Below are 230,686 nucleotides of genomic sequence, written 5' to 3' on the forward strand. Positions count from 1 at the left end.
AAACAACCCGTGAGCCAATATACCGTAGAAGGTAATTGGGTAGCAGATTTTAAAAGTATGTATGATGCTGAAAAATCAGTCGGAGTAGGTTGCGAAAGTATTATGGATGCGGTCAATAAGGAATTTTTAACAGCAGGAAAATTTCGGTGGTTTTTACAACGTTATGAGCCGACAGAAGAGGACTTCATCATTCCTCCAAAATCAGAGACTTCAGATAAATTATTGAATACATCTCTTTGGAAAAAGTTGGGTAAGCCTATCATTGACAGGAATAATCCTCCACCGTGTCTGAATTTATCGCTTGAAGATCTTCCTAATGAACAATGGAAACCGATACCCGGATTTGATAACAGGTTTGTAGTTTCTAATAAAGGAAGAGTGAAAAGACTCAGCGGATGGACTTCCGATGGAAGAAAAATTTTTCTGAAAGAACAAATACTTTCGCAGATTATGAGCATCAACAGTAGGAGAAGCTATTCTCTGTATTGCGTATTAAGACACAAAAGAAAAAACACCTGCCTGACTATTACCAAGCTGTTGTATTACTGTTTTGTGGAAAAATTTGATTTGAATGATAATACCATCGTTGTTACCAATAACAACAATCCACTATGGAATATTGAACTTTCAAAACTCTCATTGCGTCCAATTTATGATGTGCTTAAAGGAAAACAGACCATTATAAAATCAAATCATTAAAAGAAAATTTGAAAAAGCAGATTACGCTTTCACATAATCCGCCAATTCATTCAAAATATATCCTGCTAATCTGTTGTAATAAAGATATTGTCCCATTTGGAACATATCCATAAGGGTTCTTGATTTATCAAATCAAAATTCATCAATCGCTTCATCAATGAAATCATGAAATTTGTATGCATTCTTCCATAAAAGCGAATGATAAATATCTGTCATGGAATCAGCTCGTTCACTAGCAAGATCGCAGAAATAGTGTCCATTTTCGTTCTGTTCGTTTCGGTAATCACAATCGTCCTTGAGCTTAATATCATAAGTATCCAAGAAATAATCGGCGTGTTGTAAGAGTTCTTCTTTTGAATACACATCATAAAAGTCTGCATCAAATTGCAATTGCTTTAAGAAGTTTTCTGTTGTTTTTTCAAAGTAAGTCATGTGTATTATAGTAAGAAATAAAAGAATAATACACTGCCCTACAATGAAAAACGGAAAAGCGAAAAATCAATATAAAATTCTTTTCCCCTGCCTGTTTGTATTGATTTTTTGCGAGTTTTTCATACGGCATTGTGTACCATTATTCTGTTTTTTCCTGTAATCCTGATCTTACTGGCTACAGAAACTTCGCATTGGAATTGTCGGCAAAACGAGGATGTGTTTTCATTAAAACTCTGATTATTTTACTTATGATGTTACTTTGAAATTACCAAACGACACGAAAAATGGTACTGCTACCTTGCAAGTGAATGGGCTGACTCACAAGTGGATATTTATAATTCTGATTTATGGGAAAAAGCACCAAAATTCCAATGGTGGATTGAAGATGCTATCAATGATTTTTGATTCGCTCAATCAAGAGGAATAACAGGTTTGCTTCAAATGGGACAATACCTGTATTACAACAGATTAGCAGGAGAAATTTTGAACAGCCTTGCGGATTATGTGAAAGCATAATCTGCTTTTTTAGAATTTAAAAAAGATCTTATTTTCCATCAAAATAAACAATCTTCCTTGTACTTTCAGAATATTTTTTTCCGTTTTCATAGATAATTTTTCGTATCCAATTACCGAATGAATCGTAAGTATATTCGTAGGTAAATTCGTTCTCTGATTTTCTTAGTCCATTCGGAAAAAATTCGATAGTCCTGTTTTCGTTAACATCTGTTTGTCTAAGCAAAATGCCGTTTTCATCGTAGTTATAGGTAAATTCATACCTTCTGTTTTGTTCTCGGTTTTTATAATTGGTCTGCGAAAGCAAATTGTTATGATCATCATACACAAACTCAGTAACCCTGCTTTCTCCTTTCTTTTCTCCGAAATATTTTACAAGAAGATCATCTTTCAGAATAGCTGTAAAAGATTTATGGGATTTTTTTCCATTGTCGACTATGTCGGTATGTACAAAAACAGAATCGTTCCTGTATCTTAAGGTCATGGTACTTTCGGTAACGAGTTTATTTTTATCAAAATTCCGAAACCACACTTTTTCCTGTCTGTTCTGTGAATCATACGAAAGAACAGTGCTTGTTTTTCTGTCTGTGCTAATTTCTTCTTTCTTCAAAATTTTTCCTTTCGGACTGAACTCCAAGGTAGTGGTTTCTCTATTTTTTTTCTTTTTGGCAACATAGTTTTCTTCAACTAATTTTACCTTTGCCTGCAAGGCAAAGTTTTTCCAAGACTGGGGTTGGTTAAGTTGGGCGTGGAAATAAGTTATTGGAATGAATAAAGTAAGAATGAGAAATAATTTCATAGATGTTAGTATTCTTCTCTTTGAATAAAAAGGATGATTGTATCGTTTAATTTACAACTAATCAATCTCCATATATTTAAAAGCCTGTGGTAATTACAATATTGTTAACCGTTATCCCAGTTTTAGGAGATAAAACCCCTACAGATACAGAACCGTTTAAATACCACTCGAAATTTTGTCCATAGAAAATTACATTGTTGTTTAAGGTGAAATTAAAATATCCGTTTCGCTCAATATTTAAACCAATATCCTGTGGATAGTCTGGTGAGTTTCCGACAAAATATTCACTAACATCAAAAGAATCAACTAAAACAGCAGTTCCCTTAAGAATCGCAACTTCTTTATTTAAAACATCTAAATGAATGGTGTAACATTTATCATTTGAAGTATCCGTTGAGAACCCACCACTTCTTACATTAAATTCATAAGCAATGATTGACTGTGTAACATTGGGAGTTGCCCAATGAAAGCCTGCATTAATCAATACACTTGATTTGGTTTGATTTTCAAAATAGAAAGGTCTGAATACGGTTTTAAAATCATTATTTGTAATGTTCTCTATTTTAAAATTTTTGGAATTGTTAGAAAAATCAACATAAGTTCTGTGGTCATTTTCATTTTCTTTGGAAAATTTTGAAAAGCCATCATTATAAGCGTTGTACATTTTTTGGGCGTTTAAAGTACACGATGTACAACCAAATATCACAAATAGCAGGTTTAAAATTAATTTTTTCATACTCTGTAGATCATTTTTTCTTCCTTTAATTTTTCATTACTGATGATTTGTTGGAACATTTATGGACAGCCTTGTACACATTTTCCACTTTTGTTAATAGTAATTTCTCTGTCATTTAATACAACTTGAGCAAAACCATTGCGAAAAGTTCCCAGATAATCATATTTTAAAGGAATAGAGACTTTACCTGATTTATCAACAAATCCACATTTGTTGTTCAGACAAACAGAGGCAAGCCCTTCGCTAAAATCTCCAATATTATCATATTCTATAGGAATTATAATCTTGTCCGATTTATCTATAAGACCTCTTTTTTCATTTAATTCAACTAATGCAAAGCCTTCATAAAAATCGCTTGCGTTATCATATTTTAAAGGGATGATTTCTTTTTTTGCTTTATTAATAAATCCATATTTCCCTTTAGAACGTACGACAGCCAATCCTTCTTTATACTCTCCAATCTCTTCATATTTTTTCTGACCCGAAACATTTCCTGTCATTATGAACAGCATAGAAACTGTTACTAATTTTAAAATTTTATTTTTCATAATGCTTAATTATCTATTTCTTATTTCAGAAGAATAATTTCCGTCTGATCTTAAAGTGTTTGAATTTAAGGTATCCATATCTTTGTATCCTATCACAAATCCACAATAGAATTTACGATCAGGATAAGTAGCGGATTGATTTCTAATTTCAATTCTGACATCTTCAATCTCATCTACATAAATATGTGCAGTTTCATAATTAGACTTCTTGGAGTCTTGGAATAATAATTTGTCTTTATCCGACCATACCAACAAACCAATATCTTTTACATATTCAGATCCTGTATAAGCAACTATTCCGTAAAGAAAGCCCGGCTGAAATGTTCTTGTATAGTCAAAACTATAACCTTGCTGTAAATGATTATATTTACCTTCATAAACTGTAAATCCGTTTTTACGCAGAATATTGCATGCTTCATCATAAGTGTATTGTCCGTACGCTGTGACAGATGTAAGTAACAATAGTAATGACGATGTTAATTTTTGTTTGAATTTCATATTTTACATTTTTGTATTTTTAATAGGTAATGGCATAAACCATTCTACATTTTTATCTCACAAAAATGCCCACATCGTTTCAATTTTTTAATATCTTTGTGAGATAATTTATTCCAAATCAGTAATAATTTATTCCAACTATGATCATCGGACACAAAATCAAAAACATCAGAGAATTAAAAAATCTAACGCAGGAGTACATGGCGGAAAGATTAGATATTTCACAGTCTGCATACAGCAAATTGGAGAAAGAGTCTAATATCTCTGATGAGAAATTACAACAGATAGCTGAGGCTTTAGAAGTAAAACCCGACGATATTATGGCATTTGATAGCCAGAAATATTTTAATAGTTTTAATAATGTTACTGGAGATAAGAATGGCAGTTTTATTATTGAAATTGAAGATACAGAGCTTATCAAAAAACTATACGATGATAAAATTGCTTTGATGGAAGAACTGATGAAGCAAAAGGACAAAGAATTGGAAAAATATAGATCAAAATATGGAGAGCTTTAAAGGCTCTCTTTTTGTTTTAACCTAATTTTCAAAATTAAAAAAGCTGATCCAAATTCATAATTAATGAACAGGTATTGAGTTTATATTTTTTTGTCCCTTGAAAGTAGAAATGAATAAAAAGTAATGGTAAAATGATGATATAGTTGCATCAAGAACCATCGAGTTTCCTTTGATGGATTGGGCATTATCGCATCTTCTTCAGTTGCTCTTAAAAAAGCGATTAAATACATAATTAAAAAGGTAATTAAAAAAGCACTCCGTGAAAACATGGAATACGATGCAGAATTACTACCAAAGATCTCTTTTCTGCTGAATAGAGAAATTCAACTTAATGATCATAACCAAAAGGAGTATCAATGTCAACAGAATAATTACAAAAGACTAGCTTCTCTTCACTTCTTCTTGCAAAATGTTCACAAAATGTTATACTAAAGGTAGTTTTATTCTATAATACTAATAATCATGGGAGAAGTACAAGTTTCAGCAAGGGTTAATCCTGAATTAAAAAAAAGATTTGAACAAAAGGCAAAAAGATATGGTGTTTCCATGAATTGACTTTTTGTGATGTTTATGGAAATGGTAATCAACGATAAGCTCAAACCACAGCTCACATTTGAGCCTGATGATACTACACGAACTCCTGAACTAGAACAGGATTTTCAACAAGCTATGCAAGAGTATAACAGTGGCGAAACAACTGATTTAGATACATTGATGGCAGAAAGATGAATTACAGCATAAAACTGAGCAAATCGGTAGAAAAGTTTTTGCTGTCTTGTGACAAATACATTGCAAAATATTTTTACGAAAAAGCAAAAGTTATCGCTGAAAATCCTTACTACGCCAAGCAGAAAGTTGATATTAAACCTATGATTTGAAAAAAGGACACCTATAGATTAAGGATTAGAAATTACAGATTTATCTATACGATAGTGGAAAATCAAACTGTTGTTTTCTTTATCACTGCTGGAAGCAGAGGCTGAGTATATAAATCAACGTAAGCAAAATACGGAGAGCTTTAATGGACTATTAATTATAAAGTGTTGTCCATTATAATAAAAAATTACTTTTTATTACGGTTATGGTTTTGTAATATTTTATTGTGCCTGCGTTTTTCTCTCATTCTATTTATTCTTGCTCTACCCCTCCACCATATAATTACATTATATAGAAAAATTCTATAAAATAAATCTTTTAGAAGAAGATATAAATCAATCTTATTTTTCCTAGAAACAGTTGACTGAATATTCAAAAATTGTTTGTTACTATTATATGCATAAAGATATATAATGCATTTACAACAAGTCCTCTTTACTGCTAATTTTATTCTCAAAAATATGTCATCAAATAAAGATTTAATAACATGAAGAGTGTATGGAGATACTGCAACAAAAAGACTGAAAATTTTTATTTTGTTGGTATCTGTCTCATTCATAAGATTGGCAAAAAAAACATTTTTCCACCCAAATAGAAATATACAAACGACTAAAATGAAAATTGGAATTATGGGTGATATTTTTTGAATATTTAATTTCTTCTTAAATAATAGAATGGCTAAATTGTATGTTAATACTACAAAAGGAGAAATAATTAAATAATTATCAGCAGTATTAGTATAAATATTATCCTGTTTAAAAGCTGAAAAGATTAAAACAAATAGACAATATATTCCTGTAATAAGAAAAGATGTTTTAAAATATTCTCCAAACCCATTCTTTTTTGATTCTTCTTTTCGTTGAAGATCCTTTTCATTCATGAAAAGAAATATAAACTTTTCAATATTTCTTTCTGAATCATACAAAATCCCAACACTCTTTATATACTGATGTAGTTTTGTAACTTTATTAGAATGTAATTTGAGAACTTTTGAGTCTATAATATCTCTAAACTTATCTGAAGTAGCATACGCTATGTTAAGTGCAAAAAAAGCTTGGAAATATGAATTAAAATTAGTTAAATCCAATGTGAGAAATTTTAATTAGAAAAATTTGAATCACAAAGAATTTTATTTAAAATAGAAGTATAATAACTCTCATTAAAAGAGCAAATTGCTTTTCGATTCTCTTTAGAGGATTCAAGTCTAAACTTTGTACCATCGGAAAGAGTAAAATAATATAAACCTCCTAAGTTTTCTTTGATTTTGGAAATAAATTGATCAGTAGCAGTGTCTAATTTAACATTGCTATATTGATCTAATATCTTCTGTAATCCGCTATTTATACTATTAATATTATCTACAATAATATTAATTTTTATTTTCTCTCCTGCTTTTTTTTCAAGATTATCTATAATTTCAGGATTCAAATCAACCAAGTCTCCAGAAACACTTTTATCGTATATAAATATCTCCTTTTCAGTTTGATTAATTAATTCCGAAATAACTATTGAGGCATGAGATGCATTAGAATTAGGGAAAATCACACCTTTTTCCTTTTTTTCAGCAAAGAGCTGTACAGCATCTTTATACTCATTAAAACTATAATTGGTCATTAGAAATATAAATTAAAATTTTTTTTAACTATTTAATATTGTGCAAATTAATAAATTTATTCTGAATATACATAAAAGATAATTAATAATCAACACTAAATAAATTCGTTTTCTCTCCATCAAACAGCTCCCAATCTTCAAACACTTCTTGTTTCAATTCATCCAACGTTTTAAAAAGAAAATGAGGTTTGGCATTTTCTGTAAAACGTTCATCTTCTAACAATCTCTTCATTGCCATTTTCCTATAATTCTCCAGTTCAAATACACACAACACACGGCTTCCGTAATCCAATCCATATAATTTACTCGGCTGTCCCTCTGCCAATGCCTGTAAATGGTGGAAAAGAGACTTATGGACTCTTTGAGTATCATCTCACCTGTACATTTCGATGGCAAACAGTTCTTTTCTGTTGGGAGTCTGGAGCATACAGACAGCATCAGCAATCAGGTACTCATTGCCATAGACCGGAATAGCAGATTCGGCTATGAAACCTTTTTTCCTTCCGGTAGATATTTTATCGAAATAGGTTTTAAAAAAGAGAATCTCCATATTTTGCTTAGTGGTTCGCTGTTCTACAGAAATTTGGATGTCAATCATCGACAGCCTGTGAAAATAGTCCGAGAATGAGGTAGCATTTTTTTGAGGATATTTTACCGAGAGTTCCGTTCCGAAACGTTCTTTCAACAGTTTTGCTCCATGAATGGTAAGTGAATGGATGCTCGGAAGCCTTCAATATTGAGGATGGATTCAGAATTTCACAGAAGCAACCAAAGGGTTTCTCCAAAACCTGAGTTCAGAGATCTGTTTGTTCAGATTATCCGAATTTGCCATTACTCCTAAATTCAGAAGTTGTGGCGTAGTCAAAAACTTGAATTTTGCTAGAGCAATAAGCACTTTCTCCTGCGATGGCGAGAGGGTTTGGAAGAATAGTCTTTTTGTTTTCATAAAAATCGGCATAAAAAAATAAAAAGGCGATAAAAACGCCTTGTATTCTTATAACAAGACCGATTAGAGATGAAAATGAGGTTTTAATTTATCGATGGACTCTCTTGTGTTTTGCTGTGTAGCTGTGTTGTTATAGCCTTGTGAATCATTAGAAACTAAATCCTTAGTTAGAGGCTGTGCCTCTGACATTTCTTTTTCTGACTTATCTTGATGTGTATTGTTTTCAATCGTCCTGTATAAACCACTTTCTGAAATCATTTTATTTTTCAGCTCCTGCATTTGTTTGGTATTCATAAAATATCTTTTCGGATGTTTCAAAAGATAATCGGGACTTTTAATCTGAATGGCAGGATATGGATAATGATTATTTTTGACAAAGAAGTGGTAGGGAGGAAGGTATTGTAATTGATTATAAGATATTCCCAAATCTCAGGCTTGTGCCTTTAATGCAGGCAGACCGTTGCGTCAGACTATCTTAATTCCAATATTATTCAAAATTTCGTACTGAAGTTCTGTACGCAACTGAGTGATGCTTTGGGTTAGAGCGATGAGGTATAATTTATATTTTCTTGTTTCGGAAAGAATAATAGAATATGAATCTGCGGTAGCAAAAGATGCAAACTCGTCAACAAACAGATAACAGGGTTTGCGGTACTGCTCTTTCTGAAAGGCTCTTTGTAATGCAATACTGACAATGGTTGCAGAAATAAATATTCCGAGAGCTTTACTGGCATCGGTTCAGAGTTTTCCTTTTCAAAGATTGAAAAGCACAATTTTCCCATCATTTTTTCAGCCGTTCATTATTCTCCTGAGATCAACGGTTGCGGGTCAGTTCATCATCAGGTAAAAGCTGTAATTGTTTTGCAGGTTCTGAATTCTTGTATAGATCGCCAGTTTCGTTGCATTGTATTTTCCGTTGAGAAAAGCGGTTTGAAAGAATTGTCTGTACACAGGATTATCGGACTTTCTTCCACGTTCCACCCATTCTTGGTTCTGATTATCATCCATAAATACCTGTAGGTCTGCTAATCCGCATTCTCCTTTTTGAAACATAATGGCAAGACATGGTTTGAGCAGCGTTTCCATTCAAAGGCTCAGTCCTGCTTCGGAGATCATTTCTGACAATGCTTTGGCAAACTGTTGCGACATCAGATCAATCATGTTCGTATCAGTAACCTTTTGTCGGAACGGATTGATGCAGGGAATTTTTCATTGTTCTCGATGCGGGTCGATGTACAACACACGCTCTGGCTTCATTTGGTTAAGTCTAAATGAGAGGATTTGCAATGAAACGTCTCCATGCGGATCTAGCAAAATCATGGTATACTGCTCTTTGCGATGCGATTGGTACTGGAGAGAATACCGCAGCACCTTCATGAGTTCACTCTTGCCCGAACCTGTTTTTCACGTCACAAAGGCATTTTTCTTTAGTGATTGTATGAGATAAGGAACAGGAACAGGCTTGGGTCTAAAAAATAGAGTCTGACACGATTGTCGATAAAGTCCATAAGACGGTTGAAGAAGTTCATTATTGTAAAGTAAGAAATAAATAAAGCGGACGTGCTACATATCTTTATTTCTGTGAATTGCAAGTCCTTTCGCTTTCTAGGTGTCCAAAATGTCAATAGGGTGACCCGTACCGTTATGGATACCTTTTTGAGACCTGTTATGGGAACCTCTAAAGCGGATGAGATAATGCCCAATCCTGCAAGGAAACTGCTCTTGTTTCTGATGCCATAATATCATCATTTATACCTTCTCTATCATTATTTTTTCTCATCTCTAAAATAAAAAGAAGTAAAGTCAAACTGCATCAACTTCCCTTGCTTCTGAAACAAAAATCCATACAACACCACCGCCGGCAAACATACCAAATCACTTAAAACAAAAAAGTCAAACAAAAACAAAAGTCGGAAGATGGACACCTGCTATCAGAAGATACAAAGACCCTCAGAAAGGAATCTCCTGACTGATGGTTCAAGTATCAACTGTACAGGAAAGCGGTTGACACTCGTCAACTGCCATCCGTCAACCGACTCAACAATCAACTATTTATTAACCCTAAAACAAAAACAAAATGCAAAACAAAATCGGTAAAACACTTAATCTCGAGTTAGTCGGGGTTGACGGGAACGCTCATGCCATCATGGGAGTATTCTCAAGACAGGCAAGACGTGAAAAATGGTCTCAAGAAGAGATTCAATCAGTACTCGATGAAGCTATGGACGGAGATTACGATCATCTTCTCTCTACCATTATGACATACTGCGAACCGCAGGATAATCCTGAGGATGATTCTAACCCTGAAAATGAAAATGACTAATGGGAACAAGAAGCCTAACGGTTGTGGTTCACAACCAAGAAGTCAAAGTAGCTTGTTATGGGCAGTATGATGGCTATCCTGAAGTAGTAGGTTTGAAGCTGTTGTGGTTCTTTAGCAAGCCTGAGAACTCTGAAAATCTTAAAGAAATTCTTCCCAAAGTACGTCTTTGGAACGAAAAAGACCAAAAGCTACAGAACGAATTTCTTGAATCTATCGGTTGTACCAACGGAATTCTCAACGAAAAGCAGAAGGATGAGTTCAAAAAACGTTACCCTTTTCGCTATCGTGAACGCTACGGAAAATTAATCGAAGGACAAATGTTAGAAGTATTGTTGGAGTTTGGTCATCTTGATGATCTGGCAACCACCGATGCTTATGATTTTGCTTCCGACAGTTTATTCTGCGAGTGGGCGTATGTGATTGATTATGATAAAAATTCTTTTGAAGTCTACAAAGGTCTCAATACCTCTGGGATTTCAGAAGAAGACCGTTTCTTTCCTCTTTATGATGGAGAAAACGATTATTATCCTGTCAAAATCATTGCCTCATTTCCATTGAATCAACTTCCTGATGAAAATGAATTTTTGCTTGAATGCTCAACGCGGTAAGCAGTAGGCTTTAAGCTTTAACTTCTAATGTCTAACCTCTACAATCTAAAAAACAATGAACAAAAACAAAAACCGCCTTTTGGTGCAATGCTTTATGAAAATGCTTCAGCAAAGAATTGAAAGAGACCGTGTGGAGAACCTAAGTCCTGTATTTGTAAGTATCCTGAGCAAAGAAGAACTTCAAAATATTTTGAAGTGGCTGTATCTGGATCAGGTGCCTGAACAGTACGATTTGGAAACGATGGACAAACAGGATTTGCTTGAAGCCATAGGAGATGATATTCATATTCTGTCGTATTCCATTGAAAGATGGAAGAAAGAACTGGAAGAGAAAATCACTCCGCAAAAAGTCTACGATGTGCTTTGTCAGTTACAACTCGAAACCCATTATCTGATGACCAAGATTCTGGCGGATTGGGATGAGTATGACCACAGCAATTTCAAAGCGTTGTGCGAAAAAGCAGGAAAGGAAAAACCGCTGTATGCCATTTTCACTTCGGATACTTTGGAAGAAGATAAGTATATCACGCCTCCTTTCTCCAGATATCACAAAACGGAATGGGAAGCACGGGAAGAGTTGGCAGAATTCTTTTCTGAGGGTGGAATCGCTGAGAACGAACTCAAAATAATGTCCCTGTAATTTTTATTATTTAAAACAAAATTTAAAATGAAACAATCAATCTTAGAATTTTACAGCAATCTGGATAAAGCCAGAGACAGGGCGTTATGGCTTGAGTTTGAACACAGGGATATCCCAAAACACTTTGTAGTATTTGACGGAGTGGAAAATAACTTCGCTGTCGCAGACCTCCAAACAGCAGAGGGGATAGAAATTACAAATCAGTATTATTCGCTTCCCGAAAATTATCAGCACCTCTCTTACGGAGATCTCAAAGGAATTGCAGGCGACCCTGAAATGTTAGAGCATTGGGAGAACATCCTAGGCAAGTTCTCGGTAATGGAGGGCGAGCTGCTCAAATTTATTTTGAAGTACCAAGTTCCATTGGATAAAATCATCCGCTATGAACTTGGTTGCAGAGGCTTTGATGCAGACAATAGATGGATCGGTTTTACTGAATCAGAAAAGATATGGAATCAATAAACCGTATGGACACAGAAAACAACAAGGCAACCCTTCAGGAAGTCTTTGTGATTGCTCTTGCAGGAACTGATGGAGAATTTGACTGGATCTACATTCATCCCAAACCCTTTTATCTAACCGAAGCAGAAGCCTTAGAAATCAGAAATTCATTAATAGAAAGTGAAGAATCTGTTACCGAAAATAACAGTATTGTTAAAAAAATGTACAGAGTAAAACCCGAAAAAGAATAACAACAACCAATCAAAAACAAAATGGAAAACAAAAAATCGCTACCACAGGTAATGATCCTTAACAGGAGAAAACATTACGACAACTATAAAGATCAAGAATCTCTTCCAAGTTTTGAGGAGTTTGTGAATATGGAATTGGGAAGTCTTTTCGATAGAAACCGCAAAATTGAACAGATCATTCCGAATGAAAATGCCACTCAGTTTGTTATTATTTATACGATAACGATATGAACAGGCAGGATCATTGTGTATTTGTCCTCACCGTGTTTATCATCGTACACAAAACAAGCGGTATGGATATCGTTTATTTTCAGCCGAAATCCTTTTATCAAAGTTACGGGAAGGCTGATAAAGTGAGACAATCCCTTATCCAAAGCGGAAAACTATCTGAAAACAATTCCTTTGTTGAAGGAGAACGCTTTATGGTAGTTTGTATGAATTAACATCTTACAAGTTATGAAAGCAACCAAAAGACTGCTTACATCCGTATGGACTGTTGAGTTTGAAAAGGTTTCCGAAGGAAAAGTCAAAATCCTCAACTATTCGAGGAATGATCCCGAAGGATATGAAAGAGAAAAAGAACTTCCCAACGGAGAACTGATTGAAACGGAAGATCGTGTCGTCACCCACTTATGGTTAAAACCTTATCAAGATTTTGATCCGTGGGTCAACGAAAAGAATGTCACGGAAATCTACGAAGTGGTTAATCCGAAGTTCATATTTTCTTATGGACATGAGGAATAATCTACTATTTCATAAAAGAAAACCCGAAAACAAAAATTGAAAACAAAAAAACTAACCTTTAAATTTTAATCTTATGAAAGAAAACAAAGCCGAACCAACGGCACAAACCTCCCTGTTGAAAATATTTTCAACGGTGCTCAGAGACCGTAGTAAGTCGGAACAACAGTTCCAGACGATTACTTCGGAAATGGTAAGATTCTTTACCCGTAAAGAACTCATCGAAATCGTTACCCACAATTTTAATGGAAACGTATCGCAGTACAATCTTGTGGAGATGGAGAATGAAGAGATTTTGCTTCTCATAGGCGATGATTACAGGATTATTTCCTATGTCATGAGCCGATGGAGTAAAGAAATTTCACAGCTTCCTACAAAACAGGAATGGCTGGATGCAAAAATCAATTCTATCCGTGAACCTGCTCTTGCTTCCGATTCACAGGTATCTGCCCAAGGAACTGCTCAGGAAAACCTGAATACTACTTCAGAATCAGGTACTATGAAAAATCAGGAAGCAAATGGATCAGTATCTGAAAATCAAATTACGGATATAACAGAAACACAGCAATCTGTGGAAAATGCGGGTAACACAAATCCTGAAGGTTCGAAATCTCCGAAATCCTCGGATAAGCAGTTACCTGAAAAGAAAACGGAAGAAAAACTATCTTCTAAAAAACCCGAAAAGGCTAAGAATACTTAAGTCGTTTCAACTATTTAATAATGGCTTGTCATTTACGAGCCATTTTCCTTTGGCAAGTAAGCATTCAAAAATATTTTATCTGATTATTAAAAACAAAATGACAAAATCAAACGAAACGAACAACCCTTCCTTGAGACAATCTCACGGTAAACTTAGCTGAGGACAAAGACCTAAAGTACTCATAAAAACTCCTGTGAGTTACTATTGAGGCAAGCAAATGATGCTGAAAAACATTTTGCCGTTAATACCTGATCACAGGATATACGTTGAACCCTTCTTCGGAGGCGGTTCAGTGTATCGGGCAAAAGCTCCCGCTCCCTGCGAAGTCATTAATGATGTAAATATGAATGTTGTTAATTTCTATCAGGTTCTGAAAAGCAGAAGCAAAAAGCTGGAGGCAAAAATTAAAGAAACGCTTCTCAGCAGGGAAACCTACAAAAAAGCGATGCTCATTTACGACTGTCCACGACTGTTTGCAGATGATAAAGTAACAAGGGCTTGGGCATTCCGAGTCAGTGTTAGCCAAGGGTATCTGAATAAAATTTGAAGCCGATGATACGATAAGGAAAAAAGGTCGGCTTTCAACTTTCAAAATAAAGTGGATGCTTTCGGAATTAATCTTGCGCAGAGGATGAGGTATACGCAGATAGAGCAAGCAGATGGTTGTAAGGTCATCCAGAGTAGGGACACTGAAAACAGCTTCTTTTACTGTGATCCGCCATACATAAACACGAATATGGGTTTCTACAAATGATATACTGAACAAGATTTTATTACGCTCTTGGAAACATTAGCCCAAGTGAAATGAAAATTCCTTTTATCCAATTATCCATGAGAAATTCTCGACAGCTATATTAAAAAGCACAACCGATACGTCAAAACTTTTGACAAACCCTTATCAGCAAGCCACAATAGGAAAACGGGGAAAGTGAGGAGAAAAACGGAGGTGCTTGTAGCGAATTATCCGATTTAGAGATACTGCTACTGCTATATATTCGCATATACTATTGATAATTTTCAAAATTTAATAAATACCGCAACACATTTATATGAATACAAGAAAAATTTACTTCTCTAAAACAAAAACATAATGGATATGGATCAAGAAATGCTGAAAGTGAGAAAAATCCTCTGAAAAGAATTTGATACCATTATTCCTGACGAAACCGTAAAACTGATCATTTATTCCTTTAAAATGATGGCAAAAATCATTGTCAGGGATTTTGAAAAAGAGAATGAAAAAGAGCGTGAATAATCTGCTCTTTTTTTGTGTTGATTATCATAGAAAAAATCATTACAATTTTACCAAACCAACTTATTTAATTAGCTTTTCAAAAGATGTACAAAAGAAAAAAAAATAAAAATACCTCTCCAACTTCGGGATATTTTGTAAAACCCAAAACGGATGAGGAAAGATTCTGAACCAATAAACTCAATGCTGTTATTTATGTAAGGGTTTCCAGTGAAGGTCAGGTTAATCAGTGACATGGTTTAGAGTCGCAGGAAACCGTATGTAGAGAGCGATGCCAAAGACAGCAATGACTGGAAGTTGATGTGGTTAGAGTTTTCAGGGAAGAAGGTGTAAGTTGAAAAAATATGGATCGTAAAGCGATGAACGAAGCCATCCGTTTTTTGGAAAAAGAGAACAAAAAATATACGAAAATTCATTATTTTGTTGTGACGGATGCTGACCGTATTGCAAGACCTGATGATATTGCCGAAGCCTTTACTTTAGAACAAAGTATTGAAAGTGTTTGAGTTAAAATCATCACCGTCAATAACAGAAGAGATGTAGAGACCGATGAAGGAAAATTCCTGCATACCATCCAATATGCAATTGCAGGTTTAGAACGCAGAAAAATACTGAGAAGAACTATGAACGGGAGATTAAGCAGTCTGAAAAATGGTTGACGACCCTTTCCAAAACCTCCGTTAGGATTTCGCAGGGAAAAATCAGCCGATAACAATGGTTATATTGATCTGATAGATGAAATTAAATGACCTGTTATTAAAGAAGGACTAGAATTATATGCGTATAGTCCAATGTTCAGCAAGGCTCAACTGCATAGATATCGGGCTGAAAAATGAATTCTGCCCAATCCTTCAAGTAAGAAACTGCATTTTTCCATGATTGAAAAAACGTTCCAAGATTACAGATTATATTTTTATGCAGGCTACATTTACTATCCTGAACGGGGAATAGATGTTCCTTTTAAATGAAAGCACAAGGCACTTGTTTCAGTGGATACAGTGGAAAAAATAATGGAGAAGGAAGCCAATAAAATAAAAAAAGTTAGGTCGTCTAATCTCAATGTGGACAAGGAACTACATGTGCTTCACAAAATGATTACCTGTATAGGTTGCGGAAGAAAATTAGGATGCTATGCCAGCAGATGAAACGGAGGAGTTTATTATTACTATACCTGTAATAATAAATACTGTTCAGATAGGGTTGCCGTTCGTAAAGATGTTATAGAAAAACAGTTTGAAGAATTCATCGAAACCATGAAATTGCCTAAGCAATTGTTTGATACGCTCAAATCATATATTCTGGAAGAACGAAAGGAAAATAAGCAAAAAAAATCGAACAGCCTTCCGAAAATGCAGTGACAGCTTCTTTCCATAAAATCTAAGATGGAAAAGATTGAGGAAAAAATTTTATCGGTTTCCAACGAATGACTGACCAAAAAAATGGAACAGGAATGGTCTGCACTTGAAACATTACAGGATGATTTGATCAGAAGTATGAAAAACCAGAAAGATGATGAAGACAATATTGAGCAAATACTCTCTCAAACAGAATGTATATTTACCAAGCCTGCTGAAATGTGGAGAAACAGCAACTATGAGATAAGGCAGTTATTGTTTATGGTTTGGTTTGCTGGTGTTTTGTATTACAAAAAAGATTCGTGATATTGAACCAACGAAACTACAGGTCTGCATTACCTTTTTCAATTAAATTGGGGTGGTAATTCCCCTTTGGCAGCACACGGAGGTACAGCATCAAACCTAGGGAATGTAATTATTGATTGTAGTTGAACCAACGAAACTACAGGGTTGTATTACTTTTTTCAGTTAAACAAGGGTGATAATTCCCTAATGGCAGCACACGGAGGTACGGAATCAAACCCAATTACACTGTCAGATACTGATTTTGATAAAATCATAGAGATCCTTATTGCCCAAAGCAAATACATCAATGCAATACACAAGATCAGCAAAATATATGGGTTGAAATGGGAGATATAAAACAAATAATAATAATTCGTGGTATGAAAAAATTATACAGAAAATCTTATAAAATTCGTAGATAATTTATTGGAATCACGGCAGGATTTACCGTTCCAAGTCCAATTCGTCACTAATGTCTTTGGCTGTTTTTTCCAAAGCACGCCAACTCCTCTCTGTATCTGAAAGCGGTTTATCTGAATTATCCAATTGCATCTGCTCAATTTCTTTGGAGTAATCTGTCAGAATTTTCTGAATTTCTTCTTCCTCCAAATCCTCATAATAATATAAGGTTTCGATTCCGAACTCTTTAACATTGGAAAAAAATTCTTGAGGACTATCATAGGTTAAAATTTCTTTTGCCAAAAATTTTTTAAGACTATCTTCAGGTTGGTTGGCTATCGCCTGTAGTTTTTCGATGGCTTCTTTTTCGTTCATAATGTGATAGTTGTAAACAAATATACTGATAAAATCCATTCTTTTTAAATGGTTCTTCAAAGAAAGACAAAATGTGAAAATTCACTTGCTTTTTTTCGATTTCTAGATATAGTAGGACTCTAATCTAAAACAAGAAAAGTTATGAGTAACACAAAATTTCATTTCGTAAAGTACGAATTCGGAACTGTAAATGCAGAAAGTGATCATGAAGCATCGCTAATGATTAACAGTCCGTTTGCTCCTAAAGAAAGTAAAATCCTTGGTATCGTTTCCAAGAAAGTCGGAACTCCGGTTTTCCCGAATCTTGAGCATAAGGAACTGATCGACAGGATTGCACATTTGGAAACGGCAATCATTTGGAAAGTAGAACACTTCGAACTGAAAGCAAAAGAACTGGAACAGAACTCAGGAAACAAACTTTATGACAGAACCCTGTGTGAAAAAGCTTTGTACGAAATGATTAACAACCACAACCGTGACGAAGGTATCTCTTGGTCAACTGTTGAGTATTATCTTGATGCTTTTTGTAAGAAGGATTAAAAAGTAACTCCGATTGGTATTTCCATCGGAGTTTTTGTATAAGTCTTCACTGAATATATTCGTGTTGCTTTCAAAGGGAAGAAAACGATAGTGATTAATTGAATGTTGATAGCCTTTAAACCTGCAAGATATAAGGTATATTATGTTTTTTTGATATACAAAAAGCAGGTACGTCATGCCTGCTTGTTTTACATTTTGAAATTTTCTATAAAAATAATACTTTAAATGCAAAAGCAATTGCACACATGCTTAATATTGATAAAATAATTCCTAAAAATGTAAAATGATTGGGGATTTTCCCCATTAAATCATTATTTTCTTTTTTCTTATCCATAATTAAAGACCTAATTCTAATTGATTTTGTATTAATTCAAAATATTTTCCTTTACTTCTAATTAATTCATCGTGATTACCCCTTTCAATAATCTCTCCGTTATCTAAAACAATAATTTGGTCTGCATTTTTAACAGTAGATAATCTATGGGCAACCACAATCATTGTTTTATTTTTGAAATATTGGTCAATATTTTCAACTATTATTCTTTCATTTTTTGCATCTAAAGAATTTGTTGCTTCATCAAAAAATAAATAGTCAGGATCTTTATAAATGGCTCTTGCAATCAGTATTCGTTGTCGTTGACCATGACTTATACCTACTCCTTCTGAGCCTATTATAGTATTTAATTTGAGAGGCAGTTTATCAATAAAATCGTCAACATTGGCAAGCTTAACAGCATTTAACAATTTTTCTTGATTAACATTTTCTTCTAATGCAATATTATAAGAAATGGTATCAGAAAATATAAAACTATCTTGTAAAATTACGCCACATTTATTTCGCCATAATGTATTTTCAAGCTCTTCTAAAGGGGTTTCATGTAAATAAAGATTACCTTTTTGAGGCTTGTAAAATTTAAGAAGTAGTTTTAAAAGGGTGGTTTTACCACTTCCGCTAACACCTACAATAGCAGTTGTTTTACCTTTAGGTATTTTTAGTGAGATATCTTTAAGTATATAATTTGTGTTATCATAGGAAAAGTTTATGTTTTGAATTTCAATATCCTGTATTTCGGAAAGTGAAGAAACTTTGCTTGGATTTTCTTCATCAGGTCTGTTATGGATTTCATTTAATCTTTCAAAACTTACTTTTACTAACTGATATTGTAAAACAAAATTTATTAACTGACTGATCGGAGCATTAATCCCCCCTAAAATGAACATAACAGCCAACATACTACCAATAGTAAGAGTTCCATTCATTACTGCCATTGATGAAACAAATACCACCAAGATAGTTTGAAAGAAACTAATAAATCTATAACTTTCATATTGTTGATTAATTTTAAGTTTATCAATATTGTTTAAGTAAATAGTTGTTTGTATTTTTTGCCATTCATTACGTTTATTTTCTTCTAAATTATTTAATTTGATTTCTTGCATTGAGTTTATTAACTCATAAATTTTGTTTTGATCCTTTGCTTGTAAAGAGAATGTTTTTTGATCTAAGATTTTTATCTTCTTCAAAAATCTGAAAATCCATAACAATTCTATTATTGTACTAATAAAAACAATCAAAAAAATACTTACATTGAAGTAAAGTAATATAAATGAGTAAATTACAATACTAAAAATGGAAAATACAGTCTGGATTAGATCTTTTGATAAAAATTCTTCAATTCTTTTGTGATCCTGTATTCTTTGAGTTAAATCACCAATATTTTTACTATTGAAGAACTTTAAAGGTAATTTCATCAGCTTAATAAGAAAATCTGAAATAATAGATAGACTTATTCGGCTACTAATATGTATAAATAGCCAAGAACGATAAAACTCTAATCCAACTCTACTAATAAAAACAACAACCTGTGCTATTAAAATAAGGTATATAAAAGAAACATTTTTTAATGCAACTCCTTTATCTAATATTTTTTGTGTAAAAAAGGGAAATATTAGCTCAATGCTTGAAGATATTAGCAAGGTAAGAGCGATTAAGAAAAGTTGTGTCTTATGTTTTTTCAAATACTGAGTAACATATTCTAAACTTCCTTTATTGCTTTTCTCTGTGGAGCTATTTTCAAACAGCATTTCCGTGGGCTCAAGCAGTAAAATAATTCCTTCTGTTTTTTCCTGTGTCCAACCTTTTAAAAATTCATTTTTGGAATATACCGTTTTTCCAAATGCTGGGTCTGCAACATATACTTTTTCTTGTGTGATTTTATAAACAACAACAAAATGATTTTGATTCCAAAAAAAAATGGCAGGAAGAGGAGCATTTTCTAAAACATCTTCAAAATTTAATTTTATCACTAATGGTTTATATCCCAACTTTTCTGAGGTATAATTTAAATCAGAAATTGTAATACCCTGCTTTAAAAGATTACTTTCACTTAGAGCAGAGTTAGAATTTGAAATATCTATCCCATAATGCTTACTAATCATTTTAAGGCAAGCAAAACCACAATCTTGGCTGTCTAATTGCTTGAAAAAAGGAAAAGAATTTTTAAACAACCTCATATTCTAAATTACGAAAACTTTCTAATTTCTTTGCATATTCAGGTTCAGGAATTGTAGGTAAGGTTTCTTCTATTATTTGTAAAGCATTTTCATAAGTTAACTTCTGTATTTCTGATTCCTTTATAAGTTCTTCAGGCATCCCATCTATTACAGCATTTTGAATATGAGTTATTAGCTTCAATAAATCATTACAATATACAGGAGCATTATTAAAGCCATTCTTTGAACTATAACGATGTGGCAAATATCCACCACCACAAATTTCATTTACGGGACAAGCTAAACATTTTTTAGGTAAATATTTACCACTATTATAATATATTTCAGCTAAAGGAGCATTTAAAGCATCTTGAAAGTTATGAGTGTTTATATTTACATTGTCTTTTGTAAAACCGTCTCCACAAATCTTTAAAACATCAACAGCTTCTAAACCTCCATCAGTTTCTAACACTAAAACACTATTTTCTCCAGAGCCAATATTGTCTATACTATACAATCCACCTAAAATTCTGTGTATAATTACATCAAATAATCGAATCTGTATTCTTTCCTCTTCGCTTGATGAAAACCATTTATCAAAAATTTTGATATACCAATTTGCTGATGGTGTTTTTTCTACATCATATTTTTCATTCTCTAATGTATCATGATTCAAATCCAATAAAAGAAAATCAGCAGAAAGAGCATTAATGCTTTTCATGTGTTGAAATGCAGCCATTGGATCTAAATCTAAATTTATTACTGACAGAAAGCCTAAATGCCCTTTTTGATACTTTCTGCTTATTTCAATACCTTTAATAACTTTATCATAAGTTCCTTTGCCTTGCTTATCGACTCTATATTTATCATTGATTTCTTTAGTTCCATCAATACTTACACCTACTCCAATATTATATTTATCAAAAATAGAACACCATTCTTCATCAATTAATATTGCATTGGTTTGCAAAGAATAACTTATTGTAATACCATCATTCTTCAACATCTCCATTTTTTCAACCATCTCAACAAATTTATCTTTAGGCATTAATAATGGTTCTCCTCCATGAAAAATAAAAGTAAATTTTGTTACATTATTTGCTTTACAATGTTCTCCAATTTTTTTAACTGCTTCGTCTATTGTTGTTTGACTAATAAACTTTGGTTGATTTTTATATGAATCATCTCCAAGATTATACATATAGCAATATGTACAATTTATATTACATCTACTCGCTATTTTAATTATTAATGTATCACAATAAGCCATAATTTATATTTTTTTTAATTTGATTCTTAAAAAAGCTGTCCAAAAGACAGCTAATTTTCTAAGACTATTCGCCAGCTTCTAAAAGATATACTTTCTCTTTGCTGTGTTTAGTCCAAGAAGAGTGTTGAGTCCAACCTCCCATTTCTCCTTCAATAACCTGCATTGCAGCTTTCTTTAGGATAGGGTTGTCAAAAGACTTGATTGACTTTTCTAATGCCTTAGCATTATTCAACTTAAATCTATTCATCTCGAAATAAATTTGAGGGTTAAACAATAGAACCATAGTTTTTGTGGAATGAGATTAATTCTTTCGACTTTTTCGCTCACTTTATATAAAAAAATTATTTTACCCTATTTTTTTCATCTTCATTACTTTGATCTCTTTTTTCACTCTTGAGTTGTTTTCCAAAGTTCCATGTTAATGACAATCTTATTTTTTGCGTATCATCGTATTCATTGTTTCTTTGTACTATTCCATTTACTACTTGTGTAAATATTGGTCTATTAGTTCTAAATATATCCATTGCATTTAAACCTATATGAAGTTTTTTATTTAATACAGAATATCTTACTCCTGCATCAAAATAATAGAATTTTGACAAACTATAACTTCCAGCTACAGACGGAGATTGGTATGTGAAACCAAACTCAGCTCTAAATGTTTTACTTTTATTAAGTATAAAACTATTATTAGAGTTGAATGACACAGTCCAATTATCTATTCTAGGTAAAGTATTTATTAAATCTGATGTAGTTTTAGCATAGTAAATACTCAATGAGTTATTGCTTTCGAACCATGCGAATTTATTAAAAGTATAATTTTGCATAATCCCTACATTTAATTGCTTATAAAAATTGTACGGTATTACAAACTGACCAGGGTTTTCATTTGATACAAAGGTGACCTGATCAAATCCATTTGTCATATTAGTAACATAAAGCGATGTATAAAAATTTTTATATGAAAGAGAAAGATCTATATTGTCAATAAAAAAAGGTTGTAAAAAAGGATTGCCTTCAGAATAATTATAAGCAGATGAATAAAATCTAAAAGGGTTTAGATCTGAGTATGAAGGTCTATCAATTCTTTTACTATAATTAAGTCCCCAAGTACTATTTTCAGTTGCTTTATAAGTTAAATAAAAAGTTGGGAAAAGTTTATTATAATTATTTTTGTTTGTTTGGTTAAGAGTTTCTGAAAAACCTTTTGTTTGTGTACTTTCTAATCTAAGACCCAACTGTAGATCCCATTTTTCAGAAAGTTTTTTATTTCCTGAAAGATATATTGCTTGTATATTCTCTTTATAATTGAAAATATTACTTTTTGATGAATCAAAAATAGGACTCATACTACTCGTATCAAAATAAGAAACCTTACTGTCATTATTGATAAAAGATACCTTTCCACCGAAAGAAAGATTTACCCATTTCAAAGGCATCTCATAATCAAACTTTGCAGAGTATATATCTATATTTTGATTACTTATAGTATTTGCAGAAATATAACGGTTAGGTATTGGGACATTATTAGACAAGAAAGTATTAGTGTTAAAAATATTATCCAAAAAAGATGTGAATTTAAAATAATCTACATCTACTGAATATTGCGTACCAAGAGTATCTACTTTTGTTATGCTATGAAAATTCAAAGAATGTGTTTTTCTATCTATTTCTGTTCTAGAGGGAGTAATAATTAAAGAATCCAAAGTAGAACTATTACTGGTAATATATGAGGTGTTTTTACCTTTCACAAGTGGTTTACTTAGAACTCCTGAATACTGAACACCCATAGTTGTTTTAGGACTTACTTGATAGTCTAATGCAACTCTTCCACTTAAACTATTTAAAAAGCGCCTTTTATCATTGGTTTCAAACCATGTGTAACTTGGATAATATATTGTATATTCTTGGTATGGAGCAATACTACCATTATTGTAATTAATATTTGAGGTAATTGTCAACTTATCTTTTTGATAATTGAGTCCACCACCAAATACTCCTAAAGGATGAGTTGCTTGTGTATATGAAGTTTTCAAATTACCACTTATACTATTTTTCTTTGCTTTTTTTAATTTGATATTTACAATTCCACTATTCCCTTGAGCGTCGTATTTTGCTGGTGGATTAGTAATAACTTCTATACTTTTTATATCCTCTGACCTAATGGTTTTTAAAAAGTTTGTTAATTCATCTCCTGAAAGCTGCATCAATCTATCATCTATCATTACTGACATATTATTTTTACCAACCATGGAAATTTGGTCATTCTGAACTCTTATACTTGGAGTAACTTTTAGAGCATCCAAAGCATCTCCACCAATTGCAGATATAGAGTTTTCAACATTAAAAATTAACCTATCAACTTTTCTTTCAATAAGTTTCTTTTTAGCTATTATTTCCACTTCTTGTATTTGCTTTTCTATTATTTTGTTAATAGAATCATTATTCTTTTCTTGAGAATAAAAAAGAACTGGAAAGAATAGAAAAACTAGTATTATTTGCTTTATCATATTTTCATTAGAGTAGACAAATGTGAAAATAAATAACAAAAAAAAGTGTGATTCATATCACACTTTTTAACAGTTGTCTTATTTATATCAATTATAAATAAATTAGATTACAGTATTACTTTTTTATTCCTTACATAGGTTTCACGGCTAATTCCTAAAAGAGAAGCCAATAATGTGTCACTTAATTTATGTATCAAGTGAGGAAATTCTTGTTTAAGATGGACTAATTTCTTATCAAGATCAAATGTATTTAACGCTTCAAAGCGTTTTATATGTAAAGCATTATACATTTCCAATATATCTGCATATATGTTTTTCAGATTAGAAGAAGATTTCATCAATATATCAAAATGATCTCTCGTGATACAAAGTATCTCACCATTCTCTAAACATTCAAATGTTTCATTATTTTCTGTAAAACCTTTAAAACTTCCAATATTAGTTAGAAATCTGTTTTCCCAAGCAATCATTCTCGTGATTTCTTTTCCGTTATCGTTAGAATAAAACGCTCTTAAAAAACCACTGTTAATAAAAAATAGTTTGTTGCAAGGAGAATTTTTTTCAATTAAAATTTGTTTTTTCTTTACTTGTAATGGTGTGAAATAATTTTTAATGTTCTTCTTTTCCGACTCTGATACAGTTCCATACTTTTGAAGAAAATTAATTAGTTGTTCGTGTTTCATTTGTGTCTTTTAGTCGATAGTTTTATTTTGATATTAACGAATAATGTTGGGTTTTATTTTGCGAAAAAAATAAAGGGTGTGAATTAACAACACCCTTCGTTCAGGTTCTGACAAAACCCTCTCAAGAAATGAAGTAAAACACACCCAATCGGGTGCATTTCACAGTCGAATTTCTTGAGATATTTAAAATTGTCAGATTTTGAACAAAGAAAATGAGCTGTTAAACGCAGTATGTTATTTAAAATATATTCTTTTTTATCTACACATAAAATTTCTGTTATTTGATTTGATTACAAATGTAGTTAGAAAAAATTGTTTTTCAAATTTTTTGAATATTGAATGAAATTTTTCACTATTAATTAAAAAAAAAACAATAAAGAGAGAAGCGAAAAGATCAACGCAGAAATTGGACTATTATTAAAAGAGAGAGGTGTCAACAAGATAACAGAAGTAATAGCAAAATCAGTTTTGGAACTTAATGAGAATTAATTTTTATTCTTACTCAAATCTATACTTACTTCTCTAAACCTTTCATTATCTTATAGAGAGAAACCAAATGTTTCGAGCCCTGTAAAGGGTTGTGAATTAAGCTAACTTGCTGAATATCATTGTTAAGCGGTTCGAGATATTGTCAATAGGGGGAGCCAAAAAAAGTCGCCAAATTGGCGGCTTTTTGTTTGTAATATATTGGATGAAAAAATCCTTACTTCAGGAAGCAAGGATAAAGCTTTGGAAAGTATCTGATTTATATTTATTTCAACAGTCTGACCAAATTGTATGATTATAGCTGTAAGCTTATTTACAATTCTTTTCATAAATTCATATCTTGGTAAATTTAAGAACAGGTTTATATGAAGAGAGCCTATGAATCCGTATTTTTTCCATACACAACGTTGCTAAACAAAAATATTCTGTTTTACAGGCTGATATAATCAATTCAAAAAAGCTTTTTGGGATGATATGAAAATCGGCGGCCTCAAAATTGAGGCCGCCGATTTTTACAATATAATCAGTTTATGGGTGCTCGTTTCGGGCTCTTATAACCAGATTAACCAGGTCTGAGCCTCCGCTTGCAAAATTATCGCTCGGGTTATGAGCACTTTGTGTCGCCACAGCATAAGGAGACCCATCCCAATACCCCCAGAACGGACCGCCGCTTTGTCCCGGCCAGATATCTGCTTTATGGCTCATGCTTTCATTGTCATCCGCACTCCAGAAATCACCGTCTAAAGCAATACCTGTCTGATAGGTTGGTCTTTGGGTTCCTGTAAGATCTCCGGGATACCCTGCATGGGTCCAATAAGCTCCTCCATCCCAGGAATCGGAATATGATTTTGAACCCAGCCATCCTGTACTGGTTCCTATAGGCCTGTCCAGAACTATTACGACATAGTCATACTGTATTTCCGTGGAATCTATTGTAGGGCCTGCTACTTTATATTTATAGTAAGTGAGTACGCCCCAGGCACTGCCATAAGGAGCACTTCCGTTATAATACATCGGTGTAAATTTTAGCCAGCCTGTACTGTTATTGGGCTGCCAGTCTACGATATGTGCACAGGTAAGCAAATGTCTCGGGCCGATCATTACTCCGCTTCCTGATCCTAAAGAGCTTTCTACCCTGCCTACGCAACGCCATGGATAGGCTGTAGAGTAATATACTTTTCTCTGATCTGCTCCAAATATGGTTTTAGCTCCTTCCTCCGCTGCGAAAGAGTCTCTTTCGATAAATTTCGGCTTACGGTTTTTCCTGGGCTCCAGCTTAGGCTGATATTCAAAGTCTGAATGGGTAGGATAAAAATGATCAGTTTCTTTAGGCTGACCTTCAAATGCTTTTTCATTTACCGGCATTCCGATGGTTTTCATTCCTTTAGGGAACGTACGCCCGTCAACAGTCTCCATTGCGGGTTTCTGGCTGATCAGTTTTTCGACAGCCGCTGATTTTTCAGCTGATTTTGCTTTGACAGCTTTAAGTCTTGACATTTCTTCCAGTGTCATTGGTTTTTTATTTTCAGAATTAGACATGATTATTTAGTTTTTAATGAATTGGTTCCTACTCTTTTTATGGCTTTTCGGATGCCGCCGTTGATTTTTAAGAAAATATTTTCTGAGAAAATTCTGCCGTGATGCTTTCCGTCTGGTTGATCTGGGCTGCTCCCATGGCAGCTAATGCTATGGCTATCTGCTTGTCGAGGGTTCTTCTGACAATATTCCCGTTGGTAGCCCGCAGTATTTTACAGAAATGATAGGTGAAATATCCTCTTATCTGTCCGCTCAGATTTCCTTCCATAGATACCTGGTTGTCTTTAGAGGCAGCCCATAAGGTGTGATTCAAGCCGGCAACAGGCACTAAAGCTTTAGTCACGGTGTTCGCTTTTTTAGAACTTTTGGATGATGGCATTTCGCTTGCATAGGTCATATAAAATTCATCTTCCAGCATTGGGGGAATGTAACGTGCTGTTTCGTAAGTAAGTTCCAAGTCCAAATCCAGTCCCAGGTCCATTTTTCTTGTTCCGGTTCCTGCATGGCAGCAGTCGAAGATCACTTCCAGGTTTACTCCGGGTTTCAACTTACTGAGTACTGCTTTAAAATTATCATCCCGGATTACTCCGGCACTTGCATAATCATGCGGACAAATGGCTTCATCCAGACCATCTACTTCCAGATCTGCCCCGATATTGGCGACTCTTGTTCCGTGACCGGAATAGTAGAAAACTAATGAATCTCCTTTAACACTGCTGTTTACTAATGTCTTCAGATAGTTCAGTATATTGGCTCTTGTTGCATTCTGATTGGTAAGGATCTTAATCTTTGAGGGATTAAAACCACAGATCACCAATGTATTTGCCATGTCACGCGCGTCATTGATACAGCCATTCAGATCCGGTCCGCCAGATCCTATGGGTGCATAATCATTGATTCCTACAATTAATGCTTTTTTCATTTCTATTAGTTTTTAAAAAATTATCCCTACTCTCTTCCGGCTTTTCGGGTTCTGCCTTCAATGGTTATTTGACAGGTCAAAATTCCGATATTAAATACTGCTAAAACAGAGGAAAAAAACTAATTTCTGAGCAGGAAAAACACTTTTTCAAGAAGGGGCAAAATCTGCAGGAGATTTTTATACTGAAAAGAAAAATACTCATCGGGTAAATTTTACAATCTACCGGATGAGTCTGTATCATAAGCAGGCTCTGCTCCTGAAAAATAAAAATTATCGGGCTATAAAAAAGAAATCAGCACAAATCATGTTTCAAGGCAAAAAGCACCAGCCCTACCCTGTTTTTGATTTCTAATTTCGTGAAAACCGAATCCCGGTAACCATCAATGGTTTTAGGGCTGAGGAACATCTTGTCGGCAATTTCTTTATAGGTAAGTTCGCTGCAGGCCCATTTGATAAATTCTTTTTCTTTGTCTTTTAATTCTGAAAGAAGTGAGGCGGTTTTGAGGTCTTCTGTTTTTACTTTCAATAATTTCTGAGCTACAAAATCTGTATAAAAACTTCCTTTATCAAACACCGTATCAATGGCCTGAAAGAGTATTGAAGGCTGCATATCTTTTAATAAATAGCCTTTTGCCCCTGCTTTCAGCATTTTAATAAGTACTTTTTCATCATCTTCCATGGTAAGTGCAATTACTTTGATTTCCGGATGATGTTCGCTAAGCCATTCTGTGGTTTCTATCCCGTTTTTATAGGGCATATTAATATCCATCAGGACAACAGCGGGTAATTCTGAGGCTTTTTCTAAGTCTGCTATAAAATCTTCGCCATTGGGATGATTCATGATCACGCTGTACTGAGGGTTTTCCATGATCATATTTTCCAGTGCCTTGGACATTAAGGTATGATCATCAACAATAGCTATCGGGATAGTTTTCATAGTAAGTGTTTATAATAGGTTATGGAGGTTTGTGTTCCTTTTTCAAGTTCTGACCGTATGGAGAATTCTGCATGAATAAGCTTTGCTCTCAATTCCATATTTTTCAGTCCCGAACCGTCATGCATATTATTTGTATTAAACCCTTTCCCGTTGTCAGAGATGTTAATATATAATATTTCGCAATTATCTTCCACTTGTATCAATACATTTTTGGCCCGGGAATGTTTCAGTATATTATTAATGCTTTCCTGAATTATCCTGAAAAGAATCAGACCGTGTTTAGGGGAGATATCAATATCCTGTTTTTGGGTAATGAAGTCTATTTTCAACAATTTTAATTTCCGGATGCGCTCCACTTCTCTTTCTATGGATTCTACCAGCCCGAAATGAATAATCTGTTCTGTGATGAGTGTTTTAGATAAATTCCGGATATCCTGTATACATTCGCCCAATAATTCGCTTAACTCATTCAGTTCTTTTTTTTCTCCATTTTTAAGCTTGGCAATGAGCTGGTTTTGCCTCAATCGTACCACAGAGAGTTTTTGTCCCAAATCATCGTGCAGCTCCTGCCCAATGTAATTCAGTGTCTGCTCTTTTATCTCTACTTGTGATGTGGCAAGCTCTTTTTCAAACCGCATGTCTTTTTCTTTTTGCTCTATCAGAAGGCTGGTTTTCTTCTTGATGAATACTGCATAAATGAATATCATTGCTAAAACGACTATGAGCAAGGTTATCGTAAAGACAATGACTAAACTATTCTGTTCCATACTTCAAAATTGTAATTATCTTGTACCTTCCTGTTTATTCCAAAGTAATCCTAATATGAGTATTCCGTTACTGATAAGATTCAACATAAACAAAATAATAAAATAAATGTTCTCTGAAACGGTATTTCTAAAAAATAAGATGGGAATAAAGCCAATAAAAAAGATCAATAAAGCAACGGAAATCCAAAAAGGCAGATAACTTTTGAGTTCCAGTATCTTATCAGAATTAAAGGTCTGATATAAAAATAAAATAATGGAAAAAAGCAGCAGAAGTATATTTACATACAGCATATTGAAAGAAAGGATCTTTAACATATCATTTTCCACAAACAGCCTCACAAAAGTATTGATGAATAAAAATGCCAAAAGAACAAGTTGTATTTTTTTAAGCTGAGGCAGATATAACAGGCGAAAATAATAAAGCAGGTACAGCAGGAATACTATAAAAAGAATAATAACATAAAATTTATCCGTAGGAGGCCCGGTAACCTTAAGATAAAAGTACGACAGGATATCCATACAGGAAAACAGGATATAACCTATGATAAAAAAAAGATACTCTTTTCCGATCTTCCTATACCTGATGATCATTAAAACCATGACCAATATGGATATCATCATCGAGATCTGCTTGCCTGTTTCTATATTCCAGTTCATTATTCCGGTTTTTTATTGCATGGTCACTGAAGATGCTTTGGGTGGAGGAGCCAGATTGGTCATATTCAGGGCCTGTATTGTTTTTATATCTGTATTCTCGCCGGAGTCTCCTGATCTGGACATCACGTTTATAGTGTCTGTATTCTGCTTTTGAGTAGCCACTATGAATATAGTCTGATATCCGGCATATTCCGGCTTTGCCATTTTGTCTACAGGATGATGCACCGGATATTTTCCCATATATATTCTGATCCCCGGGTTTTTCCATTTCTCTTTTTTAGCATTTTCTTTTACGTATCTGATATACCCTTCCATGTCTTCCAAAGAAAACCAGTACCATCGTGAATCCGGTTCTCCGTGTCTGGATTTGGTAAGTACCTGATTATTAGTCCTGGTATATTCATCAAAAAGCACCCGGCCTTCATCGTAACTGATCAGTTTCTTTTTATAGCTGTCACTCACGGGTTCTTCTACAGGCTGTCTGGAGCAGCGAGCACAGTTCTGTATACAAAAACTTAAAACAAGCAGGATAAAGAACAAGCTTAATTTTTTTAATAAAAAAGTAGATTTCATGTGATATGGTTTTTGGTTTATAATTTATATAACAAAATTAGCCATCTTATCGTCCTTAAAAAAGGGGAAAAACACGGTTTTTTAAAAAAATTTGCCTCAAACAGAAGCTTTTCTGTTTGATAAAGATTGTATCTGGGCAACAGTAAATATAAAAAGACTTACCAAATGGCCCTGATAAACCTGAGATATATACTGATCCGGGATCTGTTTTAAACGATTCTCTCATTCCGATTCCGATCATCCTATGTGCAGAAGTCATTGTGAGGAGTATCATGTAAAAATCAGCATATGAGTTATTTCTAAATTATTATTCCAGAAAAATTTTATATTTTGCATACAGGCAAAAAATAAGCTTATATGGATATTGATCATATATTTACGCCTTTCAAACCAGGAAACTTTAAGTATCTTCCTGACCGAATGGCATTGCCAAAAGCCTCGTCTTCGCCAATACCCAATCCGTTTGCTTAAACAGCTTAAAGTCTATAAAATTATAATAAGACCATCGAAAATTTTACTAAAATATGTATGAAACTTTATTTAAAACCTTTGAACAATTAATCGTTTTAAGTAACGAAGAGCGACAAATCATCACAGAAATTTTCAAACCTTTTGATATGAAGAAAGGAGAGTATTTTTCCGAAATGGGCAAGCCAAACAAAAGGGTGGGCTTTTTAGTAGAAGGCCTTGTTTATTATTATGTACTTAAAGGCGATCATGAGGCCATTACAGATTTTACCAAAGAAGGAGAATTCGTTTCTGAATACCATACTTTCATTAACCAAACAAAATCTACACAATGTATCAAAGCCATAGAGAACTGCAAGTTTCTTATTATGGATTACTCCGCCATACAAAGACTTTATAATGAAATTAAGGAAGGCAATAAATTTGGCAGAATGATTCTGGAGCAACGGTTTGGCATTGTAGTAAATCAGTTACTTTCACTTTATATGCATACTCCGGTTGAGCGATATCTATTTTTTGTGAAAAATTATCCTGATCTGGTTCAAAGAGTTCCTCAATATTTAATAGCCGCATTTATAGGCGTAAAACCCCAATCATTAAGCAGGATAAGAAAAAGAATCATTCATACAGATTAATTAACCTGGGTGTATTGCTTTAGCTTTTCGTTGTATTTAAATTTGTCAAATAGAAATATAGTTGATGGATTAATTATCACTTTTTAATAGAGGCAAATACTAGTAAAGGCTTTTATAAAACGAGAGATTAAACATATTTCAACTATTCCCTTTAAATTTTTAATCTTTAAACAAATGAAATCAAACATCGAAAAAAAAGTAAACATTTTAATGGCCTATGCCATAGTTTCAACAATAATAATTTCTTTTTTTACATTAAGCAGTTTTAAAAACAAGGGAGAAGATAAAATTTTTGATGAAATTATAGTAAAGAAAATAACAGTAGTAGGTGAAGACAGACTGCCGAGAATGGTTATTAGCAATGAAACCCGCCAACATTCCGGACGAATGAATGGAAAAGAATGGCCTAAAAGAGAACGCCCTTCAGGTATAATCTTTTTTAACAATCAGGGAGATGAATGTGGTGGATTGGTCTATCAGGCGAAAGAAAAAGACGGAAAAACAATTTCCGGAATGTCTTTTACAATGGATAATTACAAAGATGACCAGGTGGTTCAGATACTCAACGATGAGTATTATGCAAATGGAAAGACCTATATTCAGAGGGGAATCAATATCAATCAATTCCCGGCAGGAACCAATATAGAGGATAGGAATAAAAAGATCGAGGAAATCAATAAAATAAAAGATGAAAAAGAAAGGAACTTAAAGTTAAATGAATTATGGGAAAAAGAAGGCTCTATAAACAGGCTTTTTTTAGGGAGAACAAAAGGTAATAGTTCCGGGCTTTTTTTATCCGGGCCAGATGGGAAGCCCAAAATGATGATCTATGTTGACGAAAATGGAAATCCTAAAATTCAAACGTTCAATGATAAAGGAGAAATAAAAGATTTTATTGAAAATAAATAATTCGAACACACAAAATCCTATTGGCAATAAATGGAGATAACGGAATAAATTAAGCAATCGTAATTCTATCCAGCTTTTGTCCTAAAATTTGGGCCGATATATTTCAAATTCCCTACCATCTGCCAGTCTTTTAAAAATTTTGCCAGATCATATTAAAATGATTTATTCGTAAATCGAAAGAATATGGATCTGAAGGTTTAAGCATTGACAAAATAATCGGATATAAAACGTTCTATATTCTATGCCTTATGCTGACAAAACTAATAAGATAAAATTTAATTTTTTCTTTATAATTTAGTGTGATCACTTGCTCGATATTATTTTTCATATTATATTTGCAGCACTTAAAATAAAGGAAAATTCCTCCTTAGCTCAGTCGGTTAGAGCATCTGACTGTTAATCAGAGGGTCGCTGGTTCGAGCCCAGCAGGAGGAGCTACTGATAATAAAGCATTTACAATAATATGTAAGTGCTTTATTTTTGTTTTAACAATTTTAAGTACAACATTAGTACAACAAATCAATTGTTTCAAAGATACTAAATTTCACATTCTCTTTAAAATATTCAATACTTCAGAGAATGGATTTGGACACTTCATAATTTTACAGTAAAAAGTGAAAGTACATGTCTGGACTTTCAAGGCTTAACACATCTAACTCAGCACCTATCTTTCTTTTCGACTTATTCGCAGAAACCTTATGTGTAAATAATTGCAAGTTTTTCACCAGTTCAATAGTAAAGAATATTCTAAATGCTTTTGACCTTTGCATTATATTCCAAGAATTACAATGAAGTCAATCAATCCATGTGTTAAGATATATATTTTTGTAATTTTAATTTTATAATTTTTAGTATGTCCAGAAAATTCAATTTTGCTTTTTTACTTCTTTTTTATGTATTGCCTGCGAGAGAGATAATGAGTTCAGTAACGATTCAGACAACTACAATCATACCACATTCCGTGGGTTCATCTGCAAATGACCTGCTGAATAATAATAGATATAATGCATTGGTTATTGAAATACAGTATATGCCAGGCTATGCACCTGATACCAATGCCATAGAGCTGGTTAAAAACTTCCTGTCGACATTTCTGAAGAAAGAGGGAAATATAAGTATTGTTACCAGGGAAATTTCAGGAGCATCTGCTTCAAGCTTGTCCGCGGATGAGATCAAAGCCATCGAAAATACAAACAGGTCTTCTTTTACAAGCGGCTCTACTATGGCTGTGAGTGTTATTTATACCAATGGGCAATATACAGAAAATGCCAATACATTGGGGATAGCTTATCGTAATACATCTGTTGCTTTATTAGGAAAAACTATTCATGATAATTCGGGAGGATTTGGGCAGGTTAGCAGAACAAAGCTTGAAGCTACGGTACATGAACATGAGTTAGGTCATTTGTTAGGCTTGGTTGATTTGGGATCTTCAATGCAGGTCAACCATAAAGATTCTGTTAATGGCAGCCACTGTAACAATAATAATTGTTTAATGTATTATGCTTCAGAAACTACAGATATCTTAAGTTTCCTTAATACAAACAATATTCCTCAACTTGATGCCAATTGCAAGGCAGATCTGAAAGCAAATGGTGGTAAATAAATGTTCATTTTCAATTCAGATAAATATAAACAATGTTTAATTTATAATGCTATAGCTATAAAGACTGCGCGGATAATATTCTGCCTGAATAATATATTCCAATTAGTTAAGTGGCAAGCGATTTTTAGTAAACATTTTATTCCATTTTGACGGCTGTCAATCGTATTCAATATAAAATAATCTTTGTTCTTTGAGAGTACGACTTTATTGTAACTAAATTTGATGTATTTATTATCTCTTTCATTGACAATAATAAACTAAATTTATGCCTACAGCATAATGGAAATATGTATCATCAATGGCTTTGAGTTGACTCTACATTTGCTTGTTAAATATTTTTCTGTCAACATAATCTCACAAATGCAATATCATTTAGAACATCATTACATTATCAATCATTAAGTATTTTTATAATTTATATCTTCTTGATTTTTGAAATTGTTTTGCCAACAGATTTTGTAGGCTTGTCCATATCTATAATGGCAAGATTAATGGCTTCCTGTATCAATGTCTTCACCTTTGGGTTTCTGTAATCACTTGGATTTTTTACGTCTATATGTCGGATTAATTTGCCTGTTCCTGTCAGAAGCTTATTAGGATCCTTTAAAAGAGTACCTTTGTTAAACCCTAAATTCAGGTGGTTTGTATAAATTGGAAGCATGCAAAAAGCGTCGGAAAGTTTGTCAGATATTGAAAACACTGCCGTTAAGGCATGGGTATGATATAATAGCTCATTACTTTCAGGATACAGCTCCAAAAGATATTCTCTCAGGTCTTTAAAAAGACTAATAACTTCTTGTTCTTTAAACTCCAATAAGAATTGGAAATCAGGATGAATTGGCGGAAATATTTTCATCTTACCGAATTATCGTATTGTATTATACAAATCAGATTTCCTTCTGTGTCTAAGAATTTAGCAATCCAGCCGACATAAGGAATTACAGTTTTGGGCATAAGGATTTGTCCATTGCTGATTTTTATTTTCTCAATGGTTTTGTCTATGTCATCGACATTAAAAGAGCATTCTAAACCTATCACCCTTTCATGAACAGATGAATATTTCCTTGATTGCATGGCTCCGATGAGTTCTCCTTCCTCTGTATTATCGGCTTTTATCTGAAAAAAATCAGATTGTCCATAAGAGCTGAACCCCCAACCAAAAATTTCGTTATAGAAGCTCTTCGCTCGTTCTATCTCATCGATGTGAATAGCAAAATGTGTAAGTTTAGTTTTCATATCTCATAATTTAGATTGTTATTGTATTAATATAATTATTGTGACAGTTTAACAATGTAAGATTTTGCAGATTATAGCCCCATCACAACCTAAGTATTGATTAAATTCTCCGGTTACAGCATTTGATTTTATAAACGTCAACTAGCTGCTGGCGTCCTCAACTGTCATTTTATTGCAAAATTTGCTTCTAAAAATTTATAAATAAGATCGAAGTGTTTTAATGGTTCCGAATGACTTCCCTCAAATACTTTGTGTTCATAGTTAAATTTGAATTGTTTATTTTTTAATCTTTCCATCATGGTTTCCGCCATTGGTGTTGAAGGGCATATTTCATCCTTAGTCGCAGATAAAAACAAAACAGGGCCTTTGATATTTTCAATCTTAATAATGGCTTTTTCAGCTGCTATGCTATCTTTTAGCATGGATTCAAAAGCTCCTCTTAAATCTCTTTTCATTAAAAAGGGTACTGCCTCATCATTTACCGGAACAAAAGACAACTCTTTTCTTTGAAATGTCCAACAAGGAGTTGAAAAATGATCAGTATGCCCCGGAAATACAACATTACTTCCTACAATACTCACTACACAACGGATATTTTCATAATAGCTCCCCAAAAGCAATGCTAAATCAGCTCCTCTTGATCCGCCAATTATTGCAATTTTCTGTTTGTTTACCTGTTTGTTTTTGGAACCCTCTTCAATCGCATTATAAACATCTTCAATCTCTATTTTATCTAAAATTTCTGGAGTTCCCTCGGCTTTAAAATAGCCCAATGCCAGAAATGCGTATCCTTTTTCAATAAATTGATCTCTTGTTTTTTTCCAGTAATCACCAGCCCAGGCATTTCCTCCTTCCGAACCACCAAGCCCTACTATAAGTGGCTGATTTTTGCCTTTACCCAAATACAAAATGCTTTCAACATTAGGTGTTTTCAACCTTATTTGAGCAAAGAAAACAGTTGGAAATATTAATAATAAAAGGAGAATAGAATATCTGTCAAAATTTTTCATTTCTTTAATTAGTTTTTGTTCATGACAAATATCTGCTTAAATATTTTCTTAACTTTTGACCTATATCAAAAAATCATCTTCCACCCCTTATTCTGCTTAAAGTTTCTTGTGCTATTCCCAAGTAGGAAGAAATCATCCCCAAAGGAATACGATGATAAATACCATGATAGACTTCACAAAAATGTAGATATTTTTCTTTTGCCGTAGTAAACCGCATTGAGGTTATTCGATCCATATAATGCCCAAATACAGTACCCATTGATAATCTCGCGTATCTCTCCATTTCCGGAAAATGGTCAAAAAGAAATACCAGATCTTTTACATTCAGACAAAAGCATTCCGTCTGCTCTATAGTATCTATATTATAAATGTCTAACTTTTGTTGCATAAAACTTTTTGGAGAATTCACCCATTCGTTTTCTGCACTAAAATATTCTGTAATCTCTTTTCCGTCTTTTATGAAATAAATACGCATTAAGCCATTTTGAATAAAGTAACTCGTTGTACAAACAGAATCTTCGTGGTGAACTAGCTCTCCCTTCTTAAACGTTTTAAATGTAATTCTATTAGTAAGTTCACTTCTCAAAGAGTTGCTGAGTTTAATATACTTTTCAAAATGCTGGAATACTTTGTCAATATTTTCTATGCTTGCCATACTGTTTCTGATTATATAGTTACAACTTCTGAGATTTTTCATTATTAATTCAGGCATAAAGTATATATAGTCAATGCCATTATACAAATGACACATGAATTTTGAAACACCATACAATTCCAGATTATATAGTGCCCTATTGTACAAAAATAGCGCAAATATAGAAATGAACTTGCAACAATTTTTGAGACAAAGATACTAATATTTATATGAACAATCACTTGTAGACTGTCATCAATAATAACCCTTCTCAACTTTATTAAATTTCTATTCTTCCAAATAAGATTGTAATAAGATAGAGGTGGTAATAAACTTGTAAGTAAGGAAGCAAAGATGGACTATGAAGAAATTAAAAAAAAATTTGCCAATAAATTTAAAAATCGTAATATTGCAATATAATAATTTACCATGGGAGCAACTAAAACAGACCATTTTACAGATCATCAAAACAAAATTTCAGTAATAGCAAAGGCATTAGGACATCCTGCAAGAATTGCCATCATAGAATATTTATTGAAAGTTAACACCTGTATTACTGGAGACATAGTTAATGAACTACCATTAGCCCAGCCTACCGTATCCCAACATTTAAAGGAATTAAAAAATGCAGGTCTCATTAAAGGGACAATTGAAGGTAACTCGGTATGTTATTGCATTGATGAAAATACTTTTGACATTTTAAAAGAATATTTTTCCAGAATCATTTTTACAGTAACCAATCAAAAATGCTGTTAGCCATTTTTTTAATCATAAATATCGCAATATTGCATTATAACTATATAATATTACAACAATGAAATTATCAGAAATCAAAGACATCCTTCCAACATTAGAGAATGTTGAATTTCAATTGGAGAACGGAACATTTGTACCGGAACATTTCCATGTTACAGAAGTAGGACAGATCAATAAAAAATTCATCGATTGCGGTGGTGTGATCCGTAACGAGAAATCGGTAGACTTCCAACTTTGGAATGCCAACGATTACGAGCACCGTTTAAAGCCAGGAAAACTGTTAAGCATCATAAAGCTTTCAGAAGAAAAACTTGGAATTGAAGATTCCGAAATCGAAGTGGAATACCAAAGTGATACCATTGGCAAGTATGATCTTGCCTTTAACGGAAAGACATTTGTATTGAAGAACAAGGCGACTACCTGCCTAGCAAATGATGCTTGTGGCATTCCTTCTGAGAAGCAAAAGAAAAATCTTACAGAACTGACCGTAAACCAGAATGCATCATGCACCCCGGGAGGTGGCTGCTGCTAAGAATTTCAAAAGCTATAATTAACAGGAAATAAAAATTAAACAATGAGAATTGCATTATTCAGTGATATTCATGCCAATCTTCCTGCTTTGGAAGCCTTCTTTGAAGATGTAGATAAAAGAAACTCCGACAGTATTTATTGTCTTGGAGACTTGGTCGGCTATAACATTTGGCCGAACGAAGTGGTGAGCGAAATCCGCAAAAGGAAAATTCCGACCATTGCCGGAAACTATGATTTTGGCATCGGGAGTATGAGCAATGATTGTGGCTGTGCCTACAAAACCGATCGCGAGAAAGACAATGGAAGTATTTCTATTTCTTTTACCAATTCCATTATGAAGGACGAAGAAAGGGCTTATCTGCGTACACTTCCTGCCCATATAAAAGTAGAGTTCCAGCTTAATGAAGATAAGCTCAACCTTCTTTTGGTGCACGGAAGCCCGCGAAAGATCAATGAATATCTTTTTGAGGATCGTGAAGAAAAAAGTATGCTCCGAATTATGGAACAGGCCGATGCGGACATTTTATGCTTTGGGCATACACATAAGCCCTACCACCGTATTTTAAATTCGGGAACTGATGGAAAAGACCATTTCCGCCATGCGGTTAATATAGGTTCGGTAGGCAAACCCAAAGACAATGATGTCAGGGGCGGCTATGTAATGCTTACCATCAATGAGAAAAGTTCTGTACTGGACAAGGAAAGTATTCATGTAGAATTTGTCCGTTTCGATTATGATATTGAAAAAGCGGCAAAGGCCGTGGAAGAAAGCCCGCTGCCCAATGAGTACGCAGAAAATTTAAGAAGGGGCTACTAATTTTTAGTATTAAATATGAACGAGAATATTTTAAAAACAATTGGATTGTTTTCAGTAGATAACATTCCTGAAGAAAGAAAAACAGTTTTACAGCCGTTGGCAGATTATATCAGAGGTAAGGTAGAAGCAAACGAAACAATCCGTTTAAACTTCATCTGCACCCATAACAGCCGAAGAAGCCATTTTTCCCAGATCTGGGCACAGGCTATGGCCTATCATTTTGGGGTAAAAAACGTGTTCTGTTATTCGGGAGGTACAGAAGCTACTGCCATGTTTCCAAAAGTAGCAGAAACGCTCATTGGTCAGGGGTTTGAAATCCAGAAGCTGAGCGAAACCGAAAATCCTATTTATGCGGTAAAATATGCACCCAACGAAGCCCCCGTTATCTGCTTTTCAAAAGAATACAGCAACGGATTTAATCCTAAAAACAAATTTGGTGCTATTATGACCTGTGACAATGCCGATCAAGGCTGCCCGCTTGTCATCGGAGCCGAAGCAAGGTTTCCCATCAAATACACTGATCCTAAAGTCTCGGACAATACCCCACAGCAGGTACAAGTATATGCAGAAAGAGGTTTGCAGATCGGAGCAGAAATGTTTTATGTTTTTTCACAAATAAACCGATAGAATGGAAATAAAAGAAATCAATAAAGAGCATTTTCCTGAAATAGCAGAAATATACAGACAGGGTCTTGAAACAGGCAACGCCACTTTTGAAACTTCTGTTCCTTTATGGGAAAATTGGGACAAGGGAAAATTAAAGCACAGCAGGCTTGTTGCAATAATCGATGGCGTTGTAGTCGGATGGGCGGCACTTTCTGCAGTAAGCGATCGCTGTGTTTACGGTGGCGTTGCAGAAGTGAGCATCTATATTTCCAACGACCATAAGGGAAAAGGGATCGGAAGAACCTTAATGTCAAAACTGGTAGAAGAAAGTGAAGCAAATGGAATATGGACACTGCAAAGTGGGATGTTCCCAGAGAATGAAGCAACGGTAGCCCTCCATAAAAGTGCAGGCTTCAGGGTAATCGGGTACCGTGAAAAGATCGGAAAGCTGGGCAATATCTGGAGAGATACTATTATCATGGAAAGAAGGAGTAAAACAATTGGAATAAATTAAATCAAAATGCAACCTAAATTAAAATTTTTAGACAGATACCTTACCCTGTGGATATTTCTTGCTATGGCACTCGGTATAGGATTGGGATATTTTTTTCCGAATATTTCAAAGGTTACCAATGCTTTATCCATAGGTACGACCAATATTCCATTGGCAATAGGCCTGATACTGATGATGTACCCGCCATTGGCAAAAGTGGATTATTCTCTTTTGCCAATGGCACTAAGGGATAAAAAGGTAATCGGCATATCCCTGTTACTAAACTGGGGCATCGGCCCTATACTGATGTTTGTACTGGCCATTCTTTTTTTAAGGAATGAACCTGATTATATGATCGGTTTGATACTCATCGGACTGGCAAGGTGCATCGCAATGGTTATTGTTTGGAACGACCTAGCCAAAGGAAACAGAGAGTATGCGGCTTTGCTGGTTGCTCTGAACAGTATTTTCCAGATATTCACGTACAGCTTCTTGGTTTGGATCTTTATCAATATACTACCAAACAAACTGGGGCTTGCCAATTTCAATGTAACCATATCCATGAAAGATGTTACCGAAAGCGTACTCATTTATTTGGGTATCCCTTTCCTGGCGGGTTTTCTGAGCCGCTACTTTCTTATTAAATCAAAAGGTATAGAATGGTATAATAGGAAATTTGTACCGAGAATATCGCCCATTACATTATATGCTTTACTGTTTACCATAGTATTAATGTTCAGTCTGAAAGGCGATAAAATAGTAGAGTTGCCAATGGATGTGGTAAAAGTAGCAGTACCGTTAATCATCTATTTTGTACTGATGTTTTTCGTGAGCTTCTTTATCAATAAATCCCTAAAAATTCCCTACGATAAAAACGCTTCCATCGCCTTTACTGCCACCGGAAACAATTTTGAATTGGCGATAGCTGTAGCTATAGCGGTTTTCGGTATCCATTCACCGCAGGCATTTGTGGGCGTTATTGGGCCATTGGTTGAAGTGCCTGTATTGATACTTTTAGTCAATGCAAGTTTATGGTTGAACAAGAAATATTATAGCTAATTTTATAAACATAAAATATAGAAGTTGCAACGGATTGAAAAAGATCATATCCATAAAAAACAAAATTGAGGCGAAGGAGCTATTAAAAGTTTCACCGTTCAGAAAAGAAACTGGTTTCATACCATCATACATGACTTATTTTCAATAGATTAGTCAATAATGTTTTTTATTAGGAAAGAACAAGTTTATCATCGTAAATCTATTTTCTAGATTGTTAATATTAAGGTAGAACTTTTTGTATTTGTCAGGATAGGCTGCTGCCCGAGGCATAAGTTAGATAGTAAAAAAATAAAAAGGATATAGATTTTCATAGTTTAACAATTCTTTTCAAATTACAAATATAAATTCTTTTGCTATCGAACAGTCAAAATTATATCTTATTCTTTATCCATATGATAATTTATAGTCTATGGATAAAGTAAAAATAATATAACTAATTTTATAAACACAATATAAAAGTCACGGTGAGTTGAAAAAGACTATATCCATAAAAACCAAAATTGAAGCGGCGGCATTATTAAAAGTTGCACCGTTCAGAAAAGAAATTCGCAAGACCGAACCACACAAACACAATAGTTATTTTGAAATTATTTTTCTACGGGAAGGAAGTGGTTTCCACACTATAGACCATACTTCATTTTCAATAAAGCCACCAACCATCTTTTTTGTCCGTAAAGAACAGGTGCATCATTGGGATATGACAGGTACACCAGACGGTTTTGTATTGCTTTTAAAGAAGGGATTTGTCGACCAGTCGATGGACAGCGAACTTAAAAGTCATTTATCCAAGTTAAGCGGCTTAAGTTGCGTCCATATCAAAGAAACTGGAAGTATTGATACATTATTTCAGCTACTCACTATAGAAAAAGAGTTTACCGTTACAGAAGGATTATTAAAGGCTCTATTTGCTAAAATATTGATTGCGGCAAAACCTTTGACAATTAAAACCAGTAAAACCGACGATATAATTGCAGTATTCAGGGAATTGCTCAACCAGACAAACAATCTTCGAAACAATGTTGCCTACTATGCAGAAAAACTTCACACTACACCACAAAACCTCAATGCAATTTGCCGTAAAACACTAGACCAGTCGGCAGCAGAAGTAATTGCAGTGCATATCATTAGCGAAGCAAAAAGGCAATTGATTTATACAGAAAGTAGTGTTTCTGAAATTGCCTATAGTTTGAATTTTAATGACACTTCCCATTTTGTAAAGTATTTCAAACGCTATACAGGGCTTACGCCACAAACTTTCCGAAATACCTAAAATACACTACGGTATTTTCATATATACCGTTCTAAATGATTTATATTGTACGAAATTTGTGTAAAGTAAATTGTAAACAATGAGATATTTAACATCTATACTAATATTTCTTTTTCTTTCGGCTTGTAATCAAAAACAAGAAACTGTTCAGGGACAGTGGATAAAAGGAAACGAGCAGAAGAAACTTGAAACGATAGAAAATCAATTTCGTGGTTTTGATATGGCAATGGTGGAAACCGGCTATCGCTACCAGGAATTGTATTGGGCGGGACAGGACGAAAACTGGAAGTATGCCGATTATCAACTCGAAAAAATCCAAAAGACGATAGAAAATGGATTGGAAAGAAGACCTAAACGGGCACAATCCGCACAGCATTTTTTAACCGTTACACTCCCTCAAATGAGAGAGGCACTAAAAAAAAGAGATACAGTTGTTTTTAATAAGAACTTCCAAATGCTTACCAATAGCTGCGTTAGCTGCCATGCAATGGAAAAAGTACCTTTCTTCACTGTAAAAACTCCAACAGAAAGACAATCACCAATAAGAAAATGATGAAACGAATTTTACAAACAGATAGTTCAAGGTCTACTATATTGATCCGACTAATGGTAGGTTCCGTATTTCTTTCTGAAGGAATACAGAAGTTTTTATTTACTGATACATTGGGGGCAGGTCGCTTCGCTAAAATCGGTTTACCAAATCCTGAGTTTTTAGGTCCGTTTGTTGGCAGTTTTGAAATCGTTTGTGGACTTTTGATTCTTATTGGACTTCTGACAAGATTGGCAAGTATTCCATTGATTATAATAATGATAGTTGCTATTGCAACAACCAAATCGGAAGTTTTGGCAGAAAAAGGATTTTGGGAAATGATGCACGGAAGCCGGACAGATTGGGCGATGCTTTTGGGGAGTATCTTTCTATTGATAAAAGGTGGCGGCCTTTGGTCTATTGATACTAAGATAATGAATAATGGGAAATAAGGTTAGCCAGAAAGAAATTGCTATACTATTTCTCAAATTGGGTTTTATAGGTTTTGGAGGTCCGGCAGCTCACATTGCCATGATGCGGGATGAAGTGGTACTAAAACGAAAATGGATGAGCGAACAGCATTTTTTAGACTTGCTTGGAGCAACCAGCCTTATTCCCGGCCCAAATAGTACGGAGATGGCCATCCATATCGGTTATGACAAAGGAGGTTGGAAAGGGCTCTTGATAGCAGGACTATGTTTTATCCTTCCTGCTGTTTTAGTTACAGGAGTATTTGCTTGGCTGTATCAGCAATATGGAGAATTACCAAAGGTGCAGCCTTTCATTTATGGCATAAAGCCAGCCATTATTGCTATTATAATCGGGGCTGTTTTTCCATTGGCAAAGAAGTCGATAAAATCAACATCTTTAGGAATATTGGGGATTGGGGTATTGATAGGAGCTTTATTGGGAGGCGATGAAATTTACCTTATGTTTGGTGCAGGTTTTCTGGCTTTTGCCTTGCATTACACTCAAAAAAGGAAAGCCGATACTTTGCAAAGTTTTGTTCCCCTTACCTTTCTTCAAATTGTGCAAACAACTTTTTGGACAACCACAAACTCAAAACTATTTTGGTCGTTCCTTAAAATAGGTTCCATACTTTATGGCAGCGGATATGTCCTTTTTGCCTTTTTAGATACGGAACTGGTAGCTACAGGTTTACTTACAAGGCAGCAACTAATGGATGCCATTGCGGTAGGTCAGTTCACTCCTGGACCAGTCTTTTCTTCGGTAACGTTTATTGGATTTCAGATAAACGGACTTTCAGGAGCAGTTATCTCAACGATTGCCATTTTTCTTCCCTCATTTGTTTTCGTGGCATTGCTTAATCCGTTAATGAAAAAGTTACGGAATTCTAAAGGATTGTCTGCCTTTTTAGATGCCGTGAATGTAGCATCGGTAGCCATAATCATAGCTGTGTGCTATAAAATGGGTAAAGAAACCATCACTGATTGGCGAACGATTTTAATTGCAATAGTCAGTACAATTATTGTTTTTAATTTCAAAAAAATTAATAGTGCATTTGTAGTATTAGGTGGAGCAACATTAGGTTATTTTCTTTTCAGAATATAACAAATAATCAATCCCAATATTAGGACCCATTATATTCTATAGTCACAAATCCAATATAAAATTCAGCAACAATACGCAATCAATAATGAGAAACCAAAAACAAAAGACGCGAATATTAAAAATAAATTAGATATTTGTTATTAATTGCAAATTATTACATTATGATCGAAAAATATATATTTGAATCTCATAATTTAATTGTAGATTTTCAAAAAAGTATCAGGAATCATTACCATAAATTTCTAAATTCTAAAATATTTTGGTTATCGGCCTTAATTATTATTCCTGCTTTTCTATTACATTATAACTTGTTCTTTTTTAGAGAGAACCTTTATTTTTTTGCGGTTTATTTTTTGTTAACTATTTTTCTCCTTGGTTTATTGATACCTCCTATAATCTATAAAATTAAAGGCCTGGATTTCTTTGCTTTGAAAAGAAAGCACTTTCAAAAAGAAAAAATCAAACCTATTAATGAAGAATCAATAGTAAATTCATTTAGCGAAGAGCTGACAGAATATCTTTATTACATTATGCATGATGAATGCCGAATTCTGGATATTACCCTTGTTTCAGATAAATTTGACGATCTCCAAAATCATCCCAATCTTTTCTCTCAAAATTATATTATTGACTGCGTGAATAACCTGAAGATGTATAAACATACAGATATGTGTATTTATTTGACTTGCGACCAGAAGGTAGCCGGGTTTATTATCCACGAAATATTCAGGCCTCTTTTAAAAATTGAAACAAAACAGTTGTGCAATTATTTTTATTATTATAAAAACAATGAATTCCGTAAAGTGAATTATGGCTCAATTAATTCAACTTCTAAAAGAAGGGAATTGAATAAAATCAAACCCAAAATTCAGGAGCTCTTGTCGAAAAGTTCTGTTTAAGAAAAATAAAGTTCTAATGCATAACTTTTAACCTTTTCATCTGTCTATACCCATCTATTTTCGTGTCAAATTTTAGAATATGACACCGATTCAGCTACAGCAAGAACTTAATGAGATTAAGAAACTTGTCCATCAAAATTACATTAACAATAAGGAAGTTTTTAATAGTACGGAACTTATTTCGTATTTAAAAATTTCTGAAAGTTTACTTTATAAGCTAACCTCACGAAAGCTTATACCTCATTGCAAACCAACCAATGGAGTGCTTCTATTTTTTAAGGAAGAAATACACGACTGGATTAAACAACATCGCATCTATACTGTTGAAGATGCTCAGCGCATGATAAGGAACCATAAAAGAAACAGGAATAATTAATCACTTTTCCTATGATGATTTATCCTTTAATCCATAAATGTTGTACTAAAGTTATACTAGAATAATAGAGCAATGTCATTTAATGAAACAGAACTAAAAGTTATCCGCAAGGCATTTGAGAATACAAAGCTTCAACAGCAAATACGCCTTGGAAATCATTTTGTAGATGATTTTATTTTTGACGATCACCAGGCGGCGGATATTCCAATAAATGCATTACGTGTAATTTTTAACATTATTTCCATTCTTAGCAATGAGCAGTTCCGCCCTGAAGACCGCCCGAAACAATTGTCATTATTTGATGAGGAATTTGAGACCCAAAATAATGTCTTTGCTTCTATGAAAATCAGAAACAATAAGATTTCTCCAAGCGGATCAACCAGACAGGTTATTGAAGCCTATGAGTTTTTGGCAAAATTCAAAATGGGCTGGTATAAATCTGTTAATTCCAAAGGAAAGGAAATTAGAACTTTTGGAGGACTGATTTCAACTCCGAGCTATGATCAAAGAGGATACACATCTTTTCTTATCAGCAGCTATTGGCTGAAAAAACTTATTGTTATCCCGGAATATAATTATGTTCTCTATAACCTCGTGTATAATATCAAAAATAATAAACATATTATTTTTGCAATCTGGCTTTCCAAGCTACCTGAAAATGGAACGGTTTTAAAACTAATTACTTTCAATGAAAAGTTTGGGTTAAACTATAAAAATGCCAATGATTTTTGTTTCAAATTTCTTAAACCTGTAAGAGCCAATCTTGATCGGTTTAGCAATATATCCTTTAATTACAAATATCTCTCAGATAATATATTTATCCATCCGTACCAAACAAAAAATATTGCAGGAGAAACCTCATCTACTGCTGATACAAATTTAAAAATTACTTATCGTTTGGGGTATTTTAAAAAGAAGTATAAGTTGAATGAACAGGAAATGCCTAGATTTTCCTATCAATATAAAAACATTACGCAGACAAGACAACTTATTGAAAAAGCTTACTGCTGTTTTATAAGAAGTAACAGGCAAAAGAAATTAAAATCATCACACTTCCTGGGAAAGTTATTTTTAGAGGAAATCCAGAAAATAATTATTGAACTGTACAAGGAAACAAAAATGGGAAAACTGCTTCCTAACGGATACCCCGTAATCTTATGAATTCGGAAAAGCACTCATGTCATTTCGGAAAGGCACTCATGTTAAATTCGGAAAAGCACTCGCTGAAGTTAAAGAACTGTTAAAAGTCAAAGATTATTGTGTTCTGATTTCGGAAAAGCACTCACTCGTAGAGTAAAAATTAAGGAATTGTGGATAAGTTTTCGGTTAACAGGTACGGTTTCGGAAAAGCACTCATTCCTGCATAGTTGTTTTTTCGGAAAAGCACTCATTTATATTTCGGAATTGCGCTCATTTCTGATTCGGAAAAGCGCTCATGTCAAAACTGGCTCAAAGCCCCTGATAAAAGGTGTTTGCAGGAATTAGTAAAAGTATATTAAAAAGTAATTAAAAGTCTTTTTTTATTTAAAAGGAAAATTGAGTAATGAATTGCATTAAAAAAAGAAAAAAATGAATTGTGAAGAAATTAAAAAGAATATTGAAATCAGGACAGTCTTAGAATCTTTTAATCTGTTTCCTGTGAAAGAAAATTTACGGACTGCTTTCTATTTTGCATTGGACCGGGAAGAAAAAATTCCCAGCCTTTCGGTGGATTTTATAAAAAATAAAGCATTCGACTTCGGAACAGGAAAAAGTTACGATGTGATCTCAATTGTCCAAACCATTAATAGATGCTCGGTCTCCGATGCTTTAAAATACCTTGGAAAGCTTGGCTTTTCACATGAGAGAACTGAAAAAAACAGTAAGGAAGGTCCGCAAACACTGACTTATGAAGTTTCAAAAATACATGAAATTACCCATCCCGCTTTAGTCAGGTATTTGACAGAAAGAAAAGTTCACAAGCAGAGTCATTTTATAAAGGAAATCCATTTTCGTTTAAGATGGAAAAATTATTTCGGAATAGGTTTTCTCAATGATTCCGGAGGCATAGAAATTAGAAATCAATATTTCAAAATCTGTTTAGGAGATAAAGATGTAACCCTGATTGAAAATAAGGCAGATGAGGTTGCTGTTTTTGAAGGTTTCTTTGATTTCCTGACCTATATGAATATAGAAAATGAAAAGGACTCTAACTCAGATTATCTCATATTAAATTCTACAGCAATGCTTTATAAAGCTGAAAAGAAACTAAACAGATACAATAAAATTTCACTTTTTCTGGACAATGATTCCAATGGAAAAATGACCACTGAAAAAATGATAATAAAATATGAAAATGTAGAGGACTGTTCTCTAATTTACAAGGGTTTTAAAGATCTTAATGAATGGTTTTGTCAGAAGAAATAATGAGTAATTAAGTCCTGATTGCTTACATAGTGAATATTCAAAAATAAAGCTCTCAAAATATTGGGAGCTTTATTGATTATTTCTTACTTTCTTCGACGGAAACTTTTCTAAAATCCTTAAACAGCTTGCTTAATTCTAAAGCGGCTTTTCTTGCTCTCATTCCGGCTGCTTTATTGCCTTTTTCAAGCTGAAGGTTAGACTCTGTTTTAAAAGTTTCAAATTCTGCATTAATTTTTTCTAATAGTTCTTTCATAAAAAATGGATTTTTAAGGTTGCAAATATAGAGTAATCTTGTTTATTTTCTTATTTATAAATAATTATGTCTGTTTTTTTTTACAAATAAAAATAAATAAACTTCTAAAAATGGTTAAAGCTTGTTCCGGATTATATCTTTCAAAATATTAAAACAAGAAAAATAGAGCTATCTCAATTTTCTTTTTAGGTGATAATACCGGAACAATAATCGGTCATACCATACAGCAAATAATAATAAACCGGCAGGGATAAGAAGAGTTTTCAATTGAAAATGCTGATAGACAAGTGCTCCAAGTATTCCACCCAAAAAGAAGCAGCTGATGATCATGAGCTTTAAAAAAATGCTTTTGTTTAATTGTATTTTTCTTCCTTTTTCCCCATGAAAAAATAGCTGAGACAATTCGATTCCCAGATCTGTAAATAGTCCCGTAAGATGGGTAGTTCTTACTACGGACTGCGAAACACGGGTAACAAGAGCATTTTGCAGTCCCATCGCAAAAAGCAAAGCCGAAGAAATTATTAATGGTACAGAAGGACGATCTGGTAATAATTCATTTGAAAAACCAATGGCAAACATGATCACAATTTCAACAGATAAGGGAATAATATAAGAGGTATGAGACTTCTGTTTTGAAGCCCATTCCATAATGACTCCTGAAACAAAGGCCCCCAATAGGAAAAACAGGATGTATAACAAATAAATGAACGCCATTTTATAATTCCTTACAAATAACTGTTCTGAGAAATAAGCAAAGTGTCCCGTTACATTAGTGGTTAAGGTGCTTACAGCAAGAACTCCTGTAATATTCACTAACCCTGCAACACAGGATAAAATAGAGGCCAGTTTTAAATTATGGGAATATGTTCGTCCTTTCCCTTTATGTCTAAACATAAATCTTCCCTTATGTTAATTATACATTACAAATGTTATAGAAGAAAAATAATTCTTTATGCAAGTTTATTCTCTATCCTTCATGAATCATGAAATCTTCAAAACATTTAAAGATCTTATTATCCTCATTAGAGATTGGCAATACGTGTCAATCTGTCTATATCTTTCAGCTGTATTTTCCTTCCTTCCATAGCAATAAGCTGTTCTTCCCTAAAATCATGAAGGATACGGGCTAATGTTTCTCTTGCTGTTCCCACCATATTGGCTAAGTCAACGCGGGATAAGGTAATATATACATTTTCAATAGTATTGTTTGATTTGTATTTATTATGAAGAATCAATAAGCTAAGTGCTGCACGCTCCCTGACAGTTCGTTGGGACAAAATAGTCATCAGGTTAGCCATTACACTAAACTCATGGCTCAGGCTTTTAAGAAGAAATCTGGAAAATACCACGGATTGATCAAGAATATGTAAAAAATCTTTTTTGGGGATAAAAGCAACAACAGAACTTTCAATGACTTGGGCTGTATCCCCATAAGAATAATCACTTAAGATGGCTGAATATCCAAAAAACTCCCCTGCATTATAAATATAAATAATCTGCTCCCTTCCGTCATTGTCGACCTTATATTTTTTCACCTTCCCTTCCTTTAAATAAAATATACCATTAGGAATAGTTCCTTCAGTAAATATGGCTTCGTTTTTACGGTAGTTTTTAACCTGCATCACTTTTTGAAGCATTTCCTTATCATATTCAGAAAGCTCCTCAAAAAGATATTGATTATTAAAAATAAATTTTGAAATCATGATTTTCTAATTTACACATTTTTACCCTAACTTAAATTTGACTTAAATCACACTTACAAAAGACTTATATCCTTCCTGTTTCCTCCTAGAGTATCTATTTTTACAACGATAAGCAAACCTTAATTCATCTATGGAATATTTAGAATCTCTAAAAAATATTGGAATTATACCTGAGAAAGAAGTATATTGGAATTTATCTGTACCCCAGCTGATCTCCCAGACCCTGAAAAAAAATCAGGGAGTTATCACAAGTTCAGGAGCTTTGGCTTGTGATACGGGTGAATTCACAGGACGTTCCCCGAAGGACAAATACATTGTCTTGGACGATAAAACCAAAGATTCTATATGGTGGGGTGAGGTTAACCATTCATTTCTGCCCGAAGATTTTGAAAGGTTGTATGATAGTATTATAACCCACCTTTCCGGTAGGGATATGTATGTTAGGGATGCCTACGCTTGTGCAAAACCTGAATACAGGCTGAACATAAAAGTTATTACTGAAACGCCATGGTCAAATTTATTTGTTAACAATCTTTTTCTAAGACCTACAGAAAAGGAACTGGAAACCTTTCAGCATGAGTGGCTGATCCTTAATGCTCCTGAATTTAAGGCTAATCCTGAAATCCATAAAACCCGTCAGCATAATTTCACGATTATCAATTTCACCAGAAAAATAATTCTTATTGGAGGAAGTGCCTATACCGGGGAAATTAAAAAAGGAATTTTTACGGTACTCAATTATCTGCTTCCTCATGAGAAACAGGTATTATCGATGCATTGTTCAGCAAATATTGGAAAAGACGGAGATACATCTGTGTTTTTTGGTCTTTCTGGAACTGGGAAAACTACGCTTTCAGCAGATCCTTCAAGAAAGTTAATTGGTGATGATGAACACGGGTGGGATCATGAAAGTGTTTTTAACTTTGAAGGAGGTTGTTACGCCAAATGTGTTAATCTGAGTAAAGAAAAAGAACCGCAAATATTTTCAGCAATCCGTTCAGGAACTTTACTTGAGAATGTCCGGTTTTTTGAAGGAACAGATAATGTTGATTATGATAACGTTTCAGTAACAGAAAATACACGAGCCGCTTATCCGATTGACTTCATTGATAATGCGGTGCATCCTTCCATAGGGAAAACTCCTGATCATATTTTCTTTTTAACCTGTGATGCATTCGGAGTTCTTCCTCCCATATCAAAATTATCGGTAGGGCAGGCTATGTATCATTTTATTTCAGGTTATACTGCAAAAGTGGCTGGCACTGAAGCTGGTATTACAGAACCACAGACAACCTTTTCGGCATGTTTTGGCAAGCCTTTTTTACCGCTTCATCCTACAAAATATGCGGAGTTGTTAGGAAAGAAGCTAAAGGGAAGTAACATCAATGTTTGGCTCATTAATACTGGTTGGTCCGGAGGTGCTTACGGTACAGGAGAACGTATAAAGCTGGCTTATACCAGAGCTATGATATCGGCAGTGCTTGAAAATAGACTGCAACACGTAGATTTTGTACAAGATTCTGTATTTGGACTTCAAATACCTGTAGAGTGTGAAGGCGTTCCCTCAGAAATTCTAAATCCTAAAAATACCTGGACAGACCAGGCAGCATATGATGAGAAAGCACAGCATTTGGCTTCGCAATTTGTACAAAACTTTAAGTCTTTTGAATCTTTTGCTGACCAGGAAATTTTAAGCGGAGGACCACTAATCTAAAAATGGGATAAACTCATAGAATAAACATATAAATAATAACAAGAACGAACATAATGAAGATTCCTGAGAACCTCCTGTATACAGAAGATCACGAGTGGGTAAGACTAGAAAATGAATTTGCCTATATTGGAATTACCGATTTTGCTCAGCATGAATTAGGCGATATTGTATATGTTGAAATAGAAACTTTAGGAGAAAATCTAAAACAGCATGAAGTATTTGGAACTGTAGAAGCGGTAAAAACTGTGTCTGATCTGTTTCTTCCTCTTGCCGGGGAAATACTGGAGATTAATCCAAAATTAGAAGCCAATCCCGAATTGGTAAACTCAGATCCTTACGGAGAAGGCTGGATGATTAAAATTAAGGTTGAGAATCTGTTTGATGCAGAAGGATTATTGAGATCAGCGTCATATGCATCATTAATAGGGGGATAATAGGAAATATGAAAACTCTAAAATTAAAGAAAACGGCATTTAACGCCATACATCATGCACTTGGAGCAAAAATGGTAGAATATGCAGGCTATGAAATGCCTGTACAATATAAAGGAGTGACTCATGAGCATGAGACAGTAAGAAATGGAGTTGGGGTCTTTGATGTTTCGCATATGGGAGAGATCTCGGTGCAAGGGAAAGGTTCTTTAGAGCTTATCCAGAAAATCACCTCCAATGACGCATCAAAACTTTATCCCGGAAAAGTACAGTATAGCTGTATGCCCAATGATACAGGAGGGATCGTTGATGATCTACTGGTTTATAAAATAAGCAAAAATGATTACCTATTGGTAGTTAATGCCTCCAACATACAGAAAGATCTGGACTGGATAACAAGACACAATACTTTTGGAGCAGAAGTAACGAATATTTCAGATTCCGTTTCTTTATTGGCTGTTCAGGGACCGAAAACAGTAGAAGTCTTACAGAAGCTGACCGATATTAATTTAAAGGAGATGGAATCTTATACATTCACCATTGGTGAATTTGCTCACATTCCGAATGTTTTGGTTTCAGCAACGGGATATACAGGGGAACAGGGATTTGAAATCTATGTGGAAAACAAATATGCAGCTCATTTATGGGAAGCTATATTTGAGGCCGGAAAAGATGAAGGTATTGAACCCATTGGACTGGCTGCAAGAGATACATTACGTCTGGAAATGGGGTATTGTTTGTATGGAAATGATATTGATGATTCTACTTCGCCCTTGGAAGCAGGTCTGGGTTGGGTAACAAAATTTACCAAAGATTTTGTTTACAGTGGATTCCTGAAAATTCAAAAAGAAAAAGGAGTTACTAAACAGCTGGTTGGCTTTGAAATGAAAGATAAAGGAATTCCCCGTCATGGCTATGAAATTTGAGATCATAATCATCAAATTATTGGAACAGTTACCTCGGGTACCATGTCTCCAATAGTAAAAAAAGCGATAGGAATGGGGTATATTTCTGCTGAAAATTCTAAAATAGGAAGTGAGATTTTTATTAATGTCAGAAATAAGCCGATTAAGGCTGTCGTTGTTAAAACCCCATTTATTAAAAAATAAATTAAACATAAAATTAATTAGATAAATTGTTCTATGCTTGTTCCCAAAAGCCTTTATTATACCAAAAATCATATATGGCTGAGAAAAATAGGATTGTATGATTTTTGTATTGGTATCTCAGATTTTGCTCAAAAGGAAATTGGAGAAATTCATCTGATTGAATTTAGTAAACATATGAGTCGGCAAGGAAATATCATAAGAAAAGGAGATTGCTTAGGAGCTGTTTATGGAATCAATAAAACCTTTGATCTCGTAGCTCCCTGTGACTGTAAAATTATGGAAGTCAATGGAAATATAAACATAAAGCCTTCCCATATCAATACAGATCCTTATAATTGTTGGTTTGTGATTCTTTCCATTGATGTCTCAACGGAAGAATTGTTAACATATGAAGATTATATACAGATAACAAATGATTTTTAAACAGCTTAGGCAGAATATAGATGTAAAGGATGCCGTTTTTAATGAAATATATCCTCCGGGTATACAGGCAGTAGCAGATATGCACTGGACACCTGTTGCTGTGGCTAAATTAGCCGCAGAGTATCTGGTAGAAAAACCTGGCAGGAAAGTGCTTGACATTGGATCGGGAGCAGGGAAGTTTTGCCTGGTGGGTGCAGCTTCTACAAATGGATTTTTTTTTGGAGTGGAACAAAGACCTTCCCTTACTAAAATATCAAAGAAAATAGCAGAAAGACACAGTATCACTAATGTAGAATTTATCAATTCCAATATCAATGAAATTAGTTTTTCTGATTACGAAGCCTTCTACTTTTTTAATTCTTTTTTTGAAAATATAGATATTTTACATCCGATTGATGATACCATACTACCTGATAGTGATCTCTATCATGCTTATTCGGATTATGTGAAAGAACAATTACATAAAACTCCCGTTGGAACCCGCTTAGTCACTTATTGGAGCAAATGGGACGAAATCCCAAGTAACTTTGAACTGGTGGACTCTGCCTGTAATGGTTTTTTAAGTTTTTGGAAAAAGGTATCCTAACCCAGTTTAGGAAAAGAAATGAGAGTAAAATAATAAGCTGTTAAAGCAGCCTAAGTGTAAAACTATCATTCTGAAAAAAGTTATATTTGTGATTAAACTAACGACAATAGATCAAAGTATGAAAAAAGTAACAGGTATTGGCGGAATATTTTTCAAGTGTAAAGATCCTAAAGCATTGAAAGAATGGTACAAAACCCATCTTGGAATTGATATCAATGATTATGGCGCAACTTTCAACTGGAAAGATATGGCAGATTCAAATCCAAAAGGGTCTCTAACATGGAGCCCTTCACCTGAAACAACTAATTATTTTGAACCATCTGCCAGAGAATTTATGATCAATTATACGGTTGCTGACCTGGAAACTTTGGTTGAACAGCTCAGGAAAGAAGGGGTAACAATTCTTGATGAGATTGAAACATACGATTTTGGTAAATTTATTCATATTCTTGATATCGAAGAGAATAAAGTAGAGCTTTGGGAGCCTAAGTAATAATGAGTTAGATTCAATTTTTAATAAACAGAAATACATAGGTCTGAATATTATGTATATTTTTTTGGTATTACTGCAATTTTGTAGTAATACCTTTTTTGTAAGTGATTTTATTTAGAATCACTATATTTGAAACGAAAACTTTTCCAACAATCATCATTTTTGAGTCTCCTTAATGAGGAGGCTTTTTAGTTGTTATTTGATAAGTTTAAAAAAGATTTTATAAATTATCTTCCTCTGAATATTGTTAGTGACTTTTGATAACAAAATGGGATTTAGGATATATATGATGCTTGTAGGTTATAATTTGTCCTAATATTAGCATTATGATTGCTCTCGCCTAAAAGGTTGTAAGGAAAAGCCCAGAACTTTTAAAAGTTTAATAGATATAAGTGAAATGAAAGTACAATAAAATAAGATATTGAAATCAAGCTTCAGGAGGAGGCGAGAATATGGAAAGTAAAGGAGACAGATGAAAAGAATCATCTATCAGCACAAAAGATCTGCCTTTAAGGTAAGGCTCAAAAAACTTCAGGTGGTCAAAGACTTCTAAAATTTTTGGAAGTATCTTTTCGTAAACAATAAGAGAAGTTGGGTTAGAATGCTGTTCTTCCTCATTTATAATAACATTTGTCCTTAGAATTTCCCAGCCTGCAATTGCTCCAATGCTTGGCAGTGCAGTAAAGTTTAGGAAAAACAATAATGTAATAATACTCCAGAATTTCATTTTACATTCCTTTAAAAGCTATTTTTTTCTGCTCATCATCCAATCTGATTCAGTAAGATTATAAATTTTTTGGATGTCTTTTAATACTTTTTCAAAATCGATCTCTAAATCAATAATTTTACCTGTTCTAAGGTCAAATACCCAGCCATGCACAATAGGATGCTCCTCTAATATGTATCTTTCCTGTACACAGGCCATTTTAGTAACGTTAATACATTGTTCCAGAACATTAAGTTCTACAAGTCTGTCATAACGTTTGTTATCATTACTGATAGCATCTAATTCGGCTTGATGTAGTCTATACACATCTCGGATATTTCTTAACCAGGGATTCAGTAAACCAAAATCCTGAGGTGCCATTGCTGCTTTTACACCATCACAATGATAGTGCCCACATACAATAATGTGTTTTACTTTAAGATGTTCTACCGCATATTGAATGACTGCTGTAGAATTCATATCTAAAGTATTGACTACATTGGCAATGCTTCTATGGACAAAAACTTCGCCTGGCCTGGCGCCCATTATTTCTTCCGCTGTAACTCTGCTGTCTGCGCTCCCAATGTATAAATATTCGGGGGTTTGCGGTTTAGTAAGTTTTGCAAAGAAATCTGAATCCTGAGAAAGCTTAGACTCCACCCACTTTCTGTTGTTCTCAAAAATAACTTCGTACGATTGTGTCATAATTATATTGTTAAAAGATTATAATTACTTGTTTCGTCTGAATTATTTTCAAATTCGATAGATTGAATCAATCGATTGCAAAGCTATGACTTTTAGTTTAATGATAAATGTTTTTAATAAATTTTTATTGTTAAAATAAGTAAGAAGGTTCAAATTAAATTTGTAAGGGTTCTTACTGCTTTTCTTTCAGTGTTTGGAAAAGATTTAAAGCCTGATTTATCATGCACCCTTGGTGTTAACCTGAACCTGCAATTTATCAAGAAACAATGCTAATATTCTTTTTTCACCTGTTGCTTAGATAGGAATAGTACTTGTGAAATTAATTCTAACTGAAGCAGTGCTTTTTACTGTAGCAAATGTAGTACAGCATCATACACTCAAAAAAATCTTTTTGGGTTTCTAAAAAAATTCTTTCCATTTCATTCCAACAATTTTTTCAGACACTCCTGAATCCTCCGGACAAAAAGATTTCGGAGCCCTTAACATTAATCATTCTTTCAAATGCATGGATTGGGTTTTAAGTGCCTGATCCTGAACTATGCTCATTGGCAAAGAAAAAAGCCGGAACCTCAGTTAGACGAATCAATTAGATCACAGACGTTCTTTGACATCAACGGAAAAACAAAGGAAAACAAGGATTAATACTGCCTTTTCTATTTAGAATAAAGTATTTCAAAAAGCCGAGTGTCCTCGATACCAAATCAATTGACCTCGAAAATTTATAGCTGAAAAAAAGTAATGATTAACAATTAAAACAAAATATTATGAACACAATTGTCGGTAGAAATACCAGAAACGCAGAAATCAACACATTGAAAAACGACAGACAGGTCGTGAACTTTTCAGTAGCCATCAATGACAGCTACAAAACCAAGCAGGGAGAGCGCAGAGAACTAACCACGTATTATAACTGCTCATATTGGATAAACCCAAATGTTGCCAAAATCCTTACCAAAGGAACTTTAGTAGAATTATCAGGTAGAGTGAGTTCAAATGCATGGATAGGGAAGGATGGGGAAATCCATTCAGGACTGAACTTCCATACATCAAGCATTAAGCTACATGGTGGTAGTGGAAAAAATTCTGAAAGCGAACCGAAGCAAAATGTAACACAAGAAACAGGTAATCCTTTTGCAGGGGATACGGATGATGATTTACCATTTTAATAATTAACCCAAGATTACCTTAAAAAAACTTATGGAATCACAATATAATTTTCAGATGAAATCCCGAAATGACCGAACAGAATGGGAGCAGGTAGCAATATACCTCAAAATCCAGTGTGACAGGGCAACTGCGATACACTATGCAAGAAGTTTGTCACTAAAATTTAACAAGGAAATCCGATTGACACAGGGTGCAGACCCCATGAAAACAAGTGGAACTTATATTTATGAAAATCCCTGAAAATGAAAACAAAATCAAGAACCGAAGCCAAAAAACTGGCAAAAGCGTATAGCTATAATAAAGAGTACGCAGATGTGCCTGTATATATAATTTACTGTAACCGATCAGAAAAGTATTATGTAGATACAAACAGCCTGATACGTCTTTGGGAAACACTTATCGGCTACTACATTAATGGGGTTTTTACCTCTGTAAAGAATAATTCATAACATAAAAAAACAAAAAAATGAAACGATCTGAAATACCAACACCCTATTTAATGATAAAAGCCAATACCAACAGCGAATGGGATTACTGTGACTTCGCCATCATTTCTCTTTCAGAGGACTGGAAAAAAGAACAGCAGAAACGGATTGAAAATATTAAACCTTTTTCTGATGATTATATGCTTCTTTCGATGATATACAGTGATGCATCCATTACATTTTATAAGGATGATAATGAGATATGCCTCGATTCCACAGATTTATTAGAGGATAGAATATGGTCTTTTGTGAAACTGGACGAAGAAACACGGGAAAAGCTATCCGTACCTGAAAACAGATTGACTTCCCATACACTCCATGTATTTAAAAGTGGCTATGCTCTGTACCAGACTTACGGTAAGCATACAGGCGAAGATTTCTGGACAGAAGATTTTCCCTTAGAAGAACTTATAAAAAATGACACCAACCTTACAAATTAACAAATTATGCAAACCAATTTTTTCAATCTGATAGCCAAAATGGATATTAACAGTAAGCTGATTCTAACCATTGCCAAAGCCAACGAAAGTCAAATAGTGGCTTCCATATTAGTACAAAATGATGGGTGTGGAGATAAAGCAAAAAATATCATTCCTCCTCTTAACCTTAAAGGAACGGCAGACGAGCTTGATGCCGGATTTTTTGAACACATTAAAGCCCCATTAAAAACCGCTTCGGGACTGATGGTCGATATGGAAAGCTTTATGAAGCAATTAGAAGAAGCCAAAAAGCAATCCGCAATGGAAAAAGAAAAATCCGATAAGGAGAAAAAAGAAAAGGAAGCCAAAGAAAAAAAATGCAAAGATGCTTTTCAAAAAGCCGAAGAACTCGAAAAGGAAGGCAACTACAAAGGGGCATGGTCAGCACTTCCAAAGGCTTCTGAATATCCCGACTATGCAGAAACTATCCGCAAAAAGCAGGATGAATATGAAAGACACTTTGCACATAACCTTTTCAGTGAGGAAAAAACGCCTACCACAACCATTAATCCACAGCCATGATTATAGAAACCTATATAGCAACCTTACAACATGGTAAGGGTAAAATAAGATTCCAAATAAATTCTATGAGTGGAAAACAGATAATGGCAATAGAAAATTGCCCAATGAGAGCCATTATCGGACTAAAGATGAAGGGCAGGAAAATAGTAAAATAAAATACGTCAAATCAGAAAATCAACAATTATGTTACTTGCAACCCAATTAGAAAGAGTTTTTATCCTGAGAGATAACGGACAGGAAATTCGATTGACAGACCCCGAACCCAAATGGAGTGTTGAAGCCGTGATGAATTTTTACGCCAATACCTATCCGATTTTAACCACTGCAAAAGTATCTGCACCACAAATCAGGAATGACACGGTAGAATACCGTTTTGAAAGTGTAATGGGAACGAAAGGCTGATACACTATTATGGTTGGGTTTTCAGTGATCTGCTTTAAATCCCACCAATATTTACGAAATATCAATCATTAAATTATGATGAATGCAACGAAAAATCATATCGGGAAAAATACAGCTTCCCGAAGAGAAAAAACAAAAGCAACTGCACAAACAGTTGGGAGAGTTTGCCCATTGGATGCAAAGACCAAAGGATGCCAGCGAAATACAGAAAGACAAAATGAAAGCAGTACCAATAGCCATGCTACCTATGCTTTTCTAAAATGCTCGTTTCTGCCTAAGCTGATAGACACGCCATCCATACAGGATGAGAAGAAAACAGGCAAAATGGAAAGGGATTTTTACCAGTCCCTTTCCCAATTGACCGAACATTACGGAATCACACCTGCACTGTCAAAACATTTAGGTTTTCCTTACAATATTGCTTTTGCCATAGAGGATATCAAAAAGCAGTTAAAAATTAAAACAAAGAATTGGGAGAAAATTCGCTTGATACAGGATAAGAAGAAAACGTATTTGTTGAGTGAAGAAAGATATAATACAGGAGCTACTTTATATTATATTCCGATAATTCCACTGTACCGATTATCTAAAAATCCCAATTATAGACAGGCTGTACAGCTTTTGCAATCCGTTTGTTCCTATCTGTATCACATCGCAGATGTCCCATACTACAGAAAACAGGAAAGTTACCTGTGCTGGATGTATGAAATGATTTCGGACTGGCTCATTAATGATGAAACCGAAGATACCCCTGAATATGTACGTGAAATAAAACAAAGCGAATGGATTGGTGACTATATGGAACAAAAAATATACAATCCACAGAATTTAACCTTATTTAAAGAACGGATTAACCGTTTTGAAAATAGAGATTCATTTGAAACCGATTGTCTCCTTTTAGCCTGTGATACCCTTGCCCTCTATGAAATGTTTCCCAATGCCACTATTTATAGAAATATTCAACAAGACAAAAGAAATTCAGATAACGACGATTATGACGAGGACTATCATGAAAGAACCATCACAATGGAAAAGTATGTTTCATTCTGCGCAGATGATAAAGGAATATTGTTTCAGACTTTATTTGATTCCGTTAATGCAGAATTTCAGGAATGTACGGAAATAGAAGAACCATCCACACAAAAAAGATTTGACGGAACAAATGTCAGCAATGATAACCTTGATTTTGAAAACTGCATTTTTCCCCTGATAGAAAGATTAATTGATATTCTGAACAGCATTTAAACTATAATACCATTTAAATATAACATCATGAAAGATATAACCGATCACTTCGGAACACTGTATCATCCGGTTTCAGCTCTGGTCATTTATCAGACCAAAGACGATGATAAAGATACTTATGTAGAACATTTTGATATGGATAAAGACGGAAATCCCATTAATGCCCATCCTTTAAGCGAAAGAGAAGCTAAAATATTTGCAAAGTCGCTTACTACGGAAAAAGAAAAAAGCAAAGCATTTTTAAAACCTGAAAGTATTCTGCCCACCCATGTTTTATATATCAATCCTACCGAAAAGGGTTCAGTGATATGGTATACTAAAGCCAAAAAAGTAAAACTATTCTTTACCGAATCCCTTGAAATTCCTAATGGTATAGCACATACTCCACCTATGCTGTGGATGGCTTCAAAACAGCATCTTACCGTATTTGCTCTCACTTCAGACAAAAGACCCACAGAAAAAACAGTTTTATACCATGCTCCTTTTTTCAATGTCTATGAAAATGGAAGTGTCTGTATGGGAACAGTTAATATTGATATTAAAAATTCAGCATCGGTTGAAGAATTTATTTGCGCTTGGGAAAGCTATTTTTTTAACAGTAGGTTCAGCCATTTAAACCATAATCCTACCAATAGCAATTGTGTAAACCTTTGGAAAGAACTTATGGATACAGACAAAATCTTTCCAAAAGAAATATTAAAAAAGACCAATAAAACCCTTAAAAATTTACTGCCATGACAAATGAAAAAACAAAAGTCCATTTTACAGACAATTACCTGATTAATCCTACCAATCCTGTAACCATTAACCTAATCGGTGCAGGAGGAACAGGTTCAAAAGTATTAACTGCATTAATGGAAATGAATTACAGCCTGATTCAGTTAGGACATGCAGGATTATCCGTGCGACTTTGGGATGATGATATTATTACCGAAGCTAATTTAGGGAGACAGCGTTTTGCCGAATCAGAAACAGGATTATACAAGTCCGTTGCCTTAATCAACCGTGCTAACCGCTGGATAGGAACGAATTGGAAAGCAGAAACACAAAAATTTAAAAAGAGTGAATCAGAAAAATATTCTAAAAATATTCTTTCAAATATTTATATATCATGTGTTGACAGTGTGAGTGCAAGATTTGAAATTGCTGATATATTAAAAAGTCTGAATAATGGCAGATATTATGCTGACCGTCCCCTTTATTGGCTAGACTATGGCAATAATCAACATACAGCACAGGCAATATTAGCTACCATAGGAACAATTAAACAACCCAATTCTGAGAAATATGATACGGTGGATCATTTACCTTTTATCACCGATGAATTTGGAGATTTGCTAAAACAATCCGAAGAGTTCGACGATACGCCTAGCTGTTCACTGACAGAAGCACTGGAGAAGCAGGATTTGTTTATCAATTCAGCACTGGCACAGATTGGAAGCTCTCTATTATGGAGCTTATTTCGTAACGGATTGACAGAAAACAGGGGATTTTTTCTGAATTTGAAAAATTTTCATTCCCAACCCATAAAAATCACTTAATTTTTGCCGCCCGATTTTCTCAGGCGGCAAAAATGCATTTCCTCCCTTTGGTCGGAAACGCATTTTTGCGGAAAGCGGTGCAACCCCATTTCTAAAACATTGCCTAACTTTTGCTCTAAATGCTTTTGAAAAAAGGTTGCGAGTTGGATATTTGAGAATTGGATATAAAAAAATTCTTTAAAGAATTAATCCCAATTCTTATTATTTTATTTCAATTTTAGCAGATTTGTCAGCAACGAAGGATGATTGAGAGTTTTACTGATTAAATCAAATAGAATCAGTATCATGAAATCCTTGAAACAGACTAAAACCTGGATATGTTAAAGGAATGTTACAAAAATAATTATATCTTTAAAGAAAATACAAAACACAGAAGATCGTCTTTTGAGACAGTCTTCTGTGTTTTAAATGAACTTAATTTCGACTTTTGATTTTATATAAGCTAGCTTGCGAAACCTCCGTCTATATTTAAACTGGCGCCATTAATATACCCTGTTTCAGAACCGGAAAGATAAGAAACTAAGCTTGCTATTTCTTCTGGTTGTCCATATCGACCGACAGAAATATGTGTTTTCAGGTAATCGGCAAATTCACCTTCTTCAGGATTCATTTCAGTGTTAATCGGCCCAGGTTGAATATTATTAATTGTAATTCCTAGTGGTCCAAAATCTCTGGCCAACCCTCTTGTTAATCCCTGAATGGCTGCCTTGCTCATTGCATAGACCCCGCCACCCTGAAACGGCATTCTATCCGCATTAATGCTTCCAATATTGATAATACGGCTGCCTTTCTTCATGTGCTTCACTGCAGCTTGTATTGCAATGAAAACAGCTCTTACATTAATATCTATGGTTTTATCGAATTTTTCTAAAGAAAACTCTTCAATAGGAGCAACAATTCCAATCCCTGCGTTATTTACTAGAATATCAAGCTGTCCAAATGTTGATATCGTTTGTTCTACAGCATCAATTACCTCCTTAGGGTTTTGATTATTAGCTTCAATGGCTATTGCTTTTCGTCCTGTTTTTTCAATTTCTCTTACCAATTCTTCAGCTTTTTCCTTATCAGAAACATAAGTAAATGCTACATTTGCGCCGTCGGAAGATAATCTTTTTACAATTCCTGCACCGATTCCACGGCTTCCTCCAGTTACTAAAGCTGTTTTATTATTAAGTGTTGACATCATTAATTATTTATATTAAGTTGGATAAAATTTATTTAGATCTGTTATTTATAGTTTGATTAAGTTCAGCGTAGGTAACGTTCCTCCCGGAAATTGTTGTAGCTTGCCTCCTTCGTTAAGGCAACCTAAGTCTATTCCTGCAAAACCCAAACGGTTAATAATTCCAGAAACAATATCTTTTGCATCGTTATAATCTCCGGAATAGAATATGACTCTTCTCCCTCCTCCCTGTATAGGATTTGCTGCTAAAATTTCTGGCTGTAAAGTATTGAAAGCTTTTACTAGTTTAGCTCCTGAAGTCCATTCCTGTACAACTTCACTTGAGGTTTTGTTTCCTAAGTTGGCTAATTTAAAACCGGGCAAAATTGGATTAGTTGGATCAATTACAATTTTCCCGTTCCAATCAATATTCTGAGTTACTTGTTCTAAGTGCTGCCATTGTAAGGCTAAAAAAATCACTTCTGCAGTAGCAGCTTCTTCTACACTTCCTGCTGTTACGTTCTCTCCTAATTGGAGTGCTAATTCTTTGAGAGATTCTGCTCCTCTGCTGTTACTGATTACTACTTCATAACCAGCGTTTGCTACTTGTTTGGCGAAAGCTTTTCCTATAGCTCCAGCGCCGATAATTCCTATTTTCATAATGTTTGAATTTAAAAGTTAATATGAGTTGTTTGTGATAATAGTTCCTGTTGTTTGATAGAATTTCCCGTTAGTCATTGTTATATTGGTATAAACCAGTTTGTTCTCGAAATCATGAATTTGACTGATTGTTGTTCCTGAAACTTCTTTCCAAGTGATTAAAAACAGATTTGTTCTCAATTCCGTAACTTTTGTTTCTACTGTTTCAGTGTATCCGTTTTCAATTCTTCCTCCACCATCAATGATTGTAAATGACATCTTGTTTTCAGTTTCAAATAACATTTCTAACACAATAGAATTCATTTTTATTTTCAATCTGGTATTTGTATAAATTTTTTTACTTGTTGTATTCATGACTTCTTTGGTTATTTTCTTTTACAAAGTTGCTACAGGAAGCATGTTTTATCCGTTGATAAAAGGCAAATAAAACTCTTGACATTTATCAAGGAAAGAAAGATTATTTAGCTTCTTCTGAAAGAAAGTGAATTAGTTTTTCTGTGTGTGCAATAAACGGTGTATGGCTGGATTTCATGAAAAATTGTTTTTCAATATTTGCTTCTTTTGCCATTTTTTCTTGTAGGGCAATACTAATGGTATGGTCTTCTGTAGTAAGTATCGCAGTCTTTTTTATTTTTCCAAATCTGCTATTGCTTAGCTTTACGGGTGTAGCCAATGGAGTTAGGGGCTCAGGCTGAATATTTGAAGCAATATATTCTCCAATAGGTTTTGGGGCATCGGCTGCAAAAACGTCGATTACACCTTCTTTTGCGACCTGAACATATCCTTCCGATTCATTTATTTTAAGGTATTGACCAATATGACTTTGAGTATCGGTCTGAGCAATGGAAAGTAAACTCTCTCCATTTTTGGGAATATAAGCTGCTATGTAAATCAGCTTCTTGATTTGTTGTGGTATTTCTTCTGCTACCTGACTAATGACAATGCCTCCAAAACTGTATCCGACCAAAATTATTTCTTCTTTAGTTCCAATTACTTTTTTTACAGCATCAACATAAGTTTGTAAAGTAATTGAGTTCATAGGGGTTTTATCATCGCCATGCCCTGGTAAATTAACCATTAAGACATTGTGTCCTTTTGTTTTTAAACTATTGGAAACATTATCCCAGTCTGAAGCTTTAGACCATGCACCATGCACAATAACCAATGTGCTTTTTTCTTTTGATGAATAAGTGTTTGCTTTACTACCAATAAAAAATAGTACTAATATGGCAGTCATTATAAACTTTGTTTTCATAAATATTGGGTATTTAATTAAAGAAACTCACTTTGAATTTCTTTTACAAAGTTGCAGCGGAAAGCACATTTTATCCATTGATAAAAAGCATATAAAACTCTTGATAAATGTCAAGAGTTTTAATATTCAAACTTCACAGAAGTGTAGCTTATAAATAATTAAATGGGATATTATAGTATCTTATTTCCTTACCATATGGTTTCTTATCCTGCTGATAGTTTCCGGAGAAATTCCTAAATAAGAAGCAATCATATGCTGTGGAATGCGATTGGTGATATCAGGATAGGTCTTTATGAAATCTGCATATTTCTCTTCAGCAGTATAGCTTATGCTGGCATGGATTCTATTTTGTGATGCTATGAAGCTTCTTTCTAATAACACTCTGGTAAACTCACCAAATTTAGGGATTTCAACTTGCAAACGGTCGAAATCAGCCTTCGGAATAAGTACGATTTCTGAATCTTCCAAAGCTTCAATATTGAATGTTGATGGTAATCCCGTATGATAACTTTGTCTATCGCCTGCCCACCAATTTTCGATGGAAAATTGAATAATATGTTCTACTCCTTTTTCATCTACTCGATAAGTACGTAAAACTCCTTTTGAAACAAATGCATTTTTATTCCAAACATCTCCTTCCTGTAAAAGATATTGACGCCTGCGAAGTTTTTTTACGCTGCAAACCTGTCTGAACATTTCCAATTCATCATCATTTATTGGGAATTTATCTTTAAGATATTTTAAAAAATGGGCTACCATTGACAATGATTTAAGAGTGATTACAAATTTAATTATATTCTGTAAATAACTTCATTTTTAATTAGTAGAATATGAGTATTTAAAATTGATGTCTGTTCAACATAAAAAGTTACTGAAAACATGCCATATTAATAACAATTTTGGGGTTAATGGGAGTGAGTTTTTTTCTACAATTACTGGTTGTGCCTCGTCAGGAATAATCCTTATTTGGCAAATGAATATATTCAGCAAGTGGAAATGACTGAGAATAAATTCTAAAGAAAGCAAAAGATGTTGATAGTCAATAGATCTTATTTAATCTTGTGGAAATTGGGGACAAGCGCCGGTACACCCTTTAAATGAGCAAACACCTACACCTATGGCTTAGGCGTTATTACTCATCGTCTTGTAGCCTTAAAAATTACCAGTTTTCAGTACCAAGACTTAAAGCAAAAACACTTTAAGATTAAAATTTATCTCACAAAGATAAAAAAGTTCCAAGTCATTCACAATGGTCAAAATATGACAAATCGATGTTTTATCATAATATTTTAACATAGTACCCTTCTTACTAAAGCGTTTATTGGGTTCCTTGTCCGCAAGGTTACTTCATTTCTATGACTGAGCCGTTTTCATATTGCAAAAGTATAAATCCGGTTTCTGCTCAAAAAAATCTTTTTGGGTTTCTAAAAAAATTCTTTTCGCCTTGCTACAACAATTTTTCCAGACACTCCTAAATCCTTGCGAACAAAAAGATTTCGGAGCCTCTACTCTATTCTTTCATTCCGGTTTTGTGCTGAAACCGGATTTCTATCGTCAATGGGCAAAGAAAAACGACACGTCAATCTCAGAAACAAAGCAAAGCGTTCATTGACATCTCCGATAAACAATTTAAGAAAAGAAAATTATTAACAATCTAAAATGTAAAATATGAAAACAGAATTTGAAAACTTACAATTTATCAGTGAATATTTCAAGAAAGTTCTTCAGGAACTTATGAAAAATGGCTTCATACTAATAATCCCGGAGCCTACAAAAACATTCAGAAAAACCAATTATGCATATTTCTCAGATGGTGACAAGATCGCCTATCTGCAACAGGAAACCAAATATCGTGAAATCAGTATATCAAGCGTTCATAAACCTTCAAAGGAGGTGGGAACCGGATTCAGGCTATCAGATGAATACAGCCTTGAAATAGCAAAAGAAGCATTAGTAACAATTTGTCCGATATGGGTCATAAACAGTAAAAATCATGTCATCAAGTATGATAATCTCAAAGAGTTTATAGAATCCCGCACTCAAAGCGGGCATCAATTAAACATTTATCCTAAAGAGCAAAATAACAATTACAAAACATTTAAAAGCTTATGAAAAATATATCAGCGATAATGGCAGCCAAAGATTTCAATATAAATGAAACCTATATGGAGAGTGATTATTACCTCTGTAAATGCTTAAGAAAAGGAAAAGTTTTTACTGCTGATTTTGGAACAGAATATCAGGAAATCCACTTTGAAGTATCAACAAGAACAGGCAGGTATATTGGAATTGAAATAAAGAAAATACCAACAATAAAATAATAAAGATATGCCACGAGTAAAAATAATAAATAAAGAGGAAGCTCCAGAAAACTTAAGCAATTTTCCAAACTTTCACAAATCAGGCAGTATAACAGGTATGAAAAAGCTTTATTACGGAAAAGATGCTCTTTTAGTAAGATGTGGGGATTATATCTACAATGTTACTTCAGAACCTAAGATTTACCACAATGCAGAGAAACTCATTACCTACTGTATTATATCCACAACTGATAATCCTCACATTGAAATTCTGAATGAATATTATCGAAAAGTTAAAAATGGAGCTTTTGCAGAAGTAACAAATAATTCAGGAATCAAAAAGAAATTCCTTTTTGAAAATAACCAATGGAATGTGATTGATGCAAAATAAATATACTAAAAAAATTATATGAAAAATATGAACAACAATAGAAAAATGAATAGTAGAAAACCTGAACAAATAGAATTCTTCAGTTTAGGAAATGGAATTTCGGTATGTGATACCAACAGGGAAGTGAACGGAGATTATAAAAGAGTAGCCCATATATCGAAATATCGGGAAGTAGAATTTTTTGGTAAAATTTCAGACGAATCAAAAAATAAAATTTTACAGTATGCTAAAATGGCAAATCCTATGAGTTCTGCGGCTCAGAATGATCCTGTATTTATCAAAAAAACTTTCAAATATATTGTCCATTTTAAGGAAAAAGCAAGGGTTTGTTATGCCTATAATTTAGAACACGCATTTGCAGAAGCCGAGGTATTTGCAAGAAGATACAGTTTATTTCAAGACTTTATTATCAAAGAAACAGGAGAATTTATTGATAATCCACCTTATTTCGGCATAAGAGAACCTCTATAAATATTTAGAAAATGAAAAAATTAACAATAAAAACTCAAAATAAATCCGGAAACGAGCCTAAATACAAAGAAAATTTAGGCTTGGGTTCAATCTTTATAAACTCTGAGGCATGGATTTCCGTAGACCTGTTTGAAGGATTTGGTGACTCCTACAGGCAAAGGGAAACAGAGGAAATCACGATTTCTGATAACGGAAACATCATATTTAAAGGAAGTTTCAGAGAATTAATCCAAATTTTAAAACATACATTATGACAAAGAAACAAATATTAGAACAGTATTTTAAGAGTATTTCTTTAAGCAATTTATTTTGGGATTTCTCTTACAATGGAAAGAATTATAGCATTTCAGATTATGTTCTGTCAAATGTTTTATTAAATACCTCTCATAAAAGTTGGAAATCAGAAATATTAGCACATTCAAAAGTTGTTGAATGTATTTACCTTATAAGAAATTATGATATGATAGATTCCAGATTCAAAACGTTTGAGAAACTAAATTTTGATAAAGTGGAACAGATTAATGATGTTTTCATCTGTGAAAAGAATAATGAAATTGAAACATGGAGCAGCGGAAAATATTACACTGTTTCAGTAATACCCGAAGGCGAGGATTATAATAAGGCTTTTCTTCCTTATTTCGCAGATGTCACGGAAGACATCAACATTCCGAAAGAATTGAAAAGAAAAGGATTAAAACCAAAGATATATAAGAGCTGCCAGTTAATTACAAAAAAGAACGGTGGTTATTATTCTTTCTACAGCCATACTCAGAAAAAGGAATTATTAATCGCATTGAATTCCCACATTTATGAACCAATAAACAAGTAATAATATCTTACTATGGCAACAAGAACATATAAAACAGAAACTCTATTAAAAAGATTGGAAAATTACGATCAAAAATATTATGATGCAATCTGTAAACCGTCAAATATTGGCTTTAGTTATGGGATGCGGGCTTATCACGCTTTAAAAATCCAAAATCCGCCGGAATGGAGAATTCGCAGTAAGGCGGAAGTGGTAGCAGAAGAACTTCGAAAAAGAGGAGTGAAATTTAGTACTCATTTTCTAAAACTGTCAAATTAACGGTTAAGTCAGTCGCTGTCATAGCAACATTTGAATTGATATATAGTCCTATTAAAATTAGAATTTTCACACTCTGAAAGTGATAATTTGCAAAAACTGGTACATCTGGCCTTACTTTGCTTTGGATATGAAAAAATCCAATCTTCACTTTTTCTCTGGCCATGAGCTGTTTTCATATTGCAAAAGTATAAATCAGGCTTCTGCTCAAAAAAATCTTTTTGGGTTTCTCGAAAAATTCTTTTTCGCTCTGCTCCGATAATTTTCCCAGACACTCCTTACATCCTCCGGACAAAAAGATTTCGGAGCCTCCATTCTATGCTCTCATTCCGGTTTTGTGCTAAACCTGATTTCTATCGTCAGTGGGCAAAGAAAAACAGCACACCGGCTAGATGAAAAAAGCATAGCGTTCTTTGACATTTCCACAACTAAAATACAAGCCGATGTCTACCAAAAATGAATATTAACAATTTAAAATTTCAGATTATGAAAAATCCAAACATTTCAGCCAATGAATACTACAATCATTTTATAGGTACAGAATCCTACTACTCTTACCTTTTAGGCTTGTTATTAACTGATGGCGTCAAAACCATTGCAGATGAAGAACAATGCTATTGGTTCTTAGACTGCATTGCCTCTTACCAATTTGAAGAAAAATTTAAACAGGAAGAGTTCCAGGTGTGGAAAATCAAAAGAATTCAAGATACCAAATTCAAACTTACCGCAACTGACGGGAACAATAATGTCCTCTTTTCACAAGATATTGCATTTTCCGATTTCTTCTTTGATGAATTAACCATTTGGAAAGAAACGAACGTCTTACTGCTCCCAAGCGAACATTAGTCTCAAAATACCTCACGATGTATAGGCAATCGTATTTTTTTAATCCTAAATAACAACAATATGAATAAAGCAACATTTGAATGGAAAATAGAAATAGAATTTTGGTTCGTCTATCATGAAGACTTGGATAACCTATCTATTGAAGAAAGAGAAATACTGGAAAAACAGGCAAGGGAAAGCATTTTTCATTTTATCACAAAAGACGGCTATACTGCCGGGGAACTCTGCGAAAGTATAGATGACAGAGAATTTTACGGATGGTGGAATTACAGAATTACAAACAAATAATCACATTATCATGGGAACTTACACTATTATTTATCTGAAAAAACAGGATCAGGCTAAAGAGGTCAACGAATTTCTAAATGAAAAATATAAACTCAACTATGAAAACTATAATGAAGTCGATTACGGCGTTTTCTTTACTCAGGAAATGTTCGACGAAGATCTTAGGTTTATGAATGAAGATCAGGAAGGCAGGACGAATCTTCCCCATTATCAACGCCCGATTTCCAGAGAAACATACTATTCACTACTATTTGGGGCTAAAAATTGTTTCGGAGATATCGGCACAGCATGTATTAAAATCTCCTGCATTGCTGAAAAAGATGTAGAAATTATTAAAGCCTTACAGGAATTTTCCAAAACTCCTGAATTTAAAAGGTATATCAATTTCAGGAAGTCAAAAAATCTTCACCGGTTACTGCTCATCAGATTATGATTTTCTTTTTTTAAAGCAATTGGAATCTATCTGATTGCTTTTTTATTCTGGCTGTTCCCTGTTTTCTGTTCGCAAAATTAGAAATCTGCATTTCAGTACAAAAAAATCTTTTTGGGTATCTAAAAAAATTCTTTTCACAAGTTCCAACAATTTTCCCAGACACTCCTGAATTCTGTGAACAAAAAGATTTCAGAGCCTTCATTCCATTGCTTCCATTTCGGTTTTGTCTGAATACAGTTTCCTGTAGCCATAAAGCAAAAGAAAACAACAAGAAACAGTCAGAACAATTTAAAATCAAACATTATGAAAGCTTTAACTAAAAAAACAAATTCAAAAACACAGTTCTCTACCTTTAAAGAAGACAAATTTATTTCCAAGATCCTTGAAAATCTTGATAAGGTAAATGCCAAAGATTGGGAACAGTATGCTAATGTCCCGTTTCAGCATCCTAAAAATCTCTTTACCAAAAAAGAATATCAGGGTTTCAATACCTTCGCATTATATATAGATACGCTTGTTAACAAATTTAAAACATCCTGCTATGCGACATTCAGCTCTATATCTAAAGCTGGCGGAAAGTTGAAAAAAGGAGCGAAAGGAACTGTCATTGAATTCTTCAGCTATGTTTTTAAACATATGGAGACAGGAGAAATTTTCACAGCTGAACAATTTTCAACAATGTCTTCGGCTGAAAGAGAAAACCTCACCAAAATTATCTGCATACGGAACTATACGGTTTTCAATTCAGAATTTATCGAAAATTTGGAAGAGATTGACATCAATATTGATCCTGAAGATGAAAATCACGAATTGGATTTCCAAGAGCAAATAAATTGTGAGAATTTCATCACAAAAATAAATACATCCGGAAATCTGCAACTTACTCATGCAAGGCTAAACGTAGCCTGCTATTCGCCTATACAGGATTATATTGCTATTCCTGAAAAGAAATTCTTTATCTCAGAAGACAGATATTATGCCACTTTATTTCATGAAATCATTCACTGGACAGGTCACGAAAGCCGACTAAGCAGAGATTTGAAAGGGCATTATGATGTTACAAGTTATTCCTTTGAAGAGCTGATAGCCGAAATGGGAAGTATGCTAATCTGCTTACAATTTGGAATCACTTCGGAATTTATTAATTCTGTGCGTTATTTAAAAAGCTGGTCTGTAAATAATTCAGAAAACAGAATTGAGAATATCAAAAAAGCATTTGTCTTATCCAAAAAAGCAAAGAAATTTTTAGAGCAATTTTGATTCCCAAACAGTATAAAATCGAGGCTGCCTTTCGGCAGCCTCTGTATTATCGTCCAAAATTGTTTTTTAATTCAATATCTTCCTTACAAACCTCTTTAAAGGAGCTTTGAAAATATTCCAGCCAACGACGATAATAAGTAGGGCAAGAGAAATCTTTCTTGAGTCATTATTGTCAGATATTGTTCCTATGAAAGAAAACAAAAATATATAAAATGCGATAGCACCATAAACCACAAATTTAATAATCCTTTTCATAATCATATAGTTATTGCAGATTTGGATGATAAAGATAAAGAATTTTTTTTTTAGTTGTTATAATATTTTTAATTGTTTTGATAGGTAAAAAATAGTATTTTTGTTTTTATTCACTAAATTAATACTATATAGACATGGAAGAAAGTAAAAAAGACAATATGATTACTGATATCATAAGACGGAACTATTATCTAGAACAATTTTTTAAATACAATGATATTCATGTAAATCTTCTTGGAGATATCAATAATCCTCTCATTGTAACTGAAGATAATATTGTACTGAGCTGTTTTGTCAGTAATTTCAATTTAATTTTTAAGGATAATTCGTTTGAGGGTAAAGAACTATTCGCCATCAAACTAAAAAAGGAAGCCCAGAATGCTAAAGATCAGCTGGAAAAGTGGGTGAAATCGGCAGCTCACAGAAAAATTTATTTATTTACCTCAGAGGACGGGCTGTACTACAGCAAATACATAAAATTATACAACCACATATTACCATTATTCAGCCCTGCCAAAGAACTGGCTTATTATGTATTTCAGAGACAGAAAGCCATACAGATAGTACAGAAACTGAAAAAAAGCAATATAGACCTTTCTATTGTTTATTGATCTAAAAACATTGAAATGCAACTTTGCATTCATGTTTTTATTCTACTTTTGTGAATAATATTTTTTGCCCTTTGGGCAAGTTGGCTAATTAAAATAAGTAGTGATGTGCGCAAAAAAAGCAGTCAAGAAAACTCAAAACCTGTTAATTAAAACGGATAAAATCTTAATTGATAACTTTAAAGTATATAGCTTTACCTATTATAAAGATAATGGGCTCTTATCATTATTCTCTTTCCGCCATTACTTGGCACTGGCTCTTTTGAATATTGAGCAGGATTTTAAGGATAGATATGGAAATATATCTTTTCCTGATGAGCAGTATCTGGTGTTCTATAAAAAAAGGGGAACCAAGATAACCCTGATCAAGGAAGAAAGGGTATTGGAAAGTATTAATTTTTTGCTTCCGGTCGAATTTTCTGAATTGTATTATAGTCTGATGCACACCTATTATATTAATGAGAAGTCAGATTCATCAAGTTATTCCATTTCATTATTTTTTGAATTTATTGTCTTTTTCATAAGCAATAATGAGTTGAAGTTTTTACCTGTTGAATTGTAATATAATTCAACATTTATACTTTTATGTATTTATAGGTTTAAATAATTCCATATTTATCTAATACAGTATTTATACAAACATATTTTTAAGTAATAACCCGTTGTGCATTATGAAATAAAAAAGAAAAAGTTATTCATTTGATTAGAAATCAGTAAACATATAAGCGACAAAACATTTACAATGAACAACTTGAATGCAAATTACGAAAGGATTTTGGAAGTTAAGAAAAATATCAAATGAAAATCTTTTGTCTTATCAAAGACGAGTTCCTAGATTAAAAGATTTGGAATTAATAAGCCTAGCATTAACCGCAGAATTTATAGGAATTGATAGTGAAAATCATCTATTCCGTCACATTCCAAATACGATAAAATGTAAGATAGAACGCAGCGTCTATAATCGTCGTAAACGCAGATTAGCCAGTAAGATTAATGAAATATGAATGAAACTCACAAGAAGTTTTACTGAATATGAGAAGTTCTTTATCATTGATAGTATGCCTGTAGAAGTTTGCAAACTTTCCAGAGGTCACACTTCAAAAATTTGTAAAGATGCTGAATATTGTTATCCAAACAGAGGTTTTGTGCCTCTCAGCAAATGCATTTTTATGGTTACAAACTTTATGCGGTTTGTTCTATAAGTGGTATTTTCAAAGTATAGATTTAAGTCCGGCATCTATTCACGATTCACTATTTAAAAGATATTAGAGAACAATTATCGGATTGTACATTAATTTGTCATCTGAAATTCAAATTGATTTTTTCAATTACGCAAATATAGAATTGCAAATGCCTAAAAGAGTGAATCAGAAAGATTATAGGTCTCAATTTTATTTATTCAAAAAACAGCGAAAGAGGATTGAGACACTGTTTTCGCAATTATGTGACCAATTTATGATTAGACGTAATTATGCAAAGAGTTTTGATGGATTTAAAACAAGGATATTAACTAAAATGACGGCTTTAATCGTCGTGCAATTCATCAATAAAACCTATTTCAATCGAAATATCAATAACTTAAAAGTCAGCATCATTTAAAATGCACAACAGGTATTTTAAATGTTTTATTAATTTTTTTAATATTATAATCTATAACTAATTTTAGTTCTACGATATTTTTCTATCATCCTTTAAGATTGAATTTATTTTTTGAGATCAGTAAAATAATCCACCTCTAAAAACAACTGATCTTCTTTTGTATCAGTATTTAGTTCATAAAGATTTTGATTATTATCATAAAAATTTAATATCCAAAATTTGTTTTTCGGGTTCTGCTTATTTCTCTAGGAAACAACAACTTACTACATATCAATGACTAACAATTTTTGACAGATAATCAATAGATATTGAAAGGTGAAATTTTTGCGAGTTTTCTTTTACTCTTTTAGATTTGTTCCATTAAGGATTAAAATCTAAAAAAATTACTAATGATGAAAAAAAAATTTACTGGATTTATACTTATTTTTGTAAGTCTAAGCTTTTTTGGGCAAGTAGGAATTAGTACTTCTACTCCCACAAGTACATTGAGTGTAAATGGCTCTTTTGCCACCTCCTATTCAGAGAATAATTTAATCAATTATGTAATTTCAGCTACAGATCAAGTAGTAACCTGTGCAGCAACGTCGTCAGCACCGACCTGGATCTTACCTGTTTTAGGAACCGGAGCTGCAAATCTAAAGGGTAGAGAATATACAATACGAAATGTATCGGGATTTGATTTGACGTTAAAGGGGAGCGGATCGGAGCTGATTGAATCTGGCGGAACAGGCAGTAATACCGTAACCATACCCAATGGATATACAGGATTTGTAAAAAGTACTGGTGGGGAATCTTCTACGGGAGTTACATGGGTATTTTCAATCATAGGAACTCCAGGAGGAGTGTCAACAGTCTTCTCTTTGCAGTATGCTAAAAAAACAGTAAGTCCTATTGATTCTAATACTCCTGTAAATTCTGTAGTAACAATTGGTAATTTAAAAGTAAGATTTAATGGAACAAACCCAAACAATAATAATGGCTATATTGAATACCAGCCAGAGGTGAATTCTCATTTTACTGTACTTTGGCGCAAAGTAGGTAGTGGTGGATCAGGCGAATTTTGGGGTACGGCTTCTGTCACAAATACAGAGTGGCAAAGAATGCCTTGGTCTGGTGACCCAAACGACCGTAATTTTAATCCAAATAACAGAGATATTGCATATGCGTATATTATGATGCATAATACAAAAGAAAATTACAGGATAACTGTTAATGCAAATAATACTATATCAGCTGGTGGTACTGGTAACGCAGTTCCCACGGCTCCTTCTGCGATAACTATATTTGTTGAAAAATTAGATTAATATTTTGAACACAGAAAAACACAGAAATTGGATAAAACTTCGTTCGGAATCTAACTTAAAAAATATAAAAAATGAAAAACATATTAACTTTATTTGCAATTATAGGGTTGTTACATATATCAAAAGCGCAAGTTGGAATTAATACAGCAAGTCCCGGAAGTACACTAGATGTTAGAGGTTCTTTTGCAACACCTTTACAATCAGTAACAGCAAGTACCTTAGGAGATAAAAATCAATCTGTAATAAATTTCACCAATTCAGGAACCTTTACTTTGCCCGCAGCTATATCCGGTGAAGGAAATTTTGGTGGTAGAGAATATCAAATCCGTAACGGAGGTTATAGTAACGTTGTTACAATTCAAACCAGCAATGCTGAAACAATAGATAATATAGGTTCATTGGTTAGTACATTTAATGTTCCTGGGGGATATATTGTAACTATCAAAAATACGGGTGCTACAAGTGGAAATACGTGGATGATAACACATATGACTAATACAAACGTAAACCAGTCTAATACCAGCCAGATCATCTATTCCGGAAATATAGGAGATACAAGTAAAACGGTTATTGTAGGTAATTTCATTTTTAGATTTAGTGGAGTGGCTCCGGGAACTCCTCCGGGAAGTGTGTCACCACAAATAGCCATGGTTAACAACCCTGGAACAACCGTTAATATAAACGTTGGTGTTAATCAGCAATATTCAACAGATGGCTTTGAATATGCAAATAATACTTTCTCTTTTACTCCTGCAAACTATTCGACTTTCAGAGATATTCCTGCAACTGGTGCCCACATGGCTCCTAACGAATTAAATATCATGAACCTCGTAGATACAACAAATGGCAGATATTACAGGATTACGTTTTATGTATCAGGAAGCAGTGCTCCCTATACCTTCACAATAGTTGCCGAGAAATTTTAAATATAAACAACTATTGATGGGAAATAAATTTTGGCAATTGATATTACCTTTTGATAACATATATTTTACAGTTTGGTGAGGAGATTACATATTACTTTCGATCTGACAATTTTAGAATTTAGTGAAGATTAATATTAATATTATAATGAATTTAAAAGAAATAAACATTGGAAATTTGATATATACAAAAGTAGAGGAAACCAACATGTCAATAGAAAGAATCTGTAAATTTTTGGGATTGGATGAAAATAAATTAAACGAAATATATAGCGAAAGATCCATAGATACTGAGTTATTGTTAAAATGGGGTAAACTATTGGAATATGATTTTTTTAGATTGTACTCTCAACATCTGATTTTGTATTCCCCTCCTAAGGCCGTCAACAATAAAAATCAGGAAAAGAAATCTATGCTTCCCAGATTCAGAAAGAGTCTCTATACCAAAGAAATGATTGAATTTATTCTAGAGCTTTTAGAAACCGAAAATAAAAGTGTAGCACAGGTGGTGGAAGAATATAAAATCCCGAAAACAACTTTATATAAATGGATTAATAAATATAAAAAAACACATGAAAAAGATAACTCAGCCAGATTATAGAAGAATATATGAAGATATTATTAAAATAAAGCATCCTGAAAAAAAAGAAATATGTGAAGAGCTTTTATCAAAAGCTATCCTAACAGGATTGGATGTAATAAAACTTAATGATTTAATTTTTAGTCCTGTAAATAGAGATAATTTTCTGCCAAATAAAAAACATCGATCGTATGATGAATCTTCAATATTGGAAATTTTAACTTTTCAGAAAAAGCACGGCTATTCTAATGCGCAAATAGCGGCTCACTTTAAACTAAGCAGAAATACAATTACCAGTTGGAAAAAGAATTTGTACCGAAACATTATAAATGATTCTATAATACTTTAACCAGTACTCCAATAAAACACAAATATCAAATAATAAAACTAGTCTATACCAACCAAGAAGGTGAAAACACATGTGAATTGAGCCGGTAGTTTTTAACAGCCGGCTTTTTTATTTTCTTTGAGAACACTTTCTACAATTTATTGATCCAGGTATATAAACTGGTATTTTGAGGAATATTCATTTTTTTCCGTAACCGATATTTTCTGCTCTCAACAGAATTTAAAGAAGCCCGTGTATAATTGGCAATATCTTTAGTTTTTATATTCAATTTAAGATATATACACATTTCAAGGTCTAAAGGTGTAAGTTCCGGAAATTCTAATAATTTTTTGTATAATTCGGGATGTACGTTCTGAAAAACTGCGAGCAGATGTTTATCATTTCGTTTCGCCATATCTAATAATAAAAGAAGCTTATCTCCATCTGACGTTGTTTCCTGTGGCTCAGTATATTTATCCGGTTCAGATACAAGATATTTTTTATGTTGATTTTTCCTGTAGAAATAGAATATAAAAGATGGGATCAACACAATCATTATGAGAAGAATTGGTAAAAAATAGGATGGCTTTTCCTGTTTTTGTGTTGTTGACGTTTTTTTATCATTTTTATTTTGTGTAATTAATGCCGATTGATTGATGGTTGCTAAGCTGTCTTTCAAACGCATGTTTTTCTCAAGGTAATAAGCCTCCATTTTACTGTCTCCATTTTTTTTATAATATTCAATCATTTTAGGATAAATAAGTAGTAACCCATCTGAGTATTTATACTTTTCAAAAATAGGCAAGCTTTTATTCCAGTATTGTAAGGCTTCTTGGTCAATGCCCAAATCAAATTTTTGATTTCCTCTAAGCATATATACATTCGCTACAAATCTTTTATCCCCTTCTTTTATCTGGATTTTTTCAGCATAATCATAATACTTATCAGCTTCTTTATAATTGCCACGTAAATTATATGCTACTCCTATATGTTGAAGAGCTTGCCCAAGTGTCGGATTTTTAAAAGAAAAAGTATCTGAGACTTTTGATATTTCCGAATAACTTTTTAGGGCAAAATATAATATAGAGTCTTTATAATTACTGTTATTATTTTCTTTAAAAAGATGTTTAGAATATTCTGTAAGATTATCATAGATATAAAATTTTCGGAAATGCAATGTATTTTTATCATCAATCTGATCGATAATCTTAATCGCTCTGGAATAGCAGGAACGGGCATCTTCAAAGTTCTTCGCCTGAAATAATGATTTTGCCTTGTATTGAAGAAGCGATGCCCAGTCTGGATATGATTTTAATTCTTCTGCTAAAGGTAATCCTATTTCCACAGATTTTAAACATGCGTTGGTATCCATCCTGTTACTATATACCTGCGAACGATAGAGTGCAGCAGTTAACATCCCCTTTTTATCATCCTCTTGCTTTGAAAGTGTATAAAGTTCATCACACATCGAGAGAACTTTTTCTTCTCCAAACCTTACATAAATATTATTCCCTCTTATTTGTTTTTTTAAAAACTCTATTCTTTGTTTCGAAAAATTTTGAGAACAAAAAATCAAAGGGAAGAATATAAGAATAAGCAGCTTGGTTTTCATAAGGGAAGGTTTTTTTCAAAGTTAATAATTTATACTATTTTCTTTCCAGATAAACATATTTACCTATTATTCAAAACTGTCTTTATGATATTTTAAAAAAAAATTACTACTCGAAAGCCTTCCATTACAATCAAAATATTCTGTTCTACCGTGAAAATTCTATGCATATTTTTCACGAATGCATCTGTGTTTGCCCAACATTTTTTCTATTTTTTTGTGACTGTTGCTCTAAAGTGGACATATAAAAAGATTCGGATATTACCACAGTGAGGGATTTTTTAGCATAGTACTTTCATAGAAGACATCGCCTCGCATTCATTGTAGCAATAGCCCGTTAGATGCCTCGCTCAATTGTTTGCATAATGGTTCTTTACCTCGTTTAAATAATTAAGTGTTCGTTTTCTCATTGCTTTATCTCGGAGAGTTTCTTTCAATGTTTTGTAATAAGCATTTATAAATAATTGTTCGCTGACATCGATTTCTTTACGCCCATGTCCACTACCACAGCTTGTAAAAAGAAAAAGTGTCAGTATGTAAAATGTAATTTTCATTTCTTGCAGTCTGTTATAAATTAGCACCGACCCTGACTATTGCAGGAACGTTTTAGCAGTATCTTGTTAGTACCAATGCATTCAATTTCGCATTCGGTTGTCACTATAAATTTGTCACCCTTTTGAATATGATACCCTCTTTTTTGAAAACTAACATTGTCACATTCTCTCCCTTGCGAATAAAATATTCAGGCTTTGAATATGTTATCCAATTTTGTTTTCTATGTCTGATGATTTCTTTTGTCCAATTGTCATCATAGTTTATTAACTCAATAGCCTGCATTCCGCTTGTCCATTTTGATATATTTATTGTATCAATTCTTATAGCAAATTTGTAATCCCACGATGATGCTCCCGGGACGGATATTCGCTGGTTGACAAATCCGTTAACATTGAACAGTTCAAATTCTGCATCACGGATGTCTGAAAAGGATTTAATTTCCTTTTTTAATAATTCCACCCGCTCTACTCTACTTTTATAATCATTGCTATCAAGCTTAGTCGGGTTTGAATCACTTGATGTACATCCGTTCAAAATTCCAATTGAAATAATAATCTGAAATAATTTCTTCATTGTATTGGTGTTAAGGTTTTAGGTATTGAAAACAGCGGTTTCGGAATGGTTCACTGTCAACCAAGCAAAAATTTTCATAGAAGTACAAAGAGGCATGGCTTAATCACTGAACCATCACTTATGGGTGGCCGCTGTTAATCTTGCATTCTAATATTCATTTGCTTGTCAGTGTAACCGTGTGTTTTTTTTCCATTTTGGAGATGCTTTTAATTGACTTTAATTGAGTCTATCTTCCACTTACCATTTTTATCGGACGACAACCGGTAGTGGTAAGTCATATTACAATATGGAAAATACATACGCACATCAGCCTTGTTATTTTTCAACAACGTTGCGGTGATTTTAATTTTATCAATGTTTTTTATATCCTCCAAAAAATTGTCCTGCGTTAAAAAGAAACGATCAGATTGAAAGCCTTGCGGGGGACCTTCGTTTTGAGGATTTGCCTTGAAATTCCTGTCTGCTTCTTTAAACCAGCCTCTTAGGGTTCCCAGATATTTTTCAGAAAAGAAGCCGGTTTCAGATAAACTCTTTATATATTTTTCCGCCTCTTTGAAATTGATGGAATAAGGAGGATTTTCTTCACCTTCCTTTAATTCAAATGGCCGATCCGCATTAATTGTTTTAGATTCAAAATCTTCCATCTTTTCCCAGTTGGTACCGTACCATTTTACAAACGTCCTTACAGTTTGAATTGCCCTTTGCTCAGGATTTTGAGCTATTGCTCGCATATTAAAAAGCAGCAAGCATAAAAGTAATAGGGGAAAATTTTTCATACATAAGTTTTTATTTTTCTCATCTGTTATAACTCCATGCATTCATATATCTTAGTAATATCCGATGCTCGGGTAATGTTTCTTAGCTGGTACCGGGCATCATTTTTTTGGATAAAAACATTTTTTGGGTAAGTTGTTTTCCCATTTTCTATTTGTTTAACTAGGCGGTCATCGACAAAGTATTGTCTTATTTCTTCACGGGTTTCTTTATTTTTTTCATTATCGTGATACTGCCTGGTTTCATATGAAAAAATCAACTTCCCTTTTTCGTAGTAGTATTCATAACTCCATGAGCTTGCTGCTTTATCACCATCACCAATACCGGTGTCCTTTATTTTTCTTACTTCGTCATTTTTATGATAAACAGAAATGCCGGCTTTGGTTACACCGCATTTATTGCTATATGGATAAACTTTTACTCCGAGCTGCGCCACATCATTTATATATTGCACTTCTTTTTTAATTTTTTGTATATTGTTAGTTGCTGTTTGTGCATATGCGTGCAGGGGTAACAAGGCCAACAAAACAACCAATGATCGCGATATTTTAAAAAAACTCATAATACTTTCATTAATTAATTATCACTTTTTGTTCAGTATATTTTATTTTCTTCTGCATGCAACGTACTGTCTAATATGCTTACTTCTTTATCAAAACGTTGTCGCCAGTTGTTACCAAAGCGCTTTTCCAGCATGCGGAAATATTTTTCATTGTTTTGTTCATACCGCTGTTTCTCGCCTGGTATTATTTCACAGCCGCCCTCAATGCGTTCGTACCGGATATTCCATTTTTTTATAGTGCTGTCCAAGGCAGTATAATATCCAACCGGTGGCAGCTCTCCCTCACGGTAGTCTATCCATTTTAAAGTGGTGTCAGTGTTTTTTACCATTGTGCTATTATTAACTGTTTCTTTTCTATTGCAGGAACAAAAAAGGGTCAATAAAGTGCTGTAGAATATTTTCATTTTAAATGCAGAAGCAATCATAGAATAGTAATTAAAGGATTATAGCTAAAATACCAGCAGTATTGGATTAGAGGATAATATCGATTTTTAATAAAGTTAATATATAACTATTGCACCAAATATTGCCTTGACGATCTGTTGCCATTAAAAGATTTTTGCCTTAAAATTAATTGTTTTTTTAAAAAAACCAGCTAGCCAAACGCAGATGTAGAAAGCTATCAGAGTCTATTCCTTAAGACCTATTACCCTATGGAATTCATGCTAAGTGTGTTAAATAATTACGGAGGTTTTTACAATCGGAATGTGCCATTATTGAAACTTTTGAAAGGTATTCCCAATATATTAAGTGACATTTCTGTTTTTCGAGATGGTAAATAATAAATATTATTTGCGAGCATTACCAAAGTAGATCAATTAATCTTTCTGTGCCGCTCAGATTCAACGTGGTTAAGTTACAATACAAGCAGGAGAATGATTCCAGCTTCTTTAAGCCTCTGATATCTGCCGCAGAAAGCAAATTGTAATCTGCCGAGAAAACAATCAGCTCAGGAAATTCTGTGAGATTTAAATCGCCTGCAATTCGGTTTTTTTGAATGAGCAGAGATTCAAGCTTTGGGCAATCTCTAATTTTAAGAGCAGAAATATTGTTATTTGAAAGATTAACAACTTTTAGCTCCGGATAATTGGTAACCTCAAACTTAGTAAGCTGGTTATAACTCAGACTCAGCTCTGTCAATTTTCTAAATTCTGTTATGTCAATATTAGTAAGCTTATTGCCTATTAAAGATAAGTGTTCAAGATTCACACAGCTCTTTAAATTCAAGCTTTCGATATCGCTTCCAACAAGATACAAACGCTTTAAACTGGTCATTCCACCCAAATCGACTTGCTTGATTTTATTTTTGTAGGTACCGAACTCCTCAAGATTACTAAAGCTTTTTAATCCCTCCATCGAAGAAAATGGAGTTTCTTCTAAGTATAGCTTGGTGACCTTCTTGGCTTCTGTTACCTGTATTTCACCATCATTGTTCAGATCTATTTTCTTTTTGATAAGTGCTTGCTTAAAATTTGGATCAGGAAAATTTACGACTTGGGCATTAGCACAAACGAAACTTAATGATAGTATAATCCATACAAATACAAATTTATTCAACATAATGCTCAATATTTAAAGTTTTACGTTTACAACCTGACCTTCTGCATTAATCTCTACAAAGCTTGCTACGACGTCATTGGTTTCATAAAATAATTTAAAATCCTCGTATATCGGACGGGAGTATGATGTTACAGCCTGTCCATAGACATTGTAACCAATAGAAGTAGAAGTCCCAACCTGATTCCACATTTCTTTCATCTTACCTTGACGAACCGTCGTTTGCAAATAGTACTTTCCCGGCTTTAAGTTCCTAAACTCGAATGTCCCATCTGCGTCTGAAGCTTTTGTAATTATCCGATAAGAGTAGGCTTCCGGCGACATCATTGCCAGTGTTTTCCCTTTCTTATTCTTTTTTTGCAATTCGTGCCATTCATTAAAATATGGCGTACAAGGAAAAAGTGTCACAATAATGCCTAAATAAGTATTGTTCGGATTCTTTTTCTTCTTTGCAACTACACCGTGCAATATTGCTGTTCCCTTGTTAAGCATTTCGTCAGCCTGCTTGCTTGTAAATGTAGCCGCAGGAAAGACCGGTACGGACTCTTGCGCTTTAACAAGAATTACAAAGCCAAACAGATAAAAACCCACCAGTATTAAAAATTTTCTGCTCATGATATTCGATTTTAAACAAAAATACTCAATTACGTATATATCACAATTCCCTGAAAATAGGTATATTATCTCTCTACCGCTGATTTTATGATTAATGATTTTCAAATAAAATTCAATGTTTTTGAAAGTAATATTACCTTATCAGCAGGCAATTTTAGGCGAGCAAAAAGAAACCGGAATCGATCCTCAAAGAAGACATCTATGTTGTAGACTTATTCCTAAAGACTTTATCCGGCTGCTTTAAAGTTCTATATTGCACTTATAAAAATTCAATCTACGAAATAGGCTGATCATGTCTTCCATACATTGTATAATAGCTTTGTCTTTTAAAAAACTATAATCGATTTCAGTCCATTATTTGTCAGTATAATTCCTTCCTAAATAGGTAAACTTTCAACGCTAAAAATAATCTGAGTTGTGATTATTTTAAGAATCAGCACATATATAACATGATCTCAGGACATCAGGCCATCTTCCAGGTCTACAACAATTGCCGGGTGGACAAGCATTAGAATAACAGCTCCAAGTATCTCCTCCTTTAAGAGATTTTAATTTGCTTCTGGGAAGCTTTTTTAGATTTTTCATAATAGTGATAGTTGATGTTAGCTTCCTACTCTGTAAGCTTTTCGGATTCCGCATAGTAAATTTACTAATTCTGATTTACTATAGCAATAGTAGAATTTAGATGAAACATCACTAACTTTAAAATCTTTTAATTGATAATCTTGATCCTGACTCACTGATTTACATAAACATAATCATATAAAAATATGTTTAATAAAATTTCATATTATTCGTCAATAAATTATATTATCAAATATTTTCTTAAATTAGTATACAAATTAATACACCAAAAACTTTAAACCCTCAAATTATTAATCATGAAAATTTTGTTCTTAAACCAAACCAAAAGGTAAAATCATTTTTGATTCTTATAGCTATTGCTATACTTCCGTAGAAAACAATCTCTTTGGCAATGAAGTGACAATTTACGTTCAATTTATTTGTCATAGGTTGAATCACCCAGATAGGGATTAAAGCATCCTCCTAATACCAACAATATAGCAGCTTAATCTATACAGCAGAAGAATGAAATTATCAAAGATACATCTTACTGCAAGTATCTATCTTCTCCAGTGAAGCACTCAAGTGATTGGACAGCTCTTTTCATTGTCATTGTCTGACCATTTTAATATACAATCATTATCCAGCCTATGTAAAAACCAAAAACAATATACCATGAACACTGAAAATTTTAGTACCCTCGAATTACTTCACAGACAATTCAAGTACCCTTTTCCAACACTAAAAAATCCCTTTGCTGACCAGCTTCAGGAGATTACTGAGAATCAATGGATCGACGGAGAATATCTATGGATTTATGAAAATAATCCAGACCTTCGCAAGAAGTATAAAAAAACTAAGACAGCCCATATTGCCGCTCAATGGTTTCCTACTGCATCACTCGAACGATTCAAACCCATTTGCAGATTGATGCTTTGGACATTGTATAATGATGATTTGTATGAAGAAAGTGATCCTGATGATATTCAGTACGTGCATACGCAATCAATTGCAATATTAAATGGAGAAATAAGTGCATCGGAATCAACTATCCCTTTAGGAGCTATGCTTGCATCACTAAGGCTGGAGCTACTGCAATTTATTCCCCAAGAGTCACTCTCCCGTTTTATTCAAATGATTAGCAGGTATTTTATAGGATTAGAAACCGAGTTGAATTATAAAAAGAACAAAACTTATCCTAGTGTAACAGAATGTATTGCTTTGCGGGAAAATTCTATTTGTCTCTATCCCTTTCTACAGCTTACAGAAGTGGAAACAGGCATTGTTTTACCTCCGGAAATACATGAACATCCTGTGATCTGCCGCTTACAGGCTTTAGCCTGTCATTTGGTCACTTTTTTCAATGAAGTGCAGTCTGTATTGAAAGATGAAGCGACTGGAAGTAGTTACTATAACGTTGTAAAAGTAATTCAACATGAACGCCAAATGTCTTTGAAAGAAGCCTGTATGGAAGATTTAAGACTCCATAATGAAGATCTGAAAGAGTTTGTAACTCTACAAGCTTTTTTGCCTGATTTTGGGATATGGCAGGATGCTGTTGTTAATTGGGTACATTACATGAGTATGGTATTAAGTGGTTGGAAAAATATATCCACTAAGCTTGACCGCTATAATGCAATGGAATTTCCAGATGTATCTGAACTAAAAGAAAAATTAAACAAAATATAATTTAAACTCAAAAAAATTAATAAACAATGACACCAGAACAATTCAATCCGAAAGATTATCTTCCGCAAGGTTATTATCCGTGGCCCGATCTGATCAATCCGAATATTGCACAAATGGAGATTGACATGAACAACTGGATTGATTATGATTATGCCTACCTGTCAGAACAGGCCAGGAAAAAGTATAAAAAGATGGGACTCCACTTATGTACTGCCCGTATGGTTCCGAAAGCCAGCTACGAACAAACCATACCTTGCAGCAGGTTCGTGCTCAATTTTGTAGTGATGGACGATCAAATGGAATTTGCCACTGTTGAAGAAAAAAAACGTGATTGTGAAAGGGGCATCGAGATACTTAAAGGAGCAGAACCGACCCCTGATGAAAACGGGATGTTTCAACACCTGGCTCTTATAAGAAACGAATATAAATCTTTTATGCCCTCTGAATGGCTGGAACGGTTTACGGAAAACCTGTACCGTTGCTTCAGATATGGTGTACAGGATGAAACACCATTTAAACTGGCCCGACGCGTTCCTGCTCTGGAATACTTTATGATATTACGGGAATATTCTGTAAACATGTATCCGTATTTATACTGGGCAGATATTGAAGCAGGTTTTGTTTTGCCAAAAGATATAGAAGAACACCCGGTCATACAGCGTCTGCGGGCACTGACATCGAGGATCGAAGCCTGGCAAAACGACTTTTACTCCTTGCGAAAAGAGTTAGGCCTCGACACAGAATTAATGAATTTGATCCTTGTTTTACAAAAAGGGCAGAAAATGTCCTTAAAAGAAGCTGTTATGGAGGCGAAGCGTATTCATGATGCTGATGTCGCCGAATTTGTAGCACTTCATGAAAATCTACCCAACTTTGGTATCTATCAGCAACAGGTATATGATTATGTGATGAGCTTAGGTATAATACTACAAGGGCTCAATACTCATTATATAAAAGACACGGAACGTTACTTAGCTGGTGGCGCTGGTTTTGCGTGGCCCGAACAAAGAGTTGCAAACGAGTACAAAAAATAAGTATTTCAAATTGCAATAAATCGGATTAGTACTTTGAAAGATTACTTTTCATGTATATCCATAAGACAGTGGCAATATCATACATGTTAAACATTAAAAACTATTAGAAAATGATACCCGAAGAATATAAACAAGAAATTACGCCCAACACTACCTAATGAGGAAAATGGGACAACCATTCCGTGGCCCGAAAAAAAGTGGCAGCATGTAGCATATACTTTCTACACGTACTTTGACCGTAAATAAAAATTAAGCCTGATAAATGACACTTATATTATACTCGTAGATGAGCAGGACAATGCAGTAGGTATTGCAGAAAAATTAGCAGCCCATCAACGGGGCACTTGCATCGCGCTTTTTCTATATTTATTACAGATGGCAAGGCCAATATGTTGTTGCAACAAAGATACTATGATAAATACCATTCCGGTGGCTTATGGACCAATGCCAGCTGTAGTCATCCTGCACCTAATGAAACTATTGAAGCCGCTGCACAACGAAGACTTCAAGAGGAAATGGGGTTTCAGTGCCCGTTAAATAAGATATTTGAATTTACCTATCGCAGCGAGTTGGGAAATGGCTTGATCGAACATGAATATGATCATGTATTTCTTGGGCGTTATGAAGGGAATATGTTGCCAAATCCGGTAGAAGTAAATGATTCCCGGTATTGGAATATAACTGAGATTGCCGATGCCCTGACGAATACACGTCGATGTTTACCAGTTGGTTCCGGCTGGCATTCGACCAGGTAGCGACCCACCTCAGGGAAAATAGTTATATAACAGAACGTTTTTATCAGCAAAAATTAGGGGCTGTCTAAAAAGCCTTCATTAAAAAAATCCCTGGACTTAAAATCTGCACTATATAATCTTTCCTAGTTTTAAGCTAATGCCAAAAAACAGAATTTTTATCTAATATTAAATACTCAATTATGAAAAAAACCATCCACATACCAAAACCAAGTTATCCTTGGCCTACAATTAAAAGTCCCATTAGCGAAACCTTTTATGAGGAAGAATGCAATTGGTATGATACAGATTATCTCTTTATGAACCCGGAATCCTTAAAAAAATACAAAAAACAAAGAATTGTTCAGGTAGGAGCTTTTATGTCCCCAACTACTGTTGACAGAGACCAATTACGTCCAATTGGCAGATTTGCAGTATATATAACTACTTTTGACGATTATGTTGAATTGATGCCTTTAGAGGAATTAAAAATTTTCAGAGACAGAATTTTTGAGGTCATGACCAATCAAGATCCAGACCCTGAAGAAAAAGGTATACTTCGACAAATGGCTGCTGCCAGAAAAGAGTGGCTAGCTAGTGGAATGCCTCAGTTCTGGATAGACAGAATTTCTACCAATTTTTATAAGTTTATTACCTACGGCATAATGGAAGAAACCCCTTTTAAATTTAACAAAACATATCCTTCTCTTGCCAGGTTTCTAATGATACGGGCTTATTCTATTGGTATGATCACCTATGGTGATTTAATAGATCCCGCTACTGGATTTGCATTGCCCGAATACATCTATAATCATCCTGTCATTCAACGTCTGGTAATGCTCCTTTCCAACATTATTGCAATTCAGAATGATTTTGCTTCAATAAGAAAAGAGCTCACAATAGAATCCGAAAGATTTAATATCATATTTATCCTTCAACATGAGTATAAAATCTCCTTTGAAGAAGCCTGTGTAGAAGGAATAAGGATACATGATGAATTTGTAAAAGAAATGGAATCTTTGTCTATATGCCTTCCAGATTTTAGCCCTTACCAGAAAGAAGTAGAAAATTATATATATCACATGAAATTAATGATAACCGGATGTAATTCCTGGTATTACGAAGGAGGAACTCAGCGTTATAATTCAGATGGTTTTGCCCTCACACCAAACGGACAAGCTCCAACTGTCATAGATTTTGATATAAAACATGTTTCTCAAAAATAAGAATCTTTCCAACAGGCCTATAAATGAATATAAACCCCAACCGAAAATGATTAGGGGAAGCAATGAATATTCATAATAATTATGTGAAAGAATTTGATGAGTTTCTGAACAATCTTCCAGACTTTGGTTTATACCAAAAGGATATCGAGTGTTTTGTCCACTACAACACTTTAATGATCCTTGAATTGTGTGCATGGTATTGTTTTTATTAAATATTTTTCAATAATTTTTAATAAATTTGATAAGATTAAAAAAACTGCAACATGAGAAAATTTTATTTTTTATCACTTCTATTTTTTCTTTTAATTAATAACAGCTGCAATAGCAGTAACAGATTAGAGGAAGTAGAGCCTATAGAAACTTCGTTTAGTTATAATTATGGTAATAGTACACAAAAGAGTCTAAATCAACAAATGTCATAGCCATGGTGTTATAGAAATGTACACAGATCTAATACTTCAATTCAATAATTATTCATTTATATTTAGGTAATTAAAACTCAAACAGGAGAGCTGCACTTCCAGATGAGTCAAGGTATAATAATATTAGCTGTAGGTTTCCTACTCGCCCATTCTTCCACATATTTTTTTCTTAATATCTTCAGAAAGGTTGGAATTTTTGAGATATTCAATCGCTTCATTTTTGTTTTGTATTCCTCCATTTTCAGTACATAGATCTGAATTGCTGTTGCTGAAGTAGGATTTTCATCAGCATTCAACTTATAGATCTCCAGAGCGTCATTTATGCGTTTTTTTTAGCAAATAATCCGCAAGATTTATAAGATCTACACTGCTATCAAAATCAAACCTTGTATTCTTATTTTTTTTCAGTTGTCGATAATAGGCTGCCGCTTCATTAGCAGATTTATTCTCTATCAACTTTTTCATTTCATAAACCGGGGTTGGTTTTATTAAGGAATAAGGCTGATTATACAATGCCGAAACAACATTATTCAACATATTGTCCAGTACATCTGCATGGCCAGCTACCCTTGTATTATTTAAAAAGGTAATAAAAACATCTTCTTCAGGTATTCTGCAAATCAATGCTAAAACCCATTGATTCTTCCACCGTGAACCTGAAGTGTCACACTTTTCCCTGTTTTCATAAAGTCCTTTACATTACGCACAATCCATCCATATGCGTAATTATCTATATTTGGAGTAAACATTAATCTTTTATTTTTATCAGATAACAGAGCTGTTGCATTTAAAGCTTTGTTCCAAAGGTATAAATCATCAACAGTAGAAAATAAAGCCCCACAGGCAAATGTAGAAGATGCCATATTGATATAGCCTGAATTCATATACCCATCAAATGTAAAGATATACCCATCAGCTCTTTTAGGGATAATCTGATCAGGATAATCAATACCCGAATTATTCATTTTTGCCGGTTCAAGAATATTCTCCCTCAATACCTGTTCGTAAGGCTTCCCCGTAATATTTTCAATGATTAAACCCAGTAGAAAATAATTGGTGTTTGAATAAAAATATTTAGTTCCCGGTTCAAAATCTAAAGCTGTTTTAAAATGCTCTTTTGCAAATGAAAGCGAATCAAATTGGGTAACTGCCGTTTGACTTAGGAAATCGGGAGAGTCCGTATAATTGGGAAGACCGGAAGTATTGCTAAGCAGATGATGTACTGTAATTTTTCTTCCAGCAACATCATCAAACCAGGGCAGATAAACTTTGATATTGGCTTGCAAAGAAATTTTCCCAGCCTGATACAATTGCATAATAATCATTGCTGTAAACTGTTTACTAACCGAACCTATTCTAAATTTTGTATCAGTTGTATTTTTTATATTCCATTCCTGGTTAGCTATCCCATAGCTTTTTTTAAATATTATTTCTCCTTTTTGAGCAACAAGTACACTGCCACTAAAGATATTCCGCTCTAAATTTGAATTCACAATTGAATCAATTCTCAATGCTTTATCCGATAATCTTTGCCCACACACTTGAAGCAATAAACATAAAAAGGCTTAAAAAAATCTGTTTCATTGTTGTTTCTATTTATTTAATACTCTCTTCTATAATTTTTTAATATTAATTTCTAACGATAATACGTAAGCTTGCGCCATATCCATTCTAAAGGTCCCTGATTATATTTTTTTAACCACAACCGGGTAAAAACCATCTGAATAATCCATATCCCCGCAATAACACCTAAAAGCTCAAACCTTGAAAACCGATTGAATAATGCTAAGCCATAACCATAAAAAAGAACACCCAGAACTATACTTTGAAAAATATAATTTGATAAGGCTGTTCTGCCAATTTCTGAAATGATTTTCATTTTAAAGCCTGTCAGATATTTCTGATATATCCCGTTGATCATTAAAACATACCCCATTCCTAATATTTCTTTATGAAAAGTAAATAAACAGGCTGCCCATACATTGGTAATGGGTTTATAATATTCATATGTCCAGTGGTAATATTTAAAATAATTAATGACCAAACCTGTTATGAAAATCAAAATGCTGATGCTCCAATAGTATTTCACAGAGGTATAATCGGAAAATATACCCAACCGGAATACAATCATTCCTATCATCATAACTATTAAAGATGAAAATACCAAAGACGGATAATAAAACTCACCTTTATGAACACTGATATGCCCGTAAGAGTCTTGAATTCCTTGCCAGAAAGTTTTTTTATGTGGCTTTGCATAGGCGGTATCAGGCGATTTTTTTGTAATTGCTTTTTTCCAGGTTTCTATACTTTTGATCTCTTCATCCGTTCTTTTTGATTCCGGAATATGTAGTGCTTTTAAATAGTTTTGTTCTTCAGTTTTACGTTTTAAGGCCATTTCACGGGAGCTATTAAGCGGAAAAACAGCTAAAAAAGAAATAATCAGGATCAAATATCTGTTTCTAATGGAACGGAATGGTAGCAGTAGCAATCCGCAAATTGCATAATGATAAAGAACATCTCCATCCCAGAGAAAATAGGCATGTACAACACCTATGACAAACAACCAAAGCAGTCTTCTCGTATAAATATCCATTGCTGAAAGCCCCATGTTCTTTTTCTCTAAACGGTTTAAAAAAACCATAAATCCAACTCCGAACAGTAAAGCAAATAGGGTGTAAAATTTCCCTTGCGTTAAAAAATACACCCAAAAACGGGTACTGTGATCCATATCACTTTTAAAACCATTCTTCCATGGGCTCCAGGGATCGGGGAATGCAAAGCTTTCTATATTGATAAAAAGAATTCCGAGGACTGCAATTCCGCGTAAAAAATCCAGAGACGGGATACGATTTACTGATTCTGTCAGTTTTATTGTACTATTTGTCATTCTGTTGGTTTTGCAATTCGGATTAGAATGTGGCTTATTTGCCTGTCACTTTTTTAAATACCGTACTTTTCTGGATATCCATACTTACTTCTGAAATATCACCTTTGCTATCTATTAAAAAATTGAGCTCGAAATCCGGGTTCATTTGCTGGGGAATGTCTTCTGTCAGCTTAAACAGAAACGTGTTATACTGCTGATGCTCGAGCCTGAACCGGAAATCAGGGAAAACAGCATAAAGTTGTCCGTCTTCTTTTTTAACTTCAAATGTACCATATCCGGGATTGTTATATTTTCCACAATAGGCATCCAGGTTATGGGTTGGCTTTTTATCATTGTTGATGGGTTTTATCATATTGTCGGGTTTCACAATATCATAACGTTCGATCTCATAGGTGTAGGGTTTTCCGCCATCTATTCCCAGCATCCTGTCAGAAATCATATTGGCAATCACATAAGGTAAGCTGGTATTTTGCTGGTTCGTTAAAACAACGATTCCAAACTTCTCTAAAGGAAATAAAACGACATTGGAAGAAAATCCGGAAACAGCCCCGCCATGATCAACCTTATAATGCCCTTTGTATACTTTTGTATTCCATCCGTAACCATAGCCAAACAGGTAGTTCTTTTGCTTAGGATCTGAAGGGGCAGCCCCGTTCATGATAGCTTTCATACTGGTTGCATTGTTTGTAAAATCTTCAGAGAGAAGTCTCACCCCGTTAAAAGTACCTTTATTCAGCCACATCCTTATCCAGTTGGCCATATCTTCCGCGGTACTGTTAACAGCGGCCCCCGGCTTATCATTATCCGGCTTCTGATACAATATTTTCTGGATTTGGTTCTGATATACTCCATAGGGTAATGAATAATTATCTCTTTTAATCATGCTATCCAGTGATGTACTTGAATTTACCATGTTCAGAGGTCTGAAGATCTTTCCGGTAACTAAATTATCCCAATGGTCACGGGTTATTTGCTCAGCTATCGTTCCCAGGATTATATATCCGAAATTACTGTAAATCCAGCTGTCTTTTGGCTCTCCTCCCGGTTTCAGAAATGGCAGCCTTTTCAACAATTCCATTCGGCTGGCCGCCGGAAAAAGAACAAATGAGCCGTCAGCTCCGCCAATACCGCTTCTGTGATCCAGCAGGTCTTCCACAGAAATCACTTCGTTCATACGGTCATTATAAAACTGAAGATCGGGAATATAGGCAGAAGGTTTTGCTTTAACAGACAGCCTGTCTTCATCCTGCAACATTCCTATAAGTGATGCGGTAAAAGATTTAGTATTGCTTCCGATAGGGAAAATTGTAGCCGAGGTCACCGGAAGTTTTTTTTCATAATCCCTGTATCCGAATCCTTTTGAGTAGATCATTTTATCATTGCTCACTATCGCAACAGATACCCCAACGGCTTTATAAGCATTTATAATGTTTTGGATCTCATTTTCCAACCCTTTTAAATGTTTATCAGGATTTTGTCCATAAGCAAAGGCTACTGTGAAAATCAGGATTAAGCTGTATGTATTTCTTATTATTTTCATGATGATAGATTTTATTTAATAATATTTGTCGAAAATCAGTTTTCAAATTCCCTTTTTCTCTTAATTCAGGATAAATTTATAAATTACATGAATTCTCGTCACAATGTAAAGGAATAATTTTTCTTCTTACAGCAAATTCTACATAGATCCATTGTCCCAAACCGCTTACCTTAAGTATATATAAAAAAGGAAATAATATCCAAAACAAGGGGACCCGAATACATATTTGAAATATACTTTCAAAGCCGTAATTCCATTGTCTTGTATAGCTGCCCATCTGTTTTAGAGCCAACTCTTTATCAAAGCCTTCTTTTCCATCAAAGTCTCGCAACTTCTCAAACCGAATATTATGCAGCCAATCAAGCTTTCCTATTAAAATTGAAAATTTTGTGCAATTGGGGCACCAGTTATCATAAAGTACTATCATAATTATTTTAGGTTTTAATGAGTGATCAGCCTTTCCAGGAATTTAAAAACGACGGCAAAGACAATCCCTCCGGCGATTATGAAAACCATTCTTTTATCTATTTTCACAGTATAGGGCAAAAGCAGTCCTTTGAAGGTCTCCAAAACAGGCTTACGGTGAATATAAAAAATAGCAAGGATCATAAGCTGATAAATAATTGCCGCCCATAATGCTCCCCTGTTTACATCATAAAAGATATCCTGTAATATGATATTGATTAATACTGTACTCAGTAACATCCCTCCGATGAGTCTCGTCCGTTTAAAAAAAAGCAGTATGGCACCTGATATCTGAAGCAGGCCTATAATAACAGCAAATGGCTTGGAATGTGCATAAAATGTCCACATAAGTTCCATCCCAGATAACTCAGATACCGGTTTTGCAACATGGGAAAAATGGTCAAACTGTATTATTTTACCGACACCGTACATCAGCATTGCTGTAGAAACCACCAGCACCATTGCCAGCTCAACTACCGGAAGCAGTATATTAAAAATTCGTTGTTTCATCGTATAGGAGTTATAGCATTGGAATTTTTTACCAGGAAAACATATTGAAAATATTGTGTTGTTACAGAGGTTTTATTTTTACCGGGATTTATATGATCTCCAAAAAGATTTTTTATTTGCAACAGCCTAAGCGAGTGATCGTATGGAGAGCCAGCATTGTCCAGATTAAACAATGTTTTTTTAGCAGCTCCTGAAGCTTCTTTCAGATCCATGATGCCTTTTACCATCATGAAAGGCCCATCTGCATTCATAACAGCTATTTTTTCATTTTCCGGAACCGGTATCCCGTGTCCTTTTGGCATGTACATTTCGCTGTTTAAAGTATAACTTACAAAACTGGTTACTTTAAGACCGGAATCTTTTAACCGTTTAGCCAAGGGAGCATCTTTACCCACCGGTGTAGATTGCAATACATGAAACAATCCGAATTGTCCGTAGAATTTTTCTCCTGATAACCGGTTGTCCCGAACAATCTTGTTAAAATTAATCATCATAGCTGAATCCCTGGAAACAGCAGTATTTTTCCCAGGAGTCCGATCTATTCCCCAAACAACAATCTTCCGTGAATCGGGCAATGTTTTATTATAGTCATAAATCCGGGACCATTTTGTGTACAATTCTTTACCTGCCTGCTGCGGAATACTTATCTCAATATCCCGTATAAATTCTTTCAATAATAGTGTATCTTTTGATTTCTGGTGGAGAAATCTGTTTAACTTCCATGCAGAAGTGCTATCCATTTCGGCCAGATAATTTTTTAATCCTGCTTTTTTATGCAGAAACAACAGTAAATCTCCGTCTAGTTCTTGATTAGTGGCAAAGCCATGTACTTCTCCAAACAGAAAAACATCAGAATCAAAAAAAGTACGGTTAAAAAAGTCACCTGAAATTTCTCCGTCGACCTCAAGTTTGTTCTTCTTCAGATATTCTGTGCAGGAAGAATCAACACTTCCCAAAAATATTCTATTGCTAATGTAAAAATACATTACGGTAATACCTGCTGAAGCTACGATGAACCCTAACAGATATTTCAGTATTTTTATAATTCTTTTCATTAAACTGCAATGGATATAATTAAACAACAGTTTTATATTACATAAAACCAATTACTTCAGTAAAATTAATATTGATTTCTGTCAATTAAAAATCTTTAAAGCAAAGAACTTAAATTAGAATTCTATTCTTGGTTAAATAATGCTAAACGTAGGTGAAATGAAGGTTAAAAATCATCTTCTTCATTGTCCGGGTTTTAGATATTTAATATTTTTACAAATGGCTTTCTCAAAAAAAATATGGCTGCTTTTTGCCGGCTGTTTAGTCGTTTGGCTGATACTATGCTTTATACAGTACAGGCTGGTGCGTAACAGCTTCAGGCTGGAAGAGCGTGTATATATCAGGCAGATTGAGGAAAAACTCAAAGAACCCGAATATTTGTCCGATTCTCTGGATCATAAGGTCATGGCTGAACTTCTGCTATATTTAAAAAATGAACTTTCATCGGGAAGACGGCCTGACCTCAGTCAATTCCAGCAGAGAGCAGCTAAAGTCACGGTAAGTGAAAATATTGCTTTAAAAAGTCTTCCGGGAGACTGTTGCATCATGGAAGGAATAAGCCATACACTTCAATACCCGCAGATTATCCTTTATTCTCAGGAGAAAGCAGATACCCTGTTGTCCCGGAAGTCCAATCCCCTTCTTCTGACAACAGCTTTACAAAACGGGAGCAGTAAAAAAATAGAACTGGGAGAAGAGCTTAAAAAATTCAGCTTCAACATACATAAAAATAATATTGGAAACGAAACGCCTTATCGACTCGAAGTCATCATGCAGTCTTTAGTCTATGCCAAGCATTGGGACAGGAACATTTATAAAAGAATGATTCTTACCATTATTGACAGCAGTGTATTGATTCTGGCTGTGCTTACCTTATTTTTTCTGGTATTCAGAGCCTTGCTTAAACAAAAGAAAATTGCTGATATCACCACCAGCTTTGCCAACAATATGACCCATGAGCTTAAAACTCCTTTAGCTTCTGCAGGAGTAGCCGTAAAATCATTACGTACACCTGAAGCCCGGCTTGATGAAGAGTGGCATAATGAGCTATTGGACCAGCTAAACGATCAGCATAATAAGATCAGAAGGATTATGGACAGTGTACTCAATAGTGCCATGGATAAACCCTGGGGAATGCCCCAGATAAAAAGAACATCATTAAAGGTTATTGTTGACGATGCAGAACATATGGTTATCAATGCCGGCCGACCATTTTCGCGTACCGGAAGTGATCAGATTAGCATAGACACGGACCCTGATCTTTTATTAGGCATTCTGGCCAATCTTATTGATAATGCTATAAAATATACTCAGCCTCACACTCCAGTAAATATCCATTACGGAATAACTTCTGATCAGTTTTTCATTGCTGTTGAAGACAGCGGAAAAGCAATACCATCAAAATATCAAAAATATCTCTTTCAAAAATTTTTCCGGGTCCCCAGAGAAGATGGAAGGCATATCCGTGGACTCGGGCTAGGACTGTACCTGTGCCGGATGCAGGTAACAGAGCTTGGAGGGAACATTAGTTACAGAGTGAATAAAAAAGGAGGAAATACATTTACTATACATTTACCCTATGGAAAAAATCAGACTGCTTTTAGTTGAGGATGATGCAGATCTTGGTCGTCTGCTAAGTAAATATTTGGATATACAAGGTATTGAGGTAAGTCTTGCTCCTGATAATACAGCTGCATTGCTTGTACTACAGGAAAACCTGTTTGATATAGCCGTTTTAGATGTAATGCTACCTGAATGTGATGGCTTCTCGCTGGCACAAAATATCAGAAAAAAATATCCGCAGATGCCTTTTCTGTTCCTTACGGCCAGAAAACAAAAGGAGGATGTACTCAAAGGATTATCTCTTGGAGCAGATGATTATATCATGAAGCCATTTGATGCGGATGAATTAATATTGCGCATACAAAATATTCTCAGGCGGAGCCAGTCATCGATACCTCAAAAAGATGCCATTTTAGAAATCGGAAGCTTCACTTTTGAGCCCTCCCAGTTGAGACTTAATCTGGAAAATAACTCTATACTCCTTACTAAAAAAGAGACCGGCATACTGGAATTATTAGCCCAGAAACCCGGCAGGATTGTAAGCCGTGAAGATGTACTGGAAAAGCTGTGGGGACAAGCTGATTATTTCAACGGCAGAAGCCTGGATGTCTATATAGGACGTCTTCGTAAACTTTTTGAATCTGACAGCCTGATAAAAATTGAAAGTGTACGGGGCGCTGGCTTTATATTACATACTAAGTTATAAATATTAATTGAACATTTACATTTGGGGAAATAAGTCAGTGATTACAAGTCTAAATAGCTCACATGTTTTAAAATCTAAAATTTATCCATACCTACCATATTTTATAAGAAGTGTGAAATTTATTCTCAATCGTCTTCTCCCTGCATTATTTTAAGTCTTAATTAATGTTCGTGTGTGAATTAAAGGCTATATGGAGTGGGAATAAGAATGTGGCAGCTAGTGGCACGGTCGCAGTGTTTGGCTGATTAGTATAAAATGAAAAAGGTAGCAAATTGCTACCTTTCTAATCTATTACGTGAATTTCATTTATTCTTCCCCTTTTTATTTCAAATGTTCTTTGAAGAATGTTTCCAATTTGCAGAAAGGTGCTTTTCCTGTAACATTATCGTACAAATCTACGTGATTAGCATCTTTTACATAATACAATTCTTTCGGTTGTCCTGCACGTCGATAGGCATCCTCACTGAACTCTTTGGAGTGTGCTTTGTCGCCGGTAATGAATAGTATTGGACGTGGTGAAATGGTTTCTATATCGTTGAAAGAATAGAAATTGTTAAATTTCATTTCGCCAACAAGAGTACGGTTCTGCGTTAATTCCAGAGTTCTATCTTTCGGGATATGGATACCACGTTTTGTTCTATAAAAACCCCAATACATGACTGTAACAGGGTCAGCATCTTCGAGGAGCTCCATTGGCATATAGTTTTGCATTATCTGTTTTCCTGTTATAAACTCTTGATAACGTTGCTCTGCTGCTTTTACAATAAGTTCTTTACGTTTCTCAATTGAACGTGATTTGCCATATCCATTTCTGGTAACTGCTCCCATATCATACATACTGATCGTAGCAATGGCTTTCATCCGAGGATCTATTTGTTGCTGCAATTACCATTAGGACTTCTGATACTAAAGATAGGAATGTTGGCCCATCGCTTAGATTACCAGCATATAAAGAAAAGCTAACTTATATTCGATTCGATGAAAAAATAGGTTGGAGCTTTGGATTTAGTAGCTTAAGAAGTCCAAATCAATATACCAATGTAATGATAGGGTTAAAGGTATATACATAAAGAAAAAATCAGAATAGTAAACCGCGATTCTTATCACACAGTTTCTGAAATAGTGTCTCCGGAAAAGCTTACTTTCCTAAAAAAATTACTTCAATAATATTTCTATTGGCAAATCTGCCTGTTGTTGCTTTAAAAGTAAGACTTGTAGGAGTAGGAGTCCCATCAGCAAATTCATACGTTATAACATCTCCTACTGAAATATCTATTATTACAGGAATATGCTGAGCGAGATAAGCATCCGTTCCCCCTCCAAGATACAGATAGGTCTCAATTCCTTTTATTTGTGTCCCGTTTTTTTTAACAATAAAATAAAATGCTTTATTTCCGGGAGCAGCATCTGCCTGCAAAAAACAATGAAACTGGATTAAATATTTCCCTGTAGAAGTAGCTGTAAATCCTGTTAATCCAGGGATTTGGGTAAGAGGTGCTGACTTCGCAATCTGATAATCCTGTGTATTATGTACAGCTGTTTGTTCTAAATATTGAGAGTTGGGGTTGTCCCATCTCGCATTTCCATTGGCATCCGACATTAAGACTTTCAAATCGCCCTGCGATCCATCCTGTAAACGGAATCCCGTGCCCGTAGAAGGGGCATTAATGTGTAGTTTCGCAGAGGGATTTTGAATTCCTACCCCCACATTTCCGTTATCCAAAATTGTCATCATTTCTGTCGCAGCCGAATTATTAATTTCGAGTGCTTTGGTGCTTCCGGTATCTCCTTTGGATACAATATCTAATGATGCACTGGGAGTGGAAGTATTTATTCCAACCTGAGCGAACAGAACATTACCTGTAAACAGAGATATCAACACTAAATTCATTTTCATCATTTTGCTTATTTTTTTGATTAAAATTATGACGCAAATCTATTAACGTACTGACTCTGATTACATGCAAAACACTCCCTGAATTAATAATTCAGGGATAATAGAATTTGTAAATAGATGAAAATCAGAAACTTAAAATAAATCAAATTTTATTTATCTGCAAACACTTCTGACTCTTTGGAAAGGAATTTAATAAAATTGGAAGGGGAAACTCCTATGTAATTTGAGAAAGACGTCGTAAAAGTATTATGTGATGAGAAGCCGGATTCTTCCGCAAGATGGCTAATCTTATATTTGAGATACTGAGGATCGTTTTTCAGTTTATTGACAATATAATTTACTCTCAGTTCATTAATATATGAATTGAAATTTTTGTTTTTATTTGCATTGATCGTTGTGGAAAGATAGGCTGTATTGGTATTGAAAGATTCTGCGAGAGACGATAGTGAAATATTCTTGTTTTTAAAACCTTCTGAAATTTCAAACGCATATAATTTTTGGAGGATTTCTTCTTCTTTATCCTGTGGAACGGAGAATGTGTTCTTTTCAATGACTCCATGTGCCACCGGAGGTACAATAGGTTCTTTCTTTTGAAGCTTTTCAATAATTTTTTTATAATTGGCATATTCTTTCTTCGATTTTCTATGATTCCTGATTCCCAAGAAAATAGAAATCAATAGTAATATTCCGATGATGAGTGCAGTAATGATAAGATTTCTTTTGGTCTTAAAGAAAGATTCTTCTTTGGCTTCCTGGATTTTAGTCGTTTCTGTATTGATATTTTGCTTTTCGCTAAGACCTATTTTTTTGCTTAATTCATTATATTTCTTTTGATGATATAATTCTTTTTCAGCATTTTTTGTAGATGAATAGGTAAGAGCAAGCATTTCATGAACGTCTCTTTGAAGATAAATGTCTTTCACTTTTTCTGATAATGAAAGTACATTCAGGTATTCTTTTAAAGCCAATTCATCATTTTCTTTTGTGAAATAGAAATTACCAAAATTAAAAGCCAGATAAGCTTCACTTTTCTTATTGGGAAATTTCTTTTCGTCTTCTCTGGCTTTTGTGAGTATTTCAAAAGCTCTTTTCATTTCTTTTTCAGACCTGTTTTTCTTTTTCAAATAAGTATTAACAATATTGTTGGCCGACATCTGCTGATAAAGTACATTATCTGGTGTTTGTTTCAAACGCATTGCATAATGATAGGCAAGTTCATTATATTTTATAAGGGAATCACTGACTTCCATTTTTTGATCATATATATAAGATCTTGTATCATAAGTAAGAGCTAAGATTCTGATATTATCATTATTACTTTCCTTTTCTACCCGAGATTTCATGAGCGAAACAGCCGCATCGTTTGTTTGAATTGCCTGATTGAATAATCCCAACACCGAATATTCCCGTGAAATAATGTTCGACATATCTACGGAATAATTGATCTTGTCCAGATTTTCATATGTTCTCTTCGCAGTTTCAGCATATTGAATGGATTTTTTCTGGTCTCCTTTCATGGAGTATATTTCTGCAAGTAAAGCAGCAGTATGAGCAAATGTCAGGTTTTTGTCTTCTTCTGTGGAGTGATATACTTTATCTGCCAATTGCAATGCCTGATCTGGTTTTTCATAAATCAAAATTTCCGCCCGCTTTCGCATTTGTTCCATTTTGTCAATATGAAGTTCTTTATCCTGAGCAGAAATTTTATTCACCCAAAGTAACAGTATAAAAAGCAGCGTAAGTTTGGAAAGCTGGAAATTAATTTTCATAAGTTGTTTTGGTTTTGCATAATATCATCAATAAAATTTTAAAGGAAAATTGTATAAGCCTACTAAGTTCATATAGAGCTATTCCTTTTTCTATTGACTTATCTTTTTACATGGATAAATTTAAACAAATCCACAAATAAAATAAATACCACGAGAAAATTTTAGAGCCTATAAAAAAGTAATATGCATAAACCAAAGAAATCAGAGATATAAAAAGTGTCCATCAGAATTAAACTTAAAAAATAACAAACTGCCCGACCTTAGAGTGGGAACGCAAAAAGACTTTCCTGACCATCGGAAGGGAAAGTCTTTTTGCGTTCAAAATGGTTCAACTCCTTTGATAAATGCAATTACTCACTGCTCATGTCTCTTTATCAAACCAGTTGCTGATTTTGTTTAATTTAATTTGTATCATTGAGCACCTGTCAAAAAGATGCTTTTTTATATTATCTCTTCAAAAAGATCATTGGTCTTATATAATTTACCTTCAGTGTTATGGTAGATAGTGATTTTTCGGAGGCTGAAACCGTAGCTCTACAAACAGGCATAATTAAGAATAGAAGCCATTACATCCGTTTTTAAACCAAAGCAAATAAGTTCAGGATACCTAAATTTTTCATACAATCCTATTGTATATACAAATTTATCCGCCTCAATTAAAGCTAAATGACAGCCATATTTTCCAATATTTTCAAGGATAATCTGTTTAGCTTCCTGATCGTGTTGTGCATGTTCGTCTATCATAGGATTGATTGATATCTAAAGAATGCTTTTACTAACATATAAAAAAACTATTGATTAGAGATACAGGAAAATATAAGGTTCATTTCCAATGAAGATGTTGGCGCGATGAAGCTACTTGTTATTGCACAAAGTGGAGACAGACTAAAAGATTTTATTGATATATACCCGTTGTGCATTTTGATAATTTTAGGTCAATAATCATCGTTTAGAGTTAATCTTGATTACAATTAACTATTAATGATTAATAATTTGATTTAAGAAATCTATTTTAACTTATCTTTTCGATATTATTTTCACTAAAAATGTCTTAAAAAAGAGATTTTACTTCAAAATGCACAACGGGTTAAGTAATAGTATTTGCAATAAATAATATAAACCTGTGAATATATGATTATAGTATTAATGGAATATATACTGATGTAATTCAATAATTACACATTTATATAGTTACACTATTGAACTATTATATAAATGTATAACTTCAAAGTAAATCAAACTGTACTTATATAATTGTACAATTAATTCAGATTTGTTTACCATTATTCGTGTTTTTTTGGAGGTGCAAGATGTCCTTTTGGACGTCCATTTTTATGAAAAACACCCATCAAAAGAGTATCCTGCCTTTTTACAAAAGGATTTAAATCACTCGGAACTCATGATTTAGCCAACCAAGATTTAGAAGCATTCTTTGGAATTGACTATATATTGACTACAAAATATTTTCAGGCAGATTTTATTGTAGCCTGAGATTTTTGATTAGCCTGTAATTCTGCTTTTCTCTTTCTTATAAAATCGGTAGGGCGTATTCCATTAATTTCATAAAAAAGGCTTGAAAAATTTTGCCTCGAAGCAATTCCACATTCCTCAGAAAGGCTTTCTATTTTGTAATCGAGATATTTTTTTTCATCAAAAAGAAGCTGCGTTATATATTCAATCCTCAGTTCGCTCAAATATTTGGTGAAGTTCTTTCCTTTGTATTCGTTAATAACATAAGAAAGATATTTATCATTGGTATTAAACTGCTGAGCTAATTTGTAAATAGTAAGCCCTTTTTGAATGAATCTCTTTTTATCTTCAAATACTTGAAGCTTGTGTAAAAGTTCTTCTATTTTATCTTTAGCGATCTCGTATTTTTTACCATCTTCGATCCTTACATTAATAACTGGTTTTGAAGTCTCTTTTTTTATTGTCATGAGTTTATTTTCCAATGCCAGGTACTGCCGACGGATTTTCTTTTCTCGCTTATAACGAATACTTAAGGCAATAACAAGGCTGGAAGCGAGGACCATTAGCCCACTATTGATAAGGGTTCCTTTGGAATTTGCTTTTTCAAGTTTCATTTTTGCCTCCTGTAAAGTACGGGTATCAAATTCTTTATGAATTTTATCTATGAGATAAACATAATCTTCACCAAGGATTTCATCTATTTTTAATAACCGGCTCATGTAATAGAGCTGTTGCTTTTCTTTATTTTGTTGTTGATAATGTTTAATTAATAATTCATAATTTTCCCGGAGCTCAGGTAAAATAAAATGGTAATTTTGGAAAATTGAATCTACTTTATGAAAATTATCTATTGCTTCCTTGGTCTTACCCTGGGCTAAAAAGGATTTTCCCATATAAAAATAAATGATGGGCTCCCAGCTAATATCTGAATTTTTTCTGATTTCAGGAAGTGATAGACTAAGTTCTTTTAGAGCCTGTGTATAATCTTTCTTTCGATAACTTGCAATCCCTTTACACTTCAAGAAATAACTGTGTTCCAGTAATAAATCATTATCAATAGAAGTATGCCTCAATCCCATTTCGGTCAAAGAATCTGATATTTTATAATTTTTTAAATTCCTGTGGCAAACAGCCATTTGATGAAGAGTATTATAATAGCCTTTGGTAATATTATATATTTCATTGGGGTGCAATTCTGCCACGAGTTTAGATTTAAAAAAAATACGGCATTTTTCAAATAGAGCTAAAGCATTCTCATAATAACCTAAATAGCTTTTCACAACACCTATATGGTACAATATTTTATGTTTAAAATATTCATCTTTAGAGTGCTTAGAATATTCAAAAGCCACCATATATTCATCCAATGCCTTTTTAAACTTCTTATAATTATAGTAATAAACAACACCTTTACCTAGATGGGCAACACTTATCAGATCATTATTCCCTGAAGATTTAGCAGCAAAAATAGTACTGTCCGCATACATCAGTTTCTGTTCTTTTGTAACGGAATACATTACCGCATCTTTATAACCCTGGAATAGCCTCTGATAATTCTTTTCCTGTTTAGCTTTTGCTATATATAAATTAATATGAGGCAGTGCTCTTATGTCACTATCCAGATAGTTTTCATACTTCTTACGAAGTTGCACATATTCATTGAAGTCACTTTTTTGAGAAAAAACAACTGCAAAACACAAAAATAAGATAACAAAGTAAACTTTTTTGTCCATTAACGTTGATGTGAGGTGGGTGAAAGGCTATCAAAATTACATAAAATATATCATTTCTTTTTTATGGAAATTGATTTGAAATGATTTAACCTTAATTAACTGTATTTTAATAATATATATTTGTTTATTGATGTTATTTTTCCCGAATTAGCACGTCGCGTTTCCCGAAAGGTGCCCATAAATTCTTTTTCTATCGAACAAGACCTTATAATTTCGAAAACAGAATTCTAATAAATATTTCAATCCGGCCGGAGATAACTTTTAAATAGCAAAATTAATGAAAGAGTTAATCTCAATTTTAACGATTATTCTGTTGATTATATCCGCTCAATCATGTAGAGGAGAAGATATCACAGAGGAGCCATTTTACTTGGAAACAAAAAAAAAGACAGGAAATGCTTTACGCGATAAGAAAATGGACAGTGTCATAATTATTCTAAATGATTCGAAACAAGAAACATCACCTGCTGATGGGGAAACTGAACCACCACCTAAAGACGGTATAAGGTGGAAAGTTAAACAATAATATAACGATAAGAAATTAATTTTTCAAAATGGAACTTATACACTCTAATCAATCATTTTAGCCAACATGAAGTAACCTGAAAAATGATATTCGGGTTACTTTTATTTTTTTCCTTGACGTAAACGAATTACAGAATATAAGCGCAACAGCTCGCATTGTTACATTTTGAATTCAGTTCTTTTAACCTAAATATTTATGTATACCTAATAAAATGCACATCTATCAGCTTGCTATCATTGATCAAAAACTAAAAGAAGCAATGGTTAAATTTTCATTGCTTCCGGTTCATACTTCTATTTTTGATGCAGCTCTTTTTGAACAGCTTTTGGATGATAGTAGGGTTCTAATAAAAACATATATTTCGTTACTGAAATCATTACAAATTTTAACTAAAGAAAATCACTACTATAAAGTACATTCTCTAATAAAGCATACTGTCAACGGAGCTGAAGCTGATGGGACTATTGATCCGGATTACCTTACAGCGATCCAAAATCTTGTTTTGCCGCATTTGGTTGGCGATTCCTCTGATAAAAAGCAAATATTTCCAATCCATATTCATTTCACAACAAATACAGAAGTCTATTTATTTTCGGGAATTAGCCTATATAAGCAGGATGAATCAATAGTATACAGCTTATTACATGAAATGTCAATGCCTGTGAACCATATAAGTTATACTTCCCATGCAAAGTGCAATTACCTTTTGAATATATTTTATGCAGAGCAGTATAATGAAAAACAAAGCATTCATACCTTATATCCCTGGTATAATATAAGCTACCGGCAGTTTAGGAAGGATTGCAAAATCTGCCTGGGAACCACCTTCTACAATTTTTTTATTAAAATGAAAATGCTTAATGTACTCGATGACATTATGCTGACCAATCTATCACTAAAGGAAATAGCCCATAAAAATAATTTTTCTAGCTACATTGCAATGCACCAGCTATTTAAAAGAAAATACAATTTCCCATTATACATAATTCCAAGAATATTAATTGGATCGAACTGACAATTTTTCGACAAAGTGTCATTTTTTACTATGTTTTTGTCATTTTTTACTATGTTTTGGACAAATTATATAATAGTATAATTATATAATTATCAGAACTTTACACCACTAACTAATCACCATAAAATTAATATGAAGAAAAAGTTCTCTTATCATTTTCCTGGTATTGTAGCCTATTTTTTTGTATTGCTTTTCGTATATGCTGCGTTAAGTAAGCTATTAGATTTTGAGGCTTTTCAGGTACAGTTAGCGCAGTCACCACTATTAAGTGCATATGCCGGATTCATCTCTTATGCTGTTATTATTGTTGAGCTCATCATAGCAGCATTATTATGCATTAACAGTATGCGTTTAGTAGGGCTCTACGCATCATTCGGGCTAATGGTGAGCTTTACCATATACATTTATCTGATTTTAAATTTCAGTGATTTTGTGCCCTGTTCATGCGGGGGAATCCTGGAAAAGCTGGGATGGACGGAACACCTGATCTTTAATGTAGCATGTATTGCTCTTGCATTGGGAGCCATTATCATTTTGGAAAGGCAAAGAGCTACAAATTGGCAGCGTTATCTTATTTTCTCCGGAACCATTGGAGTTATTAGCTGCGGATTGGTGATCTTTTTGTTCATCAGTTCGGAACATATCATGAAGACAGAGAATAATTTTACCCGGCGTTTTCTTCAGCATCCAATGGAAGAGGATAAAAAAATGGACTTGGGAGCGAATTCTTACTATTTTGCCGGAACTGCTGATAATAATATATATTTGGGTAACTATACAACCCCTCTTATCTTAACTGTGATTGATACAGCCCTAACCTCTAAGGCATCATCAACATTGGTTATAGACCACAAAAACCACCCGTTTCGGTCAATACAGATACAGGTGCAGAAGCCTTACTATTATATATACGATGGCAATGTCCCTGTTATTTACAGAGGTGAGCTTGGAAAACAAAATGCTAAAACGATCAGCTATAAGGATGCGTACTTCAACCAGATCATTCCTTTGGATTCTGCACGCTTCGCCATCAGGACACAAAGTAGCGAAACACAAAACCGTGTACTGGGCATTCTGGATCTTCAGAAAGACCCAAAAGTGAAGCTGTATCCCCGTTTATTGGAAAAGCAAAAGGACGGGGTCTTCGACTCAGATGGTAAGATGGTTCGGGACCCTGTAACTGGTAAAATCTTGTATACCTATTTCTATCGCAACCAGTTCATAGAAATGGACAGCGAACTCAATATAGAAAGAAAGCTTCATACGATTGATACCGTTACCAGGGCACAAATACAAGTAACGCAACTGAAAGACGGACAGCACAAAATGAGCGCACCGCCCTTAACAGTGAATAAAAATATGGTTGCATATCGCAAGCTCTTGTTTAATGAATCTAATCTAATGGGAAAACATGAATCCCGAAAAGCCTGGAAACAAGCAGCCATTGTAGATGTGTACCGTACCGACCGGCAGGAATATGTGGGAAGTTTTTATGTCTTCAACCGCGGGAAGGATAAGATGTCCCATATGCTGGTTACCGATAGGTATTTCTATATCCTTATCGGAAATGAAATGGTCAGGTATCGGTTATATCCGTCCCTTACCCGGCATTTCAGCACAGGGAAAGCCGAAAACCTGTAAAAGAGTAGGCATAACATCAAAATCTTTTTATATGAAAAAGTTTATTTTGCCTGTCGTAGTTTTCTTAACAGGCGCAGGAGGTGCATTTGCATCCACCGTATCTAAAACCGCAGATTCAACAATGGTACCTGGCCACAGGTTTGACCCATCTGCATCAGAAGTGAAATGTATCGAAGTTGCCCAGTGCAGCACCATCGAAGGTGCAGAATGTACCTGGAACTCCGAAGTACTGAGAGAAAAAATCAATGACACTGCGTGCGGAGTACCATTGTACCGAGTTAACTAAAAATCTGAAGGGTGTCAAAAGCACCCTTCTTTTACTTATTGCTGATCCAGGTTCCAATTTTACTATCCTTCAGGTAAAAATCAAACCAATCCATTATCTTGTAGGTTAGGTCAATCTTAGAAGTCTCTTGCCACATACCATGCCCATCATCGGGATAAAACAATGCCACAACCTGCTTTTTATTCCTTTTTAACGCATTGTAAAATGTCCTGGTTTCTTCCCAGTTTACATTTTTATCCTGCATGCCGCACCATAAAAGCATGGGCGAAGTCACCCGATTGGCACCATACAGCGGATTATTCCTAAAATAAAGTTCCTTATCCTGTGAAAAGGATTTTCCCATTCTGTACTGCCCGGATTCATACCTCCAGAATTCCGGCATATGGTAACTTTCATTAAAAGTATGATAGACATGCACGATGTCGGCATTAGCTGCTCCGGAAACATAGGCTTTGAACAAATTTGAATGGGTAGCAATAAAATTAGTCTGGTATCCTCCAAATGACTGTCCTATAAGCCCTACGTTTGAAGAATCAATAGCTTTATTCTTTAGTACCGCTTTCATAGATGCTTCAACGGATTGCAGCGCAGAAATTCCCGGGCCCTCCTTGCCGTAAGCAATATCCGGTAAAAAGACAAAATATCCCTTTTCCTGTAATAGCCTCACATTAAAGCCCAGGCTGTTTTTATAAGTTGGCCGCCAGTATTGTGAGCTTAGGTGGTGCTGACTCTCATAAATATGTACCACCATCGAATAGATCAGCGAAGGACGGTAATCTCTTGGATAGTAAAGCAGCCCCTTTAATGGAGTATTCTCAGCCCCAATATATTTGATGACATCCATTCTTACCTTTGAGATTTTAGTATCCTGTGGATTGCTTTGATAGATCACTTTACTTTTATTATCCTTTGTGATTACGACCCGAGGCGGCATATTGTAGTTTTCCTGTATATATGCAAAGGTGCTGAAATAAGGATTGTACAGCAGGGAACTTATTCTGCCATCGCTAGGTGGAACGATATATCTTTTATTCCCATGCAATCTCTCATATCCAAACCGATTATTTATTTCATTCCGATATTCTACGATCAGTGGACTCTTATCATCGATCACCGAGCGGTAAAAGCCGTAATTGGCTAAGAGTGACTCCCTTTCTCCATCTATGAAACGGTATTGGAATCCTTTAGTCATTCTGGTTAATGGTTTAAAGCTTCCTTTCCGGATATCATAATACCAGAGAGCATCATTCCCACCAAAAACAATTCCTTTACCATCCCGGGTAAAGTAAGGTTGCCCTACTCCATTTTTTGAGATAAGGGTTATTTTCCCATCAGAAATCTGGTACAATTTCCAGCATTTATTTCCGGGGTAGAGAAGATACTCTCCTTTTGCCGAGGTGTATAATTCAGTCCCTACAGTATCTATTTTTGCGGACGTACTACTGATTCTGTCATATACAGAAATCAGCAAAGAAGGTGTTTTTTCGGTATAATCTTTAAGCTCACCGGGGTTAAAAGCCAGGAAATACCGCTGGTTATATAAGGGAATGATTTTTTGAGATCCATTGCTATCATTCAGATTTTCAAGCTTTCTGCTTTCAGGTTCCCAGAAATACTGCTTTTCCTGGAATTGCGGTAAAAATTTCTCTTCAAGATTTGTATCATCACCGTACCAGACCTCGGGTGAAGGGTTCTTCGTTTCAGTCTTATTGTTGATGGTGCTTATGAAAAATTGTTTTCCCTGCCCAATGCTTTTTACCGTAGCGTGATGAAACAACAGGCTTTCGTCCAATGGATAACTCTTAAAATCATTCAGATCTGTGCAGACTATTTTCATGTACCCGGTGGGGTCTTTTTCGAAGCTGATCAGACTTTTTGTATCTGAAACAACATGCAAACCTTCAATGGGCCTGTTAGTTTGATACAGCAACTGTTTCACAAAACCGGATAATCTGAAAACACTATACCATTTATCTTTTTTATTCTCACTTGCTTTTTCCTGTACTGTATAGAGATCGGAATTATCTTCCATTACATAAGCTGTAACATCTTCCAAGACCCGTAAAAGGTTTCCTTCCGCTGAAAACCATGACAGGGAATTCTTTTGTGAGGTATCAGACCATAACAAAAATTCTCTTCCGTTTTTAAGAGATTCTATTTTTTTTATTTGAGTAAAAACTGTACCATTGACAAAAATATTACTTTCGCTATCTTTCTCATGCACTTTTCCTTTCTTTTGTTCTCTTAAGCTCAGGTATTCCGCATTTCCATCTTTATCCAACAGCAATATTCTGTTATTGACGAGAAACTGTAAATCAGAAATATGGGTTCTTTTAAGGGCAATGGATTCGGGGACATCTGTTCTTAAGATTATGAGCGTGTCTTCCCCGCTGTCCATCACTTTTTTTACTGCCACCCATTTTCCGTCCGCTGACATTTTGAGCAGCTGGATTTCATGGGATTCTGAGGTCAGCTTTTGGAGAAGATTGATATCTTTTACTTTGAGGTCCTGTGCTGAGAATAGAGGCAACGGTACAGGCAGCCACTTCAGCACATAAAGTAAAAGCAGCGTCATAAGAATCATGAGCAAGCGACAGACTGTTTTCATTAGTATCCCGGGTTTTGCGGATTAAGGTTAGCATTCAGCAGCAGCTCTTTTTGAGGCAGTGGCCATGCCGTATGATAGCTTTTCCAGTTAGGCTTTATAGTAACCAAATCCCCAAGGCGGTCAAACCGTTTTAAGGTCATGAACCTTTGTCCCATTTCTGCAAAAAACTCTCTTCTGATCTCCAGCAGCAGTTCCTGAAGAAAAGCATCTTTTGTCCAGCTTCCCGTTAGCGGTGGACTGCCGGCTCTTTGCCTGATGGCATTGAGATAAGGCAGTGCTTCCGTTACCTTGTTTTGCCGGGCTAAAGCTTCTGCAATAATTAGGTATGCTTCCTCTATCCTGAAAATAATGGAATACTCATCGGTGTTTCCTGAAAGGTTTTTATACTTTGCCGCACGGTACCAGGTGTTCTGTGAAACGGTAACAGAAGTCATCCATGCCTGTCTTCTCAGATCAGCAGGGGCAAAAATATTAATCAGGTTTGTACTAAGGGCATAGGCATTGGGGGCGGCCCCTGAAAAGTAATACAGGGAAGCCTCTTTGGTAGAATCACCGGAATTCAACGGTTTTAGCTGCCAGAGAATATGTTTACCTCCCTTTTTGAAGACCTTGGTAATATCCTGTTCCAGCTGGTAAAGGGAACTTTGAATGATATTTCCTGTTAATTGTTCTGCCTGGGGCCATTTCTGCTGAAGAATATATACTTTAGCCAGTAACAGCTCCGCCACCTTTTTATTGGGATAAATCCGCTCGGTATTGCGGTAGGTATCCGAAAGTAAGCTGACGGCAAGACTCAGATCAGCCTCTAATTTCTGCAATAAGGCTTCCTTAGTCAGCTTTGATAAATGGCTGTTGATTTGATAGTCTGTTGTTTCCGTATATGGAATCTCCTGATAAACCTGCTGTAAATAAAAGTAGATAAGGCTTCTCACTAAAAGCGCTTCCCCTTTAATCCTGTTTTTATCTTCCGTCCCCAGAGATACAGAGCCATTTACACCCACGATAATGGAATTGGCAGCGTAAATTTGCTGATACGCTGTATTCCATGTTTTTTCAATCATCGGGTTGGTAGGAATCTGTTGGTTCTGGTAGAGTTCCAGTGCTCCGCTATTGTTATTAACATAATAGCAGTCCAGATCATCCGTATAGGTTCCCAGCACAGCCCCCATGCCATCGCTTCCACCTGAAATAACAGATGAATTCAAAAGTCCTGAATATAAACCTGACAGGGCGGCATTGGCACTTTGCAGGTCTTCAAATACCTGATGGGTCCCGATCTGGTTATCCGGGTCATCGACTTCCACCAGCTTGTCGCACGAAATTGTGATGAGCAAAAGGAAAATAAAAAAGAAAGGTATTTTTACTGCTACAAAAGCCATTGGGAGCATATTTCTATCATTTACATTTAATTCAATTATAGGTGTAGTCCTGAGATTGATATTATATTTTTTCATTTTCTTAGTTTTTAAAAGTTAAGCTGGATTCCAAAAGAATAGGTTTTGAGAGGGGGTAAGAAACCGGTAAGGACAAATTCAGGGTCGAGCCCGAAATACTTAGTCCATGTCAGCAGGTTTTGACCCTGGAAATAAATCATGGCATCTTTTACAATCCCGTTTTCAGGCTTAAGCCTGTAGCTTAGCTGAATATTTTTCAAGCGGATGAATGAAGCATCACCAATAGCTGCCGTACTGGTCTTAAAGAAGGTTTGCAGAGCGGTTTTCTGGGTGTCAGCCCCTGAAGTATAGGGCATATAGCTCCCGTTCGGATTCGCCTGAGACCATACATTGAGCAGCTCTACAGGCTGATTGTTCATCGTTCCCGGAGTAGGCATATAGTTGTGGTAATTCCAGTTCCTTTGCTTAACAAATTGTAATAAAAAAGAGAATGTCCAGTTCTTATACTGGAGCTGGTTCTGTAACCCTCCAAAATACCGGACCCCTATTCTTTCGACCACCTGGTTATCATCCGGAGAAGTGATTTTCCCGTCACCGTTAAAATCTTTAAACCGGTAGAGCCCTGTACCCGGGTCTATCCCTTCATACTGATATACTTTGACAATAGAGACAGGATATCCTATGACATATTGATTGGCATAGGTTGAACCTTGCAGCCCCGGAAAAGAAACAAGCTTGCTGGTCGGAACGCTGATATTAAAGCTGGTATTCCATTTGAAATGAGAAGTTCTTACCGGAAAAGCACTAAGGTCAAATTCAAATCCCTTGTTTTCAACCGTTGCCGGAAGATTGGCCTGAATGGAGCTGAAACCTGTCGTTCCCGGCAGGGGAACCCCTACCAGCTGGTTGGAAGAGCGGTTCCTGTACCATGCTGCCAAAAGGTTGATACGGTCTTTCAGGAAGCCTAATTCTACAGCAGCTTCAAGCTTTACCGTTTTCTCCCAACTGAAAAGCGGGTTGTACAACCGTGAAGGGTTCAGGACGGTAATCCCGCCATAGCCTGTCCCGGAAACGGTATAAGTATCTAAATATTGATAATCGCCGATCTTATCACTTCCTGTAGTCCCGATGCTGCTCCTGAGCTTTCCGAAGCTCAGCCATTGAGCTTCTTTAAGAAAACGTTCGTTAGAGAACAGCCATGCTGCTCCTACAGCCCCAAAATTAGCAAAACGCTTTTGCGGTCCAAACCTGCTGGAGCCATCCCTTCTTCCGGTGATATTGAGAATATACCTGTGTTTATATTGATAGTTGATGCGACCGAATAAAGCGGCATATCTGTACTCATTGCCTGCTTCGGTAATAATTTTGGTTTTTGCGGCGCCGATATTGTGGATCAGGGCATTGCTTTCAAACCCATATCCCTGGTTCTGGGACTGGTAGCCTGAATCCTGCTGGAAGGTTCCTCCTGCAAGCACATCGACCTGATGGTCTCCAAAGGTATGCTTCCAGCCAAGTTGCGGCTCAATAATATACGAGAAATATTGGCGCCTGTTTCTTAAGGCTGAAGAAGTAGCGCTGGTTAAGCCATAGGATGGATTGTACATCGTATGGGGTAGTAATGAATATTCTTCAAATGCCCTGTAGTTGATTCCCCCATTGAGTTTAACCGATATTCCTCGGTATACCTCATAGCTCATATTGACATTGGAGGTGAACTGCTTGCTGTCGTTAGAGTATGTGCTTACAAAGGGTGCAATGGGATTATCAAAGGTGTTGTTTTCCCAGTTGATACTGCCATTAGGTGTATATAATGCCGGGGCATTCGGGCTCAGGAATATTGATTTGTTGGTGATCTCCTGGTTCAGCATATTATTAGTCTGGAAGGAAATCAGGTTGGATAGGTTAGCGGTAAATTTCCGGTCTTTGGACTGGTGGGAAATACTGCTGGTGATATTATTTGTCTTGTAACGGAAAGAAGCAGGAAACACGGTGGTCTGCTCATTGTGGCTGCCACTTACTAAGAAAGAAGTCCCTTCATTTCCGCCACTGACAGAAACCTGCGTGCTTATCGTTTCAGCGGTGTTTCCAATGAGTACCTTTTGCCAGTCAGTATACCGTGACTGATTCCAGGCTCCATTGATATCATAGGCGGTGGCTGGAAAAGTGGTAATCCCGTCGTTAGCATAAGCCTGTTTACGCATGCGGATATATTCCTCCGTATTCATCATCTTCATTTTGGATGCAGCCCGGCTTAAGGCATAGCTGGTATTGATGCTAAGCTGTGTTTTTCCTTTCTTTCCTTTTTTAGTAGTAATCAGGATCACCCCATTCGCTCCCCGGGAACCGTAAATAGCCGTAGCATCGGCGTCTTTCAGGATTTCGATATTTTCGATATCATTGGGATTGATGCTATTTAACGGGCTGATGGAAGAATAGGGCATAATGCTATTGGAATAACGAGACGGGTTTTCCGAGCTGATCACGACTCCATCAACAATATACATCGCGTTATTACCCTCCCTTCTAAGGCTGTTTTTGCCCCGGATCTGTATATCAAAGCCACCACCAGGGACTCCGGAATTCTGGGTGATATTGACACCGGAGACTCTGCCCTGCACAGCGGAAAGTACATTAGTTACAGGCTGGTTTTCGATATCTTTTGCCGATACTTTTGCTATGCTTCCAGTGCGCTCCTTATCTTTGACTTTATAATAACCTGCATTAAGCACTACTTCTTCAATGCTACTTACTTTTTCTGAAGATGGCTTATTTGAAGGAGATAAAGTGTCAGTCTTTTTCCTGAGTACAGTAGCTTCGGTGGTATTGTTTCTGGAAATCGTATCTGAATTTTTCCACTCCTGTGCATGAAAAGAGGCGCCTGCTACCGTCAGCATAAGGGCAAAAGAGATGCCTCCTATGCTGGTATAGGATTTTTTCATAAATTTGTTGGGTTTAATAAACTTATTATAACTAACTGCTCTTTCCTGCCAAGCGGCCAACTTTAAAGGAAAGGGCTTTTTTATTTCTTACAGTACAAGATGTACCAGCCTTACGTATCATTATAATAGGTGCTACCTGTTTTCATTTTATGGTCTTTTATGGTTACATTGTGTTTTTAAATATTGTCTAGGAGGAAGTTTTGTGATCTCCCAAAACCTCCAGCCTAAACACATCATAAAAAATTAATATGAATGAAATTTCTCTTTTTTAGCTTTTAAGCCCTCAATGGATGTATCGCCATTGTGTCCAACCTAATCTTATACTTTATAGTAAAAGCAGCTTAGAGAAACATAGAGAAGGCTGACAGTAATGGAAATAAAACGGCGTGGAGCTCTACATTATCCGCAATAGGGGTACTGGCATACCTTGCACACAGATAAAGAGAGCCCACGCCTAGGTCGTGAGCCTTCTACTTATCCTCTTGTGTGCTTAAAACTGCCAGTTTTCTATTACAAGATTCTAAGCGAATGCTTCTATTATTATCAATCGTTGAAGTTTCGCAAAATTACATTTATGTAACTTATTTCACAAATATAATAAAAATATTTTATTCGATACAAATTTGTATCGAATAAAATTTGAAAATATTCCAACTTTTACTAAATGCAAGAATATAGTAACGAGGAACTTGACGCATTAGCACTACAAATTGGGTGCATAGTGAGGGTAGAAAGATTAAGAAAAAAACTTTCTCAGGAAGAGTTAGGTTTATTGATAAGTTCAAATAAGACGACTATTGGAAGACTTGAAAGATATGAAAATTCTACAAGTTGGAAAATTTTGTTTAAAGTTTGTCAATCATTGAAAATCGAATATAATCCATTGTTTGTACTACAACCATTGGAAATCATCTTGTCAATAATCAAAGACGCCTACAGTCTCGAAGAAAAACTAACTGCTGAAAAAGAACAATTCTATGTAAATTTAGAAATTGAAGCAAAAGAAAGATTTAAAAAAATTAAACGATAACATAGGCTAAAAAAGACATTATCATCTCGCTTCGTGAAAGTGCCAGTTTCTGTCCGAGATTCTAAGCAATAGCTATTAAATGTAAATATCTTTTTCTTGGCATCAAAATTTCGATAAAAATATCCGTCATAATCTTCAAAACTCTTTATAATATCTCTTCAATAAATAAAGCCGCCTCAATACGAAAATTGAAGCGGCTTTATTTATTACCGATTGAATAATAATTATTTACTGGAAAACCTATCTTCGTCAGGATACCAAAAGAGATCTGAACTAGGTGCCATAGTTCCATTTTCATAGGCTTTTATCTCATTTTCTAATATGCCTGCAGTACCAAAACCAACTACTCTCCCTGTTCTGTTCTCTACTAAAAAGGGACCTGCACCTACCAAAGTTTTATTAAAATTTCCTGTTAAAATAGTTTCTTTAGAATTAAAGGAATAAATGTTACCATAAGGTTTTTTAATAATATCATCATATAACATTGGCTCAATATTTTCGTCTACTATTCTTCTTATAAAACGTTCTGCTATTGCTAGCATTTGTTTTTCTGTTAACATAAAATCAATTTTTAAATTATTACTTACTTTCTTTTGAATATTTAAACTCTCTATAAAGCAATCATACTCTATTATTTGACCATCAAATCGTATGAAAATAACAAAACAGCAGGAATTTCCTGCTGTTTTATTGAAGAATTAAAATTCGTATTATTTATAATCAAACCTATCTTCATCCGGGTACCAATAAGTGTCTAAAGCTGTAACTAATGTTCCGTTTTCATAGGCTTTTAGATAATCTTCTAATCTACCAGCAGTACCAAAACCAACTACCCTCCCTGTTCTGTTCTCCACTAAAAAGGGACCTGCACCTACCAAAGTTTTATTAAAATTTCCTGTTAAAATAGTTTCTTTAGAATTAAAGGAATAAATGTTGCCATAAGGTTTTTTAATAATATCATCATATAACATTGGTTCAATATTTTCGTCTACTATTCTTCTTATAAAGCGTTCTGCTATTGCTAGCATTTGTTTTTCTGTTAACATAAAATCAATTTTTAAATTATTACTTTCTTACTTTTGTGTATTTAAATTCTAAATAACCTCTTTGAAGATAGTTACGAGCTTTACTGCTACTTGCATCATAAATTACATATTCGCCCGTTTGACCATCAAATAAATGTAATTCTCCATCCTTTTTCATCCCTACAAAAAAATGACCATTGGTGGATTCTCCAAAAGTTCCTTTTATGCGAACCTTCTCTTTAATACCATACACTACAACGATGTCTCCTTCAGCCATTAATTGTTTCATTCTTGGAATTGTTGAAGGCTGGAAACTTCCTCCTCCGCATTTTGCAGCTACTACTTCTATGTCTTGCATTCTTGAAGGTTCAGCCAATCGTAATTTCCCTGTTCTCAAAAACTCAACTACAACTTCTGCGGTATTACCACAATTTTCGTAACCTACTTGTTTCACAGCATCACCTACCGATTTATGGTTAAAATAAGGCATCGCCTCTTTTATATGATCAAAAGGTTTTGCAGTTATTTTTGAGAATTGTTTTAACCCTTCTTCAAATGCTCTTACCTCCTTCTTAACTGTTGTTGCTACTATAGATTCACCATATGCACCTCCTTCATGCTTCAGTTCCTCTAAAACTTCGCCCAATCGCTTTTGGTTCTTCTTCAGATTTCTATAAAATTCTAAAACCTTTTTATCGTTAGGTGTACCCTGTATCAGCTTTTCACCTTTATATACTAAAGCATATTCTTTCTCTCCAATCTCTACTAAGATAGCACCTTTTTCATACAACGGTAAAAAGCTATCATACTTTCCAAAAGCAAAAGCCTGTTTTTACACAGGCTTTGTTTAATTTACTATTTACTTTTTAAACATTTATCGTAAACTTCTAAATAGCTTAAAATAGCTTTGGCAACAGTTTCATAGGTACCATCAAAAGGAATAGGAACATAGTCATCATATCCCAATTCTTCATACCATATTTCTTCGTCTTCCTCACGAGTTGATACTTTTTCAATAACTTCTGTTTTTCCTACAATAGCTGTGTTTGCACCTTTGAAAAGAGCCCAGTTGGTTAAACCTGCCGGTTTACATTCTTCTAATATTCTTCTAATATTAGTGTTAATTACACTTAATAAAAAAACTTTTTCGTTTATATTCTCTTTTACAATTCCATTTCCACTTTCTGGGATTGTAAAACCCATTGGCAATAGATAATATCCATCAAAATTGGGATCTATTTTATTTACAGTCTCTACCGAGTGTCCCAAAATATTGTTTAAACCTTGAATAAATTTATCTAAATTATCTACTCCTACGGGTTCAATATTTTCTATTTTTAATAACTTTACTAGTATCATATTCTTTATTTTACATATTTAACTTTTACTTCGATATTGTAATCTATATATAGTTTACTCTCCCAAGATAATCCATACTCTTTCATAAATGCTTCATAAGAACCATTAAATTTTGGATTAAGTGAAAAATTCCCTGTTTTTAACTGCTTTACCGTTTGATATATTCCTTTACCTGTAATTCTGCCACTCATAACCTCATAGCCAACCTGTGTCATTACTGTTTTCATGTATTCATTGCTTGGCGCGGCTAAAATATCTACCGAATCAAAATTGCGAATAATTTTTCCTCTAGTTGCCCAAATAGATATAACACAAAAGCCTATTTTTACATAGGCTTTGTTTAATTTACTATTTATTCTTCAAATATTTATCGTAAGCTTCTAAATAACTTAAAATAGATTTGGCAACAGTTTCATAAGTGCCATCTTTCAGGAAAGGAATGTATTGGTCATAACCTAAATCTTCATACCATATATTGTCACCTTCCTCAAGAGTTGATACTTTTTCAATCACTTCTTTTTTACCTATTATCGATGTTCCCGCTCTAAAAAAAAGTGCCCAATTCGTTAACCCAGCTGGCTTGCATTCTTCTAATATTCTTGGAATATTGGAATTAATAACACTTAACAAAAAAACTTTTTCATTAATATTTTCTTTCACAACTCCATTTCCACTTTCTGGGATTGTAAAACCCATTGGCAATAGATAATATCCATCAAATTTGGAATCTATTTTGTTTACAGTCTCTACCAAGTATCCCAGAACATTGTTTAACCCTTGAATAAATTTATCCAAATTATCTACTCCTACGGGTTCAATATTTTCTATTTTTAATAATTTTATTGGTATCATAATTTTCTATTTTACTTTTACTTCAATATTGAAATTCATATAAAGTAAAAAGCCTACATAAAAGTAGGCTTCGTTTACTATTTATTTTTCAACCATTTATCGTAAATTTCTAAATAACTTAAAATAGCTTTAGCAACAGTTTCATAGGTATCATCATAGGGAATTGGAACATATTGATCATACCCTAATTCTTCATACCATATATCATCGTCTTGCTCACGAGTATATACTTTCTCTATTACTTCAGTTTTTCCTACTATCGCAGTACTTACATTTTTGAAAAGTTGCCAGTTGTTTAAGCCAGCGGGTTTACATTCTTCTAATATTCTTCTAATATTAGTATTAATTACACTTAACAAAAAAACTTTTTCATTAATATTTTCTTTCACGACTCCATTTCCACTTTCCGGAATTGTAAAACCCATTGGCAATAAATAATATCCATCGAAATCGGATTCTATTTTATTTACAGTCTCTATGGGCTGACTTAAAACATTATTTAAACCATGAATAAATTTATTCAAATTGTCTACTCCTACTGGTTCAACATTTTCTATTTTTAATAATTTTATTGGTATCATAATTTTCTATTTTACATATTTAACTTTTACTTCGATATTGTAATCTATATATAGTTTACTGTCCCAAGATAATCCGTACTCTTTCATAAATGCTTCATAAGAACCATTAAATTTTGGATTAAGTGAAAATTTTCCTGTTTTTAACTGCTTTACCGTTTGATATATTCCTTTACCTGTAATTCTGCCACTCATTGCCTCATAGCCAGCCTGTGTCATTACTGTTTTCATGTATTCATTACTTGGCGCGGCTAAAATATCTACCGAATCAAAATTGCGAATAATTTTTCCGCCAGTTACCTGATGGATAAAAGCTGCGGTATCCAAATTCTGTATCTGAGACATTTTTACCATTTGTATTTCCCCTTCAGCAATATTCAATAATTTCATCTGCCGCAAGGTAAAATAAGCCTGAGTAGGAATTCCTTTCCCTTGTACCAATGGTACTTTTACATCTTCCACCCATTTTGGTAGATCATTTGCAAATCCATGATTAAAAGTAAATATCTTTTTCTTGGTATCAAAATTCCGATAAAAATATCCTTCATAATCTTCAAAACTAGTCACAATTCCTCTACCGTATTTAGGATCAAATTCCTCAATATCTTTAAGACTTTCAAATCCTCTTGGCTTATGGCTTACCTCAATACCATCATACAGACCATCCACATATCCCATTCTTCCATTTTCGTATTTAATGGTCTGGGAAGTTTCTTCAAGAGTATCTTCTAATTTTTTTGAGTTTTTAGAAATTTTCTTCTTCAGATTTCGGTAAAACTCTAAGAGTTTTTTATCATTAGGTGTTCCTTGTATCAGCTTTTCACCTTTATATACCAAAGCATATTCCTGTTCTCCAATTTCTACTATTACAGCTCCTTTTTCGTATAGTGGTAAAACGTTATCATATTTTCCAAAAGCAAAAGCTGTGGCTTTAGAGATTTTATCACTATTGTATGCTAAAATCTTCAGGCTTATTTCTGTATTGGGTTTCAGGGTGTTCTCCCTTTACAGAAGACTTCCAAAAAACAAAAACCGCTCAAGAAATTGAGCGGCTCGTTTTTAGGTTTCTTCTACTCCTTTAGAATTATTTATAATCAAACCGATCCTCATCAGGATACCAATAAGTATCTAAAGCTGTAGATAATGTGCCATTTTCATAGGCTTTTAGTTGCCTTTCTAATATTCCCGCAGTACCAAAAGTAACCACTCTTCCTGTTTTTTTTTCTACTAAAAAAGGCCCCCCCCCATTAAAGATTTATTAAAATCACCAGTTAAAATATACTCTTTAGAATTAAAAGAATAAATATTCCCATATGGTTTTTTAATAATATCATTATATAACATTGGCTCAATATGTTTACTTACTATTCTTCTGATAAAACGCTCTGCTATTACCTGCATTTCTTGATCTGTTAACATAAAATCAATTTTTAAATTATTACTTACTTTCTTTTGAATATTTAAACTCTCTATAAAGCAATCATACTCTATTATTTGACCATCAAATCATATGAAAATAACAAAACAGCAAGAAATTCCTGCTGTTTTGTTGAAGAATTAAATTCGTATTATTTATAATCAAACCTATCCTCATCTGGGTACCAATAGGTATTTAAAGCAGTAACTAATGTTCCATTTTCATAGGCTTTTAGATAATCTTCTAATCTACCTGCGGTACCAAAACCAACTACCCTCCCTGTTTTTTTTTCTACTAAAAAAGAGGCATTGCCTACTAATGTTTTATTAAAATTTCCCGTTAAAAGAAATTCTTTAGACTGATAATCATAAATATTTCCATAAGGTTTTTTAATAATCCTTTCTGTTAATATTACTACTTCAATATCCGCCCCCCCAAATTTTTCTGCTCTACTTTTTAAATAGCGTTCTGCTATACTTAGCATTTCTTGATCTGTTAACATAAAATCAATTTTTAAATTATTACTTTCTTACTTTTGTATATTTAAACTCTAGATAATTTCTTTGAAGAAAGTTACGAGCTTTACTACTAGTCACATCATAAATTACGTATTCGCCCGTTTGACCGTCAAATAAATGCAATTCTCCACCCTTTTTCATTCCCACAAAAAAATGACCTTTAGTGGATTCTTCAATTGTTCCTTTTATGCGAACCTTCTCTTTAATACCATATACTACCACGATGTCTCCTTCTGCCATTAATTGTTTCATTCTTGGAATGGTTGAAGGTTGAAAACTTCCTCCCCCACACTTTGCCGCTACTACTTCTATGTCTTGATATCCTGATGGTTCAGCTAATCTTAGTTTCCCTGTTTTCAAAAACTCAACTACAACTTCTGCGGTATTACCACAATTTTCGTAATCTACTTGTTTCACAGCATTACCTACCGATTTATGGTTAAAATAAGGCATCGCCTCTTTTATATGATCAAAAGGTTTTGCAGTTATTTTTGAGAATTGTTTTAACCCTTCTTCAAATGCTTTTACCTCCTTCTTAACTGTCGTAGCTACTATTGATTCACCATATGCACCTCCTTCATGTTTCAGTTCTTCTAAAACTTCGCCCAACCGCTTTTGGTTCTTCTTCAGATTTTGGTAAAACTCTAAAACCTTTTTATCGTTAGGTGTACCCTGTATCAGCTTTTCACCTTTATATACTAAAGCATATTCTTTCTCTCCAATCTCTACTAAGATAGCACCTTTTTCATACAACGGTAAAAAGCTATCATACTTTCCAAAAGCAAAAGCTGTGGCTTTAGAGATTTTATCACTGTTGTAGGCTAAAATCTTCACGCTTATTTCCGTACTGGGTTTCAGCGTGTTCCCTGCAAAGGTAAGAATTTCTCTTTCCAACAGGATTTTACCCAGACTTTTTTCATAAGCCTGCAAGAGAGGGCTTCCACTTTTCAGTGCTTCTAAATAGCAAAATACGCTTTTGGCAAAAACCTGCTCTACCATTGCTGCCGATGCTAAGGTCAAGCCTCCGACCAAATATACCTTATTCCAAGTGTCCAGAAATTCTTTCCCTCCGGGACTCTGCTCAATGTCTTCTCTGTTAGCTGTAATACCAATATCTGCCAAAGCAAGACCAATTCCAATGGCTTCAGCTGCAATTCCTATGGCTCCTCCAGCTGGGAAAAAGACGACTCCCAACACAATAGCAAGTACATCAAATCCTATACGTATAGCATCAGCTCTTAATTGCTGGTCTCTTTCTTCTGCGAAAGCTTTAATGGTCATAGCAGATACAAACGGAAAAGGAGCCTCTTTAATATCTGCATACTTGATACGGACGATATCCATAGGATGATACAGGTTTCCTTCTTCAGTTTCTTCAAGATAATAGGATGTTACTTCTTCTGAACTTCCAGGACTTCCAGGGACTATTCCGGGAGTGTAAACGGTTTTTCCTTCTGCTTTCTTTTTCATTTGCTGTAGAAAGAACTCATTATCTTTTTCACCCTGAAAAACACTTCCCGAAGAGACAGCATAATCATTTCCTATGGTAAATTCCTCATCAAGAATTCTTAATCCATTGAAAGCATTATCAATACAAAGAGCCGTAATAAAATTGGCAAACAGGGTTTTGTTGCTCCATTCCTTACCATCCAGTACAGAAGTTTTATTCATATTGCCAAAAATGCGCTTTACCATCGCCTGATCATTTTTGAAGCTTTCAAAAAGAAATGAACTGCTTCGAAAAATTTTCAACAGGTTGAGCAGTGCCCCACTGGAATCTGTTGTCCAGCTAAGGGCTCCCTGATCATCATATTTTACCAGTTTTTCCAAGTGCCCCCAAAGATGTAATTGGGCAGAACTTACAGATTTTACTTTTCCTGTCTTTTTATCCTTAGTAAGGACCGCTTCATTATCAAATTTTCCTTCCAGTTTAGAAAGTAAGCCTTCTATTACGAAATCAGGTATATTTTCATACAGAAACTTTAAAGCGGAAGGATCCTGGGTTTCTTTTACTTTTTCTGTAAAAAGTGTGATAATTTCGTTTTTTGCATCATTCCTCAGCTTAAGTTTTTCAGATAAAGCTACGTATCCATTGCCATCTGATGTACTTATAATAACAGCGTTGTATTTTTTCTCAAGTTCATATTCGCCTGTGGCCTGATTAAAAACTCTTTTGTCTAAATAATCAGTATACACAAACTTCAGTTCAAATAAGATCTCTTCTTTTTCAGGACTCAGATAAAATCGGCTTCCATAATCTTTCAAACTTATAAAGCAGGCCCTATCATTAAGCTCTACTGATAACAATGCTGCTTTTTTTTCATTTCCTCTGGTATATTCAAAATATTTTGGTGGAGCGTAAGTAGTGGTTATGGGAACCATAGTTGAGGGGCTGCTTCCTAAATCGACCGTAGGATTATCCAAAGCATAATTTTGATAATAGAAAAAGAATTTTTCATTTGTCTGATCATCTAAATCATTCAAAAGATCATTCAATTTCATATTTTCAGCATAAAAATTACCGTTGGTTGCTACACATTTGTCATCAGCTTCACCATTTCCAAATTTTTTATCATATGAAATTTCTTCAAAAGATCGGACATCGTTCACTCCTCCAAAAGGATTTTTATTTTCCGTAAAACCTTTGGTTACTTCTTCGAAAGAAAGTATTTTGTACTGGGATAAATCTCCGAATTCGTCATCAAATTTTTCCATTTTCTTTGTTTTTATTCATTAAACATTCGAGTTCATTGACAGGATAGATTTGTTTGATCGTCATATTTCCTGTAAACTTTTGGACTTGATGTTCATCCAACACCAAAAGATCCAGATGATAGTTTTCATCCACCAAAACCGCAGCATTTTTCAGCTTACATCTTGCCTGCACCAATATATCCCAGTCTTTTCCTTCCAACTCATTCCAACGCTCCAGAGCAAGCCTTCCCCTGCTTCCGAAAAGCATGATCTTTTCTACAGCAGTTATTTCATTAATCTTGTCTTTAAGACGTGAGAGGATATAAGGCAGCACTTTATCGTGCTGCCAAATAGCCTTAGGTTTAACCTGACTCATCTTTACAGTTTTAAATTAACTTATAGAACTAACTAAGAATTTGCTTAGAGGAACCTTATCTGCATACTCAGCATTAGGAATACTCAGACCGTTTTTATCTAAGATCCTTCCGCTCGCAGAATTTCCAAGTTCCGGAGTGATCATTTTCAGATAGGTTTCCCCGTCTGTGGTGAACTTTAAGGTATCAGAATCTTCTGTCCTATCCGGTTTTATGAACGTAAATGTCTTAATCTTACTGACATTGATCTTGAATGTAATTCCATCTTCGTTTGTCGGATACGCTTCAACTCCTTCTATAGCAGAAATCTCATCAGCTAAAGCCTCATATAATTTAATAAGAGAATCTGTTGCACTCCATGAAGCATTTCTGTCTATAGTAATGGTATTGCCCATACATTCATATATCCTTGGAAATAGTTGTGCAGTATCCATATGTCCAATAGTTGGATAATATAACCTGTTATCTAAGTTACTAAAGGTAATTTCGATCCATTTATCAGAGGTTTGCCCGATCTGGTTATTGTTTAATTCAAAATTGCTGTTACACATTTCTCCTAAATTATCATCAAACTTTACCCCCGGCTCACAGTTACAAGGCAATGCCTTTTCTACTTTTAAGCCAATGGAATCTGCCTGAAGAATTGTTAAGGATGTAGGAATTTTCTCTCTCCACGGCTCACCTTCTTTGGTGGCTTTTGGCGAACGCAATTCATCCACGATAGATAAGAACAACGGATCATCAATTACCGGAACTTCTCCACCATTCCAGATCTGTCCTGTTGCCTGGAAATGTCTTACCGCCTCTTCAAACCCGGGTCTTACGATAACGATCACTCTTGCCATTCCAGACTGCATAAATGCTCTGAATGTAGGATCGTTATCATCAAACTGATACAGATCGGCCCAAGATTTTCTTTCTCCCCAATAATATGGGTAAAAATAATAGCTCATAATCTCCCACTCAAATGCCTGTTCCATAAATTTGATAAACGCAGCATATTTATCTAATTCCTCATTTACTTTAATATCTGTATTATCAAATGCTTCTGTAGAAGAATTATCATTGGTATAATATCTCTTTTTACCAAAAGTGAGTAGTGCATTTGGATTTTGATCCAGCATGTAAGAGATACAATTTCTTCTTAAAATGGTATTTTCTATTTTTCTGTAGAAGCCAGGATTTGATCCTTTAATCTGAACACCTATCGCTTTTGCATCTGCTAAGGCCGCTTCATATTTCGCAAGCTCTATTTCATACGCTTCCATAATTTTGTTGAATGTTTTTTGCAGCCATCCGTTTTTATATTCTTCCTGCAATACACATTTAATGCTCACTGTAGCATGGAAGAAGTGTGCATTGGTCGTAGCAATAGAAATTGGTACTTCTCTTACAAATTGTAAGAATCCACTAGCACTGTTATCTCCTCCTACAAGCAAGGAATCCCCATTTCCCCAACCATTATAGCCGGCAAAAGAAGTCGCTCTCTTTACCACATAAGACTCCGTGATATAATGTTCCGGAATGGCAATTAGATCCGATTTTGAAGATGCCTGTTTTGATTCCGTAGAAGAGTAATTAATTGCTTTTCCTACATACACTACGGATTCCAGTTTTTCATCTACTTCTACGTTATAATGTCCAAGCCAGTATTTCAATTTTGTTGAATCGGTAAGGGCACTCCAGTCCTTGATCTGCATCGCAGGAGATTCTCTCGGATCAATGGGTTTTACCAATTGGTTCTCTGCAGTATTCATGACCTGCATTCCCATCTTATGGATTTTAGAAGGTTCCGGAATCATGAATTCAAACATCATGCGCTTACCATAATTGTAAATCTGATTTTTCACGACTTTATCCACCCAACGGTAAACTCCCACAACATGATTGCTTCCTTTGGTATTGTCAAAACCGTGTTTGTTGTTTTCTTCATACTCTTCAAGGATCTTGTCAATACGTTCTTCTTTTACTTTGGTAATAATTCTATCCAAAGCTCTTGCTGTAACATCCTTAGCTTCTGTTACCGCTTGTCTGTTGCTTTCTTCCTTGGAGTTGTGAGTGGCATAATTGGCACCCACACTTAATCCATATGATGGTGCTCCTAATTTTCCACCACCCCAGGTAGCATTAAATCCTGTTTGTGCCGCAAAGTCTTTGGATTCCTGAAGGATCTTGGCAACTTCACTCTGCATTTCATGTCTTTCCGTGGAAGTAGTATCGGTCAGCTTTTCTTTTTCAGATTCCGTAGATCTTGTCGTTTGGGATTCACTGCGTTTCAATCGTCTTGTTGCTCTTTCCTTATATTCTCTTGCCATGATGTTTTCGATGTGGGCCACATCTCCTTCCACATAGCAATACGTACTTTGTTCAACTTTTCGATAGTCCGCTATCCCAATATTCTTCATTCCGAAACCGGATGGGATGAATACTCCTGTTGTGACTGTTGGATTTTCTGGGTTTTCCGGATTTTCTGGATCCACAGGGGTAACTTTATTCTTTAAAGTAAATGTTCCCGGACCTTCAAATTTATAGGTATTGTTTGCTGTTACATTTAAAGTGGCCTGCATGATATATACAAGTCCGTCATTAAGGGTAACTTCTCCTTCCAATACGATGATTTCATATCTATCCAGATCTGCAGTGGGAATATTCTCTGTACCACTAAATAAGGTGGTGACATTGGGAGCACCGTAGGTATAGGCCATAGAACCATTAGCTACCTGTTGGCCGCCTGCTTTTAGGGTATAATTTCCACTTACAATATGCTTGGGCTGGTTGATATCTGTAGTAATGATCATGCTGTGGGCAAGCCACGGCTGTTTCACTGTTCTTGCAAAAAAAGTAATGACCGGATTATTATTTACAGAATTACTTACAGGAACCACAACTCCCCCTACTGTTGTGGAAACCTGTGGTGAAAGGACCGTATTACTCAAAACGGTCTGCTGCAACAATTGGTCGTTCTGTTCTATGGTCTGAAAAATTTCTGCAAAAGTAGAAACTCCCTGCAATGCGGTTGCTGCATCAGAAGCTCCAAACACTCTGCTTAAGGTAGCCCCATTTTCCTGTCCTAAATTTGCTGACAATTCTTCGGACTGAATCTCCGGACGATAATCAAATTTAAAGGATGGAACTTCAGGAACAGGAACATACCTTAAGTTAGATAATCCTTCTTTATTGTCGGCTGCAATATAGATCTCTTTCTGATATTCCTGCTCTTTTACTGCATTGTCATATTCTGCCAGTATGGGTCTTACTTCTTCCTGATATCTTTCATAAGCTTCTTTATAGGCCTGTTCATATTCTTTTTGGTAAGCTTTTTGCAGTTTTTCCAAAGCTGTTGTTAAATCCTGATTTTCCTTAAGATGGATGGTCGCTTCGGCAAACTTCATACTACTTTCTGCAAACACAGCACGTGAGGTATTATTTCCACCCGGAGAGTTTGAAGATGTCACAGCTTCTGCTTTGAACAGTTCTTTTGGAAGAACTACTTTGGCTTTTATGACATCGTTATATACCTCTTCATCCGATCCGTTATACTTCCTGAGAATGTGATCCAAATGCAAATACTGTATGAGTGTTTCTTTAGCATAGAAATCTTTTTGCATGACTACCTGATAGATCAGATTATCCCAAATTTTAGAATCCATAAGGATTGCCTGATGTTGTAGTGTTTTGTAATCGTTGATTTTAGCATCAAATTCTTCTTTTGTTGCTGATGCTTTGTTTCTTGCAACCCAAACAGCCAACTCATAGAATGCCGGATCCAGTGTTTTTAAATAGTCTTCGGTTAGTATTGTTAATCCTGTAGGCTCTTCACATACCCCTCGTAAGGTTGCTCCAGCTTCTACCCTTTCATCAATGATGCCTTTTTGGGTCTGATAATCTCTGAAGATAAATCTTCTTTCTTTGTTTTTAGGGTCAGATAATTCAGCATTACGCATGGTGGCAAATCTGAATAAAGTTTGTGTTGAGTTGTTGGTTGTATTCATATTGTTTGTTGATTGATAGTTAATAATACCTTCTCCAATGAAGGATTCCCCGATGGTGAATTCGGGAGTTGTTGATGTATTGTTTGTTGACATGATGATAATATTTGTGTTTGAAAATTTGCTTTGGCGTGTTTTTATCCTATCATTTCCCCACCGATTACCTCTACGTTACCATCGAAAGATGCGTGATAATATTGAGTATTGCTTCCTAAAGTAACCTGAGTAAGCTGATTATTCCCAAAAGCAAAGGATTTGATCAGAGCAACATTTTCCGGAATTATGACACTGGTCAGCTCATTGTCTGCAAAGGCCAATTCCTCGATTGTAAGAGAAATATTAGGAAGCTCCAGCTGAGTAAGCTTATTCTTTCCAAATGCATAATAACCGATACTCTCAACACTTTCAGAGATCCTAACTTCTGATAGTTGATTATTGTAGAACGATAAACTTCCGATCTCTGAAACCCCGTGAGGAATTTCAATTCCTGATAACTGTTTGTCTTTGAAAAGCTCTGCCGGGATTTTAGATAATCCTGATGATAAGGTAACTTCTTTCAGAGGATTGTTCATGAAAGCATGCTGGCCGATTTCAGTAACGGTATTGGGAATAGAGATTCGTTCAATCTGATTGTCTAAAAAGGCATAATTTCCAATTTTGGTTAATCCTGATGATAAGGTAACTTCTCTTAAGAGATTGTTCTGAAATGCAAACTGACCGATTTCAATAACCGCAGGCGGAATAACAAGGGTTGAGAGCTGGTTATAGGCAAAAGCATAGTCCCCAATTCTAGCCACATGATCAGGTAAAGAAATTGCTGTTAATTGATTATTAGAGAATGCACCATATCCTATATAAGTGATACCAGATGGTAGATCAACAGACACTAGCCTGTTACTCGAAAAGGTAGCGTCTTCAATACCTTGTATGTTTTGAGAAATTCTTACTTCACTAAGTAAGTTAGTATTAAATGCATTGCTTCCAAGATAGGTAACACTATCCGGAATAGTAACTCTAGTCAATTTATTAACCGAAAATGCATTGCTGCCAATAGAGGTGACACTTGATGGAATGGTAAGATTTTCCAGAATGTTGTTATTAAATGCGGAATATCCAATAGAAGTCAGATTGTCAGGTAAGTCAATATTCATAAGTCGATTACTCGCAAAGGAGCTATTTCCAATAGTGATAACTGAATCCGGTATTTCTACCTCTGTTAATTTCATATCATAGGCAAAATTATCCGGAACACTTAAGGTGCCTTCTTTAATGATAAGCTTCTTGGTCAGATAGGATTTCAAGGAAGCTTTTCCATCGGCATCAATTTCTGCATAGATATGGCTCGGATTGGGAAGTCCATCTTCTAAACCACTAATCTTCTCCATAGTAATTTTCTCCTCTTTATGCCAATAGGAATCCTGCCACTGCCAAAAATCCTCCTGTACTGGCTTATCCCCATTTTCAAACAGGTTTTTTAATTCTTGCTTTGATTTCATTTTTGTGTAAATTTGTTTGGTTTTTAAAAAGTTAAGGTTTGAAGACTCTTTTTAGTAGAGCTGCTTCAGGTTTTAGCCTTATTTTTTAAGGTGGTGTCCGGCAATGGATATCCACCTTAATTTTTAATAGATGTTTTCACTCCTGTGTTTTTTAGTAATGCAAAGATCCTTCGTGAATACGACAGAACGTGTCGTATTAAAAAGGATTTAATTTTTTTAGAAATTTTATTGAAAGTATTGATATTCAATATCAAAATATTCCGCATTATACTTAGCAGATGTTTTTAATGTCATTCCGTACACATTTAAAGCTTTCTTATACAAAAGCTTGACATGACTTACAATTAGCCCGAATTATTCTTTAATTACGAAGAAAGGCAGGGGAATATGAGGTAAAAAGGGGTTAAAATTATTTTCATGGTTAGGTTTTTAGGATAATAAAAGTATAAATTCTTTTTTTGCTATGAAAACTGTATTTTGTTAATTTTTAGTTAATTAAAGGGTTAAATACCTACTTAGGATAAATGTGTAGAAACCTTCAAAATTGACCATCTTAATCCTGCGAAATTAATTTAGTATAAAAATAATATGATTTATTATCCGGCTTATGTACAAAAAGTGAGATGATATGCTCCTTCCAAAAAGTTTTGTTTCTGTTTTCAGTCCAGGTGTTCAGCCGCTTTATTCTTCCTTTATTGGAGATGGCAAAATACTCTTCAAGATCAGGAACCAGTGTCCATTTTTCACCAAGAAGATCTTTCAACGACAAATTCATACAAGCAGGCGGATTGCTTTCATCAATTGGTGGTTGCCCAAGCCTTTTCCAAAGACTTGTATTGAGTACTTTTTCCGGTTTACTTTTAGTTTCCGGGATAAAATCTTCTTTAATAGGTGTATAGCCTTTTACAAACCACCGATATTTTCCAGCAGTAGTCTTTTTATTATTGATGACAGGCAGAATATAGGTGGGATGAATTCCCAAAGTTTCACTTGTTGCATAAATACTTTCGTAGCTGGCGACAAAATCATCATCAACTGTGTATTAGCTCACTGCCTGCTGATAATTTCCCTTCTTCCCCACCTGTGTTCAGTGCATCACTCTGTATCTCATTGGCAGTTGCCCTTTCCAAATTACTAAAATGTACATTAAACCTATTTTCATCTTTAAAAGATATTCGAAATGAAAGATCGTCTATATCAAATTTTTCAACAAAATGATAATAGACCAAACGGGCTACCGACTTTCCATATACTCTTCCTTCAACACAAAGGTTACATCTCACATTATAAAAATGAGCTTTTAGGTGTTTATTAAAATATCTAAAAGCTTGTGGTTTCATAATCCTATCCAATATTTTCTGCTCTCCTCCATTGGGAGCTGAAACCCACCGCTCCAAACTTTTTATTCTACCATAATTAGAAATAGCATAATTTTCAAAATCTTCTATCAACTTCCATTCTTCATCCGAAAGATCTTCCAGCGAAAGATTGGAAAGGACTGTGTTTACATATTCATCTCCTAATTCAGTAGGTAGTTTCATAAGTCGAAAATTTCTATTGTAAATTACTTTGATATAATTCAATATCTAATTTAACGAAATTTTATAAGATCAAAGAAATCTCTCGTTTTGGCTAAGATTATACCCGTATAACTTAAAATTTTTAATTAGTGTTAATTCCCGAAACAGTACGTCTTTATTCCTGAAAAGCACCAATAACAGCTTTTATTCCAATGCCCATCCCCCTAAATTGCACCTCGGAACTGCAGTACAATTTCCGATAAAAACACATTGATTATCAATTCTGCAATGAGAATCCAATAACTTAAAATATTTTAAATTATGATTGATAATTCAATTAAAAAAAAGGTCTAAAAATAGATCTTGCTACCGCTTTTATTAACTTTAATCAATTTAGAAAAGGAAAGATCTTTTATTTTCTACTAAGAGGAAGAAGCAGGAAATCTTCCGAGAGGTTCATGTTTTCATTTGTCCTATTGACAAAGGGTAAAAAAAATAAGAAGATCAAAATTAAGGTTAATACTCCTTTTAAAATGGGAGAAGTTACTCTTATCAATGGTTTGCTTCTCATTGGCAGTAAAACTATCCAATTTGATCTATTTGTACAGGAAGATGAATCTTATTTGTTAATAAATGAGCATCTGTTTAATCTCGCTGGTGGGGAAATTATTAAGATTGAAATTTCTAAAAAGGCTCCGAAAATACAACAATACAATTTTCAAAGCTTCTTGACCATATTACTTACTCATTAGTAGAAAATAAAAATCCCAGGCTTAAATATTAGTCTGGGATTTATAAATAGTTAAATCTAATCGGAAATTTTTGAAAATCGAAATATTACAAAGGAAACATTTGAAAACGAAACCCAGCTTACATCAATATCACTGTATCTTTCCGTTATTTGTGATCGAAGTATTAATAGTCTAAGGAAATATGGTCTGGATTATTTTTTATTTTTTCAGTAAATACTATCAACAGCACGATTATATTGAAAAATCTCCTCTGCTTCTTTATCCAGATATTTTCTTGGCAAAAGTATTACCGTGGTAAAGAGATCTCTTTTTTTATCATAACTGTCAATACGCTCAAGTCTGCCCCCGTAATCGCGGTCCGCAATTGGATTAAGAGAGTATGGGAGAATAGTGTCAGTTTTGTTGATGTAAAAAATGCTGAAATTTTCTTTAGAGGCGATCTGAAAACGTTTAAATGCTTTTCTATTGTACAAAATTGTATCTGTTAAATTCCTTCTGTTTTCATAACCATAGATCGGAATATTTATCCAAACAGCTCCCGATTTTTTATTGAATAGATTTTTCCGGATGTCAGAAAGTTGTTTTTCTTTGAAAACAAGAACTTTGCCTTCCATTTTATTGCCAACATCAAAATATACTGAATCCCTGATATAATATACTCTGTCTGTAATTTCCGGCAGGTGAATATTTGGAACCAGCTCAATAATATCACTATCCCAATAATTAATTTTTGAAATGATAATCTGCTGATGGTCATCCAGCCCCTTAGAAGCATTGTAGTAAATATTGGTAATTACATCAATACCTCCCTTTTCACTCCGGATTTTGCTGTCTTTATTGCAGGAAACGAAAAGGGAAAAGATTACCATTAAAAAGCAATTTTTCATAGCTGTTACATTTTACGCGAATAATTTTGCTGGTTTTTCACTTCCTTTGTCTCAGAATTATCCTTTTGAAAGGCTTGTTCATTAGAATTGACCCGCTTCATTTTGCTATCGTACAAATTGAGCATTTTGTACTGGGGATTAAGGATTGCTTTTCCTTCTGTCACTTTGTTATTCTGATCCGAGAACTTTACTGAAACAATATTTCCCTTTTCCAGTGATTTTTGGGTAATCTCTTTATGCTTTTCATCATCAAAAACCAATTTGGACTTAGCCATAATTCTTTCCACATCAATGCCATAATTTTTATTAAATACCTGGAGTTTGAAATTGCCTTTTTCATTTTTTTCTTCGCCCAGCTGAAGCTTTATAAAAGCATCTTCTTTTTCATCAGAATGCTTACTATTAATTTCTGTTTTTACCGACCTTCCTTCAAGAAGATTAATGGCTTCTTTAGCCGTAATTCTGCCATTTGCTGAAAATGTATGAGTAAGCTCCGTATTCTTTTCTTCGTTCTTAAGGGTAGCCAGAAAAGTATTAAGATAAACTTTATTGTTTGCAGAAGATTTTTGAAAATTAAGAGTAAATTCTACCTTGCTATTTTTAAAAGAAGCTTTATCTGAAGTGATTACCATAGAAAACTCTTTGACTCCTGAACCTGTCTTTTTTGCCAACTCTTTATGCATGGCAGGATCTTCACCCATTCCGAGATATTTGATTTGGTCTTTCAGGTATCCAAAGTTTGTTTTTTCTTTCTGTTTAGCCGGTGCTTCATTCTGTTGGGATTCAGTCCGTTTAGCCTCTTCATTATCCGTTTCTTCTTTTGCCTGGATATTATTTTTCTGTGCTTTTTCATATTCCGATTGAACGGTCTCAAGAATGTTTCCTTTCTCTGTTTTTTCTTTCGGAATTTCAAAGGAAGCACCGTTGATATTTATGCGGAGGCTTTCCTTTTCTTCAAGCTTTTGACCTGCTTTTTGAATCTGAGTGGTCAGATTAGCAGGAGTAGACATTTTATCAAAGAATGGTTTTTGCTGTCCAGGCAAATTTATTTTTACCTGTAAATCTGCTTTTTTGCTTTCAAAAGGGTTATTTTTCATAATTTCTAATTTTTGATTGTTTGGGTTATAATTAATTTTTTTTACCTCAGAAATCTTACTAAAGGGCTCTTCCAGTTCGTGAGCAGTAATTTTATCACTGCTTTCTTTAAATTGGAAAGATTGTAATTGAGATATTAATTGCACTCGTTCTTTGTCATTTTGAATGGTTATCTCAAACTTTTCACCTGAAGTGTTAAAGGGGATTAAAACAATTGGAATCCCTTCAAACATTCCTTTTTTGCTGTGAAGCACCTCCATTAAAGACCGAAAAGAGCTAATTTCAGTATAAACAGAACCTCCTTTTCCTTCTCTTAGCCAAATACTTCTGCTCCCATTTTTATAATAACCGGATAATATTTTAGCCTCAGGTTCAAAATCTGTATTAGCCTCCATAATTTGATATTTTTAAAATTGTTGAATTTACCACGCTAGTCTTTGACGATCTATGTAGTATGATAAAAAGTGGTTGCGGATATAGTATTTCCGGTCATTAATTCCCAACAGGAAACTAATCCTGGATTTACTGATCTGCTCGAAGCCAATCTCTATCTGTATGTCTTTATACTGGATTTTTAGAAAATTTTTGTTATTATATTTTACCATTCTGTATGTAATTCCCTTATCCAGAAGTTCGAGGTATAAAGCGACCATATCAAAGTTTTCTAAGGAATGAAAAAAAAGGAGCCTTGGAATATTCTGCTTATTTTGGATATAATTCCTAAGCAGATAGGATGTAATAAATTGATTGCTTTTTATTCCTGAAATAATAATGCTAGCATTTCTGAAATAATCTTCTTTCTTTACCTGAAAAAATAGTATTGCTTCCTGAATATACCGGAAGCAATACATATTGTAAATCAGCATATCCCCGAAAGGATTGATGATCTTATAAAAATCCTCTGTTTCTATACTTGTAAAATCACGATAAACGATACACCATGAGTTTTCATTACTTCCGGAAAAATACAGATTGCCGCCCTCACTAATCTTCCCCTCGAATAATTGAAGGGTCTCTAAATCCAGCTGCATTGCTATAAACTTAATATTATCTTCCTCTAGAAAAAGAGGTTGATTTTCGGCTATCTTCTTCATTTCTCCTTTCCTCTTCTTTCTTCTGATTGGCATCTTCAAACAGGTCAGGATCACCCCCCTTTAGCCTTACGGCATCATCATTCTTTTCCTGATTCTGATTTTCAGAAACGGCGGCCTGGACATTGGAAATTTCCTTTCCCACAATATTCAAATCGGTAATAATTTGCTTATTATCAGGATACTGCTCTGCTTTGGATTGAAGAAAGCTTTTAAGCTTTTGAAGTTCCGTAAGGTATTTTTGGCTCTCGTGCTGCTTATGGTTTTCTTCCTGAATTTTTGCCAGTTTCTGGATACCTTTAATGATCAGAAATGTAATTCCACCGTCCAGAGCAAGGGAAGTAATGAGCAACACTTTTACTGAAGCTGAAAGGTTCTTTTCATTATCTGCTTTAGGACTGAGCTGGATTGTGGTTTCATCATCTAATTTTATCTCTTTTCCCTTACGCAGCAACTGGAGCTGTTTTTCCGACAGCGTATGTCCGTTTACCGTTTGCAGCTCATATTTGATAGTATCAATATCTTTGATGGTTTTGTCTTTTGCGTCTAATTCAAAAAGTCTGGATTGGAACTCTTTATTTTTTTCGTCAAAAGGACGAATGATAAAAAGATTATCATATCTGGTAATCTCCTTTATTTCTCCATCTACATTGGCATTAAGGACAGCTTTCTCGATTCCGGTCTGGGTAATCTGGACCTTCTCTCCAATTTTAAAGCTTTTGAGGCTCTCTTCCAGTTTATTACCGAAAAATCTCGTTTTTCCTCTATCATTTTCAACTTCCACAAAGAGGGTAATTTCGTTTTCAGGATTGTTATTGAAATGGCTTTTCCCGATATGGGTTATAGTACCATAATCAGCCATTACTTTATAAAGGTTGGTATTCTTAGAAGAAACCTCCAGTAATTCCGCAGAGGACAAATCTTTATGACTAATCCAGTCTTTATTATAAACATTGACACTGAGCTTATCTTCAGCTATTTTAAAGGTCAGCCTGTTTTGATCATTCTCGGCAATAAGGACCCCGCCTTTCAGGAAGTTGTAGACTTCCTGCTGCGAGAGTTTTTTAGAGAACTGGTTGTCTTCAGTCATGATTCCGAATCTCTTTAAATCGTCGGTGAGAAATGTTGTGTTATTTTCCATTGTTATAGTCTGCTAAAGCGTTATTGGTTTGTATTAAATCATTTAAAAATTGAATGGGATTGATATATCTCCCGTTTTCCTTGACAGCAAAGTGCAAATGCGGGGCAGTGCTTTTTCCGGTATTACCACTCAGTGCAATAATATCCCCGGCATAGATGATATCACCTTCAGAAAAAAAAGTCCTTGAAAGGTGCATATAGACGGTCTCAAAATCACCGTGCCGGATTTTAATATAGTTTCCTGCGCCACCACTGTAGCCGGCATCGGATACAGTACCATCCAAAACAGCAAATACATAGTCACTATTTGCACACAGGTCAATACCCGCATGAAACTTTTCTGTTTTATCGACCGGATGAAAGCGGTTCCCATAATTTGAGGTGATAATCATTCTCTGTAAAGGCATAAACACGACCTGCTCCTCTTTAAAATCATAGTTGTCGGCAGTAATCAGGTCCAACTTTTTATACCGCAGTCTTTTCTCTGCTATTTTTTTATGATTTCTTAAAGGCAGATCCTCTTCCGGATCATCGGCTTCCGGTGATAATTCCTTAGAAAAATCTGCCGATTGAACTTTAGATTCTTTTAAGGGCTCTTTTATTTCTATGAGTTCTGAATTCTTTCTTTTTTCTGCTTCCTTTGCTTCCTTTCTTTTCTTAATTACCTCCCCTTCAATGTGATAGAATATAAAATGTCCGCTGAAACGATTCTCAGAAAGCGGGGTAACAGCAATGCTGTTAAGTTTGCCTCTGTAGGAAACCGTATTGAACTGAGAATAGAATTTTGAGAAAAGAAACAAAGGAATGAGGATTATTATTTTTTTCATTTACTTTTTAGGTATTAATAAATTGTATCACGCACTGCGCGAGAATTCCCCGATAATGAGTTCAACTTCCTTGTTAATACGCAGAAAATTGGACATCAGGATTTTGTTTTTGTTGTCATTTCCGGATTCATCCGTAAAGCTGTAATACACCGGAAGGTCAACATAATTCTGCTCTTCGGTTTTGATAGCTTTCATATCAAGGTTAATCTTCCCGTGAATAGCCGAAGTTGTATACTCCTGTGTTTCATTCTGCACGTCTTTGGCTACAATTCCAACCATTTCCCCGGTTCTAAGCCCGGCAATTTTTCCGGCAGGAATAAGGTTATCCATTTTCTCCTGTATGGAAATCGTGGTCTGATTGTTATTGATCGACATCGACTGTGATTTTTGCTTCACCTTTCCGAATACTTTTTCGAGCCAATCAAGAGTGCTTTTATCCCTTGCGCTTCCGCTAAGGATATTCCCTATAATGGCGGTAATGGTATCGGCAACCTCCTTTTTGTAAAACTGCTTAAACTGCGGGATCTCCTGCAACCCTAATAAAACTGCTACTTTATTGCTCCGGGCTGTGGCAATCAGGTTGTCGATTTTATGGATGTAAATGGTCGGAAACTCATCGGCAATAATCCCGCTGGGAAGGTTCCCTTTGGAATTGATCTGTTTGAGTAAACGGTTCAAAACTGTGGAATAAAGCGCCGAGTTAATATCCTGGGTATTGGGATCAGACGCCAGCACCATAATGGTGGGATTTTTATGATCTGAAATTTTTAAATTCACTTCGTCTCCGGAGAATACCCAGAAACTTTCTTTGGTTGCCAGCCTTGACAGGAAGATTTTAAGTGTTCCTATCTGCCCTTCCAGCTGATCAAAAGCTTTATTGTCATAGGCTGACTTAAAGGTTGACAGCAGTGAATGCAGTTCTATATTGGTAAATAGCGTATTGAATATTTCCTCATAGCTGCGGTTCATAAAAGCCAGCAGATGAGGAAGGGTTGAAAATTTCCCATTCTCGTATTTTGCCAGGAATGCAATGCATGAAGAGAGAAAATTAATCGCCGATTGCGTAAAGAATTGGTCGCTCCCGCCTCCGGAACTACCCACTTTTTGTAGCGAAGACACCATCGCCTCTGCCATTTCCTGTGCTTCTGCCAGAGTAGTAAGGTATTCTTTTTTTAAGGGATTCACGCGCCGGGATTTTTCAACTTCATTGAGGTTAATCACCGCAAAATCATAGTTATACTCCTTTTCATGCTGTTTTTTCAATCGGTAATGATAATAGGCAATCTTTCCCAAGTCAGGGTATTTATAGTCATAAATACAAAGACAGAAACCTTTCTGAATCAATTGCCGGATGGCCGGGGCTATAATTCCAAAGGATTTTCCACTTCCGGGAACTCCGATTACGATTGTGCCTTTAAAAGGATTGATGTTGATCCAACCTTTGTTCATCCGTTTGTTATAATAGAACAGATACGGAATGTTGATCGAATAATCAGTATTGATCAGCTCTTTATTCTGATTAAAGCTCTCTTCTTCGATATTCCAACGGTCTTTACCCAGCTTATGTTTCATAATTTTGCCGATATTATCCGCTCCCAATAAGGTAATCAGCACTCCTAAAAATGAGAGAAGCAGATATCCCGCCTGATATATATTGAAATGCGGAGCAAGAAGAATTGCCTCTTTATTAAAAGTGTCATCAATAAACATCAGTGATCCAAACATCATCAGTAACCCGCAAATAATGGGAAGCATAATAGCTTTGGTAATATTGATATTTTGATTTTTCTTCGGCTTTGTCCCGATGGCAATCAGGATAATCAGTACAATTTCTGCAAACTTCGCATGGAGTGGAGGGAATAGAAAAGGCATTTTGGCAAACGACTTTAATAGTTTTGGAAGTATCGGAATTTCGGTTCCACCAAAAAACAAAATGGTACATTCTATTAATACCAGCATATACACCGCTTTCTGAAAGAAGCCGTAAATCTTCTGTTGTTCTTTACTTTCCTGCATAATATGGTCTTTGGTTAAGGATATAAAAAGCAAACAGCCCGGAATTTCCGGGGCTGCACTGTTTGGTTAATATGGCAATATTATAGGTTAGAATGTATCTGCCTGTAAAATATCTGAGTATTTTACTTCCAGGTTGATCGTCCGTCCACTAACCTGATTTTCAATCAGCCGGATGTTCAATACCTTATTATTAGGATAAGTGAATTTTTTGAACACAAAAATATTCCGATAAGATTTTTTGAATCTCTTTACATCATACAATCTAAATACCGGCTCTATCTCTATGGACTGTACATTGGTTGCTTTATAAATTTTCTTGTCATCTATGGAAAATTTCAGCTTTTCAATGTCATAAACGAGATTGGTACTGTTCTTAAAGCTAACATCCAGAAAGACATAATCACCGAAAGTATAGACGCTATTTAATTGTGATATCAGCCCTAAATCCTTATTCTTCCTGAGTAATTTATTTTCCTTTTTTTCAATCAGCTGCATTGAATATTTTCTCAGCTCGGCATTGGACATCTGAAATTCCGGATATTCCAAAGGCTGCATATCCTCTGGCAGAATCTCTTTATTGGTTATAATATGTGAGGAATTATCATCCATAAAAACCAATTTGTACTGCGCCATGAAGGATTGTCCGACAATGGTAACAATACCTAATTCCTGATGATCGTAGTAAGTGATTGGGATATCAACTGTCTTTTTCAGGCTGTCATTTACAAAATGTTTTTCTTCTTCATTTTGCTGAATTTTAATCCTGACCACATTTTCGGCAGGAAGGTCGCCAATGAGACGGCTGGTACTTAAATCTACAAACTGTATGGGTTCGGGGCTTCGGAAATGCAGGTTAACATCCCGGGTAATATTAATCTCGGGAAGGTTATTTTTATACACCTTGGAAAGCACCTGGCTCTGTCCAAAGGCGGATATTGATATAAGTGTTATGGTAAGTATTAATAATAATTTTTTCATGGGTTAAGGGTGGTATTGGTTTTATAAATGCTCTTTTTCTTATTTTCCAGTTCTTTGCTATCAATCAGGTAGACAAAAGAATTGTACTTAATCTTTGCTTTGTTCTTCCGGATCACATCAGCAATGGTCTTGGAAGTGGATTGGTATACAGAGGTCAGCGTGGTTGTGAAAAAATCTGCACCTCCTGTGGATAGGTTTTGCCCCTGCACGATATTTTCACCCATAGAACGTGTCATTTCCCGGAATGCTGAACCGGGTACATATAAGCCTTCCATTCCGTCAATATCATAGATGTTAAGGTTAATGGGAAGGATTTCGTTCTGGTGCATAACAGACACGATATGCAGGTTCACCCGTTGAAGTGAAAACCCACTGATCAAGGCATACAAAGGAGTCCCTTTCGATATTTTGGCATTACCAACATAGACATCTTCCAGAAGACGAATCCTGATCCTGCTTCCGAGAAACCCCTTGATGTTTTCATCAATCACGGCTTTTATAAAAGAACTTTCCTTTTGTTTGTAAATGGAATTGAAATCGGCACTTTTGGACGCTTTGGTTACCTTCAGGGTAGAATTCAAAAAGAAATCTTTTTCCTTTTCATTTTTCTTCATTTTTTCCAATGCCTTGGCCTGATCTTTCAGTTCGGGATTGTTGGCTTTTTCAATGCTGTCCATGAGCATCATTTGCTCGCGCATGAGTGCCATCTGTTCTTTTTTCCAATCCGCGGCTTCATTTTTCTGTTCTCCGGAATTTGTAGTACTGTATTCCTGGCTGTCACCGTTAAGCATTTTGAGCATTTTCATACTTCTGTCATACTGCTCGTCTTCACGCTGCCTGCTTTGCCGGCCGTCCTTTGCGTTGTAATAGGATTGCTGTCTTGCCTGCCGGGAAAGACTGTTCAACCTTTCTTTCTCCCTGGCATAGTTTAAGCTGTCGATATGTCTCTTCTGACGGTCAGAAAGGTTATCATCAAAAGTTTCAAGATTTTCCTGTTCGTTTCCAAAACCGTCAATCATGGTTCTGCCATCCGTCCGCTTGTCGAAAAAATCGGCATAAGCATCGGCTTTACCTTTGATCTCCGAGCGTTCTCCTACATTTCCGAAGTCCGTTGATATATCCTTGCTTTCGGCAAGCTTATTCTTATCCTGCCCTGAACTGGCTGCGAATTGGGTATAAAAATACCCTATCATCAGAACAAATGGCAGAGCAATGAGCGGAAGGATGTACTTGGGTTGTTTTACGTTAAGTTTCTTCATTGCTTATTCTTTATTTGGTATTTATCCAGCAGGTATCTTATCCTTATGCTGTCCGAAGCACTCAGGACTTTTTTTCTGCTATAATAGTCGAGTTCTTTGAGAGCTTCCCTCATATCTAGTATGTTCTCTGCTTCCCTGACGGTTTTACCGAAAGAATTCGTTGCATCCGTCAGGATATTTTGCCTTTTCATCTTTTCATATTCCGGGACTGACACCTTATGTACATAAATAAGGTTCCCAATGGTAAAAAGGACGGAAAAGAAAATGAGTCCGAACATGATATAAAATGTTTTCTTAGGCTGCTTTTCCGCAAAATGCTCCGCTCTTTTCCAGAGCGTGATTTTTTCGTTACTGATTATTTTTTGCTGCTGTTCCATTATTATCTGAATTTTTCTTTAACGGATAGATCCGAGTTATCTAAGGTTTTCCATTTTTCAATCAGTACACCGTGGGGATTGTTCGGGGAACGTGGAATATCCTTTACAAATCCTTCCGTAATCAACTTCCTTACAATAAGCTGTGTTTTCCGGTTAATCGTCTGTGTTCCGTAATAGACAAACTTTAAATTTTGTTCATCAAGCTTTATACTGTCAGCTTTTACGGTCATTACGCTGTTAGAGGAAATGATCTGATTATAGAATCCTTTCTCTTTTAGGTTCATATACTCTTTCATTCCACTGTCATCAATGAGATACAGTGCCCTTTTGGTCTGTTCCCTGATGTAATCATCATCGGCAGACAGGGTGAAAAACAGAGAATGAAAGAGATCGATCTGCGCTTTATACTCTACAGGACGGTTCATGAGCAGATCGGTCTGCTTTACCAGGACCGGAACACCGTTATCAAGTACATATATGGATTTTCTGGCATCCCGGATTTGCAGGTAGGAAAACACAAATCCCGCCATAACCACGATCACGGATAGAACAAGACAACCTATAGAGGTCAGCTGGTTTATTTTTATTTTTTGTTCGATATTTTTTACAAGTCCCATAATTATATTTTCATTAATGATGCGCCTTTGGTGGCGACTGCAATTCCGGCGCGTTTCATCTTAGACATGGCTCCTGTATTGCTGCCCCCTGATGGTATGATATAGTTGGCGAGTGTCGGGACACATAAAATGCCTACAGCCGTAATCAAAAAACACACGATTACGAGTCCAAAGGACATAATGCCACTGCTTGAATAGGTGAGCAGCAGATCCATATTTTTAATACTTCCGTCATTATTGATGATCTGATCGTATCTTTCAATCTCTGCTTCAAAAGCAAAAAGCTGGAGCAGTGTCCCGATCTTCAAAATGATGAATGCTACAAATCCGTATAGGTTGACATTGATAAACCTTGCGACCCACTGCGAGAGGAAGTTGGAAAATGCAGGGAATACCGATAAGCCAACCGGAATTGGGCCGACAATAATCAGAATGGTGGAAAATATCAATTGAATGAAGAATATGCCATATACACATATTCGCAGTATCCATAAGCCAATGAGCTCTAAAGCACTGGAAATCGCCAGTTGAAAGCTAATCTGTAAACGGAGATAAAGTTCATAAACAGGGCTCATCAGGCTGGTAAGGCCGTCTCCCATCATATCTAATCCTTGTTCAATTAAAGACTGGTCTCCCGCCTCCTGCTGCTGAATTTCTGCTTGCGCTTTTGCCTGCTCTTCAACAATTCGGTCTACCACCTGCTGTTGCTTCTTGAACCGTACCCAGCGTAAGGAGTTAAGCTCCTGCTGGCTTTCCACAAAGCTTCCCTCTGATACATCCTGCAATTTCAATAAGGGTGCTCTGAGCAGCCCAACAAAAGACACCCAGTTCATAATCACAAGACCGATGGCAAACGGTTTAAGCATCGGTACGATTTCCCATTCCCTGTCTCCGCTGATCATCTGCCAGCCGATATTTCCAAGATAAAGCAAAGCCCCAACCCCGGCTACAGCCTGTCCGAACAGAATAAACTGTCCATACTCCGCTGTCATAAAGCTATCGTACAAAGGCAGGAACTTTTCGGTAAACCATCCTTCCAGAACGCCTTCACCCTGTAAAAAGTCCATGGCCTTCTGATAGTACTCATCACTATGGGTGTCCTGTGAAAAGACAAGGCAGGGGATAAAGAGAAGCATTAACAGGGTAATGCTTCTTAGTATCATTTTTTGTTTCATAAAATTATTTGTTATTTAGTATAAGTGCCCGGTGAGCACATCCATGAATATTTCAGCATCACGCCGTTCTTTGGTAATCTTTCTGGGATTCTTGGTTTTGTAGCTTTCCAGCCTGGCTTCAGCTTTCAGCCTGTTTTCAGCCTGAGCGTTCAAATAAGCAAGGTATTTCCTCATCTTTCTCCACTCGATCAGGCAGTCATGATACGCAAGGATACGTTTGCCTCTGGGCATATCAACCGTTTTAGCAATTTTATATTTGTCCTGCATGACATCAATCTTTCGTCTGCATTCCCCGATAATCCCATAATTGTTGAAGCGCTCCCATGCTTTATAGGAGGTAAACCCCCATTGATACGGAACCGGAGAATTGGTATCAAAATTGTCCAGACTTTTGAGCATATGTTTATAATACAGCAAGTACAGGGGATCTGCTGATGAAGTAGCACTTGTATAGTGATAAAACTCTTTAAGGTTCTCTTCATAGGTGTTTTTTGCTTCCTCTTGAATGTCTTCTGTTTTATCCTGCTGCACAAGGGTTGTGGCATACCGCTGGTTTTGAAGCCCCCACGGACCTAATGGCCGGATATCGCTGCCACCTTTGTAATCGCGGTTACGGCTTGGTGCTAGCCACCCCCAAACCATAGCATAGGCATAATTGGTCTGAATTCCCAAAAAATATTTCGGTTTGGGCTGCCAGTCGCCCCACTCGTAGAATACCTGCCGCTTTTCCTGCCCTACGATATGCTTGTCTTTTATCCTCTTAATGCTTTGCCCTTTCCATTCAGTAAAGGGGAGCAATAGGATGATAAGGGTCAGAATTAGAATATTTTTCATAGCCTAAAATATTTACCACCCGTTAAGGTTAAATTGATAATTGTTAATGATATTTTGAATCATAGCTCTGTCCTGGATATACCAGCTGTTCAGTACACCGATGTGCCGGAAATAGGGTTTCTTTTCAGCATTCCGGAGGTAATTGATAATATGCACCGTCCACCCGTTCATGATTTTGATCTCGTGTTGTATCTTGGAAAGAATCTTCTGCCGGTCATAGCTGTCCATGAGGTAATCGTTTTCCTCATTCATCACACAGCTGCTGATATTCTCATATGAATTCATAGCATGGAGATACAGCTTAGAATAATAATTGGTAATCAAAACTGTATACTGAGGCTTTTGACCGGACAATTCCAGCATTTTTTGCATGTTTCCCACCAGTTTTGAAAAATCATAGTAGATGGCTTCAAGCTGCTTTCCCTGCTTTAGGGCAGAGTTCACATTTCGAAGCTGGTTGTAGATATGGTTTTTAATTACCACCACCTGTGTGGCTTTTTCTTTTATGTCGTCATAGGCTTTCCGCTGCTTTTCATAAGAATTCTGATACAGCTTTTCGGAGACGACACGTGTCGCCTGGTTAGCCGTCACCTGTGCCTGCAATTCCAGGTTATAATAGAGCTGATAATAATACTGGGCACTCCCTTTGATGAAAAATAAAGGGATGATTATAATTAATAATTTTCTCATTTTAATAAAGATTTGCGTTGTTGATAATGTCCTGAATGATTTTCTTATCCCGATTGATCCAGTTTTGCAGGAGATTGTTCCGCAGTTTCATTTTCCGTTTGGCATTAACAATTTTTTGCAAAGTGGAATAGGATTGCTGGCGAAGCCCTTTAATTTCCGATTGGGCGTAGTCGAGCAGTATTTTGCGTTCCGCTTTTTCCATTTCGTTGATGGTTCCGTAGGAGAGGACAATGCCAGCCATCAGCCTGATATCCATTTGAAGGCTATTGATGAACTCATATTGCCCGCTTAATGCCAGTGGAATCCAAAGAGGGGCATCTGCCAGCTCATCATAAATTTTGGATTGTATCTCGTAAATCTTATCAATTTCCTTTACAATGCTGACAGAAGCAGGAATAGCCTGAACGGCAAAGGATAGGTTGTTAAGCCTGCCTCTTATGTTTTCTGTGACCTCCCGGTATTTGTTCCACTCTTCCTTATTGGCTGATTCCAGCGCTAAGTTGGTCAGCTGCTTATTTCTCATCTCTTTTTGCTTTTCATTTTCCTGCATCGTTTTCTGAATCTCAGAATTGATCAGGTAATAGCAGATGTAGTTGCCTTCGGTAAACTGTCCCCGTAATGAGGAAGAATATATAATCACCAGGAGAAACAGAAGATGTATTAAAAACGGTTTCATAATCCTAAAGTTCCTGCGTTATTTAAAATTTGCTGAAAAATCTGCTTATCGGTATTTACATACGTCTGAAACGGATTGATGGATCTCCAGAAGCCTTTTTTCTTGGCTCTTTTGATCGTCCACCGCACATTGATCAGATACACATTCATCAGGCGGGTATTGTTCTCTATATTGAACAGTAGCCGCCTTCGGTCCCCGGAAGTGGCAAGGTTCAGTTCACCGCTGGTCAGAAGGTCGGCAACATCGGTATAAATGTCGGTAGCTTTATTCGTGACCAATTGAACAGATTTGTAAGCAAAAACACTGTATTCCGGTGCATCCTGCACTTCATCATAAATGCCGTTTACATTGGTAATGATTTTGGTTAGGTTGTTGTAAATATTCTGAACCTGGATTCCGTTCTTTAAGGTTCCGTTAACTTCTTTAAGCCCTTTATAGAACTTATTCTGAAGATCATTGGCAAGTACCATCTGCGTGGAGACAAAAGCCTGGGCCTGCTGAAGCTTGTTCATTTCGTCCACTGTCTTCTCCTGCTCATTTTTGATCTGGCTGGCATATAATGCCATTGCAGGAGCGGTCAGCACGTCGATATACGGAGTCTGCGCTTTAAGGAAACTCACGATAAAGACAAATAGAAGTACATTATATTTTTTCATAAGTTGTTGGTTGGTTTTTAATAAACTCCCGTAAAGTCATATCACGGTCAAGGAGTTCCCTTTTCATTGTTTTAAAAAAATCTTTTCCTTTATGCCGATGCTTAAAAGATTGATAATAACTGATAAGAGACTTATCAATAGGTCTTTGGTACAGGTTAACCAGCGCCACGAGGTTAGGGAGACTGTCTCCCAAGCTTTCTATATCCAGAACAAAATGCTCCAATGCCTGCTGATAATTTCCAAAAGCACCAACATAGTATTCAAGAGCAGATTTTTCTGGTTTTTCCGTTGTATAGGTCAAATATTGGTGCAGGGAGACCTCGTTACCATAGACTTCACCTTTGCTGCCCCGTTTAAGATAGAACTCCTTGAAGCGGCTTCTGCCACTTTTGTTATTCAGATTGTTGATCGTAAAAATCTTGCTTTGTTCTACATCATTAAGAGAAAGTAAGGCTGCGATGCGATCAAAATTGTCAATAAATTTGGTCTGATCCAGCAGTATAAACGTATCGGAATTGTTGATAATACTGTCTTTGACTACCGCATTTCCAATGATGTCATCCAGTTCCTGGGTAACCACAATGGCTTCACCCCAGAATTTTCTTACGGTTTTATACAAATAGAGGATATAGCCCCCCATCAGCTTACTGGCAATAGCTTTCCACGCTTCTTCCAGTATAATGGCTTTTCGGCGGTCTTTTCTAAGCCGCATTTTCTGGATAAAGGTGTCCATGATAATCAGCGTCACGATAGGAAAAAGTTTGGGATTATCCTTTACATTGTCAATCTCATAGACAATGAAAGGTTCTTCAAATAAGGAATTATCCGTACTTTCATTGAGGGCCGTGCCATATCTTCCTCCTTTGTAAAAATCTGCAAGGACATAAAGGAAAGTTCGTAGGTTAAACTCGCCTTCCGCAATCCTGTACTTTTTGTTGGACAGGTAGATCGGCAGGAATTTTTCGGCATACTCATAAAAGCTGTTGAACGAAAGCTCCGGAACATGAAGTTTTTCTTCCAGCTCAGCCACTTTTTTAATGAGTGCCCTTCTGAAAGCCTGTTCCCATTCCGGGGTATTGATCTGTGGTCTTCGTATAACTTCTCTCTTTGAGAGAATAAGCCGTGTTTCATCATATGCCTTTCGCTTTTCATCATGGAATAGTGTTTCATAGGCTTCATGGATTCTGTCGAACTGGCTGTCATCGTAATCTTCATTGTTAAAATTTTTATCCGGATGATACTGGATAGCCAGTTTTCTGAAAGCTTTCTTGATCTCCTCTTTTTCCGCTGTCATGGGAATACCTAAAATATCATAATAGCTCTCGTTTTCCCTGAACTGATTTTCAAAGTCCGCATATAATTCTTCTTCGTAAATATTGTATTTGTTTAGGTACAGGATGAGCTCACGGGATGTTTTGTGGGCGTACCAATTGGTTCCTCCATTGAAATACTGATGGTAATAAGACAGCAGAAGGTTATCCAGGATGGATTTCTGGGTGGTAGTCATCGAACCTTCAGGGCCTTGCCAGATCAGGAAGATTAAATTTCCTAAAAATTCTATCTTTTCAATATTGAATTCTGCTTTATCCATCACAAATGGGTTCATTGTGATGGGCTTTTCCTCCGTATATTGGATATATTTCCCGTTTTTGTATTTAGCAGTTCCGCTGTAACTGTCTCCAACATCTACAATCACCACATCATAATTATAGGTGAGGTATTGCTCAATAATGCTGTTCATTAGGAAAGACTTTCCGCTGCCTGAAGGGCCTAGAACAAATTTGTTCCGATTGTTGATCCTTCCGGTCTGCATAGGCAGATCGGAAGTGTCAATTTTAAGCGGAACACCCTGCCTGTCGGTAAACCGAAGATAAAAGCCGGAATGTTCATCTATGGGGTAGCTTTCTTTAAAAAAAAAACACAGCGAGGCTTCGCTCGTAGTGGTAAACAGATCATAATCTTTCAGCTCGTTGGCATTGCCGGGCATTGAAGCCCGGAACAGCTCCAACTGATTGTAGCTGCTTTTACTGGTAATGACCCCTTTTTGAAAGAGCTGGTTTTCAATCATAGACTGCGTTTTCTCCATATCCTCCCGCGATTCGCAGCCGATGACCAGGCTGTAATGAGCATCTACAATCAACTGTCCTTCTTTGGCAATACTATCCAGCAGTACTCCGATTTCTTCTGCGCAAATACGGTTCAAAGGCTCATTATGAAATCCTTCATGACGGTTTTTCTTATTGGACAAAAATTTGACTCTTTCTACCTGGTCGGGAATAACAATAATCTGATTATAGATGATCGTGTTATACTGTTCCAGATCATTCAGAAAAGAAAAATTGTCAACCGCCGTATTTTTTGTCGCCCCGTTTCCCCCCAGGGTAGTATAGGGATACATTTCATTGGGAAGCTCAATATTTTCTACATCAACCAAGGAAATGGCTTTTACAAAAGATCTTCCTATTTGGAGGTTGTCGTCCAGCGAACGGATATTATCAAGGGCTTTAGTTGTTTTTCCAAAATTCATGGAAAGAATGGAAGAAATATAATATTCAAAGTCCTTTTCAAAGAAAAACCGGGGCTCAAAGCCATTATCCTTCAGCAGCATAAAAACTTTTTCTGCTTTATCACGCAGATGCTTGTATTTTTTTTCAGAATATTTATACAGGCTTTTCTTTTTACTTTGGTCGATCCGGTGGGTAAACACCAAAATACTGTCGATGGTTTTAAAAATCCTGCCCTCAAAATGATCTGAATATTTCTGCTGTAAATATTCTTCATGAGGTTCAGCTTTGTAAACCTTCTTATCGAAAATGTCGAGTTTCTGTACAATATGCCCTTCGCCGATGATACTGATAATATTCAGTAAGACAGAATGATATTTAAGGTAAAGTTCCCGGTCAGCAGAATATTGAGTAACAATATTTTTAACCTGAATAGCAACAATGGGATTACCGTATTCGCCAATCAGGGCATCATAACGGGCATCCTGCTCTGCACCATAGTCATAACCGATAAAAGGAAGGCTAAAGGTTTTCTTTTTCATTTTCGTCAATTTTTATATTGGGTTCGTACTTCTGTTTCAGCTTAATTCTGGCAGGAATGATATGAATCTCATGGTGGTTCGCTGTTTTATTATACAACCCCTTGGATTTCTGAAGCCTAAAGACATTCCATATCAACCCGCCGCCGATAGCAAAAGCGAGCGCAATTCCTATAAAGAAGCCGATGACTTTGCTTAAGATAATCCCCAAGATCATTGTTCCTGCAAACGATCCCCCTGCATAATAGATGTATTTTCCTTTCAGTCCCTTAAATACAAGAGGCTTCTTAAGCCCCTTGTATAGAAAAAAGCTCCTTTCCATTTTTTAAATGCCAAAGAAGGCCTGGATAACGGTTGGAACGAGCAAAAGGAAAATACAGGCGCCACCCCAGCCGATGAGTTCTTTGTTGACATCGTTATCACCATTATTCCATTTATTATAAATTCGCACACCGCCGACAATTCCGACTACAGCACCAATCATCTGAACCAGGTTCGATACCGGCTCTACATATTCTTCAATATCCGACGTGGCAGAAGAAATAGCACCTGCACCTCCTGACTGTGCCAGTACAAGGTTAGAAACCAGTAGTATGGCAACGGCAAAAAATTCCTTAATGATGTTAAGTTTATTGAATGGTTGTTTAATATATTTTTTCATTTTGATATTTAAATTTTTGTTGAACAGTATTGAATTGTGCTTTCAAAAGCTGTTGGATTTTTGATAAAAAAATTCCAAAGCATACGGTATTACTGCATACTTTGGAATCGAAACAGGTGACGGCTTAGCCGTATCTCTTCTATTTAACTGTTAAAAAACTAAACTTGATTTATAAAAATTCTGCCCATTTTCATTGCTGACAACAATATGGCGGGAAGCTTTTTCAAAGAAATTCCGGAACACCTCATCCGATATAGAGGGCGGAAGGATTTCGGTTTCTTTGGATTGTACATCCTGCTCTTTAATGTTAAGGCTCGAACTTATTCTCGAAAGAAAAGACAATTTTTGCTCATTCTTTTCTTCAATGGCAGGTTCAGCCTCCGTATTATAATTGTCAATCGCCTTTTCTTCTTCATAGCGGACCTGTATCAAACCCGATTCGTTGTCATCGTCAGAAAATAATTCTTCTTCATCTGAAAAGGTATAAGAGCCTGGCATATTGAGATCTTCTGTTTCCTGTTCACTGACATGAGTAATATCAGCAGGAGTTTCATCCCTAATGCTACCAAGGCTTATCACCTCTCCTTCATTTTCATTTCTGAGGACCACAGGTGTTTTTATAAATAAGTCATACACTATATTTCCGGCATAGTACAACAGGTACAGTATGCCGGTAACTATAAAGACTTTTCCCATTAAAATTCTTATTGTTTTAAAATGTTGATGATGGTATCATAATCCTTCGACTTCAGGGTAAAATGCACTGCAAAGCTGATGAACCTGCTTACCGAAATTCCATCAGCGCGCAAGCTGACGAGTTCCCGGTATTGGGTATCCTGAATCCTGATCATTCTGCTGGTTTTATCTCTTTCCTTATAGGTTTGGACAAATTCAGTAATAACTGATAATAATTCATCGTCAGGAACAGGGGATTTTGATTCCGTAATTTTTGCTGTAGCTTTTTTTCCTGAAGCTTTGGATCTTTTGCTGGCGGTATGTACTTTTTCGGTTTTCTCATCTATAGGCAGTTGTAGATTCTTAGCCAGCTCTTCTTTATCTTCCTCTGTGGCATAGCGGTCTAAAATTCCCATATATGATAGATTAATTCATCGAATGTTTCTTTTACTGCCAGCTTTTGCTCATAGGTGAGCTCCTTGGTATTAATACTAAGCAGGCATTTCCGGGTAAATACCCAGCCGCCGATTACTTTCCCAATCGTTTCAAATTCAGCGTCCATTACAGGTTTTAGTTCATAGTTGTCATCTTTCCGCATATTGCTTCTGATAAAATATAATTTCGCATTAACTTTAATCAGTCTGAGCAGGTTGAGGAAAAGAACGGTAGACATCATGGTTACATTGGAATACCCAAAAGGAATAATGATAACGTCACTGTATTGCAATACCTGGGTATAATTATTTTGGATATTACCTGCCGTATCAAACAGAAAGACTTCTTCGCTCGTTTTGAGCTGTTGTAAAACTTTTTCGTTTTGGGTAAGGTGAATATTATCTTCTGAAATTTTTTCCACTTCATATAAATAATCCCCTTTTATTTCTTTGTCTTCTGACCACCTTCTGTAAAATGAACGCTGAAAATCAAAATCGATTACACTGACCTTTTTGTCGGTAAACAGGGAAAGATAATTGGCAAATGCAATGGCAATAGTGGTTTTGCCCACACCGCCTTTTTGGTTCGCAAAAGTGATAATCATCTCTTTTTTTTCTTTTTTCTGCGATTATTTTCATGTTCTTCGTTTACCGGCTGTGAAGGTTCCGCAATATCAAATAAGGAAGAGCATCGAAGCATTTCCCCGAAATCTGATGAAACCGGAACCTGCGCGCCGCTTACAATAGGATGCGGTTCGAAATTCTGAGGGGAAAGCAGCCTGGATAAGTAAAGATTTTGATAGTTTTCAGTGACCAATTCTTTTAACGTAAAAATGGCATTGTCGTTATGGTTAATAACATACAATTCATTTGAGAAACTAAAGATCTTAATCTTATCTTCCGTACTGCTCACTTTTCCAAAATTCCGGATATGATCCATTGTTGAATTTCGTGTTTCTTTCCAGATATTATAGGATGTCTTTTTTGAATTTTTCAAAAACATCATATAATCCCGGATCTCGCATTTGTACTCGTCTTCCAAATGCTTTTTGTAAGCTTCCTTCGTTTCGATTGTTATATTTGAATTGGCCAGAATTTCAAAGAGCTTTTTATCCAATACGCCGGAGGTCGTCCTGAAAAGGTCATCCATTTTCATGATTTCACTTCCTTTATAAATTGCTTTTGCTTTGTGGTCGATGATGGTGTAGCCGAACGGCAGTTTATCATCCTTGAATGAAAGAACAACGTCAATACCGAATTTCTTCTTCAGCTGGTATTGAAGTTCTGATTGGTAGGAGATGTATTTTCCTTTGTCGTCTGCTACTTTAAAAACAGCGTTTGAAAATACCTCTTTGTATTTTTTGAATATCGCAAATATCTGTTTTTTTCTGGTATCTTCAATATTCTTTTCTGAAAATTTTAAATCTCCGGTATTAATTGACATTAAATGTAAACCGTTGCAAAGGATATGAGTAGTATTTTCTTTTTCATACACAGAGTAACCGGAATTTTCCAGCAGTTTTTGTAACTGGCTGGAATTACTGTAAGAATACTCTAAAATTTGATACAGCTTCTTATGGACATCTGTTCCATACAGTTCTTTTAATACTTCCTGAAGGGCAGTCTGGCTTTTATATTTTTCAAAATCCCGTTCTATTCGTTTTCCGGAATACTTATCAACCCTGGAACTTACAATATGGATGTGGTTGTTGGAAGTGTCATTGTGGAAAACCACAATGTACGGCTGCTGTCCATAGCCCATCTTATCCATAAATTTTTCGGTAGTTAAAGCCAGCTGGTCTTTTGAATATGATCTCCCTTTAGCAGAGATTGTACAATGGAATTGGGGATTTTGAACACGTTTATTGTTATTGGAGATTGCTTTGAAATAGTTTTTAATCTCTTGCCTGCTTGAAGCAGAATTTAGGTAAGCAGGAAAATTTTTCATCAAAAGAAGCTCCCCTTTTCCCTTATCAATCTTCTTATCATTGTATGCCACCCCATTAAAATCTTTGGAGCTCTTATTTAAAATTTTGACGATCATTTGGAAAGTTCTGTATAAATTTTTTTGATGATTCGATTTTGCTCGGTTTTAAGGCTATTGAGCTCCTGAAGCTTAGAATTGTATTCTTTCAATAGCTCTTTCGGTATTGATTTTTCGGTATTGACATACCGCGCAATCTGGTTGATATTGTTCTCTATCCTGGCAAAGATATTTCCCTGCTTTTCAATAAAAGCCATGATTTCTTTACGGTCGTTTTCAAGCATTTTGCCTTCGACCATATTGACAATAAAATCTGAAAGGTAAATATTAGATTTCTGACAATAAGCTAGCCATTTATCTTTAATTGGCTGGTCCAAGCGCAGGGTAATCCTGGCATTTTTACTGCGAGTGGGAGATTGTTCTTTTTTCATTTGATTCTTCTTTAGGTTAATGACCTGTTATACAACTAATCAGGTAAATCATTTCAGTAAGATTGGCAAACGAGAAAGTTCTTCCCCTAATTTAAAAAGGTATTTAAATTAAAAAAAAATCAGTATTTTGCTTTAGCTCAATAAAATATGTCGCTATTTGCAAAAGATTGCAAAACAGCCGGGTGAGCCTGATCAGCAATTCATTAAAACTTATAACATATGAAGAAAACATATTTTATATTAATATTAACTGTTGCCACCACATATTTGTCTGGTCAAACAAATAAGCCAGAGAAAGTCTTTCAACTTTTTCCAACCCAAAATATGTGGACCTTTCTAAAGTTAAACACCCGTAATGGCCAAATTTGGCAGGTTCAATATAGTATGAAGGATACAAATCGTTTCGAAATAAAGCTCAACTCAAATTCTTTAACTACCGTTGAAGGTGAAATGGATGGTAGATTTAATCTTTATCCTACTCAAAATTTTAACAGTTTTCTTTTGCTTGACCAGATTGATGGTAGAGTTTGGCAAGTCCAATGGTCGACAAAGCCAGAGGAAATGAGTGTGGTTCCAATTAATAAAATTGAATGAAACCTTTGGATATTAAATTTTTTTTAGATGATACACCAAAAATAAAATTAAACTAATCATACATTTTTATTAGAAAGTAAATCTAAAAATTGCTTTGAAAACTCACCCGGTTTAATAAAAAATGGGGTTTCTCTGGCAGAAATAGGTCTCAATAGTCTTTGCAAATAATCAGTAAAATGTTTAGGATTATTGTAACTTTTTTTTGGCAGTTCATTAAGTTGTTTTGTGTGGGCTATTAGTAAATCTTTTAAAATTTTAAAATTGTCTTTAATATTATGATTCCACAAAATTAAAGTATCAATATCCATTAAAGTTAATGGGTGAATTTTAAATTTTTCATTACATTTTATATTTCTTAGATTCAGTTCTTCAATGAACCAATTATTCAATTTATAGTTAATTCCCATTGATTCAAAAACTCTGTCATGTACAAGTATTATAGGGAAAATTTCAATTTTATGATTGTATTTAATCGTATGATCAAACTTGAAATTTTGAGTGTATATAAACTCAATTGAATTGACTAATTGCTTAATACCAACTCCTTTTTTTTTGCTTTGTAAAAATCTTTCTTTTAAAAAATTTTCAATCGTTTCTATATCGTTTGCTGACTTAATTGATTTACTAATTAAAATATCTTTATTTTCAAATAATAATATGGTGTTATTATAGTTTATGTAATAATCAGGTTCATTTCTCTCTTCATTTTTGTATTCGATTTTTTTGGTAAAAAATTTTTTGCTAAAAATATCATCTAACAAGTTTCTCATCAGAAAATTCTCAGAAAATTCTTTATTATAGTAACTAAAGAAGTTATCAATTTTAATTTCATTTTCTCTAAAAATTTCTTGTAATCGAAATTTGGCGCTCCGATAAAATAAGTCTACAGCAAAATAAAAGTTAACAATGGAAAATCGATCTTCATCAATAAAATAGATTGGTGTCTTTTTTAATTCCGTAAAATCTTCATCTTCGGTAATTTTTGTAGCTGATATATTTTTTATTAAGTCAAAACAAGAAAGATTTTGACTTGTAAATATGTATTGATTATTAAGCTTAGCAATAAAAAGGGTTGCGAATAAATATTTCATATTGTATATAAAATCCTTTTCATTAGTCAATCCATATGATTTTATAAATTCGGTTTTTATTAATTCAAAATTTTTGATTGAAAGAAATTTTAATAAGCTTTCAACCTTGTAAATTGTTGCATAAATTAGTTTTACAAATTCATTTTTATCATCTTCAAACATTGAAATTTCACTTAATTGAAATCCTTGCAGAACAATAAAGTTTATGAAAGACTCTTTGTTTTGGTTTGTTTGGAAATCATGATTATACTCTGTAAATCTTGAATTTAATACCAGGAAAGCTTTGAACAGATTTAGTTCCGAGTTTGAGCTTTTATCTCCATCCACGCTGAATTTCTCTATGTTTGACAAGATAAGTTCTGAAAGTTTAAGATAAGAATGTGGTGAAATTATTTCGATATCCTTATCTGAACCACGTTTAAAAATTTCTATCCTTTTAGCAATATCTTTCGCTATTTCTTTATCAGAAAAAAAAATTATTATAGGTTGGTAATGGATAGGTATTGCAAAAACCAATGCTTTTAAGTAATAATTCCTTTGGAATTTTAAGAAGATAGAATAAAGGATTTTCCTTATTCTCTTCAGGAAAAACTTCTTCGAAGTGGGGAACGATTTTAAAGTTCATTAATGTTCTTAAGCTGTTATTTAAAATTCAAAAATACAAATTATTCTCGGCTATGATTATTGTAATACTGGGAAGAATGGAAAGCTGCAAAAGTTCAAATGAATTATCTGGAGAGTTGAATATTCATAACAGAATTCTCATTGAGAATTTTAGGAAAGAAATCCTTATCCTACTTGAAAAATAATTCCGAGAAAAAATTCAAATATTTTTTGGAGAATTTTTCAATTTCTTGGAGAATTGAATATCATAACAGAATTTTCGGAAAAAATTTTAGGAAAGAAATCTTTATCCTACTTGAAAAAAAATTCTGAGAAAAATTCAAATATTTTTTGGAGAATTGAATCTTACATACAGAATCCTCAGAAAAAAATTTCAGGAAAGAAATCCCCATTCTACTTGAAAAATAATTCTGAGAATAAATTCAAATATTTTTTTTGGAGATTTTTTTAATTTCTTGGAGAATTGAATCTTACATGCAGTATCCTCAGAAAAAAATTTTAGGAAAGAAATCCGTATCCTATTTGAAAAAAAATTCTGAGAAAAATTCAAATATTTTTTTGGAGAATTTTTCAATTTCTTGGAGAATTGAATCTTACATACAGAATCCTCAGAAAAAAATTTCAGGAAAGAAATCCCCATTCTACTTGAAAAATAATTCTGAGAATAAATTCAAATATTTTTTTGGAGAATTTTTTAATTTCTTGGAGAATTGAATCTTACATACAGAATCCTCAGAAAAAAATTTTAGGAAAGAAATCCGCATCCTCTTTGAAAAAAAATTCTGAGAAAACTTAAATATTTTTTTGGAGAATTTTTAATTTCTTGGAGAATTGAATCTTACATGCAGTATCCTCAGAAAAAAATTTTAGAAAGAAATTCCTATCTTATTTGAAAAATAATTCTGAGAAAAACTTAAATATTTTTTTGGGGAGAATTGAATCTTTTTTCAAAAAGAGTTTTAGAAAAAATCAGATTTTGTCTGACAAAAAACAATTCTGGAAAATATCAAATGAATTTCCCAGAATTAAATTAAAATTTAGCTTTTAAATCTTCAACAACTTTATTTGTTAATAATTCTCCACGAAGATCCTTATATAAATCTGAAAGAAAATATTTTGTTCCACCAGCAACTCCTTCTGTAATCAAAATTTCATCATCCTTTAACTTACTCAACAAATACTTAATCTGATTTCTATTTAAAGAATTTTTTAAATGCTGTTCTATTTCCCCAATTTTCATTTTTTTCCCTTGCAAAAGTAAAACGATGGATTCTACTTCTGTGGCAATATATTTTTTGCCGATCATTTGCATTTCTCCCTCTAATTTATGAAAATCCTCTGTAAGAATATATCTGTTAGTATGTGTGGACACAGGACGAATAAGCCCCAGTGTTAGTAATTGGCTTACTATATTTTCTTTTAAATGAGCAAAAATTCCTTTTCTTACTTTATATAGTGTGATAATTTGTTCCACCCCTAATTTAGGCTCTTTATCACTATTTTGATATTCATTGATAAAAACATGAAATGCTTTATCAGTAATTTGTGAGTATAATCCCAATGTAACTTGAAACATATCAGAAGGTGAGTAATCTGGTTCAGGCTTGCCTTCAGAAAGGGTTAATGAAAAAATTTTATCTACTCCCTGACCGCTTCTCTCAACCAAACCTGTTTTTTCTAAAATATCCGTCAATAGTCTGCTCCTTGGGGTACTGCTTACTGTTAGAATATTTTCAATATTAACCCCTTTAGGAAATCCTCCAGGATTAGTTATAATAATTTTATTAGGGTATTGTTTTATAACTACTTCACTGGATATACTATAATCCCGATGTGCTACTGCATTAAGAATTGCCTCTCTAAGAACAGCTTCGTTGAAATCATAAATATCATAAATATAGGTTCCATTTTGTATAGGATGCTTTTTATTGAGAAGTGGTTGGTTAATCAATTTCCAAACTTCTTCTACTGCTTTATATAATGGCCCCTCAATAACGATTCTATTATCAAAATGAATTTGAACTTCAGAGGTTCGATATTCCCAAATAATTTTGCATTGAGGTAATTTAGTATGTAGAACCTCCTTTTTAGCTAGCAAAATGAGACATGCATAATTAAGTCCGGAAGGTGTTTTAAGCTTTAAATCTGTCAGAATTTGCTCTTGGCTTAATTGTCCGAATAAAGGATTACGCTGCTTAATTGCATAGTTATCTTTCAAAATTGTAAATGCTTCATCATCAATATCATCTAATGTAAAGCCTTCAACAATTTTTGCCGAAAAATCAGGTTCTTGTTCGGATAGTATAGCAAACATTTCTTCATCACTCATATTACGTAAACTATCACCTACCCGCATAAGTGGTACCCCTTCAAATTTCAGCATTTTACCAATAGGTCTTGTAGGAATATGAGAAACCAATACTCTTAATCCATTTTCATCAAATAATTCTTCAAGACGAATTCTTATTTCCAACTTTTCATATACAGCGTCTTCTAATCCACCGAGCGTTCCTTTTGCAAAATTACTCCCAACCACAGTGTGCGGAAAAGCATCACTCATCCCGAAAATTAATTTACCACCTCCCTCGTTAGCCAGTGCAACAATATAACCTAAATAACATTTTCTTCGGTTTTCCTGTTCTTTATGTGAACCTCCATTAAAGGGGAAATTATTTTTAGCTTCTTTGAATTCTACTTTATCTTCCGATTCTTTTAGATATTGTAGTTCTTGTATTGTCATAAATATGGTGTTGTTACAAAAATATTAAAATTAAAGAAAGTATGTACCTTAAACAAGTAGAAAAGATTTCAAATTTATGATTCCATATTAAAAAATACTGTCGATAACCAGATCCACTTCATTAGTCGAAAAATCTTCAAGGTAACTTTCAGTTGTACTAAGTTTCTTATGTCCCAAAGACTGTTTGATAATATTGATGTTTACATCTTTTCTCAAAGCTGTTGTCGCAAAAGTATGCCGGGCTGTATAGAATGTAATGTGCTTATCTATTTCACATAATTTAAGGAGATATTTCAATTGCTTATTGTAGTATTTTCTTACTGAATATTTTCTATTATATAATTCTTCCGCAGAATATTCTTCCTTATTCATTTTCAAAATAGGAAATATATAAGGGGTCTCGTAAATCCTGTATTTCCTGTAGAAATTTAGCACCTCCCCAATGATTTCATTTTTTGGTAATTTCACGTTGATATGTGCTTTCGTTTTTATCCTGCTATAACTAAATTTTAAATCTTCCAAATGTGACCATTCTAATTCTGCCAGATCTGTAAAGTTCATCCCTCTTGCGTAATAACTGAAGAGATACAGATACCTTGCATGTCGGACAGATGGAGCTTTCTCCACATCAAAATCAATAATCTTTTCGAATTCTTGTTCAGATAAAGCCTTTTTCTTCTTTTGACTTTTTAATTTCGATATTTTATATCCTTCTTTTGAAAAAGGATAATGGATTTTGGAGACAACTTTTGCTTTAATTGCTTTGTTATAAACCATTCTGATATTCCTCATGTAGACGGCAATCCCGCCATCATCTGCATTTTTACGGAGATGTCTCTCGAAGCCGTTTAAAAAAGGTTCGTCAATATCTTCAAACCTATACCTATCAATATTCCTTTTAAATTTTCCGAGGGCTCTTATTGTTGTTTCCAAGGAAATTTTATAGCTGATTTGTCCGTTTTCCTCCATCATTTTAATCTCTTTTTCAAAAAACTCTTTGAGTAGAATTCCGGAATTTCCACGAAGACGATAATGGTTGTCAAATTGTATTAAAGTAACCATTCCCTGCTCTTTTTGGATTTTCTCGATAATATCGGTTGCCTCATCTTTTAGGGTTCTCAAAGATGAATTAAAGGAAAGATGATTTCTAAATTTAGAATTGAACTCCCCTGTTTTAGAATTCCATTCAATTAGCTTACATTTGTACGGAGTAGAATAAAATTTTGACTTCCTATTTATTGTAACTCTCAAATAAATAGGAAATAGCCCGTCTTGTAATGGATTCTTTTTGCAAATGGTTTTAATACTTGGTTTCATATGTTTAATTTTTAAGTATAACATCAGTACAACATGTTGTACTTGATACTCAAAATGGATGAAACCAAAAATAGACACTCAACACCTTAACTCAATGCAAATCAGCATATTTGAAGCTAAATACAAATAAATGAAACCCTATGGTTTTCATCTGTTAATCAGAGGGTCGCTGGTTCGAGCCCAGCAGGAGGAGCCCAACTGACAAAGTCGCCAAATTGGCGGCTTTGTCGTTTTTTATTCTTTCCCCAAGACCTTGGCGATCGATCTTCTTAAACAACCAAATAATTATGTATTTCGGCAGTTTAAAAATATATGGCTGAAAATGTCCACACATTGACCATTTTAAAAAATAATTTCTGATTACATTTGTGTCATAAGACTTAGCATATGGCCACAAAATTTATCTTCCTCCTTTTACCTCAGGTACATATTTTAGATATTGCCGGGCCCGATCAGGCTATTCATGAAGCTATAGATTTTAATGCTGATTTTGAGATTGAATATTGTGGCATAGGCAAAAATGTAGTATCTACGAGTGGTTTACCTTTTGGAACTGTAAAACATTTCTCAGAAATTCAGTTTAAAAAAGGAGACTTTCTGATTGTTCCGGGCTGCGATTATTCCTACTTATCATCCAACGAATTTTTAAGGCAAAAAGAATTATTTAACTGGATCAATTATTTATACAATCATAATGTCGCCATCTGCAGTATTTGCACGGGCGCATTTGTTTTGGCTGAATCAGGCCTTTTGAATGGAAAAAACTGCACCACCCATTTCAAGAAAACCGGTGAACTGCAAAAGAGGTATTTAAAAATTAAGGTAGTTGAAAACATTTTGTTTACCGATCAGAATAACATCTATACCAGCGCAGGAATTGCATCCGGGATAGATCTGATCCTGCATATCATTGAAAAACTGAAAGGCAGCCATATGTCACATCTGGTAGCAAGGGAGTTAGTCATATTCAGCAGACGGAACGGAAACGACAGCCAGGAAAGCGAATTTTTAAAATTCAGGAATCACATTCACACAGGCATTCACAAAACCCAGGATTTTATCCTCGAAAACATCAGCAGAAAAAACAGCTTATATGATCTGGCAGAAATAGCTGCCATGAGTGAGCGTAATTTTACAAGAATATTTAAGAAAGAAACCGGGGTTACGGTCAATGAATACATCAATGTGATTCGCAAAGCAAAGGCTGTGGAGCTTAAGAAAAATCCCAACCTGTCTAAAATTGAAATCGCCAATAAAGTGGGCTTACAAAGTGAAAAGCACCTGTCGAGAATTTTAACCATTGATACGAAATGAAGACTCCTTTCAAGATCATATTCCTGCTTTACCTTTTTCCGGTAATGGTATGCGCACAAAATATAGATACAAAGCATCTCTCACTCCGTCTGCAATTCGACTGGCAGCAACGGCAGGCCTTTGGCAGCGCCGAAATTACAGGTTCTGTAATGAGTGAAAATGATAAAATCATATTAGATGCCGGAAAATTATTCATTCAATCCATTGAAATAAATAGTAAAAAACTAAAATTCCACTATGACGGAGGTGATACGGACAATAATCTGGAAATTATTTTAGACCGAAAATATAAGCCTGCTGAAAATTTCACTATAAAAATTAATTACAGAACCCTTTACGAAAACCGCACTGATCCGAACGCTATCGGAGGAAGCCTTGGAAAAGGATTAAGGTTCCTGCAACCCACTTCCACTACCCCCAATAAACGAAGGCAGATCTGGAGCAGTGGCGAACCTCAGAATAATAAGTACTGGTTCCCGTGTAACGAAGACATTGCCGACATTCACACCACTGAGATCAAAGCAACTATTGAAAAGCCTTTGATGCTTATAAGCAATGGAAGTCTTGTCGATATCATCGAACATCCGGATAATAATACAAGAACTTTTCATTACAGATCAGAAGTTCCTTTTCCCAATTATCTGATATCTGTTGTGATAGGGGAATACATTGATGTAATACAAAAAAACAATCACACAGCCATTCACAATTACGGTTACCCTGACGAAAAAGAAGCCGTAAAGGCAACTGTAGAACTGATCCCCGATATGATGCGGTTTTTGGAAGAAAAAACAGGCTATGATTATCCATTAAAAAACTACATCCAGGTTGTTGTCCAGGATTATCCCTTTCCGGGATCAGTGGGGCAAAATGCTGCATCTATCCTTTCAGATAACTATATTGATGACCATGGCGTGCATAAAGATTTTAAATATCTGTGGGATGGTGTTGCCATGCAGGCATTGGCCAATCAATGGTTCGGCAGCCTGATCATGCCTGCATCCTGGGAAGATATTTGGCTAAATAATGCTTTTGCACAGTATTTTTCCGGGCTTTATACAGCAAAAAGCAATGGAAAGGAAGAGTACCTCACTTATTATCACCCTTTTGAAAAAGCAAATATATTGAGCGACTGGAATACAGGAAATAAACATCCTATTGTCAGCACCAATATCGGAGACCTTGCTGCATTCATATCAGATAGTTACTCGAAATTTCGCGGCGCATTGATTTTACGTATGCTTCAGAAAGAAATGGGTGATGAGAGCTGGTGGAAAGCTATTCGGGACTATGTGAAAAACAATTCCGGAAAACAGGTCAGCACAAAGGATTTCCAGAGCGCTGTAGAAAAAACATCCGGCAGATCCTACCAATGGTTCTTTGAACAATGGATTTATAAGACAGGTCTTCCAAAGTTTGAAGTAATTAAAAAGTACGATACATCACAAAAACAGCTTTTCATTACGGTAAAACAGGTTCAAAATCAGGAAAATAAAACCGATTTTCATCAGGTCTCCTTTTTTGAAGGTAAAATAGATGTTGAAATTGACAATACTATTGAAAGCCTATATCTTAAACCACAAGCCGAAAATATATTTACTTTTCCGGCAAAAACCCTTCCGAAATTGGTCAACTTTAATTATGAAGAAACATTCTTATGTGAAACTATTTTTGAAAAATCCACTGATGAATATTTCTATCAACTGCAGCACAGCAAAGATGTACTTGCCCGGCAGAAAGCCTTAGATAAGCTGACAGAAGCAGCGAATGACAGCCATGCAACTACCTTGTTTAAAGATCAGGTGATAGATGCCATTTTTACAGAGATTCAATCCGGGCAGTATTGGAGATATCGGTGGTATGCCCTCGGTTCATTGCAAAAAATCATGCCATTAACTTATAAGGAAAAGACCATTTCGTTTTTAACATCACTCATAAAAAAAGAAAAGTCGTGGATAAAAAGTACGGCTATAAATATGCTCGGAAACACCAACGCTCCTGAACATAAAAACCTATATATTCAGGCATTAAATGACGAAAGCGACAGAGTGGTCAATGCAGCGGCCATTGCTTTAGGAAAAACAAAAAGTCCGGACGCTTTTGAAATATTGATGGATCTGGAGAACAGGCATTCATGGAAAAATCAGAATCGGATCAGTGCATTAAACGGGTTGCAGCAATTGGGAGACCCACGAGCTATTGATTATGTACTGACCCGCCTGGAAGACAATCGATCACCCAGATGGTATCTTGCAACACCCGTCTGGGATTATCCGTTTGCTGCCGTCAATACTTTGGTGGCACTGGGAAAAGGGGAATCAGGCTATCCGGTCCTTATAAACAGGTTTAAGAGATCTTTGCAGGATAATGACCTGAATGATATTTTCCAGAACGTCCAGCTCATCAACCTCTTAAAAGACGAACGTGCCAAAGAAATTTATCTTTTACTGAAAGAAAAATACAAAGATGACCCCTATGTTTTAGAAGCGGTCAGCAACTACGAAAAACAATTTATAGAAAATATTAAAAAATGAAAAAATCAGACATCAAAAAAATGCCGTCTTATTTTGACCGGTATATTGATTTGGCGGAAGATGTTCCTTTATCAGAGTCTCTGCAGATAAGCTTACAGGAACTGGAAGATGCACCCATAGAGAAATGGCGGGCTTTGGGCGAAAAAGTGTATGCCGAAGGCAAGTGGACCATTAAAGATATTTTACAGCATTATATAGACACCGAACGTGTGTTTGCCTACAGAATTACCGCAATTGCCCGTGGTGACAAGCAAAAAATGCTCCCTTATGATGAGGAAGCATTCGCCCGGAATACAACAGCAAACAGCCGGACAGTGGAAGATCTTCTGGAAGAGCTTATTTTGGTGAGGAAGGGTACTATTGCAATGTATAAATCTTTCGATGAAAAAATGCTGCATCAGTCAGGTAACGGCTTTAATGGCATGCAGTATTGTCCTCTGGCATTAGGGTTTATGCTGGCAGGGCATCAGCGCTGGCATTTCAGGGTTATTCAGGAAAAATATTATCCTTTGCTCAATTGTTAAATTTAAATATCCCCGATCCGGATATTTCCAAATATAACACTGCTTCACAAGCTATTGATCTGCACAGAATTGCAGGACAAAAGAGTTACAGGATCTGTAGCTCTTTTTTAGTTTCCGGCAGCATTGTATCTGTTTTTTATCTTTCAACGTTCCCGCTTCACAATATAATAACACCAATACCGTTATTTTGCTACCTTTGCAGTTTTGTAATTCAATTACTGAACCATTAAAAATTTTTTAATTTTTTAAATAAACTGCACGCTTTTTGTTTATGCTAAATGCCTGAAGAAACGAATGATGTTTAATAACAACCCTAAATATTACTATTTATTCTTTTTAATAGTTCTCTCTCATCTTGTCTGTGCCCAAAATACAGCAAACGGTAAAATTATAGACTCAAAAACCAACAAGGAAGTCTCCGGTGTAGATGTTTTCATCAATGACAGCAACAAGCCTTATTTAACAACCACTAACGGAAGTTTTAGTGTGCAGTCCGACAGCATTATCTATAAGCTGAAATTCCTAAGAAAAAACTATGCCCTGATGAGTATAGACATCACTACTGACAACCCCCGTAACCTGACCGTAAAACTGACCCAGGATAAAGTAAGCAATATTGAAGAGGTGGTGATCCATAATGAGAAAACCAAATTCAAAAGCAAAAAGGAAAATCCGGCTTACACCATTATGCAGGAAGTCTGGAAAAGGAAAAGAAATAACGGTTTAGATAAATTCGATACCTATACGTATAAGGAGTACGAAAAAATACAGTTTGATGCCAATAATCTGGACAGCGCCTTCATGAAGAAAAAAGTTTTTAATAAGCTTGATTTCATTTTTGATTATGCAGATTCCACTGCAAGGGGCAAAATGGCGCTTCCCATCTTCTTAAATGAGGCCATCTATGAAAATTATGGTGAAAACAAACCCGGAAAGAAAACAAAAAAACTGTTAACGGCCCAGAAGACATCAGGATTTCAGGATAATCAGATTGTTACATTAACAGCCAAAAACCTTTACCGTGATATTAATATTTACGATAATACTTTAAACTATTTCGATATAGGCTTCCCAAGCCCGGTAGGAACAGACGGCTTCAGCACTTATGATTATAACCTGATAGACACCATCTCCATCCGAGGGGAAAATGCCTACAAAATCAGATATCAGCCCCGAAGAACCGAGGTTTTGGCCTTTCAGGGGTACCTGTATATTGATACGGACAATTATGCTGTCCTGGGAGCTACTTTGAAATCCACACAGAAAATAAATGTCAATTTCATTAATGCGATATCTACCGAACTGGAATATGACAATCCGGATGAGAATACTTTCCTTCCTAAAAAGTTTGTCACCGAGATCGAAATGACCCCTTTTTCAAAAAAGAAAACAGCGAAAAGTATCATTGCCAAAAGATCTGTAGATTATTCAGAATATGAATTCAACAAACCATTAGATCCTGCTGTTTTTACCCGAAAGCAGGAAGAATATGATGACAGCTTCACAGACAAGGATGATGCCTATTGGGTAAAAGCCAGGCCGGACTCCTTATCCAAGGCCGAACAGGGTGTTTATGACATGCTGGATAAGCTTCAGCAAACCCCAAAATTCAACAGGATCGTAAAATTATATGAAACTCTGGGTTCAGGATATTATAACATCACCAAAGGAATTGATCTGGGCCCTATATTTTCCATATACGGGGTAAACGAAGTGGAAGGAGACCGGATAAGGCTGGGAGCCAGAACTTATTTCACCCGTAATGACCCGTGGAGAGTCCAGTTTTATACGGCTTACGGCTTTAAAGACAAGCAATTTAAATATGGTGCCGAGGCAAGATATATGTTCAACCGGGTAAACCGGTTTATGATCGGGGCCGGAACAAGGAGAGATGTGATGCAGCTTGGGGTTCAGCTCACCAATGATGATGGGATTATGTCGCGTTCATTTGCTTCATCCACTGTATTTGCCAGGGGAGAAAATGCCTCTTTAAGCTCGGTGAATCAAACGAATGTTTTCACGTCCCTAGAACCTTGGAAAAACTTCCAGATCAGGGTTGACGGGACCGTGCAGAGCATCAAATCTGCCAATCCGGAAGGGTTTAACCTGATGTATTACAGAAACGGGGATCTGAGAAAAACGGTCAATGATTCGCATGTAACCCTCAGTTTAATTGCAAGGCCGGGCGCCAAGTTTTCCCAGACAGGTATAGACCGGTATGAACACGGAACATTGGCCCCAACTATTGTTTTAAAGTACACACGAGGAATTGAAGGATTATTCAATGGGGATTTTAATTATAACAAACTCCAGTTTATGTTCTACAAGCCTGTCTTGATAGGAAGCTGGGGTAAAACCTTAATTAATTTTGAGGCCGGTAAGAATTTTGATACTGTTCCATTAGCATTGCAGAATGTGATCCCTGGTAATCAGTCTTACAGTCTGGCGACCAATACTTTTGCCCAGCTGAATTATTATGAGTTTGTGGCTGATACCTATACCACGCTTCATTTGGAGCATCATTTTAATGGTAAGATCCTTTCCTTTATCCCTTTAATCAAAAAATTAAAGCTGAGAGAGGTTGCATTTATCAGAGGAGCTTACGGAACATTAAGCGATGAATCAAAGAATATTAATGTGGAAGGATTTAAATATTCAGCCCCAAGCGAGCATATTTACTATGAATATGGGTTTGGAATCGAAAACATAGGATTTGGAAACCTCAGGATATTCCGGGTAGATTTTAACTGGAGAGGAAACTACCTTGACAGACCCGATATTTCCAAATTCGGGATCAAAGCAGGATTCCAGTTCGGATTTTAAAACAAAACCAGCTTATGTAAAGCTGGTTTTTTTATTGTTAATATTCTGAGGGATATCCTTTGCAGCCATTGCAGTGGGCTACGATATACACTATATTACAGGAAGGTCTTTTCCCTTCAGGAATGCTGCAGTAGATATCACATGGCAGACAGCCGGTTCCCGGAGCTGCACCGGCCATTACATTTTTAAGCGCCTCTCTCTTTAGGCTTTTTAAATTTTTCATATTATTTTGTTTTAATTTGCGCCTACTCTGTATGCTTTTCGGCTTACGCAGTTCGATTTGGTATACCAAATATAATAAAACATTTTATTCCGGAAAGGCCATAAAAAAGCCCCGGCAAATGCCGGGGCTTTTTTATTTTATATAACGCGTAGATTATGCGTTAGGCTCTACAGATACAAAAGATCTGTTATTCGCTTTTTTTCTGAAAACTACTTTACCGTCTACTAAAGCAAACAAAGTGTGGTCTTTACCAATACCCACGTTTAAACCCGGGTGGTGCTGAGTACCTCTTTGTCTAACAATAATATTTCCGGCAATAGCATCCTGACCTCCGAAAATCTTCACTCCTAATCTTTTAGAGTGAGATTCTCTACCGTTTTTGGAACTACCAACTCCTTTCTTATGTGCCATTTTATTTCTGGATTATATTATTTATTAAGAGCTTTGAAATTTCCGATATTCTTTACAATAGCAGCATCTACTTCTTCATGGGTAAGAACATCTTTTCCTAATTCAGCTTTTACTTCTTTACCTAGAGTAATTAAAGCTTCTCTGTTATCTTTAGACTGGGATAAACCGTTTTTCTTTAAGTGATAGTTCAGTTCGTGATCTTCACTGAAGTTAACGGTTGCATTGTCTGAAAGAATTTCTGTTTTGGTTTCTGCTTTTGCTGTCGTCTCTTTCTTAGCTGCAGACTTTTTAGCACCTCCTTCAAATCCGGTGATCCCTGTAATTTGAATTTGAGTTAAAGATTGTCTGTGACCGTTCTTAACTTTGTAACCTTTTCTCCTTTTTTTCTTGAAAACGATTACTTTGTCAGCCTTTACATGGTCTAAGATCTCAGCGTTAACAGTAATACCGCTTACAGCCGGGGCGCCTACAGTGATTGCTCCGTTTACGGTAAGAAGAACTTTGTCAAAAGAAACTTTGTCTCCCTTCTCTCCTTTTAAACGGTTTACAAACAACTTCTGGTCTTGCTCAACTTTGTATTGAAGCCCTGCTATTTCTACAATTGCAAACATTGTTTATAAATTTTTAGTTATTTCGAGGTGCAAATATACAAATTATTTTATAATTAACACACAATCAGTTTAATGTTTTTACAACAACAAACAATTCACTATGTTTTGAATAATTTCTCCTCATAATGCATTGATATATAGAAGATAATTTTATACCTTCGTCTTCACCAAAATTATTTATATGAAAAAAAACTTTAAATTCTCCTTACTAGCAGGAGCAATGGCTGTATTCTCACTGACAGCATGTAACGATGACAAAATGGAAGAAACCGTATTACCGGAATCCCAGGCGGAAAGTGCAAAAATTGAACAACCCGGAGACATCGAAAAAATCTGCTCCTATGTAGACCAGTACTGGACCTCATCCTCTGTTTTGAAAACCGCACTTCAGAATTCCACAGACACCAACTTTATGAATTCGCAGATGACCAAGATTGCCAGCCTTTGGGGAAGAAGCAATCCTACCCTCCGGTTTGTGGATGACCCGTCCAGTTTCAACTCAACCTACAATGCCATTTCCTATTCTACCGGTAAGATCTATTACGGGTATGCCATCTATTATGATGCAAAATCCAAAGGCGGTGATATCGTAAACGCAATGATCCTTGCTCATGAGTATGGCCATCAGTTACAATACATCTATAATCTCCCGTCCGTAAGCGAGTCGACAGCAAGACCGAATGAGCTGGAAGCAGACGGTTTTGCAGGATACTATTTAAGAAGGCCTGCAGGGTATAACAAATCTTCCTTTACCGAGATTGCGGCAGCTTATGAATTTGCCCAAAGCATCGGAGATTACCAGACTACCCACCCGAGTCACCACGGGACACCCGCTCAGAGAAGATCTGCTGTCCGCTTAGGTTTCCTTTTAGGTCAGTATGCCCTTTCAGCAGCTGATTTTGATTATAATTTCTTCTATTATTATCAGGGCGTTCTGAACGGCACATACAAAATGGCAAAAAATACAAGAAACCCGGAAATCGATGCTTATATGAGCCAGTATATAGAAGAATTGAAAAAGATCCAGACCGGGGAAATTTCTGCTGAGGAATTCAAACATCTTAAATAACATTCATTATCAACATATTTAAGAAGGAGGTAAGCATTGTCTTACCTCTTTTTATTGGCTGTAATTCATAAACTTTATTTACTTTTGGTTTAGTTTATTATCATCTATCACAATGAACAGAGATCTCTACATTGATTTTGCCAAAGGACTGGCTACAATTTCCATCATATTTATCCATACTGCTTTCTGGTCAGGACAATTTTATATTCCTACAGAAGTACGGGTTTTCTCACTGGTTTTTGATGTTGCCTTATTTTATGCCTTAAGCGGCATTACTTCAGGCTCCAATATTGAGAAAACACTGTACAGGCTGCTGAAGCTACAGATCACCTATATGATCTTCGTGACCTTCCTGTTCTTTATGGATTATTTCTTCAAAGTTTTCGGGCTGGCTTTCTTCTCTCCGGAATGGCTCCATCAGTTTTATTCCACATTCGGGTCAAAATACACTGCAATAGATATTTCGGCACAGCCTCAGTGGCAGAATTTAGGGAACTGGTATCTTCATCAGTATACCAATGCAGATACTTTCCCGGTAGTAATGGGAAGTTTCTGGTATCTCAAAGTCTATTTTATCATAACCGTTTTTGGAGTTTTGATCCTGAAATTCTTTCCTAAGCATATTCATTGGTTCATTGCCATCTGTGGAATTTTAACTCTGCTTTTTAATATTTTTCCATGGTATTATCCGTCCGGGCAGGTGGGGTATGTTGCATTTTATCTGGCTGTTTTCCTTATTGCCAATACAATGCGCGGAAAAAAAATCCCGGGAAAATTAATTCCTGTTCTTTATGGCTTGGTTGCCTGTGCTCTGGTATGGATGTTCTGGCATTACGGAAGTGACATTTTTTATAGGATCAATAAAAATAAATTTCCGCCGAAAATCCCTTATATCATATGGACTTTATTCTCATTGGTAACCTTATTTGTCTTATATAACAGATTAAAGGTTACTAAAGACAACCTCATCACCCATATCGGAAAAAATGCGATCTTTTTCTATTTTGCGCAGGGAATAAGTTCTTCGCTGGTCTATTTTTTGGTGATTCCTTTGAAGGAAAAGATGGCTTGGTGGCTTTTGATGATCTTCATATATATCATTAATATTATCCTGGCCTATATTATAGCGGAAGGCTTAAAGAAAGTCGACAATTCCGGATGGAAAATACTGGAATACCTGCGAAAGAAAACGGCTTCCTAGAATAACACTGAGAGTTGCACCATTATAAATAAGTAAATTGCCACAAATAGGGATAAATCTTCTTATTTATTGCAATTTGTTTTAAATTTGCAGAAAATTTAAATATGTTTAAGCTGAAACTTCCTACTGATCCCAGGTGGGCCAATATTGCGGAAGGAAACATTGAAGAAATTTTAACGGATCATGCCTGGTGCGAACAGAAAGCGGCTACCAATGCCATTTCTCTCATCACCATGCTACCGGAATACCCTGAAATTGTTACAGAACTTCTTGCCATAGCACAGGAAGAGCTGGATCATTTTAATCAGGTACATGAGATCATTAAGAAAAGAGGCTATACCTTCGGAAGGGCGAGAAAAGATGATTATGTGAATGAACTTGCCAAATTCATTGTACAGGGAAGCCGGGAAGACCTGATCATTGATAAAATGCTTTTTGCCGCTATGATTGAAGCAAGGAGCTGTGAACGATTCAAAGTGCTCACCGAGAACATCCAGGACGAAGAACTGAAGGTCTTTTACCGGGAACTTATGATCTCTGAAGCCAATCATTATACTACTTTCATCGGTTTTGCAAGACAGCTGGGAGATCCTGAGAATGTGAATAAACGCTGGGAAGAATGGCTGGAGTATGAGGCAAAGATCATCCGGTCTTATGGTAATAAAGAAACAATACACGGATAATACTATTCAAGTTGAAAAAACTGACTTTTGAAAGCGTTGCTAATTTTTTCCTGAAAAACTTCTTTCAGGGGCTGGTGATCATTGGCCCTATCGGGCTTACCATTTTCGTGATATGGTATATTGTAACCTCCATTGATAATATCATTCCGTCCGTTGCCAAAGAGATCCCGGGACTGGTATTTATTTCCACCATTTTGCTGACTGCTCTTTTAGGATATTTAGGAAATAAATTTGTGATCGGAAGGTTCTTTTTTGATACCATGGACAGCCTGCTGGAAAAAACTCCGGGAGTAAAACATATTTATACTCCCACAAAAGATGTCATGTCCTCATTCGTAGGAGACAAAAAGAAATTCAACGATCCTGTCTGGGTAAAAACCAATGAAAATCCGGAGATCTGGAGAATCGGGTTTTTAACTCAAAAAGAAATGGCTGATGTGGAAAAACATAATTATGTAGCCGTTTATTTACCTCACTCCTATGCTATTTCGGGCTGGGTAATTGTTACGGAAGAGAAAAACATCAAACCTGTAGTGGGAATGACTGCTGCTTCGGCAATGAAGTTTGCGGTAAGCGGCGGTGTAGCCGGTTTTCATTCTGAGGAGAATATTTTTAAGGCTGAATAATCCTTTATAGCTTAATTACACACCGAATCCCATTAAAATCTTAACTGGTAAGTTCCGGCTGTTTTCTTTCTTTTTTCAGATCCTGTAGAAAATCATCGATCATGGGCTGCTTAACGTGTGCCATGACCACGACCTTCCACCATTGAGGATTCTTATAATTATCCGCCACAAGATAATACTGCTTTGCAAGCTCTTCAGACACATCATTAGAATCAATTGCCACAATATTCATATAAGGATTCCTGTAATACTTAACGCCCATCTCATCCAACGCATTACATAGATAATCTGTAAGGCCTGTTAATTTTTGTATTATTTCTGTCCAGCCTTCGGAACCATGCGTCATCAGGATCATCCAGATCGATATCGCATTTGCCCCTGAGCGGCTGCCACACAGGGTAAAATCGGAACCGTATACATAGGCTGCTTCAGGCGTCTGCACCTTTTCTATCAGGCCTTTTCTGCATAAAAATATTCCGGTGCCATAAGGAGACTGCAACATTTTATGTCCGTCGATCGTAATGGAGCTGATTTCAGGATTCCGAAAGGTCAGATCTGTTTTCTGTGCAGAAAAAGGGTAAATAAACCCTCCAAAAGCAGCGTCCACATGTACAAAATAATGTTCAAAATATTGCTTTACAACTTCCAGAAAAGACTGAGGTTCATCTATACTGCCAAATATGGTTGTGCCCATAGAAAGATGAATAATCAGATACCTGATCCCTTTATCGTATGATTCTTTCAGCTGCTTGTGAAGATCTTCCAATAGAACTTTCCTGTCATTATGGTTTACTTTAACTGCAATAGGGTGTATTCCTAATAAATTAGCTCCTTTGTACACAGAATAATGGGCATCTTCAGAAAATACAACCCCTATTTCAGAGGTCCCGGCATTCTTTTCCTGCATAAAATAATTGCGGTACATCCATTGCGCCTGAATGTTGGCTTCCGTACCTCCCGGAGCCACATAGCCGTCATAGCCGGATTCCTCAGCTCCGAATATTTCTTCGGCACAGATCCTTAAAAGATCTATTTCCAGCTGTTGGGTCCCAGAAAAATACATCTCCCCCTGGCTGTAGGTATGGCAGCCGATATGATTAGGGTTATTCATTAAAACCGAAAGAAACGGAGCCTCTTTTAAGAAAGGCGAATCATAAAATTGTTCCTGATCCAGATAAGTTCCCGGAAGGCCCAGAATAGATTCGGTAGTATAATTCAGGTTTTTATGCAATGCATCAAATACTTTTTGCCTGATGGTTGTTGTAGAAAGTTTGGGCCAATGCATTTTCCTGATTTTTTGATTTAATATGGATTTTACTCTTATTTCCCCTTTAGCAGGAAGTTATCTCCAAAATTACACTTTTTTTTTAATGTATAAAATTTTATCGTTTTTCAAAGCATAAATGCACTTTTACAGAAATCTCCCAAGAAAATATAATTAGACATAATTATTTAACAGCTTACTGTTATTCTTTAAAAAAAATTCCGGGATAACGATTTGAAGAATTAAAATTTTTCTTCATTTTTATGAAAAATATTTAATCAAATGAAATTTATCAAAGAAATGTGATTTTTTTTACTGATTTATAACAAGAATTTAATATTTTTGATATAACCAATAACTCAAACTTAAAGATAGATATGAAAATTAAATGTATAGGCGCCTTCTTTTTTCTGGGTGCAACATCCATGTTGTATGCCCAGGAAGTAAAGGATACCATTTCAAAAGAAGCCAGGCTGGAAGAGGTATCCATTACCGGCGGCAGAAGCAAAAAGAGGACCGTTGTGAACACCGCAGTGCCTATTGATGTAATAGACATCAAACAGGTAAGCATGTCTACCGGTCAGGTAGAAGTAAATCAGTTACTTCAGTTTGCTGCGCCTTCGTTTAATTCCAACAAACAATCCGGTTCAGACGGGGCAGATGCCGTAGATCCTGCAACTTTAAGAGGATTGGGTCCGGACCAGACCCTATTATTACTTAATGGTAAAAGGTATCATCAGTCTTCACTCATCAACCTTTTCGGAACAAAAGGCCGTGGAAATACAGGATACGATATGAATACCATTCCTATCGGGGCCATAAAAAGAGTGGAAGTCCTTCGTGACGGAGCCTCGGCACAATATGGTTCTGATGCTATTGCCGGCGTGATCAATGTGGTTTTGAATGACCGCAGCAGCGGTTTTGAGGGAAATGCATTTTACGGCATGAATCTTTTTAAAAGTCCCGGCGATAACGATGTGGTTTCAGATCGGAAAATAGACGGTAATACTTTTGATTTTAGCGGTAATTACGGGACAAAAATAGGTACTAAAGGAGGCTTCGGGAATTTTACCGCAGAGTTTGTGAATAAGGAATATGCCATAAGGAATGCAAATCCTGCCATGTATGATGCCCCAAGACAGCGTTTTGGAGATGCAAAATCCCAGAACTTCTATTTCTTCGGAAATATTGAGATCCCGCTGTCCGATAATCTGAAATTCTATTCCCATCCCGGGTTCTCCCATAGAAATACCGACGCTTATGCATGGACAAGGAGTGCTGATGCCGATGGAAATATCCCGGAAGTTTATCCTAACGGCTTCAATCCGATACAGGATACCAGCATCTCGGATTTTACCTTTGACAATGGGCTGAAGTTTAAAGTTGCCGACTGGAATGTTGATTTTTACAACGCTTTCGGAAACAACAGATTCACGTATCAGATAGACAATACGATCAATGCTACTTTGGGTGCGAATTCGCCAAGAAGCTTTAATGCAGGCGGACATTCTCTCCTCCAGAATACAACAGGGGTAAACGCCACAAAAGAATTTAAAGTGCTGGAAGGACTGAACATTTCCTTCGGATCTGAGTTCCGGTATGAAAAATTCAGTATCTTGAAAGGAGAAGAAGCATCGTACGCTATGTATGATGTTAACGGAAATGTTGTAACAGCAGACACAGATCCGGCTTTATTGGTTACCAATCCGTTAAGCGGAGACGTAAGGCCCGGAGGTTCCCAAGGTTTTCCGGGATATTCCCAGGAAGTCAAAAAAAGCAGGAACAACTTTGCCGCTTACATAGATACCGAACTTGATATTACCAAAAGCTTCATGATAAGCCTGGCCGGAAGATTTGAAAATTATAATGACTTTGGAAGCACTTTCAACGGAAAATTTGCGGCACGATATGCCTTAAGCCAACAGTTTGCTTTCAGAGGGTCTGTTTCTACCGGATTCCGTGCGCCTTCGCTGGCTCAAAAATACTACAGTCTCCAGTTTACCAATTTTCAGGGAGGAGATCTGGTGACCATTCAGCTTGCTTCCAATGACAGCAGCCTGGCAAAAGATGTGGGAATTCCTCAGCTGAAACAGGAAACTTCATTAAACGGCAGTTTTGGATTTACTTTCAATACCGGGAAATTTACAGCAACAGTTGATGGATATTATATTCGGGTAAAAGACAGGATCGTATTGACAGGTAACTTTTCAAGAGACGATCTGCCGCAGGATGTTCAGGATCAGAATCCCTATATAGATCAGGCACAGTTTTTCTCTAACGCCATAGATACCAGAACCAAAGGAGTGGATGTTATCCTGAGCTACAATGAAACTATAGGGAACGGAAGATTAACAGCCACTTTAGCAGGAAATTATAATGAAATGGAGATCACGGATGTGCATACTTCCGAGAGACTGAGAGGTAAGGAAGAAATTTATTTAAGCCCCCGGGAGCAGGCCTTTATATTGGCTTCTGCCCCTAAAACAAAAATCAATTTAAGCTTAAACTATAGGATAAACAAGTTCAATGCAAATGTACAGCTTGTAAGATTTGATAAAGTTACCCTTATCGGTTACGGCGGCGCAGACGATTTCCAGACTTATAATCCAAAAGTCACTACCGATTTATCGTTCGGATATGAGTTTTCTAAAAACCTTAGTCTAACTATAGGAAGTAAAAACTTATTCAACAGGTATCCCACATTACAGACCGCTCATGTCACAGACGGAAATACAGAGTCGGGAGGAATCTTTGACCCTGTGCAGATGGGCTTCTCGGGACGGCAGGCTTTTGCAAGACTCAATTTCAAATTTTAATATTTTTTTAAGAAAGCTCCTGAGTTATTCAGGAGCTTTTTATTTCTGCTTATTTTTTTGAAATTTTATACAATTTGCCACTATCTGTAACTGCGTAGAGGTTGCCACCCATTCCGTCCAGTACATCCCGGAAACGTTCTCTCCGATCCTCCAGAAGGCGCTCTTCCCCGACAACTTTATTGTCTTTCATCACTATCCTGTTGATATGCTCACCACTTAGGCAGCCGATAAAAAGATTGCCTTTCCATTCCTCCATATTTCCTGTATAGAAGGTAACACCACTTGGAGAAATGACTGGGTCCCAATAATAAACAGGCTGTTCAGTTCCTTCTTTTTGGGTAATTCCCTGCCCTACTTTATCCCCGGAATATTCTATTCCATAGGTTACATCTCCCCAGCCGTAATTTTTACCCGGTTGGATCAGATTAATTTCATCGCCTCCTCTGGGGCCCATTTCTACATCCCAAAGACTACCGTTAAGGTCAATCGCCATTCCTTGCGGATTTCTTACTCCATAGGCATAAATTTCAGGTTTATAACCTGCTTTTCCTATAAAAGGATTTCCGGGTGCCGGTTTTCCGTCTTTGGTAATCTTAAGGATCTTTCCTAAATAATTATCTGTTTTCTGGGCATACGCTCTGGTTATTCTATCTGACCTTTCGCCGGTACTGACAAATAAATATCCGTCTTTGTCAAAAGCCAGTCTGCTCCCGTAGTGCTTATCACCGTCATAAGAAGGTTCTGCACGGAAGATGACTTTTACATCTGCAATATTCTTAAGATCAGCAGATAATTTTCCTTTTGCAACTGAAGTCAGGTTTCCTTCTCCAAAGGGTTCTGAAAAGCTGAAATAAATGATATTATTATTTTTAAAGTCGGGATCAAGTGCCACATCCAGCATTCCGCCCTGTCCTTTTGAGTCTACTTTCGGAAATCCTGAAATTTTGGAGACCTTTTTTCCGTCACTGGAAACGACATTCATGTAGCCTGTTTTATCGGTAATCAGAAATCTTCCGTCCGGCAGATTAATAATTCCCCAAGGCCTTCCTAAATCTGTATTTAAAACTTCTACCTGGTAGGGCGCAGATGTTTTCACTGCATTAATTCTTGTTTGTCCTTCAAAAGCCGGTTTATAGTTGGAATTAGGCTTTTGTGTTTCTACACTGCCACTATTTTCTTTTTCATTTTTCTGAGATTTTCCCGTGCAGGAAATTAATAACAGAACAGAGGCAGTTAAAATAGATCTGGTACTGACTTTCATATTACAATTTTAATTAATCCCAGCAAAAATTATACTAAATCTTTTATTTTTTGTCATCAACAGAGCAGCTTTACTTTCTTTAAAATATAAAATACTTCCGTTTTTCTTTATAAGAATTTATTTTAGTTTAAAGTTTACTTTCTGAAAATAATCTCCTGAATTGGTTCTGAAAAATATTCCGTTAGGGTTTTCTGAGGCTTCAGGCTTAAAATTATTCAATATCCGGGATTCTGTTTTAACATCTATGTGATAATGAAGTCCCTCTTTGTGCTCCGGAACAATTTTCTGTTCTATTTTATTGATCACTACTGCTGTAGGCTGATAATTTCCGTTGGATAAAACAAATGAAACGGTATATCCTTTTTCTTCTCTATTCTGATAAATAGAATACTCTGCCTTAATGTCAGGAAAATCTTTCGGCATATTCTTGTGCTGACAGGAAGCAATCATCAGATTCCATAAAAAAGATATTAAAATAGCATTGTATATGTTCCTGACTTTCATAATTTTGAATTATTAAAACAAATATATGAAACTATGAAAGCCTTGCACAAAATTTTCCTTATGGTTTTGAGTGTTTTTTTAATATTTTCATGCCACAGAGACGATGATAATGAGGCTGCTACATCAGACATCAATGATTTCGTCTGGAAAGGGCTCAATTCCTGGTACTACTGGAAACCCAATGTACCTTCATTGGCTGATAATGCTTTTTCCTCACCTTCCAATTATATAAATTTTTTAAGGGATAAATCTCCTGACAATCTTTTTTACAGTCTGCTGTATGATTACCCGAATAAAGACCGCTATTCCTGGATCGTAAATGATGTAGACGCCCTGCTACAAAGCTTCAACGGAATTTCAAAAAGCTCGGGCATGGATTTTACATTGTATTATAAAGACAATGGCAATTTCAATGTGGCAGGAATCATTAATTATGTTGTTCCTAATTCTCCTGCTGCACAGGCAGGATTATCCAGAGGGGAGGTAATTGTCGCTGTAAACGGTGCAGACCTGAACGTTAACAATTACCGCCAGTTGCTTAATGATCAGTTTTCTTTATCCATCGCACAAAATGTTTCCGTATCCGGGAACGGGGTAACTACATCAGGAATATCCAAAACAGTCTCTATCACGACAGCTGTTATTGAAGAAAATCCGGTAGCCTATTACAAAACCTTCTCTCATAATAGTAAAACGGTAGGCTATCTGGTGTATAATGGTTTTAAATCAAATTATAATGATGAATTAAATGCTGCTTTTGCTCAGATGAAACAGGATCACATTACAGATTTGGTATTGGATCTAAGGTATAACGGAGGAGGTTCTGTAGAAACCGCCGTTGCTCTGGGACAGATGATTACCGGACAATTTACCGGAAACCCCTATGTAAGAACGGACTTCAATGATAAGCATAACGCGTATGATACTACAGAAAATTTTTCAAATAAAGTAAAAACATATTCATTGGTCAACGGAAGCACCCAGCAAACAGGAGAACAAGCCATCAACAGCCTTAATTTAGGCAATATATACATCCTTACATCGGGCGGAACGGCCTCTGCCAGCGAATTAACCATTGATGCACTTTCTCCTTATATTAATGTTGTTACGATAGGTTCAGAAACATACGGGAAATTTGTCGGATCTATCACCTTATTTGACTCTCCCAATCAGGATTTTACCTCATACAGTGCGAGAAGCAAAGGGCATAACTGGGCCATGCAGCCTATAACTTTCGCCTATTTCAATTCAAATAATGATTCACATCCCACGAAAGGCTTTATTCCCGACCATCCGATTAATAATTATGATAATTTCGGGAATATCAAAGAGTTTGGAAACCCTACCGATCCTGCTCTTTCCAAAGCTCTTTTTTTGATCACGGGACATATATTCAAAACATCTGCTCCCCAGGCAAACTTTAACCGTACTCAAAGTTTTATTGCCAATAATAAGACTTTGATAAGATTCGGAACTGAGCTCTACATTCAGGATTTTAATCTTTCTAAAAAGAATAAATAAGAAATTGAGTTTTGCTCAATGAGTATATTACGCTTTCACCTTATAGGCTTTAGAAAACTGTAGGGTTGAAAATTACATAAACCTATTTTGATTTAAAGGTTATAAAATTAAAGTTCCTCAGGAATATTTTAAGAATATTTTATGTTAAGAGTTCTCTTCAGGACTCTTTTTTATTTTGTAAATTTGAGATATGAATTTCAAGCTTCAATCAGAATATCAACCTACCGGAGACCAGCCTCAGGCTATTGAAAAGCTTACTGATGGCATAGAGATCGGGGAGAAATACCAGACCTTATTAGGTGTTACAGGATCAGGGAAAACATTTACCGTGGCCAATGTTGTACAGAATGTACAGAGACCTACCCTGGTATTGGCTCATAACAAAACACTGGCAGCTCAGCTTTTCATGGAATTCAAGGAATTCTTTCCGGAAAACGCTGTTGAGTATTTCGTAAGTTATTATGATTATTACCAGCCGGAAGCCTATATTGCCACGACCGGAACTTATATTGAAAAAGATTTGAGCATCAATGAAGAAGTAGAAAAGCTGCGTCTTTCCGCCACAGCAAGTTTACTTTCCGGGAGAAGAGACGTACTGATCGTTGCTTCGGTTTCGTGTATTTATGGTATCGGAAATCCTTCGGAATTTCATAAGTCTCTGATCTCTGTCGGAATTGGTGAAAAAATTACCAGAACAGCATTGCTTCACTCTTTAGTTAATGCATTATACTCCAGAACATTGAACGAGTTCCAAAGAGGCACGTTCCGTGTGAAAGGGGATGTGATTGATGTCTTTCCTGCCTACGCCGACAATGCGATCAGGATTCAGTTTTTCGGGGATGAAATTGAGAAAATCCAGAGTTTTGATCCTGTTACAGGAAATGTAACCTCTAATTTCGATCAGATCCAGATTTATCCTGCCAATCTTTTTGTGACCTCAAAGGAAACTTTGAACGGTGCAATCAGGAACATACAGGATGATATGGTAAAGCAGGTGGATTTCTTTAATTCCATTGAAAAACCTTTGGAAGCAAAACGATTGCAGGAAAGAACCGAACTTGACCTTGAGATGATAAAGGAGCTTGGTTATTGTTCGGGAATTGAGAATTACTCAAGATATCTGGATGGGAGACAGCCCGGATCAAGGCCTTTCTGCCTGATCGATTATTTCCCGAAAGACTTCTTAATGGTTATTGATGAAAGCCATGTTACCGTTCCGCAGGTTCATGCCATGTATGGTGGTGACCGGAGCAGGAAAGAGGCCTTGGTAGAATATGGTTTCAGACTTCCTGCCGCAATGGATAACAGGCCATTGAAATTTAATGAGTTCGAAGGTATGCAGAATCAGGTAATTTACGTTTCCGCAACCCCGGCAGATTATGAGCTTGAAAAAACAGGCGGAGCTTATGTTGAACAGATTATCCGGCCTACCGGTCTTTTGGATCCCGTGATCGAAGTAAGGCCCAGTTTAAATCAGATTGATGATTTAATGGAAGAAATCCAGAAAAGGGCTGATGTGGATGAAAGAGTCCTGGTTACGACTTTAACGAAAAAAATGGCTGAGGAACTGACCAAATATTTTACCAAATTCGGGATCCGCACCAGATACATCCATTCTGATGTGGAAACCCTGGAACGTATCCAGATTATGCAGGATCTGCGCTTAGGACTTTTTGATGTGTTGATTGGGGTTAACCTTTTAAGAGAAGGGCTTGATTTACCTGAAGTTTCACTGGTTGCCATTCTGGATGCCGACAAGGAAGGAATGCTAAGAAGCAGAAGATCAATGATCCAGACTGTTGGGCGTGCTGCAAGAAATATCAACGGTAAAGCGATCATGTACGCTGATAAGATCACAAAATCCATGCAGGCCACTTTGGATGAAACTGAATACCGCCGAGCCAAACAGATGAAGTACAATGAAGACAACGGAATGGTTCCGCAAGCTTTAAATAAAAAGATTTCTGAAAGCTTAGTCGGGCGAAGCAAAGATTTCCCTGATGAAAAGTACACTCAGAAAGAGATCATGCAGAAAGTGGCAGAAACCAAAGCAAATTATGCCACAGAAGACATTGAGAAAATGATCGGGCAAAAACAGAAAGAAATGGAAACCGCTGCTAAAAATCTTGACTTTATAAAAGCTGCGAAGCTTCGGGATGAGATTGCTGCCCTGAAAGAATAAGCTACAATAGGTTTCGGCGGCATCTTCGATGCCGCCGAAACCTATTAAAACTTGTACGTTTTATTTTTAGGCTTCTCATAATTAATTTCCCCGCGAATAGGAATCAAAAGATCCATAAGCCCATTCAGTTTTATTTCATAAATCGTTGAAAGCTGCATTCCCAGCTTGCCTTTGGGCATACCTTTTCTGTAAAACCATTCAAGGTAACTGATAGGCAGATCTGCGAGAATCGTCCCTTCATATTTACCAAAAGGCATTGTAACAATACATATTTCTTTTAATATCTCCGGATTTATTTCTTCCATTTCTATACAATTAAATCAACTTTATTTTCCAGATCATTGTTCTCATCAGGGAGTTGAAGTTCCGGGGTATCATCATCAGAAAATTCGTTGCTGTACACCTGAATGAGAAGAAGAGTAAGAGAAATAAGGATCGGCCCGAAAATAAGCCCCATAAAGCCAAACAGGTTCATTCCCATAATAATCCCAAAAACCGTGTTTAACGGGTGAATATTTTCCAGTTTTCTCAATAAGGTAAAACGCAACAGGTTATCGGTTAAGCCCACAACGATCAGACAGTAAAGCGCTAGCCCTATTCCATGTCCGGTATCTCCTTCCGCGATCATGAAAATACAGATTGGGAGATAAACGATCGCAGCCCCTACAACAGGGATCATGGAGGCTGCAGCCGTCAGGGCAAATAACAGAACCGGGCTTGGAGCACCGAAAATAAAATATCCGATCAGGGCAACGAGACCCTGCCCGATCGCCACAACAGGAATCCCGATGGCATTAGCCATAATCAGCTTTCTCATTTTATCGCCAATCAGGGAAACGTTAGCTCTCTTTAGTGGTGCGGATGAAGCAAGGATCCTTTCAAAAAGCCTTGGTCTGTCCAGCATAAAATAGAGGATAAAATACATGGAAATTATCACGGTAAGCGTATTAAAAGTTCCACTGAGAGCCGAGGTAGAAAATTTTCCCGCAGAACTCTTCAGCTTATCCATGTTTTCCTTACTAAGAATATCAAAACCTGTTTTGGAATATATGTATGAATGTATCTTATCTAAAAACACATTGAATTTAGCCATATAGACCTGGGCATTCCCTAATTTTTCAATTAAAAGGTCTGCAATAAAATATATGGGCAAGATAAGAATGATAAGGCTCGCAAGCATCAGTACCAATGATGAAAGCCATGACTTCCATTTTCTTTCCTCCTGCAGATAAAAATTATATTTGCGGCAAACCACATAGATCGTTATTGCTCCTAAAACAGAAGGGATAAAAAGCGCAAGATTAAAGCAGATCAAACCTGTCAATATCAATATGATAGCGAGTAGTGCAACCTGCTTTATTGCAACGCTACTTATTTGTTTATCTTTATTCATCATCACTTATTATACATTATTTGTCTTGGTTTTCCTAAATAGGCACAATAGGCAGAATACATCACAGCCATAATAAACGGCCCCGTAACAATGTATCCTATACAGCATGCGAAAATACCGCAAAGACTGATCACAACTCCTAAAAATGAAGCACCTAAAAAGATCCCGTAATTTTCTTTGGCTATATTGAAAGACTTACTCATAGCATCAATAGCTGAAGCGTTTTCAAAAAGAAGGATAGGATATCCGATCAGGAAGAACGGGAATACAAAAAAGAAAGGAACAGCACACATGGCCAGTGAAATCACCAGAATAATACTGGAAATCAGGCTATAAATAAGAATATTCACAAAGTTCTGACGATATCCGATGAAGAGGTCTGAAAACTCTATTGTATTTTTAGTATTGTATTTATTGATAATATAGATCAACCCTACATACAACGGGGAAAGCAGTATTCCAAAAAGACCTGAAAAAGAATAATACAACCCAATTCCCGGACTGTCCCAATATCTGATCCGTGTATAATCTCCGTCATAATCCCTTATTTCTTTGAAACTGCTCCAGGAACTGAAACCGGTAAGTGACTGAATGATAACATCACCTATCATATAAACGATCATTGCGACAATGGCATAGAGGATGACTCCTTTATACATTTCGAAAGCATGCGAAATAATAGATCCCGTATCTCTACCTGGAACGGAGCCCTGTTGATCAAATTCGTTAAAATCAGACATGGTGTTTATTTTTTAATTGTTTATCAAATTTAATTTTTTTTGATCAACAAAACATTAACCCTGCTTAAATTTAACCTTTCTCTGAATAAACGGTTTTATAAAGTGAGTAAATCATGGCGTTCCAGAAAGGAAATGTAAACAGCCCACCAATAAAAAATAAAGCAAAACCTATATATTTAAAGAAAACAGCAACGATTACGCATACCAGTATTTCAATAAAATATATTTTTAAGGCTTTAAAATTTAAAGAAATGGCTTCAAAGATCCTCTTATCCATGAAGAACATAAGCGGAGCAACAAACAAGGTGATAAAAACCCACACAACAGCAAGGATAATGGTCTGGAATGCATACATAAAAATGAAAAACCAGAAAATATAATATCCGATGTATTTAAAGAAATTAAAGCCGTTGTACCCCACAAACAGATCACCAAGCTCTGGTTTCTCACTTAAGTCTATCTTTCTGAAGATCTGGTACAATCCCAGATTTAAAGGATATAAAAAGATCGTACATCCCACCATAGCCAGAGAAAACTTCTGATACTCTTCCGTAGCTGCCATTTTTGCTGCTTCTCTTGTATATACTTCCACACCATCTTTCAGATACCCTGAAAGCTCCCGATACTGCTCCAGAATTCCATACTTCGAAGCAAAGAAAAAGAAAACGGTCAAAAGAATTCCAAAATAGATAATGGAAAATGCTAACTGAAAAAACAGGGATTTATTCCAGTAAAAAAAAGCCCGCTTCAGAATAAGATCTATTCCCTGCTTTTGAGGATAATTGTTCTGCATTAAAAAAATTTTATGCAAAAGTAAACATCAATAATTATTTTTGCAGAATGTTTTCGGTGAATCATCAAAAATTTATAGAAATGGATGAGCTTTCTCTTCAGAAAGTTCCCTTCTTTTTTATCATTGATTTCCTTTCGGAAAATGTCGAGATCTACAAAGAAGATGAAACTAAAAAATCAGGCTTGTTGATTGATTTTCAAACATTTTCAAACACAGATAACAGATACGATTTAAATAAAAAAATTGAATGGATAGCTTTCCCTGAAAGCGCGGAGAGCTTCAAAAAAGGATTTGATGAAGTTCAGAGAAATATCCGGCTGGGAAATTCCTATCTGGTCAATTATACCCGGAAGACCAGGATTGAAACCAATTTAACGCTCGAAGAAATTTTTTATCATTCCAAAGCGAAGTATAAAGTATTTTATAAAGATTTTTTTGTATTTTTTTCTCCTGAAACTTTTGTGAAGATCATTGACGGCAAAATTCTCACCTATCCCATGAAAGGCACTATTGATGCAGCATTGGAGAATGCAAAGGAAATTTTAAAGAATGACATAAAAGAGAAAGCCGAACATTATACCGTGGTAGATCTGCTCCGGAATGATCTGAGCATGGTGGCAGATCATGTGAAGGTCGATCAGTTTCAGCACATCGACTTCATCAAGACCCAACAAAAAGATCTCTATGCCATGAGCTCGGAAATTTCAGGAAATATCAAAGCTGAATTTAATGGGAAAATAGGTAGCATTATGAAAAAACTACTGCCTGCAGGTTCCATTTTAGGCGCTCCAAAGTCTAAAACACTGGAAATTATTCTCAATGCCGAAGATTATGACAGAGGATACTATACCGGAGTATGCGGCTGGTTTGACGGTGAAAATCTCGACAGTTGTGTAATGATCCGTTTTATTGAGAAAGAAAATGGCAAACTATATTTCAAAAGCGGTGGCGGGATAACCCACATGAGCAGATTAGAAGATGAATATCAGGAAATGAAAAATAAAATCTATGTACCAATTCATTGAAAGCATTAAAGTAGAAGACCAGAAAATTTTCCTTCTGGAATTCCATCAAAAACGTGTAGATCAGACTTTTGCCCATTTTGGGAAAGAAAGCACTATTGATCTGACCAAAATATTCAAAAATCTGGAACACGATGAAGACGGCTTATTCAAGCTGAGAATTGTGTATGACCTTGATAAAAGGATCAGAACCCAGATGCTGCCTTATGCTATTCCTGAAATAAATGATTTTCAACTGGTTGAAAACAACAGCTTTGACTATTCCTTTAAGTTTGAAGATCGTAAGGAACTGGAAAAAATGAAAATGAAATCTAAAGCCGAAGAAATCATTATTGTAAAAAACAATCATATTACAGATACTACTTTTTCCAATCTCCTATTCCTTAAAGGCAAAGACTGGTTCACACCCAAAACTTACCTTTTAAACGGAGTACAAAGACAGAATCTCTTAAAGCATAAAAAAATCAAGGAGGCAGACATCACTTTACAAAACATTAAGGAGTTCTCACATTTTCAGATCATTAACGCTTTAAATGATTTTGATGATATGTTCATTTATCCGATTGACAGGATCATTAATCTACCGGGCAATGAAGAGTACTTAGACCTTTAATCCTTCTTTCATAAAGTTAAAATAAGCCTTTAATGTCTCGGCATTATTCATCCCATCTGAACAAACCTCCAATATTTTTGGACGGATGTCTGGTTTGAAAAAGTTATCCATCACCCTGTCAAGTGTAGCCTCATCCTCAGCTCTTGTATAGGAGAACCCGAAATGTTTGGCAAGATGCTCTGAGTTTTTATGATGCTTTGTTGCTATAAATTCATCCAATGTATTCGGATTGGCATTGCCCGGGCCCGGAATGATCTTGAAAATATTCCCCTCCCCGTTATTAAAAATGATAATTCTTACAAATGGCGGGATATATTGGTTCCATAAGCCGTTGATATCATAAAAGAAACTTAAATCACCGGTAATCAATACGGTAGGATTGGGGTTTTTAATCGCAAAGCCCATTGCTGTCGACGTCGAACCGTCAATTCCGCTCGTTCCCCTGTTGCAGTGGATCCTCCGTTTACCAAAATCAAATAATTGAGCATACCGGATCGCCGAACTGTTACTGAAATGAATATTATAATTCTCCGGTATAGCTTGTGAAGCTCTATTAAAAAAGTAAAAGTCAGAGAATTCCACGAGATTAAGAAACTGCCGGTGCTTAGCATCTTTTTTATCCCTGAGAACATCCCAAAGATTGAAATAAGGCTTCGGCTCAAGGCTTATGAATTTCAACAACTTAGAAAAGAAAAGCTCCGGTTTTACTTCAATCTTTTCCGTTAAAGCAAAATAAGTATCCGGCTGCCATACCTCATCCAGATGCCAGTGCTGTTTCGGGCGGGCGTTTCTCAAAAACTGTTTCACTTTTTTGGAAACTACATTCTGCCCGATCGTGATCAGCAGATCCGGAGCATATGTCTTATAATCTTCTTCCGTGAAATTAAAAATATAACGGTCAATATTTTTGAAAAACTTCTCGTGATACAAATTGGAATTAGCCTCGCTCAGAACAACAACGGAATGGTTCTTTACAAGCTGGGTCAATTGGTTTTCCAGTTCAGGGCTGTAATCCTTTGTTCCCACCAGAAGCATAATCCTCTGGGAAGTATTCCAGTCTGCAACCAGGTTGGAAGGGATCTCATATTCTTTCTGTTTGATGGTCTTTTCTACCGTTGGAAAAATCGGAAGCTCCGAAACCAGCCCATATAATGGTTCTTCCAAAGGAATATTGATGTGAACCGGGCCCTGTTTCTCAAAACACAGCTCAATCGCTTTTTTAATCGTATCAAAATTAATATCCTCCGCATTCTCTTTGCTATCCTCTAAAAGTTGGAAATCTCCGTAAGAATGCTGATGAAAAAGGTTATTCTGCCTAATGGTCTGTCCGTCAAAAATATCCACATAATCCGTCGGCCGGTCTGCGGTCAGGATCAGAAGCGGGATATTCTGGTAAAATGCTTCCGTAACGGCCGGATAATAATTGGCTGCAGCGGAACCACTTGTACAAGTAATCGCAACGGGTTTCTTCTCACTTTTAGCCATACCCATTCCGACAAAAGCGGCACTTCTTTCATCTACTATGCTATAGCAGCTGAAGCTGTCAATTTCTGAAAAATGAATGGCCAACGGCGCATTTCTGGATCCCGGTGAAATGACAATATCTGAAATTCCGTACTGCTGAAGGAGGTGGGCAAGTATTTGAATACTTCTCTTGGAAGAATATTTTTTCATACAGCAAAATTATAAGTTTTTTACAGATTATTAAACTTAATTTTCAACACGTCAAGTTTTGTCGTCACCACCATTTACATTTGTTTTTAGAAGCGTTTCAGAAAAGCAAACAACTAAAACATAATTTATGGAAAATATTTTTGACGACATTAACGATTTTGACGAAGAAAGTAAACGAATACTTCGAGGAAGCCGTATCATACAATTTGCAGAACTTGAAAAAGGAATTTATGGAAAGGGTAAAGATTCTTTTGAAGGGATAAGAATCAACAAAACATTTGATGAAATTTCCAATGAATATGTATTAAGCACACCTTTTGGAAAAAATAGTGCTTTTTATAAACCTACAACTGAAGATTATGATGCTTTATATGAAAATATTCCTGATTTCGTTTTGGAAGCTCTTACAGATGAAGTACTTTGGAAAGATTTTGTTTCCCTTTCCGAAAAATCCATTGATACATCTGGCACTAATGAAAATATTTCAATTACTAATTTGCTGAAAGGAGTAAAAAATGGCGTTTGGTGGGGAAATCAAATTAATAATAATCCTGATATAGTAAGAAAAGTTTTAAATAAGCTCAAAGCTCAATATGTTGAAGATTTCATTATAGCATTGACAAAAGTGGGAATTAATGCCTGGAAAGATTCTGATTATCAAAACGCGATTTCTTATTCTCTCAAAATGAAAGATACGTTAAAAAATGGTGTTGTTGAAAACAGAATTGTTTATTGGAGTGGATTTTTGGAAAAAGAAAAGAAATTTGAGGTTGGTTTTACCATTCATTATTATGAAAATGGGAATTGGGCACCATCCGAAGAAAGTAGCTCTGAAACATTGGGCATAAATGATGCCTTTACTCCATTGAGAATACCTGATGATAAAGGAGATTATTTTATACCGACAATTACTGCTAATTATTTCACTGAAAAACAAATGGACGAAGACCGTTGGACGATCTTGGAAAACATTACAGCAGGGTTATTACCTGAGTTTGGAACAGTTTCTTTTAAAAGTTTTTCTTCTTTAGCTTCAAAATTAAGATACTCCAAGTATTTAAGGGTTTTAGGAAAAAACCCTGCCTTTCAGAAAATCCTAGTTGAGCTTTCCAACACAAGGTATATGGCAAAATATTTATCTTTGGAAGAGGAAGCTATTTTAAGATTTTATACAACAAATCCTGGATATAAAAAATTCAATCAAGCTCTTCGTGGAGAAATCGCAATGACAGAAGAATTTAAAACCCAAAAAGAATTAATGAACAAAGCACTGGATAAATTACCAAAATATCAGTCTGAAAGTTTGTTATATAGAATTGAAAATCTTACTCCAAAACAAATAGATGAATATTATACGATAGGAAAAACTATTGAGAATAAACATTTTACCTCTAGTACATATGACATGGACGCAATCGGTGTAGCTATGAGAAATAGAGCTTATACGGTGTTAATAAGAATAAAAGGTAAAAATGGAAGAGTAATTGAAGATTTATCAACTCTAAAATCAGAAAAAGAAGTGTTGTTTAAATCAAATACCAAGTTTGAAGTAAAAGATATAAGAGAGTCAACTAGTCCTGAAGATTTTATTTCAAAAATTAAAACTATAGAATTAATAGAAAAATAACGATTATGAATACAGAAGAATTAAAAATAGAATTATCAAAGTTAGAAAAATTTGTTAATGAAAACCCTGAACTCCAAAAATTGTTATTTGACAATCCGTTCTTGATGACAGAGGAATTTGAAGAAAATAATAAACAAAAAATTGAGAAGTTTTTGGAATCAAAGAAAAGAATTAGGGAAATAAAATTTCAATTACTTTCTCCTAAAGATAAAGTAGAATATTTAGAGGAACAAAAAAAACTCAAAGAAAAATTTTCCGAAGATTAATTATTAAGACTGCTCTTTTTGAGCAGTTTTTATATTTTATAATAAAAACCATCATTAATTGAAAAATAATTCCCCATGAATAATGAAATTTTAGAAAAAAGATTAAAAGAATTAAAATCACAGATAAAACAATATGATTTTATAATAAAAAAACTGTTTGACAACCCCCTAGGATTGACAGATAGTGAGCGTGAAATTTTTATTAGTAATAATAAGCCGAAAATTATTGAACTTGAAAAAATCAGAAAAGAAATATCAAAAATTGAGTGGCAACTTATGACACCTCTTCAACAAAAAGATTATTTAGAAAAATACTCTGAAGATTAATTATAAAATCACCATTAATTTAAAATAAACTTTATGGAAAATAAAGAAGAATTAACAAATAGATTGAAAAATCTTTTAAAAAGAAAAGAAGAGTTTTCAATATTGCTTGAAAATTTTAATTTTCAAACTAAAAAAGAAGCTGATCAATATATTAAGAATAATCAGTCGAAATTTGATGAACTAAAAAAAATAACAGAAGAAATTAGAGAAGTAAAATTCTTGCTTATGACTCCCCAAGAAAAGAACCAATATTTAGAAGAACAAAAGAAACTGAAAGAAAAGTATTCTGGAAATTAACCAAATGGATCACATAAATTAGCTTAACTTTATAAAAGCCGTTCAATTTTTGAACGGCTTTTATACGATTTCTAAATTTATCCCCATTACCCAAATTCATTGTGTTATTTCAATTACTGAGTTAAACAGATAGAAAACATTCAATTTCAAAGAGTATAATATGTTCACTGTTTTCCTTGTAATTCTATTTTTTCATAATCTTCACTCTTGAAACTATGATTAGTATATGAAATTTTAGATGAGTTGAAAAAAGCTGAAAATCAATAAACAAAAAAATGTATTTTAGCAGGACATTAAATTTCTAAAAATGGATAAAATACCTAGTGTAGACCTGCGTGATTTCCTTTCGGGTGACCCGGAACGCAAACAGAAATTTGTAAATGAAATCGGAAAAGCTTATGAAGAAATTGGTTTTGTAGCTTTAAAAGGCCATTTTCTTGATGACCAATTAGTGAATGAACTGTATGGAGAGGTAAAGAACTTCTTTGAACTTCCCGTGGAAACAAAACAAAAGTATGAGATTCCCGGAATTGGAGGCCAGAGAGGGTATGTAGGATTCGGTAAAGAAACCGCAAAAGGCTTCAAAAAAGGAGACCTGAAAGAATTTTGGCACTTCGGACAATATGTGTCTGATGATTCAAAATACAAAGCAGAGTATCCTGACAATGTAACTGTTGAAGAACTTCCAAAATTCAACGAAGTAGGTAAGGAAGCTTATCAGATGCTTGAAAAGACAGGACAGTATGTTTTAAGAGCTTTAGCTTTATATCTTGGATTGGATGAGTTTTATTTTGATAATAAGATCGCAGAAGGAAACTCTATTTTAAGGCCTATTCATTATCCGCCGATCACAGAAGAACCTAATGATGCGGTAAGAGCAGCTGCCCACGGAGATATCAACCTGATCACCCTTCTCATGGGATCTCAGGGGAAAGGCCTTCAGGTACAGAACCATAAAGGAGAATGGATAGATGCCATTGCAGAACCGGATGAGCTGATGATCAATGTAGGAGACATGCTGTCCAGACATACCAACAATAAACTGAAATCTACCATTCACAGAGTGGTAAACCCGCCGAGAGAATTGTGGGGAACTTCAAGATATTCCATTCCTTTCTTCATGCACCCTATAAGTGAGATGTCACTCAATGCTCTGGAAAATTGTGTGGATGAAAATAATCCGAAACTATATGAAGATACCACTGCCGGGGAATTCCTGCATGAAAGACTGATTGAATTAGGATTAATAAAAAAATAATACTAAAGTATTATTAATTTCATTTTTTAACCATATCTTTACTTTAGCATCAAATTTTAAATCAAAACAATATGAAAAATTTAAAAAAACTAAGTAAAGGACAGTTAAAAAGTATTTCCGGAGCAGGAGGAATTAAACTTCCGGAACCTGAATTTTGTATGTATTATTGCAACGGTGTTGTCATTTGTGCAACCTGCAGCAATGATTTCAAATGCCCGGATGATTCTATGTAGAAGATCTTTTATAATTTACACATTATAATAAGAAACCGTTCCTTTGGGAGCGGTTTTTATTTTTTCAAGTTTATACTAAAAAAGTCTATTTATTTTCTATTACTTTTCGCAAAAAAAGTATTTCGTTTTTTAGGTCTTCAATACTCTTATCCTTTTCCTGTAATCTCATTTCGTATTGTTCCTTTAATTCCTCAGAAAAAGTTTTATTGATAATGGCTGCGTTATCGCCCTTATCATTATGCTGATTAAAAGTAATGCCTTTTTCTGCTAACCATGATAAAATATCAACCTCTAAAACAGTTTCTATTTTAGACAAATGATCTAATGAAGGAACACTCTTATCACTTTCCCAGTTGGAGATTGTTTTTTGAGTTGTATTCAATAAGAGAGCCAGTTCATCTTGGCTCATCTTTTTTCTTTCTCTTGCTTGTTTAAGCTTTGCACCTATTATCATATTGTAAAGATAAATAATTCAGAAATTTTTTTCTGAAAATTAGAAAAATTTGTTATAAAACTGTCAAATATTATTTTCTATTTTCGTCATGTAAAAATAACGATAAAAAAAATTATGAAAAATTTTATTATCAATGTAAACCACGTTAAACAAACAGTTTAACATAATAAAAAAACTCTCAAAATATAGAATTATAATTATATATTTGAACCTCGAATTAATAATTAACAATTTAAAAACAATTAAATTATGAAAAAGAAACTATTAGTAACTGGTATGCTTTTATGTTCTATTGCAACTTTTGCAACAACGTATTGGACTGTAACTACAACTTGTGGAAAAAAAGCTTCACTCCAGACATCTGACAATGTTTCAGATGCTCAAATGCAACAATATGTAGCTGCGATTAACTATGATCTTTGTAGTACAATTCCACAACATATTACTATCACTCGTTAATATAAAATCAATATATTAATAAGAAAGGCAGAATGTTTTCGTTCTGCTTTTTTTAGCATATTTACCTTATGAAAAAATTATTTGCATTTTTATTATTATTTATAGTCTCAACTAAATATACTGCACAAAATATTAAAACTGATTTCTTTGTCACTTATGATGTAGAATATCCTATTTATAAAAAAAAGAATACTGAACAATTTCTCTTATTTATAAACACTAAAGAGAATACAAGTTATTATACAAGTACAAATCAGTATGTTCTGGACTCTCTAAAAACAAATGGAAAGATAAAGAGCAATGATTTTATGGCAGGTATGAATTACAGTACAGCACTTGGAGAAGAAGTAGTAAAAAAGAATAGTACATATAACGTCTACGAGAAAGTAGTAGACGCTAAAATTAAATATATCGAACCTGTTGCTCTTAAGTGGACTATTCTCAAAGATATAAAGGTTTATTCTGGCTATAAAACAAGAAAAGCTGTTACAACTGCTTATGGCAGAAAATGGATTGCGTGGTATACGGAAGATTTACCATTAAATTTTGGTCCGTATAAATTTTCTGGACTTCCAGGTATTATTGTAAATATATATGATGAAAAAGCAGAATACTTATTTACACTCAGTCAGTTTAAAAAGAAAGTAAAAATAGTTCCGCTTCCTAAAGATAAAAGTTATAAGGAATTTCCAAAAAAGAAAACGAAAGAAATAAAATATAATGCACTTTCTGATCTTAGTGGAATGATCTTCGATGATCCTAATGAAAAACGCAGAATGGAACAATCCAACCAAAGGAGAATAAAAGAATCTCCTCAATTAGATATTGAATAATTAAGTATAAATTAAATAAAACTAACTTTAATGTTAATAGAGCATCTGTTTTATTACAGATGTTTTTTTTAATTTCTGATTATATTGCTTTACTCAAATAAATAGAAAAAAATTAGATTTTTTCTTAACTTATTAAAGTTTCTCATTACTTTACAAATTGAAGTTATTTTTATGTTAAAAGATTTTAAACCCACCCTTATTATTCTTATAAGATTTATATTTATCTATTTATTTTTATTGGGTATTTATCAAAGTTATCTAAATTATTTTACTTCTACTGGGCTTGATCCTTATTCACGATGGGTAGCATCACAAAGTGCAAAAATTCAAGATTTTTTTAGTTATACAACTACTCTTGTAGATTATCCCCAACATGAAACAGTTTGTTTCAATATAAGAAACCAATGTATTTCCAGAATGGTTGAAGGATGTAATTCTATTTCTGTAATGATACTTTTTATTTCTTTTGTTTCTGCATTTTATAAAGGTTTTAAAACAATAATTTTTATATTAATAGGAATAGTTTTCCTACATATAATGAACGTACTAAGAATAGTAGGACTTAATATTATACTTGTAGATTACAAGTCTTTTAGCAAAATATGTCATGATTATTTCTTCCCTGCTGTAATCTATGGGAGTGTTGTATTATTATGGCTAATTTGGATTAAGTTTTTTGCACTAAAGAAAGATAATAAAGAATAAAATTAGTTACCACAGATACACAGATTTTCACAGATGTTACTGCTAAAATATTACGCTTATGTGCTGCATAGCTTCGAGATCTGTGAAAATCTGTAGCGGAAAAACGTAGTCAATCAAACAATCTCAACTGTTGGTCTTTAGTCCCAGTAAAACCTGCCGTTGAAAGCTTTGGAAATTCCTTTCCTTCAAAATATTTTTTTCTCCCTATTTTAAAGGTATTATGGATCATTTCAGCAATATTCCCCTCACCCTTTTGCCTGTCAAAATATCTTTTTCCTCCAAGCTTCCCGCCCCTCATTGAACGGATTAAGTTCAAAACTTTTTGGGCCCTGTCCGGAAAACAGCTCTCAATCCATTGTACAAACACCGGTTCAACGGTATCATTTAATCTTACTAAAGTATACCCGAAACTTGAAGCTCCTGCATCTGATATTGCTTTCAGAATGTTCAATGCTTCATCACTGTTCAATCCCGGAATCATTGGCGCAATCATCACGTTAACAGGAATTTCATTTTCCGACAGGATTTCCACAGCTTTCAATTTGTTTTTTGCCGAACTGGTTCTCGGCTCCATTTTTCGCCTCAGGTCTTCATTGATTGTGGGGATACTTAAAGATACGGACACCAGATTCTGTTCAGCCATTGGTTTCAAAATATCAAGGTCCCTCAGAACCAATGCATTTTTTGTCAGGACATTTACCGGATGCCTGTAGTCCAGACAGACCTGCAAAAGTTTCCTGGTAATTTCAAATTGTCTTTCTGCGGGCTGATAGCAGTCTGTATTCCCTGAAAGTAAAATAGGGGCCGGCTTATATCCTCTTTTCCGGAAAAATTTTTCCAGCAGTTCAGGGGCATTTTTCTTTACCATAATTTTTCTTTCAAAATCAACTCCTGCACTGTAGCCCCAATATTCATGGGTAGGCCTTGCATAGCAATAAGAGCATCCATGCTCACATCCCTGATAAGGATTCATGGAATATTCCATGGGAAGATCTTCACTTTTTACCTGATTGACAATTGTTTTTGGAAAAACTTCCGTGAAAGTGGTCTTTACAGCTTCGAGATCTTCATCTTCAGGCTCATACGTATACCTGTCGAAACGGTTGATCACATTTCGCTGGGCACCTTGTCCTTTTATGATATTCTCATTCTGCATTTCTGTGTAAAATTAGAATGGAACTTTTTTAAAATAATGAGTTTTAACACTAAAGTTTTCCACAAAAAAATCCAATACCTAAAGAAAAGCATTGGATTAAAAAACTAATTAAATATATTTTTTTTACTACTTCAGTGCATAAAATTCAACACCATGATACTCATCATCATGATTTTTTCCATCAAAGTGCCTGTGATAATCTGAATAAGATTCCCAATATTTTTTATCTTTTCTATGTAAAATTTTCTTAATTCCTAAAAAACCCAGTACTGCTAAAAGGCCTACTCCGCCTGCCAGTAATACTCCAACTTCTTTTTTCATATTTTGTCTGATTTTTATGCTTTGGCTATTGCAAAAAGTGTACCCATTCGTTTCTTGTCAATTATAAATTTTGTTAACATTCATTACTTTTTTTAAGAAAAATATAAATTCATTTCGACTAAGGATTCTGACCAATAATGGTTTAATTATTGTAGTAATCTGTTAAAATATAATACAATGGAAAGTTCAGAGCAAATGGCCACATTGAGCCAGGTCATGGAAAAGATCTCTCAAAGAGGGATAACGCGGGAATTCAGAATGAATGATTCGGGCGAAATGAAATTCGAAAATTCCGGCAAAAATTACCTACCTTCCGATCTAAGCATTCTCAAAACATACCGCTTTGAAGGGGACAGCAGCCCTGATGATAATGCAGTATTGTATATTGTGAAAGACACGGACGGAAATTTAGGAATGATCATTGATTCTTATGGGGCAGACAGTAACTATTCCGGTGAAGATTTTGATGCATTTTTAAGAGATATTCCCGTTCATGAAAGTGATGAATTCAATCTTTAAATATATATAGCAGCCCCGAAATCATTCAGTTTCAGGGCTTTCTTTTTTCTTAAAGACCTTCCTGAACAATCCTTTTTTCTTTTTCTCATCCGGTGAGGCAGATTTTTTATCATGCTGTATTGAGTTGATTTCATTTTTCAGCTCTTTCACAGATTGCTTCATATCTTTTACTGCAGAAACCGTATTTTTAACTGTTTTCTCTGTCTTATCGATATTTTTCCCGATAAGGGTCTTTTTAAGCCCGCTTTCTATTCCCCGCCAGAATAAATTAAAGAAAGATTTCGTCGGGTCTCGCGGTATATCTTCTATATTGACAGCCTGGGGCAGCTTCCCGGAGTTGGATCGTACGACCAGATTGGCGATTGCAGTAAGGACTCCTTTTTTTTCACGGTTATTTTTATCCAAAATAGCTACTTTCAAATCTTTATGCCTTAGATTAAATGTACCGTATATCTTTTCCGGGTTCCCTTTAAAGTTAAAAAGCATCTCCTGGATAGTTCCCGTTGCCGTTACATGAAGATAAGGCCGAATGAAGGGATTGATTCCCTGAGCCGGAAGATTGACCGTTCTGCCTGAAATGGCAAACACGTCTCTCTGATCGGCAACATCAAAATTCCAGTTTACAGCCAAAGGTGCCAGATTCATAAAGGAGCACTCGATCCGGATATCCACACGGGTCGGTTTTCCTTTAGTCTTAGCAGAATTCAGGTTTTTTACATCCATATTGAAGTTTCCGAATGTCAGCTTTCCAGGTCCTGCACTCTCCGGAGTATCTTCTTCATAAACTAAAACGGAATTCTTTACATTCAGATGATCAACAGAGACAGGGAATGTTATGGAACGGAGCATTCTGGAATACAAAGGTTTCTCTTTCGGGTCATCTTTGGGGATCTTGCTTCTGAAAATATTGGCATCTGCCGATTGAATGGTCACATGGGATGCATTGATGAATTTATTCTGTGAAAAGAGATCCCAACTGCCGTCTGCATTTATCTGGCTTACTTTCAGATCATACAGGTCTTTTTCCACGGGTATCATTTTGATAAACTGTGCTCTCGAAATGAGAGGCTTCATAGTAAAATTACTGATCTGAGCTTTATTCTTGTTCACTTTCAAAAGCCCAGCGCTCATATTATAGAATTTTGTCCTGTAGGCAAAGTTTTTTGTGGTGATCACATAATCTTTTGTTTTTACGGCAATCCCGCCATGTCCGGATTTTTCGTTCAGCTCGATATCGTTAATAGTTGCATTCAGATCATTAAAGGCTAAAGGCTGATTTCCTTTATCATAAACAATATTTGAGTTTTTCAGGGTTACCTTTCTTATAACAACAGGAAACTGAATACCTTTTAGATTAGCCTTTCCCCGGGCTTTCTGTTCTCCGGCTTTGATCGTTCCTTTTACATTATCCACCAAAACATCCTTTACATCCAGATTCAGTTTCTTATCAATGAATTCCCATTTATTAACATTGAAGGCAACATGAGATACCGACAGATCTATCGCAGTCTCCCCGGAAACGGGCGTACCGGGAACAATTGAAACATTTCTCAGCTCTCCGCTTTTAGGGTTTAGTGCTATACTTCCCGCACTGATCGTCCTGTGATTGGAAAAAAGAATATCATTTCCCGAAAGCCGGAAGTCTTTGTATCCTACCGGGATGACTTCTTCCTGTGTTTCTTTATTAAGCTTTAGCTGATCGATATTTACATTCAGGTTTCGGGCAAAGAACAATTTATTTCCATCCGGCTTCATCACCTGAACGACAGCATTATTCAGTTTTATGTTCTCCAGATCTACTTCATAATTCAGCGGTTTATCTGATTTTTTGACCGCGGCATTGGTTGTATAGATCGACAAAACAGGGTTTTGAAAGCCGGCATTCGCTAAAGAAATTTTATTTTTTTTCAACACCACATCCGTAAATTCCATTTTCTGAATATCAATCTGGAACAGCTTTGGTTTTTGAGGATAAAACCTTTTGAATTGTTCGAAGGTCAATAGAGGGATCAGCCTGAGATTATCCACAGCCATCTGCCCGTTCGTGGTGGTAATTTTATCGATTCTCAGGACATACAGGTTATCCGGACGAAAGAAAAAGTTCTTTCCTTTAATATCATAACGATCAAAGACAACAGGTAATTTGTTTTCTACAGACTTTTCCGTCATTTGCAGGTTTTCAACAGACAGATCCAGTTGGCTCACCGATAGAAATTTTTGTTTTGTATGTCTGAAAATATTAATATTTCCGTTATTGATCCTTATGTTATCAAATAACACGGGATTTCTTTTTTTTCCCGTTTTATGATCAATAGGTTTTGCAAGGGTGACATTCAGATCCGGCCTGGCCAGCAGAAGATCCGAAGAACTGATCTGCCCTTTAAAAACAGCATCATAAATACCCAGACGACTGATCTTTAGCGTATCGATTGTTCCCTGAAGCCCAATAACATTAGTGTTTTGAGGATTTTTACTATTTACCGAGATTCCTGTTGAAATAATGTTTCCGGTCCCTATATCTACATCCAGCGTTTTATAGGAAACTTTATAATCAGTATTGTTTTTTATGTAATCGGGAAGCCGGGTTTTCAGCCAGATATTTAAGCCGAAGTTTGCCAATAAAAAAATTATTAACAAAACTCCAACTGCAATCAGTATCTTTTTAACCCATTTATTCATATTTGTAATTTGGTGAATTACATTCTAAATATATGATTAATTTTTTACATTCAAACGAATCACATATCCTTCATGTCCTCTTACATTGATAAAATCTCCACCTTCAAAACCAAGATACTGGCCTTTTATTCCTGTCAGCCGACCCGAAAATTCAGGTTTTTTATCCAAAGTAAAAGAGTTTACTTTCTCGGGCTTTTCAAACGGGTAATCAAACTTCCATAAATTTTCACCTTCACTATAGAATTTTTGGAAATCCTCGGGAAAGTATTGCTTCACCTTTTGCTGAAAATCTGCCAAGTCTATTTCTCCTTCAAAATCATCCTGAAGCATTTTTTTCCAACTTGTTTTATCCGGTACATGCTGCTTTAAAGCAACTTCTATCATTCCCGCCTCATAACGGTTCTCTGTTCTTGCGATGGGCAATGCAAATGTAGCTCCCTGATCGATCCATCGTGTCGGGATCTGGGTATTTCGGGTCACTCCTACTTTTATTTCTCCGGTATACGCCAGATACACTGTGTGTGGCTGGAGCTGAATTTCTTTTTCCACTTCCAGATCACGTTCTGCAACTCCTAAGTGGGCTGTAGAAAGCTCTGGACGGATAATAGTATCGCTGGCATAAGGGCTCTCAAAAAAACAGCTTTTGCAGAAACCCATTCTGTAGATCGGCTTATTTTCTCCACAATTCACACATTGAAATCCTGTATGCTGTATAGTAAGTTCCTTTCCGAACAATTCATTCATGTGGATCAGGTCTCCCGAAAGGTTAAGATAATATTGTATGGGTTGAGCATCATAGCTCGTCATCTTTAAAATTTGCCCTTGAAACTGCATAACTGTTCTCTTTTTTAAGTAAATTTAATGAATATTTTTTCAAAAAGTAAATTTCATATTTTTGCGCTAATAAAAAATCACGGATGATTTATCTTGTAACCGGAGGAAGCGGATTTATTGGTTCTCATTTGGTAGAACAATTGCTTAAAAATGGACATTCTGTCATAAACATTGACAACTTTGATAATTTTTACGATTATCGGATCAAAATTAAAAATACCCTGGAGTCTTTAGGCCAGTCTTCTGACTTTGATTTTTCTGATAAGGAAACTGATATTAAAAATTTGATTTCAATATCAAAATCAGATAATTACACCCTATACTATCAGGATATCCGGGATAAAAACGGTCTTGAAAATATATTCCGGGAGCATAAGATCGATCTGGCGGTCCATCTGGCGGCTCTTGCCGGAGTTCGCCCCTCGATTGAAAGGCCATTGGAATACGAGGAAGTAAACATTCGCGGAACAATGAATCTTTGGGAACTGTGTAAAGATTTCAACATCAAAAAATTTGTTTGCGCCTCTTCTTCAAGTGTTTATGGAAATAACGAAAAAATCCCTTTTGCTGAAACGGATAATGTGGACAATCCTATTTCTCCTTACGCCGCCACCAAGAAATGTGGTGAAATACTTGGTCATGTCTATCATCAGTTATACAATATTGACATGATCCAGTTACGGTTTTTCACTGTTTACGGGCCAAGGCAGAGGCCTGACCTGGCCATCCATAAATTTACCCGGCTTATTGCGGAAAATCAGCAGATCCCATTCTATGGGGACGGATCGACTGCAAGAGATTATACCTATATTGATGACATCATTGACGGGATTACCAAATCTATCCGCTATCTGGAAAACAATTCCAGGGTATATGAGATCATTAATCTTGGAGAAAGCGAAGTGATCAATTTATCCGAAATGCTTTCTACCATTGAGGAAACACTGGATAAAAAAGCCTCTAAAAAAACAATGCCTATGCAACCAGGAGATGTGCAGAAAACCAATGCCGATATTACCAAGGCCAAAACATTAATCGGGTACAAACCAGACACCCATTTCCAAAATGGCATAAAAAAATTTGTGGAATGGTTTTTGAGAAAATGACAACGGAATTGCTATAGGCAGGTTGTAGTACGGCTTGTTACATAGCATGAACAAAAAATAGTAAAAAGAATTGAAAATCAAGCATAAAAAAGTTTATTTTATAACCTATTTTTATACTTTTGCAAAAAATTAGAAAATTATGTACTGGACATTAGAATTAGCTTCATATTTAAGTGACGCACCTTGGCCAATGACAAAAGCAGAGCTTATTGATTATGCGATCAGAACTGGTGCACCTATGGAAGTAGTAGAAAACCTTCAGGCCATTGAAGATGAAGGAGAAATTTATGAATCCATTGAAGAAGTCTGGAGTGACTACCCAACGGATGAGGATTTCCTTTGGAACGAAGACGAATATTAAAAGTAATAAGCTTTAGGCAATATGCTTAAAGCTTATTCCCTTTTTTATAATATCAAATTGGCACGATAGGCGTGTTGTTAAAAACGCTTAAAGCATATTGCTTTAAGCATAAAGCAAAAAATGTATGAGTTTTTTAAACAAAGTTCTTAAGGGGTTTTTGGGAGACAAAAAAGCGCAGGACCTGAAAGAAGTAAAAAAAGTTGTAACAAAAATCAAAGCTGTAGAACCTAGTATTCAGCAATTATCTGATGACGGGTTGAGAGAAAAAACTGCTGAATTTAAAGAAAATATAAAATCTGCTTCCAGCAAAATAACAGCTCAAATAGAACAGATTAAAGAGCAGATAAAGAATTCAACCAACGTTGATGAAAAAGAAGCTCTTTTCTCAAAGGTTGAATCTCTGAAAAAAGAATCCTACGAAATTGAAGAAAAAATTCTTGGCCAGCTTCTTCCTGATGCTTTTGCATTAGTAAAGGAAACGGCAAGAAGATGGGCAGAAAACGGAGAGATCCGCGTAAAAGCCACCGATTGGGATAGAGAATTGGCTGCCACTAAAGATTTTGTTGAAATTCAGGGAGACACTGCCGTTTGGAAAAGCTCATGGGATGCTGCAGGAACTCCTGTTGTGTGGGATATGGTTCATTATGACGTTCAGTTTATCGGTGGGGTTATTCTTCACAGTGGTAAAATTGCCGAGATGGCAACCGGCGAAGGTAAAACTTTGGTGGGAACTCTTCCTATCTATCTGAATGCCCTCCCAGGAAGAGGAGTTCACGTAGTAACCGTGAACGACTACCTTGCCAAAAGGGACTCTGCATGGATGGGACCGCTTTACCAGTTCCACGGAATGTCGATCGATTGTATCGATAACCACCAGCCCAACTCAGACGGAAGAAGAAAAGCCTATAACTCAGATATTACTTACGGAACTAACAATGAATTCGGTTTCGACTACCTGAGAGATAACATGGTAACATCGCCATCCGAACTGGTACAAAGAGAATTAAACTTTGCCATTGTGGACGAGGTGGACTCCGTACTGGTAGATGACGCAAGAACACCATTGATCATTTCCGGTCCCGTTGCACAGGGAGACAGACAGGAATTTGATGTGCTTAAACCTTCTATCGACAGAATTGTTGAAGTTCAGAAAAAAACAGTTTCTACCATATTCAATGAAGCCAAAAAATTAATTGCTGCCGGAAACACAAAAGAAGGCGGCTTTAAATTACTTCAGGCATACAGAGGCCTTCCGAAAAACAGACAGCTGATCAAATTTTTATCAGAAAGCGGAAACAGAGCCTTACTTCAAAAGACTGAAGCCCAGTACATGCAGGATAACAACCGTGATATGCCGATCGTAGATAAAGATCTTTATTTTGTGATTGAGGAGAAAAACAATCAGGTTGATCTTACAGATAAAGGAATTGATTATATGTCCCAAGGGAATGAGGATCCTAACTTCTTCGTTCTTCAGGATATCGGTACTGAAATTGCAGAGCTTGAAGCCAAAAATTTATCTAAAGAAGAGGAATTTGAAGCTAAAGAAAAACTTTTCAGTGAATTTGCTGAAAAATCCGAGCGTGTTCACACGATGAGCCAGCTATTAAAAGCCTATACATTATTTGAAAAAGATGATGAATATGTGGTGATAGATGGTGAAGTAAAGATCGTTGATGAGCAGACGGGACGTATCATGGAAGGGCGCCGTTATTCAGACGGGCTTCACCAGGCGATCGAAGCTAAGGAAAATGTAAAAATTGAGGCTGCAACCCAAACTTTTGCGACTATTACACTTCAGAATTATTTCCGTATGTACAACAAGCTTGCGGGGATGACCGGTACAGCCGAAACTGAGGCTGGCGAGCTTTGGCAGATCTATAAACTGGATGTAGTGGTAATTCCTACCAACCGTCCTATTTTAAGAAACGACAGACAAGACTTGGTCTATAAAACAAACAGAGAAAAATATAATGCGGTTATTGAAGAGGTTGAGAGCTTAACAGCAGCCGGAAGGCCTGTACTTGTGGGTACAACTTCTGTTGAAATTTCTCAGTTGCTTTCAAAAGCCCTTCAACTAAGAAAAATCCCACACCAGGTATTGAATGCAAAGCTTCACAAAAAGGAAGCAGAAATTGTTGCGGGAGCAGGACAGCCGGGAGTAGTAACTATTGCAACGAACATGGCGGGCCGTGGTACGGATATCAAGCTTACAAAAGAAGTAAAAGATGCAGGAGGTTTAGCGATCATTGGTACTGAGAGGCACGATTCAAGGCGTGTTGACAGACAGCTCAGAGGTAGAGCGGGACGTCAGGGAGACCCTGGAAGCTCTCAGTTCTATGTTTCCCTGGAAGACAACCTGATGCGTTTGTTCGGTTCTGAAAGAATTGCTAAAATGATGGACAGAATGGGTCATAAGGAAGGTGAGGTTATTCAGCACTCCATGATCACCAAGTCTATTGAAAGAGCACAGAAGAAGGTAGAAGAGAACAACTTCGGGATCAGAAAGAGGCTTCTTGAGTATGATGATGTAATGAACAAGCAGCGTGATGTGATCTATAAAAGAAGAAAGAATGCCTTATTCGGAGATCACCTGAAGTATGACATTACCAACATGATCTTTGATGTTTCCCATTCTATTGTTTCAAAAGGTAAAGCAAACGGGAACTATAAGGATTTTGAATTCGATATCATTAAGAATTTCACCATGGAATCCCCTGTTTCTGAAAATGATTTCAAAAACAAAACGGTTCAGGATCTTACCAATATTCTTTTCAAGGCTGCTCAGGAGGATTACCAGATGAAACTTAATCTTTTAAAAGAAAAATCTTTCCCGATCATTGAGAATGTATATCAAAACCAGGGATCGATGTTTAAAATGATCCAGGTTCCTTTCACAGACGGCCACAAGACCATGACTATTGTTACCGACCTGAAAGAAGCTTATGAAACGCAGTGTGATAGTTTAATCAATGATTTTGAAAAGAACATTACTTTAGCCATTATTGATGAAAACTGGAAACTTCATCTACGTGAAATGGATGATTTGAGAAGATCTTCACAAGGGGCCGTTTATGAGCAGAAAGACCCGCTTGTGATTTATAAGCAGGAATCTTTCCATCTTTTCAGTGAAATGATCGACAAATTGAACAAAGAGATTATTTCTTTCTTATACAAAGGAGAAATCCCGGCTTAAGAAAGACCTAATTAAGCATACTTAAAAGCCGCGTCAACATGGTTGACGCGGCTTTTATTATTCTATGGATATTAATTTTATGATAAAAATCAATTTTATGGTTTATTTAGAATAATTAAAAACAATATATTTGCAAAAAAATTGCTTACATGAAAAACGTACTGATCTGTGCCTCCCTGTTAGGCTCTATCATAACTTTTGCACAAGAAAAGGACTCTGTAAAGTCTAATGATATTGAAGAAGTTGTAGTCAACGGAAAATATTATAAAAAATATGTGGAAAAAGAAGGATCTTCTTCTCTTCGTTTAGATGAGGAGCTTATCAAAATTCCCCAGAATATTTCTATCATTACCAACAGAGCACTGGAAGATCAGCAGGTAACAACTTTAAGCGATGGTGTTCTTAGAAATGTTGCCGGGGCGCAAAGACTTGAACACTGGGGTGATATGTATACCCGGGTAAACATGAGAGGATCAAGAGCAGCAGCTTTCATGAACGGAGTAAATGTTACTTCAAACTGGGGCCCATTAAGCGAAGATATGAGCTTTGTAGATCATATCGAATTCATTAAAGGGCCATCCGGCTTTTTAATGTCTAACGGTGAGCCAAGCGGAATTTATAATATCGTTACTAAAAAGCCGACAGGGCAGTCTTTCAACGGCTCTGCAAGAGTAACTTTAGGAAGCTTCAATATGTACAGAGGGGAAGCCGATATTGACACCAAAATCACCGATAAAGTTTTCTTCAGATTAAATTTAATGGCTCAAAACAGAAAAAGCTTCAGAAAATATGAATTTAATGACAGATATATCATTAATCCGTCTTTAAAAGTCAATCTTTCTGATAAAACCACTTTAACTACAGAATACATTTACCAGAAAGCCAAAATGTCTGAAGTAGGTTCTGCTTATGTTTTCAGCTATGATGGTTATGGTACAAAACCGGTTGATTATACGATCTCAGATCCGGGAATTGACCCAACCAATGTAGACAATCACACGGTAAACGTAAATTTACAGCATAAATTCAATGAAAACTGGAAGTTAACATCTCAGTTAAGCTATATCAACGAATATACCCTGGGAAGCGATATCTGGCCGGGAGCATTTAATCCGGACGGAACTATGGTCAGGGCTCTTTACTTCTGGGAAGCAAGCAATGTGATGAAATTCGGGCAGGTTTTTCTAAACGGATATGCTAAAACAGGAAATGTCTCTCATAAAATATTAACCGGGTTGGATCTGGGCTCTAAAAAATACTTAGCCGACTGGAATCAGGGAGGAGCCTTAGACACAATGGCTAACCCTTTCAATATCCATTCTACGACCTACACTCCGCCAAGCAACGGCTATCCGACATTTGACGGAACCAAGCCTCTGGTACAAAGGGCCACTCCTTATGGAACAATCGAACAAAACTATACCGGCTTATATGTTCAGGATGAATTAGGGTTCTTTAATGATGCTCTAAGAATAACCCTTGCAGCCCGTTATACGACCGTAAAAGAGAACTCCTATGGTACGGAAGCAGACGCTGAGAAAATTACACCCCGCCTTGGTATAAGCTATTCTATTGATCCAAACACATCCGTGTATGGTTTATATGACCAGGCATTTGTTCCCCAAGCTGCTATTTTCAGAAATGGAGAGATTGCCAAGCCAATCACCGGGAATAACCTGGAGGTAGGGGTAAAAAGAGACTGGTTCAACGGAAAATGGAATACAACTCTATCTGTTTATAGCATCCTGAAAAGAAATGCTACCACTGCTGATCCAACAAATACTGCCAATGAAAGCTTCTCCATCATATTAGGGAAAACAAGAGTTCAGGGAGTAGAATTTGACTTAAAAGGAGAGATCACAAAAGGATTTAATGCTATCTTCAATTATGCATTCACAGAGAATAAAGTCACTGAATCTAATGATCCCGCAAGTAATCCGGTTGGAATGAGAGTTCCGGGATATGCAAAACATACGGCAAACGGATGGTTAAATTATACATTTACCAAAGGTGATCTTGAAGGATTCGGCCTAAGTTTCGGAGGGACATACCTTGCTGACAGAAGTACCTGGGCATGGGCAAGTACAAGCGCACAGATAGATATGGCCGATTATGTAAAATTTGATGCCGGCCTTTCCTGGGAAAACACTAAGTTTCGATTAGGGTTGAATGTTTTCAATGTATTCAACAGATATTTATATTCCGGCTCTCCTTATGGTGCTTATTATTACTATCAGGCTGATGCACCTAGAAACTGGAGATTATCAATAGGATACAAATTTTAAAACACCCAAAAGTTAGCTGCAAACAGTTAACTTTTTGATATGAGGAAGAAACATCTACATAAAAAGAAACCTTCTTTCATCAAAAAATGGTCTGCCAAACTGCATTTGTGGTTTGGCTTATCCGTTGGTATCATTGTGTTCATTGTTTCTTTAACCGGTACTTTATATGTTTTCAAGGATGAGATACAAAACTATACACGTAAGGAAGTTCTTTGTCTCAGGAAGGAAACCATTAAAGAAAAGCCTTTATCACTCAATATTCTCCGTGAAAAAGTTGCTTCCGAAATCAATGAAGACTACCCGGTAAGCTCTGTTGAGATCCCTTTGGACAAAAATAAATCCTACGGGTTTCTCTATTATGAAAAGAATAAGAAAGCCTGGAATTATTTTGAGGAAATAAAGATTAACAAATTGGTTTACGTTAATCAATATACCGGAGAAATTCTGGGAGTGTATAATGAAAAGTATGACCTCTTCCCTATTTTAAAATCTATTCACTGGAGCCTTCTTCTCAATTCTGAATGGGGGAAATACGTGATCGGGATTCCTGTAGTAATCTTTATCTTCATGCTGATCACAGGGATCATCCTGTGGTGGCCTAAAAACAGAAATGCAAGAAAAGGCCGCTTCGGGTTTGACTGGAAGAATGTAAAAACCTGGAAACGCAAAAATTATGACCTTCACAATGTTTTAGGGTTTTACGCATCGTTTGTTGCCCTACTTCTGAGCCTTTCGGGGATCTATTTTGCTTATCCTTATGTAAAAAAAGTATTCAACCTCGCCTTATCCGGCTCCATTGACCTTCCAAAAGAAAAGGAAATCAAATCTCCGGACTCTGCTTTAGCAAAAAGCAGTGCTGTTTTTGACCTCACTGTGCAGGAAACCAAAAAGCTTTATCCGGCATCATCAAGCTTCAGGATTCCCCTGAACGGAAAAAATAAAAAAGGAAAAGAATTAAAGAACATCCCCGTCACTGTTTATCAGAAAGACGGAAGATTCAGCGAAAGAAACCAGTTGGTTTTTGACAAATATTCAGGAAAACTATTATTAAATAAACCTCATCAGAATCTCAGCAATGCTGAAAAATATGCTAATGCCAATTATGATATCCACACCGGTTCTTATCTTGGACTGTTTGGGAAGATCATATGGTTCCTGGCTGGTTTGATCTGTACTTCATTACCTGTAACGGGTTTTATGATCTGGTGGGGAAAAAGAAAAAAACAAGGAAAGAAAATACAATGAGAAAAGCTCTTTTATCAGTAGCGTGTCTGGGAACCGTTACTCTATCTGCACAAGTGAAGGACAGTTTACAAACTAAAGATGTAGACGAGATTATATTAACGGCCTCAAGGAAGAAAGAAAACATTAAAGAAATTCCGGGTTCCGTTACCATTGTCGGCGAAAAGCAGGTACAGGCTCAGCTGACCGTCAATTCAGATATTACAAGCATCCTGCAATACACGGTGCCGAGTCTGGCAACAAGCACAGGACAGACTTCAAACACAGGACAGACCCTCAGAGGGCGCCAGGTTTTAGTCCTGATCGACGGAATTCCCCAGTCTACTCCACTCAGAAACGGGGGAAGAGACCTGAGAGTAATAGACCCTTCTGTTATTGAAAGAATAGAAGTGATAAAAGGGGCTTCATCTATCTACGGAAACGGCGCAGACGGAGGGATTATCAATTATATCACAAGAAAAAGCAAATCGGATAAAAACATCTCAGGAATTTCACAAATCGGCATTACCGGCCAACCTTATGGCGGGACGTTGGGTTTCAGAGCCAGCCAGCTATTATCAGGGCAGATCACCAAAAATTTTGATTATGTTGCTTCTTTAGCCTATGAAAGGACCGGCTACCTGAAAGATGCGGACGGTGTTAACCTCAGTCCGACCTACAGCCCCGCAAAAATGGATAATTATAACGGGATGCTGAAACTGGGTTACAATATCAATGATAATCAACGGATTGAAGCATCATACATTGGTTATGCATCAAAATCCGATCTGGATCTGGGATTGAAAACAGGAAAATATGGCATCACTCCTACGATCGGTGAAGGAAGAGGCTTAAATCTCGATACCACTCCACAGGGAACTCCGAGAAACCACAACTATAAACTAAGTTATGACAATAAAAACCTGTTCCGTGGTACTTCATTAAACGTTAATCTTTATTATCAGGATTTCAGGACGGTTTACGGATATAGTGATACTTTTTTCAACGGCGGGCAGTCTAATGTAATTTCAGAAAAAAAGGGCGCAAGACTTAATTTCGACACTCAATTGTGGAATACCCAGAAATCTCAGGGAGAAGTCATTTACGGAGTGGATATCCTTAATGACCAGACTGTTCAGAAACTCGAAGACGGCCGCTACTGGACCCCGGATATGGATATGACCAATATCGCCCCGTTCCTTTTGGTTAAAATTGATCTGCTGAAAAAATTAACGATCAAAGGAGGGCTCCGCTATGAAAATATGAAAGTGAAAGTAGGTGATTTTGATACTCTTTCAACCCTTAAAGCGGATGGTACTTTCACAAAAAGCATATTTGTACAGGGCGGAAATCTGGAATACAATGCTTTAGTTGGCAACATCGGTATCCGTTATAATATTAACTCTTCCATCAATCTGTTCGGAAGTTTCTCACAGGCCTACTCTATTAATGAGCTTGGAAGGATCTTACGAACCTCCACATCCGATACGATTACCAACCTTGAAACAAAACCCATTATCGTTAACAACTATGAATTGGGTGCTACAGGACAACTCTCAAAGTGGGTCAACTATGAAGTAACATCTTATGTAAGTACTTCAAAATTAGGAGCAACTTTTATTCAAAGTCCTGACAGGGCACTCACCATCCAGAGAGCACCGGAAGTAGTATATGGAGTTGAAGGATTTTTGCATTTCACTCCTGTAAAATGGATCAATTTTGGAGGAAGCTACAGTTGGATGGAGGGTATTACTTCATTAAAAGACGATGGAGATTATTCGGCCAAGATCAATAACAGCAGAATTTCTGCCCCTAAAATCCTGGCTTATGTTCAGGTAAAGCCTATTCGGTCTTTATCTGTAGGATTGGATATGCTTCATGCCTTTAAGCAGGACAGATTTGACCCAAGTACCAAAACAGGTTTATATGTGTATGGAGAAGGAAGGGTTCCGGAGTATACTGTTTTTAATTTTAAATCAAGCTATGAAGTCAATCAAAACTGGAAGGTATCATTAGGTATTGAGAACGTGTTCAATAAGCTCTATCAACCTGCAATTTCCTGGTGGGCTGCAAGAGACAATGATTTTACCAACTCGCTTGGTATGAGAGGAACATTCATGATCGAATATAAATTTTAATTAATCTAAATAAAAATGAAAGCCCTATCTTTGGGCTTCATTTTTTTGTTAAGTATGAAGAAAAAACATCATAATAATAAAAAGAAGCCGGGTATATTCAAGAAATGGACGGGAAAACTGCATTTGTGGTTCGGGCTGGGCATTGGCTTCCTGATTTTCATTATCTCCATTACCGGGGCTTTGTATGTTTTTAAAGATGAGATTGAAAATATTACCCGAAAAGATGTCATCTATCATCATGAACAAAATATTGAACAAAAAAACATCCTTCCGATCCGGGTTCTGGAAAGATCCGTTGCTGAACAGGTAAAAGAAAAATACCCTATCCACTGGGTGAATATTCCTATTGACAGGAAGATGTCCTATATGTTCTATTGGTATGAACATGATACAACAGCATGGAATTATTTCGATGAATTCCCTATTTATAAAGTAGCCTATGTAAACCCATACAACGGTAAGGTTCTGAGGACATATGACGAAAAAAATGGCTTCTTTAATATTGTAAAAATGATCCACTGGAGTTTCCTGCTGAAACAGGACTGGGGAAAATATGTCGTTGGGATTCCTGTTATCATTTTTATCATCATGCTTATTTCCGGGATCATCCTGTGGTGGCCTAAAAATAAGGCCGCAAGAAAACAGAGATTCTCCTTCAAATGGAAAAATGTGAAAAGCTGGAAAAGGAAAAACTATGATCTTCACAATGTTTTAGGATTTTATGCGTCCATTTTTGCTTTAATTTTTTCGATCACAGGTTTATTTTATGCTTTCTTCATCGTACAGGCCATGATCTATGTGATTTTCTCAGGAGGAAATACCGTTTATCCCGACTTTTCCCATATCAAAACCAAAGCTCCTATAGAACTAAGAACAGAAACCACGTTAGATAAGATCATCAATACGGTAAAAGAAAAGTATCCTGATTCTTATGGATTTGCTATTGATTTGGGCCATGAGCACATGGACGATCATGAACATCCGAATTTTGAAGTATTTATAAAACATCTTTCCTACTCTTACCACAAAAACAGCAGTGTTATCTTTGATGAAAACTCCGGAGAGATCCTTCATACTCACGATCCAAAGGATAAAAATTTTGGAGAAAAAGTGGTCGCAGCCAATTACGACATTCACGTAGGTGCTATTTTAGGCTTACCTACAAAGATTATTGCTTTCATTGTCAGCCTGATATGCGCCTCATTACCAGTGACAGGTTTCATGATCTGGTGGGGAAGAAGAAAAAAGAAGCCTTTAAAAGCCATTTAAACTTTTTTCAATAAATCTTTAGTTAATCATATATTAATACAATCTTTTTTATAAATTTAGCCCTTAGAATTTAAAAATAGAAATGTCATTAGTAGATTTGTCAAAACAGGTTGCATTAGGTATTGATATCGGTGGAACCAATACCAAGTTCGGATTAGTGAACCACAGGGGAGAGATTTTAGTAAAAGGCTCCATACCCACTGATGAATTTGAAACTCCTGAAGAGTTTATTGACGCTCTTTATGAAAAGATTCAGCCTATGGCTGATGAATACTGTGAAGGAAAAGAGTTTGAAGGAATCGGTGTAGGTGCACCTAACGCTAATTATTATCGCGGGACTATAGAGCAGGCCCCTAACCTTCCCTGGAAAGGAGTAATCAATTTTGCAGATCTGATGACGGAAAAGTTCGGGAAACCCTGCAAAATGACTAATGACGCGAATGCGGCAGCCCTCGGAGAAATGATGTACGGAGCGGCAAGAGGAATGAAGGATTTCATTATGATCACTTTGGGAACCGGAGTTGGAAGCGGCATTATTGCCGGAGGACATTTGATCTATGGGCACGACGGATTTGCGGGTGAACTGGGACATACAATCGTAAAACCGGGCGGAAGAAAACACTGGAGCACCGGATCTGAAGGCAGTCTGGAAGCCTATGCATCCGCAACCGGAATTTCTATTACCGCTAAAAAAATGAGAGCTGAATTCCCGGAATCCGTACTCAACCAATATCCTGAAGAAGAAATAGATTCAAAGACAGTTTTTGAATGCGCTAAACAAGGTGATCCTACTGCCATTGAGGTATTCAGGTACACTGGTCAAAAACTGGGTGAAGCACTGGCTAATTTCGTGATGTTCTCTTCACCGGAAGCTATTCTTTTATTCGGGGGAGTGATCAAAGCAGGAGATTTTATTCTGAAACCGGCAAAACTTCATATGGAAAGAAACCTTCTTCCGATCTTCAGAAATAAGGTAAAGCTTGTTTTCAGTGAGCTTGATGAGGCTGATGCTGCTATTCTTGGGGCAAGTGCTTTGGTTTGGGAAAAATAGCTGAGTATCTTTAGATATAATAGGCATCCTTTTCAGGGTGCTTTTTTATTTTTACCACGGATTTGCACAGATGTTTATATTGAATTTCTGGAGTTTTCAAAAAAATTTGTGTTTATTTTTAATCAACACCTCATTCAAAAAGTAGTGTGTTTTTTATTGTTAAATGGGCGCTCATCCTTTCATAAAATGAAAAAGTTTTTCTTACTTTTGATCAGTTTTTACTTATTTCCTGCAATGGCCAGGAGAAGACGACAATCGCACAAAATAATCAACCGACAATGGATAAAAATAATTTAGAACAGGTAACTTTCGGTGGCGGATGCTTCTGGTGTGTGGAAAGCTGCTTCAATCTGCTGAAAGGTGTTAAATCTGCAGTATCAGGATATTCGGGAGGACATAAAGACCATCCGACCTATGAAGAAGTTTGTACAGGAGAAACAGGACATGCGGAAGTGGTACATCTCACCTATGATCCAAAAATCATCTCCTACGAACAATTAATGGATGTATTTTTCTTCCTTCACGATCCTACCCAGCTGAACAGACAGGGCAACGACATCGGAACGCAGTACCGTTCAGTAATTTATTATAAGGATGATGCCGAACAACAGAAAGCAGAAGAAGCCATCAAAAAATCCGAAGCATCCGGAAAATGGCCGGGAAAATATGTAACGGAAGTTACGAAGTTTGAGAAATTCTGGCCCGCTGAACAATATCATCAGGGATATTATAATGCCAATCCTACCCAGCCTTATTGCAGTGCGGTGGTAGGCCCTAAAATTCAGAAGTTTAAAACGTATTTCGGGGAAGAGGGAATGCTGAAATCAGAATAAAAAAACAAAACTCATCTAAACACTTAGGTGAGTTTTTCATTTCAATCATTTCAAAATATGTGTATCTATAATATATTTTGATAATTTTTTGAGTTCGATATTTTTAACGGGATGATTTCCTGGAGCTGTAAAATATTCAAACTTATTTCCTGATTTCAGATACCACACCTTATTAATTGATTGATAAGTGATTGTGTCGGGAAAAGTAATTTTTCTGAAATTTTCCAGTAATTCTCTATCCAGAGCTATTAAAGATGCCGGGATATCTTCATCATTACAAAAAGCTTTTTCATAATGATCTTCATTCCAGTACATACATTGTTTTTCTTTTTTTTCAGCAATGTTTACAAAATTTATTCCTTCCTTTCCTCTATCTTTTCTTTTTATAGTCTGTAAGGTTTCCTGTATATCAGTCCGAATTGAAGCCTTTTCAGAATCCCCTTGTATCTTTGGGGAATCTATCACTTTTTCAGATGGGGTAATATTTCCAGATCTTTTATATTTTAATCCAAAATAGCCTGCCAAAGCTATCGAAACTGCTAAGGTACTTCCCATAAAGACTTTTCCAATTCCATTATTTCCACCAGAAGGTTCAGACCTCTTTCCCACTCTATATCCAAGTGGCTCAGCCCGTTCATTTTCAATTGGCTGATCCTGGCCTTGTGCTTCCCCTTCATCGGAATTTCCGGAATCCGGCCCCGTTATCTTCTGATCGGGTTTCTCGCTTTCTTCAGTTTCATCATCCTGATCATAATCATCAAGGCCTGCTTCTGTATAATCGTATTTATGATCATAAGGCCTGGGCTGGAAATCAATAAGCCAAGCTAATAGCTCAATATTCTTATCATCTGTTTCAACTGTTCTGCCTTTTAAAAAATTACTTAATGGCTTAAGTTTATCCGTATCAATGTTTCTGATGCTTAAGCCATAATCTGATGTATCCTCTTTTGGCAGGAAAAACAGTCTTAATGTTTTCCCATCCTTTTCCTTATATCTTTCCAAATATACTATGGAACACTCCTGTTTCAGTTTTGAAGGGGTAGGCTCTGCCAGGTTGAGAGAAAGTAATCCTCTCTCTTTTTTCTTCTGATAGGTTTCAAATACTCTATCTGCATACTTAGTAAACATTTCCCAAATAAATCTGATATTAAATTTTAATCCGGAATTTCCGGAATCTCCAAATGAATATTCGGAATTCCTGAAGAATGATCAGAATCTTCGGAATCCTTTTATGCATCGACATTTGACGAGCATAACTTTGCATCAGAAATCAGAAGAAACTCTGACTTGCTATCAGAGCAAATGTACAAAACAGATTTCATAGTGATGTGATAAAGTGAACATTAATGTCTGGATTGGGAAGCCAATTTTACTTTTCACTCTGAATCATCACACTTCCCAAAAATTTAAGAAGCGCTTCTTTTTCAAAATGTGTTACAGCCCGTGAGTATTTGCGGGAGGAAGAAAAACAATGTCAATTTTAAATTTTAGAAATAATGATTCAATTTATATTAATGCTATTTGGTTTAGCATTTTCAGGCGATAACGCAAGTACTATACCTGGTGATAATTCCACAGGTTCAACAACAGAGCAAACTTCAGGCATTGGGAACGGAACCGATCCTGAGGGGGGAACAGGGGACGGAGATACAGGAGGCAATACCGGACAAAAACCTCCTGAACCAGGTATAAACCCATAATTAAATCTCTAATTAAGCAGGGAGCAATGGAAATATTGCTCCCTTTTTTGTAATTTAGAAAGAAAATCTTGAAAAGAATTATTTTCTTCATTTTAGTAATTTTTATAGGCTGCAAAAAAGAAACCCAATCATTTTTTAATATAAATGATTATAAAAACTTAAAAAATGCTGAAAGATTTCGGGATATCGGGAATCAGGATTCCGCTTATGTATATTATATAAAGGCTAAAGAAGATCTGTTAAAAATTCATGATAACACAGAAGCTGCCCGCGCTATTACAAATATTGCCATTATAGAAAGTGACAAAGGAGATTATCATGAAAGCATCGCCAGCTCCATTGAGGCAGAGAAGCTTCTATCTCAGAAAAAGGATAGCAATTCTAAAGGTATTTCTTCTTCTAATTATAACTGCATTGCAATATCTTCCAAGAATTTAAAAAATTTTGATGACGCTATTCATTATTATCAATTAGCCCTATCATATTCAACGACAAAAGTAGATTCTTTAAAATACTACAATAACATTGGAGATTCATATCTTGAGCAAAAGAATGTAAATGCAGCCAAACTTTATTTCAAAAAAGCTTTGAAAACTCCTGACATTACAGATTATGCAAGAGCTTTAAATAATCTTGCTAAAGCCAATTTTTTGGAAAATGAAACGTATGAAGCTTTTCCGGAATTAGATCAGGCATTAAAGATAAGGGTCCGCCAGAAAGACAATCCCGGAATAAACTCAAGTCTCGCTACGATAGCCGATTACTATATGAAAAAGGATAAAAACAAAGCCCTTTTCTATGCCAAAGAAATGTATACAGTAGCCGGTAAGAATAAAAGTCCTGATGACAGGCTTGAAGCTTTACATAAAATCATGATACTTGATCCGGAAAATTCTCCGGAAAATTTTAAAAGATATGTTTCTCTTCGAGATAGCCTGCAAACGTATCGGGATAACAGTATCAAACGGCTTTCGCTTTTAAAGTATGATGTAGAAAAAGAAAAGACAAAAACTCAGCAGGTAAAAGCAGAAAGTGCTGAAAAAATACTGAAACAATATATTATTCTGGGAATTTTAGCGGCGGCTTTAGTCATATTATTAATCATTATTATCTGGTATAAAAAAAGGCAGAAGATTTTGAAGCAGGAAAAAGAATTGGAAGTTAAGAATACCCTGATCGCCATGTCTAAAAAAGTGCATGATGTGGTTGCCAATGGTCTTTATTATGCTATGGCTGAAATTGAAAATCTTCAGAAAATTGATAAAGAAAGAATTTTGAACAAGCTCGAAATACTTTACAATAAATCCAGGCATCTTTCTTATGATCATATTGCCACTGAAAATCATGATCATTTTAGGGAGAAAATAAAAGATTTGTTAGATGCTTTTCAAAACGAAAACAGGAAAGTTTTTATAGGAGGAAATGATCAATCTGTATGGGAAGGGCTTTCCGGCTCAAAAAAAGAAGATGTATTTCAAATAGTGCAGGAATTAATCGTCAATATGGATAAGCACAGCCGTGCAAGCCAGGTCACTTTCAGGTTTGAAAAAATTCAAGACGAAATATGCATCTTCTATTATGACAATGGAATTGGCATTAAAAACGGCATAGATCCTAAAAACGGTCTCCGGAATACGGAAAACCGTACTAACAGCCTGAATGGAAAAATTACTTTTGATACACAAACAGAAACCGGACTGGAAATCACCATTTCATTCCCTGTTTCCTAAAAAGGACAAAATGTTTAAAAAGATTTTAATTGCGGAAGACCAGCAATGTGCTAATTTATCTGTCCAAAAAGTTTTGGAAGAGTTGGATATTCAGAATGTGGATTACGTTTATTACTGTGATGATGCCCTGGCCAAAATACAAAAGAGCCTCCGGGAAAACAATCCTTATGACCTGCTGATTACCGATCTGTCTTTTGAAGAAGATCATTATACACAAAATATTAAAGACGGCAAAGAACTTGTGAAAATAGTAAGACAGAAATATCCCGATATAAAAGTTATTGTTTTTTCAGGAGAAAGAAGCAACGGAGTTGTGGATAATCTGTTCAAGGAATATCAGATTGATGGTTTTGTACATAAGGCCCGCCATGATGCGAAAGAGCTTAAACAGGCTATCAATGCGGTCAACAATAATCAAAAACATCTTCCCCAAGATCTGCAACGGTCTATAAAGAAAATGAACACCTATGAGCTCTCTACTTATGACCTTAAGCTTATCAATCTTCTTGCTGAAGGTGTCCGGCAGAAAGATATCCCTGAACACCTTCAAAATGATAATATCAAGCCGAATAAATTAAGCAGTATTGAAAAAAGATTAAATCTTATCAAAGTTTCTCTCGAAGTCAACAGCAATGAACAGTTAATAGCGCTCTGTAAGGATTTGAGATTTATCTAAACAGATACTCATTCTTATAAAACCTTTTCAAATGTTGAAAAGGTTTTTTGTTTTTACGGTTTCCCGTAAGGAAAATTGTTTTCATATAAATATTTTTGAAATAAATCTTTAAAACATATTATAATGACAACACTAAATGACAAATGGGAATTTTATAAAGATGCAGCCAATAAATGGAGATGGAGAAGAACATCTCCCAATGGAAATATTGTAGGCGCTTCAGCACAAGGATATGTAAATAAATCTGACTGTATTGATAATGCTATAAGAAACGGGTATAACCCATAATATTTAAAATTATGGATCTTAAACTTAAATTAGAGCAATTACAACAAAAGGTCGTTGGCCTGAAAGAGCAGATCAATACCGAAGAGGCTACAAAAAATGCTTTTGTTATGCCATTTATACAAATTTTAGGTTATGATATTTTCAATCCTACTGAAGTAATTCCTGAACACATTTGCGATATAGGAACAAAAAAAGGCGAAAAAGTAGACTATGTGATCAAGAAAAATGATGAGCCTATTTTAATCATCGAATGTAAGCATTGGAAAGAAAGTGCTGATGCACACAATTCTCAGCTTCATCGTTATTACCATGTCTCAAAATCCCGGTTTGGAGTCCTGACAAATGGAATCATATACAACTTCTATACGGATTTGGAAAAACCCAACATTATGGATGAAAAACCTTTTTTTACTTTAAATATTGAAGACTTGAAAGACAATTCCATAAAAATCCTTGAAAGCTTTACTAAAAATGATTATAATCTGGAGAGCATTTTAGATTCCGCTGAAGCCCTGAAATATATAAAAGCTATCCGAAAAGAGTTTGAAAAAGAAATTGAGAACCCTTCTGATGAGCTGGTAAAATTACTGGTAAACAGATTTTTTGAGAAGTCCTTAACTGCGAACAGAATGGTCCCATTTAAGGAATATACGAAGAAAGCATTAGCTACATCAATTAATGAATCTATCAGTCATCGATTGAAATCTGCCCTGAATATAAATGAGCAAATTGAAAAACAGGAGGATATAATAAAGGCTGCTCATATCGATGAAAATAATGATTCAAAGATAATTACAACTGAAGAAGAAATAGAGGCCTTTCAAATTGTAAAGGCAATTTTAAGAGAAAAAATTCCTTCTGTAAGAATTGCACATCGAGATACGTTATCTTACTTTGGTGTACTGCTGGATGATAATAATAGAAAACCTATCTGCAGATTTCATTTCAATACTGTAAATAAATATCTGGAAACATTCCATAACGGAAAAGATGCGGGAGAAAAAATACTTTTAAATAGTCTTGATGAAATATATAATTTCAGAGAAGAACTTCATAAAACTTTAGAAAACTATTAATAAAATGATTGAAATATCTTAAGGGTATTCATTAAACTATTAATCATGAAAAGAGTATTATTTTTTATTACAGTATTTTCAAGCCTATCCATTTTATTTTCCTGCTTCAAAGCCAATGACAGCATAAGCCATGACGGAAAATGTACCGGATCAGCCTACTGTACAGCATGCTCCAACTGTTCAAGCTGCAAACATTGCAGCTCCGGAGGAAGTTGTGGTGTATGTGGCGGTGGGTCTGATAGAACATCTTTTTATAACACTTCCAACAATAGGAAAAAAAGCAGGATTCCTAAAAAGTCCGGTAAAGCAAACATCAGAAATCATACAGACCTTATGCCTGAGACCTCATTCTATAATTCATCTTCAGCTATAATATATTATGCAAAAAAAGAGATCGTCAATATCCGCAAAGGGCCGGGAGTGGAGTTCCCTATAATAGAGAAAATAAAACAAGGCTCAAAACTGATTAAAATTGAAAAAAACGGATCTTGGCTCTATGTAAGGGTCTGGAAAACGGGAACTGAGGGGTTTGTTCAAAATAAAGATATTAAAAACTAAAAACCTTCAATATATTTTATAAAAAGCGAAGAAAAATCTTCGCTTTTTATTTTTTTACCATTTCTGTATGCGGAATATCATCTTCCAGATATTTTTTTCCCGTATCTTCAAAACCAAATTCAGAATAAAATTTCAGCAAATAATCCTGTGCTGAAATTCTGACCTCCGAAGTATGAAAACGGTTCTCAATGGTTTCAACAGCATACTGTATAAGCTGTCTTCCTAAGTTTTTCCCCCTACCCTTTTCAGTTGTTAAAACTCTGCCTATTGAGGTCTCATCGTATTTAATTCCCTTATTAAAAATACGGCAGTAGGCTAAAACCAACCCTTTTTCCTCTGCCCAGAGGTGTAACGCTTTTTGGTCATAGTCATCCAGATCCGGATAAGGGCAATTCTGTTCCTCTACAAAAACATCAATACGAGCCTTCAAAACCTGATATATTTCCGAAACTGTAAATTCATCAAAAGTCTTAATCTTCCAGACAATATTACTCATCGAAACTCACATTATTATGCGTTAAAAAATCATTCGTTTTTTCTATAAAACCGAGGATCTCATCACCCCCCTCTTTTTTTTCGGCAGAAGTAACGTACAATTCAGGAAGATCTTCCCAGGTTTTATGCAGTTCAGCCTTATAATCTTCCACATTCTTTAACACTCCATTGGGTTTCAGCTTATCTGCCTTGGTAAACACAATTGAAAAAGGAATCCCGCTCTCTCCACACCATTGCACAAATTCCAAATCTATTTTTTGAGGGGTATGCCTCACATCTACCAATACAAAAAGATTGACAAGATTTCTCCTGTTTAAAATATAATTCGTGATCAGCTTTTCAAAATCCTTTCTCTGAACCTTTGAAACTTTAGCATATCCGTAACCCGGCAAATCTGTAAGATACCAGTTCTCATTTACTAAAAAATGATTAATCAGCTGTGTTTTTCCAGGTGTTTGTGACGTTTTGGCAAGATCCTTCCTGTTCATCATAGCATTGATCAGGGAAGATTTTCCCACATTGGATCTCCCGATAAAAGCATATTCGGGAATATTGGGTTCGGGGCAATCCTGCCATCTTCCGCTGCTCTTTACAAAATCTGCTGTTTTAATAACCATTTTCGAATATTTTTAGAAAAATAAACCATTAAGAAGATCCTTAATGGTTGTTTGTTGAGAGTTGATGGTTAATAGCCTCATCTCGTGTTTCATCCGAAAACCCACGATCAACTCATAACTTTTAATTTATAACTCTTTTATGCTTTACCTTTTAACCAGTTATAAAGAATTTCATTGAACTCATCCGGTTTTTCCATCATCGCCGCATGTCCGCATTTATCAATCCAAAACAAATCCGAATTTGGAATAAACTTATGCATATCCTCAGCAACTTCCGGAGGCGTCACATTATCCTGTTTTCCCCAGATAATGCACGTAGGACATGTGATCTTAGGAAGATCATTCAACATATTATGTTTGATGGCACTTCTTGCCAGCATTACGGTTTTTATTCCCTTCATCCGGTCATTCACCACATTAAAAACCTCATCTACCAGATCCTCGGTAGCTACTGCAGGATCATAAAAGACCTCTTCCGTCTTCTTCCTTATATAAGACCTGTCGTTTTTTCTTGGAAAACTGTCCCCGAAAGTCCTTTCATACAGTCCTGAGCTTCCTGTCAGGACAAGATTCTTTACCAGATCCGGCCTTGCAAGAGCCAAAATAAGACCTACATGGCCTCCCATTGAATTTCCAACAATAGTCACAGGCCCGGAAACATGACTTTCTATAAATTTGATAATATATTTTGCAAGAGTGGTAAGATTAGTATTGAGTACCGGCAAATCGTAGATAGGCAATTGAGGCACATAGACCTTAAATCCTTTCTCTGAAAAAAAATTCACCATTTTATCAAAATTACTTAATCCACCCATTAATCCGTGCAACAGCACCAATGGATGTCCTTTTCCTGCCTCTATAAAGGTATATTTCTTTTCTTTTTTTGTACTGAATATCATAAAAATGCTTTAATAAAGCCCTGCAAAAATACAAATTAAACCTCAAAAATATTTTGATATCCCTAATTTAAAATAAAAATAATATAATACTGCCCTTTTTATGGTTTTTTTTCAAAACCTCTTTATTATGGCTTAAATAACAGTCTTCTTAAACATCAAAATATCAATCACTTATCATAGAAATATTAAACCTCTTATAAAACTTATTAACATTAAGTCAAAAAGTGGGAAAAAGTGGGAAATTTTGGAAATATTTATATAAATTTGTCCCAAATGAAGAATTTCATTGGAACATATGAGTGTAAAATAGACGACAAAGGTCGCCTGAAAGTGCCTTCATCCCTGATCAGGCAGATGGAGAACTTTGAGGATAAGTCTTTTGTGGTCAAGCGTTCCGTGTTCCAGCCCTGTCTTGAAGTTTACCCTATGAAAGCCTGGGATAAACTGATGGACAAAATTAACAAACTGAACAGATTCATAAAAAAGAATGCTGATTTCATAAGAATGTTTACGGCAGGAGTAAAAACAGTAGAATTGGATAATGCAGGAAGATTACAGATCTCCAAAGACCTCACCCATTTCGCAAATCTTCAGAAAGATATTGTGATCACCAGTGCAGGAGAGCTCTTCGAGATCTGGGACAAAGATGCCTATGAAAAGGTAATTTCCACCAATGAAGCCGATTTCGCAAGCCTGGCCGAAGATGTAATGGGCTCATTCGAAGAAGAATAGCATACGCTTATAAACAGCAAAAACACAAATAAAAGCATGTATCATAATCCCGTTTTGTTGAAGCAGAGTGTTGATGATTTGGTGACAAATCCGGACGGAATATACGTGGACTGCACCTTCGGAGGCGGAGGCCATTCAAGAGAGATACTGGAGAGACTTTCTGACAAAGGAAAATTATTCAGTTTCGATCAGGACTTAGATGCTCTTAAAAATACCATTGATGATCCGAGATTCACTCTCGTCAATCAGAACTTCAGATTCATGGAGAACTCCTTATTAATGTATGGAATTTCCCAGGTTGACGGAGTTCTTGCAGACCTGGGGGTTTCATCCCATCAGTTCGATGAGGCAGAGAGAGGCTTCTCCACTAGAAGCAATGCACCTCTGGATATGAGAATGAATGTAATGCAAAGCCTTGATGCTAAAAAAGTGATCAATGAATATGAAGAAGAAGACCTGGCCGATCTTTTTTACCATTACGGAGAATTAAGAGAAGCACGAAAACTGGCAAGAGAAATTGTTCACCACAGAAAAACAAAAAGCATAGAAACCACGGAGGATCTGAAAAAATTGTTCAGCTACATCCCTCCGCATAAAGTGAATAAATTCTATGCACAGCTTTTTCAGGCCATCAGGATTGAAGTGAATCAGGAGCTGGAAGTCTTAAAGGAAATGCTTGTGCAGGCTTACAATATTTTAAAACCGGAAGGAAGACTGGTTGTGATCTCATATCATTCCTTAGAAGACCGACTGGTAAAAAGATTTTTAAAGAACGGGATGTTTGAAGGCGAGCCTGAAAGAGACATTTACGGAAACTATAAAAAAGCATTCGAACTGCTGAAGAGTAAAGCCATCATTCCTGATGATAAGGAAATTGAAGAAAACTCCAGGGCAAGAAGTGCAAAAATGAGAACAGGAATAAAAGTATAAAAATTCCCACCCACAAAATTCCCCTCCTCCGGAGGGGTGTCAAAAAATATATTTTTTGACGGGGTGGTTAAAAAAGAAACATTTGGCAAAAAAGACAACATATCGTCCCCAGAAGAAGCTCACTTTTATAGACATTATAAAAGGAAACTTCCTGAATCGTGATGAGATAAAAATACATTACAGGTATTTTTTATTATTGTTTGTGCTTATGATGGCCATGATCTACAGCAACCACCTGGTCAATAAAAAGATCAAGATCGTAAATGCCTTAAAAGAAGAAACAGAAGAATATAAATCGAGAAATGCCTACGCACAAAGTAAGCTGATCAAAGTAAAAATGGAATCGGAGCTAGGAAAAGAAGTAGCGCAAGACTCACTGATGACATTAGAAAACCACCCACATAAACTCCTGATAAAACTAGACAGTACAGATGCAAAAACCAAATGAATACGATAACAAACGTAAAAATACGTTAAGGTGGGGCTACCTCTTCGCAGTGGTGGCTTTATGCGTGTTTATCATGTTTTTGGGAAGAATCATCATTCTTCAGAACACCAATGTTCAGGAAATTAAAGACGACTATATCAATAAAAATTACCGTGAAGCCACTTTAAAAGCTGCCCGCGGAAACTTATATGCCTCTGATGGCTCTATTCTGGCCACCACCGTCATGCGTTATGATGTCTATCTGGATTTCAAAACCATGAAAGATACTGTTTACTCTAATAATATCGGAGCTTTAACAGATTCTTTAAGTAAAATGTTCGGGAAACCAAGAGCCGAATTCAGAAAGAAATTCGACGAACAAAAGAAAAAGAAAAATCAGTATTATACCTTAGCCAAAGGCTTGGATTTTGATCAGTATGACAGGATCAGAAAATTCCCGATCTTTAAGAAAGGTAAAAACAAAGGCGGTTTCATCGTTGACAGAAACTACAAAAGAGAACTGGCAACCACCGAAATAGGAGCAGGAACCATAGGTATGGATAACGGAGAATACAAAGCCGGCCTGGAAGGAGCTTTCTCGAAATATCTGACGGGAACCAACGGAAAAAGATTAGAACAGAGAATCAATTCCTCACAATGGAAACCGATCGATTACTGGAAAGTTCAGGAACCCATTGATGGTCAGGACGTTTATACAACTTTAGACCTAAGGATTCAGGATATTGCACACTCTGCCCTTGAAAAACAGCTTATCAATTTTGAAGCAAAACACGGAACTGTGGTCGTAATGGAAGTTGCCACCGGAAAAGTTCGTGCATTGGTCAATCTGAAAAGAACAGAAGAAGGAGAATATGAAGATTCATACAACTATGCCTTAAAAGACAATATAGAACCCGGCTCAACCTTCAAGACCATTTCACTGCTTGCTGCAATGGATGACGGTTTTATTGATGAAAACACAACCGTAAATGTAGGTGGCGGAGTCTGGACGTATGCAAAACAAAGAATTTCAGATGGTCATGGTGGCGGAACGTATGAGATCAGCGATGTGCTGGCAAAATCCAGCAATGTGGGAACCGCAAAACTGATCACAAAATACTATGCAGATAAGCCTCAGATCTTTCTTGATCACTTGAAGCGCTGGAAATTATTTGACAAAATGGATATTGAGCTTCCCGGGATTACCAAACCAAAAATCGTAACTCCCGAAAACAAAAGATGGAATGCCGCCACACTGGCCTCCATCTCTTACGGATACTCTTCCAACATTAATTTATTACAATTAGCCACTTTCTATAATGGGGTCGCAAACGGCGGTAAAATGCTGAAGCCCCTGTTCATTGACAAGATCATGCAAGACGGAAAAATAATGTACGAGGCAAAGCCTGAAGTAATGGTGAATAAAATGGCCTCAGAAAAAGCCATAAAAATGATGACCAGTGCATTAACTAAAGCCGTAGAAAAAGGAACAGCTAAAAGTATTTTTACCCCTAACCTCAAAATGGCAGGGAAAACAGGAACCGCAAGATTCGAATACTGGCTGCCCGGCCCTATGAAATACCGTGCCTCCTTTGCCGGATTTTATCCTGCAGATAATCCGAAGTACACATGCTATGTCATGATCAGCGAACCGAATACGGCAAAAGGGTTTTACGGAGCAACCGTTTCAGCACCCGTGTTTAAAGAAATAGCAGGAAAAACATTCCTGAAAACACCACAAAACATTGAAAGAGAAATGCTGGTTGACAAAAAGGTAAACCTCAATAAAATGGTAGAACCGAATGTGAAAATAGCAGTTAATAATAAGCAGATGCCCAGTGTAATAGGATTAATCGGTAAAAATGTGATCCCACAGCTGGAAAATTTAGGATATAGGGTTGATTATAAAGGTGTAGGAAGGATAAAAGAGCAATTCCCGCTGGAAGGTACAACGATCGGTAAAAACCAGAGAATTTATTTATCCTTGCAGAATTAGAAAGAAATGAGTCCCGAAGGGACAGTATAATATAGAATAGGATGCAAAATCCTATTATTAATTAAAGATGACAATAACAGAATTATTAAACAGGATCCCAGTATTAGAAATTCACGGTGACAACACCCGTGAAGTTTCCGAATTGGTTTTCGACAGCAGAAAGATTACGGAAAACTCTCTTTACATCGCAATGAGAGGGACAGTGGTGGATGGACATTCATTTATTGCATCTTCAATTGAAAAAGGAGCGAAAACCATTGTTTGTGAAGAACTTCCCGAAAGCTTAGATGAAAATATTACTTATGTCAAAGTAAAAGACACATCAAAAACTTTAGGGCTTCTAGCTTCCAACTTCTATGGAAACCCCTCACAACAATTAAAACTGATCGGAGTAACAGGAACCAATGGAAAAACTTCAGTCTCGACCTTGTTATTTGATGTTTTCAAAAACCTGGGGTACGACTCAGCATTGCTTTCCACGGTAGAAATAAGAATCGGGGAAGAAATTATTCCGGCAACCCATACCACTCCGGATGTTATTACCATCAATAAAATTTTGGCAAAAGCCGTTGATGCCGGATGCAAATATGCCTTCATGGAAGTAAGCTCTCATGGTATTGCCCAAAACAGGATCGAAGGATTGCATTTCAAAGTGGCCGGATTTACCAATCTTACCCACGATCATTTGGACTATCACAAAACCTTTGACGAATATTTAAAAACAAAGAAAAGATTTTTTGATGAACTTGAAGACACTTCTGTAGCCATTACCAATATCGATGATAAGAACGGTAACATTATGCTTCAGAATACAAAAGCAAAGAAAACATCTTATGCTTTGAAGACCATGGCCGATTATCACGGAAGGCTTCTGGAAGTTGATTTTAATGGAATGCTGCTGAATTTCAACGGAAAAGAATTCTGGACAACATTAACAGGCAGGTTCAATGTTTACAACTTATTATTAGTCTTCGGGATTGCTTCCGAATTAGGCTTTGAGCAGGATGAAATTCTTCAGGCCATCAGTAAATTAAAGAGAGTTTCCGGAAGATTTGAAACCTTCAAATCCGATGGAGGGATTTTCTTCATTGTAGATTATGCCCACACTCCGGATGCTTTGGAGAACATCTTGGACAGCATCAATGATATCAGGACAAAAAATGAAAGGCTGATCACGGTTTTCGGATGCGGAGGAGACAGGGACCACTCTAAGAGACCTGAAATGGGGAATATTGCCACGAAGAAGTCAACATTGGCGATCATTACCTCAGACAATCCGAGAACAGAAGATCCCTCACAAATTATAAAAGAGATTGAAGCAGGCGTTGAACCTCAGAACTTCAGCAAATACACTTCAATTCCGGATAGAAAGGAAGCCATAAAGATGGCGATAAAGTTTGCAGAACCGAAGGATATTGTTTTAGTAGCCGGAAAAGGCCACGAAAACTATCAGGAGATTAATGGCATAAAACACCATTTTGATGATAAAGAAGTAATTAATGAGCTTTGGAAATTAATGAGTAAATAGTTTTGATTTAAACATTGAATGATTGAAAGATTTAAAAATTCAGAAGATGACAAAAAATTTCGAAAACTTTCCTGTTTATATCAAAAGCTTGGATTTAATTGAAAAGGTTTATAGTTTTCTTGAAGGGAAAAACTTTCAAAAAGAGTTTGAATTTAATAACCAGATAAAAAGAGCTTCCTTTTCAATATCAAATAATATTGCAGAAGGTTCAGAATATAATAATAACCGACAATTTATTAAATATTTAAAAATTGCAAAAGGCAGTTGTGCTGAAGTCAGAAGTATGATGATTGTAAGTAAAAGATTAAAATTAGGTGATGAAAATAAAGCAGAAGAAATAATAAATCTTTCAAGAGAAATTTCTTCCAATATCTCAAACTTCATTAAATATTTAAAAGAGAATATTGAAAGAACATAGAATCTTTAAATTCTTAAATAATTTAAATCTTTAAATCAAAAAAAGAAACATGCTATACTATCTATACGAATACTTAACCAGTCAGGGAATACACATCCCGGGATTAGGAATGTTAAAATACATCTCCTTCCGTGCCGGAATGTCCGTGCTCCTGTCTTTAACCATAGCCCTGGTTTACGGGAAAAGGATCATCAATTACCTGAGAACAAAACAAATGGGTGAATTAGTCCGTGATCTTGGATTAGCCGGCCAAAAGCAGAAAGAAGGTACTCCGACAATGGGAGGACTGATCATTATTCTGGCGACCATTATTCCGGTTTTACTCTTCACAAGGATCATGAATGTTTACATTGTCCTTCTGCTGGTATCTGTTCTTTGGATGGGAGCAATCGGTTTTCTGGATGATTACCTGAAGAAAATAAAGAAAAATAAAGACGGATTAAGCGGAAAATTTAAGATCGTCGGACAAGTGGGACTAGGGTTGATCGTGGGTATTACAATGTACTTTCATCCTGATATCACGGTAAAAAGAAAATATGCGGATGCGAAAGTGGTGAACAGAAATAATGTGGAACAAAACTTCATGCCAACCGAAAAAATCACCGTTTCCACCGTTCCTTTTGCCAAAAATAATGAATTTGATTACAGCGGAATACTCTTTTGGATGAATGATGACGAAGCCCATGAGTGGGCCTGGATCGTTTTCATCCCTATTGTGATTTTTATCGTAACAGCCGTTTCAAACGGAGCTAATATCACCGATGGAATAGATGGACTCGCAGCCGGAACAAGTACAATTATCCTCCTTGCACTGGCATTCTTTGCTTACGTATCAGGAAACATCATCTTTGCAGACTACCTCAATATCATGTTCCTCCCCAACATGGGTGAAACCACCATTTTTGCGGTCGCAATGGTGGGCGCAGTGATCGGGTTCTTCTGGTACAATACTTATCCTGCGCAGGTTTTCATGGGAGACACAGGAAGTCTGATGTTAGGCGGAGTAATTGCGGTTTTAGCGATCATTCTGAGAAAAGAGCTGATGATCCCTGTATTATGTGGGATCTTCCTGATCGAAAATATCTCCGTGATGCTGCAGGTAGCTGTTTTCAAATACAGGAAGAAAAAATACGGGCTGGAATATGCCCAGAACAATAGATTATTTAAAATGTCACCATTGCACCACCATTATCAGAAAGAAGGATTTCATGAAAGTAAGATCGTTAACAGAATGATAATCATAGGAGTAATGTTGGCCATTGTATGCCTGATCACATTGAAAATGAGATAAAATATTTAAAAATTGAAAGATTTCACGATTTAAAAATTTTTTAATGCTTTAATCTTTCAATCATTAAATCAAAAAATATATGAAAATAGTTGTTTTAGGAGGAGGAGAAAGTGGATGCGGAGCTGCTTATCTGGCGAAAAAGAAAGGTCTGGAAGTATTTCTTTCAGACAAAGGAGCCATTAAGGATAGCTATAAGCAGTTTTTGGTAGAAAATGAA

249 protein-coding genes, 1 tRNA gene and 3 pseudogenes (2 of these 253 only partly in view) are annotated in these 230,686 nt (G+C 35.5%); 128 read left to right on the plus strand and 125 right to left on the minus strand.

Going from position 1 to position 230,686, the window contains the following annotated elements; genetic code table 11:
- Positions 1–699, plus strand: partial view of an NUMOD4 domain-containing protein gene (locus tag HNP38_RS11660; RefSeq protein ID WP_184189682.1) — the 3' portion only. 492 nt of this gene lie to the left of the window's left edge; only the last 699 of its 1,191 coding nucleotides appear in the window; its start codon lies beyond the left edge, outside the window; its stop codon occupies positions 697–699.
- A 132-nt stretch (positions 700–831) separates the two neighbouring features.
- Here HNP38_RS11660 and HNP38_RS11665 read toward each other — a convergent pair whose 3' ends face one another.
- From HNP38_RS11665 to HNP38_RS11685, 5 genes are all read right to left on the minus strand, one after another.
- The gene (locus HNP38_RS11665) at positions 832–1,131 is read right to left on the minus strand and encodes a hypothetical protein (RefSeq protein ID WP_184189684.1); all 300 of its coding nucleotides are present in this window, start codon (positions 1,129–1,131) and stop codon (positions 832–834) included.
- Positions 1,132–1,675: 544 nt separating this feature from the next.
- Complete coding sequence (locus HNP38_RS11670; RefSeq protein ID WP_184189686.1) at positions 1,676–2,443, minus strand: hypothetical protein; 768 nt, start codon at positions 2,441–2,443, stop codon at positions 1,676–1,678.
- Positions 2,444–2,519: 76 nt separating this feature from the next.
- Complete coding sequence (locus tag HNP38_RS11675) at positions 2,520–3,179, minus strand: hypothetical protein (RefSeq protein ID WP_184189688.1); 660 nt, start codon at positions 3,177–3,179, stop codon at positions 2,520–2,522.
- Positions 3,180–3,238: 59 nt separating this feature from the next.
- Entirely contained in the window at positions 3,239–3,727 is a 489-nt protein-coding gene (locus tag HNP38_RS11680; protein WP_184189690.1) for a WG repeat-containing protein, read from the minus strand.
- A gap of 9 nt (positions 3,728–3,736) precedes the next feature.
- On the minus strand, positions 3,737–4,225 hold the full coding sequence (locus HNP38_RS11685; protein ID WP_184189692.1) for a hypothetical protein: 489 nt from the start codon (positions 4,223–4,225) through the stop codon (positions 3,737–3,739).
- Positions 4,226–4,365: 140 nt separating this feature from the next.
- Here HNP38_RS11685 and HNP38_RS11690 point away from each other — a divergent pair, with 140 nt between their 5' ends.
- Positions 4,366–4,743, plus strand: a complete 378-nt coding sequence (locus tag HNP38_RS11690; RefSeq protein ID WP_184189694.1) for a helix-turn-helix domain-containing protein — start codon at positions 4,366–4,368, stop codon at positions 4,741–4,743.
- Positions 4,744–5,806: 1,063 nt separating this feature from the next.
- Here HNP38_RS11690 and HNP38_RS11695 read toward each other — a convergent pair.
- From HNP38_RS11695 to HNP38_RS18195, 9 genes and pseudogenes are all read right to left on the minus strand, one after another.
- A complete protein-coding gene (locus HNP38_RS11695) occupies positions 5,807–6,706 on the minus strand; it encodes a hypothetical protein (protein WP_184189695.1) in 900 nt (299 codons plus the stop codon).
- Between the two features lie 11 nt (positions 6,707–6,717).
- Positions 6,718–7,233 carry a hypothetical protein gene (locus HNP38_RS11700; RefSeq protein WP_184189697.1) on the minus strand — a complete coding sequence of 172 codons (516 nt, stop codon included), beginning with the start codon at positions 7,231–7,233 and terminating at the stop codon, positions 6,718–6,720.
- An 82-nt stretch (positions 7,234–7,315) separates the two neighbouring features.
- Positions 7,316–7,525 (minus strand): hypothetical protein, encoded by a 210-nt coding sequence (locus HNP38_RS11705; RefSeq protein ID WP_184189700.1) that lies wholly within the window; start codon positions 7,523–7,525, stop codon positions 7,316–7,318.
- An 81-nt stretch (positions 7,526–7,606) separates the two neighbouring features.
- Positions 7,607–7,918 (minus strand): hypothetical protein, encoded by a 312-nt coding sequence (locus tag HNP38_RS11710; protein ID WP_184189702.1) that lies wholly within the window; start codon positions 7,916–7,918, stop codon positions 7,607–7,609.
- A 63-nt stretch (positions 7,919–7,981) separates the two neighbouring features.
- On the minus strand, positions 7,982–8,179 hold the full coding sequence (locus HNP38_RS11715) for a hypothetical protein (RefSeq protein ID WP_184189704.1): 198 nt from the start codon (positions 8,177–8,179) through the stop codon (positions 7,982–7,984).
- A gap of 63 nt (positions 8,180–8,242) precedes the next feature.
- Complete coding sequence (locus tag HNP38_RS11720) at positions 8,243–8,473, minus strand: hypothetical protein (RefSeq protein ID WP_184189706.1); 231 nt, start codon at positions 8,471–8,473, stop codon at positions 8,243–8,245.
- Between the two features lie 171 nt (positions 8,474–8,644).
- Entirely contained in the window at positions 8,645–8,893 is a 249-nt protein-coding gene (locus HNP38_RS18190; RefSeq protein ID WP_184190285.1) for a TraM recognition domain-containing protein, read from the minus strand.
- Positions 8,894–9,007: 114 nt separating this feature from the next.
- Positions 9,008–9,265 carry a hypothetical protein gene (locus HNP38_RS11730; RefSeq protein ID WP_184189708.1) on the minus strand — a complete coding sequence of 86 codons (258 nt, stop codon included), beginning with the start codon at positions 9,263–9,265 and terminating at the stop codon, positions 9,008–9,010.
- Positions 9,266–9,388: 123 nt separating this feature from the next.
- Positions 9,389–9,571, minus strand: a pseudogene (locus HNP38_RS18195) (hypothetical protein); the annotation flags it as partial.
- A gap of 754 nt (positions 9,572–10,325) precedes the next feature.
- On the opposite strand from HNP38_RS18195, the gene HNP38_RS11740 reads away from it, so the two are divergent.
- The 15 genes from HNP38_RS11740 (at position 10,326) to HNP38_RS11805 (ending at position 17,132) form a co-directional block, all read left to right on the plus strand.
- Positions 10,326–10,502 carry a hypothetical protein gene (locus HNP38_RS11740; protein ID WP_228461048.1) on the plus strand — a complete coding sequence of 59 codons (177 nt, stop codon included), beginning with the start codon at positions 10,326–10,328 and terminating at the stop codon, positions 10,500–10,502.
- A gap of 23 nt (positions 10,503–10,525) precedes the next feature.
- The gene (locus HNP38_RS11745) at positions 10,526–11,110 is read left to right on the plus strand and encodes a hypothetical protein (RefSeq protein ID WP_184189714.1); all 585 of its coding nucleotides are present in this window, start codon (positions 10,526–10,528) and stop codon (positions 11,108–11,110) included.
- A gap of 55 nt (positions 11,111–11,165) precedes the next feature.
- A complete protein-coding gene (locus HNP38_RS11750) occupies positions 11,166–11,750 on the plus strand; it encodes a hypothetical protein (RefSeq protein ID WP_184189716.1) in 585 nt (194 codons plus the stop codon).
- 27 nt (positions 11,751–11,777) lie between these two features.
- Positions 11,778–12,212 carry a hypothetical protein gene (locus HNP38_RS11755; RefSeq protein ID WP_184189718.1) on the plus strand — a complete coding sequence of 145 codons (435 nt, stop codon included), beginning with the start codon at positions 11,778–11,780 and terminating at the stop codon, positions 12,210–12,212.
- Between the two features lie 5 nt (positions 12,213–12,217).
- A complete protein-coding gene (locus HNP38_RS11760; RefSeq protein ID WP_184189720.1) occupies positions 12,218–12,442 on the plus strand; it encodes a hypothetical protein in 225 nt (74 codons plus the stop codon).
- 21 nt (positions 12,443–12,463) lie between these two features.
- Positions 12,464–12,673 (plus strand): hypothetical protein, encoded by a 210-nt coding sequence (locus HNP38_RS11765; RefSeq protein ID WP_184189722.1) that lies wholly within the window; start codon positions 12,464–12,466, stop codon positions 12,671–12,673.
- Positions 12,670–12,885, plus strand: a complete 216-nt coding sequence (locus HNP38_RS11770; protein WP_184189724.1) for a hypothetical protein — start codon at positions 12,670–12,672, stop codon at positions 12,883–12,885. The genes HNP38_RS11765 and HNP38_RS11770 overlap by 4 nt, the downstream gene beginning before the upstream one ends.
- 13 nt (positions 12,886–12,898) lie before the next feature.
- A complete protein-coding gene (locus HNP38_RS11775; protein ID WP_184189726.1) occupies positions 12,899–13,186 on the plus strand; it encodes a hypothetical protein in 288 nt (95 codons plus the stop codon).
- Between the two features lie 73 nt (positions 13,187–13,259).
- Positions 13,260–13,883: a hypothetical protein gene (locus HNP38_RS11780; RefSeq protein ID WP_184189728.1), complete on the plus strand. Its 624-nt coding sequence runs from the start codon at positions 13,260–13,262 to the stop codon at positions 13,881–13,883.
- A 220-nt stretch (positions 13,884–14,103) separates the two neighbouring features.
- Entirely contained in the window at positions 14,104–14,430 is a 327-nt protein-coding gene (locus HNP38_RS11785; RefSeq protein WP_228461049.1) for a DNA adenine methylase, read from the plus strand.
- 51 nt (positions 14,431–14,481) lie between these two features.
- Positions 14,482–14,637, plus strand: coding sequence for a DNA adenine methylase (locus tag HNP38_RS18200; RefSeq protein ID WP_184189732.1), 156 nt, complete (start codon positions 14,482–14,484; stop codon positions 14,635–14,637).
- Positions 14,638–15,479: 842 nt separating this feature from the next.
- A complete protein-coding gene (locus HNP38_RS11795) occupies positions 15,480–15,641 on the plus strand; it encodes a hypothetical protein (RefSeq protein ID WP_169321657.1) in 162 nt (53 codons plus the stop codon).
- 9 nt (positions 15,642–15,650) lie between these two features.
- On the plus strand, positions 15,651–15,794 hold the full coding sequence (locus HNP38_RS18205) for a hypothetical protein (RefSeq protein ID WP_317168607.1): 144 nt from the start codon (positions 15,651–15,653) through the stop codon (positions 15,792–15,794).
- Between the two features lie 780 nt (positions 15,795–16,574).
- Positions 16,575–16,796 (plus strand): hypothetical protein, encoded by a 222-nt coding sequence (locus HNP38_RS11800; RefSeq protein WP_184189734.1) that lies wholly within the window; start codon positions 16,575–16,577, stop codon positions 16,794–16,796.
- Positions 16,797–16,982: 186 nt separating this feature from the next.
- Positions 16,983–17,132 (plus strand): hypothetical protein, encoded by a 150-nt coding sequence (locus HNP38_RS11805; protein WP_184189736.1) that lies wholly within the window; start codon positions 16,983–16,985, stop codon positions 17,130–17,132.
- A gap of 87 nt (positions 17,133–17,219) precedes the next feature.
- On the opposite strand, the gene HNP38_RS11810 is transcribed toward HNP38_RS11805, so the two are convergent.
- Positions 17,220–17,549 (minus strand): hypothetical protein, encoded by a 330-nt coding sequence (locus HNP38_RS11810; protein WP_184189738.1) that lies wholly within the window; start codon positions 17,547–17,549, stop codon positions 17,220–17,222.
- Positions 17,550–17,690: 141 nt separating this feature from the next.
- Here HNP38_RS11810 and HNP38_RS11815 point away from each other — a divergent pair, with 141 nt between their 5' ends.
- A complete protein-coding gene (locus HNP38_RS11815) occupies positions 17,691–18,089 on the plus strand; it encodes a hypothetical protein (protein WP_184189740.1) in 399 nt (132 codons plus the stop codon).
- Positions 18,090–18,425: 336 nt separating this feature from the next.
- Here HNP38_RS11815 and HNP38_RS11820 read toward each other — a convergent pair whose 3' ends face one another.
- From HNP38_RS11820 to HNP38_RS11870, 11 genes are all read right to left on the minus strand, one after another.
- Positions 18,426–20,603 (minus strand): peptidase domain-containing ABC transporter, encoded by a 2,178-nt coding sequence (locus tag HNP38_RS11820; RefSeq protein WP_184189742.1) that lies wholly within the window; start codon positions 20,601–20,603, stop codon positions 18,426–18,428.
- Positions 20,590–21,852, minus strand: coding sequence for a radical SAM protein (locus tag HNP38_RS11825; RefSeq protein WP_184189744.1), 1,263 nt, complete (start codon positions 21,850–21,852; stop codon positions 20,590–20,592). The genes HNP38_RS11820 and HNP38_RS11825 overlap by 14 nt, the downstream gene beginning before the upstream one ends.
- A 64-nt stretch (positions 21,853–21,916) precedes the next feature.
- Positions 21,917–22,099, minus strand: coding sequence for a hypothetical protein (locus HNP38_RS11830; RefSeq protein ID WP_184189746.1), 183 nt, complete (start codon positions 22,097–22,099; stop codon positions 21,917–21,919).
- A gap of 94 nt (positions 22,100–22,193) precedes the next feature.
- Positions 22,194–24,362: an outer membrane beta-barrel family protein gene (locus HNP38_RS11835; protein ID WP_184189748.1), complete on the minus strand. Its 2,169-nt coding sequence runs from the start codon at positions 24,360–24,362 to the stop codon at positions 22,194–22,196.
- 107 nt (positions 24,363–24,469) lie between these two features.
- Positions 24,470–25,045, minus strand: a complete 576-nt coding sequence (locus HNP38_RS11840) for a Crp/Fnr family transcriptional regulator (RefSeq protein WP_184189750.1) — start codon at positions 25,043–25,045, stop codon at positions 24,470–24,472.
- A gap of 1,014 nt (positions 25,046–26,059) precedes the next feature.
- Positions 26,060–27,070, minus strand: coding sequence for a trypsin-like serine peptidase (locus tag HNP38_RS11845; protein WP_184189752.1), 1,011 nt, complete (start codon positions 27,068–27,070; stop codon positions 26,060–26,062).
- 67 nt (positions 27,071–27,137) lie between these two features.
- Complete coding sequence (locus tag HNP38_RS11850) at positions 27,138–27,989, minus strand: caspase domain-containing protein (RefSeq protein ID WP_184189754.1); 852 nt, start codon at positions 27,987–27,989, stop codon at positions 27,138–27,140.
- Between the two features lie 292 nt (positions 27,990–28,281).
- Positions 28,282–28,926 (minus strand): response regulator transcription factor, encoded by a 645-nt coding sequence (locus tag HNP38_RS11855; protein WP_184189756.1) that lies wholly within the window; start codon positions 28,924–28,926, stop codon positions 28,282–28,284.
- Entirely contained in the window at positions 28,923–29,693 is a 771-nt protein-coding gene (locus HNP38_RS11860) for a sensor histidine kinase (RefSeq protein ID WP_184189759.1), read from the minus strand. The genes HNP38_RS11855 and HNP38_RS11860 overlap by 4 nt, the downstream gene beginning before the upstream one ends.
- Before the next feature lie 15 nt (positions 29,694–29,708).
- A complete protein-coding gene (locus HNP38_RS11865; protein ID WP_184189761.1) occupies positions 29,709–30,350 on the minus strand; it encodes a hypothetical protein in 642 nt (213 codons plus the stop codon).
- A gap of 12 nt (positions 30,351–30,362) precedes the next feature.
- Entirely contained in the window at positions 30,363–30,923 is a 561-nt protein-coding gene (locus HNP38_RS11870; protein ID WP_184189763.1) for a hypothetical protein, read from the minus strand.
- 524 nt (positions 30,924–31,447) lie between these two features.
- Here HNP38_RS11870 and HNP38_RS11875 point away from each other — a divergent pair.
- The 4 genes from HNP38_RS11875 to HNP38_RS11890 all read left to right on the plus strand — a co-directional run bounded on the left by HNP38_RS11875 (position 31,448) and on the right by HNP38_RS11890 (position 34,541).
- On the plus strand, positions 31,448–32,026 hold the full coding sequence (locus HNP38_RS11875; protein ID WP_184189765.1) for a Crp/Fnr family transcriptional regulator: 579 nt from the start codon (positions 31,448–31,450) through the stop codon (positions 32,024–32,026).
- A 174-nt stretch (positions 32,027–32,200) separates the two neighbouring features.
- Entirely contained in the window at positions 32,201–32,935 is a 735-nt protein-coding gene (locus HNP38_RS11880; protein WP_184189767.1) for a hypothetical protein, read from the plus strand.
- Between the two features lie 361 nt (positions 32,936–33,296).
- Positions 33,297–33,370: transfer RNA gene (locus HNP38_RS11885), tRNA-Asn, on the plus strand.
- 418 nt (positions 33,371–33,788) lie between these two features.
- Positions 33,789–34,541 (plus strand): M12 family metallo-peptidase, encoded by a 753-nt coding sequence (locus HNP38_RS11890; RefSeq protein WP_228461050.1) that lies wholly within the window; start codon positions 33,789–33,791, stop codon positions 34,539–34,541.
- A gap of 415 nt (positions 34,542–34,956) precedes the next feature.
- Here HNP38_RS11890 and HNP38_RS11895 read toward each other — a convergent pair whose 3' ends face one another.
- From HNP38_RS11895 to HNP38_RS11910, 4 genes are all read right to left on the minus strand, one after another.
- Positions 34,957–35,397: a DUF1801 domain-containing protein gene (locus tag HNP38_RS11895; RefSeq protein WP_184189769.1), complete on the minus strand. Its 441-nt coding sequence runs from the start codon at positions 35,395–35,397 to the stop codon at positions 34,957–34,959.
- Positions 35,394–35,777, minus strand: coding sequence for a VOC family protein (locus tag HNP38_RS11900; protein ID WP_184189771.1), 384 nt, complete (start codon positions 35,775–35,777; stop codon positions 35,394–35,396). Before HNP38_RS11900 ends, HNP38_RS11895 begins: the two co-directional genes overlap by 4 nt.
- Before the next feature lie 164 nt (positions 35,778–35,941).
- Positions 35,942–36,787, minus strand: a complete 846-nt coding sequence (locus tag HNP38_RS11905; protein WP_184189773.1) for an acyl-CoA thioester hydrolase/BAAT C-terminal domain-containing protein — start codon at positions 36,785–36,787, stop codon at positions 35,942–35,944.
- Between the two features lie 73 nt (positions 36,788–36,860).
- Positions 36,861–37,442 carry a Crp/Fnr family transcriptional regulator gene (locus HNP38_RS11910; protein WP_184189775.1) on the minus strand — a complete coding sequence of 194 codons (582 nt, stop codon included), beginning with the start codon at positions 37,440–37,442 and terminating at the stop codon, positions 36,861–36,863.
- A 408-nt stretch (positions 37,443–37,850) separates the two neighbouring features.
- Between HNP38_RS11910 and HNP38_RS11915 the strand changes: the two genes are divergently transcribed.
- The 14 genes from HNP38_RS11915 (at position 37,851) to HNP38_RS11980 (ending at position 48,735) form a co-directional block, all read left to right on the plus strand.
- The gene (locus HNP38_RS11915; RefSeq protein WP_184189777.1) at positions 37,851–38,177 is read left to right on the plus strand and encodes an ArsR/SmtB family transcription factor; all 327 of its coding nucleotides are present in this window, start codon (positions 37,851–37,853) and stop codon (positions 38,175–38,177) included.
- Positions 38,178–38,235: 58 nt separating this feature from the next.
- Positions 38,236–38,709 (plus strand): DUF6428 family protein, encoded by a 474-nt coding sequence (locus tag HNP38_RS11920; protein ID WP_184189779.1) that lies wholly within the window; start codon positions 38,236–38,238, stop codon positions 38,707–38,709.
- 42 nt (positions 38,710–38,751) lie between these two features.
- The gene (locus HNP38_RS11925) at positions 38,752–39,525 is read left to right on the plus strand and encodes a metallophosphoesterase family protein (protein WP_184189781.1); all 774 of its coding nucleotides are present in this window, start codon (positions 38,752–38,754) and stop codon (positions 39,523–39,525) included.
- A gap of 15 nt (positions 39,526–39,540) precedes the next feature.
- Entirely contained in the window at positions 39,541–40,152 is a 612-nt protein-coding gene (locus HNP38_RS11930) for a protein-tyrosine-phosphatase (protein WP_184189783.1), read from the plus strand.
- Between the two features lies 1 nt (position 40,153).
- Positions 40,154–40,645 (plus strand): GNAT family N-acetyltransferase, encoded by a 492-nt coding sequence (locus HNP38_RS11935; RefSeq protein WP_184189785.1) that lies wholly within the window; start codon positions 40,154–40,156, stop codon positions 40,643–40,645.
- A gap of 6 nt (positions 40,646–40,651) precedes the next feature.
- Positions 40,652–41,683, plus strand: coding sequence for an ACR3 family arsenite efflux transporter (gene arsB, locus HNP38_RS11940; RefSeq protein ID WP_184189787.1), 1,032 nt, complete (start codon positions 40,652–40,654; stop codon positions 41,681–41,683).
- A gap of 469 nt (positions 41,684–42,152) precedes the next feature.
- Positions 42,153–42,953 (plus strand): helix-turn-helix domain-containing protein, encoded by an 801-nt coding sequence (locus tag HNP38_RS11945; RefSeq protein WP_184189789.1) that lies wholly within the window; start codon positions 42,153–42,155, stop codon positions 42,951–42,953.
- Positions 42,954–43,032: 79 nt separating this feature from the next.
- Positions 43,033–43,506 carry a hypothetical protein gene (locus HNP38_RS11950; RefSeq protein WP_184189791.1) on the plus strand — a complete coding sequence of 158 codons (474 nt, stop codon included), beginning with the start codon at positions 43,033–43,035 and terminating at the stop codon, positions 43,504–43,506.
- A complete protein-coding gene (locus tag HNP38_RS11955) occupies positions 43,503–43,934 on the plus strand; it encodes a DoxX family protein (RefSeq protein WP_184189793.1) in 432 nt (143 codons plus the stop codon). Before HNP38_RS11950 ends, HNP38_RS11955 begins: the two co-directional genes overlap by 4 nt.
- Entirely contained in the window at positions 43,924–45,054 is a 1,131-nt protein-coding gene (gene chrA, locus HNP38_RS11960) for a chromate efflux transporter (protein WP_184189795.1), read from the plus strand. Before HNP38_RS11955 ends, chrA begins: the two co-directional genes overlap by 11 nt.
- 161 nt (positions 45,055–45,215) lie before the next feature.
- On the plus strand, positions 45,216–45,953 hold the full coding sequence (locus HNP38_RS11965) for a hypothetical protein (protein WP_184189798.1): 738 nt from the start codon (positions 45,216–45,218) through the stop codon (positions 45,951–45,953).
- A gap of 79 nt (positions 45,954–46,032) precedes the next feature.
- A complete protein-coding gene (locus HNP38_RS18210) occupies positions 46,033–46,329 on the plus strand; it encodes a helix-turn-helix domain-containing protein (protein WP_184189801.1) in 297 nt (98 codons plus the stop codon).
- Positions 46,330–46,401: 72 nt separating this feature from the next.
- Positions 46,402–47,490, plus strand: a complete 1,089-nt coding sequence (locus HNP38_RS11975; RefSeq protein WP_184189803.1) for a hypothetical protein — start codon at positions 46,402–46,404, stop codon at positions 47,488–47,490.
- A gap of 408 nt (positions 47,491–47,898) precedes the next feature.
- Positions 47,899–48,735: a toprim domain-containing protein gene (locus HNP38_RS11980; protein WP_184189804.1), complete on the plus strand. Its 837-nt coding sequence runs from the start codon at positions 47,899–47,901 to the stop codon at positions 48,733–48,735.
- 76 nt (positions 48,736–48,811) lie between these two features.
- On the opposite strand, the gene HNP38_RS11985 is transcribed toward HNP38_RS11980, so the two are convergent.
- The 3 genes from HNP38_RS11985 to HNP38_RS11995 all read right to left on the minus strand — a co-directional run bounded on the left by HNP38_RS11985 (position 48,812) and on the right by HNP38_RS11995 (position 50,691).
- Positions 48,812–48,988, minus strand: a complete 177-nt coding sequence (locus HNP38_RS11985) for a histone H1 (RefSeq protein WP_184189806.1) — start codon at positions 48,986–48,988, stop codon at positions 48,812–48,814.
- 168 nt (positions 48,989–49,156) lie between these two features.
- Positions 49,157–49,882, minus strand: a complete 726-nt coding sequence (locus tag HNP38_RS11990; protein WP_184189808.1) for a YoaK family protein — start codon at positions 49,880–49,882, stop codon at positions 49,157–49,159.
- 128 nt (positions 49,883–50,010) lie between these two features.
- The gene (locus tag HNP38_RS11995) at positions 50,011–50,691 is read right to left on the minus strand and encodes a Crp/Fnr family transcriptional regulator (protein ID WP_184189810.1); all 681 of its coding nucleotides are present in this window, start codon (positions 50,689–50,691) and stop codon (positions 50,011–50,013) included.
- A gap of 130 nt (positions 50,692–50,821) precedes the next feature.
- Here HNP38_RS11995 and pckA point away from each other — a divergent pair, with 130 nt between their 5' ends.
- The 6 genes and pseudogenes from pckA (at position 50,822) to HNP38_RS12025 (ending at position 55,447) form a co-directional block, all read left to right on the plus strand.
- Positions 50,822–52,405: a phosphoenolpyruvate carboxykinase (ATP) gene (pckA, locus tag HNP38_RS12000; protein WP_184189812.1), complete on the plus strand. Its 1,584-nt coding sequence runs from the start codon at positions 50,822–50,824 to the stop codon at positions 52,403–52,405.
- 53 nt (positions 52,406–52,458) lie between these two features.
- A complete protein-coding gene (gene gcvH, locus HNP38_RS12005; protein WP_184189814.1) occupies positions 52,459–52,839 on the plus strand; it encodes a glycine cleavage system protein GcvH in 381 nt (126 codons plus the stop codon).
- An 8-nt stretch (positions 52,840–52,847) separates the two neighbouring features.
- Positions 52,848–53,945 (plus strand): annotated as a pseudogene (gcvT, locus tag HNP38_RS12010) (glycine cleavage system aminomethyltransferase GcvT).
- 33 nt (positions 53,946–53,978) lie between these two features.
- Positions 53,979–54,368, plus strand: coding sequence for a glycine cleavage system protein H (locus tag HNP38_RS12015; RefSeq protein ID WP_184189816.1), 390 nt, complete (start codon positions 53,979–53,981; stop codon positions 54,366–54,368).
- Entirely contained in the window at positions 54,358–54,954 is a 597-nt protein-coding gene (locus HNP38_RS12020) for a methyltransferase domain-containing protein (protein WP_184189818.1), read from the plus strand. The genes HNP38_RS12015 and HNP38_RS12020 overlap by 11 nt, the downstream gene beginning before the upstream one ends.
- Positions 54,955–55,072: 118 nt before the next feature.
- The gene (locus tag HNP38_RS12025; protein ID WP_184189820.1) at positions 55,073–55,447 is read left to right on the plus strand and encodes a VOC family protein; all 375 of its coding nucleotides are present in this window, start codon (positions 55,073–55,075) and stop codon (positions 55,445–55,447) included.
- Between the two features lie 427 nt (positions 55,448–55,874).
- Here HNP38_RS12025 and HNP38_RS12030 read toward each other — a convergent pair whose 3' ends face one another.
- Positions 55,875–56,174, minus strand: coding sequence for a hypothetical protein (locus HNP38_RS12030; RefSeq protein WP_184189822.1), 300 nt, complete (start codon positions 56,172–56,174; stop codon positions 55,875–55,877).
- Positions 56,175–56,192: 18 nt separating this feature from the next.
- The gene (locus HNP38_RS12035) at positions 56,193–56,858 is read right to left on the minus strand and encodes a carbonic anhydrase (protein ID WP_184189824.1); all 666 of its coding nucleotides are present in this window, start codon (positions 56,856–56,858) and stop codon (positions 56,193–56,195) included.
- A 764-nt stretch (positions 56,859–57,622) separates the two neighbouring features.
- Between HNP38_RS12035 and HNP38_RS12040 the strand changes: the two genes are divergently transcribed.
- The 10 genes from HNP38_RS12040 (at position 57,623) to HNP38_RS12085 (ending at position 62,699) form a co-directional block, all read left to right on the plus strand.
- Positions 57,623–58,024, plus strand: coding sequence for a single-stranded DNA-binding protein (locus HNP38_RS12040; RefSeq protein WP_184189826.1), 402 nt, complete (start codon positions 57,623–57,625; stop codon positions 58,022–58,024).
- A 31-nt stretch (positions 58,025–58,055) separates the two neighbouring features.
- Positions 58,056–58,265, plus strand: coding sequence for an addiction module toxin RelE (locus HNP38_RS12045; RefSeq protein WP_184189828.1), 210 nt, complete (start codon positions 58,056–58,058; stop codon positions 58,263–58,265).
- 2 nt (positions 58,266–58,267) lie between these two features.
- Entirely contained in the window at positions 58,268–58,474 is a 207-nt protein-coding gene (locus HNP38_RS12050; protein ID WP_098972190.1) for a DNA-binding protein, read from the plus strand.
- Positions 58,475–58,491: 17 nt separating this feature from the next.
- A complete protein-coding gene (locus tag HNP38_RS12055) occupies positions 58,492–58,950 on the plus strand; it encodes a hypothetical protein (protein ID WP_184189830.1) in 459 nt (152 codons plus the stop codon).
- A gap of 6 nt (positions 58,951–58,956) precedes the next feature.
- Positions 58,957–59,511 carry a PRTRC system protein E gene (locus HNP38_RS12060; RefSeq protein WP_184189832.1) on the plus strand — a complete coding sequence of 185 codons (555 nt, stop codon included), beginning with the start codon at positions 58,957–58,959 and terminating at the stop codon, positions 59,509–59,511.
- On the plus strand, positions 59,508–59,666 hold the full coding sequence (locus tag HNP38_RS12065; protein ID WP_184189834.1) for a hypothetical protein: 159 nt from the start codon (positions 59,508–59,510) through the stop codon (positions 59,664–59,666). The genes HNP38_RS12060 and HNP38_RS12065 overlap by 4 nt, the downstream gene beginning before the upstream one ends.
- 28 nt (positions 59,667–59,694) lie before the next feature.
- Positions 59,695–59,913: a PRTRC system protein C gene (locus tag HNP38_RS12070; RefSeq protein WP_024568776.1), complete on the plus strand. Its 219-nt coding sequence runs from the start codon at positions 59,695–59,697 to the stop codon at positions 59,911–59,913.
- Between the two features lie 75 nt (positions 59,914–59,988).
- Positions 59,989–61,158 carry a hypothetical protein gene (locus HNP38_RS12075; protein ID WP_184189836.1) on the plus strand — a complete coding sequence of 390 codons (1,170 nt, stop codon included), beginning with the start codon at positions 59,989–59,991 and terminating at the stop codon, positions 61,156–61,158.
- 27 nt (positions 61,159–61,185) lie between these two features.
- Positions 61,186–61,896, plus strand: coding sequence for a PRTRC system protein B (locus tag HNP38_RS12080; RefSeq protein WP_184189838.1), 711 nt, complete (start codon positions 61,186–61,188; stop codon positions 61,894–61,896).
- Positions 61,893–62,699 carry a PRTRC system ThiF family protein gene (locus tag HNP38_RS12085; RefSeq protein WP_184189840.1) on the plus strand — a complete coding sequence of 269 codons (807 nt, stop codon included), beginning with the start codon at positions 61,893–61,895 and terminating at the stop codon, positions 62,697–62,699. The genes HNP38_RS12080 and HNP38_RS12085 overlap by 4 nt, the downstream gene beginning before the upstream one ends.
- Before the next feature lie 442 nt (positions 62,700–63,141).
- Here the strand turns inward: HNP38_RS12085 and HNP38_RS12090 are convergent, their stop codons facing one another.
- The 5 genes from HNP38_RS12090 to HNP38_RS12110 all read right to left on the minus strand — a co-directional run bounded on the left by HNP38_RS12090 (position 63,142) and on the right by HNP38_RS12110 (position 66,535).
- Complete coding sequence (locus HNP38_RS12090) at positions 63,142–63,882, minus strand: SDR family NAD(P)-dependent oxidoreductase (RefSeq protein ID WP_228461051.1); 741 nt, start codon at positions 63,880–63,882, stop codon at positions 63,142–63,144.
- 48 nt (positions 63,883–63,930) lie between these two features.
- A complete protein-coding gene (locus HNP38_RS12095) occupies positions 63,931–64,521 on the minus strand; it encodes an NADPH-dependent F420 reductase (RefSeq protein ID WP_184189844.1) in 591 nt (196 codons plus the stop codon).
- 18 nt (positions 64,522–64,539) lie between these two features.
- On the minus strand, positions 64,540–64,875 hold the full coding sequence (locus tag HNP38_RS12100) for a MoaF-related domain-containing protein (protein ID WP_184189846.1): 336 nt from the start codon (positions 64,873–64,875) through the stop codon (positions 64,540–64,542).
- 103 nt (positions 64,876–64,978) lie between these two features.
- On the minus strand, positions 64,979–65,776 hold the full coding sequence (locus HNP38_RS12105; RefSeq protein WP_184189848.1) for an alpha/beta fold hydrolase: 798 nt from the start codon (positions 65,774–65,776) through the stop codon (positions 64,979–64,981).
- A 180-nt stretch (positions 65,777–65,956) separates the two neighbouring features.
- Entirely contained in the window at positions 65,957–66,535 is a 579-nt protein-coding gene (locus HNP38_RS12110) for a Crp/Fnr family transcriptional regulator (protein ID WP_184189850.1), read from the minus strand.
- A gap of 909 nt (positions 66,536–67,444) precedes the next feature.
- Here HNP38_RS12110 and HNP38_RS12115 point away from each other — a divergent pair.
- The 18 genes and pseudogenes from HNP38_RS12115 to HNP38_RS12200 all read left to right on the plus strand — a co-directional run bounded on the left by HNP38_RS12115 (position 67,445) and on the right by HNP38_RS12200 (position 78,467).
- A complete protein-coding gene (locus HNP38_RS12115; protein WP_184189852.1) occupies positions 67,445–67,888 on the plus strand; it encodes a hypothetical protein in 444 nt (147 codons plus the stop codon).
- Positions 67,885–68,097 (plus strand): hypothetical protein, encoded by a 213-nt coding sequence (locus HNP38_RS12120; protein WP_184189854.1) that lies wholly within the window; start codon positions 67,885–67,887, stop codon positions 68,095–68,097. Before HNP38_RS12115 ends, HNP38_RS12120 begins: the two co-directional genes overlap by 4 nt.
- Before the next feature lie 7 nt (positions 68,098–68,104).
- Positions 68,105–68,467, plus strand: a complete 363-nt coding sequence (locus HNP38_RS18010; RefSeq protein ID WP_228461052.1) for a hypothetical protein — start codon at positions 68,105–68,107, stop codon at positions 68,465–68,467.
- Positions 68,468–68,494: 27 nt separating this feature from the next.
- Complete coding sequence (locus HNP38_RS12130; RefSeq protein WP_184189856.1) at positions 68,495–68,938, plus strand: hypothetical protein; 444 nt, start codon at positions 68,495–68,497, stop codon at positions 68,936–68,938.
- A gap of 11 nt (positions 68,939–68,949) precedes the next feature.
- Complete coding sequence (locus HNP38_RS12135) at positions 68,950–69,192, plus strand: hypothetical protein (protein ID WP_184189858.1); 243 nt, start codon at positions 68,950–68,952, stop codon at positions 69,190–69,192.
- Complete coding sequence (locus HNP38_RS12140) at positions 69,189–69,767, plus strand: hypothetical protein (RefSeq protein ID WP_184189860.1); 579 nt, start codon at positions 69,189–69,191, stop codon at positions 69,765–69,767. The genes HNP38_RS12135 and HNP38_RS12140 overlap by 4 nt, the downstream gene beginning before the upstream one ends.
- 12 nt (positions 69,768–69,779) lie before the next feature.
- A complete protein-coding gene (locus tag HNP38_RS12145) occupies positions 69,780–70,025 on the plus strand; it encodes a hypothetical protein (protein ID WP_184189862.1) in 246 nt (81 codons plus the stop codon).
- A gap of 483 nt (positions 70,026–70,508) precedes the next feature.
- Positions 70,509–70,868: a DUF6876 family protein gene (locus tag HNP38_RS12150; RefSeq protein WP_184189865.1), complete on the plus strand. Its 360-nt coding sequence runs from the start codon at positions 70,509–70,511 to the stop codon at positions 70,866–70,868.
- Between the two features lie 60 nt (positions 70,869–70,928).
- Complete coding sequence (locus HNP38_RS12155) at positions 70,929–71,156, plus strand: hypothetical protein (protein WP_184189867.1); 228 nt, start codon at positions 70,929–70,931, stop codon at positions 71,154–71,156.
- Between the two features lie 10 nt (positions 71,157–71,166).
- The gene (locus HNP38_RS12160; protein ID WP_184190287.1) at positions 71,167–71,589 is read left to right on the plus strand and encodes a hypothetical protein; all 423 of its coding nucleotides are present in this window, start codon (positions 71,167–71,169) and stop codon (positions 71,587–71,589) included.
- A gap of 303 nt (positions 71,590–71,892) precedes the next feature.
- Positions 71,893–72,849, plus strand: a complete 957-nt coding sequence (locus tag HNP38_RS12165; protein ID WP_184189869.1) for a zincin-like metallopeptidase domain-containing protein — start codon at positions 71,893–71,895, stop codon at positions 72,847–72,849.
- 389 nt (positions 72,850–73,238) lie between these two features.
- Positions 73,239–73,715, plus strand: coding sequence for a hypothetical protein (locus HNP38_RS12170; protein WP_184189871.1), 477 nt, complete (start codon positions 73,239–73,241; stop codon positions 73,713–73,715).
- 103 nt (positions 73,716–73,818) lie between these two features.
- The gene (locus tag HNP38_RS12175) at positions 73,819–74,274 is read left to right on the plus strand and encodes a hypothetical protein (protein WP_184189873.1); all 456 of its coding nucleotides are present in this window, start codon (positions 73,819–73,821) and stop codon (positions 74,272–74,274) included.
- A 180-nt stretch (positions 74,275–74,454) separates the two neighbouring features.
- A pseudogene (locus tag HNP38_RS12180) lies at positions 74,455–75,311 on the plus strand (IS982 family transposase).
- A 389-nt stretch (positions 75,312–75,700) separates the two neighbouring features.
- The gene (locus tag HNP38_RS12185; RefSeq protein WP_184189875.1) at positions 75,701–76,615 is read left to right on the plus strand and encodes a hypothetical protein; all 915 of its coding nucleotides are present in this window, start codon (positions 75,701–75,703) and stop codon (positions 76,613–76,615) included.
- A 71-nt stretch (positions 76,616–76,686) separates the two neighbouring features.
- Positions 76,687–77,541 carry a hypothetical protein gene (locus HNP38_RS12190; RefSeq protein WP_184189877.1) on the plus strand — a complete coding sequence of 285 codons (855 nt, stop codon included), beginning with the start codon at positions 76,687–76,689 and terminating at the stop codon, positions 77,539–77,541.
- Positions 77,542–77,686: 145 nt separating this feature from the next.
- Complete coding sequence (locus tag HNP38_RS12195) at positions 77,687–78,139, plus strand: transposase (protein WP_184189879.1); 453 nt, start codon at positions 77,687–77,689, stop codon at positions 78,137–78,139.
- Positions 78,111–78,467 (plus strand): terminase gpP N-terminus-related DNA-binding protein, encoded by a 357-nt coding sequence (locus HNP38_RS12200; protein ID WP_184189881.1) that lies wholly within the window; start codon positions 78,111–78,113, stop codon positions 78,465–78,467. Before HNP38_RS12195 ends, HNP38_RS12200 begins: the two co-directional genes overlap by 29 nt.
- 130 nt (positions 78,468–78,597) lie before the next feature.
- Here the strand turns inward: HNP38_RS12200 and HNP38_RS12205 are convergent, their stop codons facing one another.
- From HNP38_RS12205 to HNP38_RS18215, 8 genes are all read right to left on the minus strand, one after another.
- Positions 78,598–80,058, minus strand: a complete 1,461-nt coding sequence (locus HNP38_RS12205; RefSeq protein WP_184189883.1) for a tetratricopeptide repeat protein — start codon at positions 80,056–80,058, stop codon at positions 78,598–78,600.
- A 654-nt stretch (positions 80,059–80,712) separates the two neighbouring features.
- Complete coding sequence (locus tag HNP38_RS12210; RefSeq protein ID WP_184189885.1) at positions 80,713–81,183, minus strand: hypothetical protein; 471 nt, start codon at positions 81,181–81,183, stop codon at positions 80,713–80,715.
- Between the two features lie 206 nt (positions 81,184–81,389).
- Positions 81,390–81,959, minus strand: a complete 570-nt coding sequence (locus HNP38_RS12215) for a hypothetical protein (protein ID WP_184189887.1) — start codon at positions 81,957–81,959, stop codon at positions 81,390–81,392.
- A gap of 26 nt (positions 81,960–81,985) precedes the next feature.
- Positions 81,986–82,519 (minus strand): hypothetical protein, encoded by a 534-nt coding sequence (locus HNP38_RS12220; RefSeq protein WP_184189889.1) that lies wholly within the window; start codon positions 82,517–82,519, stop codon positions 81,986–81,988.
- A gap of 32 nt (positions 82,520–82,551) precedes the next feature.
- Positions 82,552–82,944: a hypothetical protein gene (locus HNP38_RS12225; protein ID WP_184189891.1), complete on the minus strand. Its 393-nt coding sequence runs from the start codon at positions 82,942–82,944 to the stop codon at positions 82,552–82,554.
- A 376-nt stretch (positions 82,945–83,320) separates the two neighbouring features.
- Entirely contained in the window at positions 83,321–84,079 is a 759-nt protein-coding gene (locus HNP38_RS12230) for a leucine-rich repeat domain-containing protein (RefSeq protein WP_184189893.1), read from the minus strand.
- A gap of 12 nt (positions 84,080–84,091) precedes the next feature.
- Entirely contained in the window at positions 84,092–84,691 is a 600-nt protein-coding gene (locus tag HNP38_RS12235) for a SpaA isopeptide-forming pilin-related protein (protein ID WP_184189895.1), read from the minus strand.
- A gap of 426 nt (positions 84,692–85,117) precedes the next feature.
- Positions 85,118–85,330 carry a bacteriocin-like protein gene (locus tag HNP38_RS18215; protein WP_410493770.1) on the minus strand — a complete coding sequence of 71 codons (213 nt, stop codon included), beginning with the start codon at positions 85,328–85,330 and terminating at the stop codon, positions 85,118–85,120.
- A 600-nt stretch (positions 85,331–85,930) separates the two neighbouring features.
- Between HNP38_RS18215 and HNP38_RS12240 the strand changes: the two genes are divergently transcribed.
- The 4 genes from HNP38_RS12240 to HNP38_RS12255 all read left to right on the plus strand — a co-directional run bounded on the left by HNP38_RS12240 (position 85,931) and on the right by HNP38_RS12255 (position 89,935).
- The gene (locus HNP38_RS12240; RefSeq protein ID WP_184189897.1) at positions 85,931–86,944 is read left to right on the plus strand and encodes a terpene synthase family protein; all 1,014 of its coding nucleotides are present in this window, start codon (positions 85,931–85,933) and stop codon (positions 86,942–86,944) included.
- Between the two features lie 26 nt (positions 86,945–86,970).
- Positions 86,971–87,978: a terpene synthase family protein gene (locus HNP38_RS12245; RefSeq protein ID WP_184189899.1), complete on the plus strand. Its 1,008-nt coding sequence runs from the start codon at positions 86,971–86,973 to the stop codon at positions 87,976–87,978.
- Positions 87,979–88,367: 389 nt separating this feature from the next.
- The gene (locus tag HNP38_RS12250; RefSeq protein WP_410493771.1) at positions 88,368–88,733 is read left to right on the plus strand and encodes an isopentenyl-diphosphate Delta-isomerase; all 366 of its coding nucleotides are present in this window, start codon (positions 88,368–88,370) and stop codon (positions 88,731–88,733) included.
- A 179-nt stretch (positions 88,734–88,912) separates the two neighbouring features.
- On the plus strand, positions 88,913–89,935 hold the full coding sequence (locus HNP38_RS12255; protein WP_184189901.1) for a terpene synthase family protein: 1,023 nt from the start codon (positions 88,913–88,915) through the stop codon (positions 89,933–89,935).
- Between the two features lie 737 nt (positions 89,936–90,672).
- Here HNP38_RS12255 and HNP38_RS12260 read toward each other — a convergent pair.
- The 7 genes from HNP38_RS12260 to HNP38_RS12290 all read right to left on the minus strand — a co-directional run bounded on the left by HNP38_RS12260 (position 90,673) and on the right by HNP38_RS12290 (position 96,817).
- Positions 90,673–90,981, minus strand: coding sequence for a hypothetical protein (locus HNP38_RS12260; RefSeq protein WP_184189903.1), 309 nt, complete (start codon positions 90,979–90,981; stop codon positions 90,673–90,675).
- Between the two features lie 2 nt (positions 90,982–90,983).
- The gene (locus tag HNP38_RS12265) at positions 90,984–91,850 is read right to left on the minus strand and encodes a serine hydrolase domain-containing protein (RefSeq protein ID WP_184189906.1); all 867 of its coding nucleotides are present in this window, start codon (positions 91,848–91,850) and stop codon (positions 90,984–90,986) included.
- Between the two features lie 143 nt (positions 91,851–91,993).
- Complete coding sequence (locus HNP38_RS12270) at positions 91,994–93,247, minus strand: DUF418 domain-containing protein (protein ID WP_184189908.1); 1,254 nt, start codon at positions 93,245–93,247, stop codon at positions 91,994–91,996.
- 34 nt (positions 93,248–93,281) lie between these two features.
- Complete coding sequence (locus tag HNP38_RS12275; protein WP_184189910.1) at positions 93,282–94,787, minus strand: serine hydrolase; 1,506 nt, start codon at positions 94,785–94,787, stop codon at positions 93,282–93,284.
- Between the two features lie 76 nt (positions 94,788–94,863).
- Positions 94,864–95,214, minus strand: coding sequence for a DCC1-like thiol-disulfide oxidoreductase family protein (locus tag HNP38_RS12280; protein WP_184189912.1), 351 nt, complete (start codon positions 95,212–95,214; stop codon positions 94,864–94,866).
- Positions 95,215–95,228: 14 nt separating this feature from the next.
- Positions 95,229–95,762, minus strand: coding sequence for a hypothetical protein (locus HNP38_RS12285; RefSeq protein WP_184189914.1), 534 nt, complete (start codon positions 95,760–95,762; stop codon positions 95,229–95,231).
- Positions 95,759–96,817: a hypothetical protein gene (locus HNP38_RS12290; protein ID WP_184189916.1), complete on the minus strand. Its 1,059-nt coding sequence runs from the start codon at positions 96,815–96,817 to the stop codon at positions 95,759–95,761. The genes HNP38_RS12285 and HNP38_RS12290 overlap by 4 nt, the downstream gene beginning before the upstream one ends.
- 217 nt (positions 96,818–97,034) lie before the next feature.
- Between HNP38_RS12290 and HNP38_RS12295 the strand changes: the two genes are divergently transcribed.
- On the plus strand, positions 97,035–98,423 hold the full coding sequence (locus HNP38_RS12295; protein WP_184189918.1) for a sensor histidine kinase: 1,389 nt from the start codon (positions 97,035–97,037) through the stop codon (positions 98,421–98,423).
- Entirely contained in the window at positions 98,395–99,084 is a 690-nt protein-coding gene (locus HNP38_RS12300) for a response regulator transcription factor (RefSeq protein WP_184189920.1), read from the plus strand. The genes HNP38_RS12295 and HNP38_RS12300 overlap by 29 nt, the downstream gene beginning before the upstream one ends.
- A 321-nt stretch (positions 99,085–99,405) precedes the next feature.
- On the opposite strand, the gene HNP38_RS12305 is transcribed toward HNP38_RS12300, so the two are convergent.
- The 5 genes from HNP38_RS12305 to HNP38_RS12325 form a co-directional block, all read right to left on the minus strand.
- Positions 99,406–99,945, minus strand: coding sequence for an alpha/beta hydrolase (locus tag HNP38_RS12305; protein WP_184189922.1), 540 nt, complete (start codon positions 99,943–99,945; stop codon positions 99,406–99,408).
- Positions 99,946–100,222: 277 nt separating this feature from the next.
- A complete protein-coding gene (locus HNP38_RS12310) occupies positions 100,223–100,975 on the minus strand; it encodes a hypothetical protein (protein WP_228461055.1) in 753 nt (250 codons plus the stop codon).
- A 155-nt stretch (positions 100,976–101,130) separates the two neighbouring features.
- The gene (locus tag HNP38_RS12315; RefSeq protein ID WP_184189928.1) at positions 101,131–102,750 is read right to left on the minus strand and encodes a helix-turn-helix domain-containing protein; all 1,620 of its coding nucleotides are present in this window, start codon (positions 102,748–102,750) and stop codon (positions 101,131–101,133) included.
- A 534-nt stretch (positions 102,751–103,284) separates the two neighbouring features.
- Entirely contained in the window at positions 103,285–103,494 is a 210-nt protein-coding gene (locus HNP38_RS12320) for a DUF4262 domain-containing protein (protein ID WP_184189930.1), read from the minus strand.
- 722 nt (positions 103,495–104,216) lie between these two features.
- Positions 104,217–105,953 (minus strand): helix-turn-helix domain-containing protein, encoded by a 1,737-nt coding sequence (locus HNP38_RS12325; RefSeq protein WP_184189932.1) that lies wholly within the window; start codon positions 105,951–105,953, stop codon positions 104,217–104,219.
- Between the two features lie 277 nt (positions 105,954–106,230).
- Between HNP38_RS12325 and HNP38_RS12330 the strand changes: the two genes are divergently transcribed.
- From HNP38_RS12330 to HNP38_RS12345, 4 genes are all read left to right on the plus strand, one after another.
- On the plus strand, positions 106,231–106,479 hold the full coding sequence (locus tag HNP38_RS12330) for a hypothetical protein (protein WP_184189934.1): 249 nt from the start codon (positions 106,231–106,233) through the stop codon (positions 106,477–106,479).
- A 259-nt stretch (positions 106,480–106,738) separates the two neighbouring features.
- Entirely contained in the window at positions 106,739–107,494 is a 756-nt protein-coding gene (locus tag HNP38_RS12335) for a hypothetical protein (RefSeq protein WP_184189936.1), read from the plus strand.
- 132 nt (positions 107,495–107,626) lie between these two features.
- A complete protein-coding gene (locus HNP38_RS12340) occupies positions 107,627–109,135 on the plus strand; it encodes a DoxX family protein (protein ID WP_184189938.1) in 1,509 nt (502 codons plus the stop codon).
- Between the two features lie 31 nt (positions 109,136–109,166).
- Positions 109,167–109,421: a DUF6520 family protein gene (locus HNP38_RS12345; RefSeq protein WP_228461067.1), complete on the plus strand. Its 255-nt coding sequence runs from the start codon at positions 109,167–109,169 to the stop codon at positions 109,419–109,421.
- Between the two features lie 31 nt (positions 109,422–109,452).
- Here HNP38_RS12345 and HNP38_RS12350 read toward each other — a convergent pair whose 3' ends face one another.
- Genes HNP38_RS12350 through HNP38_RS12360 form a run of 3 tightly spaced genes read right to left on the minus strand, consistent with a single transcriptional unit; the run spans position 109,453 to position 116,362 of the window.
- Positions 109,453–112,029 carry an alpha/beta hydrolase family protein gene (locus HNP38_RS12350; protein WP_184189943.1) on the minus strand — a complete coding sequence of 859 codons (2,577 nt, stop codon included), beginning with the start codon at positions 112,027–112,029 and terminating at the stop codon, positions 109,453–109,455.
- Positions 112,029–113,483, minus strand: coding sequence for a RagB/SusD family nutrient uptake outer membrane protein (locus tag HNP38_RS12355; protein ID WP_228461056.1), 1,455 nt, complete (start codon positions 113,481–113,483; stop codon positions 112,029–112,031). The genes HNP38_RS12350 and HNP38_RS12355 overlap by 1 nt, the downstream gene beginning before the upstream one ends.
- 11 nt (positions 113,484–113,494) lie before the next feature.
- Entirely contained in the window at positions 113,495–116,362 is a 2,868-nt protein-coding gene (locus HNP38_RS12360) for a SusC/RagA family TonB-linked outer membrane protein (protein WP_184189945.1), read from the minus strand.
- Positions 116,363–117,026: 664 nt separating this feature from the next.
- On the opposite strand from HNP38_RS12360, the gene HNP38_RS12365 reads away from it, so the two are divergent.
- Entirely contained in the window at positions 117,027–117,392 is a 366-nt protein-coding gene (locus HNP38_RS12365; protein ID WP_184189948.1) for a helix-turn-helix transcriptional regulator, read from the plus strand.
- A gap of 224 nt (positions 117,393–117,616) precedes the next feature.
- On the opposite strand, the gene HNP38_RS12370 is transcribed toward HNP38_RS12365, so the two are convergent.
- The 39 genes from HNP38_RS12370 to mobC all read right to left on the minus strand — a co-directional run bounded on the left by HNP38_RS12370 (position 117,617) and on the right by mobC (position 155,512).
- Entirely contained in the window at positions 117,617–117,952 is a 336-nt protein-coding gene (locus tag HNP38_RS12370; protein ID WP_184189950.1) for a hypothetical protein, read from the minus strand.
- A gap of 150 nt (positions 117,953–118,102) precedes the next feature.
- Positions 118,103–118,438, minus strand: a complete 336-nt coding sequence (locus HNP38_RS12375; protein ID WP_184189952.1) for a hypothetical protein — start codon at positions 118,436–118,438, stop codon at positions 118,103–118,105.
- A 19-nt stretch (positions 118,439–118,457) separates the two neighbouring features.
- On the minus strand, positions 118,458–119,207 hold the full coding sequence (locus HNP38_RS12380) for a hypothetical protein (protein ID WP_184189954.1): 750 nt from the start codon (positions 119,205–119,207) through the stop codon (positions 118,458–118,460).
- Positions 119,208–119,272: 65 nt separating this feature from the next.
- On the minus strand, positions 119,273–119,776 hold the full coding sequence (locus tag HNP38_RS12385) for a hypothetical protein (RefSeq protein ID WP_184189956.1): 504 nt from the start codon (positions 119,774–119,776) through the stop codon (positions 119,273–119,275).
- 5 nt (positions 119,777–119,781) lie between these two features.
- Positions 119,782–120,003: a hypothetical protein gene (locus HNP38_RS12390; RefSeq protein ID WP_184189958.1), complete on the minus strand. Its 222-nt coding sequence runs from the start codon at positions 120,001–120,003 to the stop codon at positions 119,782–119,784.
- A gap of 121 nt (positions 120,004–120,124) precedes the next feature.
- The gene (locus tag HNP38_RS12395; protein WP_184189961.1) at positions 120,125–120,628 is read right to left on the minus strand and encodes a hypothetical protein; all 504 of its coding nucleotides are present in this window, start codon (positions 120,626–120,628) and stop codon (positions 120,125–120,127) included.
- 77 nt (positions 120,629–120,705) lie between these two features.
- Positions 120,706–121,209 carry a hypothetical protein gene (locus HNP38_RS12400; protein ID WP_184189963.1) on the minus strand — a complete coding sequence of 168 codons (504 nt, stop codon included), beginning with the start codon at positions 121,207–121,209 and terminating at the stop codon, positions 120,706–120,708.
- 6 nt (positions 121,210–121,215) lie between these two features.
- Complete coding sequence (locus tag HNP38_RS12405; RefSeq protein ID WP_184189965.1) at positions 121,216–122,043, minus strand: hypothetical protein; 828 nt, start codon at positions 122,041–122,043, stop codon at positions 121,216–121,218.
- 390 nt (positions 122,044–122,433) lie between these two features.
- Positions 122,434–122,625: a hypothetical protein gene (locus HNP38_RS18015; RefSeq protein WP_228461057.1), complete on the minus strand. Its 192-nt coding sequence runs from the start codon at positions 122,623–122,625 to the stop codon at positions 122,434–122,436.
- Positions 122,626–122,774: 149 nt separating this feature from the next.
- Entirely contained in the window at positions 122,775–123,125 is a 351-nt protein-coding gene (locus tag HNP38_RS12415) for a hypothetical protein (RefSeq protein ID WP_184189967.1), read from the minus strand.
- Between the two features lie 19 nt (positions 123,126–123,144).
- Complete coding sequence (locus tag HNP38_RS12420) at positions 123,145–125,856, minus strand: hypothetical protein (RefSeq protein ID WP_184189969.1); 2,712 nt, start codon at positions 125,854–125,856, stop codon at positions 123,145–123,147.
- The gene (locus tag HNP38_RS12425) at positions 125,843–126,211 is read right to left on the minus strand and encodes a hypothetical protein (protein ID WP_184189971.1); all 369 of its coding nucleotides are present in this window, start codon (positions 126,209–126,211) and stop codon (positions 125,843–125,845) included. Before HNP38_RS12425 ends, HNP38_RS12420 begins: the two co-directional genes overlap by 14 nt.
- 15 nt (positions 126,212–126,226) lie before the next feature.
- Entirely contained in the window at positions 126,227–130,294 is a 4,068-nt protein-coding gene (locus HNP38_RS12430; protein ID WP_184189973.1) for a hypothetical protein, read from the minus strand.
- A gap of 41 nt (positions 130,295–130,335) precedes the next feature.
- A complete protein-coding gene (locus HNP38_RS12435) occupies positions 130,336–131,694 on the minus strand; it encodes a leucine-rich repeat domain-containing protein (RefSeq protein ID WP_184189975.1) in 1,359 nt (452 codons plus the stop codon).
- 553 nt (positions 131,695–132,247) lie between these two features.
- Positions 132,248–132,676, minus strand: a complete 429-nt coding sequence (locus HNP38_RS12440) for an NUMOD4 domain-containing protein (protein WP_184189977.1) — start codon at positions 132,674–132,676, stop codon at positions 132,248–132,250.
- Positions 132,677–132,725: 49 nt separating this feature from the next.
- Positions 132,726–133,235 (minus strand): NUMOD4 domain-containing protein, encoded by a 510-nt coding sequence (locus HNP38_RS12445; protein ID WP_184189979.1) that lies wholly within the window; start codon positions 133,233–133,235, stop codon positions 132,726–132,728.
- 937 nt (positions 133,236–134,172) lie between these two features.
- Positions 134,173–134,853 (minus strand): hypothetical protein, encoded by a 681-nt coding sequence (locus tag HNP38_RS12450; RefSeq protein WP_184189982.1) that lies wholly within the window; start codon positions 134,851–134,853, stop codon positions 134,173–134,175.
- Positions 134,854–134,858: 5 nt separating this feature from the next.
- Positions 134,859–136,343: a hypothetical protein gene (locus HNP38_RS12455; protein WP_184189984.1), complete on the minus strand. Its 1,485-nt coding sequence runs from the start codon at positions 136,341–136,343 to the stop codon at positions 134,859–134,861.
- A gap of 27 nt (positions 136,344–136,370) precedes the next feature.
- Positions 136,371–137,042 (minus strand): hypothetical protein, encoded by a 672-nt coding sequence (locus HNP38_RS12460; protein ID WP_184189986.1) that lies wholly within the window; start codon positions 137,040–137,042, stop codon positions 136,371–136,373.
- Positions 136,996–138,180 carry a hypothetical protein gene (locus tag HNP38_RS12465; RefSeq protein WP_184189988.1) on the minus strand — a complete coding sequence of 395 codons (1,185 nt, stop codon included), beginning with the start codon at positions 138,178–138,180 and terminating at the stop codon, positions 136,996–136,998. Before HNP38_RS12465 ends, HNP38_RS12460 begins: the two co-directional genes overlap by 47 nt.
- The gene (locus tag HNP38_RS12470) at positions 138,170–139,006 is read right to left on the minus strand and encodes a M23 family metallopeptidase (RefSeq protein WP_184189990.1); all 837 of its coding nucleotides are present in this window, start codon (positions 139,004–139,006) and stop codon (positions 138,170–138,172) included. The genes HNP38_RS12465 and HNP38_RS12470 overlap by 11 nt, the downstream gene beginning before the upstream one ends.
- A gap of 27 nt (positions 139,007–139,033) precedes the next feature.
- Complete coding sequence (locus HNP38_RS12475) at positions 139,034–141,022, minus strand: type IV secretion system DNA-binding domain-containing protein (protein ID WP_184189992.1); 1,989 nt, start codon at positions 141,020–141,022, stop codon at positions 139,034–139,036.
- An 87-nt stretch (positions 141,023–141,109) separates the two neighbouring features.
- Complete coding sequence (locus HNP38_RS12480; RefSeq protein ID WP_184189994.1) at positions 141,110–142,000, minus strand: DUF4138 domain-containing protein; 891 nt, start codon at positions 141,998–142,000, stop codon at positions 141,110–141,112.
- Complete coding sequence (gene traM / locus HNP38_RS12485; protein ID WP_184189996.1) at positions 141,997–143,259, minus strand: conjugative transposon protein TraM; 1,263 nt, start codon at positions 143,257–143,259, stop codon at positions 141,997–141,999. Before traM ends, HNP38_RS12480 begins: the two co-directional genes overlap by 4 nt.
- The gene (locus tag HNP38_RS12490; RefSeq protein WP_184189998.1) at positions 143,256–143,636 is read right to left on the minus strand and encodes a hypothetical protein; all 381 of its coding nucleotides are present in this window, start codon (positions 143,634–143,636) and stop codon (positions 143,256–143,258) included. Before HNP38_RS12490 ends, traM begins: the two co-directional genes overlap by 4 nt.
- A gap of 2 nt (positions 143,637–143,638) precedes the next feature.
- Positions 143,639–144,253, minus strand: a complete 615-nt coding sequence (traK, locus tag HNP38_RS12495) for a conjugative transposon protein TraK (RefSeq protein ID WP_184190000.1) — start codon at positions 144,251–144,253, stop codon at positions 143,639–143,641.
- Positions 144,254–144,255: 2 nt separating this feature from the next.
- Positions 144,256–145,428 (minus strand): hypothetical protein, encoded by a 1,173-nt coding sequence (locus HNP38_RS12500; protein WP_184190002.1) that lies wholly within the window; start codon positions 145,426–145,428, stop codon positions 144,256–144,258.
- A 15-nt stretch (positions 145,429–145,443) separates the two neighbouring features.
- On the minus strand, positions 145,444–146,262 hold the full coding sequence (locus HNP38_RS12505; RefSeq protein ID WP_184190004.1) for a hypothetical protein: 819 nt from the start codon (positions 146,260–146,262) through the stop codon (positions 145,444–145,446).
- 12 nt (positions 146,263–146,274) lie between these two features.
- The gene (locus HNP38_RS12510; RefSeq protein ID WP_184190006.1) at positions 146,275–146,952 is read right to left on the minus strand and encodes a hypothetical protein; all 678 of its coding nucleotides are present in this window, start codon (positions 146,950–146,952) and stop codon (positions 146,275–146,277) included.
- Between the two features lies 1 nt (position 146,953).
- Positions 146,954–147,628 (minus strand): hypothetical protein, encoded by a 675-nt coding sequence (locus HNP38_RS12515; RefSeq protein ID WP_184190008.1) that lies wholly within the window; start codon positions 147,626–147,628, stop codon positions 146,954–146,956.
- Entirely contained in the window at positions 147,625–148,284 is a 660-nt protein-coding gene (locus tag HNP38_RS12520; protein WP_184190010.1) for a hypothetical protein, read from the minus strand. Before HNP38_RS12520 ends, HNP38_RS12515 begins: the two co-directional genes overlap by 4 nt.
- On the minus strand, positions 148,271–151,330 hold the full coding sequence (locus HNP38_RS12525) for a TraG family conjugative transposon ATPase (protein ID WP_184190013.1): 3,060 nt from the start codon (positions 151,328–151,330) through the stop codon (positions 148,271–148,273). The genes HNP38_RS12520 and HNP38_RS12525 overlap by 14 nt, the downstream gene beginning before the upstream one ends.
- Positions 151,311–151,649: a DUF4133 domain-containing protein gene (locus HNP38_RS12530; protein ID WP_184190015.1), complete on the minus strand. Its 339-nt coding sequence runs from the start codon at positions 151,647–151,649 to the stop codon at positions 151,311–151,313. The genes HNP38_RS12525 and HNP38_RS12530 overlap by 20 nt, the downstream gene beginning before the upstream one ends.
- A 3-nt stretch (positions 151,650–151,652) precedes the next feature.
- The gene (locus HNP38_RS12535) at positions 151,653–151,988 is read right to left on the minus strand and encodes a DUF4134 domain-containing protein (protein WP_184190017.1); all 336 of its coding nucleotides are present in this window, start codon (positions 151,986–151,988) and stop codon (positions 151,653–151,655) included.
- 150 nt (positions 151,989–152,138) lie between these two features.
- A complete protein-coding gene (locus tag HNP38_RS12540) occupies positions 152,139–152,684 on the minus strand; it encodes a hypothetical protein (RefSeq protein WP_184190019.1) in 546 nt (181 codons plus the stop codon).
- An 8-nt stretch (positions 152,685–152,692) separates the two neighbouring features.
- A complete protein-coding gene (locus HNP38_RS12545) occupies positions 152,693–153,079 on the minus strand; it encodes a hypothetical protein (RefSeq protein ID WP_184190021.1) in 387 nt (128 codons plus the stop codon).
- A complete protein-coding gene (locus HNP38_RS12550; RefSeq protein WP_184190023.1) occupies positions 153,067–153,702 on the minus strand; it encodes a ParA family protein in 636 nt (211 codons plus the stop codon). The genes HNP38_RS12545 and HNP38_RS12550 overlap by 13 nt, the downstream gene beginning before the upstream one ends.
- Complete coding sequence (locus tag HNP38_RS12555) at positions 153,699–155,141, minus strand: relaxase/mobilization nuclease domain-containing protein (protein WP_184190025.1); 1,443 nt, start codon at positions 155,139–155,141, stop codon at positions 153,699–153,701. The genes HNP38_RS12550 and HNP38_RS12555 overlap by 4 nt, the downstream gene beginning before the upstream one ends.
- On the minus strand, positions 155,138–155,512 hold the full coding sequence (gene mobC / locus HNP38_RS12560) for a plasmid mobilization relaxosome protein MobC (protein WP_184190027.1): 375 nt from the start codon (positions 155,510–155,512) through the stop codon (positions 155,138–155,140). The genes HNP38_RS12555 and mobC overlap by 4 nt, the downstream gene beginning before the upstream one ends.
- Positions 155,513–155,731: 219 nt before the next feature.
- Between mobC and HNP38_RS12565 the strand changes: the two genes are divergently transcribed.
- Entirely contained in the window at positions 155,732–156,106 is a 375-nt protein-coding gene (locus HNP38_RS12565; RefSeq protein WP_184190029.1) for a hypothetical protein, read from the plus strand.
- A gap of 56 nt (positions 156,107–156,162) precedes the next feature.
- On the opposite strand, the gene HNP38_RS12570 is transcribed toward HNP38_RS12565, so the two are convergent.
- The 3 genes from HNP38_RS12570 to HNP38_RS12580 all read right to left on the minus strand — a co-directional run bounded on the left by HNP38_RS12570 (position 156,163) and on the right by HNP38_RS12580 (position 161,902).
- Positions 156,163–157,713: a hypothetical protein gene (locus HNP38_RS12570; protein WP_184190032.1), complete on the minus strand. Its 1,551-nt coding sequence runs from the start codon at positions 157,711–157,713 to the stop codon at positions 156,163–156,165.
- A gap of 1,138 nt (positions 157,714–158,851) precedes the next feature.
- Positions 158,852–160,561, minus strand: coding sequence for an ATP-binding protein (locus tag HNP38_RS12575; protein ID WP_184190034.1), 1,710 nt, complete (start codon positions 160,559–160,561; stop codon positions 158,852–158,854).
- Between the two features lie 87 nt (positions 160,562–160,648).
- Positions 160,649–161,902 carry a site-specific integrase gene (locus HNP38_RS12580; protein ID WP_317166733.1) on the minus strand — a complete coding sequence of 418 codons (1,254 nt, stop codon included), beginning with the start codon at positions 161,900–161,902 and terminating at the stop codon, positions 160,649–160,651.
- A 363-nt stretch (positions 161,903–162,265) separates the two neighbouring features.
- On the opposite strand from HNP38_RS12580, the gene HNP38_RS12585 reads away from it, so the two are divergent.
- The 4 genes from HNP38_RS12585 to HNP38_RS12600 all read left to right on the plus strand — a co-directional run bounded on the left by HNP38_RS12585 (position 162,266) and on the right by HNP38_RS12600 (position 169,073).
- Entirely contained in the window at positions 162,266–163,192 is a 927-nt protein-coding gene (locus HNP38_RS12585) for a GlxA family transcriptional regulator (RefSeq protein WP_184190038.1), read from the plus strand.
- Positions 163,189–165,726 carry a M1 family aminopeptidase gene (locus tag HNP38_RS12590; protein WP_184190040.1) on the plus strand — a complete coding sequence of 846 codons (2,538 nt, stop codon included), beginning with the start codon at positions 163,189–163,191 and terminating at the stop codon, positions 165,724–165,726. Before HNP38_RS12585 ends, HNP38_RS12590 begins: the two co-directional genes overlap by 4 nt.
- Positions 165,723–166,250, plus strand: coding sequence for a DinB family protein (locus tag HNP38_RS12595; protein ID WP_184190042.1), 528 nt, complete (start codon positions 165,723–165,725; stop codon positions 166,248–166,250). The genes HNP38_RS12590 and HNP38_RS12595 overlap by 4 nt, the downstream gene beginning before the upstream one ends.
- 294 nt (positions 166,251–166,544) lie before the next feature.
- Positions 166,545–169,073 carry a DUF5686 family protein gene (locus HNP38_RS12600; protein ID WP_228461058.1) on the plus strand — a complete coding sequence of 843 codons (2,529 nt, stop codon included), beginning with the start codon at positions 166,545–166,547 and terminating at the stop codon, positions 169,071–169,073.
- A 37-nt stretch (positions 169,074–169,110) separates the two neighbouring features.
- On the opposite strand, the gene HNP38_RS12605 is transcribed toward HNP38_RS12600, so the two are convergent.
- The 3 genes from HNP38_RS12605 to rplU all read right to left on the minus strand — a co-directional run bounded on the left by HNP38_RS12605 (position 169,111) and on the right by rplU (position 170,318).
- Entirely contained in the window at positions 169,111–169,296 is a 186-nt protein-coding gene (locus HNP38_RS12605; protein ID WP_184190044.1) for a hypothetical protein, read from the minus strand.
- A gap of 153 nt (positions 169,297–169,449) precedes the next feature.
- Entirely contained in the window at positions 169,450–169,707 is a 258-nt protein-coding gene (rpmA, locus tag HNP38_RS12610; protein WP_184190046.1) for a 50S ribosomal protein L27, read from the minus strand.
- Positions 169,708–169,724: 17 nt separating this feature from the next.
- The gene (gene rplU, locus HNP38_RS12615; RefSeq protein ID WP_184190048.1) at positions 169,725–170,318 is read right to left on the minus strand and encodes a 50S ribosomal protein L21; all 594 of its coding nucleotides are present in this window, start codon (positions 170,316–170,318) and stop codon (positions 169,725–169,727) included.
- 181 nt (positions 170,319–170,499) lie between these two features.
- Between rplU and HNP38_RS12620 the strand changes: the two genes are divergently transcribed.
- From HNP38_RS12620 to HNP38_RS12635, 4 genes are all read left to right on the plus strand, one after another.
- Positions 170,500–171,387, plus strand: coding sequence for a metalloprotease (locus HNP38_RS12620; RefSeq protein ID WP_184190050.1), 888 nt, complete (start codon positions 170,500–170,502; stop codon positions 171,385–171,387).
- A 112-nt stretch (positions 171,388–171,499) separates the two neighbouring features.
- Complete coding sequence (locus HNP38_RS12625) at positions 171,500–172,588, plus strand: acyltransferase family protein (RefSeq protein WP_184190052.1); 1,089 nt, start codon at positions 171,500–171,502, stop codon at positions 172,586–172,588.
- A 104-nt stretch (positions 172,589–172,692) separates the two neighbouring features.
- On the plus strand, positions 172,693–173,271 hold the full coding sequence (locus tag HNP38_RS12630; protein ID WP_184190054.1) for a tRNA-(ms[2]io[6]A)-hydroxylase: 579 nt from the start codon (positions 172,693–172,695) through the stop codon (positions 173,269–173,271).
- An 11-nt stretch (positions 173,272–173,282) separates the two neighbouring features.
- Positions 173,283–173,897 (plus strand): DUF502 domain-containing protein, encoded by a 615-nt coding sequence (locus HNP38_RS12635; protein WP_184190056.1) that lies wholly within the window; start codon positions 173,283–173,285, stop codon positions 173,895–173,897.
- A gap of 40 nt (positions 173,898–173,937) precedes the next feature.
- On the opposite strand, the gene HNP38_RS12640 is transcribed toward HNP38_RS12635, so the two are convergent.
- Entirely contained in the window at positions 173,938–175,182 is a 1,245-nt protein-coding gene (locus HNP38_RS12640) for a pyridoxal-dependent decarboxylase (RefSeq protein ID WP_184190059.1), read from the minus strand.
- 356 nt (positions 175,183–175,538) lie between these two features.
- Here HNP38_RS12640 and HNP38_RS12645 point away from each other — a divergent pair, with 356 nt between their 5' ends.
- Positions 175,539–177,977 carry a TonB-dependent receptor plug domain-containing protein gene (locus tag HNP38_RS12645; protein ID WP_184190061.1) on the plus strand — a complete coding sequence of 813 codons (2,439 nt, stop codon included), beginning with the start codon at positions 175,539–175,541 and terminating at the stop codon, positions 177,975–177,977.
- Positions 177,978–178,026: 49 nt separating this feature from the next.
- On the opposite strand, the gene HNP38_RS12650 is transcribed toward HNP38_RS12645, so the two are convergent.
- Both HNP38_RS12650 and HNP38_RS12655 read right to left on the minus strand, forming a co-directional pair.
- Positions 178,027–179,238 carry a PQQ-dependent sugar dehydrogenase gene (locus tag HNP38_RS12650; protein ID WP_184190063.1) on the minus strand — a complete coding sequence of 404 codons (1,212 nt, stop codon included), beginning with the start codon at positions 179,236–179,238 and terminating at the stop codon, positions 178,027–178,029.
- Between the two features lie 117 nt (positions 179,239–179,355).
- Entirely contained in the window at positions 179,356–179,742 is a 387-nt protein-coding gene (locus HNP38_RS12655; protein ID WP_184190065.1) for a hypothetical protein, read from the minus strand.
- Between the two features lie 60 nt (positions 179,743–179,802).
- On the opposite strand from HNP38_RS12655, the gene HNP38_RS12660 reads away from it, so the two are divergent.
- Positions 179,803–181,263, plus strand: a complete 1,461-nt coding sequence (locus tag HNP38_RS12660; RefSeq protein WP_228461059.1) for a S41 family peptidase — start codon at positions 179,803–179,805, stop codon at positions 181,261–181,263.
- 190 nt (positions 181,264–181,453) lie between these two features.
- Positions 181,454–183,445, plus strand: coding sequence for an excinuclease ABC subunit UvrB (gene uvrB, locus HNP38_RS12665; protein ID WP_184190069.1), 1,992 nt, complete (start codon positions 181,454–181,456; stop codon positions 183,443–183,445).
- 44 nt (positions 183,446–183,489) lie between these two features.
- Here uvrB and HNP38_RS12670 read toward each other — a convergent pair whose 3' ends face one another.
- The 4 genes from HNP38_RS12670 to HNP38_RS12685 form a co-directional block, all read right to left on the minus strand.
- Positions 183,490–183,741: a DUF3820 family protein gene (locus HNP38_RS12670; protein WP_184190293.1), complete on the minus strand. Its 252-nt coding sequence runs from the start codon at positions 183,739–183,741 to the stop codon at positions 183,490–183,492.
- Between the two features lie 11 nt (positions 183,742–183,752).
- On the minus strand, positions 183,753–184,841 hold the full coding sequence (locus tag HNP38_RS12675; RefSeq protein ID WP_184190071.1) for an AI-2E family transporter: 1,089 nt from the start codon (positions 184,839–184,841) through the stop codon (positions 183,753–183,755).
- Positions 184,841–185,578, minus strand: a complete 738-nt coding sequence (locus tag HNP38_RS12680) for a beta-carotene 15,15'-monooxygenase (RefSeq protein ID WP_184190073.1) — start codon at positions 185,576–185,578, stop codon at positions 184,841–184,843. Before HNP38_RS12680 ends, HNP38_RS12675 begins: the two co-directional genes overlap by 1 nt.
- A gap of 70 nt (positions 185,579–185,648) precedes the next feature.
- On the minus strand, positions 185,649–186,371 hold the full coding sequence (locus tag HNP38_RS12685; protein ID WP_184190075.1) for a hypothetical protein: 723 nt from the start codon (positions 186,369–186,371) through the stop codon (positions 185,649–185,651).
- Between the two features lie 47 nt (positions 186,372–186,418).
- On the opposite strand from HNP38_RS12685, the gene HNP38_RS12690 reads away from it, so the two are divergent.
- Positions 186,419–187,396, plus strand: coding sequence for an aminodeoxychorismate synthase component I (locus HNP38_RS12690; protein WP_184190077.1), 978 nt, complete (start codon positions 186,419–186,421; stop codon positions 187,394–187,396).
- The gene (locus tag HNP38_RS12695; RefSeq protein WP_184190078.1) at positions 187,380–188,006 is read left to right on the plus strand and encodes an aminotransferase class IV; all 627 of its coding nucleotides are present in this window, start codon (positions 187,380–187,382) and stop codon (positions 188,004–188,006) included. The genes HNP38_RS12690 and HNP38_RS12695 overlap by 17 nt, the downstream gene beginning before the upstream one ends.
- Here the strand turns inward: HNP38_RS12695 and menD are convergent.
- The gene (gene menD / locus HNP38_RS12700; RefSeq protein ID WP_184190080.1) at positions 187,995–189,680 is read right to left on the minus strand and encodes a 2-succinyl-5-enolpyruvyl-6-hydroxy-3-cyclohexene-1-carboxylic-acid synthase; all 1,686 of its coding nucleotides are present in this window, start codon (positions 189,678–189,680) and stop codon (positions 187,995–187,997) included. The two genes, HNP38_RS12695 and menD, sit on opposite strands and share 12 nt — an antisense overlap.
- A gap of 127 nt (positions 189,681–189,807) precedes the next feature.
- On the opposite strand from menD, the gene HNP38_RS18020 reads away from it, so the two are divergent.
- The 6 genes from HNP38_RS18020 (at position 189,808) to HNP38_RS12730 (ending at position 193,688) form a co-directional block, all read left to right on the plus strand.
- Positions 189,808–191,307, plus strand: coding sequence for an ADP-ribosyltransferase domain-containing protein (locus HNP38_RS18020; protein ID WP_228461060.1), 1,500 nt, complete (start codon positions 189,808–189,810; stop codon positions 191,305–191,307).
- Between the two features lie 5 nt (positions 191,308–191,312).
- Positions 191,313–191,573 (plus strand): hypothetical protein, encoded by a 261-nt coding sequence (locus HNP38_RS12710; RefSeq protein WP_184190082.1) that lies wholly within the window; start codon positions 191,313–191,315, stop codon positions 191,571–191,573.
- 75 nt (positions 191,574–191,648) lie between these two features.
- A complete protein-coding gene (locus HNP38_RS12715) occupies positions 191,649–191,900 on the plus strand; it encodes a hypothetical protein (protein ID WP_184190084.1) in 252 nt (83 codons plus the stop codon).
- Between the two features lie 33 nt (positions 191,901–191,933).
- Positions 191,934–192,197: a hypothetical protein gene (locus tag HNP38_RS12720; protein WP_184190086.1), complete on the plus strand. Its 264-nt coding sequence runs from the start codon at positions 191,934–191,936 to the stop codon at positions 192,195–192,197.
- A 307-nt stretch (positions 192,198–192,504) separates the two neighbouring features.
- Complete coding sequence (locus tag HNP38_RS12725; RefSeq protein ID WP_184190088.1) at positions 192,505–193,455, plus strand: isopenicillin N synthase family dioxygenase; 951 nt, start codon at positions 192,505–192,507, stop codon at positions 193,453–193,455.
- A 71-nt stretch (positions 193,456–193,526) separates the two neighbouring features.
- On the plus strand, positions 193,527–193,688 hold the full coding sequence (locus tag HNP38_RS12730; RefSeq protein WP_184190090.1) for a bacteriocin-like protein: 162 nt from the start codon (positions 193,527–193,529) through the stop codon (positions 193,686–193,688).
- Positions 193,689–193,773: 85 nt separating this feature from the next.
- Here HNP38_RS12730 and HNP38_RS12735 read toward each other — a convergent pair whose 3' ends face one another.
- Entirely contained in the window at positions 193,774–194,142 is a 369-nt protein-coding gene (locus HNP38_RS12735) for a helix-turn-helix domain-containing protein (RefSeq protein WP_184190092.1), read from the minus strand.
- A 249-nt stretch (positions 194,143–194,391) separates the two neighbouring features.
- Between HNP38_RS12735 and HNP38_RS12740 the strand changes: the two genes are divergently transcribed.
- From HNP38_RS12740 to xrtF, 3 genes are all read left to right on the plus strand, one after another.
- Entirely contained in the window at positions 194,392–194,601 is a 210-nt protein-coding gene (locus tag HNP38_RS12740; RefSeq protein WP_184190095.1) for a hypothetical protein, read from the plus strand.
- 68 nt (positions 194,602–194,669) lie between these two features.
- Entirely contained in the window at positions 194,670–195,434 is a 765-nt protein-coding gene (locus HNP38_RS12745) for a GLPGLI family protein (RefSeq protein WP_184190097.1), read from the plus strand.
- Positions 195,435–195,605: 171 nt separating this feature from the next.
- On the plus strand, positions 195,606–196,139 hold the full coding sequence (gene xrtF / locus HNP38_RS12750) for an exosortase family protein XrtF (protein WP_184190100.1): 534 nt from the start codon (positions 195,606–195,608) through the stop codon (positions 196,137–196,139).
- Between the two features lie 109 nt (positions 196,140–196,248).
- On the opposite strand, the gene HNP38_RS12755 is transcribed toward xrtF, so the two are convergent.
- Positions 196,249–197,295 carry a PA0069 family radical SAM protein gene (locus tag HNP38_RS12755; protein ID WP_184190103.1) on the minus strand — a complete coding sequence of 349 codons (1,047 nt, stop codon included), beginning with the start codon at positions 197,293–197,295 and terminating at the stop codon, positions 196,249–196,251.
- Positions 197,296–197,421: 126 nt separating this feature from the next.
- A complete protein-coding gene (locus HNP38_RS12760) occupies positions 197,422–197,616 on the minus strand; it encodes a hypothetical protein (protein WP_184190105.1) in 195 nt (64 codons plus the stop codon).
- 177 nt (positions 197,617–197,793) lie between these two features.
- Between HNP38_RS12760 and HNP38_RS12765 the strand changes: the two genes are divergently transcribed.
- Positions 197,794–198,135 carry a hypothetical protein gene (locus tag HNP38_RS12765; protein WP_184190107.1) on the plus strand — a complete coding sequence of 114 codons (342 nt, stop codon included), beginning with the start codon at positions 197,794–197,796 and terminating at the stop codon, positions 198,133–198,135.
- 21 nt (positions 198,136–198,156) lie between these two features.
- Here the strand turns inward: HNP38_RS12765 and HNP38_RS12770 are convergent, their stop codons facing one another.
- Entirely contained in the window at positions 198,157–200,814 is a 2,658-nt protein-coding gene (locus HNP38_RS12770) for a hypothetical protein (protein WP_184190109.1), read from the minus strand.
- A gap of 36 nt (positions 200,815–200,850) precedes the next feature.
- Positions 200,851–201,648: a DUF2797 domain-containing protein gene (locus HNP38_RS12775; RefSeq protein ID WP_184190111.1), complete on the minus strand. Its 798-nt coding sequence runs from the start codon at positions 201,646–201,648 to the stop codon at positions 200,851–200,853.
- 83 nt (positions 201,649–201,731) lie between these two features.
- Between HNP38_RS12775 and HNP38_RS12780 the strand changes: the two genes are divergently transcribed.
- The 9 genes from HNP38_RS12780 to msrA all read left to right on the plus strand — a co-directional run bounded on the left by HNP38_RS12780 (position 201,732) and on the right by msrA (position 215,108).
- The gene (locus HNP38_RS12780) at positions 201,732–202,754 is read left to right on the plus strand and encodes a GDP-mannose 4,6-dehydratase (protein WP_184190113.1); all 1,023 of its coding nucleotides are present in this window, start codon (positions 201,732–201,734) and stop codon (positions 202,752–202,754) included.
- Positions 202,755–202,893: 139 nt separating this feature from the next.
- Positions 202,894–203,115 carry a DUF2795 domain-containing protein gene (locus HNP38_RS12785; protein WP_002662059.1) on the plus strand — a complete coding sequence of 74 codons (222 nt, stop codon included), beginning with the start codon at positions 202,894–202,896 and terminating at the stop codon, positions 203,113–203,115.
- Between the two features lie 124 nt (positions 203,116–203,239).
- Positions 203,240–206,311 (plus strand): preprotein translocase subunit SecA, encoded by a 3,072-nt coding sequence (gene secA / locus HNP38_RS12790; RefSeq protein ID WP_184190115.1) that lies wholly within the window; start codon positions 203,240–203,242, stop codon positions 206,309–206,311.
- A 149-nt stretch (positions 206,312–206,460) separates the two neighbouring features.
- A complete protein-coding gene (locus HNP38_RS12795; protein WP_184190117.1) occupies positions 206,461–208,596 on the plus strand; it encodes a TonB-dependent siderophore receptor in 2,136 nt (711 codons plus the stop codon).
- A 39-nt stretch (positions 208,597–208,635) separates the two neighbouring features.
- Entirely contained in the window at positions 208,636–209,841 is a 1,206-nt protein-coding gene (locus HNP38_RS12800; protein ID WP_184190119.1) for a PepSY-associated TM helix domain-containing protein, read from the plus strand.
- Entirely contained in the window at positions 209,745–211,955 is a 2,211-nt protein-coding gene (locus tag HNP38_RS12805) for a TonB-dependent receptor (RefSeq protein WP_228461061.1), read from the plus strand. The genes HNP38_RS12800 and HNP38_RS12805 overlap by 97 nt, the downstream gene beginning before the upstream one ends.
- 54 nt (positions 211,956–212,009) lie before the next feature.
- Positions 212,010–213,224: a PepSY-associated TM helix domain-containing protein gene (locus HNP38_RS12810; RefSeq protein WP_184190121.1), complete on the plus strand. Its 1,215-nt coding sequence runs from the start codon at positions 212,010–212,012 to the stop codon at positions 213,222–213,224.
- Between the two features lie 82 nt (positions 213,225–213,306).
- Positions 213,307–214,275, plus strand: a complete 969-nt coding sequence (locus HNP38_RS12815) for an ROK family protein (protein ID WP_184190123.1) — start codon at positions 213,307–213,309, stop codon at positions 214,273–214,275.
- Between the two features lie 278 nt (positions 214,276–214,553).
- Positions 214,554–215,108, plus strand: a complete 555-nt coding sequence (msrA, locus tag HNP38_RS12820) for a peptide-methionine (S)-S-oxide reductase MsrA (protein ID WP_184190125.1) — start codon at positions 214,554–214,556, stop codon at positions 215,106–215,108.
- 45 nt (positions 215,109–215,153) lie between these two features.
- Here msrA and HNP38_RS12825 read toward each other — a convergent pair whose 3' ends face one another.
- Positions 215,154–216,236, minus strand: coding sequence for a hypothetical protein (locus HNP38_RS12825; RefSeq protein WP_184190127.1), 1,083 nt, complete (start codon positions 216,234–216,236; stop codon positions 215,154–215,156).
- A 368-nt stretch (positions 216,237–216,604) separates the two neighbouring features.
- Here HNP38_RS12825 and HNP38_RS12830 point away from each other — a divergent pair, with 368 nt between their 5' ends.
- From HNP38_RS12830 to HNP38_RS12855, 6 genes are all read left to right on the plus strand, one after another.
- The gene (locus HNP38_RS12830) at positions 216,605–216,808 is read left to right on the plus strand and encodes a hypothetical protein (RefSeq protein ID WP_184190129.1); all 204 of its coding nucleotides are present in this window, start codon (positions 216,605–216,607) and stop codon (positions 216,806–216,808) included.
- Positions 216,809–216,876: 68 nt separating this feature from the next.
- Positions 216,877–218,538, plus strand: coding sequence for a tetratricopeptide repeat-containing sensor histidine kinase (locus tag HNP38_RS12835; RefSeq protein ID WP_184190131.1), 1,662 nt, complete (start codon positions 216,877–216,879; stop codon positions 218,536–218,538).
- A gap of 10 nt (positions 218,539–218,548) precedes the next feature.
- A complete protein-coding gene (locus tag HNP38_RS12840) occupies positions 218,549–219,214 on the plus strand; it encodes a response regulator (protein WP_184190133.1) in 666 nt (221 codons plus the stop codon).
- Between the two features lie 123 nt (positions 219,215–219,337).
- Complete coding sequence (locus HNP38_RS12845; protein ID WP_184190135.1) at positions 219,338–219,502, plus strand: YegP family protein; 165 nt, start codon at positions 219,338–219,340, stop codon at positions 219,500–219,502.
- A gap of 11 nt (positions 219,503–219,513) precedes the next feature.
- On the plus strand, positions 219,514–220,578 hold the full coding sequence (locus tag HNP38_RS12850; RefSeq protein WP_184190137.1) for a type I restriction endonuclease: 1,065 nt from the start codon (positions 219,514–219,516) through the stop codon (positions 220,576–220,578).
- A gap of 45 nt (positions 220,579–220,623) precedes the next feature.
- Complete coding sequence (locus HNP38_RS12855; protein WP_184190139.1) at positions 220,624–221,136, plus strand: SH3 domain-containing protein; 513 nt, start codon at positions 220,624–220,626, stop codon at positions 221,134–221,136.
- A gap of 46 nt (positions 221,137–221,182) precedes the next feature.
- On the opposite strand, the gene HNP38_RS12860 is transcribed toward HNP38_RS12855, so the two are convergent.
- From HNP38_RS12860 to HNP38_RS12870, 3 genes are all read right to left on the minus strand, one after another.
- Positions 221,183–221,632, minus strand: coding sequence for a GNAT family N-acetyltransferase (locus tag HNP38_RS12860; protein ID WP_184190141.1), 450 nt, complete (start codon positions 221,630–221,632; stop codon positions 221,183–221,185).
- The gene (gene yihA, locus HNP38_RS12865) at positions 221,625–222,248 is read right to left on the minus strand and encodes a ribosome biogenesis GTP-binding protein YihA/YsxC (protein ID WP_184190143.1); all 624 of its coding nucleotides are present in this window, start codon (positions 222,246–222,248) and stop codon (positions 221,625–221,627) included. Before yihA ends, HNP38_RS12860 begins: the two co-directional genes overlap by 8 nt.
- A gap of 137 nt (positions 222,249–222,385) precedes the next feature.
- On the minus strand, positions 222,386–223,147 hold the full coding sequence (locus tag HNP38_RS12870; RefSeq protein WP_184190145.1) for an alpha/beta fold hydrolase: 762 nt from the start codon (positions 223,145–223,147) through the stop codon (positions 222,386–222,388).
- 273 nt (positions 223,148–223,420) lie between these two features.
- Here HNP38_RS12870 and mraZ point away from each other — a divergent pair, with 273 nt between their 5' ends.
- The 8 genes from mraZ to murD form a co-directional block, all read left to right on the plus strand.
- Complete coding sequence (mraZ, locus tag HNP38_RS12875; protein ID WP_184190147.1) at positions 223,421–223,879, plus strand: division/cell wall cluster transcriptional repressor MraZ; 459 nt, start codon at positions 223,421–223,423, stop codon at positions 223,877–223,879.
- Positions 223,880–223,915: 36 nt separating this feature from the next.
- Positions 223,916–224,809, plus strand: a complete 894-nt coding sequence (gene rsmH, locus HNP38_RS12880; RefSeq protein ID WP_184190149.1) for a 16S rRNA (cytosine(1402)-N(4))-methyltransferase RsmH — start codon at positions 223,916–223,918, stop codon at positions 224,807–224,809.
- Between the two features lie 82 nt (positions 224,810–224,891).
- Positions 224,892–225,257: an FtsL-like putative cell division protein gene (locus tag HNP38_RS12885; RefSeq protein ID WP_184190151.1), complete on the plus strand. Its 366-nt coding sequence runs from the start codon at positions 224,892–224,894 to the stop codon at positions 225,255–225,257.
- Positions 225,241–227,232, plus strand: coding sequence for a penicillin-binding transpeptidase domain-containing protein (locus tag HNP38_RS12890; protein WP_184190153.1), 1,992 nt, complete (start codon positions 225,241–225,243; stop codon positions 227,230–227,232). The genes HNP38_RS12885 and HNP38_RS12890 overlap by 17 nt, the downstream gene beginning before the upstream one ends.
- 67 nt (positions 227,233–227,299) lie before the next feature.
- Positions 227,300–228,760, plus strand: a complete 1,461-nt coding sequence (locus HNP38_RS12895) for a UDP-N-acetylmuramoyl-L-alanyl-D-glutamate--2,6-diaminopimelate ligase (protein ID WP_184190155.1) — start codon at positions 227,300–227,302, stop codon at positions 228,758–228,760.
- Positions 228,761–228,806: 46 nt separating this feature from the next.
- Positions 228,807–229,178, plus strand: a complete 372-nt coding sequence (locus HNP38_RS12900) for a four helix bundle protein (RefSeq protein ID WP_184190157.1) — start codon at positions 228,807–228,809, stop codon at positions 229,176–229,178.
- Positions 229,179–229,227: 49 nt separating this feature from the next.
- On the plus strand, positions 229,228–230,469 hold the full coding sequence (mraY, locus tag HNP38_RS12905) for a phospho-N-acetylmuramoyl-pentapeptide-transferase (RefSeq protein WP_184190159.1): 1,242 nt from the start codon (positions 229,228–229,230) through the stop codon (positions 230,467–230,469).
- A gap of 79 nt (positions 230,470–230,548) precedes the next feature.
- Positions 230,549–230,686 carry the beginning of a UDP-N-acetylmuramoyl-L-alanine--D-glutamate ligase gene (gene murD / locus HNP38_RS12910; RefSeq protein ID WP_184190161.1) on the plus strand. 1,188 nt of this gene lie beyond the right edge of the window, so 138 of the gene's 1,326 nt are visible here — the first part of the coding sequence; the start codon lies at positions 230,549–230,551; the stop codon falls past the right edge of the window.

The organism is Chryseobacterium defluvii (assembly GCF_014204415.1).
Taxonomy (GTDB): domain Bacteria; phylum Bacteroidota; class Bacteroidia; order Flavobacteriales; family Weeksellaceae; genus Chryseobacterium; species Chryseobacterium defluvii_A.

Coding starts and splice junctions, on each gene's coding strand:
- HNP38_RS12545 (WP_184190021.1), bottom strand. CDS start 153,079: ATGGGAATTTTAGACCGCTATGCCACAGAGGAAGATAAAGAAGAGCTG.
- HNP38_RS11760 (WP_184189720.1), top strand. CDS start 12,218: ATGGACACAGAAAACAACAAGGCAACCCTTCAGGAAGTCTTTGTGATT.
- rsmH (WP_184190149.1), top strand. CDS start 223,916: ATGTATCATAATCCCGTTTTGTTGAAGCAGAGTGTTGATGATTTGGTG.
- HNP38_RS11865 (WP_184189761.1), bottom strand. CDS start 30,350: ATGAACTGGAATATAGAAACAGGCAAGCAGATCTCGATGATGATATCC.
- HNP38_RS11780 (WP_184189728.1), top strand. CDS start 13,260: ATGAAAGAAAACAAAGCCGAACCAACGGCACAAACCTCCCTGTTGAAA.
- HNP38_RS12450 (WP_184189982.1), bottom strand. CDS start 134,853: ATGAAAAATTGCTTTTTAATGGTAATCTTTTCCCTTTTCGTTTCCTGC.
- HNP38_RS18215 (WP_410493770.1), bottom strand. CDS start 85,330: ATGCGGAATCCGAAAAGCTTACAGAGTAGGAAGCTAACATCAACTATC.
- HNP38_RS12785 (WP_002662059.1), top strand. CDS start 202,894: ATGTACTGGACATTAGAATTAGCTTCATATTTAAGTGACGCACCTTGG.
- HNP38_RS12500 (WP_184190002.1), bottom strand. CDS start 145,428: ATGAAACAAAAAATGATACTAAGAAGCATTACCCTGTTAATGCTTCTC.
- HNP38_RS12650 (WP_184190063.1), bottom strand. CDS start 179,238: ATGAAAGTCAGTACCAGATCTATTTTAACTGCCTCTGTTCTGTTATTA.
- HNP38_RS12025 (WP_184189820.1), top strand. CDS start 55,073: ATGAAAAAAGTAACAGGTATTGGCGGAATATTTTTCAAGTGTAAAGAT.
- HNP38_RS12585 (WP_184190038.1), top strand. CDS start 162,266: ATGGCCACAAAATTTATCTTCCTCCTTTTACCTCAGGTACATATTTTA.
- HNP38_RS12840 (WP_184190133.1), top strand. CDS start 218,549: ATGTTTAAAAAGATTTTAATTGCGGAAGACCAGCAATGTGCTAATTTA.
- HNP38_RS11730 (WP_184189708.1), bottom strand. CDS start 9,265: ATGGAAACGCTGCTCAAACCATGTCTTGCCATTATGTTTCAAAAAGGA.
- HNP38_RS12140 (WP_184189860.1), top strand. CDS start 69,189: ATGACAAAGAAACAAATATTAGAACAGTATTTTAAGAGTATTTCTTTA.
- HNP38_RS12235 (WP_184189895.1), bottom strand. CDS start 84,691: ATGAGCAGAAAATTTTTAATACTGGTGGGTTTTTATCTGTTTGGCTTT.
- HNP38_RS12040 (WP_184189826.1), top strand. CDS start 57,623: ATGAACACAATTGTCGGTAGAAATACCAGAAACGCAGAAATCAACACA.
- gcvH (WP_184189814.1), top strand. CDS start 52,459: ATGAAGATTCCTGAGAACCTCCTGTATACAGAAGATCACGAGTGGGTA.
- HNP38_RS12520 (WP_184190010.1), bottom strand. CDS start 148,284: ATGAAAAAATATAATGTACTTCTATTTGTCTTTATCGTGAGTTTCCTT.
- HNP38_RS12135 (WP_184189858.1), top strand. CDS start 68,950: ATGAAAAAATTAACAATAAAAACTCAAAATAAATCCGGAAACGAGCCT.
- HNP38_RS12805 (WP_228461061.1), top strand. CDS start 209,745: ATGGTTCCTGGCTGGTTTGATCTGTACTTCATTACCTGTAACGGGTTT.
- HNP38_RS12640 (WP_184190059.1), bottom strand. CDS start 175,182: ATGCATTGGCCCAAACTTTCTACAACAACCATCAGGCAAAAAGTATTT.
- HNP38_RS12830 (WP_184190129.1), top strand. CDS start 216,605: ATGATTCAATTTATATTAATGCTATTTGGTTTAGCATTTTCAGGCGAT.
- HNP38_RS12330 (WP_184189934.1), top strand. CDS start 106,231: ATGAAAGAGTTAATCTCAATTTTAACGATTATTCTGTTGATTATATCC.
- HNP38_RS12050 (WP_098972190.1), top strand. CDS start 58,268: ATGAAAACAAAATCAAGAACCGAAGCCAAAAAACTGGCAAAAGCGTAT.
- HNP38_RS11680 (WP_184189690.1), bottom strand. CDS start 3,727: ATGAAAAATAAAATTTTAAAATTAGTAACAGTTTCTATGCTGTTCATA.
- HNP38_RS12280 (WP_184189912.1), bottom strand. CDS start 95,214: ATGATAGTACTTTATGATAACTGGTGCCCCAATTGCACAAAATTTTCA.
- HNP38_RS12285 (WP_184189914.1), bottom strand. CDS start 95,762: ATGAAACAACGAATTTTTAATATACTGCTTCCGGTAGTTGAGCTGGCA.
- HNP38_RS12190 (WP_184189877.1), top strand. CDS start 76,687: ATGAAAAACATATTAACTTTATTTGCAATTATAGGGTTGTTACATATA.
- HNP38_RS12150 (WP_184189865.1), top strand. CDS start 70,509: ATGAAAAATCCAAACATTTCAGCCAATGAATACTACAATCATTTTATA.
- HNP38_RS11675 (WP_184189688.1), bottom strand. CDS start 3,179: ATGAAAAAATTAATTTTAAACCTGCTATTTGTGATATTTGGTTGTACA.
- HNP38_RS12195 (WP_184189879.1), top strand. CDS start 77,687: ATGAATTTAAAAGAAATAAACATTGGAAATTTGATATATACAAAAGTA.
- HNP38_RS12065 (WP_184189834.1), top strand. CDS start 59,508: ATGATTATAGAAACCTATATAGCAACCTTACAACATGGTAAGGGTAAA.
- HNP38_RS11905 (WP_184189773.1), bottom strand. CDS start 36,787: ATGAAAAATTTTGACAGATATTCTATTCTCCTTTTATTATTAATATTT.
- HNP38_RS12160 (WP_184190287.1), top strand. CDS start 71,167: ATGGGAACTTACACTATTATTTATCTGAAAAAACAGGATCAGGCTAAA.
- HNP38_RS12625 (WP_184190052.1), top strand. CDS start 171,500: ATGAACAGAGATCTCTACATTGATTTTGCCAAAGGACTGGCTACAATT.
- traM (WP_184189996.1), bottom strand. CDS start 143,259: ATGAAGAAACTTAACGTAAAACAACCCAAGTACATCCTTCCGCTCATT.
- HNP38_RS18015 (WP_228461057.1), bottom strand. CDS start 122,625: ATGTTAACAGATCAAGAAATGCAGGTAATAGCAGAGCGTTTTATCAGA.
- HNP38_RS11835 (WP_184189748.1), bottom strand. CDS start 24,362: ATGATAAAGCAAATAATACTAGTTTTTCTATTCTTTCCAGTTCTTTTT.
- HNP38_RS11925 (WP_184189781.1), top strand. CDS start 38,752: ATGAGAATTGCATTATTCAGTGATATTCATGCCAATCTTCCTGCTTTG.
- HNP38_RS12355 (WP_228461056.1), bottom strand. CDS start 113,483: ATGAAAAAATATAATATCAATCTCAGGACTACACCTATAATTGAATTA.
- HNP38_RS11825 (WP_184189744.1), bottom strand. CDS start 21,852: ATGGCTTATTGTGATACATTAATAATTAAAATAGCGAGTAGATGTAAT.
- HNP38_RS12470 (WP_184189990.1), bottom strand. CDS start 139,006: ATGAAAAAAATAATAATCCTCATTCCTTTGTTTCTTTTCTCAAAATTC.
- HNP38_RS12020 (WP_184189818.1), top strand. CDS start 54,358: ATGATTTTTAAACAGCTTAGGCAGAATATAGATGTAAAGGATGCCGTT.
- HNP38_RS11690 (WP_184189694.1), top strand. CDS start 4,366: ATGATCATCGGACACAAAATCAAAAACATCAGAGAATTAAAAAATCTA.
- HNP38_RS11755 (WP_184189718.1), top strand. CDS start 11,778: ATGAAACAATCAATCTTAGAATTTTACAGCAATCTGGATAAAGCCAGA.
- rplU (WP_184190048.1), bottom strand. CDS start 170,318: ATGTTTGCAATTGTAGAAATAGCAGGGCTTCAATACAAAGTTGAGCAA.
- HNP38_RS12630 (WP_184190054.1), top strand. CDS start 172,693: ATGTTTAAGCTGAAACTTCCTACTGATCCCAGGTGGGCCAATATTGCG.
- HNP38_RS12730 (WP_184190090.1), top strand. CDS start 193,527: ATGAAAAATTTAAAAAAACTAAGTAAAGGACAGTTAAAAAGTATTTCC.
- HNP38_RS12675 (WP_184190071.1), bottom strand. CDS start 184,841: ATGATGAATAAAGATAAACAAATAAGTAGCGTTGCAATAAAGCAGGTT.
- HNP38_RS12015 (WP_184189816.1), top strand. CDS start 53,979: ATGCTTGTTCCCAAAAGCCTTTATTATACCAAAAATCATATATGGCTG.
- chrA (WP_184189795.1), top strand. CDS start 43,924: ATGGGAAATAAGGTTAGCCAGAAAGAAATTGCTATACTATTTCTCAAA.
- HNP38_RS11935 (WP_184189785.1), top strand. CDS start 40,154: ATGGAAATAAAAGAAATCAATAAAGAGCATTTTCCTGAAATAGCAGAA.
- arsB (WP_184189787.1), top strand. CDS start 40,652: ATGCAACCTAAATTAAAATTTTTAGACAGATACCTTACCCTGTGGATA.
- HNP38_RS11860 (WP_184189759.1), bottom strand. CDS start 29,693: ATGGAACAGAATAGTTTAGTCATTGTCTTTACGATAACCTTGCTCATA.
- HNP38_RS12415 (WP_184189967.1), bottom strand. CDS start 123,125: ATGTTAACAGATCAAGAAATGCTAAGTATAGCAGAACGCTATTTAAAA.
- mobC (WP_184190027.1), bottom strand. CDS start 155,512: ATGAAAAAAGAACAATCTCCCACTCGCAGTAAAAATGCCAGGATTACC.
- HNP38_RS12320 (WP_184189930.1), bottom strand. CDS start 103,494: ATGATAGACGAACATGCACAACACGATCAGGAAGCTAAACAGATTATC.
- HNP38_RS12220 (WP_184189889.1), bottom strand. CDS start 82,519: ATGAGTTTTTTTAAAATATCGCGATCATTGGTTGTTTTGTTGGCCTTG.
- HNP38_RS12690 (WP_184190077.1), top strand. CDS start 186,419: ATGTTTTCGGTGAATCATCAAAAATTTATAGAAATGGATGAGCTTTCT.
- HNP38_RS12530 (WP_184190015.1), bottom strand. CDS start 151,649: ATGGAAAGGAGCTTTTTTCTATACAAGGGGCTTAAGAAGCCTCTTGTA.
- HNP38_RS11845 (WP_184189752.1), bottom strand. CDS start 27,070: ATGTCTAATTCTGAAAATAAAAAACCAATGACACTGGAAGAAATGTCA.
- HNP38_RS11840 (WP_184189750.1), bottom strand. CDS start 25,045: ATGAAACACGAACAACTAATTAATTTTCTTCAAAAGTATGGAACTGTA.
- traK (WP_184190000.1), bottom strand. CDS start 144,253: ATGGGACTTGTAAAAAATATCGAACAAAAAATAAAAATAAACCAGCTG.
- HNP38_RS12210 (WP_184189885.1), bottom strand. CDS start 81,183: ATGAAGAAATTATTTCAGATTATTATTTCAATTGGAATTTTGAACGGA.
- HNP38_RS12060 (WP_184189832.1), top strand. CDS start 58,957: ATGCAAACCAATTTTTTCAATCTGATAGCCAAAATGGATATTAACAGT.
- HNP38_RS11815 (WP_184189740.1), top strand. CDS start 17,691: ATGAGTAACACAAAATTTCATTTCGTAAAGTACGAATTCGGAACTGTA.
- HNP38_RS12515 (WP_184190008.1), bottom strand. CDS start 147,628: ATGAAACCGTTTTTAATACATCTTCTGTTTCTCCTGGTGATTATATAT.
- HNP38_RS12595 (WP_184190042.1), top strand. CDS start 165,723: ATGAAAAAATCAGACATCAAAAAAATGCCGTCTTATTTTGACCGGTAT.
- HNP38_RS12505 (WP_184190004.1), bottom strand. CDS start 146,262: ATGAAAAATATTCTAATTCTGACCCTTATCATCCTATTGCTCCCCTTT.
- HNP38_RS12120 (WP_184189854.1), top strand. CDS start 67,885: ATGAAAAATATATCAGCGATAATGGCAGCCAAAGATTTCAATATAAAT.
- HNP38_RS11720 (WP_184189706.1), bottom strand. CDS start 8,473: ATGAATACCAAACAAATGCAGGAGCTGAAAAATAAAATGATTTCAGAA.
- HNP38_RS12055 (WP_184189830.1), top strand. CDS start 58,492: ATGAAACGATCTGAAATACCAACACCCTATTTAATGATAAAAGCCAAT.
- HNP38_RS12800 (WP_184190119.1), top strand. CDS start 208,636: ATGAGGAAGAAACATCTACATAAAAAGAAACCTTCTTTCATCAAAAAA.
- HNP38_RS12225 (WP_184189891.1), bottom strand. CDS start 82,944: ATGATTGCTTCTGCATTTAAAATGAAAATATTCTACAGCACTTTATTG.
- HNP38_RS12605 (WP_184190044.1), bottom strand. CDS start 169,296: ATGAAAAATTTAAAAAGCCTAAAGAGAGAGGCGCTTAAAAATGTAATG.
- HNP38_RS11670 (WP_184189686.1), bottom strand. CDS start 2,443: ATGAAATTATTTCTCATTCTTACTTTATTCATTCCAATAACTTATTTC.
- HNP38_RS12435 (WP_184189975.1), bottom strand. CDS start 131,694: ATGAAATCAAAGCAAGAATTAAAAAACCTGTTTGAAAATGGGGATAAG.
- HNP38_RS12590 (WP_184190040.1), top strand. CDS start 163,189: ATGAAGACTCCTTTCAAGATCATATTCCTGCTTTACCTTTTTCCGGTA.
- HNP38_RS11750 (WP_184189716.1), top strand. CDS start 11,166: ATGAACAAAAACAAAAACCGCCTTTTGGTGCAATGCTTTATGAAAATG.
- HNP38_RS11950 (WP_184189791.1), top strand. CDS start 43,033: ATGAGATATTTAACATCTATACTAATATTTCTTTTTCTTTCGGCTTGT.
- HNP38_RS12270 (WP_184189908.1), bottom strand. CDS start 93,247: ATGACAAATAGTACAATAAAACTGACAGAATCAGTAAATCGTATCCCG.
- menD (WP_184190080.1), bottom strand. CDS start 189,680: ATGAAAAAATATTCTTCCAAGAGAAGTATTCAAATACTTGCCCACCTC.
- HNP38_RS12390 (WP_184189958.1), bottom strand. CDS start 120,003: ATGAAAACAGTAATGACACAGGTTGGCTATGAGGTTATGAGTGGCAGA.
- xrtF (WP_184190100.1), top strand. CDS start 195,606: ATGTTAAAAGATTTTAAACCCACCCTTATTATTCTTATAAGATTTATA.
- HNP38_RS11715 (WP_184189704.1), bottom strand. CDS start 8,179: ATGAAAACAAAAAGACTATTCTTCCAAACCCTCTCGCCATCGCAGGAG.
- HNP38_RS12295 (WP_184189918.1), top strand. CDS start 97,035: ATGGCTTTCTCAAAAAAAATATGGCTGCTTTTTGCCGGCTGTTTAGTC.
- pckA (WP_184189812.1), top strand. CDS start 50,822: ATGGAATATTTAGAATCTCTAAAAAATATTGGAATTATACCTGAGAAA.
- HNP38_RS12810 (WP_184190121.1), top strand. CDS start 212,010: ATGAAGAAAAAACATCATAATAATAAAAAGAAGCCGGGTATATTCAAG.
- HNP38_RS12445 (WP_184189979.1), bottom strand. CDS start 133,235: ATGAAACTACCTACTGAATTAGGAGATGAATATGTAAACACAGTCCTT.
- HNP38_RS12200 (WP_184189881.1), top strand. CDS start 78,111: ATGAAAAAGATAACTCAGCCAGATTATAGAAGAATATATGAAGATATT.
- HNP38_RS12480 (WP_184189994.1), bottom strand. CDS start 142,000: ATGAAAAAATTATTATTAATACTTACCATAACACTTATATCAATATCC.
- HNP38_RS11870 (WP_184189763.1), bottom strand. CDS start 30,923: ATGAAATCTACTTTTTTATTAAAAAAATTAAGCTTGTTCTTTATCCTG.
- HNP38_RS12475 (WP_184189992.1), bottom strand. CDS start 141,022: ATGCAGGAAAGTAAAGAACAACAGAAGATTTACGGCTTCTTTCAGAAA.
- HNP38_RS11800 (WP_184189734.1), top strand. CDS start 16,575: ATGGAACAGGAATGGTCTGCACTTGAAACATTACAGGATGATTTGATC.
- HNP38_RS11805 (WP_184189736.1), top strand. CDS start 16,983: ATGGCAGCACACGGAGGTACGGAATCAAACCCAATTACACTGTCAGAT.
- HNP38_RS12890 (WP_184190153.1), top strand. CDS start 225,241: ATGCAAAAACCAAATGAATACGATAACAAACGTAAAAATACGTTAAGG.
- rpmA (WP_184190046.1), bottom strand. CDS start 169,707: ATGGCACATAAGAAAGGAGTTGGTAGTTCCAAAAACGGTAGAGAATCT.
- HNP38_RS11875 (WP_184189765.1), top strand. CDS start 31,448: ATGTATGAAACTTTATTTAAAACCTTTGAACAATTAATCGTTTTAAGT.
- HNP38_RS11975 (WP_184189803.1), top strand. CDS start 46,402: ATGTCATTTAATGAAACAGAACTAAAAGTTATCCGCAAGGCATTTGAG.
- HNP38_RS12045 (WP_184189828.1), top strand. CDS start 58,056: ATGGAATCACAATATAATTTTCAGATGAAATCCCGAAATGACCGAACA.
- HNP38_RS12455 (WP_184189984.1), bottom strand. CDS start 136,343: ATGGAGGCTAATACAGATTTTGAACCTGAGGCTAAAATATTATCCGGT.
- HNP38_RS18210 (WP_184189801.1), top strand. CDS start 46,033: ATGACACCGATTCAGCTACAGCAAGAACTTAATGAGATTAAGAAACTT.
- HNP38_RS12745 (WP_184190097.1), top strand. CDS start 194,670: ATGAAAAAATTATTTGCATTTTTATTATTATTTATAGTCTCAACTAAA.
- HNP38_RS11965 (WP_184189798.1), top strand. CDS start 45,216: ATGATCGAAAAATATATATTTGAATCTCATAATTTAATTGTAGATTTT.
- uvrB (WP_184190069.1), top strand. CDS start 181,454: ATGAATTTCAAGCTTCAATCAGAATATCAACCTACCGGAGACCAGCCT.
- HNP38_RS12845 (WP_184190135.1), top strand. CDS start 219,338: ATGACAACACTAAATGACAAATGGGAATTTTATAAAGATGCAGCCAAT.
- secA (WP_184190115.1), top strand. CDS start 203,240: ATGAGTTTTTTAAACAAAGTTCTTAAGGGGTTTTTGGGAGACAAAAAA.
- HNP38_RS12145 (WP_184189862.1), top strand. CDS start 69,780: ATGGCAACAAGAACATATAAAACAGAAACTCTATTAAAAAGATTGGAA.
- HNP38_RS12035 (WP_184189824.1), bottom strand. CDS start 56,858: ATGACACAATCGTACGAAGTTATTTTTGAGAACAACAGAAAGTGGGTG.
- mraY (WP_184190159.1), top strand. CDS start 229,228: ATGCTATACTATCTATACGAATACTTAACCAGTCAGGGAATACACATC.
- HNP38_RS12090 (WP_228461051.1), bottom strand. CDS start 63,882: ATGTCAACACTTAATAATAAAACAGCTTTAGTAACTGGAGGAAGCCGT.
- HNP38_RS12115 (WP_184189852.1), top strand. CDS start 67,445: ATGAAAACAGAATTTGAAAACTTACAATTTATCAGTGAATATTTCAAG.
- HNP38_RS12290 (WP_184189916.1), bottom strand. CDS start 96,817: ATGAAAAGAATTATAAAAATACTGAAATATCTGTTAGGGTTCATCGTA.
- HNP38_RS12240 (WP_184189897.1), top strand. CDS start 85,931: ATGAACACTGAAAATTTTAGTACCCTCGAATTACTTCACAGACAATTC.
- HNP38_RS18020 (WP_228461060.1), top strand. CDS start 189,808: ATGGAAAATATTTTTGACGACATTAACGATTTTGACGAAGAAAGTAAA.
- HNP38_RS12085 (WP_184189840.1), top strand. CDS start 61,893: ATGACAAATGAAAAAACAAAAGTCCATTTTACAGACAATTACCTGATT.
- HNP38_RS12685 (WP_184190075.1), bottom strand. CDS start 186,371: ATGCAGAACAATTATCCTCAAAAGCAGGGAATAGATCTTATTCTGAAG.
- HNP38_RS12870 (WP_184190145.1), bottom strand. CDS start 223,147: ATGATATTCAGTACAAAAAAAGAAAAGAAATATACCTTTATAGAGGCA.
- HNP38_RS12575 (WP_184190034.1), bottom strand. CDS start 160,561: ATGACAATACAAGAACTACAATATCTAAAAGAATCGGAAGATAAAGTA.
- HNP38_RS12370 (WP_184189950.1), bottom strand. CDS start 117,952: ATGTTAACAGAAAAACAAATGCTAGCAATAGCAGAACGTTTTATAAGA.
- HNP38_RS11665 (WP_184189684.1), bottom strand. CDS start 1,131: ATGACTTACTTTGAAAAAACAACAGAAAACTTCTTAAAGCAATTGCAA.
- HNP38_RS12155 (WP_184189867.1), top strand. CDS start 70,929: ATGAATAAAGCAACATTTGAATGGAAAATAGAAATAGAATTTTGGTTC.
- HNP38_RS11770 (WP_184189724.1), top strand. CDS start 12,670: ATGAACAGGCAGGATCATTGTGTATTTGTCCTCACCGTGTTTATCATC.
- HNP38_RS12900 (WP_184190157.1), top strand. CDS start 228,807: ATGACAAAAAATTTCGAAAACTTTCCTGTTTATATCAAAAGCTTGGAT.
- HNP38_RS12345 (WP_228461067.1), top strand. CDS start 109,167: ATGAAAAAGTTTATTTTGCCTGTCGTAGTTTTCTTAACAGGCGCAGGA.
- HNP38_RS12110 (WP_184189850.1), bottom strand. CDS start 66,535: ATGGTAGCCCATTTTTTAAAATATCTTAAAGATAAATTCCCAATAAAT.
- HNP38_RS12430 (WP_184189973.1), bottom strand. CDS start 130,294: ATGTCAACAAACAATACATCAACAACTCCCGAATTCACCATCGGGGAA.
- HNP38_RS12510 (WP_184190006.1), bottom strand. CDS start 146,952: ATGAGAAAATTATTAATTATAATCATCCCTTTATTTTTCATCAAAGGG.
- HNP38_RS11685 (WP_184189692.1), bottom strand. CDS start 4,225: ATGAAATTCAAACAAAAATTAACATCGTCATTACTATTGTTACTTACA.
- HNP38_RS11980 (WP_184189804.1), top strand. CDS start 47,899: ATGAATTGTGAAGAAATTAAAAAGAATATTGAAATCAGGACAGTCTTA.
- HNP38_RS12400 (WP_184189963.1), bottom strand. CDS start 121,209: ATGATACCAATAAAATTATTAAAAATAGAAAATGTTGAACCAGTAGGA.
- HNP38_RS11910 (WP_184189775.1), bottom strand. CDS start 37,442: ATGGCAAGCATAGAAAATATTGACAAAGTATTCCAGCATTTTGAAAAG.
- HNP38_RS12655 (WP_184190065.1), bottom strand. CDS start 179,742: ATGAAAGTCAGGAACATATACAATGCTATTTTAATATCTTTTTTATGG.
- HNP38_RS11850 (WP_184189754.1), bottom strand. CDS start 27,989: ATGAAAAAAGCATTAATTGTAGGAATCAATGATTATGCACCCATAGGA.
- HNP38_RS12740 (WP_184190095.1), top strand. CDS start 194,392: ATGAAAAAGAAACTATTAGTAACTGGTATGCTTTTATGTTCTATTGCA.
- HNP38_RS12850 (WP_184190137.1), top strand. CDS start 219,514: ATGGATCTTAAACTTAAATTAGAGCAATTACAACAAAAGGTCGTTGGC.
- HNP38_RS12555 (WP_184190025.1), bottom strand. CDS start 155,141: ATGATCGTCAAAATTTTAAATAAGAGCTCCAAAGATTTTAATGGGGTG.
- HNP38_RS12215 (WP_184189887.1), bottom strand. CDS start 81,959: ATGAAAAATTTTCCCCTATTACTTTTATGCTTGCTGCTTTTTAATATG.
- HNP38_RS12255 (WP_184189901.1), top strand. CDS start 88,913: ATGAAAAAAACCATCCACATACCAAAACCAAGTTATCCTTGGCCTACA.
- HNP38_RS11855 (WP_184189756.1), bottom strand. CDS start 28,926: ATGAAAACTATCCCGATAGCTATTGTTGATGATCATACCTTAATGTCC.
- HNP38_RS12335 (WP_184189936.1), top strand. CDS start 106,739: ATGGTTAAATTTTCATTGCTTCCGGTTCATACTTCTATTTTTGATGCA.
- HNP38_RS12620 (WP_184190050.1), top strand. CDS start 170,500: ATGAAAAAAAACTTTAAATTCTCCTTACTAGCAGGAGCAATGGCTGTA.
- HNP38_RS12695 (WP_184190078.1), top strand. CDS start 187,380: ATGTACCAATTCATTGAAAGCATTAAAGTAGAAGACCAGAAAATTTTC.
- HNP38_RS12645 (WP_184190061.1), top strand. CDS start 175,539: ATGAAAATTAAATGTATAGGCGCCTTCTTTTTTCTGGGTGCAACATCC.
- HNP38_RS12565 (WP_184190029.1), top strand. CDS start 155,732: ATGAAGAAAACATATTTTATATTAATATTAACTGTTGCCACCACATAT.
- HNP38_RS12185 (WP_184189875.1), top strand. CDS start 75,701: ATGATGAAAAAAAAATTTACTGGATTTATACTTATTTTTGTAAGTCTA.
- HNP38_RS12825 (WP_184190127.1), bottom strand. CDS start 216,236: ATGTTTACTAAGTATGCAGATAGAGTATTTGAAACCTATCAGAAGAAA.
- HNP38_RS12365 (WP_184189948.1), top strand. CDS start 117,027: ATGCAAGAATATAGTAACGAGGAACTTGACGCATTAGCACTACAAATT.
- HNP38_RS12315 (WP_184189928.1), bottom strand. CDS start 102,750: ATGAAAATTAATTTCCAGCTTTCCAAACTTACGCTGCTTTTTATACTG.
- HNP38_RS12775 (WP_184190111.1), bottom strand. CDS start 201,648: ATGCAGTTTCAAGGGCAAATTTTAAAGATGACGAGCTATGATGCTCAA.
- HNP38_RS11900 (WP_184189771.1), bottom strand. CDS start 35,777: ATGAAAACTAAACTTACACATTTTGCTATTCACATCGATGAGATAGAA.
- HNP38_RS12550 (WP_184190023.1), bottom strand. CDS start 153,702: ATGATTATCACTTTTGCGAACCAAAAAGGCGGTGTGGGCAAAACCACT.
- HNP38_RS12660 (WP_228461059.1), top strand. CDS start 179,803: ATGGTTTTGAGTGTTTTTTTAATATTTTCATGCCACAGAGACGATGAT.
- HNP38_RS11895 (WP_184189769.1), bottom strand. CDS start 35,397: ATGAAAATATTTCCGCCAATTCATCCTGATTTCCAATTCTTATTGGAG.
- HNP38_RS12425 (WP_184189971.1), bottom strand. CDS start 126,211: ATGAGTCAGGTTAAACCTAAGGCTATTTGGCAGCACGATAAAGTGCTG.
- HNP38_RS12525 (WP_184190013.1), bottom strand. CDS start 151,330: ATGAAAAAGAAAACCTTTAGCCTTCCTTTTATCGGTTATGACTATGGT.
- HNP38_RS11880 (WP_184189767.1), top strand. CDS start 32,201: ATGAAATCAAACATCGAAAAAAAAGTAAACATTTTAATGGCCTATGCC.
- HNP38_RS12275 (WP_184189910.1), bottom strand. CDS start 94,787: ATGAAAATAATAAGAAATACATACAGCTTAATCCTGATTTTCACAGTA.
- HNP38_RS12535 (WP_184190017.1), bottom strand. CDS start 151,988: ATGAAAAAATATATTAAACAACCATTCAATAAACTTAACATCATTAAG.
- msrA (WP_184190125.1), top strand. CDS start 214,554: ATGGATAAAAATAATTTAGAACAGGTAACTTTCGGTGGCGGATGCTTC.
- HNP38_RS12030 (WP_184189822.1), bottom strand. CDS start 56,174: ATGAAATTCTGGAGTATTATTACATTATTGTTTTTCCTAAACTTTACT.
- HNP38_RS12070 (WP_024568776.1), top strand. CDS start 59,695: ATGTTACTTGCAACCCAATTAGAAAGAGTTTTTATCCTGAGAGATAAC.
- HNP38_RS12420 (WP_184189969.1), bottom strand. CDS start 125,856: ATGGAAAAATTTGATGACGAATTCGGAGATTTATCCCAGTACAAAATA.
- yihA (WP_184190143.1), bottom strand. CDS start 222,248: ATGGTTATTAAAACAGCAGATTTTGTAAAGAGCAGCGGAAGATGGCAG.
- HNP38_RS11920 (WP_184189779.1), top strand. CDS start 38,236: ATGAAATTATCAGAAATCAAAGACATCCTTCCAACATTAGAGAATGTT.
- HNP38_RS11915 (WP_184189777.1), top strand. CDS start 37,851: ATGGGAGCAACTAAAACAGACCATTTTACAGATCATCAAAACAAAATT.
- HNP38_RS12175 (WP_184189873.1), top strand. CDS start 73,819: ATGTGCGCAAAAAAAGCAGTCAAGAAAACTCAAAACCTGTTAATTAAA.
- HNP38_RS11995 (WP_184189810.1), bottom strand. CDS start 50,691: ATGATTTCAAAATTTATTTTTAATAATCAATATCTTTTTGAGGAGCTT.
- HNP38_RS12855 (WP_184190139.1), top strand. CDS start 220,624: ATGAAAAGAGTATTATTTTTTATTACAGTATTTTCAAGCCTATCCATT.
- HNP38_RS12385 (WP_184189956.1), bottom strand. CDS start 119,776: ATGATACTAGTAAAGTTATTAAAAATAGAAAATATTGAACCCGTAGGA.
- HNP38_RS12095 (WP_184189844.1), bottom strand. CDS start 64,521: ATGAAAATAGGAATTATCGGCGCTGGAGCTATAGGAAAAGCTTTCGCC.
- HNP38_RS11830 (WP_184189746.1), bottom strand. CDS start 22,099: ATGAATAGATTTAAGTTGAATAATGCTAAGGCATTAGAAAAGTCAATC.
- HNP38_RS12460 (WP_184189986.1), bottom strand. CDS start 137,042: ATGAAGAAGATAGCCGAAAATCAACCTCTTTTTCTAGAGGAAGATAAT.
- HNP38_RS12765 (WP_184190107.1), top strand. CDS start 197,794: ATGGAAAGTTCAGAGCAAATGGCCACATTGAGCCAGGTCATGGAAAAG.
- HNP38_RS12340 (WP_184189938.1), top strand. CDS start 107,627: ATGAAGAAAAAGTTCTCTTATCATTTTCCTGGTATTGTAGCCTATTTT.
- HNP38_RS11930 (WP_184189783.1), top strand. CDS start 39,541: ATGAACGAGAATATTTTAAAAACAATTGGATTGTTTTCAGTAGATAAC.
- HNP38_RS12360 (WP_184189945.1), bottom strand. CDS start 116,362: ATGAAAAAATCCTATACCAGCATAGGAGGCATCTCTTTTGCCCTTATG.
- HNP38_RS12100 (WP_184189846.1), bottom strand. CDS start 64,875: ATGAATACAACAAGTAAAAAAATTTATACAAATACCAGATTGAAAATA.
- HNP38_RS12780 (WP_184190113.1), top strand. CDS start 201,732: ATGATTTATCTTGTAACCGGAGGAAGCGGATTTATTGGTTCTCATTTG.
- HNP38_RS11765 (WP_184189722.1), top strand. CDS start 12,464: ATGGAAAACAAAAAATCGCTACCACAGGTAATGATCCTTAACAGGAGA.
- HNP38_RS12165 (WP_184189869.1), top strand. CDS start 71,893: ATGAAAGCTTTAACTAAAAAAACAAATTCAAAAACACAGTTCTCTACC.
- HNP38_RS11775 (WP_184189726.1), top strand. CDS start 12,899: ATGAAAGCAACCAAAAGACTGCTTACATCCGTATGGACTGTTGAGTTT.
- HNP38_RS11820 (WP_184189742.1), bottom strand. CDS start 20,603: ATGAGGTTGTTTAAAAATTCTTTTCCTTTTTTCAAGCAATTAGACAGC.
- HNP38_RS11700 (WP_184189697.1), bottom strand. CDS start 7,233: ATGACCAATTATAGTTTTAATGAGTATAAAGATGCTGTACAGCTCTTT.
- HNP38_RS12325 (WP_184189932.1), bottom strand. CDS start 105,953: ATGGACAAAAAAGTTTACTTTGTTATCTTATTTTTGTGTTTTGCAGTT.
- HNP38_RS12860 (WP_184190141.1), bottom strand. CDS start 221,632: ATGAGTAATATTGTCTGGAAGATTAAGACTTTTGATGAATTTACAGTT.
- HNP38_RS12245 (WP_184189899.1), top strand. CDS start 86,971: ATGACACCAGAACAATTCAATCCGAAAGATTATCTTCCGCAAGGTTAT.
- HNP38_RS12130 (WP_184189856.1), top strand. CDS start 68,495: ATGAACAACAATAGAAAAATGAATAGTAGAAAACCTGAACAAATAGAA.
- HNP38_RS11990 (WP_184189808.1), bottom strand. CDS start 49,882: ATGTTTAGACATAAAGGGAAAGGACGAACATATTCCCATAATTTAAAA.
- HNP38_RS11985 (WP_184189806.1), bottom strand. CDS start 48,988: ATGAAAGAACTATTAGAAAAAATTAATGCAGAATTTGAAACTTTTAAA.
- HNP38_RS12710 (WP_184190082.1), top strand. CDS start 191,313: ATGAATACAGAAGAATTAAAAATAGAATTATCAAAGTTAGAAAAATTT.
- HNP38_RS12720 (WP_184190086.1), top strand. CDS start 191,934: ATGGAAAATAAAGAAGAATTAACAAATAGATTGAAAAATCTTTTAAAA.
- HNP38_RS12895 (WP_184190155.1), top strand. CDS start 227,300: ATGACAATAACAGAATTATTAAACAGGATCCCAGTATTAGAAATTCAC.
- HNP38_RS12250 (WP_410493771.1), top strand. CDS start 88,368: ATGTTGTTGCAACAAAGATACTATGATAAATACCATTCCGGTGGCTTA.
- HNP38_RS12310 (WP_228461055.1), bottom strand. CDS start 100,975: ATGAATTTAGTGTTGATATCTCTGTTTACAGGTAATGTTCTGTTCGCT.
- HNP38_RS11795 (WP_169321657.1), top strand. CDS start 15,480: ATGGATCGTAAAGCGATGAACGAAGCCATCCGTTTTTTGGAAAAAGAG.
- HNP38_RS12735 (WP_184190092.1), bottom strand. CDS start 194,142: ATGATAATAGGTGCAAAGCTTAAACAAGCAAGAGAAAGAAAAAAGATG.
- HNP38_RS12755 (WP_184190103.1), bottom strand. CDS start 197,295: ATGCAGAATGAGAATATCATAAAAGGACAAGGTGCCCAGCGAAATGTG.
- HNP38_RS12770 (WP_184190109.1), bottom strand. CDS start 200,814: ATGAATAAATGGGTTAAAAAGATACTGATTGCAGTTGGAGTTTTGTTA.
- HNP38_RS12715 (WP_184190084.1), top strand. CDS start 191,649: ATGAATAATGAAATTTTAGAAAAAAGATTAAAAGAATTAAAATCACAG.
- HNP38_RS18010 (WP_228461052.1), top strand. CDS start 68,105: ATGCCACGAGTAAAAATAATAAATAAAGAGGAAGCTCCAGAAAACTTA.
- HNP38_RS12490 (WP_184189998.1), bottom strand. CDS start 143,636: ATGGAACAGCAGCAAAAAATAATCAGTAACGAAAAAATCACGCTCTGG.
- HNP38_RS12395 (WP_184189961.1), bottom strand. CDS start 120,628: ATGATACCAATAAAATTATTAAAAATAGAAAATATTGAACCCGTAGGA.
- HNP38_RS12580 (WP_317166733.1), bottom strand. CDS start 161,902: ATGTTATACTTAAAAATTAAACATATGAAACCAAGTATTAAAACCATT.
- HNP38_RS12350 (WP_184189943.1), bottom strand. CDS start 112,029: ATGAAAACAGTCTGTCGCTTGCTCATGATTCTTATGACGCTGCTTTTA.
- HNP38_RS12795 (WP_184190117.1), top strand. CDS start 206,461: ATGAAAAACGTACTGATCTGTGCCTCCCTGTTAGGCTCTATCATAACT.
- HNP38_RS11740 (WP_228461048.1), top strand. CDS start 10,326: ATGGGAGTATTCTCAAGACAGGCAAGACGTGAAAAATGGTCTCAAGAA.
- HNP38_RS11785 (WP_228461049.1), top strand. CDS start 14,104: ATGCTGAAAAACATTTTGCCGTTAATACCTGATCACAGGATATACGTT.
- HNP38_RS12760 (WP_184190105.1), bottom strand. CDS start 197,616: ATGAAAAAAGAAGTTGGAGTATTACTGGCAGGCGGAGTAGGCCTTTTA.
- HNP38_RS12375 (WP_184189952.1), bottom strand. CDS start 118,438: ATGTTAACAGAAAAACAAATGCTAGCAATAGCAGAACGCTTTATAAGA.
- HNP38_RS11955 (WP_184189793.1), top strand. CDS start 43,503: ATGATGAAACGAATTTTACAAACAGATAGTTCAAGGTCTACTATATTG.
- HNP38_RS12680 (WP_184190073.1), bottom strand. CDS start 185,578: ATGTCTGATTTTAACGAATTTGATCAACAGGGCTCCGTTCCAGGTAGA.
- HNP38_RS12230 (WP_184189893.1), bottom strand. CDS start 84,079: ATGTTGAATAAATTTGTATTTGTATGGATTATACTATCATTAAGTTTC.
- HNP38_RS12600 (WP_228461058.1), top strand. CDS start 166,545: ATGATGTTTAATAACAACCCTAAATATTACTATTTATTCTTTTTAATA.
- HNP38_RS12725 (WP_184190088.1), top strand. CDS start 192,505: ATGGATAAAATACCTAGTGTAGACCTGCGTGATTTCCTTTCGGGTGAC.
- HNP38_RS12080 (WP_184189838.1), top strand. CDS start 61,186: ATGAAAGATATAACCGATCACTTCGGAACACTGTATCATCCGGTTTCA.
- HNP38_RS12170 (WP_184189871.1), top strand. CDS start 73,239: ATGGAAGAAAGTAAAAAAGACAATATGATTACTGATATCATAAGACGG.
- HNP38_RS12305 (WP_184189922.1), bottom strand. CDS start 99,945: ATGAAAGCCATTGCTACGATCAGTATGTATGATATGGGAGCAGTTACC.
- HNP38_RS12105 (WP_184189848.1), bottom strand. CDS start 65,776: ATGAAAACAAAGTTTATAATGACTGCCATATTAGTACTATTTTTTATT.
- HNP38_RS12815 (WP_184190123.1), top strand. CDS start 213,307: ATGTCATTAGTAGATTTGTCAAAACAGGTTGCATTAGGTATTGATATC.
- HNP38_RS12075 (WP_184189836.1), top strand. CDS start 59,989: ATGATGAATGCAACGAAAAATCATATCGGGAAAAATACAGCTTCCCGA.
- HNP38_RS12465 (WP_184189988.1), bottom strand. CDS start 138,180: ATGGAAAATAACACAACATTTCTCACCGACGATTTAAAGAGATTCGGA.
- mraZ (WP_184190147.1), top strand. CDS start 223,421: ATGAAGAATTTCATTGGAACATATGAGTGTAAAATAGACGACAAAGGT.
- HNP38_RS12300 (WP_184189920.1), top strand. CDS start 98,395: ATGGAAAAAATCAGACTGCTTTTAGTTGAGGATGATGCAGATCTTGGT.
- HNP38_RS11810 (WP_184189738.1), bottom strand. CDS start 17,549: ATGAACGAAAAAGAAGCCATCGAAAAACTACAGGCGATAGCCAACCAA.
- HNP38_RS11890 (WP_228461050.1), top strand. CDS start 33,789: ATGTCCAGAAAATTCAATTTTGCTTTTTTACTTCTTTTTTATGTATTG.
- HNP38_RS12205 (WP_184189883.1), bottom strand. CDS start 80,058: ATGAAAACCAAGCTGCTTATTCTTATATTCTTCCCTTTGATTTTTTGT.
- HNP38_RS12540 (WP_184190019.1), bottom strand. CDS start 152,684: ATGGGAAAAGTCTTTATAGTTACCGGCATACTGTACCTGTTGTACTAT.